Annotated in this window: 200 protein-coding genes, 1 other RNA gene and 6 pseudogenes (1 of these 207 running past the window's edge); 100 read left to right on the top strand and 107 right to left on the bottom strand. The window is 67.8% G+C overall.

Features of this window, described 5'->3' with window-relative positions:
- Positions 1-75: 75 nt before the first annotated feature.
- From ACW175_RS21900 to phnC, 11 genes and pseudogenes are all read right to left on the bottom strand, one after another.
- Positions 76-774, bottom strand: a complete 699-nt coding sequence (locus ACW175_RS21900) for a hypothetical protein (RefSeq protein WP_492102034.1) — start codon at positions 772-774, stop codon at positions 76-78.
- 110 nt (positions 775-884) lie between these two features.
- On the bottom strand, positions 885-2,321 hold the full coding sequence (locus ACW175_RS21905) for an IS1182 family transposase (RefSeq protein ID WP_492102035.1): 1,437 nt from the start codon (positions 2,319-2,321) through the stop codon (positions 885-887).
- 100 nt (positions 2,322-2,421) lie between these two features.
- Positions 2,422-2,507: pseudogene (locus tag ACW175_RS21910) on the bottom strand (hypothetical protein); the annotation flags it as partial.
- A 98-nt stretch (positions 2,508-2,605) separates the two neighbouring features.
- Positions 2,606-3,229: a DsbA family protein gene (locus ACW175_RS21915; protein ID WP_492102036.1), complete on the bottom strand. Its 624-nt coding sequence runs from the start codon at positions 3,227-3,229 to the stop codon at positions 2,606-2,608.
- A gap of 34 nt (positions 3,230-3,263) precedes the next feature.
- Complete coding sequence (locus ACW175_RS21920; protein WP_492102037.1) at positions 3,264-4,574, bottom strand: hemolysin family protein; 1,311 nt, start codon at positions 4,572-4,574, stop codon at positions 3,264-3,266.
- A 144-nt stretch (positions 4,575-4,718) separates the two neighbouring features.
- Positions 4,719-5,762, bottom strand: coding sequence for a substrate-binding domain-containing protein (locus tag ACW175_RS21925; RefSeq protein WP_492102038.1), 1,044 nt, complete (start codon positions 5,760-5,762; stop codon positions 4,719-4,721).
- Between the two features lie 72 nt (positions 5,763-5,834).
- On the bottom strand, positions 5,835-7,094 hold the full coding sequence (locus tag ACW175_RS21930; protein WP_492102039.1) for an OprO/OprP family phosphate-selective porin: 1,260 nt from the start codon (positions 7,092-7,094) through the stop codon (positions 5,835-5,837).
- Between the two features lie 285 nt (positions 7,095-7,379).
- On the bottom strand, positions 7,380-9,791 hold the full coding sequence (locus tag ACW175_RS21935) for a TonB-dependent receptor (RefSeq protein ID WP_492102040.1): 2,412 nt from the start codon (positions 9,789-9,791) through the stop codon (positions 7,380-7,382).
- Positions 9,792-10,263: 472 nt separating this feature from the next.
- A complete protein-coding gene (phnE, locus tag ACW175_RS21940) occupies positions 10,264-11,112 on the bottom strand; it encodes a phosphonate ABC transporter, permease protein PhnE (RefSeq protein ID WP_492102041.1) in 849 nt (282 codons plus the stop codon).
- Positions 11,113-11,120: 8 nt separating this feature from the next.
- The gene (gene phnD, locus ACW175_RS21945) at positions 11,121-12,161 is read right to left on the bottom strand and encodes a phosphate/phosphite/phosphonate ABC transporter substrate-binding protein (protein WP_492102042.1); all 1,041 of its coding nucleotides are present in this window, start codon (positions 12,159-12,161) and stop codon (positions 11,121-11,123) included.
- Entirely contained in the window at positions 12,158-12,967 is an 810-nt protein-coding gene (phnC, locus tag ACW175_RS21950; RefSeq protein WP_492102043.1) for a phosphonate ABC transporter ATP-binding protein, read from the bottom strand. The genes phnD and phnC overlap by 4 nt, the downstream gene beginning before the upstream one ends.
- Positions 12,968-13,203: 236 nt before the next feature.
- Between phnC and ACW175_RS21955 the strand changes: the two genes are divergently transcribed.
- The 7 genes from ACW175_RS21955 to ACW175_RS21985 all read left to right on the top strand — a co-directional run bounded on the left by ACW175_RS21955 (position 13,204) and on the right by ACW175_RS21985 (position 20,954).
- Positions 13,204-14,463 carry a type III PLP-dependent enzyme gene (locus ACW175_RS21955; protein WP_492102044.1) on the top strand — a complete coding sequence of 420 codons (1,260 nt, stop codon included), beginning with the start codon at positions 13,204-13,206 and terminating at the stop codon, positions 14,461-14,463.
- 141 nt (positions 14,464-14,604) lie between these two features.
- On the top strand, positions 14,605-16,359 hold the full coding sequence (locus ACW175_RS21960) for a 6-pyruvoyl-tetrahydropterin synthase-related protein (RefSeq protein ID WP_492102045.1): 1,755 nt from the start codon (positions 14,605-14,607) through the stop codon (positions 16,357-16,359).
- A gap of 113 nt (positions 16,360-16,472) precedes the next feature.
- Positions 16,473-17,525: a 1,9-bis(guanidino)-5-aza-nonane synthase gene (locus tag ACW175_RS21965; protein ID WP_492102046.1), complete on the top strand. Its 1,053-nt coding sequence runs from the start codon at positions 16,473-16,475 to the stop codon at positions 17,523-17,525.
- 61 nt (positions 17,526-17,586) lie between these two features.
- On the top strand, positions 17,587-18,360 hold the full coding sequence (locus ACW175_RS21970; protein ID WP_492102047.1) for an acid phosphatase: 774 nt from the start codon (positions 17,587-17,589) through the stop codon (positions 18,358-18,360).
- Positions 18,361-18,490: 130 nt separating this feature from the next.
- Entirely contained in the window at positions 18,491-19,288 is a 798-nt protein-coding gene (locus ACW175_RS21975) for an acid phosphatase (protein WP_492102048.1), read from the top strand.
- 42 nt (positions 19,289-19,330) lie between these two features.
- Positions 19,331-19,816 (top strand): transcriptional repressor, encoded by a 486-nt coding sequence (locus tag ACW175_RS21980; protein ID WP_492102049.1) that lies wholly within the window; start codon positions 19,331-19,333, stop codon positions 19,814-19,816.
- A 190-nt stretch (positions 19,817-20,006) separates the two neighbouring features.
- A complete protein-coding gene (locus ACW175_RS21985) occupies positions 20,007-20,954 on the top strand; it encodes a thioesterase family protein (protein WP_492102050.1) in 948 nt (315 codons plus the stop codon).
- A 102-nt stretch (positions 20,955-21,056) separates the two neighbouring features.
- Here ACW175_RS21985 and ACW175_RS21990 read toward each other — a convergent pair whose 3' ends face one another.
- Positions 21,057-21,947, bottom strand: a complete 891-nt coding sequence (locus ACW175_RS21990) for an alpha/beta fold hydrolase (RefSeq protein WP_492102051.1) — start codon at positions 21,945-21,947, stop codon at positions 21,057-21,059.
- Positions 21,948-22,032: 85 nt separating this feature from the next.
- On the opposite strand from ACW175_RS21990, the gene ACW175_RS21995 reads away from it, so the two are divergent.
- Positions 22,033-22,467 carry a DUF488 domain-containing protein gene (locus ACW175_RS21995; RefSeq protein ID WP_492102052.1) on the top strand — a complete coding sequence of 145 codons (435 nt, stop codon included), beginning with the start codon at positions 22,033-22,035 and terminating at the stop codon, positions 22,465-22,467.
- A 126-nt stretch (positions 22,468-22,593) separates the two neighbouring features.
- Here ACW175_RS21995 and ACW175_RS22000 read toward each other — a convergent pair whose 3' ends face one another.
- Positions 22,594-23,385, bottom strand: coding sequence for an SH3 domain-containing protein (locus ACW175_RS22000; protein ID WP_492102053.1), 792 nt, complete (start codon positions 23,383-23,385; stop codon positions 22,594-22,596).
- 96 nt (positions 23,386-23,481) lie between these two features.
- Between ACW175_RS22000 and ACW175_RS22005 the strand changes: the two genes are divergently transcribed.
- Positions 23,482-24,342 carry a crotonase/enoyl-CoA hydratase family protein gene (locus ACW175_RS22005; RefSeq protein ID WP_492102054.1) on the top strand — a complete coding sequence of 287 codons (861 nt, stop codon included), beginning with the start codon at positions 23,482-23,484 and terminating at the stop codon, positions 24,340-24,342.
- A gap of 3 nt (positions 24,343-24,345) precedes the next feature.
- Here the strand turns inward: ACW175_RS22005 and ACW175_RS22010 are convergent, their stop codons facing one another.
- The 7 genes from ACW175_RS22010 to ACW175_RS22040 form a co-directional block, all read right to left on the bottom strand.
- Positions 24,346-25,773 (bottom strand): alpha/beta hydrolase, encoded by a 1,428-nt coding sequence (locus ACW175_RS22010; RefSeq protein ID WP_492102055.1) that lies wholly within the window; start codon positions 25,771-25,773, stop codon positions 24,346-24,348.
- 73 nt (positions 25,774-25,846) lie between these two features.
- The gene (locus ACW175_RS22015) at positions 25,847-26,593 is read right to left on the bottom strand and encodes a MipA/OmpV family protein (RefSeq protein ID WP_492102056.1); all 747 of its coding nucleotides are present in this window, start codon (positions 26,591-26,593) and stop codon (positions 25,847-25,849) included.
- Positions 26,594-26,810: 217 nt separating this feature from the next.
- A complete protein-coding gene (locus ACW175_RS22020) occupies positions 26,811-28,040 on the bottom strand; it encodes a pentapeptide repeat-containing protein (RefSeq protein WP_492102057.1) in 1,230 nt (409 codons plus the stop codon).
- Positions 28,041-28,188: 148 nt separating this feature from the next.
- Positions 28,189-28,389 carry a hypothetical protein gene (locus tag ACW175_RS22025; protein WP_492102058.1) on the bottom strand — a complete coding sequence of 67 codons (201 nt, stop codon included), beginning with the start codon at positions 28,387-28,389 and terminating at the stop codon, positions 28,189-28,191.
- A gap of 20 nt (positions 28,390-28,409) precedes the next feature.
- Positions 28,410-29,369 (bottom strand): magnesium transporter CorA family protein, encoded by a 960-nt coding sequence (locus ACW175_RS22030; RefSeq protein WP_492102059.1) that lies wholly within the window; start codon positions 29,367-29,369, stop codon positions 28,410-28,412.
- A 65-nt stretch (positions 29,370-29,434) separates the two neighbouring features.
- A complete protein-coding gene (locus ACW175_RS22035; protein WP_492102060.1) occupies positions 29,435-30,136 on the bottom strand; it encodes a CHAP domain-containing protein in 702 nt (233 codons plus the stop codon).
- Between the two features lie 67 nt (positions 30,137-30,203).
- Positions 30,204-31,301, bottom strand: a complete 1,098-nt coding sequence (locus ACW175_RS22040) for an acyltransferase family protein (RefSeq protein ID WP_492102061.1) — start codon at positions 31,299-31,301, stop codon at positions 30,204-30,206.
- Positions 31,302-31,432: 131 nt separating this feature from the next.
- Here ACW175_RS22040 and ACW175_RS22045 point away from each other — a divergent pair, with 131 nt between their 5' ends.
- Both ACW175_RS22045 and ACW175_RS22050 read left to right on the top strand, forming a co-directional pair.
- Positions 31,433-32,221: a TerC family protein gene (locus ACW175_RS22045; protein WP_492102062.1), complete on the top strand. Its 789-nt coding sequence runs from the start codon at positions 31,433-31,435 to the stop codon at positions 32,219-32,221.
- A 67-nt stretch (positions 32,222-32,288) separates the two neighbouring features.
- A complete protein-coding gene (locus ACW175_RS22050; RefSeq protein WP_492102063.1) occupies positions 32,289-33,872 on the top strand; it encodes an MDR family MFS transporter in 1,584 nt (527 codons plus the stop codon).
- Here ACW175_RS22050 and pstS read toward each other — a convergent pair whose 3' ends face one another.
- Positions 33,873-34,886: a phosphate ABC transporter substrate-binding protein PstS gene (gene pstS / locus ACW175_RS22055; protein WP_492102064.1), complete on the bottom strand. Its 1,014-nt coding sequence runs from the start codon at positions 34,884-34,886 to the stop codon at positions 33,873-33,875. It lies immediately after the preceding gene.
- Between the two features lie 129 nt (positions 34,887-35,015).
- Complete coding sequence (locus ACW175_RS22060; protein ID WP_492102065.1) at positions 35,016-37,175, bottom strand: primosomal protein N'; 2,160 nt, start codon at positions 37,173-37,175, stop codon at positions 35,016-35,018.
- A 125-nt stretch (positions 37,176-37,300) separates the two neighbouring features.
- Between ACW175_RS22060 and ACW175_RS22065 the strand changes: the two genes are divergently transcribed.
- From ACW175_RS22065 to ACW175_RS22075, 3 genes are all read left to right on the top strand, one after another.
- Positions 37,301-37,978 (top strand): DUF484 family protein, encoded by a 678-nt coding sequence (locus ACW175_RS22065; RefSeq protein ID WP_492102066.1) that lies wholly within the window; start codon positions 37,301-37,303, stop codon positions 37,976-37,978.
- Positions 37,975-38,904: a tyrosine recombinase XerC gene (locus ACW175_RS22070; protein WP_492102067.1), complete on the top strand. Its 930-nt coding sequence runs from the start codon at positions 37,975-37,977 to the stop codon at positions 38,902-38,904. Before ACW175_RS22065 ends, ACW175_RS22070 begins: the two co-directional genes overlap by 4 nt.
- Before the next feature lie 146 nt (positions 38,905-39,050).
- The gene (locus tag ACW175_RS22075; RefSeq protein WP_492102068.1) at positions 39,051-41,042 is read left to right on the top strand and encodes a methyl-accepting chemotaxis protein; all 1,992 of its coding nucleotides are present in this window, start codon (positions 39,051-39,053) and stop codon (positions 41,040-41,042) included.
- A gap of 114 nt (positions 41,043-41,156) precedes the next feature.
- Here ACW175_RS22075 and ACW175_RS22080 read toward each other — a convergent pair whose 3' ends face one another.
- Both ACW175_RS22080 and lpdA read right to left on the bottom strand, forming a co-directional pair.
- On the bottom strand, positions 41,157-41,606 hold the full coding sequence (locus tag ACW175_RS22080; RefSeq protein ID WP_492102069.1) for a hypothetical protein: 450 nt from the start codon (positions 41,604-41,606) through the stop codon (positions 41,157-41,159).
- 91 nt (positions 41,607-41,697) lie between these two features.
- Positions 41,698-43,098 carry a dihydrolipoyl dehydrogenase gene (gene lpdA / locus ACW175_RS22085; protein ID WP_492102070.1) on the bottom strand — a complete coding sequence of 467 codons (1,401 nt, stop codon included), beginning with the start codon at positions 43,096-43,098 and terminating at the stop codon, positions 41,698-41,700.
- Positions 43,099-43,361: 263 nt separating this feature from the next.
- Between lpdA and ACW175_RS22090 the strand changes: the two genes are divergently transcribed.
- Complete coding sequence (locus ACW175_RS22090; RefSeq protein WP_492102071.1) at positions 43,362-44,069, top strand: AcvB/VirJ family lysyl-phosphatidylglycerol hydrolase; 708 nt, start codon at positions 43,362-43,364, stop codon at positions 44,067-44,069.
- Between the two features lies 1 nt (position 44,070).
- On the opposite strand, the gene ACW175_RS22095 is transcribed toward ACW175_RS22090, so the two are convergent.
- From ACW175_RS22095 to ACW175_RS22165, 15 genes are all read right to left on the bottom strand, one after another.
- Positions 44,071-44,529 carry a putative signal transducing protein gene (locus ACW175_RS22095; protein WP_492102072.1) on the bottom strand — a complete coding sequence of 153 codons (459 nt, stop codon included), beginning with the start codon at positions 44,527-44,529 and terminating at the stop codon, positions 44,071-44,073.
- Positions 44,530-44,794: 265 nt separating this feature from the next.
- Positions 44,795-45,139 carry a DUF3088 family protein gene (locus ACW175_RS22100; RefSeq protein WP_492102073.1) on the bottom strand — a complete coding sequence of 115 codons (345 nt, stop codon included), beginning with the start codon at positions 45,137-45,139 and terminating at the stop codon, positions 44,795-44,797.
- Positions 45,140-45,208: 69 nt separating this feature from the next.
- Positions 45,209-46,435 carry a 2-oxoglutarate dehydrogenase complex dihydrolipoyllysine-residue succinyltransferase gene (gene odhB, locus ACW175_RS22105; protein WP_492102074.1) on the bottom strand — a complete coding sequence of 409 codons (1,227 nt, stop codon included), beginning with the start codon at positions 46,433-46,435 and terminating at the stop codon, positions 45,209-45,211.
- A gap of 59 nt (positions 46,436-46,494) precedes the next feature.
- On the bottom strand, positions 46,495-49,458 hold the full coding sequence (locus ACW175_RS22110) for a 2-oxoglutarate dehydrogenase E1 component (protein ID WP_492102075.1): 2,964 nt from the start codon (positions 49,456-49,458) through the stop codon (positions 46,495-46,497).
- 178 nt (positions 49,459-49,636) lie between these two features.
- The gene (gene sucD, locus ACW175_RS22115; protein WP_492102076.1) at positions 49,637-50,521 is read right to left on the bottom strand and encodes a succinate--CoA ligase subunit alpha; all 885 of its coding nucleotides are present in this window, start codon (positions 50,519-50,521) and stop codon (positions 49,637-49,639) included.
- The gene (gene sucC / locus ACW175_RS22120; RefSeq protein ID WP_492102077.1) at positions 50,522-51,721 is read right to left on the bottom strand and encodes an ADP-forming succinate--CoA ligase subunit beta; all 1,200 of its coding nucleotides are present in this window, start codon (positions 51,719-51,721) and stop codon (positions 50,522-50,524) included.
- Between the two features lie 267 nt (positions 51,722-51,988).
- Positions 51,989-52,675 carry a hypothetical protein gene (locus ACW175_RS22125; protein WP_492102078.1) on the bottom strand — a complete coding sequence of 229 codons (687 nt, stop codon included), beginning with the start codon at positions 52,673-52,675 and terminating at the stop codon, positions 51,989-51,991.
- A 62-nt stretch (positions 52,676-52,737) separates the two neighbouring features.
- Entirely contained in the window at positions 52,738-54,363 is a 1,626-nt protein-coding gene (locus ACW175_RS22130; RefSeq protein ID WP_492102079.1) for an alpha/beta hydrolase, read from the bottom strand.
- Between the two features lie 73 nt (positions 54,364-54,436).
- Positions 54,437-57,814, bottom strand: a complete 3,378-nt coding sequence (locus tag ACW175_RS22135) for a glycosyltransferase (protein WP_492102080.1) — start codon at positions 57,812-57,814, stop codon at positions 54,437-54,439.
- A 115-nt stretch (positions 57,815-57,929) separates the two neighbouring features.
- Positions 57,930-59,225 carry a spinster family MFS transporter gene (locus tag ACW175_RS22140; RefSeq protein ID WP_492102081.1) on the bottom strand — a complete coding sequence of 432 codons (1,296 nt, stop codon included), beginning with the start codon at positions 59,223-59,225 and terminating at the stop codon, positions 57,930-57,932.
- A gap of 82 nt (positions 59,226-59,307) precedes the next feature.
- Positions 59,308-61,548, bottom strand: coding sequence for a TonB-dependent receptor (locus ACW175_RS22145; protein ID WP_492102082.1), 2,241 nt, complete (start codon positions 61,546-61,548; stop codon positions 59,308-59,310).
- A 289-nt stretch (positions 61,549-61,837) separates the two neighbouring features.
- A complete protein-coding gene (locus tag ACW175_RS22150; protein WP_492102083.1) occupies positions 61,838-62,530 on the bottom strand; it encodes a TetR/AcrR family transcriptional regulator in 693 nt (230 codons plus the stop codon).
- A gap of 92 nt (positions 62,531-62,622) precedes the next feature.
- Complete coding sequence (locus tag ACW175_RS22155; protein ID WP_492102084.1) at positions 62,623-64,086, bottom strand: carotenoid oxygenase family protein; 1,464 nt, start codon at positions 64,084-64,086, stop codon at positions 62,623-62,625.
- A 12-nt stretch (positions 64,087-64,098) separates the two neighbouring features.
- Entirely contained in the window at positions 64,099-64,545 is a 447-nt protein-coding gene (locus tag ACW175_RS22160) for a DUF2141 domain-containing protein (protein ID WP_492102085.1), read from the bottom strand.
- A gap of 32 nt (positions 64,546-64,577) precedes the next feature.
- On the bottom strand, positions 64,578-65,138 hold the full coding sequence (locus ACW175_RS22165) for a DUF2306 domain-containing protein (RefSeq protein WP_492102086.1): 561 nt from the start codon (positions 65,136-65,138) through the stop codon (positions 64,578-64,580).
- Between the two features lie 149 nt (positions 65,139-65,287).
- On the opposite strand from ACW175_RS22165, the gene ACW175_RS22170 reads away from it, so the two are divergent.
- A complete protein-coding gene (locus ACW175_RS22170) occupies positions 65,288-66,028 on the top strand; it encodes a LytTR family DNA-binding domain-containing protein (RefSeq protein WP_492102087.1) in 741 nt (246 codons plus the stop codon).
- A 5-nt stretch (positions 66,029-66,033) separates the two neighbouring features.
- Here ACW175_RS22170 and ACW175_RS22175 read toward each other — a convergent pair.
- From ACW175_RS22175 to ACW175_RS22195, 5 genes and pseudogenes are all read right to left on the bottom strand, one after another.
- Positions 66,034-66,684: pseudogene (locus ACW175_RS22175) on the bottom strand (methyl-accepting chemotaxis protein); the annotation flags it as partial.
- 150 nt (positions 66,685-66,834) lie between these two features.
- A pseudogene (locus tag ACW175_RS22180) lies at positions 66,835-67,830 on the bottom strand (Tar ligand binding domain-containing protein); the annotation flags it as partial.
- A 413-nt stretch (positions 67,831-68,243) separates the two neighbouring features.
- Positions 68,244-69,653 carry an efflux transporter outer membrane subunit gene (locus ACW175_RS22185; RefSeq protein ID WP_492102088.1) on the bottom strand — a complete coding sequence of 470 codons (1,410 nt, stop codon included), beginning with the start codon at positions 69,651-69,653 and terminating at the stop codon, positions 68,244-68,246.
- Positions 69,653-72,841, bottom strand: coding sequence for an efflux RND transporter permease subunit (locus tag ACW175_RS22190; protein WP_492102089.1), 3,189 nt, complete (start codon positions 72,839-72,841; stop codon positions 69,653-69,655). The genes ACW175_RS22185 and ACW175_RS22190 overlap by 1 nt, the downstream gene beginning before the upstream one ends.
- 149 nt (positions 72,842-72,990) lie before the next feature.
- Complete coding sequence (locus ACW175_RS22195) at positions 72,991-74,169, bottom strand: efflux RND transporter periplasmic adaptor subunit (RefSeq protein ID WP_492102090.1); 1,179 nt, start codon at positions 74,167-74,169, stop codon at positions 72,991-72,993.
- Positions 74,170-74,578: 409 nt separating this feature from the next.
- Here ACW175_RS22195 and ACW175_RS22200 point away from each other — a divergent pair, with 409 nt between their 5' ends.
- Entirely contained in the window at positions 74,579-75,232 is a 654-nt protein-coding gene (locus ACW175_RS22200) for a TetR/AcrR family transcriptional regulator (protein WP_492102091.1), read from the top strand.
- Here the strand turns inward: ACW175_RS22200 and modB are convergent.
- Together modB and modA are read right to left on the bottom strand one after the other, a co-directional pair.
- The gene (gene modB, locus ACW175_RS22205) at positions 75,229-75,909 is read right to left on the bottom strand and encodes a molybdate ABC transporter permease subunit (protein ID WP_492102092.1); all 681 of its coding nucleotides are present in this window, start codon (positions 75,907-75,909) and stop codon (positions 75,229-75,231) included. The two genes, ACW175_RS22200 and modB, sit on opposite strands and share 4 nt — an antisense overlap.
- Before the next feature lie 2 nt (positions 75,910-75,911).
- Entirely contained in the window at positions 75,912-76,670 is a 759-nt protein-coding gene (gene modA / locus ACW175_RS22210) for a molybdate ABC transporter substrate-binding protein (RefSeq protein WP_492102093.1), read from the bottom strand.
- A 69-nt stretch (positions 76,671-76,739) separates the two neighbouring features.
- Here modA and ACW175_RS22215 point away from each other — a divergent pair, with 69 nt between their 5' ends.
- On the top strand, positions 76,740-77,510 hold the full coding sequence (locus tag ACW175_RS22215) for a TOBE domain-containing protein (RefSeq protein ID WP_492102094.1): 771 nt from the start codon (positions 76,740-76,742) through the stop codon (positions 77,508-77,510).
- Here ACW175_RS22215 and ACW175_RS22220 read toward each other — a convergent pair.
- Both ACW175_RS22220 and mtgA read right to left on the bottom strand, forming a co-directional pair.
- Positions 77,507-78,055, bottom strand: coding sequence for a GNAT family N-acetyltransferase (locus tag ACW175_RS22220; RefSeq protein ID WP_492102095.1), 549 nt, complete (start codon positions 78,053-78,055; stop codon positions 77,507-77,509). The two genes, ACW175_RS22215 and ACW175_RS22220, sit on opposite strands and share 4 nt — an antisense overlap.
- 25 nt (positions 78,056-78,080) lie before the next feature.
- The gene (gene mtgA / locus ACW175_RS22225; RefSeq protein WP_492102096.1) at positions 78,081-78,773 is read right to left on the bottom strand and encodes a monofunctional biosynthetic peptidoglycan transglycosylase; all 693 of its coding nucleotides are present in this window, start codon (positions 78,771-78,773) and stop codon (positions 78,081-78,083) included.
- A 106-nt stretch (positions 78,774-78,879) separates the two neighbouring features.
- On the opposite strand from mtgA, the gene ACW175_RS22230 reads away from it, so the two are divergent.
- Both ACW175_RS22230 and ACW175_RS22235 read left to right on the top strand, forming a co-directional pair.
- Entirely contained in the window at positions 78,880-79,542 is a 663-nt protein-coding gene (locus ACW175_RS22230; RefSeq protein WP_492102097.1) for a nitroreductase, read from the top strand.
- Positions 79,543-79,689: 147 nt separating this feature from the next.
- Positions 79,690-80,016, top strand: a complete 327-nt coding sequence (locus ACW175_RS22235) for a GIY-YIG nuclease family protein (RefSeq protein WP_492102098.1) — start codon at positions 79,690-79,692, stop codon at positions 80,014-80,016.
- A gap of 100 nt (positions 80,017-80,116) precedes the next feature.
- On the opposite strand, the gene ACW175_RS22240 is transcribed toward ACW175_RS22235, so the two are convergent.
- Positions 80,117-81,163, bottom strand: a complete 1,047-nt coding sequence (locus ACW175_RS22240; RefSeq protein ID WP_492105030.1) for a WD40 repeat domain-containing protein — start codon at positions 81,161-81,163, stop codon at positions 80,117-80,119.
- Positions 81,164-81,426: 263 nt separating this feature from the next.
- Between ACW175_RS22240 and ACW175_RS22245 the strand changes: the two genes are divergently transcribed.
- Both ACW175_RS22245 and ACW175_RS22250 read left to right on the top strand, forming a co-directional pair.
- On the top strand, positions 81,427-81,876 hold the full coding sequence (locus ACW175_RS22245) for a biopolymer transporter ExbD (protein WP_125156952.1): 450 nt from the start codon (positions 81,427-81,429) through the stop codon (positions 81,874-81,876).
- A gap of 136 nt (positions 81,877-82,012) precedes the next feature.
- Complete coding sequence (locus ACW175_RS22250; protein WP_492102099.1) at positions 82,013-82,450, top strand: ExbD/TolR family protein; 438 nt, start codon at positions 82,013-82,015, stop codon at positions 82,448-82,450.
- 180 nt (positions 82,451-82,630) lie between these two features.
- On the opposite strand, the gene ACW175_RS22255 is transcribed toward ACW175_RS22250, so the two are convergent.
- Positions 82,631-83,749: a CobW family GTP-binding protein gene (locus ACW175_RS22255; protein ID WP_492102100.1), complete on the bottom strand. Its 1,119-nt coding sequence runs from the start codon at positions 83,747-83,749 to the stop codon at positions 82,631-82,633.
- Between the two features lie 58 nt (positions 83,750-83,807).
- Positions 83,808-84,437 carry a hypothetical protein gene (locus ACW175_RS22260; RefSeq protein ID WP_492102101.1) on the bottom strand — a complete coding sequence of 210 codons (630 nt, stop codon included), beginning with the start codon at positions 84,435-84,437 and terminating at the stop codon, positions 83,808-83,810.
- A 201-nt stretch (positions 84,438-84,638) separates the two neighbouring features.
- Between ACW175_RS22260 and rplU the strand changes: the two genes are divergently transcribed.
- The 3 genes from rplU to ACW175_RS22275 all read left to right on the top strand — a co-directional run bounded on the left by rplU (position 84,639) and on the right by ACW175_RS22275 (position 86,240).
- Entirely contained in the window at positions 84,639-85,211 is a 573-nt protein-coding gene (gene rplU / locus ACW175_RS22265) for a 50S ribosomal protein L21 (protein WP_492102102.1), read from the top strand.
- 31 nt (positions 85,212-85,242) lie between these two features.
- Positions 85,243-85,512 carry a 50S ribosomal protein L27 gene (gene rpmA / locus ACW175_RS22270; protein ID WP_099581738.1) on the top strand — a complete coding sequence of 90 codons (270 nt, stop codon included), beginning with the start codon at positions 85,243-85,245 and terminating at the stop codon, positions 85,510-85,512.
- A gap of 194 nt (positions 85,513-85,706) precedes the next feature.
- Positions 85,707-86,240: a GNAT family N-acetyltransferase gene (locus ACW175_RS22275; protein WP_492102103.1), complete on the top strand. Its 534-nt coding sequence runs from the start codon at positions 85,707-85,709 to the stop codon at positions 86,238-86,240.
- A gap of 32 nt (positions 86,241-86,272) precedes the next feature.
- On the opposite strand, the gene ACW175_RS22280 is transcribed toward ACW175_RS22275, so the two are convergent.
- Positions 86,273-87,199 (bottom strand): hypothetical protein, encoded by a 927-nt coding sequence (locus ACW175_RS22280; RefSeq protein ID WP_492105031.1) that lies wholly within the window; start codon positions 87,197-87,199, stop codon positions 86,273-86,275.
- A gap of 250 nt (positions 87,200-87,449) precedes the next feature.
- Between ACW175_RS22280 and obgE the strand changes: the two genes are divergently transcribed.
- From obgE to ACW175_RS22330, 10 genes are all read left to right on the top strand, one after another.
- Positions 87,450-88,514 carry a GTPase ObgE gene (obgE, locus tag ACW175_RS22285; protein ID WP_492102104.1) on the top strand — a complete coding sequence of 355 codons (1,065 nt, stop codon included), beginning with the start codon at positions 87,450-87,452 and terminating at the stop codon, positions 88,512-88,514.
- The gene (gene proB / locus ACW175_RS22290; protein ID WP_492102105.1) at positions 88,511-89,641 is read left to right on the top strand and encodes a glutamate 5-kinase; all 1,131 of its coding nucleotides are present in this window, start codon (positions 88,511-88,513) and stop codon (positions 89,639-89,641) included. The genes obgE and proB overlap by 4 nt, the downstream gene beginning before the upstream one ends.
- A 21-nt stretch (positions 89,642-89,662) precedes the next feature.
- Positions 89,663-91,195, top strand: a complete 1,533-nt coding sequence (locus ACW175_RS22295) for a UbiD family decarboxylase (RefSeq protein WP_492102106.1) — start codon at positions 89,663-89,665, stop codon at positions 91,193-91,195.
- A 38-nt stretch (positions 91,196-91,233) separates the two neighbouring features.
- Complete coding sequence (locus tag ACW175_RS22300) at positions 91,234-91,500, top strand: AbrB/MazE/SpoVT family DNA-binding domain-containing protein (protein ID WP_492102107.1); 267 nt, start codon at positions 91,234-91,236, stop codon at positions 91,498-91,500.
- Positions 91,494-91,814, top strand: a complete 321-nt coding sequence (locus ACW175_RS22305; protein ID WP_492102108.1) for a type II toxin-antitoxin system PemK/MazF family toxin — start codon at positions 91,494-91,496, stop codon at positions 91,812-91,814. Before ACW175_RS22300 ends, ACW175_RS22305 begins: the two co-directional genes overlap by 7 nt.
- 44 nt (positions 91,815-91,858) lie before the next feature.
- The gene (locus ACW175_RS22310; RefSeq protein WP_492102109.1) at positions 91,859-93,694 is read left to right on the top strand and encodes a M14 family metallopeptidase; all 1,836 of its coding nucleotides are present in this window, start codon (positions 91,859-91,861) and stop codon (positions 93,692-93,694) included.
- Between the two features lie 86 nt (positions 93,695-93,780).
- A complete protein-coding gene (locus tag ACW175_RS22315; RefSeq protein WP_492102110.1) occupies positions 93,781-94,182 on the top strand; it encodes an MAPEG family protein in 402 nt (133 codons plus the stop codon).
- Positions 94,183-94,227: 45 nt separating this feature from the next.
- Entirely contained in the window at positions 94,228-95,559 is a 1,332-nt protein-coding gene (locus ACW175_RS22320) for a TldD/PmbA family protein (protein ID WP_492102111.1), read from the top strand.
- Positions 95,556-96,335, top strand: coding sequence for a 3'(2'),5'-bisphosphate nucleotidase CysQ (locus ACW175_RS22325; RefSeq protein WP_492102112.1), 780 nt, complete (start codon positions 95,556-95,558; stop codon positions 96,333-96,335). Before ACW175_RS22320 ends, ACW175_RS22325 begins: the two co-directional genes overlap by 4 nt.
- 20 nt (positions 96,336-96,355) lie before the next feature.
- Positions 96,356-96,589, top strand: coding sequence for a DUF4170 domain-containing protein (locus ACW175_RS22330; protein WP_492102113.1), 234 nt, complete (start codon positions 96,356-96,358; stop codon positions 96,587-96,589).
- A 132-nt stretch (positions 96,590-96,721) separates the two neighbouring features.
- Here ACW175_RS22330 and ACW175_RS22335 read toward each other — a convergent pair whose 3' ends face one another.
- On the bottom strand, positions 96,722-97,387 hold the full coding sequence (locus tag ACW175_RS22335) for a fused DSP-PTPase phosphatase/NAD kinase-like protein (protein ID WP_492102114.1): 666 nt from the start codon (positions 97,385-97,387) through the stop codon (positions 96,722-96,724).
- A 144-nt stretch (positions 97,388-97,531) separates the two neighbouring features.
- Here ACW175_RS22335 and ACW175_RS22340 point away from each other — a divergent pair, with 144 nt between their 5' ends.
- The 5 genes from ACW175_RS22340 to lpxK are packed head-to-tail and all read left to right on the top strand — an operon-like array spanning position 97,532 to position 103,331.
- Complete coding sequence (locus ACW175_RS22340; RefSeq protein ID WP_492102115.1) at positions 97,532-99,352, top strand: ABC transporter ATP-binding protein; 1,821 nt, start codon at positions 97,532-97,534, stop codon at positions 99,350-99,352.
- Positions 99,349-100,050 carry a lysophospholipid acyltransferase family protein gene (locus tag ACW175_RS22345; RefSeq protein WP_492102116.1) on the top strand — a complete coding sequence of 234 codons (702 nt, stop codon included), beginning with the start codon at positions 99,349-99,351 and terminating at the stop codon, positions 100,048-100,050. Before ACW175_RS22340 ends, ACW175_RS22345 begins: the two co-directional genes overlap by 4 nt.
- A gap of 31 nt (positions 100,051-100,081) precedes the next feature.
- Positions 100,082-101,077 carry a cation diffusion facilitator family transporter gene (locus ACW175_RS22350; RefSeq protein WP_492102117.1) on the top strand — a complete coding sequence of 332 codons (996 nt, stop codon included), beginning with the start codon at positions 100,082-100,084 and terminating at the stop codon, positions 101,075-101,077.
- A complete protein-coding gene (locus ACW175_RS22355; RefSeq protein ID WP_492102118.1) occupies positions 101,074-102,327 on the top strand; it encodes a 3-deoxy-D-manno-octulosonic acid transferase in 1,254 nt (417 codons plus the stop codon). Before ACW175_RS22350 ends, ACW175_RS22355 begins: the two co-directional genes overlap by 4 nt.
- Entirely contained in the window at positions 102,324-103,331 is a 1,008-nt protein-coding gene (lpxK, locus tag ACW175_RS22360; RefSeq protein ID WP_492102119.1) for a tetraacyldisaccharide 4'-kinase, read from the top strand. The genes ACW175_RS22355 and lpxK overlap by 4 nt, the downstream gene beginning before the upstream one ends.
- 1 nt (position 103,332) lies before the next feature.
- Here lpxK and ACW175_RS22365 read toward each other — a convergent pair whose 3' ends face one another.
- The 3 genes from ACW175_RS22365 to purD all read right to left on the bottom strand — a co-directional run bounded on the left by ACW175_RS22365 (position 103,333) and on the right by purD (position 107,069).
- A complete protein-coding gene (locus ACW175_RS22365; RefSeq protein WP_492102120.1) occupies positions 103,333-104,619 on the bottom strand; it encodes a metal-dependent hydrolase family protein in 1,287 nt (428 codons plus the stop codon).
- A 6-nt stretch (positions 104,620-104,625) separates the two neighbouring features.
- Entirely contained in the window at positions 104,626-105,708 is a 1,083-nt protein-coding gene (locus tag ACW175_RS22370) for a phosphotransferase family protein (RefSeq protein ID WP_492102121.1), read from the bottom strand.
- A 77-nt stretch (positions 105,709-105,785) separates the two neighbouring features.
- Entirely contained in the window at positions 105,786-107,069 is a 1,284-nt protein-coding gene (gene purD / locus ACW175_RS22375) for a phosphoribosylamine--glycine ligase (protein ID WP_492102122.1), read from the bottom strand.
- A gap of 102 nt (positions 107,070-107,171) precedes the next feature.
- On the opposite strand from purD, the gene ACW175_RS22380 reads away from it, so the two are divergent.
- Positions 107,172-107,864, top strand: coding sequence for a DUF2306 domain-containing protein (locus tag ACW175_RS22380; protein WP_492102123.1), 693 nt, complete (start codon positions 107,172-107,174; stop codon positions 107,862-107,864).
- Positions 107,865-107,887: 23 nt separating this feature from the next.
- A complete protein-coding gene (locus tag ACW175_RS22385) occupies positions 107,888-108,700 on the top strand; it encodes a LytTR family DNA-binding domain-containing protein (protein ID WP_492102124.1) in 813 nt (270 codons plus the stop codon).
- Between the two features lie 56 nt (positions 108,701-108,756).
- Here the strand turns inward: ACW175_RS22385 and ACW175_RS22390 are convergent, their stop codons facing one another.
- Entirely contained in the window at positions 108,757-110,670 is a 1,914-nt protein-coding gene (locus tag ACW175_RS22390; RefSeq protein WP_492102125.1) for a methyl-accepting chemotaxis protein, read from the bottom strand.
- Positions 110,671-111,266: 596 nt separating this feature from the next.
- Here ACW175_RS22390 and ACW175_RS22395 point away from each other — a divergent pair.
- A pseudogene (locus tag ACW175_RS22395) lies at positions 111,267-112,021 on the top strand (IS5 family transposase).
- 13 nt (positions 112,022-112,034) lie between these two features.
- Here ACW175_RS22395 and phoB read toward each other — a convergent pair.
- The 6 genes from phoB to ACW175_RS22425 form a co-directional block, all read right to left on the bottom strand.
- Positions 112,035-112,727: a phosphate regulon transcriptional regulator PhoB gene (gene phoB / locus ACW175_RS22400; RefSeq protein ID WP_492102126.1), complete on the bottom strand. Its 693-nt coding sequence runs from the start codon at positions 112,725-112,727 to the stop codon at positions 112,035-112,037.
- 18 nt (positions 112,728-112,745) lie between these two features.
- A complete protein-coding gene (gene phoU, locus ACW175_RS22405) occupies positions 112,746-113,438 on the bottom strand; it encodes a phosphate signaling complex protein PhoU (protein ID WP_492102127.1) in 693 nt (230 codons plus the stop codon).
- A 16-nt stretch (positions 113,439-113,454) separates the two neighbouring features.
- Complete coding sequence (pstB, locus tag ACW175_RS22410; RefSeq protein WP_492102128.1) at positions 113,455-114,297, bottom strand: phosphate ABC transporter ATP-binding protein PstB; 843 nt, start codon at positions 114,295-114,297, stop codon at positions 113,455-113,457.
- A 58-nt stretch (positions 114,298-114,355) separates the two neighbouring features.
- A complete protein-coding gene (gene pstA, locus ACW175_RS22415; RefSeq protein WP_492102129.1) occupies positions 114,356-115,654 on the bottom strand; it encodes a phosphate ABC transporter permease PstA in 1,299 nt (432 codons plus the stop codon).
- The gene (pstC, locus tag ACW175_RS22420; RefSeq protein ID WP_492102130.1) at positions 115,647-117,080 is read right to left on the bottom strand and encodes a phosphate ABC transporter permease subunit PstC; all 1,434 of its coding nucleotides are present in this window, start codon (positions 117,078-117,080) and stop codon (positions 115,647-115,649) included. The genes pstA and pstC overlap by 8 nt, the downstream gene beginning before the upstream one ends.
- A gap of 337 nt (positions 117,081-117,417) precedes the next feature.
- Positions 117,418-118,830 (bottom strand): sensor histidine kinase, encoded by a 1,413-nt coding sequence (locus tag ACW175_RS22425; protein WP_492102131.1) that lies wholly within the window; start codon positions 118,828-118,830, stop codon positions 117,418-117,420.
- Positions 118,831-118,993: 163 nt separating this feature from the next.
- Here ACW175_RS22425 and ACW175_RS22430 point away from each other — a divergent pair, with 163 nt between their 5' ends.
- A complete protein-coding gene (locus ACW175_RS22430; RefSeq protein ID WP_492102132.1) occupies positions 118,994-122,254 on the top strand; it encodes an autotransporter outer membrane beta-barrel domain-containing protein in 3,261 nt (1,086 codons plus the stop codon).
- A 13-nt stretch (positions 122,255-122,267) separates the two neighbouring features.
- Here ACW175_RS22430 and ACW175_RS22435 read toward each other — a convergent pair.
- A protein-coding gene (locus ACW175_RS22435; protein WP_492101412.1) for an IS5 family transposase occupies positions 122,268-123,031 on the bottom strand; the annotation gives its coding sequence in 2 pieces (ribosomal slippage) (positions 122,268-122,693 and positions 122,696-123,031; 762 coding nt in all).
- 434 nt (positions 123,032-123,465) lie between these two features.
- On the opposite strand from ACW175_RS22435, the gene ACW175_RS22440 reads away from it, so the two are divergent.
- The 9 genes and pseudogenes from ACW175_RS22440 to ACW175_RS22480 all read left to right on the top strand — a co-directional run bounded on the left by ACW175_RS22440 (position 123,466) and on the right by ACW175_RS22480 (position 130,742).
- Positions 123,466-124,926: an OprO/OprP family phosphate-selective porin gene (locus tag ACW175_RS22440; protein WP_492102133.1), complete on the top strand. Its 1,461-nt coding sequence runs from the start codon at positions 123,466-123,468 to the stop codon at positions 124,924-124,926.
- Between the two features lie 75 nt (positions 124,927-125,001).
- Entirely contained in the window at positions 125,002-126,039 is a 1,038-nt protein-coding gene (locus tag ACW175_RS22445) for a sulfate ABC transporter substrate-binding protein (RefSeq protein ID WP_492102134.1), read from the top strand.
- 284 nt (positions 126,040-126,323) lie between these two features.
- Positions 126,324-126,965, top strand: a pseudogene (lovK, locus tag ACW175_RS22450) (photosensory histidine protein kinase LovK); the annotation flags it as partial.
- 15 nt (positions 126,966-126,980) lie between these two features.
- Positions 126,981-127,445: a response regulator gene (locus ACW175_RS22455; RefSeq protein WP_492102135.1), complete on the top strand. Its 465-nt coding sequence runs from the start codon at positions 126,981-126,983 to the stop codon at positions 127,443-127,445.
- Entirely contained in the window at positions 127,445-127,717 is a 273-nt protein-coding gene (locus ACW175_RS22460) for a SemiSWEET family sugar transporter (protein WP_492102136.1), read from the top strand. Before ACW175_RS22455 ends, ACW175_RS22460 begins: the two co-directional genes overlap by 1 nt.
- A gap of 87 nt (positions 127,718-127,804) precedes the next feature.
- Positions 127,805-128,719, top strand: a complete 915-nt coding sequence (gene argB / locus ACW175_RS22465; protein ID WP_099581768.1) for an acetylglutamate kinase — start codon at positions 127,805-127,807, stop codon at positions 128,717-128,719.
- Positions 128,719-129,384 (top strand): pyrimidine 5'-nucleotidase, encoded by a 666-nt coding sequence (locus tag ACW175_RS22470; protein ID WP_492102137.1) that lies wholly within the window; start codon positions 128,719-128,721, stop codon positions 129,382-129,384. The genes argB and ACW175_RS22470 overlap by 1 nt, the downstream gene beginning before the upstream one ends.
- Positions 129,381-130,235, top strand: coding sequence for a 2,3,4,5-tetrahydropyridine-2,6-dicarboxylate N-succinyltransferase (gene dapD / locus ACW175_RS22475; RefSeq protein WP_492102138.1), 855 nt, complete (start codon positions 129,381-129,383; stop codon positions 130,233-130,235). The genes ACW175_RS22470 and dapD overlap by 4 nt, the downstream gene beginning before the upstream one ends.
- A 51-nt stretch (positions 130,236-130,286) precedes the next feature.
- Positions 130,287-130,742 (top strand): DUF805 domain-containing protein, encoded by a 456-nt coding sequence (locus tag ACW175_RS22480; RefSeq protein ID WP_492102139.1) that lies wholly within the window; start codon positions 130,287-130,289, stop codon positions 130,740-130,742.
- 4 nt (positions 130,743-130,746) lie between these two features.
- Here ACW175_RS22480 and ACW175_RS22485 read toward each other — a convergent pair whose 3' ends face one another.
- Positions 130,747-131,103 (bottom strand): cell surface protein, encoded by a 357-nt coding sequence (locus ACW175_RS22485; protein WP_492102140.1) that lies wholly within the window; start codon positions 131,101-131,103, stop codon positions 130,747-130,749.
- Between the two features lie 115 nt (positions 131,104-131,218).
- Between ACW175_RS22485 and fmt the strand changes: the two genes are divergently transcribed.
- The gene (fmt, locus tag ACW175_RS22490) at positions 131,219-132,145 is read left to right on the top strand and encodes a methionyl-tRNA formyltransferase (protein WP_492102141.1); all 927 of its coding nucleotides are present in this window, start codon (positions 131,219-131,221) and stop codon (positions 132,143-132,145) included.
- Here the strand turns inward: fmt and ACW175_RS22495 are convergent.
- Entirely contained in the window at positions 132,142-132,378 is a 237-nt protein-coding gene (locus tag ACW175_RS22495; RefSeq protein WP_492102142.1) for a hypothetical protein, read from the bottom strand. The genes fmt and ACW175_RS22495 overlap by 4 nt on opposite strands.
- A 31-nt stretch (positions 132,379-132,409) precedes the next feature.
- Between ACW175_RS22495 and truA the strand changes: the two genes are divergently transcribed.
- Positions 132,410-133,153, top strand: coding sequence for a tRNA pseudouridine(38-40) synthase TruA (gene truA, locus ACW175_RS22500; protein ID WP_492102143.1), 744 nt, complete (start codon positions 132,410-132,412; stop codon positions 133,151-133,153).
- On the opposite strand, the gene ACW175_RS22505 is transcribed toward truA, so the two are convergent.
- From ACW175_RS22505 to dapE, 3 genes are read right to left on the bottom strand one after another with little or no spacing between them, the layout of a single operon-like run.
- Positions 133,150-134,070: a glutaminase gene (locus ACW175_RS22505; RefSeq protein WP_492102144.1), complete on the bottom strand. Its 921-nt coding sequence runs from the start codon at positions 134,068-134,070 to the stop codon at positions 133,150-133,152. The two genes, truA and ACW175_RS22505, sit on opposite strands and share 4 nt — an antisense overlap.
- Positions 134,071-134,093: 23 nt before the next feature.
- The gene (locus ACW175_RS22510) at positions 134,094-134,534 is read right to left on the bottom strand and encodes an EamA family transporter (protein ID WP_492102145.1); all 441 of its coding nucleotides are present in this window, start codon (positions 134,532-134,534) and stop codon (positions 134,094-134,096) included.
- Positions 134,534-135,694, bottom strand: coding sequence for a succinyl-diaminopimelate desuccinylase (gene dapE / locus ACW175_RS22515; RefSeq protein WP_492102146.1), 1,161 nt, complete (start codon positions 135,692-135,694; stop codon positions 134,534-134,536). Before dapE ends, ACW175_RS22510 begins: the two co-directional genes overlap by 1 nt.
- A gap of 64 nt (positions 135,695-135,758) precedes the next feature.
- On the opposite strand from dapE, the gene ACW175_RS22520 reads away from it, so the two are divergent.
- A complete protein-coding gene (locus tag ACW175_RS22520; protein ID WP_492102147.1) occupies positions 135,759-136,238 on the top strand; it encodes a cupin domain-containing protein in 480 nt (159 codons plus the stop codon).
- A 381-nt stretch (positions 136,239-136,619) separates the two neighbouring features.
- Here the strand turns inward: ACW175_RS22520 and def are convergent, their stop codons facing one another.
- The 7 genes from def to ffs all read right to left on the bottom strand — a co-directional run bounded on the left by def (position 136,620) and on the right by ffs (position 141,890).
- Entirely contained in the window at positions 136,620-137,141 is a 522-nt protein-coding gene (def, locus tag ACW175_RS22525; RefSeq protein WP_492102148.1) for a peptide deformylase, read from the bottom strand.
- 8 nt (positions 137,142-137,149) lie between these two features.
- Positions 137,150-138,424, bottom strand: a complete 1,275-nt coding sequence (locus ACW175_RS22530; RefSeq protein ID WP_492102149.1) for a DNA recombination protein RmuC — start codon at positions 138,422-138,424, stop codon at positions 137,150-137,152.
- Positions 138,425-138,494: 70 nt separating this feature from the next.
- Positions 138,495-138,647: a hypothetical protein gene (locus ACW175_RS22535; RefSeq protein WP_099537020.1), complete on the bottom strand. Its 153-nt coding sequence runs from the start codon at positions 138,645-138,647 to the stop codon at positions 138,495-138,497.
- Between the two features lie 108 nt (positions 138,648-138,755).
- On the bottom strand, positions 138,756-139,358 hold the full coding sequence (gene recR, locus ACW175_RS22540; RefSeq protein ID WP_492102150.1) for a recombination mediator RecR: 603 nt from the start codon (positions 139,356-139,358) through the stop codon (positions 138,756-138,758).
- A 3-nt stretch (positions 139,359-139,361) separates the two neighbouring features.
- Complete coding sequence (locus tag ACW175_RS22545) at positions 139,362-139,691, bottom strand: YbaB/EbfC family nucleoid-associated protein (protein WP_492102151.1); 330 nt, start codon at positions 139,689-139,691, stop codon at positions 139,362-139,364.
- A gap of 152 nt (positions 139,692-139,843) precedes the next feature.
- Positions 139,844-141,703: a DNA polymerase III subunit gamma/tau gene (locus ACW175_RS22550; RefSeq protein WP_492105032.1), complete on the bottom strand. Its 1,860-nt coding sequence runs from the start codon at positions 141,701-141,703 to the stop codon at positions 139,844-139,846.
- Between the two features lie 86 nt (positions 141,704-141,789).
- Positions 141,790-141,890: signal recognition particle sRNA small type (gene ffs / locus ACW175_RS22555), an RNA gene on the bottom strand.
- Between the two features lie 91 nt (positions 141,891-141,981).
- On the opposite strand from ffs, the gene nudC reads away from it, so the two are divergent.
- Both nudC and ACW175_RS22565 read left to right on the top strand, forming a co-directional pair.
- Entirely contained in the window at positions 141,982-142,923 is a 942-nt protein-coding gene (nudC, locus tag ACW175_RS22560) for an NAD(+) diphosphatase (protein ID WP_492102152.1), read from the top strand.
- A 79-nt stretch (positions 142,924-143,002) separates the two neighbouring features.
- Complete coding sequence (locus ACW175_RS22565; RefSeq protein ID WP_492102153.1) at positions 143,003-144,241, top strand: acetyl-CoA C-acetyltransferase; 1,239 nt, start codon at positions 143,003-143,005, stop codon at positions 144,239-144,241.
- A 130-nt stretch (positions 144,242-144,371) separates the two neighbouring features.
- On the opposite strand, the gene ACW175_RS22570 is transcribed toward ACW175_RS22565, so the two are convergent.
- Complete coding sequence (locus tag ACW175_RS22570) at positions 144,372-145,826, bottom strand: AMP nucleosidase (RefSeq protein ID WP_492102154.1); 1,455 nt, start codon at positions 145,824-145,826, stop codon at positions 144,372-144,374.
- 320 nt (positions 145,827-146,146) lie between these two features.
- Between ACW175_RS22570 and ACW175_RS22575 the strand changes: the two genes are divergently transcribed.
- Entirely contained in the window at positions 146,147-147,403 is a 1,257-nt protein-coding gene (locus ACW175_RS22575) for a dicarboxylate/amino acid:cation symporter (protein ID WP_492102155.1), read from the top strand.
- Between the two features lie 162 nt (positions 147,404-147,565).
- Positions 147,566-147,994: a DUF6491 family protein gene (locus tag ACW175_RS22580; RefSeq protein WP_492102156.1), complete on the top strand. Its 429-nt coding sequence runs from the start codon at positions 147,566-147,568 to the stop codon at positions 147,992-147,994.
- Here ACW175_RS22580 and ACW175_RS22585 read toward each other — a convergent pair.
- Both ACW175_RS22585 and ACW175_RS22590 read right to left on the bottom strand, forming a co-directional pair.
- Complete coding sequence (locus tag ACW175_RS22585; protein WP_492102157.1) at positions 147,991-148,863, bottom strand: 2-dehydropantoate 2-reductase; 873 nt, start codon at positions 148,861-148,863, stop codon at positions 147,991-147,993. The two genes, ACW175_RS22580 and ACW175_RS22585, sit on opposite strands and share 4 nt — an antisense overlap.
- A gap of 135 nt (positions 148,864-148,998) precedes the next feature.
- A complete protein-coding gene (locus tag ACW175_RS22590; RefSeq protein WP_492102158.1) occupies positions 148,999-150,039 on the bottom strand; it encodes a ribonucleotide-diphosphate reductase subunit beta in 1,041 nt (346 codons plus the stop codon).
- Positions 150,040-150,175: 136 nt separating this feature from the next.
- Here ACW175_RS22590 and ACW175_RS22595 point away from each other — a divergent pair, with 136 nt between their 5' ends.
- Positions 150,176-150,850, top strand: a complete 675-nt coding sequence (locus ACW175_RS22595) for a glutathione S-transferase family protein (RefSeq protein ID WP_492102159.1) — start codon at positions 150,176-150,178, stop codon at positions 150,848-150,850.
- A gap of 27 nt (positions 150,851-150,877) precedes the next feature.
- On the opposite strand, the gene ACW175_RS22600 is transcribed toward ACW175_RS22595, so the two are convergent.
- Complete coding sequence (locus ACW175_RS22600; protein ID WP_492102160.1) at positions 150,878-151,483, bottom strand: hypothetical protein; 606 nt, start codon at positions 151,481-151,483, stop codon at positions 150,878-150,880.
- A gap of 266 nt (positions 151,484-151,749) precedes the next feature.
- Between ACW175_RS22600 and ACW175_RS22605 the strand changes: the two are divergent.
- From ACW175_RS22605 to ACW175_RS22625, 5 genes and pseudogenes are all read left to right on the top strand, one after another.
- Positions 151,750-151,832: pseudogene (locus tag ACW175_RS22605) on the top strand (hypothetical protein); the annotation flags it as partial.
- Between the two features lie 71 nt (positions 151,833-151,903).
- Positions 151,904-152,968, top strand: coding sequence for an AraC family transcriptional regulator (locus tag ACW175_RS22610; RefSeq protein WP_492102161.1), 1,065 nt, complete (start codon positions 151,904-151,906; stop codon positions 152,966-152,968).
- Between the two features lie 43 nt (positions 152,969-153,011).
- A complete protein-coding gene (locus ACW175_RS22615; protein WP_492102162.1) occupies positions 153,012-153,722 on the top strand; it encodes a CPBP family intramembrane glutamic endopeptidase, BDIM_20840 family in 711 nt (236 codons plus the stop codon).
- A gap of 43 nt (positions 153,723-153,765) precedes the next feature.
- Positions 153,766-153,843: a hypothetical protein gene (locus ACW175_RS22620; RefSeq protein WP_143324468.1), complete on the top strand. Its 78-nt coding sequence runs from the start codon at positions 153,766-153,768 to the stop codon at positions 153,841-153,843.
- Between the two features lie 98 nt (positions 153,844-153,941).
- Positions 153,942-154,988: an aspartate-semialdehyde dehydrogenase gene (locus tag ACW175_RS22625; protein WP_492102163.1), complete on the top strand. Its 1,047-nt coding sequence runs from the start codon at positions 153,942-153,944 to the stop codon at positions 154,986-154,988.
- 123 nt (positions 154,989-155,111) lie between these two features.
- On the opposite strand, the gene ACW175_RS22630 is transcribed toward ACW175_RS22625, so the two are convergent.
- From ACW175_RS22630 to ACW175_RS22640, 3 genes are all read right to left on the bottom strand, one after another.
- A complete protein-coding gene (locus ACW175_RS22630; RefSeq protein ID WP_492101776.1) occupies positions 155,112-155,435 on the bottom strand; it encodes a hypothetical protein in 324 nt (107 codons plus the stop codon).
- Entirely contained in the window at positions 155,432-156,538 is a 1,107-nt protein-coding gene (locus ACW175_RS22635; RefSeq protein WP_492101777.1) for an IS5 family transposase, read from the bottom strand. The genes ACW175_RS22630 and ACW175_RS22635 overlap by 4 nt, the downstream gene beginning before the upstream one ends.
- A 76-nt stretch (positions 156,539-156,614) precedes the next feature.
- Positions 156,615-157,541 (bottom strand): LysR family transcriptional regulator, encoded by a 927-nt coding sequence (locus ACW175_RS22640; protein WP_492102164.1) that lies wholly within the window; start codon positions 157,539-157,541, stop codon positions 156,615-156,617.
- A 96-nt stretch (positions 157,542-157,637) separates the two neighbouring features.
- Here ACW175_RS22640 and ACW175_RS22645 point away from each other — a divergent pair, with 96 nt between their 5' ends.
- From ACW175_RS22645 to ACW175_RS22665, 5 genes are all read left to right on the top strand, one after another.
- Positions 157,638-158,804 (top strand): MFS transporter, encoded by a 1,167-nt coding sequence (locus tag ACW175_RS22645; protein ID WP_492102165.1) that lies wholly within the window; start codon positions 157,638-157,640, stop codon positions 158,802-158,804.
- 37 nt (positions 158,805-158,841) lie between these two features.
- Positions 158,842-159,612, top strand: coding sequence for a sulfite exporter TauE/SafE family protein (locus ACW175_RS22650; RefSeq protein ID WP_492102166.1), 771 nt, complete (start codon positions 158,842-158,844; stop codon positions 159,610-159,612).
- A 136-nt stretch (positions 159,613-159,748) separates the two neighbouring features.
- Positions 159,749-160,432 (top strand): PAQR family membrane homeostasis protein TrhA, encoded by a 684-nt coding sequence (gene trhA / locus ACW175_RS22655; RefSeq protein WP_492102167.1) that lies wholly within the window; start codon positions 159,749-159,751, stop codon positions 160,430-160,432.
- 9 nt (positions 160,433-160,441) lie between these two features.
- Positions 160,442-161,704 carry a patatin-like phospholipase family protein gene (locus ACW175_RS22660; RefSeq protein ID WP_492102168.1) on the top strand — a complete coding sequence of 421 codons (1,263 nt, stop codon included), beginning with the start codon at positions 160,442-160,444 and terminating at the stop codon, positions 161,702-161,704.
- Between the two features lie 87 nt (positions 161,705-161,791).
- Complete coding sequence (locus tag ACW175_RS22665; protein ID WP_492102169.1) at positions 161,792-162,448, top strand: DUF2799 domain-containing protein; 657 nt, start codon at positions 161,792-161,794, stop codon at positions 162,446-162,448.
- Between the two features lie 2 nt (positions 162,449-162,450).
- Here ACW175_RS22665 and ACW175_RS22670 read toward each other — a convergent pair whose 3' ends face one another.
- From ACW175_RS22670 to ACW175_RS22710, 9 genes are all read right to left on the bottom strand, one after another.
- Entirely contained in the window at positions 162,451-162,792 is a 342-nt protein-coding gene (locus tag ACW175_RS22670; RefSeq protein WP_492102170.1) for a hypothetical protein, read from the bottom strand.
- 106 nt (positions 162,793-162,898) lie between these two features.
- Entirely contained in the window at positions 162,899-163,885 is a 987-nt protein-coding gene (locus tag ACW175_RS22675) for a lipid A-modifier LpxR family protein (RefSeq protein ID WP_492102171.1), read from the bottom strand.
- A gap of 192 nt (positions 163,886-164,077) precedes the next feature.
- Entirely contained in the window at positions 164,078-165,967 is a 1,890-nt protein-coding gene (locus tag ACW175_RS22680; RefSeq protein ID WP_492105033.1) for a ribonucleoside-diphosphate reductase subunit alpha, read from the bottom strand.
- Positions 165,968-166,477: 510 nt separating this feature from the next.
- Positions 166,478-167,695 (bottom strand): OmpA family protein, encoded by a 1,218-nt coding sequence (locus ACW175_RS22685; protein ID WP_492102172.1) that lies wholly within the window; start codon positions 167,693-167,695, stop codon positions 166,478-166,480.
- Positions 167,696-168,032: 337 nt separating this feature from the next.
- Positions 168,033-169,205, bottom strand: a complete 1,173-nt coding sequence (locus ACW175_RS22690; RefSeq protein ID WP_492102173.1) for an ABC transporter permease — start codon at positions 169,203-169,205, stop codon at positions 168,033-168,035.
- A complete protein-coding gene (locus ACW175_RS22695; protein ID WP_492102174.1) occupies positions 169,202-170,137 on the bottom strand; it encodes an ABC transporter ATP-binding protein in 936 nt (311 codons plus the stop codon). The genes ACW175_RS22690 and ACW175_RS22695 overlap by 4 nt, the downstream gene beginning before the upstream one ends.
- Positions 170,134-171,117 carry an HlyD family secretion protein gene (locus ACW175_RS22700; RefSeq protein ID WP_492102175.1) on the bottom strand — a complete coding sequence of 328 codons (984 nt, stop codon included), beginning with the start codon at positions 171,115-171,117 and terminating at the stop codon, positions 170,134-170,136. The genes ACW175_RS22695 and ACW175_RS22700 overlap by 4 nt, the downstream gene beginning before the upstream one ends.
- Entirely contained in the window at positions 171,114-171,755 is a 642-nt protein-coding gene (locus ACW175_RS22705; protein ID WP_492102176.1) for a TetR/AcrR family transcriptional regulator, read from the bottom strand. Before ACW175_RS22705 ends, ACW175_RS22700 begins: the two co-directional genes overlap by 4 nt.
- A 53-nt stretch (positions 171,756-171,808) precedes the next feature.
- Positions 171,809-172,633 (bottom strand): class I SAM-dependent methyltransferase, encoded by an 825-nt coding sequence (locus tag ACW175_RS22710; RefSeq protein ID WP_492102177.1) that lies wholly within the window; start codon positions 172,631-172,633, stop codon positions 171,809-171,811.
- Positions 172,634-172,729: 96 nt separating this feature from the next.
- Here ACW175_RS22710 and ACW175_RS22715 point away from each other — a divergent pair, with 96 nt between their 5' ends.
- The gene (locus ACW175_RS22715) at positions 172,730-173,131 is read left to right on the top strand and encodes a MerR family DNA-binding protein (protein ID WP_492102178.1); all 402 of its coding nucleotides are present in this window, start codon (positions 172,730-172,732) and stop codon (positions 173,129-173,131) included.
- 7 nt (positions 173,132-173,138) lie between these two features.
- Here the strand turns inward: ACW175_RS22715 and ACW175_RS22720 are convergent, their stop codons facing one another.
- Positions 173,139-174,935 carry a cation:proton antiporter domain-containing protein gene (locus tag ACW175_RS22720; protein WP_492102179.1) on the bottom strand — a complete coding sequence of 599 codons (1,797 nt, stop codon included), beginning with the start codon at positions 174,933-174,935 and terminating at the stop codon, positions 173,139-173,141.
- 17 nt (positions 174,936-174,952) lie between these two features.
- Entirely contained in the window at positions 174,953-175,216 is a 264-nt protein-coding gene (locus tag ACW175_RS22725; protein ID WP_492105034.1) for a helix-turn-helix domain-containing protein, read from the bottom strand.
- A gap of 71 nt (positions 175,217-175,287) precedes the next feature.
- Between ACW175_RS22725 and ybaL the strand changes: the two genes are divergently transcribed.
- The 16 genes from ybaL (at position 175,288) to ACW175_RS22805 (ending at position 193,288) form a co-directional block, all read left to right on the top strand.
- Complete coding sequence (gene ybaL, locus ACW175_RS22730; protein WP_492102180.1) at positions 175,288-176,970, top strand: YbaL family putative K(+) efflux transporter; 1,683 nt, start codon at positions 175,288-175,290, stop codon at positions 176,968-176,970.
- An 84-nt stretch (positions 176,971-177,054) separates the two neighbouring features.
- Positions 177,055-177,459, top strand: coding sequence for a DUF2946 family protein (locus tag ACW175_RS22735; RefSeq protein ID WP_492102181.1), 405 nt, complete (start codon positions 177,055-177,057; stop codon positions 177,457-177,459).
- 68 nt (positions 177,460-177,527) lie between these two features.
- On the top strand, positions 177,528-179,573 hold the full coding sequence (locus ACW175_RS22740; RefSeq protein WP_492102182.1) for a TonB-dependent receptor family protein: 2,046 nt from the start codon (positions 177,528-177,530) through the stop codon (positions 179,571-179,573).
- An 11-nt stretch (positions 179,574-179,584) separates the two neighbouring features.
- Complete coding sequence (locus ACW175_RS22745) at positions 179,585-180,106, top strand: YcnI family copper-binding membrane protein (protein ID WP_492102183.1); 522 nt, start codon at positions 179,585-179,587, stop codon at positions 180,104-180,106.
- 13 nt (positions 180,107-180,119) lie between these two features.
- A complete protein-coding gene (locus ACW175_RS22750) occupies positions 180,120-180,614 on the top strand; it encodes a copper chaperone PCu(A)C (protein ID WP_492102184.1) in 495 nt (164 codons plus the stop codon).
- Positions 180,615-180,822: 208 nt separating this feature from the next.
- Positions 180,823-182,943: a M13 family metallopeptidase gene (locus ACW175_RS22755; RefSeq protein ID WP_492102185.1), complete on the top strand. Its 2,121-nt coding sequence runs from the start codon at positions 180,823-180,825 to the stop codon at positions 182,941-182,943.
- A 240-nt stretch (positions 182,944-183,183) separates the two neighbouring features.
- Positions 183,184-184,257 carry a DegT/DnrJ/EryC1/StrS family aminotransferase gene (locus ACW175_RS22760; RefSeq protein WP_492102186.1) on the top strand — a complete coding sequence of 358 codons (1,074 nt, stop codon included), beginning with the start codon at positions 183,184-183,186 and terminating at the stop codon, positions 184,255-184,257.
- Positions 184,258-184,372: 115 nt separating this feature from the next.
- A complete protein-coding gene (locus ACW175_RS22765) occupies positions 184,373-185,383 on the top strand; it encodes a 3-oxoacyl-ACP synthase III family protein (RefSeq protein WP_492102187.1) in 1,011 nt (336 codons plus the stop codon).
- 10 nt (positions 185,384-185,393) lie between these two features.
- A complete protein-coding gene (locus ACW175_RS22770; RefSeq protein ID WP_492102188.1) occupies positions 185,394-185,618 on the top strand; it encodes a phosphopantetheine-binding protein in 225 nt (74 codons plus the stop codon).
- Between the two features lie 2 nt (positions 185,619-185,620).
- On the top strand, positions 185,621-186,709 hold the full coding sequence (locus ACW175_RS22775) for a 3-oxoacyl-ACP synthase III family protein (protein WP_492102189.1): 1,089 nt from the start codon (positions 185,621-185,623) through the stop codon (positions 186,707-186,709).
- The gene (locus tag ACW175_RS22780; RefSeq protein WP_492102190.1) at positions 186,706-187,467 is read left to right on the top strand and encodes an SDR family NAD(P)-dependent oxidoreductase; all 762 of its coding nucleotides are present in this window, start codon (positions 186,706-186,708) and stop codon (positions 187,465-187,467) included. Before ACW175_RS22775 ends, ACW175_RS22780 begins: the two co-directional genes overlap by 4 nt.
- 14 nt (positions 187,468-187,481) lie before the next feature.
- Positions 187,482-188,102 (top strand): LbetaH domain-containing protein, encoded by a 621-nt coding sequence (locus tag ACW175_RS22785; protein WP_492102191.1) that lies wholly within the window; start codon positions 187,482-187,484, stop codon positions 188,100-188,102.
- The gene (locus ACW175_RS22790) at positions 188,099-189,124 is read left to right on the top strand and encodes a Rieske 2Fe-2S domain-containing protein (protein ID WP_492102192.1); all 1,026 of its coding nucleotides are present in this window, start codon (positions 188,099-188,101) and stop codon (positions 189,122-189,124) included. Before ACW175_RS22785 ends, ACW175_RS22790 begins: the two co-directional genes overlap by 4 nt.
- Positions 189,124-190,572: a glycosyltransferase family protein gene (locus tag ACW175_RS22795; protein WP_492102193.1), complete on the top strand. Its 1,449-nt coding sequence runs from the start codon at positions 189,124-189,126 to the stop codon at positions 190,570-190,572. The genes ACW175_RS22790 and ACW175_RS22795 overlap by 1 nt, the downstream gene beginning before the upstream one ends.
- A gap of 48 nt (positions 190,573-190,620) precedes the next feature.
- On the top strand, positions 190,621-191,781 hold the full coding sequence (locus tag ACW175_RS22800) for a helix-turn-helix domain-containing protein (RefSeq protein WP_492102194.1): 1,161 nt from the start codon (positions 190,621-190,623) through the stop codon (positions 191,779-191,781).
- 40 nt (positions 191,782-191,821) lie between these two features.
- The gene (locus ACW175_RS22805; protein ID WP_492102195.1) at positions 191,822-193,288 is read left to right on the top strand and encodes a S41 family peptidase; all 1,467 of its coding nucleotides are present in this window, start codon (positions 191,822-191,824) and stop codon (positions 193,286-193,288) included.
- A gap of 22 nt (positions 193,289-193,310) precedes the next feature.
- Here the strand turns inward: ACW175_RS22805 and ACW175_RS22810 are convergent, their stop codons facing one another.
- Entirely contained in the window at positions 193,311-193,988 is a 678-nt protein-coding gene (locus ACW175_RS22810; RefSeq protein WP_492102196.1) for a ferritin-like domain-containing protein, read from the bottom strand.
- 178 nt (positions 193,989-194,166) lie between these two features.
- Here ACW175_RS22810 and ACW175_RS22815 point away from each other — a divergent pair, with 178 nt between their 5' ends.
- From ACW175_RS22815 to ACW175_RS22835, 5 genes are all read left to right on the top strand, one after another.
- Positions 194,167-194,562 carry a MerC domain-containing protein gene (locus tag ACW175_RS22815; protein ID WP_492102197.1) on the top strand — a complete coding sequence of 132 codons (396 nt, stop codon included), beginning with the start codon at positions 194,167-194,169 and terminating at the stop codon, positions 194,560-194,562.
- Between the two features lie 111 nt (positions 194,563-194,673).
- Complete coding sequence (locus ACW175_RS22820; protein WP_492102198.1) at positions 194,674-195,984, top strand: DUF418 domain-containing protein; 1,311 nt, start codon at positions 194,674-194,676, stop codon at positions 195,982-195,984.
- A gap of 282 nt (positions 195,985-196,266) precedes the next feature.
- Positions 196,267-197,238: a helix-turn-helix transcriptional regulator gene (locus ACW175_RS22825; protein WP_492102199.1), complete on the top strand. Its 972-nt coding sequence runs from the start codon at positions 196,267-196,269 to the stop codon at positions 197,236-197,238.
- A gap of 217 nt (positions 197,239-197,455) precedes the next feature.
- A complete protein-coding gene (locus ACW175_RS22830) occupies positions 197,456-199,861 on the top strand; it encodes a hypothetical protein (RefSeq protein WP_492102200.1) in 2,406 nt (801 codons plus the stop codon).
- A gap of 4 nt (positions 199,862-199,865) precedes the next feature.
- Complete coding sequence (locus ACW175_RS22835) at positions 199,866-200,387, top strand: glutathione S-transferase family protein (protein WP_492102201.1); 522 nt, start codon at positions 199,866-199,868, stop codon at positions 200,385-200,387.
- A gap of 427 nt (positions 200,388-200,814) precedes the next feature.
- Here ACW175_RS22835 and hisG read toward each other — a convergent pair whose 3' ends face one another.
- The 4 genes from hisG to ACW175_RS22855 form a co-directional block, all read right to left on the bottom strand.
- On the bottom strand, positions 200,815-201,789 hold the full coding sequence (hisG, locus tag ACW175_RS22840; RefSeq protein WP_492102202.1) for an ATP phosphoribosyltransferase: 975 nt from the start codon (positions 201,787-201,789) through the stop codon (positions 200,815-200,817).
- Positions 201,786-202,916: an ATP phosphoribosyltransferase regulatory subunit gene (locus ACW175_RS22845; protein ID WP_492102203.1), complete on the bottom strand. Its 1,131-nt coding sequence runs from the start codon at positions 202,914-202,916 to the stop codon at positions 201,786-201,788. Before ACW175_RS22845 ends, hisG begins: the two co-directional genes overlap by 4 nt.
- 3 nt (positions 202,917-202,919) lie before the next feature.
- Positions 202,920-204,437, bottom strand: coding sequence for a histidine--tRNA ligase (gene hisS / locus ACW175_RS22850; RefSeq protein WP_492102204.1), 1,518 nt, complete (start codon positions 204,435-204,437; stop codon positions 202,920-202,922).
- A 270-nt stretch (positions 204,438-204,707) separates the two neighbouring features.
- Positions 204,708-206,174 (bottom strand): ATP-dependent nuclease, encoded by a 1,467-nt coding sequence (locus ACW175_RS22855; RefSeq protein WP_492102205.1) that lies wholly within the window; start codon positions 206,172-206,174, stop codon positions 204,708-204,710.
- Between the two features lie 1,099 nt (positions 206,175-207,273).
- Here ACW175_RS22855 and ACW175_RS22860 point away from each other — a divergent pair.
- Together ACW175_RS22860 and ACW175_RS22865 are read left to right on the top strand one after the other, a co-directional pair.
- Positions 207,274-207,504, top strand: a complete 231-nt coding sequence (locus ACW175_RS22860; RefSeq protein ID WP_492102206.1) for a hypothetical protein — start codon at positions 207,274-207,276, stop codon at positions 207,502-207,504.
- A gap of 214 nt (positions 207,505-207,718) precedes the next feature.
- Positions 207,719-209,842, top strand: a complete 2,124-nt coding sequence (locus ACW175_RS22865) for a TonB-dependent receptor plug domain-containing protein (protein WP_492102207.1) — start codon at positions 207,719-207,721, stop codon at positions 209,840-209,842.
- A gap of 15 nt (positions 209,843-209,857) precedes the next feature.
- On the opposite strand, the gene pgi is transcribed toward ACW175_RS22865, so the two are convergent.
- On the bottom strand, positions 209,858-211,477 hold the full coding sequence (gene pgi / locus ACW175_RS22870) for a glucose-6-phosphate isomerase (RefSeq protein WP_492102208.1): 1,620 nt from the start codon (positions 211,475-211,477) through the stop codon (positions 209,858-209,860).
- 109 nt (positions 211,478-211,586) lie between these two features.
- Between pgi and ACW175_RS22875 the strand changes: the two genes are divergently transcribed.
- Together ACW175_RS22875 and ACW175_RS22880 are read left to right on the top strand one after the other, a co-directional pair.
- Positions 211,587-212,081 (top strand): hypothetical protein, encoded by a 495-nt coding sequence (locus tag ACW175_RS22875; RefSeq protein ID WP_492102209.1) that lies wholly within the window; start codon positions 211,587-211,589, stop codon positions 212,079-212,081.
- A 150-nt stretch (positions 212,082-212,231) separates the two neighbouring features.
- Positions 212,232-212,963 (top strand): DUF1353 domain-containing protein, encoded by a 732-nt coding sequence (locus ACW175_RS22880; protein WP_492102210.1) that lies wholly within the window; start codon positions 212,232-212,234, stop codon positions 212,961-212,963.
- On the opposite strand, the gene ACW175_RS22885 is transcribed toward ACW175_RS22880, so the two are convergent.
- The gene (locus ACW175_RS22885; RefSeq protein WP_492102211.1) at positions 212,964-215,117 is read right to left on the bottom strand and encodes a protein-disulfide reductase DsbD family protein; all 2,154 of its coding nucleotides are present in this window, start codon (positions 215,115-215,117) and stop codon (positions 212,964-212,966) included.
- A 167-nt stretch (positions 215,118-215,284) separates the two neighbouring features.
- Between ACW175_RS22885 and ACW175_RS22890 the strand changes: the two genes are divergently transcribed.
- Positions 215,285-215,677, top strand: coding sequence for a hotdog family protein (locus ACW175_RS22890; protein ID WP_099581833.1), 393 nt, complete (start codon positions 215,285-215,287; stop codon positions 215,675-215,677).
- Between the two features lie 70 nt (positions 215,678-215,747).
- On the opposite strand, the gene ACW175_RS22895 is transcribed toward ACW175_RS22890, so the two are convergent.
- On the bottom strand, positions 215,748-216,554 hold the full coding sequence (locus tag ACW175_RS22895; RefSeq protein ID WP_492102212.1) for a SapC family protein: 807 nt from the start codon (positions 216,552-216,554) through the stop codon (positions 215,748-215,750).
- A gap of 315 nt (positions 216,555-216,869) precedes the next feature.
- A complete protein-coding gene (locus ACW175_RS22900; RefSeq protein WP_492102213.1) occupies positions 216,870-218,924 on the bottom strand; it encodes a TonB-dependent receptor in 2,055 nt (684 codons plus the stop codon).
- Positions 218,925-219,070: 146 nt separating this feature from the next.
- On the opposite strand from ACW175_RS22900, the gene ACW175_RS22905 reads away from it, so the two are divergent.
- Positions 219,071-219,898, top strand: a complete 828-nt coding sequence (locus ACW175_RS22905) for an acid phosphatase (protein WP_492102214.1) — start codon at positions 219,071-219,073, stop codon at positions 219,896-219,898.
- 77 nt (positions 219,899-219,975) lie between these two features.
- Here the strand turns inward: ACW175_RS22905 and ACW175_RS22910 are convergent, their stop codons facing one another.
- The 4 genes from ACW175_RS22910 to ACW175_RS22925 all read right to left on the bottom strand — a co-directional run bounded on the left by ACW175_RS22910 (position 219,976) and on the right by ACW175_RS22925 (position 224,993).
- Entirely contained in the window at positions 219,976-220,503 is a 528-nt protein-coding gene (locus tag ACW175_RS22910) for a GNAT family N-acetyltransferase (RefSeq protein WP_492102215.1), read from the bottom strand.
- A complete protein-coding gene (gene aguB, locus ACW175_RS22915) occupies positions 220,500-221,378 on the bottom strand; it encodes an N-carbamoylputrescine amidase (protein WP_492102216.1) in 879 nt (292 codons plus the stop codon). The genes ACW175_RS22910 and aguB overlap by 4 nt, the downstream gene beginning before the upstream one ends.
- Complete coding sequence (locus tag ACW175_RS22920) at positions 221,378-222,379, bottom strand: agmatine deiminase family protein (RefSeq protein ID WP_492102217.1); 1,002 nt, start codon at positions 222,377-222,379, stop codon at positions 221,378-221,380. Before ACW175_RS22920 ends, aguB begins: the two co-directional genes overlap by 1 nt.
- A 163-nt stretch (positions 222,380-222,542) precedes the next feature.
- The gene (locus ACW175_RS22925; protein WP_492102218.1) at positions 222,543-224,993 is read right to left on the bottom strand and encodes a TonB-dependent receptor; all 2,451 of its coding nucleotides are present in this window, start codon (positions 224,991-224,993) and stop codon (positions 222,543-222,545) included.
- A 187-nt stretch (positions 224,994-225,180) separates the two neighbouring features.
- Here ACW175_RS22925 and ACW175_RS22930 point away from each other — a divergent pair, with 187 nt between their 5' ends.
- On the top strand, positions 225,181-226,324 hold the 5' portion of the coding sequence (locus tag ACW175_RS22930; protein WP_492102219.1) for an ArnT family glycosyltransferase. 434 nt of this gene lie beyond the right edge of the window; only the first 1,144 of its 1,578 coding nucleotides appear in the window; it begins with the start codon at positions 225,181-225,183; its stop codon lies beyond the right edge, outside the window.

Here is a 226,324-nt window from a genome sequence, read left to right on the forward strand (position 1 = left end):
ATCTATAGACAGTCATTTCTACAACTGTAATTCTCCATTCTCGGCGAGTTGGAGAAGGTGATGCGGTTTGTCGTTCTACCTTTCGCGGCGCTCGCCGCGGTAGCGATCGCGTCGGATAACCGAGTCGATGCCGCAGCGCGGACAGAGGGCTGTTCTGGGTTCGTCGTCGACCCAGTCCTCGATCTCAGCAGGGGCGAACACGGCCAAGCAATAGAAGCAGCCACAGGCAGCGCTTCTGGCAATCTCATCTTCATGGTGTGCACAGTGCTTATGCGCTGCAAGCAGAGTGCTTTCTGTCGGACGGATCGATCGTATCCGAATAAGCGCGGCGTTCAGTTCTTCTTTGGTTGGCGCGCGGCTGTCGTCCGCAAGAAAGAAAATCGCCTCGCTAACCACCTCATCCTCAAAATCGAAGTCATCGCTCATGATGAGCGCGTCGGCGACGTAGTTGGCTAGAGCATTTTCCGATCCAACTGAATCGGCAAAATGCTCTAGCCTCTTGTTTGAACGCATTTTCTGACGACGAACCGGTATCCACTTCGTCGGAAAATGCTCTAGCTCGAAATCGAGAGTCCCGCCCGCAACCGCACCTAGGAGCCTTGAAGCATGCTCTCGCGTGACCCGAGTTTCCGGTCCATCCGTCACGATGATCGAGCCAACTCCGCCCGAAGCAAGAGCGTCATTACACGCCCGCACCTCCCCGCGAATTTCTGCGCTGAGCTCGTTTGCGAGAAGTGACCCAGCGAGAAAGGCAGTCAAAGAGCGATGGTCCATGTCGCCATCGTACACAGAGACTAGGCAGTCCGCTCAGGGTCGAGGCTGTGTAAAAACCCGCTGACGGCCGCAGCATGGCCAGACGGGGCGAGCGCGCGGCGAGGCCGGCGTCAGGCCTGGATCGCCTCCATGAGCGGCGCCACGCCCAGGATGGCGATCACCCGCTTGAGGTTATAGGCCAGAACGTGGAGGCCGATCTCGGTCTTCACATTGGGAAGGCGCTTCATCAGGAAGTGTGTGGATCCCATCCAGGCCTTGATCGTGCCGAAGGGGTGCTCGACGGTCCGCCTTCGCTGGCGCATGGCGCCGGGCGTCAGGTCCATCCGCCTTTGCATGGCGTCGATGACCGCCTCGTGCTCCCAGCGGGTCACCCGTCGGGTGATGCTCGGCGTGCACTGGGGCTTGAGCGCGCAGCTCTGGCAACTGAAGTGATCCCAGTACCGGTGCAGCGTCATGCCGTTCTCGACATTGGTCATGTGGCGCGGCAGCAGCGCGCCCGAGGGGCAACGGTAGACGTCCTGGTCAGGCAGATAGACGAAGTCTTGCTTGCCGAACCGGCCATTGGCCTTGGCCCCGGAGGTCAGGGGCCTGGGCACATAGGGCGTGACGCCCAAAGCCTCGCAGGCCAGGATCTCCTCGCCCGAGAAGTAGCCGCGGTCGGCCAGCACCTCCAGTTCGTCGACACCCAGGGCGTCCTTGGCCTGGGCGGCCATGGCCGAGAGTTGCTGGCGATCACTACCGGTCATGACCACGTCGTGGGCGACGATCAGGTGATGCTCAGCGTCTACGACGGACTGGACGTTGTAGCCGACCATTCCGCTGCCGCGTCCCGTGGTGGCCATCGAACGGGCATCGGGATCGGTCAGCGAGACCTGGCCATCCGGCGAGGCCGAGACCTTGGCTTCCATCGACTGGAGCCAGCGCATCTGCTCGCGCAGCCGCTCGACCTTCTCCTTCAGGCGTTCCGATCGCGTCTCGGCGGCCTCGCCCTCCTGACGATCAGCGGTGTCCAGGTCGCGCAGATAGCCGGCGATGTGCTCGGCCACTTGCTCCAGGCGCTTCTTGAGCTTGTTGGTCGTGAAGTTCTTATCGCGGGTGTTGACCGCCTTGAACTTGCTGCCGTCGATGGCCACCAGGGCCGCGCCGAACAGACCAATCTGGCGGCACAGCACCACGAACTGGGCGCAGGCCGCCTGGATCGCTGGGCCGTTGTCCTTCCTGAAGTCGGCGATGGTCTTGTGGTCGGGCGCCAGCCGGCCCGTCAGCCACATCAGCTCGACATTGCGCCGCGCCTCGCGTTCCAGCCGGCGGCTGGACTGCACCTTGTTCAGGTAGCCGTAGACGTAGAGCTTCAGCAGCATGGCCGGGTGATAGGCCGGACGTCCCGTCGCCGCCGGCATCACTTCGAAGCCCAGCGACGCCAGATCCAGCTCGTCGACGAAGACATCGACCACACGCACCGGGTTCTCCTCGGCCACGTAGTCGTCCAGACATTCGGGAAGCAGCGTTGGCTGCAGGCGGTCGCAACCCTCAACGAAGCGGCTCAACTCCACCTCCTGACAGCTCGTCTGATGTCAGGATTCTAGCTGATTTGCGGGGTTTTCACACAGCCTCGGTCGAAAGCGGAACTCCGCCCTCATCCAAAAACCCGTCATCCCGCGCTTCATGCGCGGGACCCATCTGTCCGCCGCAGGTGCGGAGCAGAGTAAGCTCTCACGTGGAAGTTGAACCATGGGTCCCGCGCATGAAGCGCGGGATGACGACAAGGGTGGGCCACCGCTATAGGCCGATCGCAGATCGCCTGGTTCAGCCCCCCCTCCCCGCCCCTCGCCTAGGCGGCCGGGCGCGGCTTCACCGTCCGGATCTTCTCGACCACGTCCCTCAACTGCTCATCCGACAGGGCGCCGCGGATCAGGTAGCCGTTGATCACCAGGCCGGGCGTGCCTTGCAGCGCCAGGAGGCCGGCTTCGCGGGCGTTGCGCGCCAGGACGGCGTCGATATCGCGGCCGCGGATCTTCAGGTCGCTCGTGAGCCTGGTCCAGTCGACGCCGGCCTGCTTGGCGACGGTGTCGACCATGTCCGTGTCGCTCAGCCGCGTGGGCGAGAGCATGAAGGCCCGATGCACCGCGTCGTACCGGCCTTGGTAGGTGGCGGCCAGCGCCACGCGCGCCGCGTGCTCCGACACGTCGCCGAAGATGGGCCATTCCTTGTGGACCACGGCCAGGCGGCGGTCCGCCTTCAGGGCGCTCACCAGCACCGGCTCCATGCGCTTGCAGTAGCCGCAGTTGTAGTCGGCATACATCACGATGATGACGTCCGGGTCCGTCGCCCCGGCGCGCGGCGTACCCGGCTCGCGCAGGAGGTCCTTGAACCCATACTCGGCGGCGCTGGCCGGCGCGGATATGGCGAAAGCGACGAGAGCGGCCGTCAGGGCCGCGACGTGACGGAAAAGCATGGGGTGCTCCGGGGAAGACGGTCGGTCGGCCGACCTAGCCCTCCAGCCCGTCCTTCTTGCGCTTGGTGTGCTTGAGGATGACCTTGTCGATCCGCGAGCCGTCCATGTCGACGATCTCCAGGTCGAAGGCGCCCAGTTCGACGTGTTCGCCCTCGACCGGCAGACGGCCCAGGCGGTCCAGGATCAGGCCGGCCACGGTGTGATAGCCGCCTTCGGCCTCGAAGTTCTCGCCCAGGTGATCGTTCAGTTCCTGGATGTCGAGGCGGGCGTCGATCAGCCAGCTGCCGTCCTCGCGCCGGACGAAGCGCTTCTCGTCGTCCTCGTGGTCTTCCGGGAAGTCGCCGGCGATCATCTCCAAGAGGTCCAGCGGCGTGATGGCGCCCTGCAGCGAGCCGAACTCGTCGACGACCAGGGCCATGTGCAGGCTGGTCTGCTTGAAGACCCCCAGGGCCTTGAGCAGCGACATGGTCTCGGGGATGGCGATCGGCTGCTGGACGTGGGCCTTGAGGTCCAGGGGTTCGTTCGACAGGCAGGCGTCCAGCAGGTCCTTCTTCAGCACCACGCCGACCCCGCCGTCGAGATCGTCGTCGGTGGCGACCAGGATGCGCGAGTGGGCGCTGGCGCGGATCTCGGTCAGCACCTGCTCGGGGCTGTCGGCCAGCGACACCCAGAAGAGATCGCGGCGCGGGGTCATGGCCACGCGCACGGGGCGGTCGCCCAGGCGCAGCACCTCGTTGATCATCGCCCGCTCCTCGGGCTCGATCAGGCCCGCGTCGGCGCCTTCGGCCAGGACCGCTTCCATCTCCTCGGTGGTGACGCCGTTGTTGCGCTCGTCGCGCACGCCCATCAGCTTCAGCACGGCGGCGGTGGAGACGGTCAGCAGGGTCACGAACGGACGCAGCACCATGGCCACGATGGCCAGGAACGGCGACATGCGGCGGGCGATCACGTCGGGGAACATCAGGGCCAGGCGCTTGGGCACCAGCTCGCCCAGGATCACCGAGACATAGGTCAGGCCGATGACCACGATCGTGGTGGCGATGCCTTCGGAATATTTGGCGACCGGCGGGAAACCTTCCAGCCAGTGGTCCAGCGCGCTGGCGATGGTGGCCTGGCCATAGGCGCCGGCGAAGATGCCGATCAAGGTGATGCCGACCTGGACGGCCGACAGGAACCGCGTGGGGTGCTCGGCCATCTCCAGGGCCAGCTTGGCCCCTCTGTCCCCGCGCTCGGCGAAGCCTTGCAGGCGCGCCTTGCGGGCCGAGACGACGGCCAGTTCGGACATGGAGAAGACCCCGTTCAACAGAACGAGGAGGAAGACGACGGCGAGCGCGACGAGGATCATGGCCCTGCAGGGTCAAGGACGCGGGCCCGGACGGCGACCGCGGCGCGGGCATGGGGAGGCCCGGCGCGGTCCACTATACAAAGAAAAACGCCGCGGCCCATAGAGCCGCGGCGTCTAGCTCGGTCATAGTGACCAAGTGCCCGCTTACGAAGCCGGACGGTTCATCACGGTCTTGTTGGCCACGACGCCCTTTTGGGCTTCGTGCTGGCCCGGGGGCAGCGGAATCAGGCCACGGCCTTGCAGGTAGCCGCCACGGCCCGTCGCGGCGTCCGAGGTGAATTCCTTCAGGAAGTCTTCCAGGCCCGGGGTGACGCCGATGTTGGCCTTCTTCACATAGATGAAGAGGGTGCGCGACAGGGGGTACGAGCCGTCGGAGATGGTCTGGGCCGAGGGACGAATGCCGTTGACGGTCGCGCCCTTGATCTTGTCCATGTTCTCTTCGAGGTACGACCAGCCGAAGACGCCCAGCGAGCCGGGGGTCTTGGTCAGGGTGCCGACGATGGCGTTGTCGTTTTCGCCGGCGTCGATCCAGCCGTCGTTACGCAGCGGGTCGACCTGGGCCTTGAACTTCTTTTCGTTGTCCGAGCGGATCGCGTCCAGGGTCGGATACTTGCGGGCGCCGGCCTCGATGGCCAGCTCGACGAAGGCGTCGCGGGTGCCCGAGGTCGGCGGCGGGCCGTACACCTGGATGCGGTTGCCCGGCAGGCCGCCAGCAACGTCGTCCCAGTTCTTGTTCGGGTTGGCGATGAACTGGCCGTTCTTATAGACCAGCTTCGAGAGACCCATGTAGAGGTTCTCGGTCTTGAAGTTGTAGTCGGCGCCGTCCTTGTCGGTGGCGATGACGATGCCGTCGAAGCCGATCTTGATCTGGATGATGTCCTTGACGCCCTTGGCGGCGCAGGCGTCGAACTCGGCCTTCTTCATCGGACGCGAGGCGTTGGCGATGTCCGGGAAGCCTTCGCCGGCGCCCGAGCAGAACAGCTTGATGCCGCCGCCGGTGCCGAGGCTTTCAATCTTCGGAGCCTTCTTGCCCGACTTCTTGGCGAAGTTCTCGGCGGTGCGGGTGGCGAACGGGAACACGGTCGACGAACCGGCGGCCCACACGTAGTCGCGGGCGGCGTGGGCGGGGGCGGCGGCCATGCCCGACAGGGCGATGGCGGCGGCCGCGCAGGACAGGAGCTTCTTCATGGTCGGTTCCTAAAGGAATGAAGCAAGGAAATCGGGCGGACCCACGGGGATCCGCCCGCGAACAGGTCGGTCTTAGAAGTCCAGCTGCGCGCGCAGCTGGAACTGCTTCACGTCGTAGTCCTGGTTCAGGCCGATATTGTCCGACTTGCCGTCGGTATAGTTGGCCTGAAAGCGGACGTACGAGGTCGGGTAATAGTTCACGCCCAGGGTCCAGCCCGTGTACTTGCCGGCTTGCGACACGGCCGGCTTGACGTTCAGGGTGTCGTAGGCGTCGCTCAGGTCGGCGTAGTCGTAGCGCACGGCCAGTTCCAGACCGCCCATGCCGCCGGCCGTGACCGGGTTGAGGATCTTCGGACGCTTCACTTCACCGGCGGCCGGATCGTAGTTGCGCATCTCGCCGGTCGGCCAGAAGCTGACGAAGGCGTAGCCCACCTTCACCTTCGGGTTCTTGCCGATGGCGGCGCCGCCAATGCGGGTGACGTCGATGTTCGAGTACTCGCCTTGGACCGAGAACGGGCCGTGGATGTACATGCCCTCGACGGCCAGGGTCTTGTCACGGTTGCCGATGCCGCCCGTGGTGTAGAACGTGGCGCCGTTGGTGTAGGCGGTCGTCGTGCGGCCGGTATAGGCGAAGGCGTTCTCGTCGCCGCGGTTGCGGTAGCGATACGAGGCGGCCAGGTGGAGCTTGTCGGTGTCGGTGTTGATCAGCGCGTAGTGACCGCGCGCCGTCAGGCCGAAGCGCTCCTTGCTGTCGGCGCCGGCGTTGGCGACGTCGCCGGAGTTGATGCTGTTGCCTTGGACGGCGAACGTGGCCGAGTAGTTGAAGCCCTGGTACTTGGCGACCGCGCTGAGCAGGTAGCTGTCGACGCCGAAGTCACCATAGGGACCGCGGTCCATGAAGGTGACGAAGCGAGTCGAGGTCAGGTTTTCCAGGCCGGCGGCCTTGATGTTGCCGAACAGCAGCGAGGTCTGCTCGTTCGGCTTGTACTCGATGACGACGTCATCCCACGAGGCCGCGCCGCCGTTCACCCAGCCGCCTTCGGCCTTGTAGGCGAAGTAGTTGTTCAGCTTGCCTTCAACGCCCAGGAACACCTGGCGACCGCGCCAGTTGCTGGTCTTGTAGTCCCCGCCGGGGCCATCGCGGCTGACGTCCTGATTGACGTAGTCGAGCAGGATGCGGCCGCGGAATTTGAACGCCGTGTCGTCGTTCGAGAACTGCGGAGCGCCACTCCACTTGTAAGCCATATCCTGGGCCTGGGCCGCGACGCCCATGCTCAGAGCAAGCGCGACGCCCAGCGCCGAACCGGCGACCAGCGAGGTCTTGATGCTCATGTGAGATTTCCCCTTAAAGACCCTGACTCTCACGCCCGTACGCGGACGGGATCAGGACGCTTGGGGCTTAACACGCGGAATATGATTGTTCGGCGAACGTTGAATTACGAACGGATGACAAGTGTTTTCAACTGGTTATTCCGTGGCGCGGCCGCAACAAAGTTTAACGTTCGTGGAAACCTGAAAATCCGGGCGCCAATGGCTTCCGGCAAGCCTCGCGACCAAGGAAAAAGGGCGGCTCATCGCTGAGCCGCCCTTCGTCATGTCAGGACCAGAAGCTGGACCCTAGTACTTCACGCGCAGTTCGATGCCGTAGGTGCGCGGCGGGTTGAAGTTGGCGTAGTCGCCGATCGTGCCGCGGTTGGCGGCCGAGATCCGGTAGATGTGCGACTCGTTCAGCAGGTTGCGCGACCACAGCGACAGGCTGGCCGAACCGGCGTCGCCCATGGCGATGTCGGCGAGGGTCAGGTTGCCGTTGACGATGAAGCTGCTGTCACCCTTGACCGCGACGTTCTGGACCAGCTTGCCGGTCGGCGAGACGTCGGCGAACTCGCTCTGGAACGAGTATTGGGCGTCGGCGTAGTTGGCGTCCAGGTGAGCCTTGAACGTCATCGAGCCGACCGGCTGCTTGAAGTCGATATAGGCCGAGGCGGCGTTCGGCGGCGTGTAGACCACGTTGACCGGGAAGGGCGAGCCCTGCGGCACGTCGGCGTTGCCGGTGAACGGGAACGGCGCGGCCGGAACCTTCACGTCGGTATAGGCGTAGGAGACGCCGACCACGATCTGGTCCGTGACCTGGGCGGTCAGTTCGGCTTCGAAGCCCTTGATCTTCGACGTGCCCGGCGCGTTGCGGGTTTCCTCGGTGTGCGAGCCCTGCGTCGGGCTGCCCGGGGTGGTGTCGACGGCGTCGAAGTCGATCTGGGTGCCGGTGCGGTCCATGGCGTAGGCGGCCAGGTTCAGGCGCAGACGGTTCTCGAGGAGATCCATCTTCGCGCCGACTTCGTAGGCCTTGACCTTTTCGGCGTCGAAGGACTGGAAGGTCGCGGAACGGTCGTTGGCGCCGCCGGCGCGGTAGCCGGTCGAGAACTTGGCGTACAGGTTGACGCCCTCGGCCGCGTCGTAGGCCAGGTTGACCATCGGGTCGAAGCGACCCTTGTCGTAGTTGAACGTGAAGTTCGTGGCCTTGCCGTTGACGATGTAGAGCGTGCCGTCGCGCTTGTCCTTGGTATAGCGGCCGCCGACCGTGAGGTGCAGTTGGCGCATCGAGGCCGGGGTGTAGGTGCCCTGGCCGTAGGCGGCGTAGCTCTCGGCGTCGGCTTCGGAGGCGCGGGTGATGAAGCGCGTGCCGCGCTCCCAGCCGGCGGTGCTGGCCGAAGCCTTGGACGTGCCCGCCGAGGTGCGGATGGTGTAGGCGGTGCCGTCGGCGTTCCACTGGTTGGTGAACGGCGTGGCGGCCGATTCCTTGGCGTGTTCCTTGAAGTAGTACAGGCCGGCGACGTACTCGAAGGTGTCGCCGAAATCGCCGACCGCCTGGAATTCCTGGCTGTACTGGTTCTGATACAGGTCCGACAGGCTGTAGCGGCCGAAGTTGACGTTCGGGGCGAAGACGTTACGCGCCTCGATGCCCGAATTGTCCCACTGGTTCGTCGCGACGGCGCGGGCCGCCGTGATCGAGCGCAGCTGCAGGTTCGGCGAGACATTGTACTTCAGCGTCATCATGGCGCCGCCGGTCTCGTCGACGCTGGGCTGCTGCACGGTGCCGATGTCCGAGACCTTCTGGCGGTCGGTGTGGACCTTCACCAGCGAGGCCAGCGGGTTGATCGTGCCGGCCGGGGCGCTGGACGGGCCAGCCTGGAGTTCGGCCAGGGTGCGGACGCGCTTGCCGTAGGGGTTGTAGTTGATCAGCTGGCTGAAGAACGGGGTATTCTCGTCCTTGGCGTAGTCGACGGCGATCAGGGCGCTGAACTTGTCGTTCGGCTTGTACAGGCCCTGGATGCGGCCGCCCTTGCGGTCATACTGGTTCCAGCCGGCTTGGCCCGGCATCGGGTTCTTGATGGTCGGATCCTGGTGTTGCAGCAGGCCGTCGACCTTGATCGACAGGCCGTTGAACTCGGCGAAGTCCTGGTGCAGCTCGGCGGTATAGGCGCCGTAGTTGCCGACGCCAGCGACGATGCGGCCGCCGGCCACGCCCGACGGGGCCTTCGAGACGATGCTGACAGCGCCGCCTTCGGTGTTACGGCCGAACAGCGTGCCTTGCGGGCCGCGCAGCACTTCGACGCGCTCCAGGTCCAGCAGGGCGACGTTCAGGCCTTGCTGACGGCCAAGATAGACGCCGTCGATATAGACGCCGACGCCTTGGTCGCGGGCGGTCTGGTTGGCGTCGAAGGGGACGATGCCGCGGATGCCGACGGTCAGGGCCGACTGGCGGGCTTCGAAGGTGGCGACGCGCAGCGACGGGATCGCGCCGTCCATCAGGCTGATCAGGCTCTCGGCGTGGCGGTCGGCCATGGCCGTGGCGCTCAGCACCGACACCGCGATCGGCGTCGATTGCAGGTTGGTTTCACGCTTGGTGGCCGTGATGACGACTTGTTCCAGCGCCGTGCCGTCCGCCTCGGGCGCCGGGTCGGCGGCGTAAGCGGTCGAGGCCGTGGCGGCCATCAGAGCGACGAGAGCCGCCCCACCGAAATAGTTGCGCATTGGAGATACCCCTGTTTGGTTGGCCGGGGGATAGTCCGTAGGCGGTGATGGTTCAGTGACGCCTATGTGTATGTTTTAAGACGTGATAAATTTGCGCCATGGTCGCCGAGCTCAGAATATCCGCTCCAGTTCGTCCAGGCAGCGAAGCGAAACGGCCCGCATTGTGATTCGAACACAAGGCGCTTGAAGACGAGCAGGCTTCGACAATGCCAGAGCGCCGCCATTCTGCTCATCCGGATACATGAGGCGCCGACGGGACCCGTGACGGATATTGCGCCCTCCTAGAGCCTGTCCGGTTTAGATGGAACCATCTAAACCGAGTAAACAGGCTCTAAATCATACACTTAGAGCGCGTTCGAGCGGTTTAACCGCTCACACTTAAACCTGACGCGCTTGAGCGGCGTCCTGAAACGCGACGGGCGCGCCAGCGTTCGGCTGGCGCGCCCGGGCTTTTGCTTGGCGCGGAGCGGCTTCAGAGCAGCCGGGTGCGGATCACCTGCGACAGAAGATCGATGATCGACACCGCCACGACGATGACCAGAACGATGCAGCCGGTCTGGTCGAACTGGAAGGCGTTGATCGAGTCGAACAGGATCTGGCCGATGCCGCCGGCGCCGATGATGCCCAGCACGGTGGCGGCGCGGGCGCTCGATTCGAAACGGTAGAGGGCGTAGCTGGTCCACAGCGGAGCCACCTGCGGGATCACGCCCCAGACGATCTCCTGCAGCTTCACCGCGCCCGTGGCGCGGACGCCCTCGACCGGGGCCTTGTCGATCGACTCGACGGCCTCGGCGAACAGCTTCGCCAGCACGCCGCCGGTGTTGAACATGATCGACATCACGCCGGCGAAGGGCCCCAGGCCCACGGCGGTGATGAAGATCAGGGCCACGACCAGGTCGGGGATCGAGCGGATCAGATCCAGAAGGCGACGAACCGGCTGCTGGATCCACACCGGGGCGATATTGCGCGCGCCCAGCAGGCCCAGCGGGATGGCCGCGATGATCGCCAGGGCCGTGCCCCACAACGCCATCTGAACGGTCTGCCACATCTTGCCGATGAACAGGCCCCACTCCATCGACATGAAGAGCTTGGGGTCGGTGAACGGCTTGAAGAACAGCTTGGCGAAGGCGCTGGTCCGCTCGGTGTCGGTGAACAGCTGCGGGAATTTGTCGATCTCGGCCGGCTTGAAGCTGACGATCAGCAGCAGGATCACCCCGCCCCACAGCAGGGTGTCGAAGGCCAGGGCCGAGGCCGAGCGCTTGGGCGGCGCGGGAACGCCGCCGCCACTCGCATTGGGCGCGCTGATAGCGGCGTCGCTCATCGAGGACCTCAGTTGGCCGGCGTCGCGGCGACGCCCGCCTTGCCATCGGCCGCCACGCGTTCGGCCTTGACGCCCTCGAGCGTCTTCTGAGCCGCGGCGATCTTGGCCTGGTCGCCCGACTCGCGGGCCAGGCCCAACTGCTCGGTGGCTTCCATTTCGCGCACCACCAGCAGGTGGGTGTCGTCAGCCGGCTTGAAGCCGCCGATCGACAGCTTCTTCAGATAGCCGCGCTGCTGCTCGGCGGCCGGCGTGTCGCCCTGGGCGTAGGTCAGGAAGAACTGGCGCAGCTTCTCCTTCACGACCGGGTCGAGATCCTTGCGCCAGACGATCGGATCTTCCGGCAGGGTCGGCGATTCCCAGATCACGCGGATCCGGTCGGTCACGCCCTCGCCGCGCGCCTTCGACAGGTTGATGGCGGTCGAGTTGTTGGTCGCCGCGTCCAGCTTGCCGTTGGCCACCGCGAACAGGTTGGCCTGGTGGTTGGCGCTGATCACGGTCTTGAAGCATTCCTCGGGCTTCTTGTTGGCCGGGATGAACACATAGGTCATCGGCGCCAGGGTGCCCGAGGTCGACTTCTTGTCGCCGATGCCGAAGTTCAGCGTCTTGTCGCACTTCAGCAGGTCCTGGATCGTCTGGATCTTGCTGGCGGCCGGGACGATGATCACCGACTTGTAGCCGTCGACGCCCGACGGATCGAACGTGCGGGCGAAGACCTCGCCATTCGAGCGGCGCACGGCTTCCAGGCCCGACTGGTTCGAGAACCAGCCCACATCCGTCTGCTTGGCGCCCATGGCCACGATCAGCGACGAGTAGTTGGACGAGAAGAACGGCTTCACCTTGAGGCCGGTCTGCTTCTCCATGTCGGCCAGGATCGGCTTCCAGTAGCCTTCCATGTTCTGGGCGGACTCGGTCGACAGGATCGAGAAGCTGATCGTGTCCTTGGCGGCCGGAGCGGCCGGCTTCTGACCGCACGAGGCGAGGGCCAGGGCAGAAAGGCCCAAAGCCGACAAACGGGCGGCGAACACGAGGGCCGTACGGCGGCTGATCATTGGGGAGCTCCTTCCCAGAACACGTCTTCGAATTCCGGCCCGTAGATATCGATGAGTTTTTCACGCTTCAGGCCGGAGGCCGGGCCGTCATAGACCTTCTGGCCGGCCTTCAGGGCCACGACCCGGTCGCAATAGCGCAGGGCGTAGTCCACTTGGTGCAGGGTGACGACAACGGTCAGGCCGTCGCTTTGATTGAGATCACGCAGGATCTCCATGACCTTGCGCGCCGAGACGGGGTCGAGCGAGGCGACCGGCTCGTCGGCGAGGATGATCTTGGCCTTCTGGACCAGGGCGCGGGCGATGGCGCCGCGCTGCTGCTGGCCGCCCGACAGGGTGTTGGCGCGCTGGCCGGCATAGTCGGCCACGCCCACGCGGGCCAGGGCCGCCATGGCCGCCTCCCGCGTCTCCTTCGGCCAGCGGCCGAACAGGCCCTGGAGGAACGGGATGCGGCCGAGCGAGCCGAGCGCCACGTTGCTGAACAGCGACAGCCGGCCGACCAGGTTGAACTGCTGGGCGATGAAGCCGATGCGGATGCGCGCCTTGCGCACCTCCCCCGACACGCGGCCCTTGGCCTGCACCGGACCGCCGAAGGCGTCGATCTGACCGCCCTCTTCGCCTTCTCTAGGGGCATCGATGGTCTGCAGGCCGTCGATCGAGCGAAGAAGCGTGGATTTCCCCGAGCCCGAAGGCCCGATGAGCGCGATCATCTCGCCTCGATTGACATCGAGAGAGACGGTGTCCAGCGCACGGCGAGACCCGAAAGTCTTGGAGGCGGCGCGGATCGAGAGAACAGGGTCCGACGTCATGGTCGGGGCGAATCCTTAACGTGGTTTCGGAGCTTGGGAAATGCGTTCTCCGGTTTGGGGCAGGTAAGCAATGAATTTGTGACAACCAGTGGATCGTTTGGTCTCAAAACGGGGCCGCAAAAGGGACTTTACATCCCGGACCATTGCCCCTATCTCGCTCGCTCCGGCGGACCCGAAGTCCTCATAAGCGCTGCTAACGCCGGCCTGGGTTTAACTTCTGCAGGGGTCTACGTGAATTGCACACGTACCATACTCCCCTGGACCTGGTCCGCGAGCGGTCACCGGAACGTCCTGTCGCCCTCGTGCGACCGGACGCGGTGTCGGTAGCGGCGCGCTGGTTCCAGTCCGAATTTAAAGGCGACGTCTTTTACGCGGTGAAGGCCAATCCTTCGCCCTGGGTGATCCGTGAGCTGGCGCAGGCCGGCGTACGGTCGTTCGACGTCGCGTCGCTGAACGAGATCGAGCTCGTGGCCAACGAGGCTCCGGGCTCGCGCATGGCCTTCATGCATCCGGTCAAGAGCCGGGTGGCGATCTCGGCCGCCTATTTCGACCACGGCGTGAAGACGTTCTCGTTCGACACCCACGAAGAGCTGGCCAAGATCCTGGACGCCACCGGCCAGGCCAAGGACCTCAACCTGATCGTCCGCATGGGCGTGCAGGCCGAGGGCGCGGCCTACAGCCTGTCGGGCAAGTTCGGCGTCGAGCCGCACAACGCCCCCGGGCTGCTGCTGGCCGCGCGCCGCGCCACCCAAGACCTGATGGGCCTCAGCTTCCACGTCGGCAGCCAGTGCATGCGCCCGACGGCGTACCAAGCCGCGATGGCCCAGGCCTCGCGCGCTCTGGTCCGCGCCGGCGTGCTGGCCGATGTCGTCGACGTCGGCGGCGGCTTCCCGTCGATCTATCCGGGCATGGCCCCGCCGGAACTCTCCGAGTACCTGGCGGCCATCGACCGCGGCTTCTCCGAGATGATGGTCCACGAGACCACCGAGCTCTGGTGCGAGCCGGGCCGCGCCCTGGTGGCCGAGGCCTCGTCGCTGCTGGTCAAGGTCGAGCTGAAGAAGGGCGACGCGCTGTATCTGAACGACGGGTCGTACGGCTCGCTGTTCGACGCCGCGCACATGAAGTGGCCGTTCCCGGTCAAGCTGTTCCGCAAGAATGGCGAAGTGGTCGAAGAGGGCCTCAAGCCCTTCCGCTTCTACGGCCCGACCTGCGACAGCGTCGACCACATGCCCGGCCCGTTCTATCTGCCGGAAAGCGTCGACGAGGGCGATTACATCGAGATCGGCATGCTGGGCGCCTATGGCGTGGCCATGTCGACCCGCTTCAACGGCTTCGGCGAAAACGAGACCGCCGAGGTGCGGGACGCGCCGATGGCCTCGATGTACGGCCTGGCCAAGCGTTCGATTCCGGCGGTCCGCCAGGAGAACGAAGAGCGCAAGATCGTCCGCTTCTCGCGCCCGAAAGGCGCGGCGGGCAAGCGCAAGCGCCGTCGCTAGACGCAACAGCCGAAACGATCCGGAGGCCAGGGCTCGTCCCTGGCCTTTTTCGTTTCCGGCGGCGCTTTTCAGCCTGGGATTGCGGCTGGACTTTTCCACGCGCGTCCGACACACGGACCGCTCGAGTCCGGCGGAGCAGGCATGACCACGATTTCGGAATCCGAGCAGGCGAACGGCTCCATGGCTGACCGTCCGCTCCGCCCGGTCATCATCCTGGCCGCCCTGCTGCTGACGGCGCTGTTGCTGGTCGGCTCGACCCTGGTCCGGGGCGCGGGCCCCAGCGACAGCGTGGTCTACAACACCGTCTGGGTGCACGAGTTCATCGCCGCCCTGCGTCGCGGGGACCTGCCGCCGCGCTGGCTGCCCGGCGCCTTCCAGGGCCTGGGCGCGCCGTCGTTCTACTACTACCCGCCAATGGCCTTCTACGTGTCGGCCGTGGTCGACTTCATCACCCTGCACAAGCTGAACGCCCTGCAGGTGACGGCCTGGGCGAACTTCACCGTACTGCTGACGTCGGGCGGCGGCATGTTCGCCTGGCTGCGCGCGCGGACCGGCGACCGCTGGGCCCTGATCGGGGCGATCGCCTACATGCTGGCGCCCTACCACACGATCGACTTCTACTTCCGCGGCGCCTTCGCCGAGGTCACCGCCTACGCCGTCCTGCCCTGGCTGCTGCTGGGGCTGGAGCGCGCCGCCGCGCACGGCCGAGGGATCGCGATCCTGGCCCTGGCCTATGCGGCCCTGATCCTGTCGCACCTGCCCAGCGCCCTGCTGGTCACGCTGATCATCATTCCGGCGGTCGTCGGCTGGCGGCTGTGGACCGCCGCGCCGGCCGAGCGTATCGCGACCGCCGCGCGCTGCCTGGCCGGCGGCGTCCTGGGCCTGGCCCTGGCGGCGCTGTACCTGGGTCCGGCGCTGCTGATGCAGAAGGACGCCCAGCTGGTCTGGCTGTGGGGCGGCGACACCGAGGGCTGGAGTCTGCTGGCCTTCAGCCGCTGGCCGGCCGGCGACTTTATGACCAAGATCGCGCTGGCCAGCTGGTGCGCGGGCGCGGCGGGCCTGGCCGCCCTGCTGGCGGCGATCGACGCCCCGCGCCGCCGCACGGCCGTCCCGGCGATCCTGTTCGGCGCCGTGGCGGTGCTGGCCACCACGCTGCACGCCCTGCCCTGGGTGTGGAAATTCCAGCCGCTGTCGCAGGTTCAGTTCGCCTATCGCATCATCGTGGTCAGCGAGGCGGCCGCGGTGGCCGCCGTCTGCCTGGCCGCCGTCTCGGGCCGCCCCCGCCGGCTGGCGGCGCTGATGGTCGTCCCCGCCGTGCTGGCCGGCTGGCTGCTGGTCCTGGCCTGGCCCGGCCTGCGCGCCGTCACCACCATTCCCGTCGACCCCGGGGGCGAGGCCCTGATCGCCGCCGGCCGCGCGCCCAACGAGCACCTGCCGGCCGGCTACGCCGCCTATCCCGCCTTCGACGACCACGACCTGCTGAACGCCTTCCCCGCCCAGCCGCTGGTGGCGTTGGGCCAGGCCGGCGGCAAGGTGCTGGCCGCCAGCGGCTTCCCGGACGGCAGCGTGGCCATGGACCTGGATCTGCCCGCCCCGACCACGGTGACGGTCAAGCGCTTCTACTTCCCCAGCTGGCGGGCCGAGCGCGTGGACGGTCGCCGGAAGACGCCGCTCCAGGCCCAGCCGATCGGCTCGACGCGCTTCGTGTCGTTCCAGGCCCAGGCCGGCCGCCACGTCTATCGCATCCGCCAGGTCGCGACGCCGATCGAGCGCGCCAGCAACGCCGTGACCCTGGTCGCGCTGCTGATCGTCGCCGCCCTTCTGGCCGCGCCGGCCGTGATGCGTCGGCGACGCGCGCGGCGGGAAAAGACGGAAACCGCGATTGGGACTCGATAATCGTCGCAAACCTTCTATATAGCGCGCCCTTGCAACCAATCCCCTCGCCGGTCGCTCCGTCCCGGCGTGCTCGCGGGACACGACGGGCGCTCACCTTCAGAGGATCCTCTGTCATGAACGCTCCCGTTCCGAACAATACCAAGGCCGAACTGCTGCAGAACGTCGTCGAGCACATCGACATCACGTCGTTCGACGCCCGTCCGATCATCGACTCCATGCGCAAGATGTCGTTCTCGAGCCGCGACACCGCGCGCGCCGCCGACATCTTCAACATGGCCCTGGAAGACAAGGGCTGCTCGCCCTGGCTGATCCTGGCCGGGTCGACCTCGGCCGGCGGCTGCATGCACGTCTATCGCGACATGGTGCAGAACGGCATGATCGACGCCGTGGTCGCCACCGGCGCCTCGATCGTCGACATGGATTTCTTCGAGGCCCTGGGCTTCAAGCACTATCAGGCCGCCGGCCCGGTCGACGACAACGTGCTGCGCGACAACTACATCGACCGCATCTACGACACCTATATCGACGAAGAAGAGCTGCAGAACTGCGATCACACGATCCTGGAGATCTGCAACCGCCTGGAGCCGCGCGCCTATTCCTCGCGCGAGTTCATCTGGGAAATGGGCAAGTGGCTGTCGGAAGGCAACGCCAAGAAGCCCGGCTCGCTGATCCAGACCGCCTACGAAGAAGGCGTGCCGATCTTCTGCCCGGCCTTCGTCGACAGCTCGGCCGGCTTTGGCCTGGTCAAGCACCAGAAGGAGCGCATCGCCGCCAAGCAGCCCTATCTGATGATCGACGCGGTCGCCGACTTCCGTGAACTGACCGACATCAAGATCGCGGCCGGCACCACGGGCCTGTTCATGGTCGGCGGCGGCGTTCCCAAGAACTTCGCTCAGGACACCGTCGTCTGCGCCGAGATCCTCGGCGTCGAGGCCGACATGCACAAGTACGCCATCCAGATCACGGTCGCCGACGTCCGCGACGGCGCCTGCTCGTCGTCGACGCTGAAGGAAGCCGCCTCGTGGGGCAAGGTGAACACCACCTACGAACAGATGGTCTTCGCCGAAGCCACCACGGTCGTGCCGCTGATCGCCTCGGACGCCTATCACCGCGAAGCCTGGAAGGGCCGCGAGAAGCCGCGCTGGAACAAGCTGTTCGGCAAGTAAGCTTGATCCGACTCCAGTGAAAATGCAGGGTCCCCGGATTGCTCCGGGGACCCTTTTTCATATGCGTGTTTTGGCCTTCGCCGCCGTCCTGGCCCTGACCGGCTGCGCCACGCTCGGCGGCGACACCGCTCCGGCGGGCCGCTACCTGACCAAGGCCCAGTTCGATGCGCGCGATCACCTGCCCCCGCCGCCCGCCAAGGGCTCGCCAGAGGCGGAGAAAGACCGCCAGATCTTCCTGGCCACCCGCAAGCTGGAAGGCACGCCGCGCTGGGCGATCGCCCGGGCCGACGACGACGAGGAGAACGTCCTCGCGGCCTATACCTGCGCGCTGGGCTACGCGCCGACCCGCGAGAAGAACCCCAAGCTGGCGGCCATGCTGCTGCGCATCAGCCGCGACGTGCGTCCGGCGGTGTCGGGGCCGAAGATGAAGTATCGGCGCGCCCGCCCCTTCCGGTCACAGAGCGGGCCCCTGTGCATCAAGCCCAGCCTGGGCTTCTCGCTGTCGCCGGACTATCCGTCGGGCCACGCCACCTGGGGCTGGACCGTGGGCCTGCTGCTGGCCGAGGCCGCGCCGGACCGCTCCGAGGCGATCCTGGCCCGCGCCCGGGCCTTCGGCGAGAGCCGGGTGATCTGCGGTGTCCATAACGCCAGCTCGGTCGAGGCCGGCCGCAAGAACGCCGAGACCCTGTTCGCGGCCCTGTGGAGTTCGGAAGCGTTCAAGAACGACCTGGCCGGCGTGCGGGCCGAGCTGGACGCGACCCGCGCCCAGGCCTCACCGCCGGATCCGGCCCGCTGCACGGCGGAGGCCAACCTGCTGAGCGCGCCGCTGTTCTAGCCTTTTGTGCTAACGCATTTTCTGACGACCAACCGGCATCCACTTCGCCGGAAAATGCTCTAGCGGCCGCCTTGCTAGCGTCACCTTGGAGGGGCAGGGTTCCGAAACCATCGTTCGGGGATTCCTCTTCATGCGCTTCAAGATCGCTCTCGCCGCCGGCGCCGCCGTGGTCATCGCCGCCTCGGGCCTCGCCATGTCGGACCTGGCCGTCGCCCGCCAGGCGGCGCCCGCGCAGAAGGGCTATCTGCCGCCGGGCGCTCTGGACACGTCGAAGGTCCTTCCGCCCGCGCCCAAGGAAGGCGAGGCGCGCTACGAGGAAGATCGCAAGATCTTCCTGGCCAGCCGGAGCCTGAAGGACACCCCGCGCTGGGCCCTGGCCCAGAACGACGTCGACGAGCGCAAGATCGTCGGCGACTTCGCCTGCGCCCTGGGCTTCACGCCCGACCCGGGGAAGCTGCCCAAGACCACCGCCCTGCTGATGAAGCTGCGCTTCGACGTGATCGACGCGGTCAACAAGCCCAAGGACCTCTACCAGCGCAAGCGCCCCTACCTGATCGACGAGGGCCCGATCTGCGTCGACAAGACCGACGGCCTGGCCAAGAGCCCCGACTATCCGTCGGGCCACACCACCTGGGGCTGGACCGTCGGCCTGATCCTGGCCGAGGCCGACCCGGCCCACGCCACGCCGATCCTGGCCCGGGCCCGCGCCTTCGGGGAAAGCCGCCTGGTCTGCGGCGTGCACAACAACAGCGCCGTCGAGGCCGGCCGCACCAACGGCGCGGCCCTGGTCGCCGCCCTGCACGGCTCCAAGGCCTTCCGCGACGACGTCGACGGTGTTCGCCAGGAGATCGCCGAAGCCCGCAAGGCCGCGACCGCTCCAGCCCAGTGCGACGCCGAGAGCGCGCTGGTGGCCAAGTCGCCCTACTAAGCGAAGGTTGCGCCGGAGGGCCGTGGCCTCTACCTGTTGGCCATGGCCCACGGCTCTCCTTGCGGACACGATCACCACAATCACGGCGTTGGCGGCTCCGCCCTCGCGGCCGAACTCGAGGCCGCCGAAGCCCGCTGCGCGGCCGCCGAGCAGCGCCTGACCGCCCCGCGCCGCCGGGTGCTGGAACTGCTGCTCCAAGCCGGCCAGCCGGTGAAGGCCTATGACCTGATCTCGACCTTCGGCGGCGACGGGCCGCCGGCCAAGCCGCCGACCGTCTACCGCGCGCTCGACTTCCTGGAAAAGCAGGGCTTCGCCCACCGGATCGAGAGCCTCAACGCCTATGTCGCCTGCCGCAAGGAAGCCGACGGTCATGCGGCGGCCTTCCTGATCTGCGACTGCTGCGGCGCGACCCGCGAGATCGAGCCCCAGGCCAGCGCGGACATCATCGCCGCCGGCGCCTCGGCCGGCTACGCCCTGACCGCCGTGACCATCGAGGCCCACGGCCTCTGCGCCGATTGCCGAAGCTGAGAGAACGCGGCTAGGTTCGAACAGCTGTTCAACACCGTTCGAGAGACGCCATGACGACCGCTGAGACACTCCCCGGCGTCGAGATCTGGCGCGCCATTCCTGCTTTTGGGGAGCCGCGCCATGACGACCGCTGAGACACTCCCCGGCGTCGAGATCTGGCGCGCCATTCTTGCTTTTGGGGAGCCGCGCCATGACGACCGCTGAGACACTCCCCGGCGTCGAGATCTGGCGCGGCGGCGTCAACACCTGGGACTGCGACGAGATGGGGCACATGAATGTGCGCCACTACGTGGTCCGCGCCCAGGAGGGCCTGATCGGTCTGGCCGCCGAGCTGGGTATGCCGCAGGCGTTCTCGCCCCACGCCAACGCCACGCTTCTGGTCAAGGAGCACCACATCCGCTTCCTGCGCGAGGCCCACGCCGGCGCGCCCCTGACCATGCTGGGCGGGGTGATCGAGATGGGCGAGACCGAGGCCAAGCTCCTTCAACTCCTGATCCATCCGGCCTCGGGCGAGCTGGCCGCGACCTTCCAGACCACCGTGGTCCACGCCACCCCGCGGGAAGGCCAGCCCTTCCCCTGGCCCCGGATCGCCCGTGCGCGCGCCGAGGCCCTGAAGGTCGAGATTCCCGAGAAGGCCCGCGCCCGGAGCATCGACCTGTCGCCGTTCGCCCCAACCGCCAGCCTGGAGCGCGCCGAAGCCTTAAGCCTCCCGCGGATCGGCCTCGGCGGCCTGCTGCCATCCGATTGTGACGTATACGGACGAATGCGCGCCGAGCAGTTCATCGGCCGGGTCTCGGACGGCATCGGCGCCTTCATCCACCCTTTCCGGGACGTCGTGGTCGACCACGCCGAGCCCAAGCCCACGCGGTATGGGGGCGCGGTCCTGGAGTACCGCATCGCCTACCTGGCCTGGCCCAGGCCCGGCGACCGCGTCGAGATCCGCTCGGGCCTGATCGGCACGGACGCGCGCACCATGCGCATGGCCCACTGGATGCTGGACCCGGTGACGGGGCAGCCCTGGGGCACGTCCGAGGCGGTGGCGATCACCTTCGACCTGGACGCGCGCAAGGTGGTGCCGGTGACGGACGCGGCGCGGGCGGCTCTGGCGGCGCATGAGGTGGAGGGGTTGGCGCTGTAGGGCGGTCCGCCCTCGTCCTTCGACAAAGCTCAGGATGAGGGCTACTTCAGCGTCGCACTAGAAACCTCATCCTGAGCCTGTCGAAGGACGAGGTTTCGGCCCCTAGCCCGTCGCCATGTCGAACAACGCGTCCCGCACCACGTCCGGACGCTCCATCGGCAGGAAGTGGCTGGTCCCCGGCACGACCTCGATCTTCACGTCCCGGCCTCGCCGCGCGAAGCCGTCGCCGGCCATGCAGGTCGAGTGCTTCTCGGCCTTGAGGATCCGCACCGGGGCCTTGACCCGCTTGACCGCCCGCCAAGGATCATGGCCCTGGGCCGCGTAGTTCGAGGCCTCCCACGCCGGGGCGCAGGCCAGCTCGACCTTGCCGTCCTGGCGCGGGACGAAGCCGCCGGCGACATAGTCGGCCAGCATGGTCTCGGGCCAGGTCTTGAAGGCCCCGCGGCCCTTGTAGCCGGCGAACACCTGCTCGCGATCGTCGAACACGGCCCGGCGGCGCAGGGCCGACTGGACCAGCGGCATGTGTTTCCAGAGACGGCCCGAGGTCCAGGGCGCCTTGGCGTAGAGGGTGGCCAGCCAGGGCATGATCACCGGGTCCAGCAAGACCAGGCCCTTGACCCGGTCCGGGCGCTCGGCGGCGGCCAGCAGGCTGACCGTGCCGCCCATCGAGTGGCCGGCCAGCACCACAGGCGGACCGTCCAGGACATCCAGCAGGCCGGTCAGGTCGCCTTGCAGGTCGCGCCAGGAGCGGCGGCCCTCGGGATGGGCCGGCAGCGTGGTGTCGCCGTGGCCGCGCTGGTCGATGGCCAGGATCCGCAGGCCCGCGCCCAGCGGCGACAGCAGCACGCGATAGGTCTGGGCGTTGAAGCCGTTGGCGTGGACAAAGACCACGTCGATCGGCTTGTCCTGTGGACCGAACTCCAGGGCCGCGATCTCGCCGCCGGGTACGGCCACGGAGCGCTTGCGAGGTTCGCGAAAGACGGCCGCGTCCATCGGCGTGGCTCCTTGGGGCTGTTGGGCGTTAAGTTAGGCGCGCGGGGCCTCCGCGTCCATGGAGCCCCGACAGGAAAGCGATGAGATGAACAAGCTCGCCACCATCGGCTACGAAACCGACACCCAAGGCGGCATGATCAATCGCCTGAAGGCCGCGGGGGTCGAACTGGTCGTCGACGTCCGGGCCGTGGCCAGCTCGCGCAAGGCCGGCTTTTCCAAGACCCTGCTTGGAAACAGCCTGAAGGACCAGGGCGTCGACTATCTGCACCTGCGGCCTCTGGGCACGCCCAAGCCGGGCCGGCAGGCCGCGCGGGCGGGCCGGATAGACGAGATGCGCCAGATCTTCAACGCCCACCTGGAGGAGCCGGACGCCGTACTGGCCCTGGCCCAGGCGACCGAACTAGCGAAGACAAAAAGGGTCGCCCTGCTCTGCTACGAGGACGACCCCAATTGCTGTCACCGACAGATCGTCGCGGAGCGGATCCGTCAAACGCTGAAGTGCGAGATCATCGACCTCTGAACTTCACCGCCTGCTAGAGCCTGTTCGGTTTAGATGGAACCATCTAAACCGAGTAAACAGGCTCTAAATCATACATTTAGAGCGCGTTCGAGCGGTTTAACCGCTCACACTTAAACCTAACGCGCTCTAGGCCTGGGTCACCTGCCACTCGCCGCGCGCGTCCTTGCAGGCGCTGTAGCGCTGGCTGGAGGCGCGCTGGGCGCCGCCCGACACCGAGGCGTCGATCACGCGGCAGCTGGCGACCTGTTGGCCGTAGGGGCGCACCAGCGAGGCGGCGGCGTAGCCCGTCGCGTAGCCGTTGCGGCCCACAAGCACCCACCCGCCGTTCGGGGCCAGGCCCAAGGCGTCGAAGCTCTCGCCCGCCGCGACCTTGCCGACCACCTTGGTTCTGGTCGACGGACCGGCGCGCAGGTTGGCGTTGGAGCTGGCGACATAGGCGCCGCCGGCGGCCTCATAGCTGGGCAGGCTCTGGACGCCGGCCGCGTAGCGGAGGTCGCGGCCGTCGATCGGCGGGCCGTAGCTGGATGAGACCACCGCGATACGGCCGGAATTGCCGGTGCGGCTGTTGGACCAGGTCTGGGCGACGCCGGTCTCCAGCGCCTTCTTGGTGGCCTGCTCGGCCAGGGCCGCGTCGGTCGACTGCATGCGGCAGCCGATATAGCCGCCCGCCGCCGCGCCGGCCGCCGCCCCGACCAAAGTGCCGAGGGTCTTGTTCTTGCCGCCGATCTTGTTGCCCAGCAGGGCGCCGGCCGCCGCGCCGATCAGGGCGCCGCCTTCCTGCTTGCCGCCCGAGCCTTCGCAGGCGAACAGGCCGCTGAGGCCGCGCGACTGGGCCATGACCGGCGCGGGCGCCGCGGCGAGGCTGGATGCCGTCAGGGCGGCCAGGGCCAGGGCGGTCGCTGTCTTGCGAGTGGTCATCGCGAAGTTCCTCTTCCGTTAGGTCAGTGTTGTCGCCGTCTCCCGCCGGGCCGATAGTGTGATCAAGACACGAAACGTTTCTTGGGGAGACTAGGCATGAGCGGCCACGATCAGGACGAGTATAGCTGTTTCAAGGTCGAGATCGAGGCCGGCGTCGCGCACATCCAGTTGAAGCGCCCCGAAGCCATGAACACCATGACACGGCCCTTCTGGAACGAGCTTCCCGCGATTGTAAAAGATATTGATGACAACGCGCGCGCACGTTGCATCGTCATCTCCTCGACCGGCAAGCACTTCAGCGCCGGCATGGATCTTTCGGTGTTCACGGATGACGAGGGCGTCACCGCCCGCCAGGACGCCGACCGCTGGGTGGCCGCCGAGAGCTTCCGCCGCTTCGTGCACGTGCTGCAAGACAGCTTCTCGTGCCTGGACAAGGCCCGGATGCCGGTGATCATCGCCATCCAGGGCGGCTGCATCGGCGGGGCGGTCGACTTCGTCAGCGCCTGCGACATCCGCTACGCCAGCGCCGACGCCTTCTTCCAGATCCAGGAGATCAACATCGGCATGACCGCCGATGTCGGCACCTTCCCGCGCCTGTGCAAGCTGATCCCCGAGGGCTGGGTGCGCGAGCTGGCCTATACGGGTCGTCGCCTGCCGGCCCAGCGCGCCAAGGAGATCGGCCTGGTCAACGAGGTGTTCGACACCCACGAGGCGCTCGTCGACCATGCCCTGGCCACGGCCCGCGAGATCGCCGGCAAGTCGCCGCTGGCCGTGGCGGGCAGCAAGGTGATGATCAACTACGCCCGCGACCACTCGATCGCCGACGCTCTCGACTACATCGCCACCTGGCAGACGGGCATGTTCTCCGGCCCCCACATGGCCGAGGCCTTCACGGCCAAGGCCCAGAAGCGCGCCGCGGTCTATCCGGACCTGCTGCCGCTGAAGAAGAAGATGTAGGGGCTACCCCGCGTAGGTGAACGTCATCGGCGTGTCGGCCGCTGGCAAGCAGCTCCGGTCCACCGGCTTGGTCGGGTCCTGGAAGAAGCTCCGGATCATCTTGCGCGTGCACGGGCTGGCGCGGCTGACGCCGTGGGTGGCGTTGGTGACGATGACCACCTGCGAGCCCTCGTAGCCCTTGGCGGCGGCCTTGGTCAGTTCCGGCGGGCAGCCGGGGTCGATCTCGGCGGCCAGGAACAGGGTCGGGATGGCGGTCTTGACCGGTTCCTGCTCGGCCTTGGAGATCGGACCGACATCGATCGCCTTGCAGACGTCGTGGATGCGCTGCATCGACACGACCATCAGGCGGGCGATCGGATCGTTCTCCGTGCCCTTGGCGACGTCAGCGCGGGCCTCGAACGGAATCTCTTCCTTGCACAGGTGGGTCATGAACTGGCCCTCGCTGTAGTAGTCGCGGCTCTCGACGAAGTCGGCGACCGGCGCGACGTCGCCCTCGATCACCTTCCACAGGTCGCGCGGCAGCACGCCGGCGGTGAAGTAGCTGGCGTCCATCAGCCAGCCGCCCAGGTCGTCGGCCGTGTAGGTCTTGCCGTTGATCGTCTGCGGCCCCGCAAGCCAGTGCTCGGCGACCACGGCCAGCTTGGCCTTCAGGTCGGGATAGCGCTTGGCGCACTCGGCCACGACCGCGCACTTGGCCATGACGATGTCGATCGAGTTGGAGACCATGGCCGGACCGCCGACGGTCCAGTCGGCCTCGGGCGGCCAGGGCGAGTCCTGGACCACCGCGCGCACGCCCTGCGGCTCATGGGCCTGGATGGCCGCCTCGATGCGGGTGCCGTACGAGCCGCCGAACAGGTCGATCCGCTTGAAGCCCAGCAGCTCGCGGAGGTCCTGGACGTCCTTGGCGACCTCGACGGCGTTGTAGCGCGAGATATCCACGCCCTTGGCCTGGAAGTCCTTCAGGCAGGCGACGATGCCTTGCGCGTCCTGGTCGGTTGGCGGGCCGGCGTCGGTGAGGTGCGTGCCGGGGCAGTCGAGATTGGGGACGGACTGGCCGCCGCCGCGCTGGTCGATGAACACCCAGTCCTGGTCGAGCGCGACGAACTCGCGCGAGGCCTTGCTGCTCAGCAGGCGCGGCAGGCCTTTCAGGGCCGAGCCGCCCGGTCCGCCGTGCAGATACATCACCGGCGGCAGGCCGGCCTTGGGCTCGCTGGCGTGGACGACGGCGAAGGCGACCTTGATGCGGCGGCTCTTGGCATCGCCGCGCGTCTCGTCGACGACCAAGTTCCCGCAATCGACCTTCAGGCCGCTGGCCTTGTAGTCGCCGGCGCAGGCGGTCTTCTCGAGCGCGGGCGCGGCGGCGTGGGCGGATCCGGCCGTGGCCGCCAGGGCGAGGGCGCCAGCGGCGGCGATCCAGGACAAACGCGACATCGAAGACTCCCACGGTTTCGCGCATCAACACCAAGGTTAATGCCGACCGCAAGGCTTCTCGCCAAAAGCAAGGCTAGAAGCGGTAGGTCATCGAGACGACAGCCGAGGTCTGCGTCCGCTCCCTGACGATCGGGCTGTTCCGTGCGTCGCCGACGATGTTGGACATCGCGCCGGTCGCGATCAGGCTGATCCGGTCGTTGACGTGGTAGACGGCCCCCAGACTGGCCGTCACGTCCTTGACCCCGCCGCTCGGATGGAAGACCGGCAGGCCCGAGGCGGCGGACTGGACCCCGGTCACGCCGAAATAGCGGTCGTTGTAGCCGCGGTCGGCCCAGGTCGCCGAGACGGCGGGCATCAGGACCAGACGCTTGGAGAGCGGGATGGGGACCGCGATGGCCCCGTCGACCAGGGCGCCGCCGAGGCCCCCGGACAGGACCTTGGTCGCGCCCAGGGTTAGGCGGACACCGTGCCGCTTGTAGTCGACCGCCACCCGCGCGCCCATGCCGCTGGCCAGGCGCCCGATCCCGGCGGGGGCGTCCGCCTCGCGATAACCGCGCACATAGGTCGCCGCCGCCGACACGGTCAGCCTTTGGGTCTTGACCAGCTGATAGCCGATCCCCTTGCGCGGATTGGCGAAGAAGCGGCCGTAGCGAAGTTCGACCACCGGCACGGCGACGAGGCGATAGCGGCTCGATCCCTGGTAGCGGGGGGCGCTGACGACCGCCACGCCCAACACTGTCCGGTCCTGAGTCAGCGCTGGGCCGATGAACGCCGGCGCGGCGGCCTCGGGCGCGCCGCCCGACGTGGGGAAAAGGATCATGATGTCGCCTCCTCGCCCATAGACGCCGCGACGGCCGCCATGCCGCATCGAGCGGCGTGCGATATCCGTTGTGGGGAGCGCGTCAAAACGCCGCCGAAGGGCGTGACGAGAGGCTAGAGCATTTTTCCCGATCCAACTGGATCGGTGAAATGCTCTAGCGTCTTGTTTTGACGCGTTTTCTGACGACGGACCGGTATCCACTTCGTCGGAAAACGCTCTAGAAGCCCGACGGCAGCTCGGCGTCGGTCAGGTCGGCGCCGTCGAGGCGCGCGCGGGTCAGGTCGGCCTCGATGAAGCGGGCTCGCCGGGCGCTGACGCCCTTCAGATTGGCCCCGCGCAGCACGGCGCGAGTCAGGTCGGTGCGGATGACCCGGTCCTCGGCGATCTTCAGGGGGCCGAGCTTGGCGCCGCTGAGATCGGCGCGGGTCAGCTGGGCGTCGACCAGGCGCGCGCCGCGCAGGTCGGCCCCCCGCAGCTTGGCCCCGCGCAGGTCAGCGCCAGCCAGGTTCGCGCCCTGCAGCTGGGCGCCGTCCAGGTCCATGCCGAAGAACACCGCCTTGGGCGCGGACAGGCCGCTCAGCCGGCGGTCCTTGAGGCGGCGCAGGGGGCGGAAGTCGACATCGGCCAGGTTGGCCACCTTGCCGTCGCGACCGTCGGATTTGCAGAACAGCTCGTGGGCTTCCAGCACCTCGTTGAGGGGCAGGTCGTCGACATAGAAGATCGGCGGCGGCGCCCGCAGCACCTCGGTCATGTCGGCGTCGGTCAGGTCCGCGCCGCTGACGTCGACGCCCACCATGATCGCCCGGCGCAGCGAGACCTTGGACATCTCGGCATTGTGCAGGTTGGCGCCCGACAGATCCGCCCCGTCCATGACCGCATTGGTCAGCCTGGCGCCCTGCAGGGTTACGCCCGTGAGGTCGGCGTCGGTGAAGTCGGCCTGGCGCGCGAAGGCGCCCGCCATCTGCGCCCCATTCAGATTGGCGCCTTGCAGCACGGCGTAGTCCAGCTCGCCCGGTCGCTTGGAATGCTCCAGGATCCGCAGGCCCTTTTCACCATCCTGCACGGCGGTGACGCCTTCGCGCAGGTCGCATCCGGAGAGATTGGCCCCGCCCAGATTGGCGCCGCGCAGGCAGGCCCCGCGCATGTCGCAACGGGAAAGGTCGGCGTCGCGCAGGTCGGAATCGCGCAGGTCGGTCCCGTAAAGGGTGGCGCGGGTCAGCTTGGCCCGGCGCAGCGAGGCCCCGCCCAGCAGCGCCCCGGTCAGGTCGGCCTCCGAGAGGTCGACCCCGTCCAGCTCGTAATTGTTCAGGTTGACGTACTGCAGCACCGCGCGGCGCCCCTTGGGCAGACCCTTCATGTAGCGCGCGTGAGCCTCCAGCGCCTCACGCACCACGGAGGCGTGAAGATTGCGGATCAGGCTCGGTCGTGATGACGCGGCGGCGGGCATGAGGGTTCGCGGAGCGCTCCGGCGGGTACGCTGAGAACGGGGAAACAGCGCCCAACCTGCCACATCAGCTTTAAGCCATCGTTTAGACCGCGACGAAAAGTCGCGCCCTGCCCATGCTTTCCGTAAAGCGCCGTCCTTGGACGAGCGCTTATGCGCAGACCCTGAATCCGTCTTTTTCAAGATCACGGACGATCTTCTCGTCGTAGTCGAAGGATACCTTCACGCGCCAAGTCTGGCCGTGCGGCTTCACACCGTAATCGATGCTGGAATGGGCGCGCTTGTAGGCGGCTCCAGCTGTTTTTGCCTCGCCTTCACTATGAAAGGCTTTGCAATAGGAAAAAACGATCATGATTTTTCGCGCCGCTATTTCTACAGCCAGCCCTTACGGCGGAACCACAGCAAGGGCGCGGCGGCCGCCAGAATCATCATGCCGATGGCCATGGGATAGCCTTCCAGCCAGTTGAGCTCGGGCATGTGGACGAAGTTCATGCCGTAGATCCCGGCCACCAGGGTCGGGGGCAGGAACATCACCGAGAAGACCGAGAACACCTTGAAGATCGAGTTTTGCTCGATGTTGATCAGACCCAGGGCGGCGTCGAGCAGGAAGGTGATGTTGCTGGCCACGTAGCTGGAGTGGTCGGTGATCGACTGGACGTCGCGCTGCAGCGATTTCAGGTGGTCGCGCAGTTCCTTGGACCCGTCGAACTGGTCGGCCAGGGCGGCGAAGCTGAGCAGGCGGGCCAGGCTGACCAGGCTGTCGCGGGCCTTGGAATTGACGTTCTGGGCCCGCCCCAGGCGATTGAGGATGCTCTCGAAGGCCGCGCCGCGCGGGCGGCTGAAGATGGCGCGCGACTGGACCTCGACCTCGGCGGCGGTGCGTTCGAGGATGTCGGCGGTGCGATCGACGATGGCGTCCAGCAGGCCCAGGAAGGTCTGCAGGCCGTTGGGACACAGGCTGGGCTGGCGCTCGGCCTGGGCGGCGAACACCGAGAAGGCCTTCGGCTCGACATAGCGGATGGTGATCAGGCGCGCGCCGGCCAGCACGAAGGTGACGGGGGCGGCGGTCGGCAGGTCGCCGTCGGCGTTGACCAGCACCGTGGCGGTCATGAACGTGCCGCCGTCCTCCTGGTAGAGGCGCGAGGAGGCCTCGATCTCGGCCATCTCCTCGCGGGTGGGCAGCAGCAGGCCGATCGACTGCTCGACGGCGACTTCCTCGGCGCGGGTGGGATCGACCAGCTCGATCCAGACGGCGTCGGCCGGCACCCGCCAGTCGGGCGACAGACCGCCGGACTCGAAGCCCGGAGCGCCGTGACGGAGGATTCTAAGCATCGCTGGGCGTCCTAGCTGCGGGTCGGGTGTGCCCCTGCCCGCGCTCTAGGTCAACGCGCTCCCGTTTACCGAGGGGCGTTCTGCTTGTTGCTCGTGTCGCTCGACGAACCACCACCAGCGGCGGCCTCGATCAGAGCGGCGATACGATCGGTCGAGTCGGCGGCCTGGCCGATGATGTCCAGCGGCGAAGAGCGAACCGAATTGGCGACCTGGTTGGCGGCTTGCTTGGCGGCCGAGACCACGGCGTTCTGGGCCATGGCGATCTTGCTGGTCGCCATGGCGATCTTCGTCGCCTGGGCGTCCTGGTAGATGAAGCCGTTGGTCGGATAGACGCTGGTGCCCAGATCGCGGATCGGGTCGTACCAGACCTTGACCTGCGTCCAGTCGCCGTTGGGCGAGACGTCGACGACGGTGACGTCCTTTTCGATCTGGCCGCGATCGCCTTCGATGATCGACCAGTTGGCGTGGGTGACCTGGATGACCCGGTCGGTCAGCACCTGGCTGACAAACGCCACGTGACCGAGGTTCATGCGGGCGGTAGGCTTGAAGGAGAGAACCGAGCCGATCTTCGGGACCGAGCCCGTGTCGTACTTGCCGGCGGCTTGCGACCACCACGTGCGGGCGTCGCCAAAGATTTGAATACCCGACATCAGACGGGCGAACGGTACGCACTGCCAATAGCCGTCAGCACTGGCCGTCACCGGCGCAAAGCTGATCATGGCGGCAGCGAGCAGGGAACCCAAAAGGGCCCTGGTCCGTTTCGTCATGCTGTGGGTACTCCCCCGCGTCACTGGGCTAAGGGATAACCCTGCCAGAGACTGGTGAAAAGAGTGTTTATGCCGCACCCGCGAGCGCCAAGCGCCGCTGTTTCCTGTGAACGGCCATAGACTTCATCCATTCCCGGCACGGATGCTCAATGAAATGATAGGAAATCGCCGACAGCGGGATCAATGCGGCGACAATCAACACCCAGACCACGAGCGGCAACTTGTCGCTCTGAATATTGAACAGTTTGGTTGCGACATTGACCGCCAGGATCTTCCACGGAATGCAGATCATATAGGTCGAGTAGCTGATCTCGCCTAGATAGACGAAAACTGGCTGTCCAGCAAACTCGTAACCGGCCTTGGCGAGGGTCGCGAGCATGAAAATAAGCCCGCCCAGAAGCATCACGATCACCAGATCGGGTGCGGAAAACTGGATCGCGGCAAGCGTGGCCATGCCCAATAAAGCGGCGCCGTAGCCGCTGAGGCGCGTCGGGAATCGATCCGAACGCCAGAGCGCGTGCAGGGCGCAGCCGAAAGCGAAGCACGGCACGATGCGCAGGGCGCCCCATTGGATGGTCGCCTCGGTCAGCGAAAAGCCCGCCAGGACCTGGAAGGCCGGGTACAGCCCGGCGATCACCGCCAGGGCGCCCAGCACCGCCACGACCGGCCGCTCGCGCAGCCTCCAGGCCACGAAGGCGAAGGCCGGGAAGCTGAGATAGGCGAACCACTCGGCCGAGATCGACCACGAAGCGTGGTTCCAGCCCGCCACCGGCGCGAAGCCCCAGGCATGGACCAGAAGCAGGTTCGCCGGCAGCGACTTCCACGACAGAATGTTCGGATCGACGTTCAGCCCCGCCATTCCACCGGCGATCGCCATGGCGCCGACCCCGACGAGGGTGGCCAGGTGCAGCGGATAGACCCGCGCCAGCCGATTCCACAGGAAGTCGCCGTAACGGAACCGCCCTTCCCCGAAGCCGTGCAGATAGACGTGGCACAGGATGAAGCCCGACAGGACGAAGAACGCCTCGACCCCCAGATAGCCCTTCTGCGCGATCGCCGGGGTGAAGCCGACGTCCAGCTTGGGCCAATAGTGGTACATCACCACCCAGAAGGCGGCGAAGAACCGCAACGCGGTCAGGGGCTTTATGTTGGCGGCGTCCGGCATCGACGGCGTCCCTTAAGGGCCTGCCTTTCCGCCCCCACGGTGGAAAGATCAGCGTTACCCGCCTATCTCGCATGCGATACATGTATGCATACGCGAAAAAGCGGCTTGACCGACAACCTTAGAGAGGACCGATGAACGAACTCCTTAGCTTGGTCGCCGATCCGGCCGCCTGGGCCGCTCTGGTGACGCTGATCGTCATGGAAGTGGTTCTGGGGATCGACAATCTGGTCTTCATTTCGATCCTGTCGAACAAGCTGCCGCCCGAGCATCGCACGCGAGTCCGCCGCATCGGCATCTCGCTGGCGCTGATCATGCGGCTGGTGCTGCTGTCGACCATCGCCTTCATCGTCGGCCTGACCGCGCCGGTCTTCGACCTGGGCATCAACGGGCCGGTCGGCGCGCATGGCGAGCCCGGCTTCGAGACCGCCTTCTCGTGGCGCGACCTGATCCTGATCGCCGGCGGCGTCTTCCTGATCTGGAAGGCGACCAAGGAGATCCACCACAGCGTAGACCCCGGCAAGAGCGACGACGTGCTGGAGAAGGACAAGGTCACCGTCGTGATCTCCAACGTCGGCGCGGCGATCTTCCAGATCATCCTGCTGGACCTGGTGTTCTCGATCGACTCGATCCTGACCGCCGTCGGCATGACCGATCACCTGCCGATCATGGTCGCCGCCGTGATCATCGCCGTGGCCGTCATGATGCTGGCCGCCGATCCGCTGGCCAACTTCATCAACGACAACCCGACCGTGGTCATGCTGGCCCTGGGCTTCCTGCTGATGATCGGCACCGTGCTGATCGCCGAGGGCTTCGGCGCCCACGTGCCCAAGGGCTACATCTACACGGCCATGGCCTTCTCGGCCGGGGTCGAGGGCCTGAACATGCTGTCGCGCAAGCGCGGGGCGAAGAAGGACCACTAAGCGCTACGCCCCCACCTTGGAGCGTGATAGGTCGGCGACCCCGGCTTATCACGCTCCCAGGGCCCCGATGACCTCGCAGACCTTCACCGACGCCGAGCGCCGCCTGACCTTGACGGCGCTGATGATCGTGTTCCTGCTCAGCGCGCTGGACCAGACGATCGTGTCCACGGCCATGCCGCGGATCATTTCCGAGCTGAACGGCCTCAATCTCTATTCGTGGGTCACGACGTCCTACCTGCTGACCTCGACGGTGATGGTGCCGATCTGGGGTAAGCTGGGCGACATCTTCGGCCGCAAGCCCGTGCTGATCACCGGCATCTCGATCTTCCTGGCCGGCTCGTGGCTGTCGGGCCTGGCGGGCGAGTTCGGAACCCTCCTGGGCATGCCGGGCATGGTGCAGCTGATCGTGTTCCGCGCCCTGCAGGGCATCGGCGGCGGCGCGCTGTTCACCACCGCCTTCGCCATCATCGCCGACCTCTATCCGCCGCGCGAGCGGGGCAAGTTCGCGGGCATCTTCGGCTCGGTGTTCGGCCTGGCCAGCGTGCTGGGACCGATCATCGGCGGCTATTTCACCGACCACGGCACGGTGCAGATCGGCAGCCAGACGATCGCCGGCTGGCGCTGGGTGTTCTACGTCAACCTGCCGCTGTCCCTGCTGTCGCTGTTCATGGTCATCGTGAAAATGCCGCCGCTGGAGCACCGGCGTTCGGGCAAGATCGACTTCCTGGGCGCGGCCCTGCTGATCGCCGCCTTCGTGCCGCTGCTGCTGGCGCTCAGCCTGGGCGGCCACAGCTTCGCCTGGCGCTCACCGCCGAGCCTGGGCCTCTTCGCCCTGGCCGCCGTGTCGCTGGCCGCCTTCGTCGTGGCCGAGACCAAGGTCTCCAACCCGATCCTGCCGATGCACCTGTTCCAGAACAGGGTGTTCACCACGGCCAACCTGGCCGGCTTCCTGATCTCCATGGCCTTCATGGGCGTGGTGATGTTCCTGCCGCTGTTCCTGCAGCTGGGCCGGGGCGTGCCCGCCACGGTCAGCGGCATGACCATGCTGCCGCTGATGGCCGGCCTGATCATCAGCAGCACCGTCGCCGGCCAGCTGGTCAGCAAGACCGGCCAGTACAAGCCCTACATGCTGGGCGGCGCGGTCATCCTGCTGGTCGCGGTGTTCCTGCTGCACGACCTGTCGAGGATCCACAGCCTGCCGCTGCTCTGCGTCCTGCTGGCCTTCGTCGGGCTGGGCCTGGGTCCGGGCCAGAGCCTGTTCAACATCGCCACCCAGAACGCCGTCGACCCCCGCGACATCGGCGTAGCCACCAGTTCCAACCAGTTCTTCCGCCAGATCGGCTCGACCGTCGGCGCGGCGCTGGCCGGGACAATGCTGACCGCGCGCCTGGCCGACCTGCCCGGCGGCGGCCTCGACCTCGGCAAGCTGGAAGGCATGGCGGTCAAGGCGGCCGCCAGCGGCCAGGCGGCCCACGCCGATCCGGTGCTGCAAGGCGCGCTGATCAACGCCGTCAGCGGGGTGATGATCGCGGCCCTGTTCGTGATCGCCGCCGGTCTGGCGACGATCCTGTTCATCCCCGCCCTGCCCCTGCGCTCGCACCAGCCAGCGTCGGGAGCTCCGACGCTGGACAAGAGCGAGCCAACGAACTGACTACTTCCAGTGGGCCCGCACCGCGGCCTTCACGGAGGCCGGCACGGGCGCATAGCCCAAGGTCGTGATGTCGGCGTCGCCGTGCTCGTAGCCCCAGGCGAAGAAGTCGCGGACGCGCTTGGTCCGGTCCGGCGCGGCGTCGTCGCGCAGCAGGCCGTAGCTGACCAGCACCAGCGGCCAAGTCGCCTTGCCCGGCTGGTCAAGGGTCTGGACGCCGAAGCCCTTGCTGGCCGTCCACGGCGCCGAAGCGGCGAACGACGAGAAGGCGGCCGGCGACGGCGCCACGAACGTCCCGTCACGGTTCTTCAGCGCCACCAGGTCCAACTTCTTGTCCAGGGCGTAGGCGTATTCGACATAGCTGATCGTGCCCATGGTGCCGGACATGATCTCGCTGATCCCGGCATTGCCCTTGCCGCCCAGGCCCGCCGGCCAGTTGACCGTCTCGCCGGCGCCGGGACCCGCCTTCCACTCCGGACTGACCGACGACAGATAGCTGGTCAGCAGCAGGCTCATGCTGGCGGGATCGGTGCGGTGGGCCACGGTGATCGGCCAATCGGGCAGATCGAGGCCCGGATTGAGGGCCTTCAGCGCCGGGTCGTTCCACTTGCTTATCTTGCCCAGGAAGATCGCCGCCAAGGCCTGGCCGTCCAGCTTCAGCTTGCCGCTCTCAAGGCCCGGGACATTGGTGACCAGCACCGTGCCGCTGATCACGAACGGAAATTGCGACAGACCCTTGGCCTTCAGGTCGGCGTCCGACATCGGCATGGCCGTGACCCCAAAGTCGGCCGCCTTGCTCTCGATCTGGCTGATGCCGAAGGCGGAGTTCTGCCCCGCATAGGCGATCGGCTCGCCGCCGGCCTTCTGGTAGTCGGCGATCCAGGCCTTGAACAATGGCGACTGGATCGAGCCGCCAGAGCCGGACAGTGGGGCGGAGGTGGGCGCGGTCTGGGCCATCGCCGCGCCGGCCGCGGCCAGGCTGAACGCGAACGCCAACGATGTGAGCAGTGATTTCATGGGTCTCCTCCGGCGCGCCAGAGCACGCCTTGCCTTTCGCGACGGGTTCATCCCTTCGTCGGGCGCTGGACATTGGGCGCAAGGTCAAGCTCGCGGAAATGCGACGCGAGGCCGCTGCGACACTTGGGCTCAGAGGAAGCTGTAGGGGTCGATATCGATCACCACGCGGACCGAGTTCGGAACCTTGGCCCGCGCGCGCCAGGCCGCCATGAAGCCCTGCAGATCGACATTGCGCTCGGCCCTGACCAGGAACCGCTTGCGGCGACGGCCCCGCACCAGGGCCAGCGGCGCGTCGGCGGGACCGAACACCTCGACGCCCTCGGCGTTGGGGATCACCGCGGCCAGGGCGTCGACATAGGCTTCCAGCGCCGCGGCGTCCGGCCCCGAGGCGATCACCGCCGCCAAGCGTCCATAGGGCGGCAGGCCGGCGTCCTGGCGCATGGCCATCTCGGCCTCGATGAAGGCGTCGCGGTCCTGGGCTTTCAAGGCCTGCATCACCGCGTGGTCGGGCGAATAGGTCTGCAGCAGCGCCCGCCCCGGCTTCTCGTGACGTCCCGCCCGGCCGGCGGCCTGGGCCAGCAGCTGGAAGGTCCGCTCCCCGGCCCGCAGGTCGCCGCCCCGCAAGGACAGATCCGCGTCGACCACGCCCACCAGGGTCAGGTTCGGGAAGTTGTGACCCTTGGCCGCGGCCTGGGTGGCCACGAGAATGTCGATCTCGCCCGCCGCCATGGTCGCCACCAGGGTCTTGGCGGCCTCGGCGTCCATCACCGTGTCGGACGAGAACACCGCGATCCGCGCATCCGGGAAGATATGCCGCGCCTCCTCCTCGACCCGCTCGACGCCGGGACCGATCGAGACGAGGCTGTCCTTGGCCCCGCAGTGCGGGCAAGCCTCGGGCTTCTTCATCGAGAAGCCGGTCAGGTGGCAGACCAGGCGCCCGGTATAGCGGTGCTCGACCAGCCAGCTGTCGGTGTCGGGCGACTTCATCTTCTCGCCGCAGGCCTTGCACAGCACCAGCGGCGCATAGCCTCGCCGATTGAGGAACAGCATGGCCTGCTCGCCCCTTTGGAGCGTGACGGCCATGGCCTTGATCAGCGGTGGCGACAACCAGCGCCCCGGCTCCGGCGGCGTCTGGCGCATGTCGATCAGGTCGATGTCCGGCAGCTGGGCCGCGCCGTGGCGCGCCGACAGCCGCAGCCAGCGGTAGCGGCGGGCCTGGGCGTTGAACAGGCTCTCCAGCGACGGCGTGGCCGAGGCCAGCAGCACGCTCGCCCCTTCGATCTTGGCGCGGGCCACGGCTAGGTCGCGCGCCTGGTAGATAAAGCCCTCTTCCTGCTTGAACGAGCTGTCGTGCTCCTCGTCGACCACGATCAGGCGCAGCTTGCGAAACGGCAGGAACAGGGCCGAGCGGGCCCCCACCACGATGCGGGCGTTGCCGCTGGCCACCGCTTCCCAGACCTGCCGGCGACGCGGCGGCGAGACGCCGGAGTGCCACTCGGCCGGCAGGGCGCCGAACCGCTGCTCGAAGCGAGCCAGCACGGCTTGTGTCAGGGCGATCTCGGGCAGCAGCACCAGGATCTGGGCTTCGGGATCCTCCAGCGCCGCGGCGACCGCCTCCAGATAGACCTCGGTCTTGCCCGAGCCGGTCACCCCGTCCAGCAGCGCCGCCTGGAAGCCGCCGGCGTCCAGCATCTCCGTCATCACCGCGACGCAGGCGGCCTGGCCGGGGTTGAGGTCGCGCGGCGGCAGGGAAAGGTCGGGCTGCGGCAGGCCGCGCTCGGGCTCCACATAGTCGACCGCCAGCACGCCCTCGTCGACAAGACCCTTCACGACGCCCGCCGACACGCCAGCGGCCGAGGCCAGGGCTACGCCGGAGAGCTTCACGCCCTCGGCGGCGGCCAGCACCTTCAGGCGCGCAGGGGTCATGCGGGCGGGCTGGGTTCCGGACAACACCAGCACCTTGTCGGGCTTGGGCGGCGGATGGCGCAGGCCGCGCAAGGCCATGGCCAAGGGCCAGCCGGGCAGGTCGACCGAATAGCGCGCCGCCCACTCGACGAAGGCCAGCACGCCCGGCGGCAGCGGCGGATCGTCGACCCGGCCCTGGATCAGCTTCAGCGGCCGGTTGCCGCCCGTCCCGTCGCGCAGGGCGACGACGACGCCGCGAATCACGCGCGGGCCCAGGGGCACGGCCACATGGTCGCCGATGCTCAGATCGAGTCCGTCCGGCTCGGCGTAGTCGAAGGCCTCCGGCAACGGCATCGGCAGCAGAACGGAAGCGATACGGGACATGACGGCATGCTTTTGCCGCCAAACCGTCCCCAGGTCGAGAGCCGCGGTCGAGTCGTCATCAAGCGGACATTAACCGTCTTGCCCGCTTCATCCGGACGGAGTGCTTTTTACCGGTGGGGACGACGATGAGCGACGCGACGAACGCCAGCAGAAAACCGGTCGACGCCGAGAGCGTCCGCGACTTCCTGCGCGTCCAGCCGGAATTCCTGCGCCATGACGAAGACCTGCTGGGCGAGCTGGGCCTGCGGGTCGACGCCGCCAATGTCGTCGACTTCGGTCCGCGCGCCCTGGCCCGGGCCGCCGCCGCCCACAAGCGCGAGGCCAGCGTCCGCCAGGCGATCGAGGCCAACGCCCGCGCCAACTATTCGGCCCAGGCCCAAACCCACGCCGCGGTCATCGACCTGCTGGACGCTCGCAACCATTCCGACCTCGCCCGTCGCGTCGACGAAATGACCCAGCTGCGCTTCGGTCTGGCCGCGGGGACCCTAGCCCTGGAGGGGCCGCACCGGGTTCCCGCCGGCTGGCATGTCCTGGCCGAGGGTCAGGTCGACATGATTCTGGGCGAGGCCCCGATCGCCCGCATGGGCTTCTTCGCCCCCGCCCTGCCGCTGTTCGGCGACAAGGCCGAGACCATCCGCAGCATGGCCCTGGTCCGCATGGCGATCTGGGAGCCGCGCCGCGAAGCCCTGGTCGCCTTCGGCTCGACCGATCCTGAAGGCTTCACGCCCGACATGGGCACGGAGCTGGTGAACTTCCTGGCCCGCGTGGTCGAGCGCACCGCCGAACGCTGGCCCGTGTTGTGACCTCAAGCGTCGGGAGCGCTCGCCAGGCCTACGCCGCCTGGCTGGACTACCTGACGCTGGAGCGCCGAGCCTCGCCGCTCACGGTGCGGGCCTATGGCGACAACGTCCTGGCCTATCTGAACTTCCTGGAGCGGCATCGCGGGGAGAGCGTCAGCCTCTCGGCCATGGGCGAGATCTCGGCCGCCGACCTGCGCGGTTATCTGGCCTTCCGCCGCCAGGGCGACGACGCCCTGGCCCCGCGCTCGATCAGCCAGGCGCTGTCGTCGATCCGCGCCTTCCATCGCTATCTCGATCAGCGTCACGGCGTGGCCAACGCCGCCGTCGAGCTGGTGCGCGGCCCGCGCCTGAAGATCGGCCTGCCGCGTCCCGTCTCCGAGGACCAGGCGCGCGACCTGATCACCGAGGCCGCCGGCGACACCGAGCGCGAGCCCTGGGAGACCGCCCGCGACGAGGCGGTGCTGACCCTGCTCTGGGGCTGCGGCCTACGGATCAGCGAGGCGCTCTCGCTGACCTATGCCGACGCGCCGCTCGGCGTCGCCATCCGCATCACCGGCAAGGGCGGCAAGACCCGGATCGTGCCGGTGCTGGACGCCGTCCGCGAGACGGTCGACGTCTATCTGAACGAGTTGCCCTTCGTGCTGACCGCCGACGAGCCGCTGTTCCGGGCCAAGCGCGGCGGACCGCTGTCGCCCCGCCACGTCCAGGGGCTGGTCCAGACCCTGCGCGGACGCCTCGGTCTCTCCGACCGCGTGACGCCCCACGCCTTCCGCCACGCCTTCGCGACCCACCTGCTGGGCGCGGGGGCGGACCTGCGGGCCATCCAGGACTTGCTGGGCCACGCCTCGCTGTCGACGACCCAGCGCTATACCCAGGTCGACGCCGCCGGACTTCTGGCCGCCTATCAGGCCGCTCATCCCAAGGCTTAGGCGGCGTCGAATGCGTGTGGCGGCTTGTCGCTAAAAGGGACGGGCGTCTCAGCATTAACCGCGATTTTACGGCGATAGGTTTTTCTGGACCGGAAGCACACGCTTTCCGCCGAGCGCGAGTGACGCGATCGCCGAATGAGGCTCCCATGAAGTTCGACGACCTGAAGATTTCCACCAAGGTGGCGCTGCCGGCCATCATACTGGCCGTGATCGCCCTGGCGATCGTGGGCATGGGCGCCTGGCAGACCAGCAAGGTCGAGGCGCGCACGAAAATCCTCGTCGAACGGCGCGCCCCGGCCGAGCTTGAAGCCTCGCGCTTCAACCGCAGCGTCGCCTCCATGGGTTATGCCGCCTATCGCACCATCGCCTATGAAGGCGCCTCGGCCGAGGCCAAGTCGGCGAGCGAGGAGCTGGACAAGACCTACAAGGAAGCCAAGACGAACTTGGCCGCCATACGGACCGCCGATCCGGACACCGCCAAGTCCGTCGCCGCCTTCGCGTCGCGGCTCGAAGTGATCTACGCCAGCGCTCGCAGCAGCGCCGACTTCGGCCTGCAGGACATCGACGACGCCGCGAAGTCGATCATGGTCGAGATCGACCCGGAAATGGCCCAGCTGAACAGGGACGTGATCGCCTTCACCGACCGCCACAACAGCGAGACCAAGGCCATGGTCGCCACGGCCTCCAAGGAGACCGCGAACGGCACCGTCTCTTCGATCCTGTTCGGCCTGATCACCGCCGGCGCCGCCTTGGTCCTGGCCCTGTGGATCGGCTCCCGGAAGATCGCCGCCCCGCTGGCCGTCACCGCCAAGACCATGGAGACCCTGGCCCAGGGCTCGGTGGACGTCGAGGTCAAGGGCGCGGAACGTAAGGACGAGGTCGGCGCCATGGCCCGTTCGGTCCAGGTGTTCAAAGACAACGCCCTGGCCCTGCGCACCGCCGAGGCCGCCCAGCAGCGCGCCAACGCCGAGACGGAATCCGAGCGCCGCCGCAACCAGGAAATCGCCGACGCGTCGGCCAAGGAGCAGGCGTTCGTGATGGAGGCCATCGCCACCGGCCTGGCTCGCCTGTCGGACGGCGACCTGACCTACCGCCTCGAACAGGAATTCCCGGACGCCTACAAGCGCCTGCGCATGGACTTCAACGGCGCCATCGGCCAACTGGAAGACGCCATGGGGACCATCGTCCACGCCGCCAACAGCATCGGCGCGGGTTCGGACGAGATCGCCTCGGCCGCCGACGACTTGTCGCGCCGCAGCGAGCAGCAGGCCGCCAGCCTGGAAGAGACCGCCGCCGCTCTCGACGAGATCACCGCCACGGTGAAACGCTCGTCGGCCGGCGCCCAGGAAGCCTCCAAGGTGGTCGGCTCGACCCGCGGCGACGCCGAGCGCTCCAGCATCGTGGTCCGCAACGCCGTCGAGGCCATGAACCAGATCGAGAAGTCGTCGCAGTCGATCAGCCAGATCATCGGCGTCATCGACGAGATCGCCTTCCAGACCAACCTGCTGGCGCTGAACGCCGGCGTCGAGGCCGCCCGCGCGGGTGAAGCCGGCCGAGGCTTCGCCGTCGTCGCCCAGGAAGTTCGGGCGCTCGCCCAGCGCTCCGCCGACGCGGCCAAGGAGATCAAGACCCTGATCTCCACCTCGTCGCAGCAGGTCAACCAGGGCGTCTCGATGGTCGGCCAGACCGGCGAGGCCCTGCAGGCCATCGTCGGCAAGGTCAGCGAGATCGACGCCCTGGTCAGCGAAATCGCGGCCTCGGGCCAGGAACAGGCCACCGGCCTCAACCAGGTCAACGCCGCCGTCAACCAGATGGACCAGACCGTCCAGCAGAACGCCGCCATGGTCGAACAGTCGACCGCCGCCTCCCACGCCCTGAAGGGCGAGGCCGGCAACCTGATGCAGATGATCGGCCGCTTCCGCGTCAACGGCGCGACCGCGACCATGACCCAGAGCGCCAGCCGCTCGCCCCACCGTACCGCCGCCCCTGCCCCCGCGCCCCGCGCCGCCGCTCCGGCTCCGAGCCGTGGTCCGGCCCTCGCCAGCACGGTCAGCCGCCCGGGCGTGAACCCGGTCGCCGCCGCCCAGGCCAAGCTGGCCAAGGCCGTCGGCGCCAGCGAGGACTGGGAAGAGTTCTGATCCGTTTAGTAAGCGTAGCGTAAGCGCCCGCCCCTCGGGCGTTCCTCCCCTCTGAAGACGCGTACAGCCCCGCCGGCGGACCGGCGGGGCTTTTTCGTGGGCGAGGCGGAGCGCCTAACGGGCTGGCGTGCGCTGCGCGATCAGGACGGGGACGGGGCAGCCATCGACCAGGCGAACCACCGCGCGCTCGGCATGGGCGTCGGGCATCCTGGAAAGCGGCTGGACCCGCGCGGCGCCAGGATAGCCGGCTTTCTCCAGCCCGTTGCGACCGCAGTTGGCCATCTGTGGGTTGCGCACGAAGTCCGCCGGCGGCCGTGGCGACGGCTTCATCTTGGGCGACGGCGATGCGAAGGGTCGGGCGCGCGCCTCGTCGAAGGCCTTTGGGCGAGCGGCCTTGGGGAGCCGCATCTTCAGCTGATCCACGCGCTGAGCCGGATCGAACGGCTTTCGCCCAAGCAGAGAGGCCGCATGGCCGACCACGGGCGCGGCCTCCGGGATGACCACGGCGGCGGCCGCTGGCGCGGCTTGCAGGACGGTGGCGAGGATCAACGCGGACAAAAGCATGGCGGGGCTCCATTGCCGAAACCCCGCCACTCTACGTCCGATTGTCGAACGTGGTCATCACTTATCGTAAAGACCCGTTACGCGAGCGTCCTCAGGCCTGGGTCACCCAGCCCTCGACGCCCATGGCCGCCTGGCGCAGGGCTTCCGAACGCGTGGGGTGCGGGTGGCAGGTGCGGGCCACGTCTTCCGAGGCGCCGCCGAACTCCATGGCCACGCAATATTCGGCGATCATGTCGCCGACGTTCGGACCCACCATGTGGGCGCCCAGGATGCGGTCGGTCTTGGCGTCGGCCAGCACCTTCACGAAGCCGTCGGTCTCGTGGTTGATCTTGGCGCGGCTGTTGGCCAGGAACGGGAACTTGCCGACCTTGTAGGCGACGCCCGCGGCCTTCAGCTCGTCCTCGGTCTTGCCGACCGTGGCCACTTCGGGGCTGGTGTAAACGACGCCGGGGATGATGTCGTAGTTCACGTGGCCGGCCTTGCCCGCGATCAGTTCGATACAGGCGATGGCCTCGTCCTCGGCCTTGTGGGCCAGCATCGGACCCGAGGTCACGTCGCCGACCACCCAGACGCCGGCCACGCCGGTCTTGTAGTGGTCGTTGGCGATCATGCCGCGCTTGTCGGGGGTGATGCCGACCGTTTCCAGGCCCAGGCCTTGGGTGAACGGGCGGCGGCCGATGGCGACCAGCACGTAATCGGCCTCGATCGTCTGGGCCTCGCCGCCGGCGACCGGCTCATGGGTCAGCTTCACGCCCTTGGCCGAGGCCACGGCGCCGGTGACCTTGGCGCCCAGCTGGAACTTGAAGCCCTGCTTGGTCAGGATCTTCTGGAAGGCGGTGGCGACCTCCGTGTCCGTACCCGGCAGGATGCGGTCCAGATATTCGACGACGGTCACTTCGGCGCCCAGGCGCTTCCAGACCGAGCCCAGCTCCAGGCCGATGACGCCCGCGCCGACGACGATCAGCGACTTCGGCACTTCCGGCAGCGACAGGGCGCCCGTCGAGTCGACGATGCGCTTGTTGTCGATCGTCACGCCCGGGAGAGGGGTGGGCTCGGAGCCGGTGGCGATGACGATGTTCTTGGTCTCGAGCACGGTTTCGGTACCGTCCTCGGCCTTCACGACGACCTTGCCGGGTCCGTCGATGCGGCCCCAGCCCTTCACGTAGTCGGCCTTGTTCTTCTTCATCAGGAACTCGACGCCCTTGGTCAGGGCTTCGACGCTCTCGGCCTTCTGGGCCATCATCTGCGGCAGGTTCAGCTTCGGCTTGACCTCGATGCCCAGCTTGGCGAACTCGGGACCGACGGCGGCCTGATACAGTTCCGAAGCGTGCAGGAGGGCCTTGGATGGCATGCAGCCCACGTTCAGGCAGGTGCCGCCCAGCTTGCCGCGGCCTTCGACGATCGCGGTCTTCAGACCCAGCTGACCGGCGCGGATCGCCGCGTTGTAGCCACCGGGACCACCACCGATGATGACGACGTCGTACTGAGCCATGGATCTTCGCCTTCAGGACGCGCCGAAAGCGGCGCCGGACAAAATATGGGGCCTCGCCGGCCATATTGTCAGACCTCTGGAGGCGCGTGTTCCTTAGAGGCAACAGCGCCGGAACGGAACCCGCTTTCGACGGGCGCGCCCTTGAAAATCAAGGGAAATGGGCGGTTCGCTCAAAGGGGCCGCGACGTCGCGTCGCAGGGACGGCCACAAGCTGGACAAGAGTCCGCCTGGGGAGCGCCCCACCAGCGTGACGTCATAGTCACATGATCTCGCGCGTCCGCCTGTTGTCCGTCCTCGCCGCCCCGCTGGCGGTCGCCCTGGCGCTGGGCGTCGGCGCGCCGCGCGCCCCGGCGGCGACGCACATCCCGATCGCCAGCGCGAAGGCCGGCGACACCCTCGCGGTGTTCTATTCGGGCGACGGCGGCTGGCGGGCGATCGACCAGAAGGTGGCCCAGCATCTGGCCGACAACGGCGTGCCGACGGTCGGCGTCGACTCCCTGGTCTATTTCCGCACCAAGCGCTCAGCCGACGGCGCCGCCAACGACCTGGCCGCCGCCCTGCGCGACTATGAGGCCCAGTGGGGCCGGAAGAACGTGGTCCTGATCGGCTATTCGTTCGGCGCCGACGCCCTGCCGGCCATCATCCCGCGCCTGCCCGCCGACGTCCGCGACCATATCAGCCGCCTGGTCCTGATCGGGACGGGACGGAACGGTGACCTGCAGTTCCATCCGGTCAGTTGGCTGAACCTGGCCGCGTCGGATTCCTTCCCGGTGCGACCGGCGATCGACGCGCTCCCGGGGCTGAAGATGGCGGGCCTGAAGATCACCTGCGTCTATGGCGACAAGGAGCGGGACGACATCTGCCCCACCCTGCCCGACACGGCGGTGGCCAAGATCCGCCTGCCCGGCGATCACCACTTCAACCGCGACTACGCGGCCCTGGGCGCGGCGGTGCTGAAGGCCAGCCGCTAGGCTAGAGCGCCCAGAACCCAATCGCGGCCCACAGGCCGAATGCAAGACCGGCGAGGGCAATCGTAACAGCCGTCGCCCGCAGCACCGGGCGGCGCGCCAGCCGGCGGGCCGGGATGAGAAGAAGCGCCCAAGCCCAGCCCATGAACACGCCGAGCAAGAGAGCCAAGGCCGCTCGCAAACCAGCCCTGACCGGATGGGGCTCGACCTCCCGTACTGCCTCGTCGCTCAGCTCGAACTTGGGGGGCGCCGTGCGTAGGGCCTCGATCAAAGCCTTGGCGTCGTCGGCCTCGCTCTCCGGCACCCAGACGCGAAAGCCGCCCATGGCGATGGCCATGGTGAAGTCCGCTCCGCCCCAATGCTCGTTCCGCACCAGCACCGGATAGCCGCCGGCGCGCAATCGCCCGGCCGCGATCTGTGCTTCTTGCAGACCCGCGAAACGGGCGACTTCCACGAGGCTCATGACGGATCCTCACCCGAAGCCCTTTCGGCGATGGGCCTGAGGATCACTCGGTGGCCGTCACGCGAGATCTCGACTTCATTGATGTCTTCGGGAAGAAAACCCTCGGGCAAGATGACGACCTGACCGCCGTCTCGATCAAGCAGCTGAACGAGAACAGGACCCTTGTCGCAAGACGTCATGGGTAACCTCCGTAGTCTCGACAGAGACTAGGTGGCGTTTCGGATCAGCCAAAGGGAAACTGAGATTTTCGCTCGAAGCCAAATGCCTACAGCGGCGCGGGCAGCCCGTACCGGCCCGCCAGCCACCGCGTGATCGGGCGGGCGTCGCTGAGGAAACTGAGGCCGTTGGCGGACTGGATTTCGCCGTGCGGGCCGGCGTCGGGAGAGGCCTGCGCCAGGATCAGGGTCGGAGCGTTCTGGTGCTCTTCGCCCAGGCGCTCGACCAGGGCCGGGCGCGGGCGGGCGTAGTCGACGCGGACGATGTCGAGGACCTCGCGCAGCTGCGGATAGGCGGCCAGGTAGCCTTCCATCATCGCGCAGTCGGGGCAGAAGCGCTGCTGGCCCTCTTTGTCGAAGCCCATCGCCAGCAGGTAGAGGGTGTCCTTGGCCATGACGGCTCCAAAAGCGAAGAAGCCCGCCGGTGAGGGCGGGCTTCTCGTTGGTTCTTAGAATAGGTGTCCTTAGAGGTCCAGCAGCAGGCGCTGCGGGTCTTCCAGGGCTTCCTTGACCTTGACCAGGAAGGTCACGGCGCCAGCGCCGTCGACGACACGGTGGTCGTAGGACAGGGCCAGGTACATCATCGGACGGATCTCGATCTTGCCGTTCACGACCATGGCGCGTTCCTTGATCGCGTGCATGCCCAGGATGCCCGACTGCGGCGCGTTCAGGATCGGCGTCGACATCAGCGAGCCGTAGATGCCGCCGTTGGTGATCGTGAAGGTGCCGCCCTGCATGTCCTCGATGGACAGCTGGCCGTCGCGGGCCTTCTTGCCCAGGACGCCGATGGCCTTTTCGATCTCGGCCAGGTTCAGCGCGTCGGCGTCACGGACGACCGGGACCACCAGGCCCTTGTCGGTGCCGACAGCGACGCCGATGTCGTAGTGGTTCTTGTAGACGATGTCCGTGCCGTCGATCTCGGCGTTGACGTCCGGGATCGCCTTCAGCGCGGCCACCACGGCCTTGGTGAAGAAGGACATGAAGCCCAGCTTCACGCCGTGACGCTTTTCGAAGATGTCCTTGTACTGGGCGCGCAGAGCCATCACGGCGCTCATGTCGACCTCGTTGAAGGTCGTCAGCATGGCGGCCGTGTTCTGGGCTTCCTTCAGGCGACGGGCGATCGTCTGACGCAGGCGCGTCATCTTCACGCGCTCTTCGCGCTCATGGATCGGACGCGGCGCGGCCGGAGCGGCGGCCGGGGCCGGAGCCGAGGCGCGAGCTTCCAGGGCGGCCAGGGCGTCGCCCTTGGTCACGCGACCGTCCTTGCCGGTGCCCGCGACCTTCGACAGGTCGAGGTTGTTCTCGGCGGCGACGCGGGCCGGCGCCGGGCTGACCGGCGCGGCGGCGGGAGCCGAAGCGACAGGGGCCGGAGCGGCAGCGGCCGGAGCCGGGGTCGGCGCGGGAGCGGCAGCCTTCGGAGCCGGGGCAGCGGCGGCCGGAGCGGCCGACGCGGTCGCGCCTTCGGTCACCACGCCCAGGATCGTGCCCGGAACGACGGTCGCGCCTTCTTCGGCGCCGATCGCCGACAGCACACCGTCAGAGGGCGAGGCCACTTCGAGGCTGACCTTGTCGGTTTCCAGCTCGACGAGGATCTCGTCCTTCTTCACGGCCTCCCCGACCTTCTTGGTCCAACGGGCGACCGTCGCTTCGGTGACGGATTCGCCGAGGGCGGGGGTGTTGATGTCGGCCATGGGGCTTTCCAGGTCTCTCTTGTTTGGTCCGGCGGATGTCTAGAACGAGGCGGCGACGCTTACGCGAAGGCCTCGTTGAGGAACGTCTCGAGTTCTTTCAGGTGGCGGCTCATCAGGCCCGCGGCGGTGGACGCCGAGGCCGGACGCCCCACATAGCGGGCGCGCTTGGCCTTGATGTCCAGCTTGTCGAGCGTCAGCTCCAGCCACGGATCGACGAAGGTCCAGCCGCCCATGTTCTTGGGTTCTTCCTGGCACCAGACCAGGTCGGCGTTCTTGAAGCGGCTCAGCACGTTCATCAGCGACCGCATCGGCCACGGATAGAACTGCTCCAGACGCAGCAGATAGACGTCGTCGCGGCCGGTCTTGGCGCGCTGGTCCACGAGGTCGAAATAGACCTTGCCCGAGCAGATGACGACACGCTTGATCTGGTCGTCGCTCTTCAGCGTGATCCCGCCGACATCGCAGCCGGCTTCGGCGCCGTCCACCATCACGCGGTGGAAGGCCGAGCCTTCGGCGAAGTCGTCCAGGTTCGAGACGGCGCGCTTGTGGCGCAGCAGGCTCTTGGGGGCCATGACGATCAGCGGCTTGCGGAACTCGCGGTTCATCTGGCGACGCAGGGCGTGGAAGTAGTTCGCCGGCGTCGTGCAGTTGATGACCTGCATGTTGTCTTCCGCGCACGACTGCAGGAAGCGCTCGAGGCGGGCCGAGCTGTGCTCGGGGCCTTGGCCTTCGTAGCCGTGCGGCAGCAGCATCACGAGACCGCTCATCCGCAGCCACTTGCGCTCGCCCGAGCTGATGAACTGGTCGATGACCACCTGGGCGCCGTTCACGAAGTCGCCGAACTGGCCTTCCCACAGGGTCAGGGTGTTCGGATCAGCCAGCGAGAAGCCGTATTCGAAGCCCAGCACCGCCTCTTCCGACAGGGCCGAGTCGATCACTTCATAGTGGGCCTGGCCGGCGCGGATGTTGTTCAGCGGCGTGTAGTGCTCTTCGGTCGTCTGGTCGATGACGTCCGAGTGGCGCTGGGTGAAGGTGCCGCGCACAGAGTCCTGGCCCGACAGGCGCACCGGGAAGCCCTCGTCGAGCAGGGTGGCGAAGGCCAGGTGCTCGGCGGTGCCCCAATCGATGCCCTCGCCCTTCTCGATCGCTTCACGGCGATTGTCGATGGCGCGCTTGACGGTCTTGTGGGCGTTGATGCGGTCCGGGATCGTGGTGATCTGGCGGCCGATTTCCAGCAGGCGGGTCTTGGGGAAGGCGGTCTTGCCGCGACGCTCTTCGTCGCCCGGCAGGGCCAGGCCCTTCCACTTGCCGTCCAGCCAGTCGGCCTTGTTGGCCTTGTAGCTCTTGCCGGCGTCGAACTCGGCGTCGAGGAACTTCTCGAACTCGCTGACCCAGGCGTCCGACTCGGCTTGCGAGATCACGCCTTCGCCGATCAGGCGGTTGGCGTAGAGCTCGCGGGTCGGCGGGTGGCCCTTGATCTTGGCGTACATGATCGGCGACGTCATGGTCGGATCGTCGCCTTCGTTGTGACCGAAGCGACGGTAGCAGACCATGTCGATGACCACGTCCTTGCCGAACTTCTGGCGGTACTCGGTCGAGACCTTGGCGGCGAAGACGACGGCTTCCGGATCATCGCCGTTCACATGGAAGATCGGGGCTTCGACCATCAGCGCCATGTCGCTGGGATACGGCGAGCTGCGCGAGTAGCGCGGGCTGGTCGTGAAGCCGATCTGGTTGTTGACGATGAAGTGGATGGTGCCGCCCGTGCGGTAGCCTTTCAGGCCCGACAGGGTGAAGCACTCGGCCACCACGCCCTGGCCGGCGAAGGCCGCGTCGCCGTGCAGCAGCAGCGGCAGCACGTGGCCGCGGCCGGCGTCCGGCTGTTCGCGCAGGGTGAAGGCCTGCTTGGCGCGGGCCTTGCCGATCACGACCGGGTTGACGATTTCCAGGTGCGACGGGTTCGCGGTGAGCGACAGGTGGACCTTGTTGTCGTCGAACTCACGGTCCGACGAGGCGCCCATGTGATACTTCACGTCGCCCGAACCCTCGACGTCCGAGGGGACCGACGAGCCGCCTTGGAACTCGTGGAAGATGACGTGGTAGGGCTTGCCCATCACGGCGGCCAGCACGTTCAGGCGACCGCGGTGCGGCATGCCCAGGACGATGTCCTTCACGCCCAAGGCGCCGCCGCGCTTGATGATCTGCTCCATGGCCGGGACCATGGATTCGCCGCCGTCCAGGCCGAAGCGCTTGGTGCCGGGGAAACGCTTGTGCAGGAACTTCTCGAAACCCTCGGTCTCGATCAGCTTCTTCAGGATGGCGACCTTGCCCTCCTTGGAGAACACGATCTCCTTGTCACGGCCCTCGATGCGCTCCTGCAGCCAGGCCTTCTCGTTCGGATCCGAGATGTGCATGTACTGCACGCCGACATTGCCGCAGTAGGTGCGGCGCAGGATCTCGAGCATCTCGCGGATGGTCGAGGTTTCCATGCCCATGACGAAGTCTAGGAAGATCGGCCGGTCGTAGTCGGCGTCCGAGAAGCCGTAGGTGGCCGGATCCAGCTCCGGGGCGGCCTTCGGCGGCTCCAGGCCCAGCGGGTCGAGGTTGGCGGCCAGGTGACCGCGCATCCGGTAGGCCCGGATCATCATGATGGCGCGCAGGCTGTCCAGCGTGGCGGCGCGGACGGCTTCGGCGGAGGAGCCGAGGGCCTTGCCCTCGACGGCCTTGGCGATCTTGGCTTCGACGGCGGGGGCGACGCTGGCCCACTGGCCGTCCAGGGCCGACAGCCAGTCGGGTCGAACGCTGGCCACCTTCTTCGGCGTCCAGGCCGGGTCCCGCGCGGCGCGCTTAACCTGGTCGGCCTGCTCGGCGAGGCTGGCGAAGAAGGCGTTCCACGAGGGTTCGACCGATCCAGGATTCTCCGCCCACTGGGCGTAGAGGTCTTCCACGAACGCCGCGTTGGCGCCGTAGAGGAAGCTGGTCTCGGTCAAGACCTGGTTGATGATGCCTGCGTCGTCCGCCATCGTTCTGTGCCTTCGGATCCGGGTGCTCTACGAGGAGCGCTACCGCACTGCCCGTAAATATAGTCTCTCAATCACCCGAGCGCCCGTCGCTTGGCGGGGCCCAGGTGATTTTTTCGGATCGTCGACTGGCGGTCGCAAAAAACCTGGGCCCCGCGCGCGGCGGGGTTTCGGTGTCTAGTTAGCCCTTCAGGACTTCCAGCAGGGTCTCGCCCAGCTTGGCCGGCGAAGGCGAGACGCGGATGCCCGCCTCTTCCATCGCCGCGATCTTGTCCTCGGCGCCGCCCTTGCCGCCCGAAACGATGGCGCCAGCGTGACCCATGTGACGGCCGGGAGGGGCCGTGCGACCGGCGATGAAGCCGACCATGGGCTTGCTGCGACCGCGCTTGGCTTCGTCCTTGATGAATTGAGCCGCTTCTTCTTCGGCCGCGCCGCCGATTTCACCGATCATGACGATCGACTTGGTGGCTTCGTCGGCCAGGAACAGTTCCAGCACGTCGATGAATTCGGTGCCCTTGACCGGGTCGCCGCCGATGCCGACAGCCGTCGTCTGGCCTAGGCCAGCGTTGGTCGTCTGGAACACGGCTTCATAGGTCAGGGTGCCCGAACGCGACACGACGCCGACCGAGCCTTCCGAGAAGATGCCGCCCGGCATGATGCCGATCTTGCACTGGTTGGGCGTGAGAACGCCCGGGCAGTTCGGGCCGATCAGGCGCGACTTGGAGCCTTGCAGAGCCTTCTTGACCTTGACCATGTCCAGCACCGGGATGCCTTCGGTGATGCAGATGATCAGCGGGATCTCGGCGTCGATGGCTTCCAGGATCGAGTCGGCCGCGAAGGGCGGCGGGACGTAGATCACCGAGGCGTCGGCGCCGGTGCGGTCCTTGGCTTCGGCGACGGTGTCGAACACCGGCAGGCCGATGTGGGTTTGGCCGCCCTTGCCGGGCGTGACGCCGCCGACCATCTTGGTGCCGTAGGCGATGGCCTGCTCGCTGTGGAACGTGCCTTGAGCGCCGGTGATGCCCTGGCAGATGACCTTGGTGTGCGAACCGATCAGAACCGACATTTAGCGGGCGCCCTTCACAGCGGCGACGATCTTCTCGGCGCCGTCAGACAGATCGTTGGCGGCGATGACGTTCAGGCCGCTTTCCGAGATGATTTTCTTGCCGAGTTCGACGTTGGTGCCTTCCAGGCGGACGACCAGCGGAACCTGGAGACCGACTTCCTTCACGGCGGCGATGACGCCTTCCGCGATGATGTCGCAGCGCATGATGCCGCCGAAGATGTTGACCAGAATGCCCTTCACGGCCGGATCGGCGGTGATGATCTTGAAGGCCGCGGTGACCTTCTCCTTGCTGGCGCCGCCGCCGACATCCAGGAAGTTGGCCGGCTCGGCGCCGTACAGCTTGATGATGTCCATGGTGGCCATGGCCAGGCCCGCGCCGTTGACCATGCAGCCGATTTCGCCGTCCAGGGCGATATAGGCCAGGTCGTACTTGCTGGCTTCGATTTCCTTGGGGTCTTCTTCGCTCTCGTCGCGCAGCGCCTTGATGTCCGGGTGACGGAACAGGCTGTTGCCGTCGAACGACAGCTTGGCGTCCAGAACCTTCAGGTGATCATCCGCCGTCACGATCAGCGGGTTGATCTCCAGCATGGCCATGTCCTTGGCCATGAACGCCGTATAGAGCTGGGTCAGCAGCGCGGCGGCTTCCTTGGCCAGGCCGCCGGTCAGGCCGAGAGCCTTGGCCAGGGCGCGCGCGTGGGTCGGCCACACGCCGGTCGCCGGGTCGATGGTGAAGGTGTGGATCTTCTCGGGCGTCGAGTGGGCGACGTCCTCGATGTCCATGCCGCCTTCGGTCGAAGCGACCACCGAGACCTTGCTCGAGGCGCGGTCCACGAGAAGCGACAGGTAGAATTCCTTGGCGATCGCCGCGCCTTCTTCGATGTAGAGGCGGTTGACCTGCTTGCCCTTGGGGCCCGTCTGGTGGGTCACCAGCACGCGGCCGAGCATTTCCTCGGCGTTGGCGCGGACCTCTTCGACCGACTTGACGACGCGGACGCCGCCCTTGGCGTCGGGGCCGAGGCCCTCGAACTTGCCCTTGCCGCGGCCGCCGGCGTGGATCTGGCTCTTCACGACGAAGACCGAGGTGCCGAGCTTTTCGGCGGCTTCGGCGGCTTCGGCTGGCGTGAAGGCGGCGAAGCCGCGCGGCACGGGGGCGCCGAACTCGGCGAGTACGGCTTTGGCTTGATGTTCGTGGATGTTCATGAGGGCCCGGTCTCGACGACGGCTTTCTGAAATGTGGCCGGGTTATAGGAGCGCTATTTCGCAGGCGCAACCGCACGAAGGCGATAAGGTGAGGGCTTGCGCCGTTATCTTGTCCAACGAGACACCCGAACCGGGCATCCGCACGCTGCGGGCACGGGAAGCCCTTGACCGCACGGAACTGTTACCGGTCACAATTTCCCATGCCTCAACAGCTGTCCACCGGTGTCAGAAATCGAGCCTGCCGTTGACGGCCATGGCGCCGCCAGATCAACGCTGGCGGCCGGGGTCCTTGAAAAAGATCAGGATCAGCGACAGCACCGCGACCGCGTCCCGATCCTTCGAGCCCTTGGGCGGCAGATAGGCGGTCGGCTGCATGGCGGCCAGGTCCACCCCGCCGATGTCGACCCCGTCGCGGCTGAAGACATAGCCGATCGTCGCACCGCCGCCGATCGGCATGCCGCCGACCTGTTCGGTACGCGCCCGCACGTTCAGCCCGCCGAAGCGCAGCTCGGCCGCGCGTTGCGGCTGCTGGAGATTCTTGAGAAGCCCGCCGCCCTTGGCGCTGGCCAGGGCGAAGGTCGCGTCCGGCCCCGCGCCGGGACCCGAGAGCGTGCAGAAGAACTGCAGCTTGTCGCGATCGAAGGTGATCCAGCCCAGGCCAAGGCGGCTCTGGCCGCCGCCGCAAACGACCTCGACCGGGCCCAGACCCGGGCCATTGACCGTCATCTCGACGCTGGCCTTGCCGCCCTCGAAGATCCCGGTGACCGAGCTCTTGCTGCTCTTGACCGTGGCGTCGCCCTCGTACTCGGCCATCTGGAAGCCGGGCCGGAACAGGCTGGGACCCTTCTTGCCCGACAGCTTGACCTTCTCGGTCCCGGCCGGTGGCGCGGCCTGGGCTGGAGCGGTCGCCGCGAGCGCGGTGGCGAATGAAAGGGCGATGACGACGGACTTCATGGCAAGCTCCCCCGAACGCCGACTAGGCGACGTGGCGCAGCTTGCCACAGATCAGCGTTATCTCAACCTCTGGGCGCGGCGGGGATCGGCGCGGGCGGCTTCGAACCCGGCCGGGCGACGGCGTACATCTCCCAGGCGATCTGCTTCATCAGGGCCTGACGGTCGTCGCCGACCTGATAGAGGTCGCCGTGGGTCTTGTCCTTCAGGTAGCGGAAGTCGGTCCTGGCCCCGAGGCCCTTCATGACCGCCTCCAGCTTCCGGGCGGCGCCGTCCAGATAGAAGGTGTCGGCCGTGCCGACGATCAGGTGGACCTTGCCGTCCAGGTCGGGCCTCAGCGCCGGCCAGTTCGCCTTCAGCCGCGCGGCGATGTCGTAGTGCTGGCTCCAGTAGGCGACGACGGCGGGATCGACCGCGCCGGTCGCCCGGTCGAACATCGGCACGGGCCGGCCGGCGGGACCGCGCGGCGAGAACACCCAGTCGAACGAGCCGAACTGGCCGCCATATTCGCCCAGCACCTCCTCCAGCGCGACCATGTCCTTCAGCGAGGCCAGCACCTTGTCGTGGTCGCGGGCGATCGGCCGCAAGGACCCGTCCGGCTTGAAATAGACGTTGGCGTTGGGCGCGTAGAGATCCACGCCCGTGAAGTCGTGGAAGTCGCTGGGGTCGGGCGAGGTGGACCAGGTTCCGCCGAACACCTTCGGGTAACGGGTCTGCAGCCACAGGGTCGCCCAGCCGCCGGACGAGTGGCCGTTGAGGAAGCGACCGCCGACCTTGGCGTCCATGCGCCAGTGCTTTTCCAGGTCCGGGATCAGTTCCTCGGTCAGGGCCTTGCCCCACGGACCGTTGTTGAGGCTGTCGGCGAACTCGTGGGTGCCGGTGGCGCTGCTTTCGTCCAGATAGACCCAGATCATCGGCGGGGCGTCGCCCTTGGCCATCAGGTCGTACATCCGGGTCGCCTGGTTCACCAGGTACTCGTTCGAGCCGCCGAAACCGTGCGTGTAATAGGCCGTCGGATAGCGGGTCTTGCCGGTCTCGTAGCCGGGCGGAGTCAGGACCCAGCCCTTCATGGCGATCGACCGGCCGAAGAAGGCGCTGAGCGCGGGGCTGACGAAGTTCACCGGCGCGATGTGCGGCTTGGCGGCCGCCAAGCGGGCCACGGCCTCCTTGGGCGCGCTGGCCGGCAGGTTGAACGGGTCATAGGCCGGCTCGACCTTGTCGAGGACCAGCTTGGTCCCGGCGGCCAGCGGCAGGGTCACGGTGGTGACCGGGCTGACCAGGTCGCCGCCGCCCCGGCCGTTGTAGTTGTAGCTGTGGTTCTGATCGAGCACGGCCTGGACCGCGTACTGACCCGGCGGCAGAGCTGAGAAGAGCTTGGGCGCGGCGATGCCGTCCAGGTCGATGTCCACGCTCGCGCCGGCCTTGGTTGTCCCGACTTCGCGAGCGGCGACCTGGCCCTCGCCCGAGAACGGATCGGCCTCGACGCTCTGAATCTCACCGCCCTTGGCGGCTTCCTTGGCCGCGGCCAGGGGTTGGGCGAAGACCAGCAGGCGGCCCGAGACCGGCCCCTGGATCTGGGCGCCGACCTCGACCTGCAGGATCGGATGGCCGTCGGCCGCCCAGGCCTGAGCGCCGCTCACCGCCAGCAGCATCGCCGCCGTTACGATCCCACCCCTGATCATCGCCCGCATGGTCGCTCCCCCAAAAAACTCGGCGAGAGATTGGCCATGTCGGCGCGAGGCTGGCAAGCGGTTCAGGCGGTGATCAGCCGCCCTTGCCGACCAAGGCCGACCCACGCCGCTCCAGCTTGCCCCAGCCGACCCGGCCGCCGCGGATGGCCATGATCACCGACTTGACCACGACATAGTACATCAGCTGGCGGTAGCCGAACCGCTGCACCGGCAGGAACGGCAGGTCAGCCCAGGGCGCGCGCTTCTCCAGGGCCATGCCCAGGGCGCCGGCCGAGAGGTCGACGGCGATGAAGATCGCCCAGTAGACCAGCCCCAGCAGCATGTCGTCCGGGCGCCATTCCACGGGGTGGGCGATCGCGGCGTAGAGACCGCTGATCAGACTCCAGATGACGGCGAAGTCGACCAGCGGCGCGGCCACGGCCAGGATGATCTGGAACAGCCAGATCTGCGGCAGAGCCACGAATCCCAGCACCGGGGTCTTCGTGTTGAACATCGCCTTGCGGTGCTTCCACACGCATTGCAGCGTGCCGAACGACCAGCGGAAGCGCTGCTTCAGCAGGCCGCCGACGGTGTCGGGCGCCTCGGTATAGGCGCGGGCCTCGGGATCGAAGGCGACCTTCCAGCCGGCGCGCTGGCAGGCGATGGTCAGGTCCTGGTCCTCGGCCAGGGTGTCGGCCGGATAGCCGCCGAGCGCATCCAGCACGCTCTTGCGCCACGCGCCGACGGCGCCTGGCACCACGGTGACCGCGCCCAAGGCCGACAGCGCCCGGCGCTCCAGGTTCTGGGCGGTGACATATTCCAGCGCCTGCCAGCGGGTGACGATATTGACCCGGTTGCCGACGATGGCGTTGCCGGCGACCGCGCCGATATCCGGATCCTGGAACCAGCGGGCCAGGCGGCCGATGGTCTCGGGCGGGAACAGGGTGTCGGCGTCCAGGGCCACGACATAGTCGCCCTTGGCGACGGCCAGGCCGCGATTGACCGCCCGCGCCTTGCCGCCGTTCTCGAACGACAGCAGCGTCACGCGCGGATCGTTGGCGAAATGGTCGCGGACCTCCTGGGCGGTGCGGTCCTTGGAGCCGTCGTCGAGGACCAGAACCTCGAGGTTCTTCCAGTCGCTCTCCAGGATCCGCGCCACCGAGGCCGCGATCACCTTCTCCTCGTTGAAGCAGGGGATCAGCACCGAGACCAGCGGACCGTTCTCGCTATCGAGATCGGCGGGCTCCTCGTGCGTCCAGAAGCGGTGGACCAGGGCCAGGCTGGCCAGGAACACCAGCCGCGCGACGCCCAGGAAGATCGCCGCCAGGAACAGCGCCACCATGGCCGTCTGCGCCCAGCGGAAGAAGTCGAAACCCAGGCGGTCCAGGGCCAGATCCACGGCCGTGCGCGAGGTCGGCGGCATCACCTGCTGTGGAGTCATGCCCGCCAGTTCGCCGATGGTCACCAGGCGATAGCCGCGAGCCCGGATCTGGTCGATCAGGCCGGGCAAGGCCGCCACGGTGCGGCTGCGGTCGCCGCCGGCGTCGTGCAGCAGCACCACCTGGCCCGGGCGGGCGCCCGGATTGTCCAGGCGGTCCAGGACGCGGTCGATGATCTCCCGCGACGAGGGCTTCTGCCAGTCGTCCGGGTCGATGCGCAGGCCGACGGTCATGTAGCCCAGGGTCTGGGCGATGACGAGCGGAGCCACCTCGTGCGGGGTCGAGGGTTCGGCGTCGCCGAAGAACGGCGGGCGGAACAGGCGCATCGAGCGGCCGGTCAGCACCTCGAACAGGCGCTGGGTGGCGTTCAGCTCGACCTGCACCTGCGGCAGCGGCGTCTCGGCGATGTTCGGGTGGGTCCAGCTGTGGCCGCCGACATCGTGACCCTCGGCCACCTCGCGCTCCACCAGGTCGGGGCGGCGCTGCATGTTCTGGCCGATCACGAAGAAGGTCGCGGGCGCGTTCTTCTGCTTGAGCACATCCAGGATCTTCGGCGTCCAGCGACCATCGGGGCCGTCGTCGAAGGTCAGCGCGACCAGGCCCTTCTTCTGCCCATAGCGCTCGATCACGTAATTGCTGGGAATGACGTCGTAGCTCTCGCCCGAAATCAGGCCCGTGCCCGGATCGAACTCAAGGCTGCGCTTGCCGGGCGTGGGCAACTGGGCCACGCGCAGCACCTCGCCGCCGCCGTCGAAGTCGACGCCCTGGCCGTTGGCCAGGGTGGTGAGGCCGCCGGCCGAGACCTTGCCATAAGGCTTGCCCAGCAACGACCAGACGCCCGGATCCTCCATGCCCATCCGCCACAGGCCATAGCCGCGCGGCTTCCAGGCGTCGGAGACCTTGATCTGGTTGAACAGGGTGACGGCGTCCAGGAACCAGACGACGTGGTTGTCGCCATTGTCATCCGTGTACTGATAGGTCGGGTTCAGGGCGTTGTCGTCCATGCGGATCGTCGCCCCGGCGTCCTGGGCGTTGCGCATGGCCTCGTGGAAGGTGGTCGGCGCGCCAGATGAGCGCGAGCCGTCCTTGTTCAGGGTCCAGTCATAGCCATAGGCCCCCAGGGCCAGCACCGTGCGGTTGGGGTCAAGCTGCTTGGCGAAGCGCTTGGCCAGCTCGGACTGGTACCAGTCCTGGCCGGCGTTGGGACCGGGGTCGCCCAGCGCGTAGTGCTCGTCATAGGCCATCAGCACCAGGGTGTCGGACGCCTGCTCCAGGCGCTTGAGCGGCCAGCCTTCCTCGTCGAACGGAGCCGTGACCCAGACCTCGCGGCCGGTCCCGGCCAGGGCGGCCCGGGCCTCGCTCAGGAACAGCGGATAGGCGTTCAGGCCCTTGGCGGAGAGCGCCTCGAAGTCGAAGACGTAGCCGCCGTAGCCATGCTGGTCGGCCAGGACCTTCAGATTGTTGATCAGCTTGGCGCGCGCGGCCGGGTCGGTCAGCAGGGCGTCGGCCAGCGGACCGTTGAAAGCGGCGTTGGCCGAGTTGTGGACCAGCGGCAGGACGGCCGGCTTGTTCGGCGCATTGGCGATGCGCGCCACGCCCTCGGCGTCGTCGACCAGGCTGACGTCGCCCTTGGCGCCGTTGATCGCCACCCACTGCGGCGAGACCACGTCCAGCTTGTCGATGTTGCGGCGCAGGGACTCGCGGCTGTCCTCGTCCCAGGCGACATAGAAGCCGACCGAAAGCGGGTGCGCGGCGTCGCTGGGCGCGGCCTCGCCTTTCGCGGTGCGGGGCCGGGGCACGCGGCGCCACGACTTCACGACCTTGGTCTTGCGCGGCGTCTCCTGGTGCAGCGACGTCAGGATGTGCGGGTCCTTCAGCGGCGCGTCGGGCAGGCGCGGGGCGAAGGCCAGGGTCGCGACGAAGCCGGCCACGATCGCGGCGACCAGCGAAATGACGATGCCGAGCACCAGCTTGGCCCGGCGTTCGCGCTTGCCGGAGGGATCGTGAAAGATGTGTCGGTCTTCGGGTGTCATTCTGGCGCTCTGGTTTAGCGCCCTTTGATACCCGAAATTGACCGAACCGTGGCGCTATACATGTGGGTGATTTGGGGCGACGTCTCGACGCGCCCTACTCTACCCAATCCCTCCCCTATTCCACCCAGTCCTTGTCCAGACGGCGCGAGGCCAGGAACAGCAGTAGTGCGGCGGCGACGTAGAAACCCAGGCCGTAATAGAGGGCGTGGCGCATCGACTCCGCCCCGTAGCGTGGGGTCAGCAGGTCGGAAACATAGCCGAAGAACCACAGGCCCACGGCCAGTCCCAGCAGGTTGTTGATCAGCAGGAAAAGGGCAGAAGTCGTGGTCCGCATCGAGGCCGGGGCCAACTGCTGCACGGCGGCGATCACCGGACCCAACCAAGCCAGGTTTAGGCCGGTCGGGATCAGGAACAGCAGGAAAGCCAGCACCATCGAGTGGGTGTTCATGGCCAGCAGGAAGCACGGCAGAGCGATCAGGAAGCAGATGGCCGGCGCCAAGGCGTAGGCGGCCTTGTTCTTGGAGCCGAACCGGTCGGCCAGTACGCCGCCCAGCCAGATGCCGGCCACGCCGCCGAACAGCGACAGGGCGCTGTAGAACATCGCGCGCTCGGGCAGGCTCAGGCCAAAGCTACGCTGGAAGAAGGTTGGCAGCCAGAAGGCCACGCCATAGCCGCAGATCGACGAACAGGCCGCGCCGAAGGACAGCAGCCAGAAGCTGGGCTTGGGCATCACGGTAGCCAGCACGGCGCCGAACGCCGGGGCCTTCGGCGGGGCCATAGGCGGCGCGCCCGGCTCGACATCCATGCCGCCGCGCACGGGGTCCTTGACCACCCAGCGGAAGATTGGGGCCAGCAGCACGCCCGCCGCGCCGACAGCGATGAAGGCGAAGCGCCAGTTGACGTAGGCCGCGATCAATCCACCGAACAGCACGCCAAGGGCCGTGCCCAGCGGGATGCCGAACGAATAGACCGCCAGCGCGCGCGCCCGCTGCGACTTGGGGAAATAGTCCGAGATCAGCGAATAGGCCGGTGCGATGCCGCCAGCCTCGCCCACCCCAACGCCGACCCGCGACAGAAACAGGCTCCAGAACCCGCCAGCGAAACCACAGGCCATGGTGAAACCGCTCCAGACGGTCAGGGCGACGGTCATGATCCAGGTGCGGCTGACTCGGTCGGCCAGCCAGGCCAAGGGCACACCCAGGGTGGCGTAGAGCGCCGCGAACGCCACCCCGCCCATCAGCCCGATCTGGGTGTCAGAGAGCTTCAACTCAACCTTGATCGACCCGGCCAGGATGCCGAGGATCTGCCGGTCCAGGAAGTTGAAGGTGTAGGCGAGGATCAGCATCGCCAGGACCACGTAGCGATAGCCCGACCGTTGGGTCTTCGTCGCCGTCTGCTGCTGCTCGCTCATGCCCGCCCCCGCTACGCTACCGCCTACATAAAGAAAGGGCGGGACTTGTTGCAGCAAGTCCCGCCCAGCTGGTCGCCTAGATTTAGAACGCCACCTCGACCGAGCCGGCGAAGGTGCGCGGCGGGCCGTAGAAGCCGATCACCGAGTTGTTGTAGGTCGGCGCCCCGAAGTTGTAGCCGCCCGTGCGGTACTTCTCCTTGGTCAGGTTCTTGCCGGTGAAGGCCAGCTTGTACTTGCCGCCCGGAGCGGTCCAGATCGCCGTCAGGTCGACCAGGGTGAAGGCCTTCTGGTCGAGGGCCGGCAGCGGCTGTTCGAACTGCTGGTACTTGTCGCGGTAGCTGACCATCGGGGTGATGGCGATATCGCCGCCGGCCAGCTCGGTGCGCCAGGTCAGGCTGACATTGCCCGTCCACTTCGGGGTGTTCTGGAAGCCGTAGAGGTCGGCGACGTTGACCACCTGGCCGGTGGCGAGGACCGTCGACGGGTTCAGCGGGTTGGGCGCGCCGGCCGGAACGAAGCGGCTGAAGGTGTCGTACTTGGCGTGGATGTAGCCCAGCGCGACATTGCCCGACAGGTGCTGGCTGAACTTGGTCGTGGCCTCGAACTCGGCGCCGTACAGGGTGGAGGCGCCCGCGTTGTCGACCGAGCTGGCGATGCCCGAGGGCACCACGACCTGGGTCGTGACCTGCTGGTTGGTATATTTCGACAGGAAGATCGCCGAAGAGAACGAGACGCGGCGGTCGATCGCATAGCCCTTCAGGCCGGCCTCGTAGGTCTTCACGACTTCCGGCAGGTAGCCCTGGGTCGTCTGGGGGGTGATGAACGCGTCGCCGCGCATGTCCCAGCCGCCCGACTTGTAGCCCTTCGAGAACGAGGCATAGGTGTTCAGGTCGTCGGACAGTTCGTACGAGACCGAGATGCGCGGCGTGAACTGTTCGAAGGTGCGAACGGCGTCATAGTTGGTGCGCACCTGCAGGATCGGACGGTTGGTTCCGCCCTGGTACGGCGACGGCGTGGCGCCGAGATAGAAGAAGCGGAACACGTTGGCGCGCTTGTGGTCGCGGGTGGCGCGGGCGCCCAGCGAGACCTTCAGGCGGTCGGTCAGGTTGGCGCTGAAGTCGAAGAACGCCGCGAAGCTCTGGGTGTTGACCTTGCCGCCGTCGGCGATCGAGACGCCCAGATTGCCGGCGATGGTGTCGAACTCGCCCGAGGCCTGGCTGTTCATGTAGTACAGGCCGAAGACGCCCTGGACGTTCTCGTCCGAATAGACCGCCTGCAGTTCCTGCGAGAACGAGCGGTCGTCGTAGGTGGCCGGCACGTCCAGCGTCGGCAGCGGGGTGCCGTCGAAGTCGATCAGGGTCTGGGTGTGGCCCTTGCGGTTGGCGGTGATCGACTTGAACGACAGGTTCTTGGTCGCGTCCCACTGGCCGGTCAGCGACACGCCCTCGGTCTGGACGTGGTTCTTGTCGCCCAGGCCGGCTTGGGTGTCGTAGATGCCCAGGATCGGATAATTGCCGACGGTCGGCAGGGTCTCGCGGTGGCCGTGACGCGGGTTCGAGTTGTCGACGACCTTGTCGTAGGCCAGGCGGAAGAACAGGTCTTCGGTCGGCTTGTACTCGGCGCTCAGGCGATAGGCCTCGACGTCCTTGTCGTACTGCTCGGCGCCGGTGGTCAGGTTCTTGCCGTAGCCGTCGCGCTTGTAGCGGGCATAGGCGCCGCCGACCGACAGGCCGCCGGCGACCGGCGTCTGGCCAGAGACCATCAGGTCGGTCTGGTTGTAGCTGCCGTAGGTCGCGCGGATCTTGGCGCCGGCTTCGTCGCCCAGGCGCTTGGTGACGTACTTGATCGCGCCGCCGATGGTGTTGCGGCCGTACAGCGTGCCCTGCGGGCCGCGCAGCACTTCGATGCGCTCGATGTCGAAGATGTCGAGCACCGCGCCCTGCGGACGATAGATGTAGACGTCGTCGACATAGAGGCCGACGCCGGGCTCGTAGCCCCACAGCGGATCCTGCTGGCCGACGCCGCGGATGTAGCTGATCAGGGTCGAGTTCGAACCGCGGGCGGTCTGCACCGTGATGTTCGGGGTGGTTTGCGAGAGCACGGTGATGTCCGTGCCGCCCGAGCGTTCCAGCTTCTCGGCCGAGAAGGCCGAGACGGCCACCGGGACGTCCTTCAGGTTTTCCTCGCGGCGACGGGCGGTGACGACCACCTCGTCGACCGAGACCTTGTCGCTCGCCGCCGGCGCCTCTTGCGCCGACGCGACGCCCGCGATCGTGCTCCACGCCGCGCCAGCCAACAGCGCGGCCTTCCACATCGAAGTCATGGGGTTCCCTCCCTTGCGTTCCGCCCGTCCGAGCCGGATCCGTCTTGTGCGGACGCGTGCTCGGGATTCGCCATTTCATCGAACAGCGAATTGCAGGCACCATCACCCGAACCCGCGCCAAGCGCCAGAACTTTTTCATCACTTGATGAAAAAGAGTGTGGGCGGATGATGCTCCCCCGCGATGCGGGGGAGCTGTCGGCGAGGCCGACTGAGGGGGCTAACTGGACATTGGCCGAGATTGCCCCCTCCGGCCCTCTGGGCCACCTCCCCCGCGATGCGGAGGAGGATCTTACTTGCTGTGCTTGGCGATCACCGCTTCGAAGCCAGCGGCGCAGTAGGCGAACAGCCGCCGCCGGACCGCTTCCAGGTCGCTGGAGCGGCACTCGCCTTCCGACAGCGAGTCGATCCGTCCGGTCTCGGACAGCGACAGCATCATCGAGCCGGTCAGGAACTGATAGCACCAGTAGAGGTCGCGATATTCGGCCTGAGGGCGGGCGATCTTCAGGGTCTCGACCAGCTGGTGGACCACGGGATCGAAGAAGCGGGTCATGGTCTCGCCGCCCCAGGCGGGCGTGTTGTTCACCTGGGCGACCAGGGCGAAATAGCTCTTCCAGCCGGGACCGCCGTCCTGGGAGATGCGCAGCAGGGGATCGATGAAGGCCTCGATCACCCCCTCGACGGTCATGGTCGCCGCGTCATGCGTCGCGACATAGGCGTTCATCGACGCCTCGCGGGCCTGGTTGAGGATTTCGGCCCGACGCACGAACACCGCGTCGAACAGTTCGCGCTTGGCCCCGAAATAATAGTGGATCAGCGCCGTATCGACGCCGGCCTCGGCCGCCACCTGGCGCGTCGTCACCCCGTGGAAGCCGTGACGAGCGAACAGCCCCTCGGCGGCGTCGAGGATGGTCTCCTTGAGATCCAGCCCCTTGGCCTTGGACGGACGGCCCCGCCCGCTCACGCGGGTCTTGGTTGCGGTCATGGAAATGGAGGTCCGCCGTGGTTGCGCTCCGTCCTCGGATAGGCGCATCCCGGCGGACCTGGCAAGGGACCCTTGTTATCCAAGCGTCTTATCTAGGCCGGGGCGAACACCCCGTGGAAGGTCACCGGCAGGGCCACGGGCGCCCGCCAGGAGACCACGGGGCCTTGCTGGACGAGGCGCGCGTCGAAGACGTGCAGCTCGGTCGCCTTGGCGTCGAGATTGACCGTCGTGCCGACCAGCCAGCCATCCAGTTCCTCGGACGAGCCCGGGCGCGGGACGAAGATCGCCTCCTCCACGAGGTGACGGGAGCCGAAATCGAATACCTGGTCGCGATCCTTCTTCCAGTCGCGGACGGCCAAGCTCTGGAACAGGGGGCGGTCGGGCCGCTCATTGGTGACGTGTACGGAATAGCGGCGGCTCAGGCCGGCGAAGCGGGCGTCGCCACGCGGGAACTCGGCGCTCACCGTCTCCTTGGCGAACTCGCCCTTGCCGTCGGCGCGCAGGGTGATCAGCGCACGGCGCGGCGGGGCGGCGCGGACATGCTGGCCCCGCAGCAGCAGGCCGGCGTTGATCGCCGTGCCCGACGCGTCATCGTCGACGCAGGCGTCAAACCGGATCGTCCCGTCGGCTTCCTCCCAGGCGTCGCCCAGGTGGAAGAAGAAGAATGGCGGCAGCTCGAACACTCGGCGCTTGGAAAGGTCGTCCTTGTCCAGCACCAGCACCTGGGTCCCCAGCTCGGGTTTCCAGGCCATCGAGGTCGAGAACGGCATGACCATTCGCTCCTGCATCCAGGGCTGCAGCACCAGGATCAGGTGGCGGGCGGTGGCGGTGAAGTCGTGCATGTAGCTGGCGCGCGGCAGCTTGATCATCTCGGCCTTCCGCAGGGCGCCGTCCGGGGCCAGCGTCCAAACCACCGCCTGATGGCCGCCCAGGCCGATGTTCCAGACCGTCCCGTCGGGCTGCACGCGCGGATGGGCCGAGAACGGCATGCCCTTCAGGTCCGGCCGCAGGATCTTGAAGCCCTTGGTGTCCAGGCTGGCGGGATCCAGGGCGGTCGGCGAGCCGCCCTCCCACAGCGCCCACAGCTCCCCGCCCGCCATCAGCACCGAGGTGTTGGCGGCGTTGGCGTCGTCCGGGCCGGTGATCACCGCGCCGGGGCCGGCGGAGGTGCCAAAGCCGGGGGTGATCACCGCGTTGGCGGCGGTGTCGTTGCGGCGCTTCACCGTGTCCACGAAGCGGGCGCTCATCCGAGCCTGGCCGCCGGCGATCTGGAACTTGCGGACCATGCCGTCGCCGTCGAACCAGTGGCCCACCGAGCGTCCCGGCCGGCGGAACTTGGCCGGGCCGTTGCGGAACAGGGTCCCGGTCAGATCGACCGGCGCCTTGCCGTGCAACCGGGTCAGGCCCGTCGGCGCCATGTCGGCCTCGACATCGGCCAGGCCCAGGGTCCAGTCCCCCGCCTTGGCGTTGGCCGCCGCGGCCCAGACCGCTTCGGGGGTCAGCAGGGATGCGCCGCCCATCAGGGCCGCGCCACGCAGAATGTCGCGCCGGTTCATCGCTTTCGGCTCCTAGCGCAGGTGGACGACTTGGGCGTTGGCGCCGGCCTTCACCGTGAAGGTCGCGGCGTCGAAGCTGGGCGGGCCCATGTTCGGTATCGCGTCGTTCGAGAAGCCATAGGGCTCCACGGGCATGCCGAAGGGATTCATGCCCATCTTGCCGTCGCCGTCGACGTCCTGGAACGCGCGGACGGCGTAGGTCCCCGGCGGCAGGGCGACGATCTTGGCGGCGGGCTCAGCGTCCGACGCCGAGGCCTGGGCGACGCGGGCCGGCTTGCCCGAACTCCAGCCCTGGGCGCTGTCGTAGACGGCGATCAAAACCTTGCCCGACTTCGAGGCCAGGGCGGGAAAGGTCAGGGTGAGGTCGCCGAAGCCGGCCTGGGCGGCGGCGTCCTGGGCGTGGGCGGCCGGAGCCAGCAGCGCGGCGGCCACGGCGGCGAGGGTCAGGGTCTTCAGCATGATGAGGTCCTTTTCGATGGAAGGTGAGAGGGTCAGCCCAGGAACACGGTCCAGAGCAGGCGACCCGGGATGAAGGCGAACAGGCCGGCCAGCAGCAGGCCGCCGGTGAACATGCCGGTCATGGCCCGGCGGTGGGCGGCGACCCTGCCGCGCCTGACGGCGTAGACCGCGCCCGGCAGGCCGACGATGGTCCAGCCCGAAAGCAGGTGGATGAAGCTGAAGGCGCCGTGGTTGATCTCGCGGATGAACAGCGAGCTGACCGCCGTCGATCCCATGGCCAGCACCCAGGTCCAGCCCAGCAGCTTGTGCAGGCCCGTGCCCTTCACCCGCATCATCAGCGCGATGCCGATGGCCAGGGCGGTCAGCGCCGAGACCAGGTGCAGCCTGATGACGGCGGGCGCTTCGGCGATCCGCGACAGGTCCGGCGCGTGGGGATGGAACGGGATGCGCGCGGCATAGCCCGCGAAGTCGGTGAACAGCTTGGGCGAGGCGACCGCGACGATCAGGACGGCGGCGCCGACGCCGAACGCGGCGTTGCGCAGGCTGGTCCAGCGTTCGGCGCCCTGCGAGATTGACTTGCCCTCCGAGGCCATCTTCGTTCACTCCGGTTCCGAGCGGGGCGGCGGATCGCCTCGCTGTCGAGAATCTGAGTGGAGGGGTCGGACCCGTGTCTCAATCGTCGTTGCGTCAGTCACCGGCTGGGTTTCGTGAACGGCTGGCGGACGCCGTTCGCGCTTCGCGAATGGCGCTGACCACGAGGGAAGCCCTGCGCGGTTTCGCGGTGTCGGCGGTGGGCGGCGTCTTCCTGGCCCTGATCGGCGCGTTCGGGACGACCGAGATCCCGCTGCCCATACGCCTGGCCTATTGGGTGGGTCTGTGTCTCGCTGGGGCGATCGTCGGCACCGGCGTCAGCCAGCTCATCGGCCGCGAAGGCCGGGCGGATGCGCGGCCCTGGCTCTATGGCGCGCTGACCGTGGTCGGCGTCACCCTGCCCTTCACCTTCGTGGTCTGCCTGGTCAGTGAGCTGACCTTCTCCGGCCACCTGCGGCCGGGCGCCCTGTCGGTCTACCTGGTCCCGGTGTTCATCGTCACCACGGCGATGACGGCGCTGAACTTCCTGGTCCAGCGCCAGCCGGTCGAGACCCACGCCGCGCCCGCCGGCGCGTCGGGTCCGCGCTTTCTGGACCGGCTGCCGGCCAAGCTGCGCGGCGCCGAGCTGTTCGCCGTCGCGGCCGAGGACCACTATCTGCGCCTGCACACTTCGCGTGGCCAGGACCTGATCCTGATGCGCCTGTCCGACGCCGTGGCCGAGCTCGATGGCATCGAGGGCGCCCAGACCCACCGCTCATGGTGGGTTGCCAAGACGGCGGTCGAGGGCGCCCGACGCGGCGACGGCCGGGCGACCCTGCAATTGAAGGGCGGCGTCGAGGCGCCCGTCAGCCGCGCCTACGCCAAGGCCCTGCGCGAGGCGGGCTGGTTCTAGGCGGCCCGCGACCGGGTCGCACCGGCTTGGCGCTGCCCCACACTGAACTGGCCCATCAGCAGGGTCAGGTTGTCGGCTTCGCGCGAGAGGGCGTGGCTGGCGGCCGTGCTCTCCTCGACCATGGCGGCGTTCTGCTGGGTGGCCTGGTCCATCTGGGTGACGGCGACATTGACCTGCTCCAGGCCGGAGGCCTGCTCCTGGGCCGAGGCGGCGATCTCGGCGACGACGCCGTTGATCTGGCCGACCTGGGCGACGATCCGCGCCAGGGCCTCGCCGGTCTTGCCGACGAGGTCCACGCCCGCGTCCACCTGGTCGGTCGAGGCGGTGATCAGGGCCTTGATCTCCTTGGCCGCGTCGGCCGAGCGCTGGGCGAGCGCGCGGACTTCCTGCGCCACGACCGCGAAGCCGCGACCGGCTTCACCCGCGCGGGCGGCCTCGACGCCGGCGTTCAAAGCCAGAAGGTTGGTCTGGAAGGCGATCTCGTCGATCACCCCGATGATGTTGCCGATCTGGGCCGAGGACTTCTCGATCTCGCCCATGGCCGCGACGGCGTCGGCGACGACCTGGCCGCCAGTCTCGGCGTCGGTCTTGGCCGCGCCGACCACGCGGCGCGCTTCCTTGGCGCCCTCGGCGGTGCGCTTGACGGTGGCGGTGATCTCTTCCAGCGCCGCCGCCGTCTCCTCCAGGCCGGCCGCCTGCTGCTCGGTGCGCCGAGCCATGTCGTCGGAGGCTTTAGTGATCTCGCGGCTGCCGGCGCGGATACCGTCGGCGTTGCCGATGATCACCGTCATGGTGTCCTGTAGGCGCGTCAGGGCGACGTTGAAGTTCTCGCGCAGCTTCTCGTACTCGACCGGCAGGTCGTCATTGACACGATAGGTCAGGTCGCCGCCGGCCAGGCGGTCCAGGCCGACGCCGAAGGATTGGACGACCAGTTCCTGCTGCTCGGCGATGGCCTTGGCGGCGATGGCCTGGCGCTCGGCTTCCGAGCGGGCCTTGGCGGCGGCCATATCGGCGTCGGCGGCTAGCTTGGCGATGGCGTTGTCCTTGAACACCTGGACGGCCCCGGCCATCTGGCCCAGCTCGTCCTGGCGACCCACGGCCGGGATGGTGACGGCGTTGTCGCCGCCGGCCAGGCGCAGCATGGCGGCGGTCATGGCCTGAAGCGGACCCGAGACCTTGCCAATGACGATATGGGTGGCGAAGGCCATCAGGCCGGCGGCGACCAGGGCGATGACGCCCATCACCGCCGTGGCGATGTTCCCAGCCGTCTTGGCGGCGACGCCGTCGCTGTGCGCCACGCGGGTCTGCAGGTCGACCAGCGCCCCGACATTGGCGGTGACCGGATCGATGTTGGGATAGAGCTTGCCGTCGACGAAGCCTTGCAGGCCGGCGGCGTCGCGCGCCTTCAGCAGGCCTTCCAGCGTCTCGACCGAGGCGTCGGCGGCGGGAAGCGCGGCGGTGACCTTGTCGGCCAGGCCCTTCTCCTCGTCGGTCATCTCTGTAGCGGCGTAGGCTTGCCAGTTCTGGCTGATCGTCGTCTTTGCCGCCTGGACGTTTTCCAGCGCCTTGTCCATCGACAGCTCGCCCGACCGCGCCTTGTGAGCGGAGTCGACGATGTTGACGGCGTACATGTCGCTGACGGCCTTCAACTGCTGCATCGGCTCGACGCGGTCGGTGATCACCGACTGCATGCGCTGGTTGGCGACGTTGTTGGCGATGAAGCCGGCCAGGCCGATCGCCGCCATGCCCACGCCCAAGGCGGCCAGGCAGCTCAGTAGTCTCGTCTTGATGGTCCAGGTCATCGGATCCCTCGCGGCCTTCCCCGACGCGGCCGCCTCTTGCCGGGCGGCCGTCCGCCGTTTCAGGGGGAATGGCTCGCGGATCGTTAACCAAAAGCTTCAGTGCAACTCGGCGTAGGAAGCTTGCGGCGCAGGGGTTCGCACAGGGTCCGCGCCGAGGCGGGACTTGGAGAAAATCCGTTCCCCAACCAAACCCGAGACACGACCGTTTCGGCTCTCCAGCCCCTGAAAGGCGGGAAAACTCGCCGAAACGATCCGCGAGCGCTCCCGCATGCGACAGAGTGGCGCACTCGCGCTCCGCTTGTTGTCCCCACCTTCGGAGCGCTCGCGTCGGCGGTATCGGGTTTGCTGTGCGAAACCGAGCCGCGAAGACTAGTTCGCCCCGGCCGCGAAATGGCCGGGGCGAACCTTTGGTGTCAGGCCTTCCAGCCGCCGCCCAGGGCCTTGTAGATGGCCACGACGTCGGTGTTGACGCCGGTCTCGGCGACGCTGAGGCTGTCCTCGGCGGCCAGCAGGGTGCGTTCGGCGTCCAGCAGCACCAGGAAGTCGATGCCGCCCTCCTTGTACTGAATCCGGGCCAGCTCGGCCGCGCGCCGCGAGGCGGCGGCCTGATTGGTCAGGCTGACCAACTGGGACTGCTGCTGACGATACGAGACCAGGGCGTTCTCCAGGTCCTCCAGCGCCCGCAGCACGGTCTGGTCGTAGTTGGCCAGGGCCGCGTCGTCGCGGGCCCGCGCGGCGCGCAGGCGAGCATGGGCGCTGCCCAGGTCCAGGGCCGGCCAACTGACGCTTGGGGCTACCGACCAGGCCTTGCTGGCCCCGTTGCCGAAGCCGGCCGAGGTTCCCGACAGGAAGCCGACGAAGCCGGTCACCGAGACGCGCGGGAACAGGTCGGCCGTCGCCACCCCGACCTGAGCGGTCTGCGAGGCCAGGCGACGCTCGGCCGCCTGCACGTCCGGACGACGGCGCAGCAGGTCCCCCGCCTGGCCGATCGGCAGGGCGGTGATCAACGGACGGACGTCCGCCTCCCGCGAAACGAGGAGCGCGTCCAGCGCGCCGGGGCGCTGCCCCGTCAGGACGGCCAGGCGGTAGTTGGCCCGCTTCTCGGCCGTGATCAGGACCGGGATCGCCGCCTCGGTGGCGTTCAGGCGGGCCTGGGCGCTGGCGACGTCGATTGGACTGCCGGCCCCGGCGTCGAACCGCACCTTGGTCAGGCGCACGGTCTCGCGCTGGGTCTCGAGGTTGCGGTTGGCGACCTTGAGGCGGGCCTGGGCGCCGCGCAGTTCGAGGTAGTTGCGGGCGACCTCGGCCGCGACCGTGACCTGGGCGTCGCGCAGTTCGGCCTGGGCCGCGCCGGCTTCGGCGCCCGCCGCCTCGACGCCGCGACGGACGCGGCCGAACAGGTCGATCTCCCAGCCGGCGTCAAAGCCGGCCTGGTAGGTCTGGCCTTCGACGCGCTGGCCGTTCGAGCCGGGCTGCTGCTGGTCGCTCTTCACATAGGTCCCGTCGGCGGTGACGTGCGGCAGCAGGTCCAGCTTCTGCTCGGTGAACAGGGCCCGGGCCTCGGCGACGCGCGCTACGGCGATCTTCAGGTCCAGATTGGCCGAGAAGGCCTGGCCGACCAGTTGGTCCAGCACCGGGTCGCCAAAGGCCTTCCACCATTCGGCTTCGGGATTGGCGGCGGTGAAGACGGCCGGGTCGGCGTTCTGGAAGGCCGCCGGCGGGGTCGCCGGCGCCTTGTAGTTCGGGCCTACCGCGCAGGCGGCGGCCGTCAGGGAGACGCCGGCGATCAGCGCGGCGCGCAGAGTGTTAGCGAAGACGGACATCAGTGAGCCTCCACGGCCGGAGCCGTCGAATTGGCCAGCGCCGCCTTCTTGGCCGCGGCCCGGCGGGCGGCGGAGCGACGGATGACGAAGTAGAAGATCGGGGTGAGGATCAGGCCGAAGACCGTGACGCCGAGCATGCCGGAGAACACCGCCACGCCCATCGCCTTGCGCATCTCCGAACCGGCGCCGTGGCTGACGACCAGCGGCCACACGCCCATGATGAAGGCGATCGAGGTCATCAGGATCGGCCGCAGGCGCAGGCGACAGGCTTCCAGCACCGCTTGCAGCGGCGTGTCGCCATGTTCCTCGCGCTCCTTGGCGAATTCGACGATCAGGATGGCGTTCTTGCAGGCCAGCCCCACCAGCACGATCAGCCCGATCTGGGTGAAGATGTTGTTGTCGCCATGGGTCAGCAGGACGCCAGCCAGGGCGGACAGCAGGGTCATCGGCACGATCAGGATGACGACCAGCGGCAGGCTCCAGCTTTCGTACTGGGCGACCAGCACCAGGAAGGCCAGCAGCACGCACAGCGGGAAGATGTAGACCGCCGAATTGCCGGCCAGGATCTGCTGGTAGGTCAGCTCGGTCCACTCGTAGCCCATGCCGTTGGGCAGCTCCTTCTTGGCCAGGTCCTCCAGCGCCTTCTGGGCCTGGCCCGAAGAGTAGCCGGGGGCCGGGCCGCCGTTGATCTCGGCCGTGAGCACGCCGTTGTAGTGGCTCTCGCGGTCGGGACCCGTGGCTTCCTTGAAGCTGACGAAGCTGCCCAGCGGGATCATCTGGCCAGAGCCATTCCGCGTCTGCAGACGCAGCATCTGCTCGGGCTGCAGGCGGAAGCTCTGGTCGGCCTGGACGTTGACCTCGTAGGTGCGGCCAAAGCGGTTGAAGTCGTTGACGTACAGCGAGCCCAGATAGACCTGCATGGTCTCGAACAGGTCGGTCAGCGACACGCCCGAGGCGCGGGCCTTTTCGCGGTCGATATTGGCCTCGATCTTCGGCACGCTGACCTGGTAGGTCGAGAACACCCCGACCAGGGCCGGATCCTTGCGCGCCTTGTCGATCAGGTTCTGGGTCTGCCTGTTCAGCTCGTCAGGACCCAGGCCCGCCTTGTCGACGATCTGCATGCGGAAGCCGCCGATCGTGCCCAGGCCCTGAACCGAAGGCGGCGGGAAGACCGCGATCTGGGCGTCGGGAATGGCGCCGAACTTGGCGTTCAGCTCGCCGACGATGGCGTTGGCCGACATCGACTTGTCCTTGCGGTCCTTGAAGTCGGCCAGCGGGAAGAACACCGCGCCGGAGTTGGGGCTGTTGATGAAGCCGTTGGCCGACAGGCCGGGGAAGGCCACCGAGTGCTTGATGCCCGGCACCTTCATGGCGATGTCGCCCATCTGGCGGATCACGGCTTCGGTGCGATCCAGCGACGCGGCGTCGGGCAGCTGCACCACGGCGACGACATAGGCCTTGTCCTGCTGCGGCACGAAGCCGCCCGGGGTCTTGGCGAAGGCGCCGAAGGTCAGCAGCAGCAGCACGCCATAGATGATCAGGCCGGCGGTCGACTTGCCTAGGCTCCTGGCGACGCCGTTGACGTAGCCGTTCGAAGCCTTGGCGAAGAAGCGGTTGAACGGGTTGAACAACCAGCCCAGCGCCGCGTCGATCATCTTCTGGAAGCGGTCCTTCGGCGCGTCGTGGCTGCGCAGAAGCACGGCGGCCAAGGCCGGCGACAGGGTCAGGGAGTTGAAGGCCGAGATCACCGTCGAGATGGCGATGGTCAGGGCGAACTGACGGTAGAACTGGCCCGACAGGCCGGTGATGAAGGCGGTCGGGATGAACACCGCGCACAGCACCAGGGCCGTGGAGATGATCGGTCCGGTGACCTCGCTCATGGCCTTGCGGGTCGCCGCGGCGGGCTCGAGGCCGTTGGAGATGTTCCGCTCGACGTTCTCGACCACGACGATGGCGTCATCGACAACGATGCCGATGGCCAGGACCAGGCCGAACAGGGTCAGGGCGTTGAGGCCGAAGCCCAGCATCAGCAGCACCGCGAAGGTGCCGACCAGCGAAACGGGCACGGCGATCAGCGGAATGACCGAGGCGCGCCAGCCCTGCAGGAACAGCACCACCACCAGGACCACCAGGATGATGGCCTCGATCAGGGTGTGGACCACCGAGTCGATGCTCTCCTGCACGAAGGCGGTCGTGTCGTAGATGATCTCGTAGTCGACGCCTTCGGGGAAATCCTTCTTCAGCTCCTTCATCGTCTTCTTGATGTCGGCGGCCATCTGCAGGGCGTTCGAACCGGGACGCTGGAAGATCGGCATGGCGACGGCCGACTTGTTGTCGAGCAACGAGCGCAGGGCGTAGTTGTTGGCGCCCAGCTCCACGCGGGCCACCTCGCCAAGGCGGGTGATCTCGCCGTTCTCACCCGAGCGGATGATCACGTCGCGGAACTGCTCCTCGTCGGTCAGGCGGCCAGGGGCGTTGATAGACAGCTGGAAGTCGGCGCCCGTATTGGTGGGCGGCGCGCCCAGCTGGCCGGCGGCGACCTGGACGTTCTGCTCGCGCAGCGCCTTGACCACATCGCCGGCCGTCATGTTCAGCGAGGCCAGCTTTTCCGGGTCCAGCCACACGCGCATCGAGTAAGCGCCCGCGCCGAAGATCTGCACGTCGCCCACGCCGTCGACGCGCTTCAGGCGGTCGCGGACGTTCAGCTGCGCGTAGTTGCTCAGATACAGCATGTCGTAGCGGTTGTTGGGCGAGATCATGTGCACGACCAGGGTCAGGTCGGGCGAGGCCTTGTCGGTGGTCACGCCGATGCGCTGCACCTCCTGGGGCAGTTTCGGCAGGGCCTGGGCGACGCGGTTCTGCACCTGCACCTGGGCCTTATCGAGATCTGTCCCGAGGGCGAAGGTGACGGTCAGGATCATCGCCCCGTCGGATGCCGACTGCGACGACTGGTAGATCATGCCCTCGACGCCGTTGATCGCCTGCTCCAACGGAGCGGCGACGGTCTGGCCGATGACGGAGGGGTTGGCGCCCGGATAGGCGGCGCGCACGACCACGGTCGGCGGCACCACTTCGGGATATTCGCTGATCGGCAGCTTGGGCAGGGCCACCAGGCCGGCGATGAAGATGATGATGGAGAGCACGGCCGCGAAACGCGGTCGGCTCACGAAGAATTTCGAGAAGTTCATGGCGGTCGATCCGGGGAGGAGCCGATGGGGTAAGCGTCGGGCGCAAGCGGTCCCTCCCCGCCATCCGGCGAGCGACAGGAACCGCGAAAACCCTGGAAAAAGACGCCCGACTCGTCATGCGAGCCGGGCGTTACGCTTCAGGTTCGAACCTAGTTCTGGCCGGCGGAGCGACCGACGGCGATCTGGCGGCCGCCGACTTCCAGCTGCGAGAGGTCGGCCAGGTCGGTCTTGACCTTGACCGGAGCGACCGTGTCGCCCGGCTTGACCTTCTGCAGGCCGCCGACGACCACCCGATCGCCAGGCTTCAGGCCCGAGCGGATGATGCGCAGGTTGCCGGCCAGCGGACCGACCTCGACCGGGCGGTACTCGGCCTTGTTGGCGCCGTTCACGACCACGACGAAGCGCTTGCCCAGGTCGGTGGCGATGGCGCGATCGGGGGCGAGGGCGACGACCTGGCTCTCGGCGCTGACCAGGCGGATCCGCGCGAACAGGCCCGGCGTGAAGCGGCCGTCGGCATTGGCGAAGATCGCCCGGCCGTTGATGGTGCCGCTCTTGGCGTCCAGGGCGTTGTCGATGAACGACAGCTTGCCCTCGTGCGGATAACCGTCCTCGGTGATCAGGCCCATATAGACCGGGCTGCCCTTGCCGCGTTCGGCCGAGGCGTACTTCAGGAAGGTCTGCTCGTCGGCGTTGAACTCGGCGTAGATCGGGGTGTCGGACACCACGGTCGTGAGCAGGGACGCCTGGGTGACCAGGTTGCCGCGGGTGATGATGGTCTTGGAGATCCGGCCGTCGATCGGCGAGGTCACCTTGGTCCATTCCAGGTTCAGGCGGGCGGTCTGGTAGGCCGCCTGCGCCGCCGAGACGTTGGCCTGGGCCGCGCGCTCTTCCGAGGCGAGGCGGTCGAATTCGCTCTGGGCCAGGGCGTTCTGGTCGATCAGGCGACGGCCGCGTTCGCGGTTGATGCTGGCCAGGTCCAGCTGGGCCTTGGCGCGCGACACCTCGGCGGCGGCGCGGTCGGCCTCGGCCTTGTAGGGGCGCGGGTCGATCTGGAAGAGCACCTGCCCCTTACGGACGCGGGCGCCCTCGGCGAACTGGGCGCCGTCGACATAGCCGCTGACGCGCGGACGGATCTCGACGGTGTCGATCGGCTCAAGGCGGCCGGTGAAGTCGTCCCACTGGCGGAGCGACTTGAAGGCGACGTCGGCGACGGTGACCTGCACGGGCGGCGGGGCGGCGGCTTCCTGCTTGGCCTGGGCCGAGCAAGCGGCCAGCACGGCCACGGCGGCCAGGCCGGCGAAGGACGTGATGACGGGTTGGATACGCATGGGGGAGGACCCTGTCGGGAGATGAAGCGGGGAGGCTGAGGGGGAGGTTCTTGTTGTCATTCCCAGACAGGCCGCCGGGCGGCGCGTCGGGTGCTTGAGGACCAGGTGTCGCCCAAGGCGCGGACGGTGGATTGTCCAATCCACCGCCGGCTGGGACCGGCCTGAGATTTAAAAAAGCCCAGCAAACCCTTGGCCTGCTTGGCTTGGGGCGCGGCGTCGTAAACGTTTGTTTGCGGTGGCATTGGCGCGCGCTCCTTTTTGGGGTTTAAGAAACTGAAATGTCGCAGGGGCTGTTACTTGACCCGGGCGACCGGAAGGCCGATTTAGAATGCGACGAGACCGTTCGGTATCATCGACAGGCCGAGAGATACTGACCGGTAACTCGCACGTCAAGGAGAGCACTGCCAAAATGGCGACGAGAAATTCTGGGGACGTTGTCGGGGGCGACACGGAAACCGCTGTGGGGGCATCCCACGGGGTGTCCTTGAGCGGGGCCGTATCCAAGCGCCCCGCGCGGGACCGGATCTTCGAGACCGCCCGCGAGCTGTTCTATCAGCACGGCATCCGCGCGGTCGGCGTCGAGACCATCGCGTCCGAGGCCGATGCGACCAAGATGACGCTGTATCGCAACTTCCCGTCCAAGGACGAGTTGGTCGCCGAGGTGCTGCGCGAGCAGGAGCGCGACTACTGGGCCTGGTGGGAACAGGTGACGTCGTGCTGCTGCACCGACCCGCGCGCCCAGCTCGAGGCGATCTTCGACGCCTTCGAGACCAAGGCCTGCAACGCCGACATCCACGGCTGCCCGCTGTCGAACGCCGCGATCGAGCTGCACGAGGAGAACCATCCGGCCCAAGTGGTCTCGGTCAACTACAAGAAAGAGCTGCACCGCCGCCTGAGCGACCTCACCCGCCGCGCCGGCGCCAAGGATGACGACCTGGCCGACTCGCTGATGCTGCTGATGGAGGGCGCCTACATCTCGCGCGTCACCCTGGGCGTATCGGGTCCGGTGCGGGCAGTGGCGCGGTCAGCGCGGACGCTGATCAAGGTGCATCTGGACGTCTAAAGGGTCCGCCCCTTGGGATCGAGGACCTTCGACCGGGCCTCGATCCCCGGCAGGGTCAGCAGGACGATGAAGGCGAAGGCCAGCAGCATCAGCGACAGCTGGTGCGCCCTCCCCCACTCCATGCCCTCGACCAGGCGATAGATCTCGGTCGACAGCACGCTGGTCTCGCCCGGGATATTGCCGCCCAGCATCATCACCACCCCGAACTCGCCGACCGTGTGGGCGAACACGAGAATCGCCGCAGCGACATAGCCCGGAATCGACAGCGGCAGGGCCACCCGCCAAAAGCGCTGCCACGGCGAAGCGCCCAGGGTGGCGGCGGCTTCCATCGGCTCCTCGCCAATCGCCAAGAAGGCGTTGCGCAGCGGCTGCACGGCGAACGGCAGCGAATAGATCAGCGAGCCGATCACCAGCCCCTCGAAGGTGAAGGCCAGGGTGCGGATCCCGAACGGCTGCAACAGCGCCATCAGCGGACTTTTCGGCCCCAACGCGATCAAGAGATAGAAGCCCAGCACGGTCGGCGGCAGCACGATCGGCAGGGCCACCAGGGCCGTCACCGGCGTGCGCAGCGCCGAGCGCCCGCGCGCCAGCCACCACGACAGCGGCGTGGCCAGGATCAGCAGCAGGACGGTGGTCAGCCCCGCCAGCTTGCCGGTCAGCCACAGCACCTCCGCCATGCTCAGCGGACCTCGTAGCCGTAGCGCTTGATGATCGCCTTGGCCTCGCCGCCCTTCAGGAACTTGAGGAAAGCCTTGGCCGCCTCGCTGTTCGCGCCGGTCTTCAGCAGCACGGCCTGCTGGTCGATCGGCGTGTGATTCGACGCCGGCACGACCCAGCGCGAGCCGCCCGGCTCGTCGATCACCTCCGACAGGGCCACGAAGCCGAGCTCGGCGGCGCCCGTCTGGACGTATTGGAAGGCCTGGGTGATCGACGCGCCCTGCACGATCTTCGGCTTCAGCGCGTCGTGGAGCTTTAGCCGGGTCAGGGTCTCGACCGCCGCCTGGCCGTAGGGCGCGACCTTGGGATCGGCGATCGACAGCTTCTCGAACTTGCCCTTGGCGAGCACCGCGCCCTTGCTGTCCACCAGCCCCGGGGTCTTGCTGAACAGCACCAGGCGACCGGTGGCGTAGGTGAAGCGCGAGCCCGGAACGGCCAGCCCCTCGGCCTCGGCCTTTTGCGGCCGCTCGGCGTCGGCCGACAGGAACACCTCATACGGCGCGCCATTGGCGATCTGGGTATAGAACTGGCCCGACGACCCGAAGCTCAAGGTCGCATCATGGCCTGTCCTGGCCTTGAACCTGGCGGCGATCTCCTTGGCGGCTTCGGTGAAGTTGGCGGCCACGGCGACCTTGGTCTCACCCGCCAGGGCGGCGCCGCCCAGGACCAGCGACAGCGCCCCGGAAAGGGCGGCGATCAGCATCGGACGACGGGCGATCATCTGGTAGTCCTCGTTGGATGCTACGGTTATGTAGGCCTTATACATAACGGTGAATTTGGAGCGCGACCAGTGAGCGAAGACGGCGACTTCACCGCATCCCTGATCCTCAAGCGCGGCGGCCTGGCGCGCGTGGGGCTGGAGCGCATCGCCCTTCTCGAAGCCGTCGCGCGGCTGGGCTCGATCAGCGCCGCGGCCAAGCAGGTCGGGCTTTCGTACAAGGGCGCCTGGGACGGGGTGCAGGCGCTGAACAATCTGTTCGACTCGCCTCTAGTCAGCGCCGCGCCCGGCGGCCGCAGCGGCGGCGCGGCCGAGGTCACGGCGCGTGGGCAGGCGGTGATCCGCGCCTTCCGCGCGGCCGAGCGCGAGGTCGGCGCGGCCTTCGCACGGCTCGAGGCCGACCTCTCGGGCGACGCCGAAATGCTCTGGAGCCTTGGCCTTCGCACCAGCGCCCGCAACGCCCTGCGCGGAGTGGTCTCCGACATCCAGGGCGACGGCGTCACGGCGACGGTGATCCTGACGCTGGCCGACGGCCTCTCCCTTCGCGCCTCGATCACCCGACGCAGCGTCGAGGACCTGGGTCTCGCGCCGGGTCGCCCCGCCATCGCCTTGGTCAAGTCCAGCTTCGTGCGGATCGCGGAAGGCGATGGCGAAAATCGCCTCGCAGGCCGGGTCATCGACCGCGACGAGACCGAAACCTCGGCGGAGATCACGATCGATCTTTCGGCCGGAAAGTCCCTTACCGCCACCTTGCGGCCGAGCGATGCGGCCTGGCCAACGCCCGTCGGCGCGAAGGTCGAGGCGCGGATCGCGGCGTCCGATGTGATCCTGGCCGTCGACTAGAGGGCCCGCCGCGCGCGCCACGCCGCCGCCGTCTGCCCCCAGGCCTCCACCTTCGAAGCCTCGTAAGGCGCGGGCAGCTTGCTCGGACCACGGTTGATCGAACCCAGGCGCTCGGCCACCTTCTGGGACGGCGTGTTCGCCGGGTCGATCAAGTGAATGATGTCGGTCCAGCCCAGGAAATCGAAGGCCCAGTCCATCGACGCCTCGGCGGCCTCGATCGCGTAGCCCTTGCCCCAGGCCGACGGATGCAGTCCCCAGCCGACCTCGGTTCCTGGCCAGCCTTCGGGAACCCGCGGGCCAATGCGGCCGACCCAGGCGCCGGTGGCCTTCTCGACCACGGAGAACATGCCAAAGCCGTTCAGCGCCCAGGAGCCCGCCACGGACGCCAGGCCCCTCCAGGCCTCGGAGCGCGCCTGCACGCCGCCGATGAAACGCGCGGCGACCGGGTCGGCCATCATCTCGGCCCAGCCATCGAGATCCGTATCGGCGGTGGGCCGCAGGATCAGACGCCGCGTCTCCAAGGTCGGCCCCGGTGCGATTCCCATGGCGTTCTCCCCGTCTTCTTCCGTTCTAGTCGGCCACGCACGCGGCCAGGCCGCCTCGGCGCACCGCCCCCGAGGACTTGCCGATCTTCTGGGTCCGCTTGGCCACGTACTTGCCCGGCTTGATCACCCGCCATTTCAGCGGGCTGGGCAGGATGGCCGCCAGGCGCGAGGCCTGGGCCTGGGTCAGCTTGTCCGCGTCGACGCCGAAATAGCGCTGCGAGGCGGCCTGGGCGCCGTAGATGCCCGAGCCGAACTCGATGGAGTTCAGATAGACCTCCATGATCCGCTCCTTGCCCCACAGCAGCTCGATCAGCACCGTGAACCAGGCCTCCAGGCCCTTGCGGACGTAGGAGCGCCCCGGCCACAGGAAGACGTTCTTGGCCGTCTGCTGGCTGATGGTCGAGCCGCCGCGGATCTTCTTGCCAGCCTCGTTGTTGGCATAGGCTTTCTGCAGGGCGTTGAAGTCGAAGCCGTGGTGCTCGCAGAACCGGGCGTCCTCGGCGGCGATCAGAGCGCGCGGCAACGCCGGCGCGACCTTGTCGATCGACCGCCAGCGGTGATCCAGCCCCCGCCCCTCGACCGCGCGGATGACCATCAGCGGCGTCACCGGCGGCGGGATGAAGCGATAGAGAATCACCGTCACCACCGGCCCAGCCACCAGCACGATGAACAGAGCCAGCGCGATATTCCGCAACAGCCGCCGCACGAAATCCCCCAAGAAGCGTAACCGAGAAGTCTACTTGTCTTGACCTTGCGGACGGATGCTAACCAGACCCATCGCCGCTGTCGCGCGGCATAGATACACGGGTTCAAGGGAGCCTTCGATGGACGTGATCGACGCCGTCAACCGCCGCATGTCGGTGCGCGCCTTCAAGCCCGATCCGGTCAAGGGCGCCGTGGTCCGCGAGCTACTGGAAGCGGCCGCCCGCGCGCCGTCCGGCGGCAACCTCCAGCCCTGGCGCGTCCAGGCGGTGGCCGGTGAGCCGCTGGAAAGGCTGAAGGCGACCATGCTGGCCCGCGTCGCCGCTCCCGATCCCACCGAATACGACGTCTATCCGGCCAATCTGTGGGAGCCGCTGCGGACGCGCCGCTTCCAGGTCGGCGAGGACATGTATGGCGCGCTGGGCATCCCGCGCGAGGACAAGATCCAGCGGCTGCAGTGGTTTTCGACCAACGGCCAGGGCTTCGGCGCGCCGGTGCAGCTGTTCTTCTCGATCGACCGCCGCTGCGGCCCGCCGCAGTGGAGCGACGTCGGGATGCTGATGCAGACCTTCATGCTGCTGGCGGTCGAGCGGGGCCTGGACACCTGCCCGCAGGAGTTCTGGTCGCACTACAACAAGATCGTCGACGACCATGTCGGTCTGCCCGAGGGCCATATGCTGTTCTCCGGCATGGCCCTGGGCTATCGCGACGAAGCCGCGCCGGTGAACAATTTCCGCTCACGGCGCGCGCCGTTCGAGGAGTGGGCGGAGCTGAATGGGTTTTGAGGGCTTACAGGGACAATCTCGGCTGAACGCTCGGCGCAAACAACACCTCATCCTGAGCTTGTCGAAGGACGAGGTGTTCGGCGCGAGGCTGGAACAACTCAATTCATGGGCGCATATTGACGATCGCTCACCCTTAGGGTTTTCGCGATGTATGATGTCCAATCCGCCTGGGTTTATATCGTCCGGTGCGCGGATGGCGCCTACTACGTTGGCTCACATCGTGGTCCCGACCCAGCGGTGCGCGTCAGCGGCCACAACGCGGGCCTTGATCCAAAGGCGTTCACCTACAAGCGTCGCCCTGTGGAGCTCGTCTGGGCGGGCGATTTTCAGTTCATTACCGACGCCATAGCCTTCGAGCGGCAACTCAAGGGATGGAGCCGCGCCAAGAAGGAGGCGGTGATCCGAGGGGACTGGGAGGCGCTTCCCGGTCTGGCGCGATGCCGAACACCCCGCCCTTCGACAAGCTCAGGGTGAGGTGTTGTTTACCTCGGCGTCAGCTGTTGTTCACGCCGCACATCACGTCCTCATCCTGAGCTTGTCGAAGGACGAGGACGTCGTCATGCCTTGCCGGTCATCACCCCGCGAACTGGCGCGGCCCGGAAAGGTCCGGGATCTCCAGCACACCCGCCTCGCCGCTCTCGTCGCCCCAGGCGAAGAACCGGCCGTCGGCGCTGGTCGAGAGGGCGCTGATCGGGGCGCCCTTCTCGGCCTTCAGGGTCTCGATGCGGCCGTTGCGCATGTGGGCGGCCCAGATCTTGCCGTTGTCCTGGGCGGCCAGGCAGACCGGCTGGACGTCGACGCCCGCCACGCGGACGACCATCGAATCACGGGAGAAACCGATCTCGGCCGCTTCCTTGCCCATCGGGCCGCTGGCGCCGGCGAACGGCCAGATGACCGCGCCCGAGGCGCCGGCCGTGGCCAGCAGGTTGCCCTTGTCGAAGAAGGCCACGCTCTTGATCTTGGACGGATAGCCGCCCATCCGCATGTCCTTGCCGTCCGACAGACGCCAGCCGTGCAGCTGGTTTTCCTGCATCGACGAGATCAGGAACTTGCCGTCCGGGCTGAATTCCACGGCGATATGGCTGCCGGCCCACTTGAGGACGGTCGGCTTCTGGTCGGCGATGCGGGCGTACCACAGCTGGGCCCCGCCATAGGTGGCGCTGGCCAGACGGCGGCCCTTGGGCTCGAAGGCCAGGCCCGACACCGTCTTCTCATGCGTGAAGGTCCGGGCGAAGGCCGGGTCGGCGACGTCGCGGACGTGGACCTCCTTGCCGGCCGTGAAGGCGATCAGGCCCGAGGCGGCGCTGGTCGCCACGTGCTCGATCCAACGGTTCTTCACCTCGGCGATCAGGGTGGCGATGACTTCCCCCGTTCCATTTGGACCGCCCTCGATTCGGCTCCAGACCACCTTGCCGTCGTCGCCGCCGGTGACGACGCCGACGCCGCTGGGGTGGACGGCGGCGGCCAGGACGGCGCCGCCCATCGCGCCGCCATGGGCCTCGACCGTGACGAATCCCTCCTCGGTCTGGAGGCGGACGGTGCCGTCGCCCAGAGCGAACATGGCGCGGCCCGAGCGGTCGAACAGGGCTTCGGTGACGAAGGCGTCAAAAGAAAAGATCATGCGCGCGAGATAGGACACCGAAGCCTCTACGACCAGACTCTTTCAGAAAGCCCGCCCGCGAGGCGCAATTCGCGCCCCAGGCGAAGCCGAGCGCCGCAAGCTGCACGTTCGAACGGCGTTCGGTCAAAAAGAGTCGAAAAGGGGGTTGCCATTGCGCTGCGTCGTCGGGCTTTACTTCCGCGCCCGTCTACGCCAGACGTGGCGAGGTAACGACATTTCAGGCGCGCCCGTGTTGGCGCGGCCTTCTGGGAGACAGTCAGGCTATGGCGGCTAAACTTGCTGGCGGCGGCGGTGGCCGTTATTCGCTGGGCCAGAATTCCGAAATCAACGTCACGCCCTTCGTGGACATCCTTCTGGTTCTGCTGATCATCTTCATGGTCGCCGTGCCGATGGCCGTGACCTCCATCAAGATCGACCTTCCGCCGGCGGTTCCGCCGCCCCCGAACGCCCCGAAGCCGAAGGAACCGGTCTTCATCTCGATCCAGAAGTCGGGCGCGATCTTCATCGCCGAGAAGCAAACGAGCCTCGATGGCCTGGAAGCCGATCTGAACGCCAAGTTCGCCGCGACCGGCCAAACCGGCCCGAAGGACGAGCAGCGCGTCATGATCCGCGCCGACGCCGACGTGCTGTACGCCGACTTCATGGGCGTGCTGAACCAGCTGCAGACCTCGGGCTGGTTCAAGGTTGGCCTGATCAACGAAGACCTGCACTAGCAGCTTCGACGATCTCGAAAATCAGGGGCCCGGCGGCGACGCCGGGCCCCTTTTTCTTGTCCTGAACTCGCGACTTTACAATTGTAGAAACAAGAGCAATCTACATCTGTAACTTCAACGCGAGAAGGGAAAGACCATGGCGGCGAAACTCTCCGGCGGCGGCGGCGGTCGCTATGCGGTGCGCCAGAACGCGGACATCAACGTCACGCCCTTCGTGGACATCCTGCTGGTGCTGCTGATCATCTTCATGGTCGCCGTCCCCACGGCGGTGACGTCGATCAAGCTGGACCTGCCGCAAGCCACGAACCAGGTGTCGCCCGCCAAGCCGGTGGCGATCGCCATCCAGAACTCCGGCGCGCTATTCCTGGCCGGCCAGGGCACGCGCCTGGACACCTTGGCCCGCGACCTGGACGCCCAGTTCAAGGCCAATGGCGAGGCCGGCGCGCGCGGCGAGCAACGGGTCATGATCAGCGCCCAGGCCGACGTGCCCTACGAGGCGCTGATGGGCGTGATCAACGAAGTCCACGACAACGGCTGGACCAAGGTCGGCATCGTCAACGAGGACCTGCACTAGGGACCCTTCCCTTCTCCCCCTGCGGGAGAAGGTGTCGGCGAGGCCGACGGATGAGGGGTCGCACAAACGAAAACCGCCGCGACAGCTGCAAAGCCGTCGCGGCGGTTCTTGTCTTCAACCCCTCACCCGACCTCCTTCGGAGGCCACCCTCTCCCGCAAGGGGAGAGGGGAAATGGGTGACTAGGCCGCCGTCGCCTCGAAGCCGGCGCGCAGCTCGGCTTCATCCAGGTCGCGGCCGATGAAGACCATGCGGCTGTAGCGCTTGTCCTTGTCGGTCCATTCGCGCTGGAAGTCGCCCTCCAGGATCATGTGGACGGCCTGGAACACCAGACGCTTGTTCTCGCCCTTCACGTCGATGATGCCCTTGGCGCGCAGGATGTCGGGGCCGCGCTTGGCCAGCAGGTCATTGAGCCAGGCGGTGATCTTCTGGCCGTCGACGGGCTTGTCCAGGGTCAGGGAGATCCCCTTGACGCCATCGTCGTGGATGGCGCTGGCATGGCCATGATCGTGCCCGTGATGGTCATGACCGCAGTGTTCGTCGTGAACGTGCCCGTGGTCGTGGTCATGATGGTGATCGTGGCCGCAGTGCTCGTCGTGCACATGGCCGGCCTCGCCGTGGGCCGGGTTCAGGAACGACGGCTCCAGCTCGGTGATCCGCTCCAGGTCGAAGCTGTGCTTGCCCAGGATCGCCTCCAACGGAACGTTGGAGCGCTGGGCGCGGTGGATCGGGGCCAGCGGGTTGATCCGGCGGATGCGGGCCTCGACGTGCCGCAGGTCGTCTTCCGACACCAGGTCGGTCTTGTTCAGCACGATCTGGTCGGCGAAGGCGATCTGCTCGACGGCCTCCTTGCTGTCACCCAGACGCAGCATGATGTGCTTGGCGTCGACCACGGCGGTGACCGAATCGAGCGCCGTGCGGGCCTTGACGTCGTCGTCGACGAAGAAGGTCTGGGCCACCGGGCCCGGATCGGCCAGGCCGGTCGTCTCGACGATGATGGCGTCGAAGCCCCCCTTGCGCTTCATCAGGCCCTGGAGGACGCGGATCAGGTCGCCGCGCACCGTGCAGCAGACGCAGCCGTTGTTCATCTCGAACACTTCCTCGTCGGCCCCGACCACCAGGTCGTTGTCGATGCCGACCTCGCCGAACTCGTTGACGATCACGGCGTAGCGCTTGCCGTGCTCCTCGGTGAGGATGCGGTTGAGCAGCGTGGTCTTGCCGGCGCCGAGATAGCCGGTCAGCACGGTGACGGGGATCTTGCCACTTCCAGCAAGCGGAGGGGGGGCGGGAGCTTGGGTCATGGCCGCTATTTAGGAGCGTCGAGGCCCCAGCGGAAGCGCCTTGAGGCTTGAAGCGCGTTTAGGTCTTCAGGAACGCCACCGCGAGGCCGACCAGGACCAGGGCCACGCCCAGGATGGTTTCCTCGTAGCGCTCGACCCATTGCAGGCCCAGACGCTTGAAACCGGCCAGGGACAGACTGGTGAAGATCAGCATGCCGGCCGAGGTGGCGATCATCAGCACCGCGCTCAGCACCAGGAAGGCCTGCCAGCCGTGCTGCATTCCGGCCAGGTAGTAGGGCAGGAACGCCTCGCAGGGCGACAGGGTCAGCAGGGTGACCAGGGCGATGATCGCGGCGCGATCGGACGTGTAGCTGCGCCGTCCGGCCTCGGGCAGAGCGTGGTTGTGACGCCCGCGCGCTATATAGAAGAGGCCCACGGCGACCATCAGGCCGCCAACCACCCAGTGGAACAGCCCGCCCAGCTTGGGCTCCAGCGCCAGGCCGGCGACCACCAGGCCCAGGCCCAGGGCGATGGTCAGGCCCACATGGCCGAGACCCGCCAGCAGGGTCACGCCCAGGGTTCGGCTCGTGGACCACTTCTGGGCGCGGCCGACCAGCACGAACGGCAGCCAGTGCGTCGGCAGGGCCGCATGCAGGAAGGCCACGGCGAAACCGGTCACGGCGATGGAAGTGAAAAAGGTCGAGCTCACCTCACGGCATATAGCGCGTTATAAAGTAACGTCCCAGGGGGCGTGTCCGCCTAATCGCACTAAAGCGCCGTGTCGTCGGATTCCGGCCCAACGGCGTTGACTCCCGCCCTTCTGGCTGTATAAGTCGCGCCCTCTTCGCCCGCCGGGTTTCCGAGCGGGCGTTCCCTATTTTGCGAACGCACGTTTTTAAGGCGCTAACCTATGTACGCGGTGATCAAAACCGGCGGCAAGCAGTACCGGGTTCAAGCCGGCGACCTGCTGGTTGTCGAAAAGCTCGAAGGTGAACCCGGCGCTGCCGTGGCCTTCGGTGAAGTCCTGATGCTTGGCGAAGGCGAGGCCGTGACGGTCGGCGCCCCTACCGTGGACGGCGCTGTCGTCTCCGGGACCCTGCTCGAAACCCGCAAGGGCGAGAAGGTGAAGATCTTCAAGAAGATCCGTCGCCAGGGCTATCGCCGCACCCGCGGTCACCGCCAGTTCGAATCCGTCGTGCGCGTCACGTCGGTCGTCGGCGCTGGCCTGGAAGCCAAGTGGGAAGGCGCGATCGACCTGACCCCGAAGGTCATCCTGAACGCCCGCGCTCGCGGCCTCGGCGACGCCGCCGTTCCGGCCACGATCCCGACCGGCTCGACCGAAGCGGCTCCGGCTGCTCCGAAGAAGGCCGCCAAGGCTCCGAAGGCTGTTGACGTCGCCGCCGAGCCGGCCGCCGAAGCCGCCCCGAAAAAGAAGGCCGCCCCTAAGAAGGCAGCCGCCACCACGGAGGAAGGCGAAGCCTAAGGGCGACGCCTTCTAAAGGTAGGAGAGCAAGATGGCTCACAAGAAATCAGGCGGCTCGTCCAGCAACGGTCGCGACTCAGAGTCGAAGCGCCTTGGCGTGAAGAAGTTCGGCGGCGAGAAGGTTCTCGCCGGCAACATCCTCGTGCGTCAGCGCGGCACGAAGTTCTACCCGGGCGCCAATGTCGGCATCGGCAAGGACCACACCCTCTTTGCCCTCGTGCAAGGCGCCGTGGGCTTCGTGACCAAGAAGCATGACCGCACGTACGTGACGGTGACCCCGGCCGCGCAACCGGCCGAGTAAGCACGAACCAGAGTTTCTTCGGATCGTGCTTCTCACTCAGAAGACGATCCGGACAGACGATCTCTAGCGGGGAGTCCGGAACGCCGGACTCCCCGCTTTTGTTTTGTCTCGCCGCCCAGGAAAAGCAAAAGCTTCGCCATGGCGGCGTCACGGTCTCCAATCAGAAGGGGCCGGAAGAACTCTGGGAGGCGCCGATGTGCGTCATCGAAGAAAGACCTGTCATCGAGACCCAGCGGCTGACGCTGCGCGCGCCGGCCAAGGCCGACGTCGAGCGCGTGGCGGCCTTCTGCGTCGATCATGATGTGGCGCGCATGACCACCCGCATGCCCGCGCCCTACACCCGCGGCCACGCCGAGGATTTCGTGGCCCGCTGCGGCACCCAGGACCGCTCGCGCGACAACACCTTCGCCATCGAACTGGCCGACGAGGGCCTGATCGGGGTCATCGGCATGTTCACCACGCCGGAGGCTCGGGTCGAACTGGGCTACTGGATCGGCCGGCCCTACTGGGGGCGCGGCTACGCCACCGAGGCCGCTCGCGGCGCGCTGGACTGGGCTCGCTCGGCCTGGAAGAAGCGCTATGTCGTGGCCGGCCATTTCGCCGACAACGACGCGTCAGGGCGGGTGCTGGTCAAGGCCGGCTTCCTGTACACCGGCGTCGTCGAGCACAAGCCCTCGATCGCGCGCGGCGAACTGGCGGCGACGCGGATGATGGTGTGGCTGGCTTAGGATGCTCCCCCGTGTACGGGGGAGGATCTAGTTTAAGCCGCCCGGTGGGTGTGGATCACCTTCTGCGGGCCTTCGCGGAAGCGCTTCTCGGCCGTGATGATCCGCTCGCACAGAGCGTCCAGGTCCGACAGTAGCGAATAGGTCGCGTAGATGGGGATTTCCATCAGCGCCACCTGCGCGCGCGGCATGAACTCGGTGTATTTCTTCCATGAGATATGGGCGTCGCGCGCGCTTGTCGCGCGCTGGCCCAGCGGGTTCCACAGGTCCAGGTCCATCAGCTCGTCGCGGCACTGCTTCATGACCGGCAGGGCGATGTAGAGGAACAGGAAAGTCGGGGTGGCGGCGCGGCCGAACTGCGGCTGAACCTGCAGGTGCCAGATGCGGTAGGCCTCGAAGAAGCCCGCCTTGCGGGCCGGATCCGGCGGCAGCCAGGTGGCTTGATCGTTGATGAGGTCGTTGGCGGTGCTGGACCGCTTGACCAGTTCGTCGGCGGAGGTGCCGGCCGGCATGGTCTTGGACAGGGCCGAAACCGGAATGGCCAGCTTGCGGGCGACGTCGGTGAAGGCCACGGCCCGGCCGGCCATCGGCGTGAACTGGCCGAACGACGGCGCGCCGGGCGTGCTGGCGCGTTTGGCGGCGGCGGTCTTGTGCAGCAGCAGCTGTTCTTCACGCTGCTGTTCCGCGCGCAAGCGGTCGAATTCGATCTCGTGGGCGGCCTGTTCCTCGGCCGTCATCCATTTGGCGCGTCCGGGCCCATAGGTGCGCTCGTAGCGATTCAGCAGGACCAAGGTGTGGTCGCTGGACGGGCGCAGGCCGACTTCGGCGACGAACGTCTTGAACTCGCGCCACTGCGGCGCGATGCCGGTGCCTCGCCCGATCAAGATGTTGCGGTGGACCGAGGCCTCGACGCTATACTTGCGATGAAGCTCCTGCGTCGACAAATCGCGCAGATCCTTCATCAGTAAGGCGTTGCTGTCTTCTACCGTAGCCAAGGTCAGCCTCCTACTCCGCCGAAGAGAAACGGCGGTTACGCTGCCAAGACACTTTGTCGCACTATGTGTTTTAACATTTCGTCACGATGACGAACAGCGGTGACGCTTTTAACGCGACCAAGCGTCACGGTTTGAAAAGCCGGTGTGGTGGGCCTGCGTGAAGGCCGTGAGGCCATTTTGGCTCGACGCATGGGACGCCTTGGGACTAAAGAGCGCCATGAAATTCTTGGACCAATGCAAGATCTACATCCGCTCGGGTAACGGCGGCGGCGGGTCGGTGTCGTTCCGCCGCGAGAAGTACATCGAGTACGGCGGCCCGGACGGCGGCGACGGTGGTCGCGGCGGCGACGTGTGGATCGAGGCCGTCGAAGGCCTCAACACCCTGATCGACTACCGCTACCAGCAGCACTTCAAGGCCGGCACGGGCATCCACGGCATGGGTCGCGCGCGCCACGGCGCCGCCGGCGACGACGTGCTGCTGAAGGTTCCGGTGGGCACCGAGATCCTCGAGGAGGACAAGGAAACCCTGATCGCCGACCTCGACCACGCGGGCGCGCGCCTGCTGCTGGCCAAGGGCGGCAACGGCGGCTGGGGCAACCTGCACTTCAAGGGCCCGGTGAACCAGGCGCCGAAATACGCCAATCCCGGCCAGGAAGGCGAGGAGCGCTGGATCTGGCTGCGGCTGAAGCTGATCGCCGACGTCGGCCTGGTCGGCCTGCCCAACGCCGGCAAGTCGACCTTCCTGGCCGCCGCCAGCGCCGCCAAGCCGAAGATCGCAGACTATCCGTTCACCACCCTGACCCCGAACCTCGGCGTCGTGGACCTGTCGAGCGACGAGCGCTTCGTCATCGCCGACATCCCCGGGCTGATCGAAGGCGCCTCGGAAGGCGCGGGCCTGGGCACCCGCTTCCTGGGCCACGTCGAGCGTTCGGCCACCCTGATTCACCTGATCGACGGCACGCAGGACGATATCGCCGGTGCCTGGACCACGATCCGGGGTGAGCTGGAAGCCTATGGCGAGGATCTCGCCGACAAGTCCGAGATCCTGGCTCTGAATAAGATCGACGCCCTCGACGAGGAAACCCTCGCCGAGAAGGTGGCCCAACTGACCGAGGTCTCCGGCATCAAGCCTTTCCTGGTGTCGGGCGTCTCGGGCCAGGGCGTCACCGAACTGCTGCGCGCCGCCTATCGCCAGGTCCGCATCCGTCGCGGCGACCTCGAGGAAGAGATCGACGAGGACGAAGACCATATCGAGGAGACCCCCGGGGGCTGGACGCCGTGAGCCAGGCCGCCGAGGCGTTTTCCAGCGCCCGCCGCATCGTCTTCAAGGTCGGCTCGGCCCTGCTGGTCGACGCCGAAACCGGCCGCGCAAACCACGCCTGGCTCGAGGCGTTCTGCGCCGACGCGGCCGCCCTGCGCGACGCGGGCAAGCAGGTGCTGGTGGTCTCGTCGGGCGCCGTGGCCCTGGGGCGCCGTCGCCTGGGCCTGACCGGCCGCAAGGCGACCCTGCCGGAGAAGCAGGCCGCCGCGGCCGCCGGCCAGTCCCTGCTGATGCGCGCCTGGGAGGAGGCCTTCGAACCGCACGGCGTCGGCGTCGCTCAGATCCTGCTGACCCGCGACGACACCGAGATGCGTCGCCGCTGGCTGAACGCCCGCGCCACCACCGAGACCCTGATGGGCCTGGGCGTGGTGCCGGTGGTCAACGAGAACGATACGGTCGTCACCGAAGAGATCCGCTACGGCGACAACGACCGCCTGGCCGCCCGCGTGGCCCAGATGGCCGGCGCCGACCTTCTGGTGCTGCTGTCCGACATCGACGGCCTCTACACCGCCGATCCGCGCAAGAACCCGGACGCCGCGCACATCCCGCTGGTCAGCGAGATCACGCTTGAGATCGCCGGCATGGCCGAGGGCGCCAACGCCGCGGCGGGGGTCGGGACTGGCGGCATGGCGACCAAGATCGCCGCCGCCCGCATCGCCCGCGCCGCCGGCTGCGCCACGCTCATTACGCTGGGCTCGCGCCCCCGTCCGCTGGCCGCCATCGCCGACGGCGAGAAGGCCACGCTGATCGAGGCCAACGCCTCGCCGGCCGCCGCCTACAAGGCCTGGATCGCCGGCTCGCTGGCCCCGCAGGGCTGGGTGACGGTCGACGCCGGCGCCGCCAAGGCCCTGGCCTCGGGCAAGAGCCTGCTGTCGGCCGGGGTCCGCGCCATCGAGGGTCCGTTCGAGAAGGGCGACGCCGTCCGCGTGCGCGACGAGACCGGCCGCGAGGTCGCCCGCGGCCTCGTCCGCTACGACAGCGCCGACGCCCACCGCATCGCCGGCCTGCGCTCCGACGCCATCGAGGCCGAACTCGGATTTACCGAAGGTCCGATGATCCACGCCGACGATCTAGCCGTAGCTAACTAGACCGCACGCACGAGTATCCCCATGGCCTACCGATCCCTCCGCGAATTCATCAACGTCCTGGAGGCCAAGGGCGAGCTGGTCCGCGTCAAGGAGCCGGTTTCGACCGTACTGGAGATGACCGAGATCCAGACGCGCCTGCTGGCCACGGGCGGCCCCGCCGTACTGTTCGAGCACGTGCTGCTGCCCGACGGCAGCCGCTCGGCTATGCCGGCCCTGGCCAACCTGTTCGGCACCGTCAAGCGCGTGGCCATGGGCGTGACCCTGGGCGGCGAGCCGCGCGAGACAGCCGGCGAGCTGCGCGAAGTGGGCGAACTTCTGGCCTTCCTGCGCCAGCCCGCCCCGCCGAAGGGGCTGAAGGACGCCCTGGACATGCTGCCCCTGGCCAAGACCGTGATGGCCATGCGGCCGGGCACGGTGAAGAAGGCCCCGGTGCAGGAAATCGTCCTGACCGGCGACCAGATCGACCTGACCAAGCTGCCGGTCCAGACCTGCTGGCCGGGCGAGCCGGCGCCGCTGATCACCTGGCCGCTGGTCGTCACCAAGGGTCCGGGCAAGGACCGCGAGGACGACTTCAACCTCGGCATCTACCGCATGCAGGTGCTGGGCAAGGACCGCTGCATCATGCGCTGGCTGGCCCATCGCGGCGGCGCCCAGCACTACGCCCGCCACAAGAAGGCCGGAAACAAGGATCCCCTGCCCGCCTGCGCCGTGCTGGGCGCGGATCCCGGCACGATCCTGGCGGCCGTGACGCCGGTGCCCGACACGCTGTCCGAGTACCAGTTCGCCGGCCTGCTGCGCGGCGCCAAGGTCGACCTCGTGCCGGCCAAGACCGTGCCGCTGATGGTCCCAGCCCACGCCGAGATCGTCATCGAGGGCCACGTCCTGCTGGACGAATACGAGGATGAAGGTCCCTACGGCGACCACACCGGCTACTACAACAGCGTCGAGAAGTTCCCGGTCTTCCAGGTGACCGCGATCACCATGCGCAAGGACCCGATCTATCTGACCACCTTCACCGGCCGGCCGCCGGACGAGCCCTCGGTGCTGGGCGAGGCGCTGAACGAGGTGTTCATCCCGCTGATCCGCCAGCAGTTTCCCGAGATCGTCGACTTCTGGCTGCCGCCCGAGGGCTGCAGCTACCGCATCGCCGTGGTCTCGATGAAGAAGGCCTATCCCGGCCACGCCAAGCGCGTGATGCTGGGCGTCTGGAGCTATCTGCGCCAGTTCATGTACACCAAGTGGGTAATCGTCGTGGACCACGACATCAACGCCCGCGACTGGAAGGACGTGATGTGGGCGATCAGCACCAAGATGGATCCCGCCCGGGACATCACGGTGATCGAGCACACCCCAATCGACTATCTGGACTTCGCTTCCCCCGAGAGCGGCCTCGGCTCCAAGATCGGCCTCGACGCCACCGACAAGTGGCCGCCCGAGACCAAGCGCGAATGGGGCGAAGAGATCCGCATGGACCAGAGCGTGGTCGACGCCGTCAGCGAGAAGTGGGCGCGGCTGGGCCTGCCGGGGGACGGGACGCCCATCTGGAAAAAATAAGCCCGGCGTGTTATTACTCCGTTCTAACGGAGAAGGTCATGTCCTCGGCTATCCGCAAGATCGGTAACTCAGCAGGCGTCATCCTGCCCAAGCCGGTGCTGGAGACGCTCGGCGCCAAGCTGGGCGACCGCATCGAGTTCGTGGCGGAGGACGGTCGCGTCTTCCTTTCGCCCGTGACCGCGGATCCTCGCGCCGGCTGGGAAGAAGACTCCAAGCGCCTGGGCGCCCTCGGCTTGACCGAAGAAGATCGTGAATGGCTGGAGGCGCCGCTCACCAGCGAAGCCGACAAGGACTGGGAATGGTGAAGCGCGGCGAGGTCTGGCTGACCCGCCTCGATCCAACCGAGGGCAGTGAGATCCGCAAGACTCGTCCGTGCGTGATCGTCTCGCCAGACCGCTTGAGCCACCACGACATCTTCATCGTCGCGCCGATGAGTTCGGGCGACGCCAAGGCGCGCTTTCGCGTTGAGGTCGTCTTCCAGGAAAAGGCCGGGAGAATTTTGCCCGATCAGATCAGATCGGTGGCGCGAAGCCGCTTGATCAGGCGGCTGGGCCGGCTGGACGACTCCGCGCTGGACCAGGTCCTTGGCGTCTTGCGCTTGATGTTCGAACCGGACTGATTAAGCCCTTGCCCTCGACTGGCTGTCGGACAAGGACGATAGCCATGCGGAACATCCTGCGCCTCGCGGCGATCGCCGTCCTGTCATCGAGCCCCGTCATGTCCCAGATCTCCTCGCCCTCCAGCAAAGCCCCCTGGGATCAACCCTTCCTGCCGCCGGCCCCGCACTGGCAGGGCGCCAGCCAGGCGCTGATCCGCGACACGTCCGATCCGTGGGTGACGGCGTTCGAGGCCGACGCCGAGCATGACTTCTCGCCCAACTATGTCGACACCCGCGCGTGGTTCGATCGCCTGGACAAGGCCAGCAAGCTGATCCGGGTCGAGGACTTCGGCGTGTCGCCGCAGGGCCGCGCGATCTTCGCGGTGATCGCCAGCAAGGATGGCGAGACGCTGGACCCGAAGAAGCCGCTGCTGCTGGTCCAGTGCGGCATCCACCCCGGCGAGATCGACGGCAAGGACGCCGGCATGATGCTGCTGCGGGACATGGCGTTTCACGGCAAGGACGGGCTGCTCGACAAGGTCAATCTGCTCCTGATCCCGATCCTGTCGGTCGACGGCCATGAACGGGCTTCGGCCTATTCGCGCCCCAACCAGCGCGGGCCGCGCATCCAGGGCTGGCGCAACACCGCCACCAACCAGAACCTCAACCGCGACTTCATGAAGCTGGACCAGCCGGAGATGCAGGCCCTCAAGCGTCTGCAGGCCAGGTACAGGGCCGATCTCTATGTCGACGTCCACGTGACCGACGGCCTGGACTACCAGTACGACGTCACCTACGGCTTCAACGGTGAGAACGGGGTCTGGAGCCGCTCGCCGGCGATCGCCCAGTGGCTGGACGACGTGCTCAAGCCGACCATGAACGCCAGCCTGGAGGCCGAGGGCCACATCCCGGGCGAACTAGTGTTCGGCGTCGATGACCAGGACCCCAAGGCTGGCTTCAACGACGGCGGCCTGGGCGAGCGTTTTTCGAACGGCTGGGGCGCGGCGGCCCACATCCCGACCATCCTGATCGAGAACCACAGCCTCAAGCCTCATGCCCAGCGCGTGCTCGGGACCTATGTCTTCATCGAGACAGCGCTGAAGCTGCTGGCTGACAAGGGCGGCGACCTACGCGCCGCCATCGCCGCCGACAGCGCCCTGCGTCCCGCCGAGATCCCGGCCAACTTCGTCTCCGACGACAAGCCCAGCTACACGCGCCACTTCAAGGGCATCAAGTACGAGACCTATGACAGCCCCGCCTCGGGCCGGAAGGAGATCCGCTGGCTGGGCGAGGCCGATCCGGAGCTCTGGCGGACGCCGTTCTACGGCTCGCACCCCACCCTGACCCTAGCGCGGCCCACGGCCTACTATGTGCCGGGCTACCGCGCCGACCTGATCGAGCGGCTGAAGCTGCACGGCGTGACGCTGGAGACCCTGACCGAGGACAAGACCCTCACGGTCGAGATGATCCGCCTGGTCGAGCCCAAGCTTGCCGACCGCGCCAACGAGGGCCACGTCCAGATCAGCGTCGACAAGGTCGTCCCGGAGACCCGCGCCTGGACCTTCCCGAAGGGCTCGATCCGCGTCCCGACCGACCAGCCGCTTGGCGACCTGATCGTGCTGCTGCTGGAGCCTCGGTCCGGCGAGAGCTTCTTCGCCTGGGGTATGGTCCCCGAGGTGCTGAGCCGCGTGGAATATATCGAGTCCTACGCCATTGCTCCGCTGGCCGAGAAGATGATGGCCGCCGACCCGAAGCTCAAAGCCGCGTTCGAGGCCAAGCTGGCCGCCGAGCCCGCGTTCGCCGCCGACCCGGAAGCGCGCCTGGCCTGGTTCTACGAACGCACGCCCTTCTACGACGACCACTATTTGCTTTATCCGATCGCCCGCGAAATCGCGCGATAGGCGGGTCGGGTTGCCGACCGGGGATCGAAGGGCTCATATGGCCCCTTCGCCGGGGGGCGGGTTGGTTTACTAGGGCTTGAGCTACCATGGACACGATTGCTTCGGGCCACGCCGCCGCGCTTTGGGCCGGCCTGCACCTTTTCCTGCTGCTGATCCTCTCGCTGCTGGTCGTGCGCCTGCGCCAGAAGCACAAGGTGGCACTGGGCGACGAAGGCATCCCGGAACTGGCCCGCGCCATCCGCGCCTTTGGCAACGCCACCGAGTACGTGCCGACCGGCATCGCGGCCCTGGCCGTGCTAGCCGTGGCCGGCGCCTCGCCGCTGGCCATCCACGTGGTCGGGTTCATCCTGTTCGCCGGCCGGGTGATCCACGCCTTCGGCCTTTCCACCAACGGCGGCGCCTCGATCGGGCGATCGGTTGGCATGGTGGCGACCTGGCTGGCCTACATCTTCGCCGGCGTGGCCCTGCTGCTGTCGGCGATAGGCTGAATTGACGCGCTTGCTCCTTCGGGGGCCGGTCGTCCATAAGACCGCATGGACGATAATCTGCTGCATGACGTGGTCGCCGCCGCGCGCAAGGCCGGGGCGGACGCCGCCGAAGCCGTCTTCGCCGAGCGCCAGTCGCTCTCCGTCTCGGTCCGCCTTGGCGAGCTGGAGGAAGTCGAGCGCGAGGAAGCCCGAGACCTGGGCCTGCGCGTCTTCATCGGCCAGCGCAGCGCCACCGTTTCCGGCTCCGACATCTCGCCCGAGGCGCGCGCCAAGCTGATCGAGCGCGCCGTGGCCATGGCCCGTCTGGCCCCGGAAGACCCCTATGCCAGCCTGGCGCCGCACGACCGCCTGGCCAAGGGACCGTTCCCCGAGCTGGACCTGATCGACGCCTACGAGCCCACCGCCGAGACCCTGGAAACCCAGGCGCGCCTGGCCGAAGAGCATGCCCGCGCGGTCAAGGGCGTGACCAATTCCGACGGCGGATCGGCCACCTGGTCGTCGTCGAAGTGGGGCCTGGTCACCACCGCCGGCTTCCACGGAACTCACGCGGCCACCGGCCACTCGATCTCGGCCTCGGCCATCGCCGGCGAGGGCGCGGGCATGGAACGCGGCGGCGAAGGCCGCTCCGCCCGCCACTTCGGCGACCTGCCGGCCGCCGGCGACATCGGCATGGAGGCCGGCCGCCAGGCGGTCGCGCGTCTTAACCCGCGCAAGATCGCCACGACCACCGCCCCGGTGATCTTCGAGAATCGCCTGGCCATGAGCCTGATCGGTCCCCTGCTGGGCGCGATCTCCGGACCGGCTATCACCCGCGGCGCCTCGTTCCTGAAAGACAAGCTGGGCCATCAGATCTTCGCCAAGGGCGTCAACCTTCTGGAAGACCCGCACCGCGTGCGCGGCTTGGGCTCGGCGCCGTTCGACGACGAAGGCGTGGAGACGGAAGCCCGCGCCCTGATCGACGACGGCGTCTTGACCACCTGGCTCCTGAACAGCTCCTCGGCCAAGCAATTGGGCCTGGTCACCACCGGCCACGCCTCGCGCGGCCTGGCGGGCCCTTCGGGCGTCTCCACGCACAACCTGACGCTCCAGCCGGGCGCGCGGGACCTAGCGGGGCTGATGCAGGACGCCGGGACGGGTCTTCTGGTGACCTCGATGTTCGGCCCCTCGCTGAACGGCAACACCGGCGACTGGTCCGTGGGCTGCTCGGGCGTCTGGTTCGAGAACGGCGAGAGCACCGGTCCCGTCACCGAGATCACCGTGGCCGGCAACCTGATCGACATCTACGCCCGCCTGATCCCGGGCTCGGACCTTCAGTTCCGAGGCGCCAGCAACAGTCCGTCGATCCTGGTTGACGCCCTGGCGATCGCGGGCAAATGAACGACCTGGACCTGATCCTCCGGGCGGCCAAGGAAGCGGGCGAGCTGGCGCTCTCGGCTCGCGAGGGCGGCCTGAAGATCTGGTCCAAGGAGGGCGGCTCGCCGGTGACCGACGCGGACCTCGCCGTCGACACCCTGCTGAAGACCGGACTCGGCGCCGAGCGCCCCGGCTACGGCTGGCTTTCGGAGGAGACGGCGGACGATCCTGCCCGCCTGACCACCCCGCGCCAGTTCGTCGTCGACCCGATCGACGGCACGGCGGCCTTCATGAAGGGCAAGCCGTGGTTCGCTGTCTCGATCGCCGTGGTCGAGAACGGCCAGCCCATCGCCGGCGTGGTCCATGCGCCCGCCCTCAACGAGACCTATGTGGCCACGGTCGACGGTCCGGCGACCCTGAACGGCGTCGTCATCGCACCCAGCGCCACCGCTCGCCTCGAAGGCTCGGCCATGCTGGGCGACGCCAAGATGTTCGCCCACCCGGCCTGGCGCGAGCCCTGGCCGGACATGCGGATCGAGAGCCGAAACTCGATCGCCTATCGCATGTGCCTGGTGGCCGCCGGGACCTTCGACGCCGCCATCGCCTTGTCGCCCAAGAGCGAGTGGGACGTCGCCGCCGCCGACCTGATCTGCCGCCGCGCCGGCGCCTGGCTCAGCGACCACAAGGGCCGCGATTTCGCCTATAATCGCCCCGTTCCGCTGGTTCCGAGCCTGGTTTGCGCCAATCGCGCGCTTGCGCCATTGATCCTGTCACGCGTCGGGCATATCGAGCTGCCATAAAACCAATTCCTCGCAGGAACTTGCTCCAAATGGTCGATAAGCAGCTTCTTCATATCGTGGTCGGTGGCGAACTGAAGGATGTCGCCGGCATCGAATTCCGCGACCTGTCCAAGGTCGAGTTCGTCGGCGCCTATCCCAGCTACGAAGACGCCCACAAGGCCTGGAAGGCCAAGGCCCAGGCGACCGTGGACAACGCCCACGCCCGCTACTTCATCATCCACGCGCACAAGCTGCTGGATCCGAGCGAGGGCTAAGGCCGCGCCAGCCCCCACCTGACCTGCTGCGCAGGTCTGTCCGCCCCCAAAGGGGTGGCGGAGAAAATCTCTCCTCCCCCTTCTGGGGGAGGGGGACCGCCGAAAGGCGGTGGAGGGGGTCGGCTCCGCCCCCTACTCCCGCCGCAGGATCCTGTCCGTCAGCACCTTTCCCAGCATCCCGGCGCGGAAGGTCTTCTTCATCGCCACGGGATCGTAGTCGTCGCTCTCGACCCATTCGCTGAACGTCAGCCCCTTGGGTTCGCCGACCTCCAGATATTGCTCGAACACATAGTCCAGCACGCCGGTGTTGCCGTGCTTGATGTGCAGGTAGCGCGGCGACAGCTGCTCCATCGCCTCGCGGATCGGCAGGCCCAGGCGATAGTGGGCGTAGAACACGCTCATGATCCCCGCCCGGTCCGCGCCCGACTTGCAGTGCATCAGGGCCGGATATTCGATCGTCTCGAACAATTCCTTCGCGCCGCGCACCCGCTCGCGGATCGGGACCTCGCGCGAGGTGATGGTGAAGTCGACGAAGTTCAGGCCCAGGCGCTCGCAGGCGTCCTTTTCCAGCGCGTAGAAGCTGCCGTCGAAGCCGCCGCGCAGGTTCACGATGGTCTTGATCCCGCGCCGCTTCCACCAGGCCAGCTGGAACGGCCAGGGCTGGTTGGCGCGGACCAGCTCGGGGCTGATCCAGTGGGCGTTGGAAAAGCCCAGCCGCAGATAGGCATGATCGTTCCACAGATAGTGGAGATAGGTCTTGAACCGGCCCCAGGGCGTGGCGAGGTCGAACTTGGCCAAGGCGATGGGATCCTTCGGAAACTCGCGGCCTAAGTAGGGGTATCGGCCCCGAAAGGCAAAAGCCGCCCTCATGGTGTCGCTTTTCGTGGGCAGTGCGTCCCGCAAGTCATTGACAGCCTTCGCACGAAATCCGACCCCTCCGCCATGACCACGCCGGACACTCAGCCCTCGAACCGCGCCCTGATGGGCCGGATGTGGCGTGAGTTCCTGAAAGCGCGCTGGAAGGGCCTGGCGGTTTCGGTCGTCAGCGCCGCCATCGTCGCCGCCCTCTCGGTCAAGCTGGCCAAGATCATCGAGCCGGCCATCGACCAGCTGATCACCCATCCGCGCGCCGGCGCGATCTGGGCCATTCCGCTGACCATCGCCGGCCTGGCCCTGGCGCGCGGCGTGTTCCAGGTCATCCAGGCCAATGTCATCAACCGTATCGGCAACGGCGTCGTGGGCGACATGCAGGTGCGGCTGTTCGGCCGCCTGGTCCGTTCCGATCTTCAGCGCCTGCGCGGCGCCCATTCGGGGTCCTACGTCGCCTCGGTGCTCTATGACGCCGGCCTGATCCGCGAGGCGGCGACGACGGGCGTGGTCAACTATGTCCGCGAAGCCCTGACCGTGATCGGCGCGTTGCTGGCGATGTTCAGCCTGGAGCCGATCCTGGCGGCCGGCGTGCTGGTCGTCGCGCCGCTGGCCAGCCTGATCATCCGCGGCTTCTCGAAGAAGACGACCAAGGCGGCCAAGGGCGCCATGGGCGAGACCTCCAATCTCTCGACCGCGATCATGGAGAGCCTGGACGGGGTCAAGATCGTCAAGATGGAGAACCGCGAGGCCTATGAGGAGGCGCGGGTCGCCGCCGTGGTCGCGCGACGCCAGCGCCACCTGATGAAGGGCAGCAACGCCCGCGCCATGGCCGCTCCGGCGACCGAAACCTTCACGACCTTCATCGTGGCCGTGGTGTTCGCCTATGCCGGCTGGCGGGCGACGACCGGCGCGCTGACGCTCGGCCCCTTCGCCCTGGCCCCGCTGACGGCCGGGGTGTTCTTCGCCTTCATGACCAGCCTGCTGATGGCCGCCCAGTCGCTGCGCCAGGTGGCCAACCTGCAAACCGTGTTCGCCGAGGGCCTGACCGCCGGCCGTCGCCTGTTCGCGGCCCTGGACGTCGCGCCGGCCATTGTCGACCCCGCCGACGCCAAGGCCCTGCCGGCCGGCGACAGCGCCATCGCGCTGGATCATGTGACCTTCTCGTACGGGTCCGAGATCCCGGCCCTGTCGGACGTCTCGATCGCGGCGCGCAAGGGCGAGACCGTCGCCCTGGTCGGCCCCTCGGGCGGTGGCAAGAGCTCGATCCTGAACCTGATCCCGCGCTTCTATGACGTCACGGCCGGCGCGGTGACCATCGACGGCCATGACGTGCGCTCCGTGACCTTGGCCAGCTTGCGCGACCGCATCGCCCTGGTCACCCAGGAGCCGTTCCTGTTCGACGACAGCATCCGCGCCAACATCGCCTATGCCCGTCCCGGCGCGAGCCAGCTGGAGATCGAGGCCGCCGCGCGCCAGGCCGCCGCGCACGACTTCATCCTGGAGCTGCCCGAGGGCTACGACACCGCCGTCGGCGAGGCCGGGGCGCGGCTGTCGGGCGGTCAGCGGCAACGCATCGCCATCGCCCGCGCCTTCCTGAAGGACGCCCCGATCCTGCTGCTGGACGAGGCCACCAGCGCGCTGGACACCGAGAGCGAGGCCCAGGTCCAGGCGGCGCTGGAGCGACTGATGGCTGGCCGCGCGACGATCCTGATCGCCCACCGCCTGTCGACCGTGAAGAACGCCGACCGCCTCTACGTGATCGAGAAGGGCCGCGTCGTCGAGACCGGGACCCACGCCGCACTGGTCCGCGCCGGCGGCCTCTACGCCCGCCTGGCCAAGGCCCAGGACCTCGACCACGTTCCGGAGACCCCCGCCCTGGAGAAGGACGCTTGAGACCTCTGCGTTCGCCGTTCGTGATCTGGCTGCTGTCCTCGCTGTTCGCCGGCTATTCCAAGGCGGTCTACGCCACCCTGCGGATGACCGAGGAGGGCCGCGAGCAGGCCGAGGCCGTCTGGGCGCGAGGCCGCGAGACCGGCGCCGGGGCGATCCTGTGCTTCTGGCACTCGCGCATCCCGATGTCGCCGCTCAGCTGGCCGCAGGACCTGGCCGTGCGCCAGGACATGCGCGCCCTGATCTCGCGATCCAACGACGGCGAGTTCATCGCCCGCACGGTCGAGAAGCTGGGCTTCCCCGCCATTCGCGGCTCGTCGGCGAAAAAGACGGACTTGGCCAAGAACAAGCACGGCGAGCAAGCCTTTCGCGACATGGTCCAGTGGGTCAGGGGCGGCGGCGGCATCGCCATCACCCCCGACGGCCCGCGCGGTCCCGCGGAGCACATGGAGAAGGGCACGCCGTCCCTGGCCCGCGTCACCGGCGCGCCGGTGATCTTCGTGGGTCTCGCCGCCAAACCCTGTCTCCGCCTGGGCTCGTGGGACCAGACCGTGATCCCCCTGCCCTTCGCCAAGGCCGCCATGGTCTGGGACGGTCCGACCGGGGCCGGACGGAGCGACGACGTCGACCAGCTGGTCGAAAGCTGGGCCGATCGCCTGTCGGCCGTCACCCGCCGCGCCGAACAGCTGGTGCAAGATTGATCCGAACCGCCCTTGGTGGGATGTAGGACCCATGCCGCACGATCACTCCGGACACGCGCATGATCACCATGATCATGACCACGATCATGATCACCACGACCATGCGCACGGTCATGGGCACGGCCACGGGCATGGCCACAGCCACGCGCCCAAGGACTTCGGTCGCGCCTTCGCCATCGGCACGGCGCTGAACCTGGGCTTCGTGCTGGTCGAGGCCGGCGCGGGCCTGATCACCCACTCGCTGGCCCTGCTGGCCGACGCCGGCCACAACCTGTCGGACGTCCTGGGCCTGCTGCTGGCCTGGGGCGCGGCCGTGCTGGCCAAGCGCGCCCCCAGCGCCCGCCGCACCTATGGCCTGCGCAAGGGCACCATCCTGGCCTCGCTGGGCAACGCCGCCTTGCTGCTGGTCGCCGTCGGGGCCATCGCCTGGGAGGCCATCCGCCGCTTCGCCACGCCCGAGCCGATCCAGACCGGCCCGGTGATGATCGTCGCCGCCATCGGCATCGTCATCAACACCGCCACGGCCCTGATGTTCATGAAAGGCAGCAAGGACGACCTGAACGTCCGCGGGGCCTTCCTGCACATGGCCGCCGACGCCGGCGTCTCGGCCGGGGTCGTGGTCGCCGCCTTCGCCATGGGCGTCACCGGCTGGATGTGGCTGGACCCCGTGGTCAGCCTGGCCATCGTCGTGGTCATCGTGCTGGGCACCTGGGGCCTGCTGCGCGACTCGCTGGACATGGCCCTGGACGCCACCCCGCGCGGGATCGACACCGGCAAGGTCCGCGCCTGGCTGGCCGCGCGCCCCGGCGTCAGCGAGGTCCACGACCTGCACATCTGGGCGATGAGCACGACCGAGACCGCTCTCACGGCTCATATTGTCCGACCGCTCGGCGACGACCACGACCAGTTCCTGCACGACGCCTGCTCGGAGCTCGCCAGCAAATTCAAGATCGGCCACGTGACCATCCAGGTCGAGACCAGCCACGGCGCTCACAGCTGCGCCCTGGCCCCTGAAGGCGTGGTGTGATCCGGCCGTCCGCCCTGGCGCTCTACCGGGCCGCCACGGGCCTTCTCGAACCGCTCGCGCCCTCGCTGCTGGCGGGTCGAGCGCGCAAGGGCAAGGAAGATCCGGCCCGGATCGCCGAGCGCCTGGCCAAGGCCCCGACCCCGCGTCCCGACGGCCCCCTGGTCTGGCTGCACGGCGCCAGCGTCGGCGAGAGCCTGTCGATCCTGCCGCTGGTCGAGCGCCTGCGCGCCGAGCGTCCCGAGGTCACGGTGCTGGTCACCTCGGGCACCACCACCTCGGCCGCCCTGCTGGCCAAGCGCCTGCCGCCCGGCGCGATCCATCAGTACGTCCCGGTCGACGCCCCCGGCGCGGCGCGGCGGTTCATCGCCCGCTGGAAGCCGAGCCTCGCCGTCTTCGTCGAGAGCGAGCTGTGGCCGAACCTGCTGCTGGAGGCCAAGGCCGCTGGAACCCGCCTGGCCCTGGTCTCGGCCAAGCTCTCGGACCGCAGCTTCGCGAGCTGGCAAAGGCGTCCCGACGCGGCCCGCCTGCTGCTGTCGAACTTCGACCTGATCCTGGCCCAGGACACACGCGCCCACGAACGCTTCGAGGCCCTGGGCGGCCAGGTCGCCGGCGAGGCCGACCTGAAGTTCGGCGCCGCGCCTCTGCCGGTGGACGAGGCGGAACTGGCCAAGCAACGCGCCACCTTCGCCGGCAAGCCGGTCGTGGTCGCGGCGAGCACGCATCCAGGCGAGGACGAACTCGTGCTCGCGGCCTATGCGGATATGGCCGACGATCGTCCTCATCTGATCATCGTGCCGCGCCACATCGAGCGGGGTCCGGCCGTTGTTACGATGGCGCGCGGGCGCGGCCTGTCGGCCAAGCTGCGCAGCAGCGGCGCCCCCTCGGGATCCGTCCTAATCGCGGACACGCTTGGCGAGCTTGGCCTCTGGTACCGGCTCGCCGACCTCGCCCTGATCTGCGGCAGCCTGGTGCCCGGCATCGGCGGCCACAATCCCCTAGAGGCGGCCCGCGTCTCTTGCCCCTTCGTGCGCGGTCCGCACGTGGAAAATTGGCGGAGCGTGTACGACGCGCTCGCCGAAGCCGGCATTCGTGGCTACGCCGACGACACGGACCTGTGCGATGACTTAAGCGGAGCTCTCGCTAACCAGGATCAGCTTCGCGACCAAGCCGCCCGCGCCCGCAGCTTCGTTGACATCCGCGACGCCGAGGCCCGCGCCGGCCTGTCCCGCATCCTTGAGCTCGTCCCATGAAACTCGGCACGCCCCGCTGGTGGTACGTCAAGACCGGCGGCCCCGCCCCGCTGGCCCGCGCCCTGCTGACCCCGCTGTCGTGGATCTGGTCGGACGCCACCCGCCGCCGCATCGCCCGCACCACGCCCGCCATCGTCGGCGCGCCGGTGATCTGCGTCGGCAATGTCACCATGGGCGGCGCGGGCAAGACGCCGATCGTCCGCGAGCTGCTGCTGATCCTGACCCGCCGGGGCGTCGAGGCCCACGGCCTGTCGCGCGGCTATGGCGGCAAGTCCAAGGGTCCGACCCGCGTCGACACGGCCCGCCACACCGCCAAGGACGTCGGCGACGAGCCGCTGATGCTGGCCCAGGATTTCCCGATGTGGGTGGCGGTCGACCGCGTGGCCGGCGCCAAGGCGGCCGCCTCGCGCGGAGCCCAGGCTATCGTCATGGACGACGGCCACCAGAACCCGACGGTCAAGAAGGCCCTCTCCCTGGTCGTGGTCGACGGCGAGACGCGCGGCGGCGAGTGGCCGTTCGGCGACGGTCGCGTCTTCCCCGCCGGCCCGATGCGCGAGCCGCTGAAGATAGGCCTCTCGCGCGCCGACGCGGTGATCGTCCTGCTCCCGGTCGACATGGCGCAGCCCGACTTCGACCTGCTGGTCGAGTTCGGCGACATGCCGGTGCTCGTCGCGAGGCTGGAGGCGGCGGCGCCGGTTCCCAAGGGTCCGCAGGTCGGCTTCGCCGGCATCGGCAAGCCCTGGAAGGTCGAGAAGGCCTTGACCGCCGCCGGCTGCCAGCTGGTCGACTTCGCACCGTTCCCCGACCACGGCGAGTATGACGAGGCGACGCTGAAGATGCTGGAGAGCCGCGCTCAGGCCTACGGCGCGGGGCTGGTCACCACCGAGAAGGACTGGGTCCGCCTGCCGGCCAAGTGGCGCGAGAAGGTCACGCCCTGGCCGGTCCGCGCCCGCTTCGACGACGAGGCCGCCGTCGAGGACCTGCTGGCGAAGGCGGGGCTGTAGCCTACTTGTAGACCACCCCGCCCTTGATCACCGACGTCACCCGCTGCAGCACCGTCACGTCGCTCAAGGGATCGCCCTTCACCGCGATCAGGTCCGCCGCCTTGCCGGGGGCCAGGCTGCCGATTTCGCTGCTTAGCGAGAAGTGGTCGGCCGCATTGACCGTCGCCGTCTGGATGGCTTCCAGCGGGGTCAGGCCCGCCTTGACCAGCAGCGCGAACTCGCCGGCGTTGTCGCCATGGGCGCTGACGCCGGTGTCGGTGCCGAACGCGATCTTGACCCCGCCGTCGTGGGCGCGGCGGGCCATGGCCAGCATCTTCGGACCGGCCTCCAGCGCCTTGGCCGTCTGGTTGGGCGTGAGGAAGTTGTTCGGCCCCGAGGCGATCCGGTAGACGAAGTCGCCAGCCATCAGGGTCGGGATCAGGTAGGCGCCGTTTTTCTTGAACAGCGCGATACTGTCGTTGTCGAGATAGGTGCCGTGCTCGATCGAGTCGCCGCCGGCCCGCAGGAAGCTGTTGATGCCATCCACGCCGTGGGCGTGGGCGGTGACCTTGCGTCCCATGCGGTGGGCGGCGTCGACGATGGCCTTCAGCTCGTCGTCGGAGAACTGCTGGGAGAGGCCCGCGGCGGTGTTGGAGAGAACGCCGCCGGTGGCGGTGATCTTGATGATGTCGGCGCCCAGCCAGACCTGTTCGCGCGTCGCCCGGCGACAGTCGTCGGCGCCCGAGCACACCGAGGTCGGGCGCAGCACGTGCATGACCTCCTCGCTATAGCCGTTGACGTCGGCGTGACCGCCGTGGATCGACACGGCCGAGCCGGCGGCGATGATCCGGGGACCGGGCACGTCGCCCCGCTTGATCCCGTCGCGCAGGGCGAAGATCGCCTTGTTGTCGGCCCCGAGGTCCGCGACCGTCGTGAAGCCGGCCATCAGCGTCTTGCGGGCGAAGCCGGCGCCGACCATGGCCTCGTCGGCGGGGCCGCGCGTCACCGCGTTCAGGCGCGAATTGGGGCTCTGTTCGTGGGTCAGGTGCACGTGGCTGTCGATCAGCCCCGGCAGGACGAAGCTGTCCTTCAGGTCGACGACCTTGCCGCCGGGCTCGGAGACGTAGCCGTCGACGATCTTCGTGACCTTGCCGTTCTCCAGCACCAGGGTCTTGGCCGTCTCGACCTTGCCCGTGGCCGGATCGGCCAGCAGCTTGCCGGCCTGCACGAATACGGTTTCGGCGCGGGCGACGCTGGACAGCGCCCCAGCCAGAGCCAGGGCGCAGACGCCCGCGAGCAGCTTCTTCATCGGTCGCTAGGCCCCCGCCTTTTGCGCGAACGACCAAGCCCCCTTGGCCAGGATCGGCACGCGCGCCTCCATCAGCTGCGCATGGGCGCTGGCGGCGGTGCCGTCACGGACGCGGCCGACGATGCCCTGGCAGATGCCGGCCAGTCTGAAGAGGTTGTAGGCGAAATACCAGTCCAGCTCGGGCAGGCCGTCGCGGCCGGTGGCCTTGCAGTAGCGCGCGACCGCCTCGGGGATGGTCGGGATCCCGTAGGCGCTCAGGTCCTCGACGCCCGAGAGGCCACCGCGCTGGTCGGACGGCATCACCCAGTTCATCAGGAAATAGCTGAAGTCGGCCAGCGGATTGCCCAGGGTCGACAGCTCCCAGTCCAGCACGGCGATGACGCGCGGCTCGCTGGGATGCAGGATCATGTTGTCGAGGCGATAGTCGCCGTGGACGATCGAGGTCTTGTCGTCGACCGGGCAGCTCTTGGGCAGCCAGTCCATCAGCTGGTCCATCTCGTCGATCTTGGTCGTCTCGGACGCCCGGTACTGCTTGGTCCAGCGGTCGATCTGACGGGCGAAATAGTTGCCCGGCTTGCCATAGTCGGCCAGGCCCACGGCGGCGTAGTCGACATTGTGCAGGGCCGCCAGGGTGTCGATCTGGGCCTCATAGATCGCCCGGCGCTCGGCGGGCTGGTAGTCCGGCAGGGTTCCGTCCCACAGGATCCGGCCCTCGACGTTTTCCATCACGTAGAAGATCGTGCCGATGATCTCCTCGTCCATGCACAGGGCGTAGGCCTTGGCGACGGGGAAGTCGGCCTTGTTCAGGCCCGAGATCACCTTGTACTCGCGGTCGACGGCGTGGGCGCTGGGCAGCAGCTTGCCCGGCGGCTTGCGGCGCAGGACGTACTTCTTGCCCGGCGTGACCAGCTGGTAGGTCGGGTTCGACTGGCCGCCCTTGAACTGGCGCACCTCCAGCGGACCGGCGTAGCCCTCGACATTGGCTTCGAGCCAGGTCGCCAGCTTGGCCTCGTCGATCGCATGGCGCGGGTCGACCGGCTTGGTGCCCGAGTTCATGTCCTGAGCGGACTGTTCGGCGGCTTCGGCCATGGCGCTTCTCCCCAACGCTTGTTTGCCAAACGGGTGTTTGAAAGGGGAGTTTAGAGGTCCGAGCGCGGGTGGCAACCCTAGTGCTGCTTAAGCGCCCGCCAGCCGATATCGCGGCGATAGAAGCCGCCTTCCAGCGAGACGGTCCCCAGCGCGGCGTAGGCCACGTCGCGAGCCTCGTGCAGGGTGGCGCCCAGGGCGCAGACGTTCAGCACCCGGCCGCCCGACGCTCGCAGGTTCCCCTCCCCGTCCCGAGTGGTGCCGGCGTGGAAGACCACGGCCTCGTCGCCAAAGTCGGCGTCGGCGCCCTGGATCAGGCCGCCGGTCTTGGGCGCGTCGGGATAGCCCTCGGCGGCCAGCACCACGCAGATCGCCGCCTCCTCGCGCCACTTCGGCGGCTCGGCCGAGGCCAGTTCGCCCTTGGCGCACGCCAGCAGGATCGGGACGATGTCGCTGGCGAGGCGCAGCATCAGGGTCTGGCACTCGGGGTCGCCGAAGCGGGCGTTGTACTCGACGAGCTTCGGGCCCGTGGGCGTCAGCATCAGGCCGGCATAGAGCACGCCGACGTAGGGATTGCCCTCGGCGGCCATGCCCTCCACCGTCGGCACGATCAGCTCGCGCCAGGCCTGGTCGATCAGGGCGTCGGTCAGGACGGGCGGCGGGGAATAGGTGCCCATGCCGCCAGTGTTGGGACCCCGGTCGCCGTCATAGGCGCGCTTGTGGTCCTGGGCCGCGCCGAACAGGACGGCGGTCTTGCCGTCGGACAGGGCGAACAGCGAGGCCTCCTCGCCGTGCATGAACTCCTCGATCACCACGCGAGCGCCAGCCGAGCCGAAGCGACCGCCCAGCATGTCGACCACGGCGGCGTCGGCCTCGGCCCGGCTCGCGGCGATGACCACGCCCTTGCCGGCCGCCAAGCCGTCGGCCTTGATCACGAACGGCGCCTCCAGGGTGTCGAGGAAGGTCCCGGCCGAGGCCGCGTCCGTAAACACGCCATAGGCCGCCGTCGGCAGGCCGTGGCGCTGGCAGAAGTCCTTGGTGAAGGCCTTGGAGGTTTCCAGCTGGGCCGCGCGCCGGCTGCCGCCGAAGCAGGGGATGCCGACCTCCGCGAGCTTGTCGGCCAGGCCGACCTCCAGCGCCGATTCCGGGCCGACCACCACGAGGTCCGCGCCGATCTCCCGAGCCAGGGTCACCAGGCCGTCGGCGTCCGTCACCTTCACCGCGCGCGGCTCGGCGACGGCTTCGATGCCCGGGTTGCCCGGCGCGGCGACAAGCCGGCCGCACAGCGGCGACTGGGCGATCTTCCAGGCCAGGGCGTGCTCGCGCCCGCCGGCCCCGACGAGGAGGATGGTCAGCTTTTCCATGAGCGCGGGGTGTGGCGCGGGCGGGGCCTGGGGTCAAGCGGTTCGCCCCTCCGCGCCGTCGTTCGCCCCTCGCCGATGGCGCCGTGGCGGCTCTCGTCGCCCATGGTCGACATGGACAAGCTGTTGGCCCCCGCCCTGGCCCTGCACATCGGCTGCGGCTTCGCCCTGGTCGCCGTCGGCCTGGTTCCGATCCTGACCCGCAAGGGCTCACGCCCGCATCGCTGGTCGGGGCGGGCCTTCGTGATCGTGATGAGCCTGCTGCTGGCCGCCGCCTGGGTGATGACGGCGCTGCGCTTCAACGCCTATTTCGCGGCCCTGTCGGCGACGGCGACGATGACGCTGTTCTCCGGGATCCGGGTGCTGGGGCGCAAGCGGCCGGACCGGGATCGGCGCCAGCGGGCCAGGCCGCTGGACTGGGCCGTCACCCTGGCCCTGGTCGGGATCGGCGCCTGGGTGCTGCTCCTGGTCCTCACCGGCAAGACCGGGAACAAGGCGGCGGTCAGCGCGGCCCTGGTCTATGCGGCCTTCACCTATGGCGGCTGGGACCTCTGGCGGTTCCTGCGTCCGACAGCCTGGCCTTTTTCCGCCCACCTCTGGACCTATGAGCATCTGGTGAAGATGCTGAGCGCCTATGGCGCGGTGATCAGCGCCTTTTCGGGTAACTTCCTGACCTTCCTGCCAACGCCCTGGAGTCAGCTCTGGCCGACCTTGCTGTTTCAACCGATGGCCGCGATCTGGATCACGGTCCTGGTCCTGCGCCGCCGCCGCCTTCAAGGCGTGTCCGAGCCGGGCTGAGCGGGATCTCGACGGCTGCCTGGATGTGGGCGTTCACCGCCTATGCCTGGGCGATGACCACGGTCTGCGCGGCCTGGTTCGCCCGGCGGTTCGCCTCGAACCGGGGCCACGACCTCAGCGCGATCGACTCGCTGGTCTGGCAGGGCGGGATCTACGCCGCCTGGCTGCCGGCGGCGGGGATCGTCTGGCTGCTCATGCGGCGCTATGGCGTCGGCGCGATCAGCCTTCTGGTGCTGTACCAGGCCGGCGTGCTGGTCGTGCCGCTGGAGGCCCTGGTCTCCAGCCTGATCGATGGGGCCTTCTCGCCCACGGATAACCTGCCGGCCCGGATCCTGGGACGGATGCCGATCTGCCTGCTGCTGTACACCGCCATCGTCGCCACTGGGCTGGCCGCCGCCAACCACCAGCGCGCCCGCGACGAACGCGCCCGCGCCCGCGCGCTGGAGATCGCGCTGTCGGAAGCCCGCGAAGCCCTGGCCCAGGCCGCCCTGGTCGAACCCGAGCGCCCGGGCCGGCGGCTGATGGTCATGACGGGGTCGCGCCGGGTGCCCGTGGCGCTGGACGAGATCGAGTGGTTCGGCGCGGCCGACAACTATGTCGTGGTCCACTGGGCCGGCCGCGAGGGCCTGCTGCGCGCGACCCTGCAGAGCCTGGAGGGCTGGCTGGACCCGCGCGTCTTCGCCCGTTGTCACCGCTCGACCCTGGTCAACCTGGCCCGCGTGCGCGAGACCCAGCCGCTGTCGGACGGCTCCTGGCGACTGACCCTGGACAGCGGCGCCGAGGTGGTGACCAGTCGCACCTACCGCGACGATCTCCTGGCGCGGCTTGGACGCTGATAAAACGCTCGTGTCCGCGACGTTCGCGGACGTGGCGCCTTGTGCGTCCTTTCCCGCTAGGCGGCGTAGTCCTTGAACTGGGCGTCCTCGGCGTCGGGACCGCCGTGGGCCAAGTCCAGGGCGAAACCCTTGACCCGGGCCTGGCGGGCGGCGACCGTCTGCCGGGCCGCCGGCTTGGCTTGGGCCTTGCGGACAGGCGCGGAGGGGCGTTTGGCGGCCTGGCGAGCCTCGCCGCGAGACAGGTCTCCTTCGATGCGGAAATAGGCGATCGAGGCCTGCAGTTCATCGGCCTGGGCGGCGAGTTCCTCAGACGTCGCGGACATCTCTTCCGAGGCGCTGGCGTTCTGCTGGGTGACCTTGTCCAGCTGCTGGATGGCCTCGTTGATCTGGCTGGAGCCGATGTCCTGCTCGCGGCAGGCGGCGCTGATCTCGGCGACCAGTTCGGCGGTCTTGCGGATGTTCGGGACAAGGCTGGTCAGCATCTCGCCGGCGGACTGGGCGGCCTTGACGGTGTCGGACGACACGGCGCTGATCTCGGACGCGGCCGTCTGGCTGCGCTCGGCCAGCTTGCGCACTTCCGAGGCGACGACCGCGAAGCCGCGACCATGTTCGCCGGCGCGGGCGGCCTCGACGGCCGCGTTCAGGGCCAGCAGGTCGGTCTGGCGGGCGATCTCCTGGACGATGGTGATCTTCTCGGCGATCGTCTGCATCGCATCGACCGCCTTGCTGACGGCCGCGCCCGAGGTTTCGGCGTCGATCGCCGACTGGCGAGCGATCTTCTCGGTCTGGGTGGCGTTGTCGGCGTTCTGCTTGATGTTGGCGGCCATCTCTTCCATCGAGGCCGAGGCCTGTTCGGCGGCCGAGGCCTGCTCGGTGGCGCCCTGGCTCATCTGCTCCGAGGTCGCCGAAAGCTCCTGGCTGCCGGCCGAGACGTTCTCCGAGGCCGTGATCGCGTCGCCAACCACGCCGCGCAGGCGCTCGATCATCCGTTCAAGCGCCAGGCCCAGCGTATCCTTGTCCGATTGGGGGGCGGCCTCGACGGTCAGGTCGCCATCGGCCAGCTTGTCGGCCAGTTCGGCCGTGCTCCGCAGGTTGGCGACCATCCCTTTCAACGAAAAGCCCAGGACGTCCTTGTCCGAAATCGGCGTGATCTGAACCGACAGGTCGCCGGCCGCCACCTGGTCCGCCAGGTTCGCCGTGGCCCGCAGGTTCGCGGTCATGCGGTTGACTGTGTCGACGAGGTCCTTGATCTCGTCATTGGTCTTCACATCCACCTTCTGATCGAGGTCGCCCAAGGCCACCGCGTTCGCCAGTCCGCAGATCTTGGCGAAGCCCTGGGCAATGGTGCGGGCGATCCAGATCGCGGCGCCGGCGGCCAGAAGCACGGAAACCGAGATCACCCCCAGCAGCACGTTGCGTGACAGGGCGGCGACCCGGGCGCTCTCGGCATCGGCGGCGGCCAGGCGCTTGTCCTGCACGTCCACCAAGTCGTCCACGAGGGCGGTGATGTTGTTGGTGATCTGGCGATGACTGGTGTGCATCCGCGCGATCGCGTCATCGCGACGTCCAGCCATCAGCTCGCGCCGAACCGCGGCGTCACTCTCTGAGAACACATCCCAATCGCGCGCGAGCGCCTCCCACTTTAGCCTTCCCTCCACGGTGGCGTGCGAGAGGCCGGCTTCCAGCAGCGTCGCGACCCTGCCCTTGCTGATGTCCGCCTTGGCGTTCTGCATGTTCAGTTCCTCGGCGTCGTCGGTCAGGGCCATGTTCTTTTCGGCGCGGATCAACTGGAGGAGCGCGATGCCGATAGCCTGACTGCGCTGCAGCTGAGCCACCGGCCCATCGATCATGGCCTTTTCCGAGCGCTTCATGGCGCTCAACTCGCTGATGGCGAACATCGTGGCGAGCGTCATCATCAGAATGAGCGCCCCGAAGGTGAGGCCCAGTTTGAGCTTGATCGTCATGCGCATGGAAGGCTCCCGCCCAATTCAGGCCTGGGGTTAGGAAATAAACAAGCCGCTGGTAGAACTGTCTTTTCTTCTTCGTAGCGGCGCGGTGACACTTAAAGATCGATACATTTAGCCGCCCTAGCGAGCGCAGAAATGACACCCTCGCTCACTAGAGACGGAAATCGCGCCTTAGTGATGCACTATGCCTAAGGTTACTCACCTGACATCCATTGACCGCGACCCTTTGGATCACGATGGATACACCCAAGTCCTTCTCTGATTACTCTTGGAGGGTCCGCCGCGCGCGGTTAACGGGCCGTGAATCCGACAACCCACAGGCTAGCGACATTCTGCCTCACCACCTGCAAGTGAAGTCGCGGCTTCGTTGCGAAAACACGCCAGGCTACCGGCGGCGGCGCGCCGCGTCGGGCGCGGCCCGCGCCAAAACGAAAACCGCGCGCCGTGGGGACGGCGCGCGGTTTCTTGGTGTCTTGATTTCAGGCGACGGTGGCCGAGGAACCGTCAGGCCGCGTCCCCTAGGTGGTGTGGACTCTTAGGATTCCCATTGAACTAGGCTTGTGATTCAAAGCTGTCTTTTGGAGGCAGCCTTGGGTGTGATGGATCGCCTTGTCTTGGACGACGCGGCATGGGCGCGGATTGAGCCGCTGATCATTGGCCGTCCGGATCAGAAGGGCTCGACAGGCCGCGACAACCGGATGTTTGTCGAGGCCGTGCTCTGGCTGGTCCGGACGGGCTCGCCCTGGCGCGACCTGCCCGAAGTGTTCGGCGACTGGAACAGCGTCTTCCGGCGTTTCAGTCGATGGAGCGCCAAGGGGGTGTGGTGGCGGATCTTCGCGGCGATGTCGGACGATCCAGACTTTGAATACCTGATTGTGGATTCCACCATCGTTCGCGCCCACCAGCATGCGGCGGGGGCAAAAAAAGGGGGTCTGAAGATCAGGCCATTGGTCGTTCGCGCGGTGGCCTGAGCACCAAGATCCACATGGCCGTCCGAGGCCTGGGCTGCCCGGTCAACTTCACCCTCACCGCCGGACAGAAGGGCGACGCGCCCCAGGCCGGCCCGTTGATCCAGGATCTCCCCGCCAAGGTCGTCATGGCTGACACCGCCTACGACGCCGACCACCTGCGCCAGGCCATCGCCGACAAGGGCGCTATCGCCGTCATTCCCAACAATCCGTCCCGCGCCCGCAAGTATGCGCTGGACAAGGCCCTCTACGCCCAGCGCCACCTCGTTGAGTGCTGTTTCTCCAAGCTCAAGCAGTTCCGCAGGGTCGCCACTCGCTTCGAGAAGACCGCCAGGAACTACCTCGCCGTCGTCACCCTCGCCGCCATCGTCCTATGGCTGCGGTAAGTGTCCACAGAACCTAGGCCGCGTCCAGGTCCAGGGAGTAACCCGCCGAACGGACCGTGCGGATCGGATCGCCGTCCGACGTGCCGTTCAGCGCCTTGCGCAGGCGGCCGATATGGACGTCGACCGTGCGGGCCTCGACATAGACGTCCGAGCCCCAGACGGCGTCCAGCAGCTGCTCTCGGCTGAACACCCGGCCCGGGTGCTGCATCAGATAGTCGAGCAGGCGGAACTCGGTCGGGCCGAGGTGGATCTCCTTGCCGTTCCGCTTCACGCGATGGGCGACCCGGTCGATGATGATGTCGCCGACCGTGATGCGGTCGTCGGCCAGGCCCGGACGGATACGGCGCAGCACCGCGCGGACGCGGGCGGTCAGCTCGACCATCGAGAACGGCTTGACCACATAGTCGTCGGCGCCGGTGTCGAGGCCGCGGATGCGATCGCTTTCCTCGCCACGCGCCGTCAGCATGATGATCGGCACATTGCGGGTTTCCGACCGGCCGCGCAGCCGACGGCAAACCTCGATGCCCGAGACCTTGGGCAGCATCCAGTCGAGGATGACCAGGTCCGGGGCCCGCTCATTCGCCATGATCAGGGCTTCCTCGCCATCTCCGGCCACGCCGACGCGATAGCCTTCCTTGTCGAGGTTGTAGTGCAGTAGTGTGGCCAGGGCGTCTTCGTCCTCGACCACCAGAACGTATGGAGTCACTTCGGGCCGCCTCTGGGGTTATTGCGACAGCACGTCCAGCTTCGGGCGCTGCGAGATCAGCTCGTCGCCCGTCAGCTCGAAGTGGATGATTTCCGCGATGTTGGTGGCGTGGTCACCGATGCGCTCGAGGTTCTTGGCCACGAACAGCAGGTGGGCGCAGGCGTTGATCGTCCGCGGGTCGCCCATCATGTAGGTGAGCAGTTCACGGAAGATCGAGTTGTAATGCTCGTCGACTTCCTCGTCGCGGCTCCACACGCCGATGGCGCGCTGCAGGTCCGAGGTCGTGTAGGCGTCCAGGACGTCCTTCAGGCGGCTTTGCACCAGCTTGCCCATGCGCTCGATCGAGCGGGTCAGGGCGGTCATCGGGTCGGCCTCGGTCAGGATCATCGCGCGCTTGCCGATGTTCTTGGCCATGTCGCCGCAGCGCTCGAGGCTCATCGAGATCTTCAGGGCGGCGACGGCGTGGCGCAGGTCCACGGCCATCGGCTGGCGCAGGGCGATCAGCTTGAAGGCCTTGCGCTCGATCTCGGCCTGGAGAACGTCCAGGCGCTCGTCGCCGGCGACCACGGCCTGGGCCAGCGGCCCGTCGCGGCGGGCGATGGCGACGATGCAGTCGGCCACCTGGGATTCGACCAGGCCGCCCATGCGGGTCACCTCCGCCGTGAGGTGGGCCAGTTCTTCGCCGTACGACTTGACGGTATGTTCGGTCATCTCTTGATCCCCCCGCTTAGCCGAAGCGGCCGGTGATGTAGTCCTGCGTGCGGCTGTCGCGAGGATTGGTGAACATCTCCTCGGTCGGACCGCTCTCGACCAGCTTGCCGAGGTGGAAGAAGGCCGTGCGTTGCGAGACGCGGGCGGCCTGGGCCATCGAGTGGGTGACGATGACGATGCAGAACTGGCTGCGCAGCTCGTCGATCAGTTCCTCGATCTTGGCGGTGGCGATCGGGTCGAGGGCCGAGCAGGGCTCGTCCATCAGGATCACTTCCGGCGACACGGCGATCGCCCGGGCGATCACCAGGCGCTGCTGCTGGCCGCCCGACAGGCCGGTGCCCGGCTGGTGGAGACGATCGGCGACCTCGTTCCAGAGACCGGCCTTCTTCAGGCTGCTCTCGACGATCACTTCCAGCTCGGCCTTGCCGGTGGCCAGGCCGTGGATGCGCGGGCCGTAGGCGACGTTCTCGAAGATGGTCTTCGGGAAGGGGTTCGGCTTCTGGAACACCATGCCGACGCGCGAGCGCAGAACCACCGGATCGACGCTCTTGGCGTTGACGTCCGAACCGTCGATCTCGATCACGCCTTCGACGCGGGCCGAGGGGATGGTGTCGTTCATGCGGTTGATGCAGCGCAGGAAGGTCGACTTGCCACAGCCCGACGGGCCGATGAAGGCGGTGACCGACTTGGCCGGGATGTCGATGTTCACATCGAACAGCGCCTGCTTGTCGCCGTAGAAGACCTTGACGTCGCGCGCCTTGATCTTGGCCTCGCCGACGGGGGCGGCGGCCTGGGCGTGCGGGACGGTGGTGTGGATCACCGGCGAGTGAGCGGAGTCGTCGGGGCTTTGGACGGTCATGGCGTGTCCACGGAGAAGGGGCGAAGCGTTGGGGTTCAGGATCTGGGTCATGTGAAACCTACCAGCGGCGTTCGAAGCGGCGGCGCAGGATGACGGCCGCGGCGTTCATGACGATCATGAAGACGAGCAGGACGATGATGGCGGCGGCCGTGCGTTCGTGGAAGGCCCGCTCGGAAGCATTCTCCCAGATGAACACCTGGACCGGCAGCACGGTGGCCGCGCCGGTGAAGCCGTCCGGCACGCCGGGCACGAACGAGACCATGCCGATCATCAACAGCGGAGCCGTCTCGCCCAGGGCGTGGGCCAGCGACAGAATGGCGCCGGTCATCACGCCGGGCATGGCCAGCGGCAGCACGTGGTGGAAGACCGTCTGGGTCTTTGACGCGCCGACGCCGAGCGCGGCTTCACGGATCGAGGGCGGCACGGCCTTCAGGGCCGAGCGCGTGGCGATGATCACGGTCGGCAGGGCCATCAGGGCCAGCACCAGACCGCCGACCAGCGGCGAGGAGCGCGGCACGTGCAGCCAGTTGATGAACAGGGCCAGGCCCAGCAGGCCGTAGACGATCGACGGCACGGCCGCGAGGTTGTTGATGTTGACCTCGATGATATCCGTCCAGCGGTTCTTCGGGGCGAACTCTTCCAGGTAGGTCGCGGCCATCACGCCGACCGGCACGGCGATCAGGGCGGTGATGATCAGCATCATGGCCGAGCCGACCACCGCGCCCAAGACGCCGGCCTGTTCGGGCTCGGTCGAGTCGGAATGGGTGAAGAAGGCGAAGTTGAAGCCCGACTTCACCGAGCCGTCCTTCTCGAGCCTGTCCAGCCAGTCCAGCTGCTGGTTGTCCAGCTTGCGGTCGCCCTCCGCGGTCGCGCGCTTGATCTCGCCCTTGAAGTAGAGATCGGCGTCGGCCTTCAGCGGACCGGTGACGGTGATGGTCTTGCCGATCAGCGACTGGTCGGCCTTCAGCTTGTTCAGCAGCTGGAAGCCGAAGTCGCGCGACAGCAGGTCCTGGACCTTGCTCGAGGTGGTGCCCAGGTCGTCGTCCTGCACGCCCAGCTTCTTCATCATCGCCTCGGCGACGATGTAGTCGTAGTTGACGCCCGTGAGGTCCGAGCGGTCGATGCGATCCGGGTTCAGATAGACCGGCACGCTGAGCGTGTGGGTTTCGAACGTCGTGTAGCCCTGGGCCACGATACGGCCGACCAGCACGACCAGGAACACCAGCGCGACGATGATCGCGGCCAGGCCCTGGGCCTTGAAGGTGCGTTCGGCGGCATGGCGCTTCTTCAGCCGGGCTTCCATGGCTGTCGAGGCGTCGGAGCGCGGGGCGGCCGCGCCGAGGGTCGCGTCAGTCATATTGTTCCCGGTACTTCTGGACGATGCGCAGGGCGATGATGTTCAGGCAGAGCGTCACCACGAACAGGGTGAGGCCCAGGCCGAAGGCCGACAGCGTTTTCGGGCTGTCGAATTCCTGGTCGCCCGTCAGCAAGGTGACGATCTGGACGGTGACCGTGGTCACGGTGTCGAGCGGGTTGACGGTCATCTTGGCCTGCAGGCCGGCGGCCATGGTCACGATCATGGTCTCGCCGACGGCGCGCGACATCGCCAGCAGCATGGCGGCCATGATGCCCGGCAGGGCGGCCGGCAGGACAACCTTCTTGACCGTTTCCGACTTGGTGGCGCCCATCGCGTAGCTGCCATCACGCAGGGATTGCGGCACGGCGTTGATGATGTCGTCCGACAGCGAGGAAACGAACGGGATCAGCATGATCCCCATCACCACCCCGGCCACCAGGGCCATCTGGTTCTGGACTTCCATCAGGTAAGTGGCCAGCGGGCCGGGCGGCAGGGCCGCGCCGATGGCGTTGAAGCCGGCGCGGAACAGCGGGCCCACCGTCAGGGCGGCGAAGAAGCCGTAGACCACGGTCGGGACGCCGGCCAGGATCTCCAGAAGCGGCTTGACCACGCCGCGGACGGTGCGGCTGGCGTATTCCGAGAGATAGATCGCCGAGTAAAGGCCGACCGGGGCCGCCACCAGCATGGCGATGAACATGATCAGGAAGGTGCCGGCGAACAGCGGCACGGCCCCGAAGGCGCCCGCCGAGGCGACCTGGTCGGCCCGCATGGCGATCTGCGGGCTCCACTCGGTGCCGAACAGGAACGACAGCGGATTGACGCTCTGGAAGAAGCGCCAGCTTTCCCAGACCAGCGAGAGCACGATGCCCAGGGTGGTCAGCACGGCGGCGACCGAACAGCCGATCAGCAGGATGCCGGTCCAGCCCTCCACCCGGTTGCGGGCGCGGAAGTCGGCGTTGATGCGCGGGAAGGCCAGCAGGAAGCCGGCCAGGGCCAGCACGCCGGCGCCGGCCAGCATGCCGACGTTCAGAATGGTCTCGATGCGCTTGGCTTCGACGACCTTGGCGTCCAGCGCGACCTTCAGGTCCCCCTCATAGGCGACTTCCGACGGCGCCTGCCTGGCGGCGATGGCGTGGGCGTCGCTGAAGAAGACGTTCTGACGGTCCGGGTCCAGGGCCGAGACGGCCGCCGGGCGGGTGGTCTTCAGCATCGCGTCCTCGACGCGCCCCCCGAAGGCCGTACCCAGCAGCAGCAGAAGCGCGGCGGGAATGCCGGCCCACAGGGCCGCGTAGGTTCCGTAATAGTCCGGCAGGGAGTGGAGGACGCGAGCGCGGCCTCCGGCGGCGGCCACGGCGCGACGACGCCCGGCGGCGAAAGCCAATCCGGAGAATAGCGCCAGGACGATAAGCGAGAGCCAGGTCAGCATGCGTGAGGCTAATCTTGCGCGAAGTGTGTCGAAGGCCCCGCAGGATCGCGCGCCTTCCCCCGACCCGGTCTATGCCGGACAGGCGCTGAGCTTATGCGACAGATGTATGACAGTTTGACGACAGTCCCCGACCCGCCAAGCGTGACTCTTCGGCTTGAAGGCCGCCCAACGGCGCTTCGCGGCGGGTCGCGTCCCTCACCAGCCCGGCGACGGCCGCCATTTCCCCGAGAAATTCAACTCCTTGGCCGCGCGACATGCCCCCCCCCCGCGGGCGGGAACACGAACCCGCCCGCGTCGCTTTATTCAGCGGCGTGGCGGGAATGACTTGAAACTAGAATCAGGCCTCGGCGGTCACTGTGGGAGATGGCGCGGGCGCGGCTCCCGCCTTGGCCATCGGCAGGTAGACCCCGAAGGTGGCCCCCTCGCCCTGGACGCTCTCGACGGTCAGCCCGCCCCGATGGCGATTCATGATGTGCTTGACGATCGCGAGGCCCAGGCCCGTGCCCGAGCGGTCGCCGCTCTTCTGGCCCTCGACCCTGTAGAAGCGCTCCGTCAGGCGCGGCAGGTGCTCGCGCGCCAGACCCGGCCCCCGGTCCGTGACCCGCAGCACGGCGTAGCGCTCGACCATGTCGTGGTCGGGGGTCAGCAATGACATGCGCGCGGCGGCCGGATCGCGCGCGGCCGCGGCGGCCTCGGCGGACAGGCCGGGGAAGATCTCGACCCGCACCGTCCCGCCCCTGGGCGTATATTTGATGGCGTTGTCGACCAGGTTCTGGATCACCTGGATGATCTGGTCGCGATCACCGTCGACCACCGCGCCGCCGCGCGGCGGCAGGATGGGATCGAAGGCGACCTCCTTGTCGCGGGCCTGCGGGGCCAAGGCGTCGATCACGTCGACGGCGGCCATGGCCAGGTCCACGCGGCCCAGCGGCGCGATGTGCTCGTTCAGCTCGATCCGCGACAGGCTCATCAGGTCGTCGATCAGGCGCGACATCCGCTCGGCCTGGGCCAGCATGATTCCTAAGAACTTGTCGCGAGCGCCCGGATCGTCCTTGGCGTGACCGCGCAGGGTCTCGATGAAGCCCGAGAGCGAGGCCAGCGGCGTGCGCAGCTCGTGACTGGCGTTGGCCAGGAAGTCGGCGCGCGTGCGTTCGCTGCGGCGGGCGTCCGTCTCGTCGCGCAGGGCCAGAACGGCCAGGCGCGAGGGGCCGCCGGTCTCGCGCAACGGCCGGGTATGGGCCAGCCAGGACCGCCCCTGGGTTCCGCCGGTCTCGAACTCGACCACGCCCTCGACGCCGCCGAACAGCGCCTCGTCCACGGCCTCCAGCACGCGCGGATTGCGCACGGCGGTGACTAGCAGCCCGCCCTGGGGCTGGATCTTGAACAGCTCGCGGGCGGCGGCGTTGGCGAACAGGAAGCGGCGGCCGGTCAGGTCGTCGGCCTCTTCGGCGGCGATGACCATCAAGGGATCGGGCAGGCGGTCGAGGATGGCGGCGAACGGCGGCGCGTCCTCGGCGGCGGCAAGCGACTGCGCCGCGCCGGAGGCGGGCGATTCCAGAGCCCGGCCCAGCCTTCGCAACATCATGAAGCCGGCCATGGCCGTGACCGCCGACGCCAGCACCGCCGGCCCGGGCTGGGCGACGCCCGTGAAGGCCAGGCTCAATATGGCCAGCGGACCGACAATTACGGGCCAGAAGACGCGTAACGAGCCGCTAGGGTGTCCGTCCGGGGGCGTCCGCGCCAGCGGCATGAGGAAGACTCTTCGATTCAGGCGAGAGGCGATTCGTCGATCCAGATATGGCGCCCCGCCATGCCATGCGATAGACGGTTGGCGCCTTAGTACGTGTCGCGAGCGGAACTCACCGCAATTTCGCCGCATCATGACATGAATTAGTGGCGCCGGTTTCTATGGGGTGTCGTTCGTAATGCAGCGCAAGGTCCTGGTCGCGACGGTCGCGGCCGCTCCTCTTCTGGCCATGGGTTTCGCCGCGTTGGCCGAAACCACGGTCACCACCGCGCGGACGACGCCGATCGCCACGAGCACGGCCGCCGGCGCGACGACCGCCGATGACGTCCGGATCACGGCGGACGGCTCGATCAAGCCGACAACCGCGGGCGCGATCGTCACGCTGGACAGCAATAACAAGGTCGTCAACGCCGGCACCTTGCAGACCACGGGCGTCAACGACAGCGTCGGGGTGCTGGTGATCGGCGGCAAGACGGGCGCGCTGACCAACTCGCTCGCGATCACGTTGGACGAGGACTACACGGCGACCGACACCGATTCGGACGGCGACATCGACGGCGCCTTCGCTCTGGGCAACAACCGTTTCGGCATCCGCCTGACCAACGCCGGGACCTTCACCGGCGACATCATCAACGACGCCACCAGCACGATCACCATCGAAGGCAACAACTCGGCCGGCATCCTGCTGGAGGGCCCGGTGCTGGGGAATGTCACCCACCTGGGCTCCCTGGGCGTGGTCGGCGACAACAGCTACGGCGTGCGGATCGCCGCGCCGGTCACCGGCAAGGTGACCATCGGCGGCACGTCCAACGTCCAGGGCGCCAACTCCGTCGGCGTGGCGCTCGACTCGAACATCACTGGCGCGGTGAGCCTGCAAGGCAGCGTCTCGGCCACGGGCTATCGCTACACTTCGCGCCCGACCTCGACCGACGCGCTGGGCAAGCTGGACGCCGACGACCTGCTGCAGGGCGGCTCGGCCGTCCGTATCGCCGGCGACGTGACCGGCGGCGTGCTGCTGCAAGGCTCCAACTACTCGTCCAAGGTCGGTACGGACGGCAACACCGTCACGACGACGATCACGTCCAGCGGCACCGGCACGTCCAGCATCAGCGCCTTCGGCGCGGCGCCGGCGCTGCAGATCGGTTCGGCGACCCAGGACGTCACCCTCGGCGCGGTCGGCGCCGGCGACCTGGCCTATGGCCTGGTGGCCAAGGGCGCGATCGCCGCGGCCGGCGTCTATGACGGCGTCACCGCCACGGGCGTCTCGATCGGCGCGGGCGGCGGCAAGACCACCACCCTGACCAACGGCCTGCGTAACGACGGCACCGTCACGGCCACGACCTACGAAGCCAACTCGACTGGCCTGATCCTGAACTCCGGCGCCAGCGTTGGTGAAATCCTGAACCGCGGTTCGATCACGGCCACCGCGGGCTCGTACGCCAGCTCGGGCGTCACGGCCACGGCGCGGGCCGTGGTGCTGAGCGCCGGCTCGAACACCACCGCCATCAACAACAGCGGCGCCCTGGTCGCCACGCGGACGGGCGAGACCGGCGACGCGGTCGTCATCCTCGACCAGGCCGGCACGCTGAAGACCGTCACCAACACCGGCTCGCTGCGCGCGACCGTGACGGCCCCGGCCTACAAGGCCGATGGCACCGCCGCGACGGTCACCGCCGGCGGCCAGACGATCGCGCTGGACCTGCGGGCCAACAATTCGGGCGTGACCTTCACCCAGAAGGGTCCGAACGACTACACCTCGACCTCGACCTTCCCCAGCACCGACACCCTCACCAGCGCCGACTCCACCAGCACCACCCTGTCGCCGGTCACCATCGGCGACGTGCTGTTCGGCGGTGGCAATGACACCCTGAACCTTTGGAGCGGCACCCTGGTGGGCGCCATGTCGTTCGGCGCTGGCCAGGATCGCCTGTCAATCGACGGCGGCGGTGTGGCCCTGGGCAAGCTGACCGACAGCGACGGCAAGCTCGACATCGCCGTGGCCAACGGCAGCCTGGGCATCGTCAACACCGACACCATCAACGTCAGCAGCCTGACGGTCGGCGACAAGGGCAAGATCCTGTTCTCCGCCGATCCGGCGGCGGGCCTCAACACCAAGCTCGTGGTGTCTGGCGCGACCAACATCGCCACCGGCGCCGAGCTGGGCATCCGCCTGGCCAACCTGGTCAAGCAGCCCACCACTTTCACGGTGATCCAGGGCAGCAACGTCAATGTCGGCGCGATCGGCAACGGCCTGCTGGCCCAGGCGCCGTTCATGTACGTGGCCACCAGCCGGGCCGACACCAACAACGTCTATATCGACGTCCGCCAGAAGACGGCCGCCGAGATCGGCCTGAACCGGTCCGAGACCTCGGCCTATGACGCCGTCTACAAGGCGCTGGGCAAGGATTCGGCCCTGGCCGGGACGTTCCTGAACCAGACGACGCGAGACGCCTACCGCGACCTCTACGACCAGATGCTGCCCGACCAGGGCGAGGGCCTGTTCTCGGCCCTGCAGTCGGTCAACCAGCAGATCTCGCAGGCCACCATGTTCCGCCCTGATCCGGGCGACCGCTATGGTCCCGACAGCATCTGGGTGCAGGAAATCACCTCGCTGACGCGTCGCGACACCGGCCAGACCCTGGGTTCGGACACCCAGGCGTTCGGCTTCGTCGCCGGCTATGAGGCCATGGGCGACGCCGGCGGCGCGCTGGGCCTGACCCTGGCCTATACCAGCCTCGAGGAACACGACACGGTCGCCAAGGTCGGCGAGCAGACCACCGCCTCGTTCATCCAGACCGGCGCCTACTGGCGTCGTTCGGTGGGCGGCTGGCGGTTCAACACCGGCGGCGGCGTGGGCTACGGCTTCTTCAAGGGCGACCGTCGCTTCATCTCGCCGGACGACAACGCCGACGGGGTCGCCGACCTGATCCTGAAGAACAATGCCGACTGGAAGGGCCTGACGGCCAACGCCTTCGCCGGGGTCGCCTACGAGCAGAAGTTCGGCCGCTTCTTCGCCCGCCCGGAAGGCCGGGTTGACTATGTGTGGCTGCGTGAAGGCAAGCGCGCCGAAAGCGGCGGCGGCGATGGCTTCGACCTGACGGTCGCCAAGCGCACCTCGAGCAACCTCTCGGGCGAGCTGGGCGTGGTGGTCGGCGCCGACTTCGGCAAGAACGTCTGGTGGCGTCCGGAAGTGCGGGTAGGCTATCGCCAGACCCTGGCCGGTTCGGTTGGCGACACGGTCGCGGCTTTCAACGGCGGCAACCCCTTCACCCTGGCCGCGCTCAACGACAAGGACGGCGCGTTGACCGCCGGCTTCGCCCTGCGGGCCGGCACGCCGATGTCCTACCTGGGCATCGAAGGCGGCGTCGAAGCCACCAAGAAGCAGAAGCGCTACAACCTGCGCCTCGCTGGCCGGGCGATGTTCTAGGTTCTGTGGACACTTACCGCAGCCATAGGACGATGGCGGCGAGGGTGACGACGGCGAGGTAGTTCCTGGCGGTCTTCTCGAAGCGAGTGGCGACCCTGCGGAACTGCTTGAGCTTGGAGAAACAGCACTCAACGAGGTGGCGCTGGGCGTAGAGGGCCTTGTCCAGCGCATACTTGCGGGCGCGGGACGGATTGTTGGGAATGACGGCGATAGCGCCCTTGTCGGCGATGGCCTGGCGCAGGTGGTCGGCGTCGTAGGCGGTGTCAGCCATGACGACCTTGGCGGGGAGATCCTGGATCAACGGGCCGGCCTGGGGCGCGTCGCCCTTCTGTCCGGCGGTGAGGGTGAAGTTGACCGGGCAGCCCAGGCCTCGGACGGCCATGTGGATCTTGGTGCTCAGGCCACCGCGCGAACGACCAATGGCCTGATCTTCAGACCCCCTTTTTTTGCCCCCGCCGCATGCTGGTGGGCGCGAACGATGGTGGAATCCACAATCAGGTATTCAAAGTCTGGATCGTCCGACATCGCCGCGAAGATCCGCCACCACACCCCCTTGGCGCTCCATCGACTGAAACGCCGGAAGACGCTGTTCCAGTCGCCGAACACTTCGGGCAGGTCGCGCCAGGGCGAGCCCGTCCGGACCAGCCAGAGCACGGCCTCGACAAACATCCGGTTGTCGCGGCCTGTCGAGCCCTTCTGATCCGGACGGCCAATGATCAGCGGCTCAATCCGCGCCCATGCCGCGTCGTCCAAGACAAGGCGATCCATCACACCCAAGGCTGCCTCCAAAAGACAGCTTTGAATCACAAGCCTAGTTCAATGGGAATCCTAAGAGTCCACACCACCTAGAGCGCGTTGGGCGAAAGTGTGGGCGGTTTCGCCCGCCAAAACGCGCTCCAAATGTTTGAATCTAGAGCCAGTCGTGTCTGAACACGACAGGCTCTAGGGTCCAGCGGACCCTCACCCTTCTCTGTCAAAGTGTCGCAGGCCGTCGCGGGAAACCCCGGCGGCCTGTTCCGTGAACGGAACGTTCACAGGTTTAAACGCCTGATAAGGCTGAAGAATCGCGGCGTATTCCGCGACAATTCGCCGCGCCTGCAGAAAAACTCACGGCCGGTTTTCCTAAATCTCGATTCCGCAGCTAGGAATAATCGTCTTCCCTAGCTCGGCAGGTCGGCCCGCTCAGCGGCGCCGAAAAGGGGACATACACGATGACCAAGACCTGTACCGCATTTCGCGTGGCGCTGATCGCCGGCGCGTCTCTGCTGGCCACCGCCGGCGCCGCCTCGGCCCAGGACGCCGCACCGCGCTCGCCCGCGGAGGCAGAGGCCCGCATCGCCGCCCTGGAAGCCCAACTGGCCACGCTGGCCCAACAGGTCGCCGACCTCAAGGCCGCCACCGCCGCCAGCCTCAAGGACGTCCGCGCCGCCCAGAGCGCCACCACCGTCAGCATCGCCGCCGGCAGGCCGACCATCGCCTCCGGCGACGGCGCCTTCAGCGCCACGATCCACGCGGTGATGCAGCTCGACGCCGCCCAATACCATCAGGACAAGGGCCTGCCAGCCGTACTGGGCAACGCCCGCGACCTGAACAGCGGCACTAACTTCCGCCGCGCCCGCATCGGCGTCGACGGCAAGTTCTACAAGAACTTCGAATATAACGCCCTGCTCGACTTCGGCGGCGCCGGCACGGATGGCCAGGGCACGCTGCAGGAGCTTTGGCTCCAGTACAACTACGCCCCGTTCAAGGTCCGCGTCGGCGCCTTCGCGCCGAACCTTGGCCTTGAGGACGCGGCCTCGACCAACGGCTCGCTGTTCGCCGAACGCCCGTCGGGCTCGGAGCTGGCGCGCGGCCTGGCCGGCGCCGACAAGCGGATCGCCTTGCAGGGTCAGGTCGTGCGCGAACGCTGGCTGCTGTCGGGCGCGATCACCGGCGCCAAGGCCGGCGACGGCCAGACCTTCGACGAGCAGCTCGGCTATCTGGGCCGCTTCGCCTTCGTGCCGCTCAAGGGGCCTGACTGGCTGGTCCATGTGGGCGCCAACGCCAGCAAGGTGGTGACCCCGGCCCAGACCGCCATCGGCGGCGCCTACCCCGTCACCGTCAGCGACCGCGCGGAACTGCGCGTCGACGGGACGCAGCTGATCTCCACGGGCGCGATCGACTCGACCGGCGCCCGCCACTACGGCTTCGAGGCCGCCGCCCAGAAGAAGAACTTCCTGATCCAGGGCGAATATTTCGACATCGCCATCGACCGCCGCAACCCGGCGGCCGGGGTCACCGATCCGAAGGTCAAGGCCTGGTACGTCGAAGGCTCGTGGGTGCTGACCGGCGAGGGCCGCCGCTACAACGTGAACAACTTCGCGTTCGACGCCCCGGCCATCGCGCACCCGTTCGACCTGAAGAAGCGCCAGTGGGGCGCGTGGGAACTGGCGGCGCGCTACTCCGTCGCCGACCTGAACTATCACGAGCAGGCCACCCTGGCCGCCGACCGGGTTCGCGGCGGCGAGCAGAAGATCACCACCGTCGGCGTCAACTGGTTCCCCAACCCGGTGACCAAGTTCTCCTTGAGCTACTACGACGTCTCGATCGATCGCCTGGACCCGGCCGGCGGCCTCGTCCCGCTGAGCCAGGACTACCAGGTCGTCAACCTGCGAAGCCAATACGCGTTCTAAACCGGGCGGCGCGGCGTTCCAAGCGCCGCGCCAGGCGCCCATATCCTTGGAAGACCTCCAGAAAGGACCGTCTCGATGAGCGACTTCACCCAGGCTCCGACTCGCCGAGGTCTTCTCACCGGCGCCGGCGCGGGCGCCGCGGCCCTCGCCGTGGGCGGTTCGGCTTTCGCCCAGGCCAAGCCCGTCACCCTGCTGAACGTCAGCTACGATCCGACGCGCGAGCTCTACAAGGACATCAACGCCGCCTACGCCAAGTACTGGAAGGAAAAGGTCGGCCAGACCCTGGTGATCAACCAGAGCCACGGCGGCTCGGGCAAGCAGGCTCGCTCGGTGATCGACGGCCTGCAGGCCGACGTGGTCACCCTGGCCCTGGCCTATGACATCGACGAGATCGCGGCGAAGGCCAAATTGCTGCCGGCCAACTGGCAATCGCGCCTGCCGCGGAACTCCACGCCCTACACCTCGACCATCGTGTTCCTGGTCCGCAAGGGCAATCCCTGGAAGATCAAGGACTGGGGCGACCTGGTGAAGCCGGGCATTGACGTGATCACCCCGAACCCGAAGACCTCGGGCGGCGCGCGCTGGAACTACCTGGCCGCCTGGGCCTGGGCCTTGAAGCAGCCGGGCGGCAACCCCGCCAAGGCCGAGGCCTTCATCAAGACCCTGTTCGAGCATGTGCCCGTGCTGGACACCGGGGCCCGCGGCGCCACCACCAGCTTCACCCAGCGGGGTCTGGGCGACGTGCTGCTGGCCTGGGAGAACGAGGCCTACCTCGCCCAGGACGAGCTGCCCGGCAAGTTCGACATCGTCTATCCGTCGATCTCGATCCTGGCCGAGCCGCCGGTCGCCTTGGTCGACAAGAACGTCGACCGCCACAAGACCCGCACGATCGCCGAGGGCTATCTGAACTTCCTGTACAGCCCGCTGGCCCAGGAGCTGATCGCCAAGAACGACTACCGCCCGCGCAACGCCGACGTGGCCGCCAAGTACGCGGCGCGCTTCAAGAAGATCCCGCTGGTGACGATCGACGACACCTTCGGCGGCTGGAAGAAGGCCCAGGCCACGCACTTCAACGACGGCGGCGTGTTCGACAGAATCTACCAGCCCAAGTAGCGCCCCTTCAGACGGCCCGCCCGCTCCGGGAAGCGCGGGCGGGCCGTCGGATCGCGCGGCGGCTGTCCTCCCCTTGCTCGCCGCGCCTTGGACGGCGGAGATCCAGCCATCGGATCTCCGCCGTTTCGCTTTTTCGGCGCGGCCTATGTTGGGAACGCGACACGATCGGGTACGTTGAGCGTCCACGGGGTGGTGGGAGCTTGGCCTTACAGATGGACGACATTCCGGAACCGGTGCGCGACACGGATCAAGCCGCTGCCCGCAGTCCCGAGGACCTCGAAGCGATCATCGAGGAGCGCACCCGCGCGCTGACCGAAGCGCTGGAGCAGAAGACCGCCCTGCTCCACGAGGTGGATCACAGGGTCAAGAACAACCTCCAGCTCATCTCCAGCCTGCTGCTGCTGCAGAACCGCCGGGTGACCGACCCAGCCGTCAAGGCCTCGCTGCGCGGCATGCTGGGCCGGGTCAACGCCATCGCCACGGTCCATCGTCGGCTGTTCCAGAGCGAGGACGTCGAGCGCTTCGACGTCTCGGCTTTCGTCCGCGACATGGTCGCCGACCTGATGGGCTCGGCCCAGCGCGACGACGTCCGCATCGAGCTCGACCTGGAGCGGGTCGAGATCCCCGCCGCCAAGGCCGCGCCCTTCGCCCTGGTTGTCAACGAACTGCTGACTAACGCCCTGGGGCACGGCTTCCCGGAAGGTCGCGGCGGTCGGATCTTCGTCGGCGTCCGGCGCGAGAATGGCGACTTCCGGATCGAAATCGCCGACGACGGCGTTGGACTGGACAAGGACACCACGCCAACCGGCTTCGGCCTCACGATTGTTCAGCTGCTTTGCCAGCAGCTCAAGGCCAAGAGTGAGACCACCGACGCGGATCCTGGCACGCGAATAGTCATTTTGCTGCCCGTGAACGGGACGCATTAAAGGACAGGTTTCAGTATGACCGGGCGTACGCTCGATGTGTTGATCGTTGAGGACGAGATGCTCCTCGCGATCGAACTCGAATATCTCGTCGAGGAGGTGGGGTGCCACTCGCTCGGCTGCGCCATGAGCTCTGATGAAGCCGTGGACCTCGCCGAAAAGCTGCACCCCGACCTCGCCCTCGTCGACGTCCACCTCAGCGACGGTCCGACCGGCGTGGAGGTTGCGCGCAAGATCTCGCGGGACTGCGGCGGCGTGGCCCTGTTCATGACCGCCAATGTCAAGCGCCTGCCCGACGACTACGCCGGGGCCTGCGGCGTGATCGGCAAGCCCTATTCCGAGCATGGCGTCAGGACCGCCCTGTCGTACCTGACCTACTGCCTGCAGGAGGGCCATGCCCCCGGCCCTGTTCCGCTGGGCCTCACCCTGGCGCCGGACTATGCCCAGCTCTGGGGCCTGGGCGACCTGCCCCGAACCGCCTGATGGCTGTTCCGCCTCTCGCCGCCTTCGTCGGCACGGCCGCCGCCCTGCTGTCGATCACCAGCTTCGCCCCGCAGATCGTCAAGATCTGGAAGGAAAAGGACGCCTCGTCCGTCTCCCTGCGCACCTATATCGTCACGGTGACGGGCTTCGCCTTCTGGATCACCTATGGGATCCTCATCAAGGCTTGGCCGGTCATCGCCTCCAACACCGCCTGCCTGCTGATGTCCGCCGCGGTGCTGGTCATGAAATGGCGGTTCGACGCGAAGACCTGACGCGCCGTTTTTGATGACATGGGGGACGGTGTCCGCTATCGAGGCCCGCCTAATTCCGCATCCCAATCCGCTTGAGGGACTGTTGCCTTGACCGAAGCCGCCGAGGAAGCCGGCTGGGCCACCGCCAAGACCCTGGCCGAGGCCCTGCCCTATATCCAGATCTACGACCGCGAGACGGTCGTGATCAAATACGGCGGCCACGCCATGGGCCAGGAAGAGGTCGCCAAGGTCTTCGCCGCCGACGCGGTGCTGTTGAAGCTGCTCGGCGTCCATCCGGTGGTGGTGCACGGCGGCGGTCCGCAGATCAGCCGCATGCTGGACAAGGCCGGCGTCAAGTCGACCTTCGTGGACGGCCTGCGCGTCACCGACGAGGCCACCATGGAGGTGGCCGAGATGGTCCTGTCGGGCGCGATCAACAAGGAGATCGCCAACTGGATCACCCTGGCCGGCGCCGAGGCCGACGTGCGCGGCGTGGGCCTGTCGGGCAAGGACGCCCGCATGATCACCGCCGAGAAGGTGACCCGCACCAAGCGCGATCCCGACAGCAATATCGAGCAGGTCGTCGACCTGGGCTTCGTGGGCGAGCCGACCAAGGTCGACCCGCACATCATCCAGGCCCTGCTGACCTCGGAAACCGACTACATCCCGGTGATCGCGCCGATCGGCGTCTCGACCGAGGGCCAGACCTACAACATCAACGCCGACACTGTCGCTGGCGCGCTCGCGGGCGCCTTGAAGGCCAAGCGGATGCTGATGCTGACCGACATCGCCGGCGTGCTGGACGGTGAGGGCAACCTCATCCGCCAGATGACCATCGAGGAAGCCCGCGGCCTGATCGAGAGCGGCGTGGCCAGCGGCGGCATGATCCCCAAGCTGGAAAACGCCATCCACGCGGTGGAATCCGGCGTCGAGGCCGTGGTCATCCTGGACGGCCGCCGCCCGCACGCCATGCTGGTCGAGCTGTTCAGCGAGCACGGCGCGGGCACGCTGATCTCCCGCTGATGTCGGCTGACCTCTCACACGTCGACACCTGGCTGTTCGACCTCGACAACACCCTTTACCCGCTGGAAAGCGAGTTCATGGGGTTGATCGAGGTCAAGATGACCGACTTCGTCGAACGCATGACGGGCCTTCCCCACGAGGAGGCCCGGTTGCTGCAGAAGAAGTACTACACCGAGCACGGCACCACCCTGGCCGGGCTGATGATGAACCACGGCATGGAGCCCAAGGCTTTCCTGGACGAGGTGCACGACGTCTCGCTGGATCGCCTGGTCCCCGATCCCGCCTTGCGCGAGGCCGTCGCCCGCCTGCCGGGACGGCGGATCATCTTCACCAACGGTTCGGTCGGCCACGCCGAGCGGGTGCTGGCCCACCTGAACCTGCGCGACCTGTTCTCCGAAGTGTTCGCCATCGAGACGGCCGACTACGTGCCCAAACCCTCGCTGAGCACCTTCGACAGGATCAGCAAGCTGCACGCCATCGATCCGCCGATGACCGCCTTCTTCGAGGACAGCGAGAAGAACCTCGTACCGGCCGCCCGGATGGGCATGACTACCATTCTGGTCGGGCCGCACGCCAAGGACTCGACCTCGGAACACGTCCATTTCCGCACTAACGACCTGCCCGGGTTCCTGACCTCGGCCCGCCTGCAAGGAAGCTCTTCATGACCGCGAACGCCGCCATCTCCCTGGCCGACCTCCAGACCGAGATCGAAGCCGCCTGGGAAGCCCGCGCCGAGGTCTCGGCCGCCACCACCGGCCCGGTCCGCACCGCCGTCGACGAAGCCCTGCTGCTGCTCGATAGCGGCAAGGTCCGGGTCTCGGAGAAGGTCGACGGCGAGTGGGTCACCCACCAGTGGCTGAAGAAGGCCGTGCTGCTGTCGTTCCGCCTCAACCCCAACACCGTCATGCGCGCGGGAACCCTGGGCGGCGCCGTCGGTCCGTGGTGGGACAAGGTCGCCAACAAGTTCGACGGCTGGGACGCCCCGCAGTTCGAGGCCGGCGGCTTCCGCGCGGTGCCGGGCGCCATCGTCCGTCGTGGCGCTCACATCGGCAAGAACGTCATCCTGATGCCGTCGTTCGTGAACATCGGCGGCTATGTCGATGAAGGCACGATGGTCGACACCTGGGTAACGGTCGGCTCGTGCGCCCAGATCGGCAAGAACGTCCACCTCTCGGGCGGCGTCGGCATCGGCGGCGTGCTGGAGCCCCTGCAGGCCAACCCGACCATCATCGAGGACAACTGCTTCATCGGCGCCCGCTCGGAAGTCGTCGAGGGCGTGGTGGTCGGCGAAGGCAGCGTGCTCTCGATGGGTGTGTTCATCAGCGCCTCGACCAAGATCGTCGACCGCAAGACCGGCCAGATCCACATCGGCAAGGTGCCGCCCTACAGCGTCGTGGTGCCCGGCAACCTGCCCGACCCGAACGGCGGCCCGGGCCTCTACTGCGCCGTGATCGTCAAGACGGTGGATGCGCAAACGCGCTCGAAGACCAGCATCAACGACCTGCTGCGGGACTAGCCGTCGCGCAAGCGCCGCCTTAGGGTTGTCCCCGTCGAACGGGGACGACCCATGGGTTGGCTGAAGAAATATTTCACGCTGAGCGGTCGCCTGAGCGCGCTGGGGTATTGGCGGTTTCAGGTGCGGCTAGGCGTGGCGGCCGCGGTCGTCATCAGCGCCACCACGATCGCGACCATGGCTGGAGGATGGCTGGGCGCCATTCCGTTCGTCTTCGTCTTTCCGCTGCTGGCGGCCGGCTTCAGCGTCGTGGTTCGACGGCTGCATGACCGCGGCAAGAGCGCTTGGTGGATGCTGCTGTTCCTAGCGACGCCAGGTGCGTTACTGGGCTTGGCCGAACGGTGGGCGCGCTCGGACAAAACCCTGATCCTCGCCAGCGTTCCGAGCCTCGCGGCGCTGGTCCTTATGGCCTGGTTCTGGCTTGAGATCGGCTTGTTGCGCGGCCAGAAGGGTCCGAACCGCTATGGTCCCGATCCCCACGGCCGCGCCGCGCCCGCTTCGGCGGAGTAGCGCCCTACTTCGTCGCCTCGTGGACCTGACGCTTGCTGTCGGCCGCGCCTTCCTTGACGTCCTTCTTCAGGTCGGCGCCGGCTTCCTTAGCCTTGTCGCCGGCCTTTTCGCCCAGTTCCTGGGCCTTGTCGGTGGCGTCGCCGGCGGCTTCCTTCAGTTGGGCCCCGGTTTCCTTGGCGCTTTCCTTGATCGCCGCGCCCGCTTCCTTGACGTCTGGATCGTTGGCGATGGTGTGGGCGGCGTCCTTGATGTCGGAGGCCGCGGCTTTCGCGCCTTCCTTCACCTCGGTCGCGTGTTCCCGCGAACAGGCGCCCAACGTAAGAGCGACGGCGCAGCTGGCGACAAACAGGATCGAACGCATGGTCGTGCTCCTTCAAATAGGTCGGCAGGATAACGGGAGCCCAAGGCCAAGGTTCCGTCTTCTCCCGATTGCTCCGGGCTTTGCGCGAAGCCCCCAAGGCGTCTAAACCCCCGCCATGCGCATCGCTTTCCTCGGCACCCCCGACTTCGCCGTGACCTGCCTGGCCGAACTGGTCGCCTCGGGCCACGAGATCGTCGCCGTCTATTCCCAGCCGCCGGCCCCGCGCGGGCGCGGCCAGGACCTGAAGCCCTCGCCGGTCCACGCCTTCGCCGAGGGCCTGGGCCTACCGGTCCGCACGCCGATCTCGATGAAGACGGCCGAGGAGATCGAGGCCTTCCAGGCGCTGGATCTGGACGCCGCCGTCGTGGTCGCCTTCGGCCAGATCCTGGTCAAGGCCGTGCTCGACGCCCCCACCCACGGCTGCTTCAACCTGCACGCCAGCCTGCTGCCCCGCTGGCGCGGCGCGGCTCCGATCCAGCGGGCGATCATGGCCGGCGACACGGTCACTGGCGTCCAGGTCATGCGAATGAGCGAGGGCCTCGACGAGGGGCCGATCCTGATGTCCGAGCAGGTGCGGATCGACAGGCTCGAGACCGCCGGCACGCTGCACGACAAGCTGGCCGCCGTCGGCGCCCGCCTGTTGCCGGTGGCCCTGGCGGCCGTCGAGCGCGGCGGCGCCCGCGAGACGCCGCAGGTGGAAGAGGGCCTCACCTACGCCAGGAAGATCAAATCGGCCGAGGCCCGCATCGACTGGACCCGCCCCGCCGCCGAAGTTGACGCCCATATCCGCGGCCTCTCGCCCTTCCCGGGCGCCTGGTTCGAGGCGCCGTCGGACAAGGGGCCGGTGCGGGTGAAAGCCTTGCTGTCACGCCAGGAAGACCAGGACGGCGCCCCGGGCATGGTTCTGGACGACAGCCTTCTCATCGCCTGCGGTGAAGGCTCCGTGCGCCTGCTCAGGGCCCAGCGCGAAGGCAAGGGTGTCCAGGACGCCGAGACCTTCACGCGCGGCTTCTCGATTCCGGCCGGAACCGTGCTGGATTAGAAACCGAACTCGCGGCCGAGGATGGTCCAAAGCGCCTTCGCACTCTCTTCTGAGAGCTGGATGGTCTGGCTGACTTTTCCGGGTATTTCTCGGTTCTCGGAACCTAACGTATCGATCTGAAGAACCTTGCTTTGGCCGTCGTGGCTGAAGACCTTGTAGTGTCCCACGACATGGGTTCGTTGCAGTTGTCCAGCGGCTTGGCTCTTGCGCTGGAAGGCGGTGATGAGGGCCATTTCAATCTCTGCTTTAGGTGACAGTCCTTAGATGCCCCGCTACCGCCTCCTCGTCGAGTATGACGGCCGGCCCTATAACGGCTTCCAGGCCCAGGCCGTGCTGCCGTCGGTGCAGGGCGCGATCGAGGCGGCGGTGAAGGCGTTCAGCGGCCAGGACGTGCGCATCGCCGCCGCCGGCCGCACCGATACCGGTGTCCACGCCACTGGCCAGGTGGTGCATGTCGACCTCGACAAGGACTGGCCGGCCCAGACCGTGCTCAACGCCCTCAACGCCCACCTGACCCGTGAGGCCGTCTCGATCCTGTCGGCCGAGGTCGCCGAGGGCGATTGGCACGCCCGCTTCTCGGCCAATGAGCGCCGCTACCTCTACCGGATCCTCAACCGCCGGGCCCCACCGGCCCTGGAGAAGGGCAAGGTCTGGCACGTGAAGAAGGATCTCGACGCCGAGGCCATGCACGCGGCCGCGCAAGCGCTGATCGGCCTGCACGACTTCACCACCTTCCGCGACATGCACTGCCAGGCCAAGAGCCCGGTGAAGACGCTCGACGTCGCCCGCGTGCGCCAGGTCGGCGAGGAGATCCATCTCGACTTCGAGGCCCGCAGCTTCCTGCACCGCCAGGTGCGGTCGATGACCGGGACCCTGGTCGAGGTCGGCGCGGGGCGCTGGACGCCGGCCGACGTGAAGGCCGCGCTGGAAGCCAAGGACCGGCGTGAGTGTGGGCCGGTGGCGCCGGCCGACGGGCTGTATCTGGTGGGCGTGGGTTACGGCGCTTAAAGCACCGAGCAGTTGGTGATCTGGCTGAAGGCCTCCAGGGCCGCCGTGCCGACCACCGAGGTGCCGAAGCGGTCCAGCTCCGGCGACCACACCGCCACCGTCGCCTTGCCGGGGATCACCGCGACGATGCCGCCGCCCACCCCGCTCTTGGCCGGCAAGCCCACGCGATAGGCGAAGTTGCCGACGCTGTCATAGATCCCGCAGGTCAGCAGCAGCGAATTGAGCCGCCGGGTCAGGCGCTCGGGGAACACCGTCTCCTGGGCCACCGGCGAGAAACCGCCCGCCGCCAGGGGCAGGAAGGCCCGGGCCAGCTGGCGACAGCTCATGGTCAGGGCGCACTGGCGGCAATAGGCGGCAACCACGCCCTCGGGCTCGTGGGTCAGGGTGCCCTTGCCGCGCATCAGGCTGGCGATGGCGCGGTTCTGCCAGGCGCTGGCCAGCTCCGACGCGGCCACGGTAGGGTCGATCTCCAGCCTCTCGTCGCACAGGAAGCCGGCGAAGTCGCGGACCAGGGCGGCCGGGTCGCGGGTGACGTCCATCAGCACGTCGGTGATCGCCAGGGCGCCGGCATTGATGAACGGGTTGCGCGGCACCCCGCCCTCGGCCTCCAGCAACGACAGGTGGTTGAACGGCGTGCCCGACGGCTCCTTGCCGACCCGGGTCCAGGTCTCGTCGCCCAGGCGGTTGAGCGCCAGGCCGAGCGCGAAGACCTTGGTGATGCTCTGGACCGAGAAACCCTCGTCGGCGTCGCCGATCACGTGCTCGCCGCCGTCGACCGTGCGGACGGCCATGCCGAACTTGCCGCCCGGCACAGTGGCCAGTTCCGGGATGTAGTCGGCCGTCCGCCCCTTGCCGAAATGCGGCTTCACCAGCACCGCCACCTCGGCCAGGACGTCAGGGATCGAAAGCGCCTTCATGTCAGCCTTCAGACCTGCTTCTCTCAAACTTTCAGCGCCACCAGCACCGCGCCGGCGGCGATCAGTGTCACCCCCAACCAGTTGGTCGGCGACAGCTTCTCGCCCAGGAAGGTGGCGGCGATGATGGCCACGAACACCACGCTGAGCTTGTCGATCGGCGCCACCTTGGCCGAATCGCCGATCTTCAGGGCTCGGAAATAGCAGAGCCACGAAGCGCCGGTGGCCAGGCCCGACAGCACCAGGAACAGCCACGAGCGGCGACCGATCTCGCCGGCTCCGCGCCATTCGCCGGAGACGGTGACGATCAGGGCCGCGAAGGCCAGGATCACCACCGTCCGCACCAGGGTGGCGAGGTTGGAGCCGACGCCCTCGACGCCGATCTTGGCCAGGATCGCGGTCAGGGCCGCGAACACCGCCGAGGCCAGCGCCCAGAAGGGCCAGCTCGCCAGGGCGGCGCGGACCATCAGGCGAAGGCCGCGAAGTAGCGGTTGATCAGCGCCTCGTAGGCGCCCGCCAGCTGGCGGATCTCCTCGACCGGGACCCGCTCGTCGACCTGGTGCATGGTCGAGCCGACCAGGCCGAACTCGACCACGGGGCACAGGGCCCGGATGAAGCGGGCGTCGCTGGTGCCGCCGGAGGTCGAAAGTTCCGGAACCCGGCCCGTGGCGTCGCCGACGGCGGCCACGATCACGTCGGTGAAGGCGCCCGGCTCTGTCAGGAAGGCTTCGCCGCTGATCTTGCACAGCGCCTCGACGCGACCCGAGAAGCCTTCCGCCGCCTCGCGGCAGGTCGCTTCGATCCAGGCGGCCAGGTCCTTGCCCTGATGGGCGGGGTTGAAGCGGATGTTGATCCGCGCCTTGGCCGAGGCCGGGATGACATTGGTGGCGGTGTTGCCGACATCGACCGTGGTCACCTCCAGGTTCGACGGCTGGAAGCCGGTATAGCCCTCGTCCAGCACCCGGCTCTGCAGGCGCGATAGGATGTCGACCAGCACCGGGATCGGATTGGCCGCGCGATGCGGATAGGCCACGTGGCCCTGCTTGCCGTCGACCGCGATCCAGGCGTTGATGCTGCCGCGGCGGCCGATCTTGACCATGTCGCCCAGCAGATTGGCGCTGGTCGGCTCGCCGACGATGCAGTGGTCGATGATCTCGCCCTCGGCGGCCAGGGCCTCGACCACCTTGACCGTGCCGTCCTCGGCCACGCCCTCCTCGTCGCCGGTGATCAGGAAGCTGATCGAGCCGGCATGCTCGGGGATCTTGGCGACGGCGGCGACGAAGGCGGCGATGGCCGACTTCATGTCGACCGCGCCGCGGCCGTAGAGGACGCCGTCCTTGATCTCGGCTTCGAACGGAGCAGCGGTCCAGGCCGCGTCGTCGCCCACGGGCACCACGTCGGTATGACCCGCGAAGCAGAGGTTCGGCCGCGCCGTCCCGCGCCGGGCGTAGAGGTTCTCGATCTCGCCAAACGTCATGCGCCGGCAGGCAAAGCCCAGGGCTTCCAGCTGGCGCTGCAGCGTGTCCATCGCGCCCGCGTCGGCCGGTGTCACCGAGGGGCGGCGGATCAGGGCTTGAGCCAGTTCGACGGGGTCGATGCTGACGGAAACGGGCGCGGGGCTGGTCATGGTGCGGGGTTTAGGCTTCCCTCCGGCGGGACGCAAACCCGGCAAGCTTCTTCCAAGGTCTCCGATGCCCAAGATCGATATCGCCTCGGCCCCGACCCGCGTCGGCACGGCCTATCCCGCGCCGTTCAACGCGCCCTGCCTGCAACGTCATCGCACCAAGCTGGGCGACGCGGTGGGGCTCGATCAGTTCGGGGTGAACCTGCTGCGCTTGGCGCCCGGCGTCTGGTCCAGCCAGCGCCACTGGCACACGGCCGAGGACGAGTTCACCTGGGTGGTCGAGGGCGAGGTCGTTCTCGTGGAGAACGACGGCGAGACCGTGCTGCGGACCGGCGACTGCGCCGGCTTCAAGGCCGGGGTGGCGGATGGTCACCATTTCCAGAACCGATCGGACAAGGACGCGCTGCTGCTGGAGATCGGCTCGCGGCGGCCGGATACGGATGGCTGTGACTATCCGGATATCGACTTGGTGCTGCGGGACGGGGAGGATGTCTACCGTCACCGCGACGGGACGCCCTATGAGACGGAGACCGGGCGGACGCGGTGATGAGATCGTACGGTCTGCTATAGGATCGTATACTGGCGCTTCGGTCGAAATGGGCGGAGTGGAAGCGCACCGGATCCGAAAATATAGAGTCCGATGGTCGAAACCCGACCGCCGGTCGGGTGCGATCCTTAAATCTCTTGGAGGCTGCAGCGTGCAGGGCTGATCGTCTCGCCGTGAGATGTAAGGAGGACTCCGTCTCGGGGAGAAGGACGCTCGAAACCCAGACATAATCCCTCGTCATCCCGCGCTTCATGCGCGGGACCCATGGTTCAGCTTCCACGTGAGAGTTTCATCCTGTCCCGCACCTGCGGCGGACAGATGGGTCCCGCGAACACGTCGCGGGATGACGGGGATCTTTGATCGTTAGGGAGCAGCCGTCCCCTAAGCCGCCCGCCGCGCCTTCTTCACCTTGGTGATGGCCCGGTCGCGGCGCAGGCGCGAGAGGTGGTCGATGAACAGGACGCCTTCCAGGTGGTCCATCTCGTGCTGGATGCAGACGGCGAACAGGCCCTCGGCTTCCTCGACGACGGTCTCGCCCTGATAATTCATGTAGCGGATGGTGACCTTCGACGGGCGCTCGACCTCGTCGAAATATTCCGGCACCGACAGGCAGCCTTCCTCGTAGACGAAGGCCTCTTCCGAGCTCGACAGGATCTCGGGATTGACGAAGTAGCGCGGGGCCGGCGCCTCGCCCTCGCGGGCCAGGTCCATGGTGATCACGCGGACCGGCTCGCCCACCTGCACGGCGGCCAGGCCGATGCCCGGGGCGTCGTACATGGTCTCCAGCATGTCATCCATCAGGACGCGCAGTTCGTCGGTGACGGTCTCCACCGGGGCGGAAATCTTCTTGAGCGTCGCCAGGTCGGCGGCGTTATCGACGGTGAGGATGCGACGGATAGCCATGGTCCCCCTCAGGTAGTGGGGTCATTTCCGAGCGTCAAGGTGGGAGATTGCCCCACTTCGAGCTTGGTGATGGGACGGACGGCCGTCTCGATGGCCTCCAGTTCGTCCATCGGCTTGCCGCCGTGGTCGACCTTTAGCTTCTCGAACTCGCGGGCCTTGGGCAGGACGCGGCTCTCCAGCGACCCGACGAAGGCGTTGTACTTGTCGACCGCCGCCGACAGCGAACGGCCCACGCCCGCGACGTGTCCGCCCATGTCGGCGATGCGCTTGTAGAGCTCTCGCCCCAGGGCGGCGACCTCGACGGCGTTCTTGGCCTGCTCCTCGACCCGCCAGCCATAGGCCACGGCCTTGCACAGCGCGAACAGGGTCGAGGGCGTGACGATGATGACGCGTTTCTCCATCGCCTCGGTCATCAGCTCGGGCGCGCGCTCCAGGGCGGCGGTCAGGATGCCGTCGCCGGGCACGAACATGGTCACGAAGTCGGGCGAGATCTCCAGCGCGTCCCAATAGGCCTTGGCCGACAGTTGCTGGACATGGGTGCGCAGGCTGGCGGCGTGGCGGACATAGGCCGCTTCCCGCGCGATCTCGTCGCTGGCGTCCTGGGCTTCCAGATAGGCGGTCAGCGAACACTTGGCGTCGATGACGAAGGCGGCGTTCTTGGGCATCCGCACAACGACGTCCGGGCGCAGCCGGCCGGAATCGAGTTGGACCTGCTCGGTGAAGTCGACCCCGTGCTTGAGGCCGGCCATCTCCAGCACGTTGCGCAGCATCTGCTCGCCCCAGCGCCCCTGCACCCCGGCCCCGCGGCGCAGGGCGGCCGACAGCTTGCGGGCCTCGGTCTGGGTGGCGGTCGAGGCTTCCAGAAGCTGGGCGATCTGGGCCTTGAGGCCGCCAGTCTCTTCGGCGCGGGCCTTCTCGACGGCGGTGACCTGGGCCTCGAACTTGGCCAGGGTCTCGGCGACCGGCTTCAGTTGAGCCTCCAGGCGGGCCTGGGTGAGGTTGTCGCGGCTCTTGGCGTTCTCGTCGGCGCGCTTGATCAGCTGTTCGGCGATGGCGTTGGCGCTCTGGGCGGCCTGGGCCTTGATCAGCTCGATCTGGGTGGCGGTCTGGCCTTCCAGGAGGCGGGTGCGCTCCTCGGCCTGGGCGACCTTCTCGTTCAGCATCCAGGCCTGGGCCTCGGCCCTGGCGGCGCGACGCTGGGCCGCCAAGGCCCACAGGGCGCACGCCACGGCGGCAAGGGCGAAGACGACGGCGAGGATCAGAAACGGATCGGAAAAGTTCATGCTCCGTTCTTAGCGAGGTTCAGCGCCGAACGGAAGGCGGCCGGGCGCTTCGCCCGGCCGTTTCGCGAGATCAGTCGTCGCCGTCGGCGAGATCGGCGATCATGCCGCTGATCGGTTCGCCGCCGAAGCCGGTGACGTTGTGGCCGCGATCGACCACACCGACCTTGGCCGGGTGCGGCGCTTCGGTTTCGGCTTCGGGGGCCTTGTCTTCGGGAGTGCTCATCGGACGTCTCTCTGCCCGCGGGCGACAATCGCCAGCGTGGCGAGTCGAGCTTGCCACCGTCTTAGCGGTCTTGTCAGGGCGCCTTTGCTTCGACGCGGAGATTTTGCGTCAAGCCGGCCGCCGGGCGCGCAAAGCCTGGGCGATGGTGCCGTCGTCCAGCCAGTCCAGGTCGCCGCCGACGGGCACGCCGCGGGCCAGCATCGTCACCGGCACATTGGTCCGGGCCAGGCGATCGGCGATGTAGTGGGCGGTCGTCTGGCCGTCGACCGTGGCCGGCAGGGCCAGGATCACCTCGGCCACCTCTCCGTCCGCGACCCGGGCCGCCAGCTCGCCGATGCGCAGCGCCTCCGGCCCGACCCCGTCCAGGGCCGACAGCAGGCCGCCCAGCACGTGGTAGCGCCCCTTGAACGAACCGCCGCGCTCCATGGCCCAGACCGAACCGACCTCCTCGACCACGCACAGCAGGCGTCCGTCGCGCGTGGCGTCGGCGCAGATCGAGCACGGGTCGACGACGTCCAGCGAACCGCAGGTCGAGCAGGTGCGGACCTTGGCCTGGGCCTCTGCCATGGCCAGGGCCAGCGCCGCCAGCAGCGTATCGCGCTTCTTCAGCAGGGCCAGCGCCGCCCGCCGGCCCGAACGCGGTCCCAGGCCCGGCAGTTTGGACAGCAGGGCGATCAGGCGCTCGATCTCGGGTCCGGCGGAGGCTGCCAAGTTTTAGAACTTCATGCCCGGCATGCCGCCCATCAGGCCCGCCATCGGGCCGGCGGCGTCCTGCATCATCTGAGCCTGCTTGGCGTCGAGCTTCTTCTTGGCGTCGGCGTGGGCGGCGACGATCAGGTCCTCGATCACCTCGCCTTCGCCCGGCGCGATCAGGCTTTCGTCGATCCGCACCTTGGCCAGGTCGCCGGTGCCCTTCAGCACGACGGTGACCATGCCGCCGCCCGAGGCGCCTTCGACGGTGCTCTCGGCCAGACGCGCCTGGGCGTCCGCCAGTTTCTGCTGCATGGCCTGGGCCTGCTTCATCAGGCCGCCGAGGTCTTTCATGGTCTCAATCTCCAGTCTGTTCACGTTCCCCTCCCCTTGGTGGGGAGGGGGCAGGGGGTGGGGTAATACGGCGGTAGATGCAGCGCATGGCCGCCACCTCAGCAGTCACCCCCATCCCTACCCTTCCCCCATCAAGGGGGAAGGGAAATGGTTCAGCCCTCTTCCTCGTCCGGCTCCAACGGCGGGGCCTCGGGGGTGAGGAGCTTGCGGATCTCGACGATCTCGGCGCCGGGGAAGGCCGACAGCACCGAGGAGACAAAGGGATCCTTCTTGATCTCCTCCAGCGCCTCGCGATCCTCGCGCTTCTGGCGCTCCATCAGGCTTTCGGCCCCGCCGCCGCCTTCGGCGGCGACCAGCCAGGGCTGGCCGGTGTGCTCCTTCAGGAAGCGGACCAGGCGGCCCGCGAGATTGCCGGGCGCGCCGGGGGCGGCCTCGAAGGTCAGGGCCCCGGGGCGGAAGCTGATCGGGCGGACATATTGCTCGACGTCCAGCCGCAGGCCGATGTCGCGCTTGGCGGCGATCAGGGCCATGACGTCCTCGAACGAGGCAAGCACGGGCATGGCCTGAGCGCCCGGCGCGGCCATGGTCATCGGCGCGTGGGCGGCCGAAACCGCGCCGCCGGCCGAGCCGCCGCCAATCGAGCCGCCGCCCGGACCACCGCCGCCAACGGTCGTTCCGTCGCGCAGGGCCTTCAGGGCCTCCTCCGGACCGGGCAGGTCGGCGGCGTAGCACAGGCGGATCAGGGCCATCTCGGCCGCCGCCATGGCGTCGGGCGCGCGGCGCACCTCCTCGTGGGCCTTCAGCAGCATCTGCCACAGGCGCGACAGCGTGCCGGCCGAGGTGTGGGCCCCGATGGCGGCCAGGCGCGCGGCCTGCTCCTTGGGCATCGACAGGGCGTCCGGCCCCAGCGCCTTGGACACCGCCGAGCCGTGGCAGTGGTCCAGCACGTCGAGCATGACCACCGCCGGATCGGCCCCGAAGCCCCACAGGGCGCGGAAACCCTCCAGCGCGTCCTTGGTCTTGCCGGCCATGACGTTTTCAAAGAGGGCGATGGTCTGGCCGCGATCGGCCAGGCCCAGCATGTCGCGGACCACCGTGGCGGTGACCGTGGCCCCGCGATCGGTCTGGACGATGGCCTGGTCCAGCAGCGACAGGCCGTCACGCACCGAGCCTTCCGCCGCCCGGGCGATCAGAGCCAGGGCGTCCATCTCGATCCGCGCGCCTTCCTTGGCCGAGATCTTGTCGAAATGCTTGACCAGCACGTCCGGCTCGACCCGGCGCAGATCGAAGCGCTGGGTGCGCGACAGGATCGTCACCGGCACCTTGCGGATCTCGGTGGTGGCGAAGATGAACTTGGCGTGGGGCGGCGGCTCTTCCAGCGTCTTCAGCAGGGCGTTGAACGCCGCCGTCGACAGCATGTGCACTTCGTCGATGATGTAGACCTTGTAGCGCGCCTCGACCGGGGCGTAGCGCACCCCGTCCAAGAGCTCGCGCATCTCGTCGACCTTGGTGCGGCTGGCGGCGTCCAGCTCCAGCACGTCCATGTGCCGGCCCTCGATGATCGAGCGGCAGTGATAGCCCTCGACGGTCAGGTCGACCGAGGGACCCTTGACGGTGTCGGTCTCGTAGTTGAGCGCCCGGGCCAGCAGGCGCGCGGTCGTGGTCTTGCCGACCCCGCGGACGCCGGTGAGCATGAAGGCGTGGGCGATGCGCCCCGTCGAGAAGGCGTTGGCCAGGGTGCGGACCATGGCCTCCTGGCCGATCAGGTCCTCGAAGGTGCGCGGACGGTACTTCCGCGCCAGCACCGTATAGGCGTCGCCCTTCTCGCTTTCAGGCGGGGACTCGACGACGGGGCGCGTCTCCGAGAACGGCGCGGCGGCCGATTTCGCCACAACAGGCGCATCGCCGAAGATGTCGGCGGTGTTCTCGTCGCGCTCGGCCAAGTCTTCCTTGGGGGGAGCCTCGTCCCACGGCGGCGCGGAATCGGGCGAGAGATCGTCGAGGTCGGCCATGAACTGAGTGTAGTGGCGCGAAGGGCGCAGCAAAAGCCTCGCGCTCAACGGCGCGACCATCTGCTGACAGATTTCACGAAATGGGGAAGGGTGGAGACCGACAGCGACCCAAAGCTGATCTCGTTGTGGCTGCTGCCTCTCGGCCCTGACCAGGTTGGCGAGGACTCCGTCCGCGCCGATCTCCGAGGCCTATATCGCGACTCATCGCGGCGGATGCAAGGCGCATGACGCGAATGCGACGTCGTGACGAACAATCACGCTCGCGCTAGAGAGTCGAAATGGCTCTGTCGATCATCACCAACACCTTCGCCGGCAACCCCCTGAACCGCGACAGCGAGCGTCGCGGCGACGAGGCCTTCCTCGCCGAAAAGCTGGCCGACCCCGAATCCCTGGCCGTGGCGCTTTGGAACGGCAAGCCGCTGGTCGAGGACGTGCTCGGCGAGGACGGCAAGCCCACGGGGGTCCAGATCGCCTATCTGCGCGCCGACATGGCTCAGGACCTGGCCGGCGGGAACGAGAAGCTGTTGTATATGGGCCTGTGGAAGGACATCGCGGTGTTCGCCGTCGATATCGACACCGCGGCCGACCCGGCCGAGGGACCGCTGCAGGGCCTGGGCCGATTCGAGGAGCTGCGCGGCGCGGCCGCGACCCTGCCACCCGCTGACGCCGGCATCCTGGCCACCGCCAAGTCGATGTTCGAATGGCGCCGCCGCCATCGCTGGTGCAGCAACTGCGGCCAGAAAAGCGAGGTCGCCGACGGCGGCTGGAAGCGCGTCTGCCCGGCGTGCGAGGCCGAGCACTTCCCCCGCACCGACCCGGTGGCGATCATGTTGGCGGTCTATGAGGGCAAATGCCTGTTGGGCCGTCAGGCGGCTTGGCCCAAGGGCATGTTCTCGGCCCTGGCCGGCTTCATCGAGCCCGGCGAGACCATGGAAGAAGCCTGCGCCCGCGAACTGAAGGAAGAGGCCGGACTGACGGCCACGGCGGTCCGCTATCACTCCAGCCAGCCCTGGCCATGGCCGGGCTCGCTGATGCTGGGCCTGATCGCCGAGGTCGACAGCGCCGACGCCGCGCCTGACCAGACCGAGCTTGAGGAGGTGCGCTGGTTCTCGAAGGAAGAGACGGCGCAACTGCTGAAGGGCGAACTGGAGGGCGTCTTCTGCCCGCCGTCCCTGGCCATCGCCCATCAGCTGATCAAGGCCTGGGCCGAAGAGGCCTGAGCGGTTCCGCCTAAAAAGACACTGGACTGCCCCAGCGGCGCCCCCGGTTCACTCCTGCCGACAACAGGAGGAAACACCGATGGGCGAAGCCTGGATCATCGACGCCTGCCGCACGCCGCGCGGCATCGGCAAGGTCGGCAAGGGAGCGCTGGCGGACATCCATCCCCAGCAGCTGGCCGCCAGCGTGCTGAGCGCCCTGGCCAGCCGCAACAACCTCAACACCGCGGAGGTCGACGACATCCTCTGGGGCACCTCCACCCAGCGCGGCAAGCAGGGGGGAGACCTGGGCCGGATGGCGGCGCTGGACGCGGGCTACGACGTCAAGGCTAGCGGCATGACCCTGGACCGCTTCTGCGGCTCGGGCATCACGGTCGCCAACCTGGCCGCCGCCTCGATCATGTCGGGCATGGAGGACCTGGTCATCGCCGGCGGAACCGAGATGATGTCCTACACCGCCGCCTCGGCCACGCCGGGCGCGCCGCCGATGATGGACAATGGCAACCTGCGCCTGCGGGCCCGCCATCCGCAGTCGCACCAAGGCGTCTGCGCGGACGCCATCGCCACGCTGGAAGGCATCAGCCGACAGGCCGTCGACGATCTGGCCCTGGTCAGCCAGCAGCGCGCCGACGCCGCCATCCGCGAAGGCCGGTTCAGCAAGAGCCTGGTGCCCGTGTTCAAGGAAGATGGAAGCCTGGCCCTGGACCACGAGGAGTTTCCCCGTCCCCAGACCACCCCCGAGGGCCTGGCCGGCCTGAAGCCCGCCTTCGCGGCCATGGCCGAGTTCGCCCTGGACGAGGCGGGCGCCACCTATGGCGGCCTGATCCGCCAGGTCTATCCGGACCTGAAGATCGAGCACATCCACCATGCCGGCAACTCGTCGGGCGTCGTGGACGGCGCGGCGGCGATCCTGATGGCCTCGCCGGAGTATGCCCGCAAGCACGGCCTCAAGCCCCGCGCCCGCGTCCTGGCCATGGCCAATGTCGGCGACAGCCCGACCCTGATGCTGAACGCCCCGGTCCCGGCCGCGCGCAAGGCCCTGGCCAAGGCCGGGTTGACGGTCGACGACATCGATCTGTGGGAAATCAACGAGGCCTTCGCCGTCGTGGCCGAAAAGTTCATCCGCGACCTGAAGCTGGACCGCGACAAGGTCAATGTGAACGGCGGCGCCATGGCCCTGGGCCACCCGATCGGCGCGACGGGCTCGATCCTGATCGGCACGATCCTGGACGAACTGGAGCGGCGCGACCTGAAGCGCGGCCTGGTGACGATGTGCGCGGCGGGCGGCATGGCCCCGGCGATCATCGTGGAGCGGATGTAAGGCGGCGGCACCCCCCTCCACCGCCATTCGGCGGTCCCCCTCCCCCAAGAGGGGGAGGAGAGATTCTCCGCCCCGCTTGGGGGCGGACAGACCACGCGCAAGCGTGGTCAGGTGGGGGCCAGTGCTGAGCTTACCTAAACGGCGGCTCGTCGAACGCCCGCAGCTTGCGCGAGTGCAGGTTCGGGCCTTCGGCGTGCAGCAGCTTGCAGGTCAGAATGCCGATCTGCAGGTGTTGGCTGATCGCCCGCTCGTAGAAGGCGTTGGCCTGGCCGGGCAGCTTGATCTCGCCGTGCAGCGGCTTGTCCGACACGCACAGCAACGTCCCGTACGGCACCCGGAAGCGATAGCCCTGGGCCGAGATGGTCGCGCTCTCCATGTCGATGGCCACCGCGCGGCTCTGGTTGAAGCGCAGGGCCGAGAGGCTGTGGCGCAGTTCCCAGTTGCGGTCGTCGGTGGTGACGACCGTGCCCGTGCGCAGGCGCTTCTTCAGCTGGTCGCCGCTGTCGCCGCTGATCGCCTTGGCCGCGTCGTAGAGGGCGCGCTGGACCTCGGCGATCGAGGGCACCGGGATTTCCGGCGGTAGCACGGCGTCCAGCACGTGGTCGTCGCGCAGATAGGCGTGGGCCAGGACGTAGTCGCCGATGGTCTGGGTGTCGCGCAGCCCGCCGCAGTGGCCGATCATCAGCCAGGCCTGGGGACGCAGCACCGCCAGGTGGTCGCAGATGGTCTTGGCGTTGGAGGGGCCGACGCCGATGTTCAGCAGGGTCACGCCCGCGCCGCCCGGCGCCATCAGGTGGTAGGCCGGCATCTGGTGCTTGCGCCAGCTCGACTCCGCGATCGCCAGTTCCGGATTGACCGTGTTGGCGGTGATGGTCAGGCCGCCCGAGCACGACAGGGCCGTGTAGGAGCTGTCAGGCTGCTGCAGCTGCTCGATGCCCCAGCGGACGAACTCGTCGACATAACGGTGGTAGTTGGTGAACAGGATGAACTGCTGCACGTCCTCGGCCGGAGCGCCGGTATAGTGCTTCAGGCGGGCCAGCGAGAAGTCGGTGCGCAGGCCGTCGAACAGCGACAGCGGACGCGTCTCCTCCAGCGCCGGGTTCCAGACGCCGTCGGCGATCTCGTCGCCGATGAAAGCCAGGTCCGTGGTCGGGAAGAAGCGGGCGATGTCCTCGCTGCGCACGTCGGCCTGGTTCAGGTCGATGGTGGCGTCCAGAACGTAGGGATAGGGGATTTCCTGGCGGGAGCGGTCGACCTCGATCTCGACGTCGAAATCGTCCATCAGCAGGCTCAGCTGCTCGACCAGATAGTCCTTGAACTGAGCCGGCTTGGTCACCGTCGTCGCATAGACGCCGGGACGGCTGACGCGGGCATAGGACCGGGCCAGCTTTGGCGGCAGGGCCTCGGGGTCGTAGGTCAGGCGTAGCTCGGGATAGGCGAACGTGCCGTCGAACCGCGTTCGCGGGTCGGGACGGGTTCCGTTTTCGAGATAGGCGCGCAGGGCGGTCCGCAGGGCGTGGACGGCGCGTTCGTATTCGTCATTGAGCCGTTCGACGACGGCCATTGCTTTTTCTTGGTTTGACATGGGTCCTTATAGCGACGTTTCGCGACGTTGGCGAGACGTCGGCCCGACCGAATGGGAATGAATTATTACTTAGCAAGGGCGTGGGCGAAGGTGAGGAATCGGCGCGTGCTTCCGTCTATGGGATGAGCCTGTTTATTCGGCGTGGCTCGCGCGAAGCCAAGCCGGACCCCTTCAAGGGCATGGACGAAGCCGCGCCGGTCGGCCACAAGGGCTGAAATGCTCAAGGAGGGGGCAGATGGCGGTGCGAGCGTTCTCGCACGTCGTTCCTTCCGAACACCAGAACAAGGCCGTCGACGTCGAGACTGACGCCAGGGGGATTCATGAACAAGCGCTTCGCCTATCTGATTATCGCGTCCATGATCTTGGGGGTCACAGTCGGCTGGGCCTGTAATCAGTTCCTCGATCCGGCCCAGACCGAAGAAGCGGTCAAGTGGTTCAAGATGGGAACCGACCTCTTCCTGCGGCTGATCAAGATGATCATCGCCCCGCTTGTGCTGACGACGCTCGTCGCGGGTATCGCCCACATGGAGGACGCCGCCGCCGTGGGCCGGATCGGCGCCAAGACCATGGCCTGGTTCATCAGCGCCTCGGCCGTATCGCTGCTGCTGGGCCTGCTGATGGTGCACCTGTTGCACCCGGGCGCGGGCCTGAACCTGACCGAGGTCGCCAGCACCGCCAACGCCCCGGCGGCCTCGACCGAAACCTTCACCCTGCAGGGCTTCCTGACCCATCTGGTGCCCGCCTCGATCTTCGAAGCCATGGCCAAGAACGAGATCCTGCAGATCGTGGTCTTCAGCCTGTTCGTCGGCACCGCCGTCGCCTCGCTGGACAACAAGGCCCCGCACATCCTGGAGTTGGCCGAGCAAGGCGCCCAGGTGATGCTGAAGGTCACCGGCTTCGTCATGAAGCTGGCCCCGCTGGCCATCTTCTGCGCCCTGGCCTCGACCATCGCCACTCAGGGCCTGTCGATGCTGGCCGTCTACGGCAAGTTCGTGCTGGGCTTCTACGCCACCATGGGCACGCTGTGGCTGCTGCTGTTCTTCGCCGGCTTCCTGGTGCTGGGCAGGCGGGTGATCCCGCTGTTCGGCGTGATCCGCGAGCCGGCCCTGCTGGCCTTCTCTACCGCCTCGTCGGAAGCCGCCTATCCGCGCATCCTCGACAGCCTGCCCAAGATCGGCGTGCGTCGCCGCATCGTCTCGTTCGTCCTGCCGCTCGGCTATTCGTTCAATCTCGACGGCTCGATGCTGTACTGCACCTTCGCCACCGTGTTCATCCTGCAGGCGCACGGCGTGCACCTGACGGCCCAGCAACAGATCTTCATGCTGCTGCTGCTGATGGTGACCTCCAAGGGCATCGCCGGCGTGCCGCGCGCCTCGCTGGTCGTCATCATGGCCACCCTGACCTATTTCGGCCTGCCGGAAGCCTGGATCGCCCTGGTGCTCGGCGTCGACCACCTGCTCGACATGGGCCGCTCGGCCACCAACGTCGTCGGCAACAGCGTCGCCGCCGCCGTGGTCGCCAAGTGGGAAGGCGAGCTGGACGAGATCCAGCCCGACGCCGAGCCCGCCAAAGTCTAGGGCCCGAGCAAGGCTTCGATCGCGGCCCGCCTCCCCAGCGCACCCCTGAGCGCGCTGGGGAGGCGGGCTTTTTCGTGTACAGTTTCAAATGTACAGTAAAAACTTGACAAGCCCCGGGCGAGGGCCAATCTCTTGAGCCGAGGGGCTTTTGAGGACGACGTCATGAGCAAGATCACCCACATCACGCGCGCGGCGCTGATCGGGCTGGCTCTGGCCGGCATGGGCGCCTCGGCCGCTTCGGCGGCGCAAGGCGACGCCCAAACCGTGGCCAAGGCCGTCAAGCCCGCCCGCCAGTGCTTCTACCTGTCCGACTGGCGCGGCTGGACCGCCCCGGACAAGAACACCCTGTACATGAAGGTGCGCGGTCGCGACGTCTACCGCGTCGACCTGGCCTGGGGCTCCAACCAGCTGACCTGGCCGGGCGCGCACCTGGTGTCGGTCGTGCGCGGTCCCGACAGCGTCTGCGGCCCGCTGGATCTCGACCTGCGCGTCGGCGACGGCCTGGGCATGGCGATCCCGATCCGGGCCAAGACCATCACCAAGCTGACCCCGGACGAGATCAAGGCGATCCCGAAGAAGTATCAGCCTTAAGAAGCGGCGGCGTTCAGCAAGGCCACGATCATGCTGTTGGCCGGCGTCGGGATGCCGTGGGCCGCGCCCCGGCGGACAATGACGCCGTTGCGGGCGTCCAGCTCCATCGGCCGGCCCGCCTGGCGATCGGCCAGCAGCGAGTTGACCATGTCCGGCGGGCCCTGGCGGTAGCCGTCGACGACCTGGTCGCCCAGGTCGTCCGGCAGGGTCGCGCCCTGCGCGCGGCCCACGGCGACGCACTCGCCCACCAGCGCCTTCATCACCGCCGCCGCGCCATCATCGTGCGCCACGCCGGACGGCTTCAGGGTGATGGCGTTGACCGCCCCGGCCGCGTTCAGCGCCAGCTTGCGCCACGCCACCGAGATGAAGTCGTCGGTCGTCGCCACGTCGATCGGCGTGTGGGCGAACAATGCCGCGAAGGCATCGCCCGCCGCGCCTTCTTCCACGCGGATCCAGCCATAGCGCCGCTGGCGGAACACGCCCGGCGCCGGCCGCTCGGCCGGGAAGTCCACGATGACGGGCACGAGGTTCTCGTCAGCCACCCGCCCAGCGAAGGCCTCGCGGTGCTCGACGCCGTTGCGGATCACCGCCACGCGGGTCTTTGGCCCCACCAGCGCCTTCAGCCACGGCGCGGCGGCGATGTCGTCATAGGCCTTGGTCGCCACCAGCACCCAGTCGACCGGCGCCAGTCCCTCGGGAGACGTGGCGAAGCGCGGCGTGGCGGTCACCTCGCCGTCCGGCGTCTCCAGCACCAGCCGCTCGACGGGCGTCCGCACGCAGACGGTCAGATCAAGATCGTCGCGCTGCCCCAGCCACGTCGCCAGGGTTCCGCCGATAGCGCCGGGGCCGATCAGGGCGATGGTGGTCATGCTGGAAGCTCCGACTGAAATCGCGCCCGTCCTAGACCGCGAGGGCGGCGGGGTCACGACCTCTTCTCCACCTCCGAAACAACAAAGGGCGGGACCTCGCGGCCCCGCCCCGTGCTCACGCCCCTCGTGAAACGATCACTGCGCCGGCGTCAGGTCCGTGCGCTTCTTCATCATCTCGTCGAAGCTGGTCCAGACGCCGTCCGAGCCGTGCCATTGGCCCTTGGTGGCGGCCTTGGAGTACTCGGTCGCCCGGGCCTCGAAGAAGTTGGCGTGCTCGACGCCCGACAGCAGCGACTGCAGCCAGGGCAGCGGGTTTTCCTTGACGCCGTACACTTCCGGCAGCTGCAGCTGGCGCAGACGCCAGTCGGCGATGAAGCGGATGTACTGCTTGATGTCCTCGGGCGTCATGCCCTGGATGTCGCCGGCCTCGAAGGCCAGGTCGATGAAGTTGTCTTCCATGCCGACCACGGTCTTGCAGCAGTCGACGATGTCGTCGGCCACCGACTTGGTGACCGCGTTCGTTTCCTTGTTGAACGCATGGTACAGCTTGATGATGCCGTCGCAGTGCAGGCTTTCGTCGCGGATCGACCACGAGACGATCTGGCCCATGCCCTTCATCTTGTTGAAGCGCGGGAAGTTCATCAGCATGGCGAACGAGGCGAACAGCTGCAGGCCTTCGGTGAAGCCGCCGAACATCGCCAGGGTGCGGCAGATATCGGCGTTGGTCTCGACGCCGAACGTCTGCATGTAGTCGTGCTTGGCCTTCATGGCCTCGTATTCCATGAACGCCGAGAACTCGGTCTCGGGCATGCCGATGGTCTCGAGCAGCAGGGCGTAGGCCGCGATATGGATCGTCTCCATGTTCGCGAACGAGGCCAGCATCATCTTCACTTCGGTCGGTTTGAACACCCGGCCGTAGCGCTCCATGTAGTTGTCCTGCACCTCGACGTCGGACTGGGTGAAGAAGCGGAAGATCTGCGTCAGCAGGTTCCGTTCCTTGTCATTCAGTTTGACGGCCCAGTCCTTGAGGTCCTCGCCCAGCGGCACCTCTTCCGGCATCCAGTGGACCTGCTGCTGCTTCTTCCAGAAGTCATAGGCCCACGGATAGCGGAACGGCTTGTAGCCGCCCGAAGGGGTCATCAGGCCGGGCAGGATGAGCGACGACGGAGCGGACATGGCGGGCCTCGGGAGCGAGAATCGAGCGGACGGGGTAGGCTTAAGGCTACGGCAGGCGCACGCCCGACGCACGTTCAGAGTGCCCCACTACATCTAGTGTGACAATGGGTCACGCCCACAACATAGGGGATGATTTGTGGAGAAACCGTTCACGATTTTCAGCGCTCTCGGCTCAGGCGGCGTGCCCGTCGAGGCGGCCATGACCTTGATCGGCTTGCCTTTTGAGGTGATCGAGGCCCCGACCTGGGAGGGCGAGGCGCAAGCGGCCAAGGTCGCCGCCATCAATCCCCTTAAGCAGATTCCCGCCCTGGTCACTCCGGACGGCGAGACGATCACCGAGAGCGCCGCCATGCTGATCTGGCTGGCCGACCGCTACCCGGCCGCGCGCCTTGGCCCCGGGGTCGATGACCCGGCGCGGGCTCAATTCCTGCGCTGGATGACCTTCATCCCGGCCTCGATCTATTCGCTGTTCTGGGTGCGGGACGACCCGTCACGCCTCGGCGGACCGGACCCGGAAGTCCAGGCGCGGATCAAGGCCGCGACCGCCGAGCGGATCTTGGACTGCTGGCGGATGATGGAGAGCCAGCTGACGCCGGGGCGGTATCTGCTGGGCGATGAGATGAGCGTGCTGGACCTCTACGTCACGGTGGTCAGCCGTTGGGGGCCACGCCGGGTGCGGTTCTACGAGGCGGCGCCGAGGATGAGCGAGGTGGTGAAGCGGGTGGACGCGGACCCGAGGCTGGCGGGGTTTTGGGAGCGGCGGTTTCCGTTTTTTGACGGGTGGGAGCGGTTGGGGGCGCAGGTCGGTTGAGACGCAGGTCTTGCTTAGCCAGCTACGTCACTTCCCGTCTTCCTTTGACTTCATTGAAAGAAGCTTGCGCACAAAGCTGCGCGATACCGATGCAAATGCCGTGTTGCCGGCTTCATCGGTGGCATCAGCCAATATCTGCTTAAAGGCTTCGTCCCAGCCCTCGGGATATTGGAGCGCAAAGCTAATCTCGCCAATACGGTCAGCTAGCTTGTGTAGCGCGGCCGTATCGTATCGTTTCTCAAATTCGTACCCAGGACGAAAGCTCGAAGCACGTAGTCGTTCAGGATCAGCTTGATCCCAGTCCCAGACACCATGCGTCATCTTATGACGATCCTGTTCGGCGTTTGCGATACGGCCAACTAGTCGTTCAAACCGTCTCTTCTCCTCATCATCCGCTATCTTCCGGCTTATCTGGGTCAATGCGCCCAAGCGTCTAGTAAAGGACGAACGCTTAGCGTCTTCTGGCGCGGGCACCTTCAACCGATCTGCTAGCTCCAGCGTCGCGAAATAAACGGCATGTTCCAGGTAGGCCCAATGCGCGGTGACTCGGCCTATTGCAGCGCACTCGGCTTCATCGAGCTCAAACTCGACGCGGGAGGCACCGCCTTTTAGATCTTTCAAGATATTAGGCACGTGATCTCCATGCGGATCGTCCTCCCCGAGGTCGGGTGCTATCCTTAAATCTCTTGGAGGCTGCAGCGTGCAGGGCTGAGCAGGTCAGTCAAGGACCGCCTCCGGCGGCCGCGCGCGGCGACGCGGAGCGTCGTCCTTGAGTGACCTGCTCAGCCCTGCGATCGTCTCGCCGTGAGATGTAAGGAGGGCTCCTTCTCCGGGGGGAGAAGGAAGGCCCACAGCGCTCAACCCAAACCCCGTCATCCCGCGCTTTATGCGCGGGACCCATGGTTCAGCTTCCACGTGAGAGCTCGCCCGGCGCCGCACGTGCCGTGGACGAATGGGTCCCGCGCATAAAGCGCGGGATGACGGCGAAGGTAAATCCGCCTACCCGCCGGCGGGGGGAAGGCGGGCGCCCTGGACCATGCTAGACGCGACGCCATGGACATCCACCAGCTCGACGTCGTTGTCCGCGTCGCCGGCGCGACCCTGTTGCTGTTCCTGGCGGCGCTGCTGGCGCGGGAGCCGCGCACGCGGCGGCTGGCGGTCTATTTCGCGCCGATGGCCCTGTGCCTGGCGGGCTTCCTGGCCGGCAATACGCCGGATCCCGCGCTGCGGCTATCCGGACCGCTGGGCCATGTCGGGGCGCTGATCGCCGGCTATGCGGCCGCCTTCCTGTGGTGGTTCTGCCTGGCCAGTTTCGATCCGACCTTCCGGCCGCGCGGCGCTGTGCTGGCGGCGGGCCTGGCGTGGATCGCGATCGCCAGCGCCGATCGCGGCCTGCTGGGCCCGGCGGTCGAGGGCAAGGGCCTGTCCTGGCTGCTGATCGCGCTGGGCCTGTCGATGATCGGCTACCTGGCCTGGCGGCTGGTGCGCGACCGCGAGGGCGACCTGGTCGAGGAGAGCCGCCGCGCCCGGGTGCTGGTCGTCGTGCTGCTGGCCGGACAGCTGCTGGCCGACTTTCTGGTGGATCTGGTCATGGGTCTGGACTGGGGGCCGCCGGCCTTCACCATTGTCCAGAACGCGGTCTTCCTGGCCTTCAGCGCCTGGCTGGCCGTGCGCCTGCTGCCGGTCTCGCCGCCCCTCGCCGCGCCCGCGCCCGTCCGTCTACCCGCCGTCAGCGAAGAGGCGCGGCTGGCGGAACGGCTGCGGGTTCTGGTCGAGGTCGAGAGGGTCCATCTGGAGCCCGACCTGACCTTCGCCGACTTCGCCCGCCGCCTGGGCGCGCCGGAGAAGACGGCGCGGGCCTTCATCAATCACCGCCTGGGCCACGACCACTTCCGCGCCTTCCTGAACGTCCATCGCGTCGCCGAGGCCCGGCGGCGCCTGGCCGATCCCGCCCAGGCCGGCGACAAGCTGATCACCATCGCCCTCGACAGCGGCTTTGCTTCCCTGGCCTCGTTCAACCGCGCCTTCCAGGCCGTCGAGGGCCGGCCGCCCAGCGCTTTCCGCGCGTCTGGCCGTCTTCCGAGGAACGATCCGCCGCCTTCCGAGGAGCCGGCCTGAGCCGCCGACGCTAGAGCCCCCTCATCATCTTCGGAGGGCTTTCATGGACGGACTATTGGGGATCGGCCTGGTGCTGGCGCTGTTGCTGGGCGCGGGCGGCGTGATCGGATTGCTGGGACGGCGCGAGCAGTTCTCGCCGCCCTGGCTGCTGGCGGCGGCGGGCCTTGTTTTGCTCAACGACGCGCTGCTGACCCGGTTCTACGGCCGCCTGCCCGACCTGATCCCCGGCCATTGGAACTGGGAGGGCAAGCTGCTGGCCCTGGCCGCCACCCTGGCCGTGGCGTCCCTGCCCGCCCTCGGCTGGACGCGAAGCGGCCTGACCCCGCGCCAGGCCGACCTGAAGGCCCCGCTGATCGTCGCCGGGCTCTATGCCCTGCTGTTCGTCGGCCTGGCCCTGGCCTTTCCCAACGAGCCCGCCACGCCCGAGACCCTGGCCTTCCAGCTGACCATGCCGGGCCTGGAGGAAGAGGCCTTCTATCGCGGCGTCCTGATGCTGGTCCTGGGACGGGCGTTTACCGGCCGGGTGCGCTTTCTGGGTGTCGACTGGGGCTGGGGCGCGCTGCTGTCCTGCGCCCTGTTCGGCCTGGCCCACGCGCTGGGCGTCTCGCACGGCGAGGTCTCGTTCGAGCCGCTGATCTTCGCCCTGACCGCCGGCCCGTCGCTGATCGGGGTCTGGGTTCGCCTGCGCACGGGAAGCATTTTATTGCCCGTCCTGATGCACAATGTCGGTAACGCGGCATCATTGTTCCTCTAGCGTGGCTTTACCCGGCGGCGCTGACCCGCTAGAAGCGCCGCCGATGACCTTCGCCGCGACTAAAATTATTACCCGCAAAACGACCCGCTTCGGTGGGGCGGCGGGTATGCGCGCGATCTAAGCGGCATCCTCGAACCAGCCCCGCCGATGCGCGGGGCCGGCTCTCATTCACGAGACCTGACAGCTCCCCGCGCTCCCCACACCAGGAGACGTAGACCCGTGAGCTTCAAGTTTTCCCGAGCCAACCCGCCCCACGTCGGCGTCGTCGGCGCCACCGGCCTGGTTGGCGGCATGATGCGCGAGCTGCTGGCCGAGCGGGACTTCCCGCTGGCGTCCTTGCGCCTGTTCGCCTCGGCCCGCTCGGCCGGGAGCAAGATCGACTTCAAGGGTCAGGAGATCGTGGTCGAGGACGCCGCGACGGCCGACTTCGCCGGCCTGGACATCGTGTTTTTCTCGGCCGGCGGCGAAACCTCGCGCGTGCTGGCCCCGAAGGCCGCCGCGGCTGGGGCCGTGGTGATCGACAACAGCTCGGCCTGGCGCAGCGACCCCGACGTCCCGCTGGTGGTGGCCGAGGTCAATCCGCACGCCCTCGACACCATCCCCAAGGGCATCGTCGCCAACCCCAACTGCACGACCATGGCCGCCATGCCGGCCCTGAAGCCGCTGCATGACAAGGCGGGTCTCAAGCGCCTGACCGTCAGCACCTACCAGGCCGCCTCGGGCGGCGGGGTCGAGGGCATCCAGGTGCTGTCCGAGCAGCTGCGCGCCGGCGCGGCGGGGGATCTGGACGGCCTGGCCCAGTCGCCGGACGCCGCGCCCCTGCCGGAAGCGCGCAAGTGGGCCGTGCCGCTGGCCTATAACGTCGTGCCGCTGAACTATGTGCTGGGCGAGGACGGCTATACCGAGGAAGAGCTGAAGCTGCGCGACGAGAGCCGCAAGATTCTCGAGCTCCCCGGCCTGCCGGTTTCGGGCACCTGCGTGCGGGTGCCGGTGTTCACCGGGCACTCTCTGTCGATCAACGCCGAGTTCGAGCGCCCGCTGTCGGTGGCCGAGGCCACGGCTCTGCTGGCCGCGGCGCCGGGCGTGGTGCTGGACGACGTGCCCAACCCCTTGGCGGCGACCGGCCAGGATCCGGTGTTCGTCGGCCGCATCCGGCCGGACCCGACCGTCGCGCACGGCCTGGCCCTGTTCGTGGTCGGCGACAACCTCCGCAAGGGCGCGGCCCTGAACGCGGTGCAGATCGCCGAGGTGATGCTGGGGGCGTAAGGCTCCCTGAGGGGCGGGCGCCTAGAGCATTTTCCGATCCAACTGGATCGCCAAAATGCTCTAGCCTCTTGTTTTAACGCATTTTCTGACGACGAACCGGTATCCACTTCGTCGGAAAATGCTCTAGCAGGCTGTTGAAGAAGCCTCCCGTCTGGCGATGAAGTTGGCTTCGTCGCCGCCGTGGAAGCAGATCTGGCCCTTGAGGGAGCCGTCGGGCTGGAGTTGAGCCCATCCGTCGCCCTGGGCCTCATCCATTTCGTCGTTTCCGCGCCAGTCGAACTGCACGGCGTCGTGGTCGCCGGCGGCGGCGAAGGCGCCAGTGACGCAGCCGAAGGCGAACTGGCCATGGGTAGCTTCGAAGAGGATGTAGGCGGGCTCCATCATGTCCCGATAGTCGTCAGTGTAGTCGGGCGTCTGGACGATGCGCCACTGGCCCAGGACGCTCATGCCGGGGCCGCCAGGAGCTTGGGCAGACGGATCAGGTTGTAGGCCGCCAGCGCCAGGGTGAAGGCGGCGTCGACCTTGGCGCGGCCGCGCACCTTGACCTTGGCTAGGCCGGCCGAGCCCTTGATCCAGCCGAACACCTCTTCGATGCGCTTGCGACATCGCTGGCTGATCGCATAGCCGGGGTGGCGCTTGGTGCGGCCGTCAATGGCGGTCGAGCGCGGCTTGCCCAGCTTGGACAGGTGGCCATCGACGGCGATGTGCGGTGTCACCCGGCGCGCCCGAAGTTGGCCAATGAAGTCGCGCACGTCATAGGCCTTGTCGGCGCCCAGGGTGATCCGACGCCGGCCGCTTCTTCGGTCCAGCATCGCCACAGCCGCCTCGCGCTCGGCTGTGCCCGTGGCCAGGGTCACCCCACCATCCGTCACCAGGCCATGGCGGTTCTCCATCAGGGCGTGGCCCATATAGCAGAGCCTCGCCGGCTGGCCGTCGCCCTTCTTATAGAGCCGAGCCTCAGGATCGGTGGTGCTGCGGTGCGTCTGGTTGGAACGCTTCTCCTTGTGGAAGCCGCGCTCGGCGTTGCGACCCGGCCCCTCGGGATCGCTGTCGTCGCCATCGACCCTGCGGAAGCTCTTGGTCGACGCCCAGGCTTCGATCAGCGTGCCGTCCACCGAGAAGTGGTCTGACGACATCAGCCGCTTCACCCGAGGCTGGGCCAGCACCGCGCGCAGGAACTTGCCGGCGATCTCGCCCGCCAACAGCCGGTCGCGGTTCTTGGTGAAACTGGAATGATCCCAGGCCGCATCGTCCACGCCAAGACCTACAAACCAGCGGAACAGCAGGTCAAACTCCATCCGCTCCATCAACTGGCGCTCCGATCGGATGCCGTAGAACGCCTGCAGCAGCATGGCGCGCAACAACCGTTCCGGCGGGATCGACGGACGTCCCAGCCTCGGCGGATAGAGCGCCGCGAAGTCCGCGCTCAAATCCCCAAGCGCCCCGTTCGCGATCTCCAGGATCGGCCGCAAGGGATGATCGCGCCGAACCCGAGCATCCAGATCTACATATGAGAACAGCGACCCCGTCCGCTCGTCCGACCCGCGCATCCACCCCTCCAGAGCTCCCGCCCTAAGAGTGAATCATGTCGAACTCCGCCCCGCTACGGACTTCTTCAACAGCCTGCTAGACCGCTCGCCCCATCGGCCAGTCGACATCGACCTCCGCCGCCAGGAAGTCGATGAACGCCCGCACCCGGGCCGGCAGCGGACCGGCATGGCCGACATAGACGGCGCTGACCGTCTCCAGCTCGCCGGAATTGAAGTCGTCCAGCACCGGGATCAGCCGACCCGCCCGGATGTGGTCGACGATGTGGAAGATGCCCAGCTTGGTGATCCCCTGCCCGGCCAGGGCCAGGTGCGTGGCGCTTTCGCCGTCGCCGACCATGGCGCGGCCATGGGCGGGATAGCAGACCCGCTCGCCCGCGATCCTGAAAGGCCATTCGTCGCACTGGCGCGAGAAGTTGAAGGTGATCAGGTCGTGATCGGCCAGGTCGTCGGGATGTCGCGGCGCCCCGCGGCGCGCCAGATAGCCGGGCGAGGCGACCAGGACGGTGCGGCTGTCGCCCAGCTTTTTGGCCACCAGTTGCGAGGGCCGCATCGGCCCGACCCGGATCGCCAGCTCGGTCCGTTCGTCCAGGAGGTCGATGATCTGGTCGGTCAGGGTCACGTCGACCTGCACCTCGGGGTTCAGGGCCGTGAACTTCGGGACCAGGGGCAGCAGGTGATGCAGGCCGAACGGCACATTGGCGTTGATCCGCAGCCGGCCGCGCGGCATGGCGCACGCGGCGACCGAGCGCTCGGCCTCGTCCAGGTCGGCCAGCACCCGCAGGGTCCGCTCGTGGAAGGTCAGGCCCTCGGCGGTCAGCTGCAGCTTGCGGGTCGAACGGTTGATCAGCCGCGAGCCCAGCCGCGCTTCCAGACGCGCCACCAGCTTGCTGACCGCCGACGGGGTCATCGACATCGCCTTGGCGGCGGCCGTGAAGCCGCCTTCCTCGACGACGCGGGCGAAGACCTCCATCTCCCCCGAGCGATTGATCTCCGAGCGCGCCATTGTGCCCTCATTTCACAAGTAAAGTTCCTTCATCCAATCTAATTCATCGAACATGCCGGCGCTATGTGGGGGTCCGAACCCAATACGAGAGCCGTCATGCCCCTCGCCCTCTATGCCCTGACCGTCGGCGCCTTCGGCATCGGCGTCACCGAATTCATCATCATGGGCCTGCTGATGCAGGTCTCCGCCGACCTCGGCGTCTCGATCCCGACCGCCGGCCTCCTGATGACCGGCTATGCGCTGGGCGTCTTCGTCGGCGCGCCGATCCTGACCATCGCCACCCGCCACCTGCCGAAGAAGACCACCCTGCTGGTGCTGATGGCGATCTTCACCCTGGGCAACATCCTGGCCGCTCTCGCCCCGACCTACGGCATCCTGATGGGCGCGCGGCTCGTGACCGCCCTGGCGCACGGCACGTTCTTCGGCGTCGGGTCCCTCGTGGCCGTCTCTCTGGTGGCGCCCGAGCGCAAGGCCTCGGCGATCTCGATCATGTTCACCGGCCTGACCCTGGCCACCCTGCTGGGCGTGCCGTTCGGCGCGTGGCTGGGCCTGGCCTTCGGCTGGCGGATGGCCTTCTGGGCCGTGGCCGGCGTCGGCGCCCTGGCCTTCGTGGTCCTGGCCGTGCTGGTTCCGAGCGCCAGGGAGACGGCCGAACCCGCCCCGCTGCGCGAGGAGTTCGCCGTGCTGGCCCGCCCCCAGGTGCAGCTGGGCCTGGCCATGACCGTGCTGGGCTTTGGCGGGGTGTTCGCGGTCTTCACCTATATCCAGCCGATCCTTACCCAGCTGGCCGGCTTCCCGCAGGCCGCGGTCTCGCCGATCCTGCTGGTGTTCGGCGCGGGCCTGGTGGCCGGCAACCTCGCCGGCGGCCGCTGGGCCGACAAGAGCCTGAACGCCGCCCTGGCCGGGACCCTGATCCTGCTGACGGTCGTGATGGGCGCCTCGGCCTTCGCCTTCCAAAGCCAGGTCGGCGCGGTGATCGCCGCCTTCCTGCTGGGCGCGGCCGCCTTCGCCACCGTCGCGCCGCTGCAGATGCGGGTGCTGAGCCAGGCCGGCGGCGCGGGCCAGGGTCTGGCCTCAAGCCTGAACATCGCCGCCTTCAACCTCGGCAACGCCTTCGGCGCCTGGCTGGGCGGGGCGGTGATCGACCACGGCCCAGGCCTCTCGGCCGTGCCCCTGGTCGCCGCCGTCGTGCCGCTGTCGGCCCTGGCCCTGGCCGCCTTCAGCCTGCGCCTGGAACGTCGGACGGGACTGGCCGCGGCTTGAATAGGCACGGGCCGGGCTTGCTGCTAAGCACCGGCCCATGCTGACCGATCCGTTCTTCTACGCGGTGGCGATTCCCGCCGTGATCCTGCTGGGCTTGGCCAAGGGCGGGTTCGCCGGAATCGGCGTGGTGGCCGTGCCGCTGATGGCCCTGGCCGTCTCGCCCGTCATGGCCGCCTCGATCACCCTGCCCATCCTGCTGGTCCAGGACGTGGTCAGCGTATGGGCCTTCCGGAAGAGCTGGGACAAGGGTCTGCTGATCCTGATGCTGCCGGCCGCGGCGGTCGGGATCTTCCTGGGCTGGGCCCTGGCCGCCTTCGTCAAGGAGGCGGCCGTCGAGCTGGCCGTGGGCATGATCTCGGTCGCCTTCGCCCTGCACCGCCTGTGGGCCGAGCGCGCGGTAAGGGCCGCCGCCCAGGTCGAGGCCACCCCGGGCCGCCCATGGCTCGGCGCGATCTGCGGCGCGGCGGCCGGCTTCACCAGCCAGATCGCCCACGCCGGCGGCCCGCCTTTCCAGATCTACGTCCTGCCGCGCCGCCTGCCGCGCGACGCCTTCATCGGCACCAGCGCCATCTTCTTCGCGGTCGTGAACTGGATGAAGGTGCCGGCCTATATCGCCCTGGGCCAGTTCACGCCCAAGGTGCTGGCCACCGCCGGGGTGCTGCTGCCCCTGGCCATCGCCTCGACCTGGGGTGGGGTCTGGGTTGTGCGCAAGGTTCCGGCCGAGGGCTTCTACAAGGTCATCTACGTCCTGCTGATCGCGGTGGGCGGCAAGCTGGTGTTCGACGGCGCCAGAGGCCTTCTCTTCTAGAGGGGGCTGCTCTTCTAGAGTCGCTTTTCCGCCCATCGTGTCGCCCACGCCCTTTCGCGGCCACGAAGATCGACGCTTATATGTCACGGAACGATCCTACCGTTTGGACGTACTGAATTTCGCATTGAGCGGGGCCATGACGACCACCACGACCGACATCACCGCCGCCGAGGTCGCGACCCATTATCCGACCCCGGCCGCCAAGTGCGCCGACCTGGTCGTGCACCTGGCGGGCCTGGCCTGCGCCCTGCTGGGCGGCGGCATCCTGCTGGGCCTGGCCTTCGGCGCGGGCAATCTGAAGCAGGTGGCCGCGGTCAGCGTCTACACCGTGGGCCTGATCCTGATGCTGTCGCTGTCGACCGCCTACAACTTCGCCAAGGCCCGCTGGCGGCCGCTGCTGCGCCGCTTCGACCACGCCGGCATCTTCGTGATGATCGCCGCTTCGTACACCCCCTTCACCACCCAGAACCTGCACGGCTGGTGGGCCATCGGCATGACCTCGGCGGTGTGGACAGTCGCCGGCGCGGGCGTGCTGGCCAAGCTGTTCCTGCCAGGCCTGGACAAGCGCTTCTGGGTCGGGCTGTACCTCGCGCTGGGCTGGCTGGTGCTGGTCGCCATCAAGCCGATGATCGAAGGCCTTTCCTGGGTGGCCCTGCTGCTGCTGGCCATCGGCGGCCTGGTCTATTCCACCGGCACCATCTTCTACCTGATGCGCCGCCTGAAGTTCCGCCGCGCCATCTGGCACGGCCACGTCATCGGCGGCGCGGGCCTGCACTACGCGGCCGTCCTGGTGGGCGTGGTGCTGGCCGGCGCGCGCTAGAGGCCCTCCTTGGACAAGGACCCGAACGGCAAGATCAGCCTGCAAGGCTTCTTCAAGGACAGGAAGGCCGCCGATCCGCTGCGCGGCAAGCGCCTGCCCGCGCCGACGTCGGAGCGCCACGTCGAGGCCCTGGGCTTCCCGGGCGTGCGGCTCTCGGTCGATCAGGCCGATGACGCCCTGAAGAGCGCCGCCGACCGCCTGGCCCCGCTGCGCTCGCTGATCGGCCGCGACGAGTTCAACATCCTGGCCCTGTCCGGCGGCGCGTCCGGCGGCGCCTATGGCGCGGGCGTGCTGACGGGCCTGACCAAGGCCGGCCGCCGCCCGGACTTCGCCATCGTCACCGGCGTCAGCACCGGCGCCCTGATCGCGCCCCTGGCCTTCCTGGGCTCGGCCTGGGACGAGCGCCTGACCGACGCCTATGTCGGCGGCCACGCGGCCGAGCTGCTCAGCTTCCGCCGCCTGGGGCCGGCCTTGGGTCCCAGCATCTTCAAGGGCGAGAGCCTGGACGCCCTGGTCGAGGCCTTCGTCGACCAGGAGATGGTCGACGCCGTCGCGCTCGAGCACCTGAAGGGCCGGCGCCTGCTGATCGCCACCACCAACCTGGACAGCCAGCGGGCCGTCGTCTGGGACATGGGCGAGATCGCCAACCATGGCGGCGACGAAGCGCTGAAGCTGTTCCGCACCCTGCTGGTCGCCTCGTCCTCGGTGCCTGGGATCTTTCCCCCAAAGCTGATCGACGTGGAGGCCGACGGCCGCCATCACCAGGAAATGCACGTCGACGGCGGGGTGGCCGCGCCGCTCTTTTTGATGCCCGACGCCTTGCTGCACTGGCGCAACCTCGGCCCCCGCTTCCGGCGCGGCCGGGTGCATGTGATCGTCAACACCGTGCTGGATCCCTCGACCCAGTCGACCCCGCCGGGCGTGGCCTCGATCATGGCCCGCAGCTTCGACACCATGCTGCGGTTCTCGTACCGCCAGGCCCTGAGTCTCGCCGCCGGCTTCTGCTCGCGCCACAACCTGCCGCTCTCGGTGGCCTCGATCCCCAACAGCTTCGAGGGCACCAACCTCCTGAAGTTCGAGACCGACCTGATGCGCCGCATCTACGACGCGGGCCACCAGCAGGCGCTGGACGGCACGGTCTGGACCAGCGCGGTCGAGGAGCAGAGCCTGTGGCGCGGTCTCTTCAAGAAGCAGTCCCACGCGGCGGGCGCCGGGGTGATCATCCGCGACGAACCCGGCCCGGTCGGCATCGAGGCGCCGCTGGAGCCTTAGCCGCCCCGAACGCCAAACATCGTTCAGCCACGGTTCATACGGCCAAGCTCTAAGCTGCCCAAAGGCACAACCTTGGGGAGCGTTCTGATGCGTGGTCTGTCGATACGAAATCTGGCGGCGGCGGCGGCCATCACCGTCGGCGCGATCCTTGTGTCCAGCTGCGCGACCATGAGCCAGAAAGACTGCCTCGGCAGCGACTGGCGGGCCGTCGGCGACCGCGATGGCGGACGGGGCGCCTCGTCGCTCAAGATCGACGCCTATACGAAGGCCTGCGCCAAGGCGGGCGTGACGCCCGACGCCGCTCTCTACGCCAAGGGTCGCGAGCAAGGCCTGGTGCGCTACTGCACCGAGGACAACGGCTTCTACGAAGGCCGGTCGGGGCGGTCCTATGGCAATGTCTGTCCGCCACCGGCCGAGAGCGCTTTCCTGGGCGGCTATGCCGACGGTGAGAGGGTTTACCGGGCGACGCAGCGGCTGGATTCGGCCCGGTCCGACCTCAGCTCGGCGGACTCCCGGGCCGACAAGCGCGCACGCCAGGCCGACGGGGTCGAGGACGAGCTGCGCAATCCCAAGCTCACCGAAGCCCAGACCCGCGAGCTGCGCGACCGCCTGAACCGGCTGCGTCGCGAGCGTCGCGAAGCCATCGAGGACGGGCGCCGGGCGGCGGAGGCGATCCGGGAGGCGGAACGCGAAGTCGACGACCTGAAGGCCATGCTCTCGCCGCGCTACGGTCGCTGGCTTTAGGGCTAGGCTTTCTTCAGGTGCCGGGCGCGAAGCTTTTCGACGTTCGGCGGATCGGCGCGGAAGTCGGCGGCCAAGCCCAAGCGGGCGTTGCACGACGGGCAGCGCACCGAGTCCTCGTCGGCCAGCTCGGCCGGGGGATCGAAGCGCGTGCCGCAAGGCTTGCACTTCCAGTCGCCAACGGCGGGCGGGGTCGGCGGCGGAGGCGGAGCGGCGGCCTGGGGCGTGAACACGGTGGCGCGGGCCGACGGCTTGACCATGCGCTCGAGCGGCGGCGGCCCGCCGGGCGCGGCGACCGCGCTCTTCAGGCTCAGGGTCTTGCGGCGCGGGGGCTCGCTATCGCTCATGATCTCGCTTGGCGGCTGGTGGAAGGGACGGCGCTAGCTGCATGAAAGCGGCCCGGAACACAAGCCTATTAGGCCTTTGGTCCGCTCGCCAACGGCTTGGGCGCGCCTACCACTGGGGCTTGAGGCTGAAGGACAGGGCCACCACGTCGTCCTTCTGGGTGGCGAGACCCATGATGCCCTCCCTAGCCTTGATCGCGCGGTGGATATAGCCCAGCGAGGCCTGCATCGGGCCGCGGCGCCAGGCGACGCCGGCCTGGCTGTCGCCGATCAGCTTGCTGGTGGCGTCCTGGGTCAGGCCCGCGCGGCTCCAGTCGCCGTTCTGGCCGCGCAGCATGTTCAGGCCCACGGCCCGGCCGCTGGCGGCGGCGAAGATGTACCAGCGCCCGCGATCGCCGAAGGTCGCGCCGTCCTGGACACCGAGCGCATTGGTCACGCGGTCGCCCATGCCGCTCTTCTTGCCCAGGCGCACGGTGGCGCCCGCCTCTGCCGAGCCGCCGGCCGCGCCATAGCCGAGCCCGGCGTGCGGGGTGATGTCGAGGGCGAACTTGCGGCCGTTCAGCGCCACGGCCGAGGGCCAGCCGCGGGTCACGGTCACGTCGACGTCGCGCAGGGCATAGGCGTCGTCGGTGTCGGGGCGGGCCAGGGTCAATGGAGCGTAGGCGGCGGTCGGGGCGGTCCCGGCCATCGAGACGCGCACCGAGTCGATCGGGCCGCCGGCCTGGGACTGGTGGCTGAAGGCGTTCGAGCGCCAGGTCACGGGACCCGCGCCGGCGTAGAAACGATCGGCGTCCAGGATGCGGGCGTCGCCGGCCAGGGCGGCGGCGGGCGACAGCGCGAAGCCGCCCCCGACCTCGCCTTCGGGCGCGTCGAGATCGCGGGCCGCGAAACCCGTGGCGCTCGCGGGATCCAGCGGACGCAGGCTTTCGGGTTTGACCTGGAAGGAGATCGGCGCCGCGGGCACGGGCGTGGCCCCGTCGGCCTTAGGGGCCTTGCCGGCCTTCACGGCCGCGCAGGCGACGCCGGCGTGGCCAGCGGCCATGGCCGCGATCACGGCCATCAGGCAGAAAACGGTACGCTCCCCAGCGACCCGCATCACGGATTCCCCAATCCAATCGGACACCCAGCCTACGCCCGTTTCGCCGCGTGTCCATCGCGGCGAAAACGCACAGGGTCTGAACCCTTCGTGACAGATCAAGGTTCCCGGAACGTGAAACGGCGGCGCGATTTCCCGCGCCGCCGTCATTTTCACAGGTCTTGATCGCCGGGCTTACCGGCGGGCCGCCGCCTACTGGCAGGCGAGGCACTCGTCGTAATCGGTCTTTTCCGGAGCGTCGAAGCCGCCCGCGCCCGGGACCGCCGCGACCTTGTCCTCGGCGCCGGCATAGGCCGCGCGCTGCACCGACTTGGAGCGCAGATAGTACAGCGACTTCACGCCGCGCTCCCAGGCCTGCCAGTGCAGCATGTGCAGGTCCCACTTGTCGACATCGCCCGGCAGGAAGATGTTGACCGACTGGCTCTGGCAGATTTCCGGCGTGCGGTCGGCGGCCAGCTCGACCACCCAGCGCTGATCCAGTTCGAAGGCGGTCTTGTAGACGTCCTTCTCGTCCTGGCTCAGGAAGTCCAGGTGCTGGACCGAGCCTTCCTGTTCCAGGATCGAGCCCCACACCGCGTCGGTGTTGTGGCCCTTCTCCTCGAGCAGTTTCTCCAGATAGGGGTTCTTCACCGCGAACGACCCCGACAGGGTCTTGTGGGTGTAGATATTGGCCGGGATCGGCTCGATGCCGGCCGAGGTGCCGCCGCAGATGATCGAGATCGAGGCGGTCGGGGCGATGGCCAGCTTGTGCGAGAAGCGCTCCTTGGAGCCGCGATCGGCGGCGTCCGGGCACGGACCCTTTTCCTCGCCCAGCGCCAAGCTGGCCTTGTCGGCCTCGCGACGCAGGTGCTTGAACATCCGCATGTTCCAGCTCTTGGCCAGGGCGCTCTCGAACGGAACGTTCTGGCTCTGCAGGAAGCTGTGGAAGCCCATCAGGCCCAGGCCCACCGAACGCTCGCGCATGGCGGCGTAGGCGGCGGTCGAGGCCGCGTCCGGGGCGCGGTCGATGAAGTCCTGCAGCACGTTGTCGAGGAAGCGCATGACGTCCTCGATGAATGTCGGGTGGTCGCGCCACTCCAGATAGGTCTCGGCGTTGACCGACGACAGGCAGCACACCGCGGTGCGCTCCTGGCCCAGGTGGTCGGTGCCGGTGTGCAGCATGATCTCGCTGCACAGGTTCGACTGGCGCACCTTCAGGCCCAGCTCGCGCTGGAACGAGGGCATGGCCTTGTTCACGGTGTCGGAGAAGATCAGGTAGGGCTCGCCGGTCTGCAGGCGCAGCTCCAGGACCTTCTGCCAAAGGGCGCGGGCGTCGACCTCGCGCAGCACTTCGTTGGTCTTGGGCGAGCGCAGGCCGAACTTGGTCCCGTCGCGCACGGCGTGCATGAAATCGTCGGTGATGGAGAGGCCGTGGTGCAGGTTCAGGGACTTGCGGTTGAAGTCGCCCGACGGCTTGCGGATTTCGAGGAACTCCTCGATCTCCGGGTGGTGGATGTCCAGATAGACGGCGGCCGAGCCGCGACGCAGGCTACCCTGCGAAATCGCCAGGGTCAGCGAGTCCATCACGCGGATGAAGGGGATGATGCCCGAGGTCTGGCCCTGGCCCTTGACCTTCTCACCGATGGAGCGGACGCCGCCCCAGTAGGTGCCGATGCCGCCGCCGTTAGCCGCCAGCCAGACGTTCTCGTTCCAGACGCTGAGGATGCCGTCCAGGCTGTCGTTGACGGCGTTGAGGAAGCAGCTGATCGGCAGGCCGCGATCCGCGCCGCCGTTCGACAGCACCGGCGTGGCCGGCATGAACCACAGGCGGCTCATATAGTCGTAGACGCGCTGGGCGTGCTCGGCGTCGTCGGCGAAGGCCGTCGAGACGCGGGCGAACATGTCCTGGTAGGACTCGCCCGGCAGCAGGTAGCGGTCTTCCAGGGTGGTCTTGCCGAAATCGGTCAGCAGGGCGTCGCGCGAGCGATCGACCTGCACCTTCTGCACCAGCGCCAGCCGCGGGCGCTTGGCGGGCTTGATGGCCGCCAGTCGGGCCTCGTTTCGGACGCTCGTCTTCGCCGCTTCACTGCCGTTCATGACCAAATCCATTGCTCAATCAGCGTGGTCCGGAGAAGGGAATGCCCCGGTTCAGCCGCTATATCTTGTGGCTGAGGAGCCCCCTCAACCCACATATGGGGCCACAGTGGTGAATGACTCGTCAACGGCCCGAACTCGAGTTTTTCGTTAACAACCTGTGAACGGGCGCAAGTTGCGTAGGCGGGACAAGGGGTTGCCTAGCCGAACTTTTTTCACCCGCGACACGGCGCCGCAAGGGGCTCCAGGCCATCCGCCCCCGGACAACGGCGTTCACTAACAGGCGGGCCACAAGGGATGGTGGTCGGCGGTGGACGGCGCCAGCGAGCTCGCCTCTCGCGCGACCGCCGCGAAAGCCCCGGAAACCGGGCCTTCGGGTCGGATATGGGGTCGACGCCTCCGCCGCCAAGCGGCGCCAGGCGGCGCCAGGCGGCTCAGATGGCGCGGGCCCTGCGCCAGACATAGAGAAAGGGCCCGGCGTCGCCGCCGGGCCCTCCCAAGTCTTCAGTCGATTCGATCTTAGAAGTTGATCGAGATCGTGGAACGGCGGTTCAGCGGTTCCTTCACACCGTCGCCGGTGGCGACGGCCGGAGCGCTTTCGCCCTTCCAGTCGACGCCGAGCACGGCGGCCGGGACGCCTTGCGAGACCAGGGCGTCAGCGACGGCCTTGGCGCGGCGTTCCGAGAGCTTCACGTTGTACTTCGGCGAACCCGACGTGTCGGTGTGGCCGACGACGATGATCTTGGTCGCGTGACCATCGTTCGAGTACTTCGCGGCTTCCGTGACCACCGATTGCGCTTCCGGCGTCAGGACCGATTGGTCGAACGGGAAGTACACGATGAACTCGCGGGCCTCATACTGCGGCGGCGGCGGAGGCGGCGGCGGCGGGGGAGGCGGGGGAGGCGGCGGCGGGGGAGGCGGCGGCGGGGGCGGGGGCGGCGGCGGGGGCGGCGGCGACGCGAACGAGTAGCGCAGACCCACGGTCAGCGACTGGTCCTTGTACTGGCCCTTGAAGGCGCCCGGCTGGATGAAGTTCGAACCCGTCGACGACCAGGTGTGCTGAGCGCCGGTGATGTAGCGGTAGGTGAAGTCGATCTTCAGCTTGTCGGTCGCCTTGATCGAGGCGCCGGCCAGACCTTGGTAGGCGAACGCGACATCGTCGTCGTCAACCGTCAGGTTCTGGATCGCCGGGTTGGTCAGACCACCGCCGAGACCCGAAACGGCCGGGACGTTGCTGAACTGGCCCAGGGCCTTGACGTCCAGACGGTTGATGCCGACGCCGACGCCGACGAAGGGGTTCAGCCAGGCGTCCGGAGCGAAGTCATAAATGACGTTCGCCATCAGGGTCCAGGCGTCGATCGAGCCGCTCGGCGAGCCGCAGGTCGGAGCCGCCGGGGTGCGCGACACGCCGGGGGTGCACAGACCGATCGGCGAACGCACGGCCGGGCCGCGGACGCTCATCAGGTCGCCGGGGCGATAGCCGCCTTCGACTTCAGCGCGGACGTGCGGGTTGAATTGGTAGCCAAGGCGGACGAAGCCGGTCCAGTCCTTCTCGGACTTCCACGACCAGTGAGCGTACTCGCCATCCGGCAGCGTCTGGTTCGACTGCGAGCCGAGCGCTTGCGGCCAGTGGTAGCCGAGGTCGACCGCGCCGTACCAGCCGGTCTCTTGGGCCGAAACGCCCGACGCGGCGAACACCGCGACCAGAGCAGCTCCTGCCAGGAGGTTGAGTTTCATCGTTGAAGAGCCCTCTATTGCCCTGCCCAGGCCGGATACCGACCGAGCACTGTTATACCAAGGCGAACGCCACGGGAAAGTGTCAGCAAAGACACACTCGTCAGGTTTCGCTCCCCTGCCCTTTGCTCAGGAAAGCCAAACAAGACCGCCCCTCAGAAATCTACTTCCGAGCGTGCCCACCGACATCCACTGCAGATAAGCGTCAGCTTCGTTGGGTTCGCACGTGAACAGGTCGCGCGCAAGGGCTTCAAGGCGGGAAACAGTCAAGCATTCGCGAAGCGTCGCCCAAAAACCGCACATTTTAACCTCTTGCGTCAGGTCATCGACGAACTTGACCCTAGTCCAGTGTGGTTCGGTACCGCGCCATGGCCAGACCGGCGATCACCACGACAAACAATCCGAGCGCGGAGAGACTTGGCCATAGCTGCCCGGCGCCCAGTCCCTTGAGCAAGGCGCCGCGCACCACCCTGAGGAAATGCGTCACCGGTATCACGCCGCCCAGGGCCTGGGCCCAGGCCGGCATTCCCCGAAAGGGGAACATGAAGCCCGACAGCAGGATCGAGGGCATGATGTAGAAGAACGACATCTGCATCGCCTGCAGCTGGGTCCGGGCCACGGTCGAGATCAGGAAGCCGAGGGCCAGCGACCCGACGATGAACAGCAGCACCCCCAGAGCGAGCGCGAGCCAACCTCCAGCCATCGGCACGGCGAACAACGCCTTGGCCAGAACCAGGATCACCACCGTCTGGATCACGCCCACGGCGACATAGGGCGTCAGCTTGCCGATCATCACCTCGATCGGCCGAGCCGGCGTGGCCAGCAGGCTCTCCATGGTGCCGCGCTCATATTCCCGCGTGACCCCCAGGGCGGTCATCATGACCAGGGTCATCGACAGGATCACGCCCAGCAGGCCCGGCACGATGTTGTAGGCGGTAATGGCCTCGGGGTTGTAGCGGCGGTGGATGACCACCTCGAACGGATCGCCGCCCAGGCCTCCCTGGCCTTTCGAGGCGACGGCGCCGACGAGATCCCGCGCCAGGGCCGTGCGCGGCAGGCTGGCCAGGGCCGCGATCGCGCCGCCGGTGGCCGCCGGATCGGAGGCGTCGGCCTCGACCAGGATCTGGGCGTCGTCGCCGCGCACAACGCGGCGGGTGAAGTCGGCGGGAATCGTCAGGGCGAACTGCACCTCGCCCCGCGCCACGGCCGCGTCCAGCTCCTGGGGAGACGTCGCGGCGCGGACGATCTGGAAATAGCCGCTGTTGACCAGGGCCGACAGGGTAGAGCGCGCCATCGGCCCCTGGTCTTGCACCAGCACCGCCGTCGGCAGGTTTCGCGGGTCGTTGTTGATGGCGTAGCCGAACAGCAGCAGCTGCACGATCGGCATGACCAGGATCATGGCGTAGGTCAGCCGGTCGCGGGTGAGCTGGATGAACTCCTTGATCAGCACCGCCAGGATGCGGGCGCCGGACAGGCCCGTGGAGCGCCTTCCCCGTTCAGCGGCGCCGCTCATTGGAAATTGTCCGACGACTGATCCATCAGCCGGATGAACACGTCCTCCAGGGTCGGCCGGACCTCGGTCCATTCCAGGGGCGGCTCGCGATAGGGCGCGATGGCTGCTTCCAGCGCCGCGCGGTCGGTCCCGCTGACGTGCAGGGCCGCCCCGAACGGCGCGGCCATCAGCACGCCGGGCGCCTTGGCGAGATCCCGCGCCAGACGATCAGCCCCCAGGCCCTCGTCGGTCCGCCCTTCCGCCCGGAAGGTGACGAGGCCGCTCTCGGCGATCACCTCGGCGGCGGTTCCCCGGGCCATCAGCCTGCCATAGGCGATATAGGCGATGTCATGGCACCGCTCGGCCTCGTCCATGTAGTGGGTCGAGACCATGACGGTCAGGCCCTCGGCCGACAGGGCGTGGATCTCGTCCCAGAATTCGCGCCGCGCCTTGGGGTCGACCCCGGCGGTCGGCTCGTCCAGCAGCAGCAGCCTGGGTCCGTGCAGGATGGCGGCGGCCAGGGCCAGGCGCTGCTTCCAGCCGCCCGACAGGCTGCCGGCCAGCTGCCTCTTGCGCGCGGTCAGGCCCAGACGGTCCAGGCTCTCCCTCACCCGCTCGCGGCGACGGTCCAGCTCATGGACCCGGGCCACGAAGTCGAGGTTCTCCTCGATCGACAGGTCCTCGTAGAGCGAGAACTTCTGGGTCATGTAGCCGGTCTGGCGCTTGACCGCCTCGGCGTCCCGCCGGAAGTCCAGGCCCAGCACCTCGCCCTCGCCGCTGTCGGGGGTCAGCAGGCCGCAAAGCATTCGCAGGGTGGTGGTCTTGCCCGAACCGTTGGGCCCGAGGAAGCCGGTGATCTTGCCGCGCCCCACCTGGATCGCCAGGTCCTGAACCACGTGTCGCGGACCGAACGACTTGTTCAGCCCCTGGACATCGACGGCCAAGTCGCTCATCGGCCGGCGCCCAGCGGGACGATGTCCACCGGCTGCCCCGGCGCCAAGGCCGGACCGCTCTCCGGCCGCGCCTCGACCAGGAACACCAGCCGCTGGCGGGCCTCGCGGCTATAGATTACCGGCGGGGTGAACTCCGACCGGGGGCTGACATAGTTGATCCGCGCCGCGCGCTCGGCTCCGCAGCCGTCGCAGGAGAAGCGGATGGTCGCCCCAACCCCATACCGCGCCACCTGGGCCTCGGGGACGAAGAACCGCAGCCGCACGCGGTCGTCGGACAGCAAGGCCACCACCGGCTGGTTGGCGGCGGCCCATTCGCCGGGCTGATAGAAGACGTCCTGCACCCGGGCCGCGGCCGGAGCCTTGGGGCTGATCTGGTCCAGCCGCGACTGGGCCGCCGCCAACGCCTCCTGGGTCGAGGCGACGGAGGCTCGCGCGGCGCTGACCGCATCCGGCCGCGCGCCCAGCGCCCCGACGGTCTTGCGTCGCGCCACGGCGGCGGCGTTGGCGCGGGCGGCGTCCAGCGCGGCCTTGACCTGGTCCAGCCTGGCCGGGGCGTAGATGCCCTTGGCCACCAGCGGCGCGATGCGGCCGTAGTCGGCCTCCGCCTGGCGGACCTGGGCCTCGGCCGCCGCGCGCTCGGCGTCGTAGACGGCCAGTTCCTGCGGGCGCTGCCCCTTCTCGGCGTCGCGCAGCTGGGCCCGCGCGACCGCCACCTGGGCGGCGGCCTGGTCGCGGGCGGCGGTCAGCTGGGCGGCGTCCAGGGCGAAGAGCGGCTGGCCGGCCTTGACCCGGTCGCCGCGCTGGACGGCCACGGCGCTGACCAGGCCCGCGTTCGCGGCCCCGACATACAGCGTCTCGCCCTCGACATAGCCCGACAGCCGGTGCGGCCGATGGGCGTCCGGACCCAGCAGCCGCCAACCGAGGAACCCGGCCAGGCCGACGCCCGCCACGACGGCGACGATGCGGACAGCGGGCTTCAAGACCTAACCTCCAGGCGCGGCGTCAGGCCCAGCAGCACCGTGTCGGCATGCTGCGCGATCAGCGCCTCCAGATCGACGGCGGGCGCGCCGACGGGGGTGAAGGTCTCGCGCCAGATCACGCCCGTCAGGATGGGGCCCATGATACTGAAGGCGTACAGGCGGGGGTCGCCCGGCCGGACCTCGCCGCGCTCCTGGCCGCAGCGGATCGCATTTCCGATCGCCGTCAGGGCGCGGTTGACCACCTCATCATGCCAGACGCGGGCCAGCTCCGGGAAGTTTCGCGACTCGCCGATCACCAGCTTGGCCACCGCCCCCAGCCTTGTGGTGGCGATCACCGAGGCGACGCGGGCGAACATCAGGCGCAGCATATCGGGAAAAGGGATCGTGGCCTGGGCCAGCATGGCCTCGACCGTATCCAGGTTTGGCGCGACCGCCTCGCGGACCACCGCGCGGAAGATATCCTCCTTGGTCTCGAAATAGAGATATATCGCGCCCTTCGAGACGCCGGCCCGCGCGGCGATCTCGTCCAGCTTGGCCGCGGCGAAGCCCTTTTCCGCGAACACCTCGAACGCCGCCTGGACGATCTCGCCCGGCCGCGCCTCGGCGCGTCGACGCCACTTTGGATTTCCGGCCTGCATGCCTGCCCGCCTCTAATGACCGAGAAGTCATTAGAGGCGAAACGACTGGAAACTCAAGCCTTGGCGGTCACCAGCCAACAGGCGGAGTTCATCGCGGCGACGCCGTCCTTCACATACGGCGCCAGCGCCCGCGTCACCGCCGCCCCGACCGCCTCGCGCACGGCCTCGTTCTGCCCGGCCAGGAGCGGGTTCAGCGGACCAACGCGCAGGCTCATGGTCAGCAGCTCGTCGGCGCTGACCAGGGTCGGATCGTCCAGCGCATCAACGACCACATCGCGCCAGCCGCTCGCCGCCAGGATGCTCCGCACCCGGTCGGGATCGGCGAAGCCGAAGCGCCCCGGCGCATCCTTCTGGAACCTGGGGATTTCCGGCAGGAACGGCGCGGCGGCCTCCAGCGGAACCGTGGCGATGGCGTTGTCCTCCGGCCCGCGCCAGCAGGCGAAGGCCAGGCGGCCGCCAGGCTTGAGCGCCGAGCGCAGATTGGCGAAGGCCGCGACAGGATCGGGAAAGAACATCACCCCGAACCGCGATACGATGGCGTCGAACTCGGCCTTGAAGGCGTGGGTCTGGGCATCGGCCAGCAGGAACTCCACGCCCTCCAGCCCGTCCTCGCCCGCACGACGGCGGGCCAGCTCGGCCAGGGCCGGCGAGATGTCGACCCCGACCGCCCGTCCCGTCGGCCCCACGCGCCACGCCGCCTCGAAGGTGGTCGCCCCCGCGCCGCAGCCCACGTCCAACACCGCCTCGCCGTCGCGAAGGTCGGCGGCCTCGACCACCGCCCGGGCGATCGGCTGGTAGATCCGGTCCAGCAAACCCTGCTGCTCGACCCAGACCTTCCCGGCGCGGTCCCAATAGGCCGCCATGTCCTGGTCGCTCATACGCGTCTCCTTTGTTGCGATCGTCGTCTTCCCCGCGCATCCTGCAAGTTGAAGCGCACTTGAGGTCAAGCGGTGTTCGAGATTGATATTTCAGACTTGGCGAAACGGACCGGCGTGCGCGCCTCGGCCCTGCGGTTCTATGAGGAAAAGGGCCTGATCGCCTCGACCGGCCGGCGGGGCCTCAAGCGACTGTTCGCCCCGGCCGTGATCGAGCGGCTGTCGCTGATCGCCCTGGGCCGCGCCTGCGGCTTCTCGCTGGACGAAATCGGCGAGATGCTGGACGACCCCAAGCGAACCGGCCGGGACATCGACCGCGCGGCCCTTCGCGCCAAGGCCGTCGACCTGGACCGCCGCATCGAACAGCTGACCCGCCTGCGCGAGGGCCTGGCCCACGCCGCCGACTGCGAGGTTCCGCTCCTGATGGACTGCCCGCACTTCCTGCGCCTGGTGAAGGCGGCGGGCCATCACCGCCGACGGTACCGGGCGGAAGCGGTCTAGCGCCCCCTCACAGCGAGGCGTCGCGCAACCGGCGGCGGCGTCCGCCCAGGGCGTCGGGCCGGTTCAGCTTCTTGCGGTACTCGTCGCGGCGCTCGTGGATCGAGGCGATGACCAGGCCCATCGGCACGCCGATATCGACCAGCACGGCTTCTGACAGTTGCAGCGAGGCCTCGATGGTCTCGGGCACGGCGTCGGTGGCGCCCAGCTCGTAGAGCCGCGCGGCGTGGTGGGCGTCGCGGGCGCGGACCACGATCGGCACGTCCGGCCGCGCCCCGCGCGCGGCGGCGACCACGGCTTCGGCCACCTCGAAGGCGTCCATGGTCACCACCACCGCCTTGGCCGTGGCCAGGCCGCAGCGCTCGAGCAGCTCGATCCGCGAGGCGTCGCCATAATAGATCCGGTCGCCGTTGCGCCGTCCCTGCTCGACCAGACGCGCATCGCGGTCGACGGCGATCCAGGGCAGCTCATGACGGCCCAGCATGTCGCCGACCAGCTTGCCGACCCGGCCATAGCCGATCACCAGCACCTGACCGGCCGGCTCGGGGCCGACGCGGTCCGGCTCGCGGGGCGTCGAGGGCGGGGCCTCGCTGATCGGCAGCGGCGCGCTCTTGCGGCCCAGATGGCCGCCCAGCGCCGCCAGGCCCGGGATCAGGAACATGCTCAGGGTGGCCGAGACCAGCACCGCCTGACCCAACGGCCGCGACACCACCTCGGCGTCGATGGCCTTGTCCAGCAGCACGAAGGCGAACTCGCCGCCGGCCGCCAGGATCAGGCCGGCCTCGATCGCGGCGCGCCGGTTCAGGCCCATGACCAGCCCCCCGACGAACACCACGGCCGTCTTGAGCAGCATCAGGCCGACCGCCGTGGCCAGGATCGCCACCGGCTGGGCGGCCAGCAGGGAGAGATCCAGGCGGATGCCCAGCGAGACGAAGAACAGGCTCAGCAGAAGGCCCTTGAACGGTTCGATCTTGACCTCGACCTCGTGGCGATACTCGGTCTCGGCCAGCAGGATGCCGGCGACGAAGGCGCCCAGCGCCATCGACAGGCCCGAAAGCGCGCTGACCAGACCCGCGCCGATGATCACCAGCAGGCAGGCGGCCATGAACATCTCTTCGCTCTTGGCCTTGGCGACGGACTTCAGCATGGGCCGCAGGGCCAGACGTCCGACCAGCACGATCGCGCCCAGGCCCAGCGCCGCCGGGGCAAGGGCCAGCAGATCCTTGACCTGGAACGATCCATGGCCGCGGCCAAGGATGGCCAGGGTGATCAGGATCGGCGCCACGGCCAGGTCCTGGAACAGCAGCACCGAGAAGGTGGCGCGACCGGCTTCGGAATGCAGGCGGCGGCGCTCGGCCAGCACCGGCACGGCGATGGCGGTCGAGGACAGGGTCAGGGCCGCGCCGATGGTCAGGGCCGCCACCGGGCTCTGGCCCAGCAACATGGCCCCCGCCCCCAGGCCCAGCGAGCAGGCGATCACCTGGATCGCGCCCAGGCCAAACACCCATTTGCGCATCAGCCGCAGGCGCTCCCAAGAGAGCTCCAGCCCGATCATGAACAGCAGGAACACGACCCCGAACTCGGCCAGCTGGGCGATTTCGGCGGGGTTGTCGACGGTGACGTAGTCCAGCCACGGCGCGTAGGGGATGAACCGGCCCAGGCCGAACGGCCCCAGGATGACCCCGGCCAGCAGATAACCCAGGATCGGATTGATCTTCAGGCGCTTGAAGATCGGCGCGACGATGCCGGCGGTCGCCAGGAACAGGACCAGGTCCTTGTAGCTCTCTGGGGAAACCTCGTGCGCCACGCGCCCTCCTGGATTGTTTAAGTCGGTCTCTTGAGGCGCACGCCCGGCCCCGACCAGAGGCCGTCGGTCGTATCCGCCACGATCAGCGACACGCCGCCCGCCTCGATCGCGTCGATCAGGAGACGCTCGGTGCTGTGGTGCAAGGCATGGCGCTCGGTCTCGAAGTCCTTGACCGTGCTGCGCGAAACGCCTGCCCGATCGGCGAGTTCACCTTGGGACCAATTGATCAGTCCGCGAGCGGCCCGGCATTGCGCCGGAAGGAGAATTTTTGCGTGCGGCATCTGGCGTACCCGGGCTTTGTCACCCATATTGGTTGAGTACGCTCGAAAAGGACGACCGTCAAGGAGAACTCGTGCACCACACGTCGCTGATCGCCACCATCGTCGCGGGCCTGGGCCTGGCCTTTGTCTTCGGCGCCATCGCCAATCGCCTGAAGCTGCCCGTGCTGGTCGGCTATCTGCTGGCCGGCGTGCTGGTGGGGCCGTTCACGCCCGGCTACGTCGCCGACCAGGAGCTGGCGCCGCAGTTGGCCGAGATCGGCGTGATCCTGCTGATGTTCGGGGTCGGTCTGCACTTCTCGCTCAAGGACCTGATGGCGGTGAAGAACATCGCCATCCCCGGCGCGGTCGTGCAGATCGCGGCGGCGACGGCGATGGGCCTGGGCCTGGCGGTCATTCTGGGCTGGAGCGTCGGGGCGGGGATCGTGTTCGGCCTGGCCTTGTCGGTCGCCTCGACCGTCGTGCTGCTGCGCGCGCTTCAGGAACGACGGCTGATCGAGACGGGGCGGGGCAAGATCGCGGTCGGCTGGCTGATCGTCGAGGACCTGGCCATGGTGCTGGCGCTGGTCCTGCTGCCCGCCCTGTCCGGCGTGCTGGGCGGCGAGGCCCCGGCTAACCAAGCGGGCGGCGGCGTCCTGGGCGCCTTCGCCATCACCATCGGCAAGGTCGTGGCCTTCGTGGCCCTGATGCTGATCGTCGGTCGCCGCGTGATCCCGTGGATCCTGCACCGCGTCGCCCACACAGGCTCGCGCGAGCTGTTCCGTCTGGGCGTGCTGGCCATCGCCCTGGGCGTCGCCTTCGGCTCGGCCGCGCTGTTCGGCGTGTCGTTCGCCCTGGGGGCCTTTTTCGCCGGCATGATCATGGCCGAGAGCGAGCTCTCCCAGCAGGCCGCCAACGAGACCCTGCCGCTGCGCGACGCCTTCGCCGTGCTGTTCTTCGTCTCGATCGGCATGCTGTTCAACTATCAGGTCCTGCTGGAGCAGCCCCTGGCGGTGCTGGCCACCGTGGCGATCATCGTCATCGGCAAGTCGATCTTCGCCCTGGGCATCGTCCTGGCGTTCCGCCGCCCCATGAGCACCGCCCTGACCATCTCGGCCAGCCTGGCCCAGATCGGCGAGTTCTCGTTCATCCTGGCGGGCCTGGGCGTCTCGCTGAAGCTGCTGCCGCCCGAGGGGCGCGACCTGATCCTGGCCGGCGCCATCCTGTCGATCCTGCTCAACCCGCTGCTGTTCGCCCTGCTGGACCGCGTGCTGCCCAAGATGATCGCCAAGGAGCCGCCAAGAAATGAAAATGGGGCGGCCGGCGAACCGCCGATCCTGGCCGCCGCCAAGCCGCACGCCCTGCTGGTCGGCTACGGACGCGTCGGCAAGCTGGTGGCCGAGGGCCTGAAGGCCAGGACCCCTCTGGTCGTCATCGAGGACGACCCCGAGCGCGCCGAGGAGCTGCGCAAGGCCGGCTACGAGACGATCGGCGGCAACGCGGTCAAGCCCGAGATCCTGCTGAAGGCGGGCCTGGACAAGGCCACCCACCTGTTCGTCGCCGTGCCCAGCCCGTTCGAGGCCGGCCGCATCATCGAGCAGGCCCGCGCCGCCAACCCCGACTGCGAGATCGTCGCCCGGGCCTATACCGACGCCGACGTCGCGCTTCTCAAGCAGATGGGCGCCACCCACGCCCTGATCGGCGAGGAAGAGATCGCGCGCGGCATGCTGCTGCGCGCGCCGAGGAAGAAGGCGGCGGCGCAGACAGGGCATCATTAGTCCCCCTTAAGTAGCGGCGGACGGTCATGGCGCTGCGCGGTCGCGTTGACCGCGTCGCGGCCAGCTTCTAGGTCTGCGCGCATCATGACCACCCGCCTGGGACAGTTCCGAGTCTTGCTCGCCGCGCTCGCGGCGATGCTGGCCGTGTTCGTCCAGGCGCTGACGCCCGCCGCGGCCATGGCGCACGACCTGCGCGAAAGCGGCTCGGCCATCGTCATCTGCTCGGCCGAGGGCTCCAAGGTCGTCATCCTCGAGAAGGACGGCTCGGTCCGCACGGCCCCGGCCAAGGACTTCATGGGGCTGAAGTGCTCCAACTGCGTCGCCCCGACCCTGGCGGTGACGATCGACGCGCCGGCTCCGGCCATCGCCCCCGTCCAATATGCCGAGTTCGTGGAGACCCCCGTCCAGCGCGTGCTGGGCGTGCGCGGTCACGCCCGCGCCCCGCCGCGTCCGCCCAGCCAGGGCCCGCCCGCCAATCTGAACGCCTGACCTTTTTGCCGCCGCGCCGCGTTTGAACACGCCGCGCGCCTCGTCACGCCTTCAGGATACCTCTTGTCATGTCGACCTTCCGCCGCGCCCTGCTGGGCGCCGCCGCGCTGACCGCGCTCGCCGCTCCTGCCTACGCCAATGACGACCAGACCAGCGTCTCCTCGGTCATCGTCACCGCCCGCCCCAATCCCGAGGATCCCCAAGTCGTCGCCGACGCTCGCAAGCGCCTGTCGGAGACGCCCGGCGCGGTGTCGGTGATCTCCCAGGAAAGCTACATCAATCGCCAGACCCTGGCGCTGGACGACATGCTGCGCGACGCGCCCGGCGTCTACGCCCAGCGCAAGTGGGGCGGCGACATCCGCATCTCGATCCGCGGCTCGGGCATCGGCAACGCCAACCACAACCGCGGCCTGCTGCTGGCCCAGGACGGCGTGCCGCTGAACGAGGCCGACGGCTATGGCGACAGCCAGGTCGCCGATCCGCTGAACACCCGCTACGCCGAGGTCTATCGCGGCGGCAACGCCCTGCGCTTCGGCGGGGCCCTGCTGGGCGGGGCGATCAACATGGTCACGCCGACCGGCAAGGACGCCGGCTTCGCCAACCAGGTCCGCATCGACGGCGGGTCCTACGGCCTGCTGCGCGAGCACGTCGCCATCGCCCGCCAGGCCGGAGACTGGGACGTCTACGCCGCCGCCACCAACCAGACCGGCCAGGGCTGGCGCTCGCAGAGCCAGCAGAACATCCAGTTCGGTTCGCTGAATATCGGCCGCGCGTTCGGCCAGGACCGCGAGGTCCGCTTCATCGTCAACGGGTCGAACATCAACCAGGAGATCCCGGGGTCGCTGACGCTGGCCCAGTTCCAGGCCGATTCCCACCAGTCGGCGGCGGGCAACCTGTCCGGCGACCAGGGCCGCAACCAGCGCGGCGTGCGCGGTTCGCTGCGGACGACTTGGCGCCTTAACGACCAGCTCGTCTTCCAGGGCGCGCTGTATGGCGTCTGGAAGGAGCTGGACCACCCGATCTTCCAGGTCATCGACCAGGAAAGCCGCAACTACGGCGCCTTCGGCCGCTTCGACTGGGACGGCGAGATCGGCGGCAAGCGGGCCGACGCCTTCTTCGGCGCCTGGTACCGCCAGGGTGACCTGGACTCGCACTTCTATACGAACGTCCGGGGCGCGCGAGGTGCGCTGCAGTCGATCTCCTACCAGAACGCCAAGGCCATGGACGTGTTCGGCGAGGGGCGCCTGTTCGTCACCGACCAGCTGGCCGTCGTGGCTGGCGCCACCTGGGGCCAGGCCGAAAGGGACTACACCAGCGTCGCGGTCCCGGGCGTGAAGAGCACCTTCAACCTGGACGCCTCCAAGACCTACAACTGGATCTCCCCGCGCGTCGGCCTGCTGTGGCAGGACGAGGCCGGCGACCAGGTCTTCGCCAACCTGACCCGCTCGGTCGAGCCGCCGAACTTCAGCTCGATGTCACCGACCAACACCGGCTTCGCGCCGGTGAAGGCCCAGAAGGCCTGGACCGGCGAGATCGGCGCGCGCGGTCATCGTGGTCCCTTCACCTACGACCTGACGCTCTATCGCGCCGAACTGAAGGACGAGATGCTGCAATACGCGGTCAGCTCGTCGATCCCGGCCGCCACCTTCAACGCCGAGAACACCCTGCACCAGGGGATCGAGGCCGCGCTGGACTGGGCCGTCGCGCCGCATTGGCGTCTCCGTCAGACCTGGACCCTGTCGGACTTCCGCTTCAAGGACGACGTCGACTACCACGACAACCGCCTGCCGATCGTGCCCAAGACCTTCTATCGCTCGGAAATCCGCTACGACGATCCGCGCGGCTGGTTCGTGGCCCCGTCGCTGGAGTGGTCGGCGACCGACCAGTGGATCGACTACAAGAACACCCAGAAGGCTCCGGGCTATGCGATCCTGAACCTCAACGCCGGCTGGAAGGTCACGCCCGCCGTGTCGCTGTTCGTCGATGCGCGGAACCTGACCGACAAGGCCTATGTCTCCAACACCCAGGCCGCCGTCGCCTGGACCGCCGCCACCGCCACCCTGTGGCCCGGCGACGGCCGGTCGGTGTTCGGCGGCGTCACCGTGAGCTTCTGAGGAGAATGCCGATGAAGACCCCCCTGATTGCTCTTCTCGCGCTCGTGGCGACCTCTTCGCTGGCGACGGGGGCGGCGGCCCACGTGGTCGCCGCCCCCGACACGGCCAAGTCCGGCTCCTACGCCGCCATCGCCTTTCGCGTCGGCCACGCCTGCGCGGCCGGCGACACCACCCTGAAGGTCCGCATCGAGATCCCCGAGGGCGTGGCCTCGGCCCGGCCGCAGGTGAAGCCGGGCTGGACCTATACGCTCGAGCGCGGCCCCGACCCGAAGGCCGCGCCGACGGCGATCACCTTCGAGGGCCGGCTGCCCGACGAGGCCTTCGACGACTTCGCCGTGCTGATGAAGCTGCCGGCCTCTGGAGACCGCCTGGTCTTCCCGGTCATCCAGACCTGCGAGAAGGGCGAGAGCCAATGGACGGAAGTGGCCGACCCCGCCCGGCCCGACGAGAAGCTGAGCCGGCCCGCCCCGGTCGTCACCCTGATCCCTACCCCCAATCCGACTGGCGCGGCGCCCGCCGCCCACCAACACTAGGAAGGAGCGCTCCATGTCGCGTCCGTTCGCCATCGCCCTGACCGCCATCCTGGCCGCCGCCGTCGCCGCCCCGCTGGCTCAAGCCGGCGACTACAAGCTCGGCGCCCTGACCATCCGCCAGCCCTGGAGCCGCCCGGCCCAGGCCGGCATGAACGGGGTGGGCTTCATGACCATCGCCAACGCCGGCAAGACCCCGGTGACCCTGCAGCGCGTCGAGACCGCGGCCGCCGGCTCGGTCGAGATCCACCAGTCGGCCATGGTCAATGGCGTCATGACCATGCGCGAGCAGGACAAGGGCGTGGTGATCCCGGCCGGTGGCCAGGTCGCCTTCGCCCCCGGCGGCTACCACCTGATGATCTTGTCGCTGAAGGCGGCCCAGTCCGTGGGGCAAAAAGTTCCGGTGACCCTGGTCTTCGACAACGGCCGCAAGGCGCAGGTCGACCTGGCCGTGCAACTGACTCCGCCGTCCGGCGGACAAGCTCCGGCCACGGCCGAGCACAAGCACTGAAGACTCTAAAAATGGGCTACATGAACTTTTTTTAAGGGAGCAAATTTTCCGCGTCCGTGCAGATTGCCGCCAGAGCCTGGCCGGTTCCGATGAAAATCGGAAACGGATAAACAGGCTCTGCCTCAAACACTTGGAGCGTGGCGGCCGCCGAAACCGCTCACACTTTCGGCTGCCACGCTCCAGCTCACACCAACGGATGCGACTTTCCATGAAACGAGTTTGGTTCGGCGCCGCGGCGATCGCGGCGTTGTCTCTGTCGGCCTTCGGGGCGCAAGCTCACGAAGAGCACCCCTGCATCAACGACGCCTGCACGGTGCAATCGCTGCTGCCGGCTCTGGCGGAGGGCGTCGCCTCGGGCGACGTCACCTCGCTGGAGTCGCCGCGCTACGGGACCTGGGGTTTCGACCTCTCGGGCATGGACACCTCGGTGAAGCCGGGCGACGACTTCTACAAGTTCGCCAACGGCGCCTGGGACGCCAAGACGGTGATCCCGTCGGACCGCACCCGCTACGGTAACTTCGACAAGCTGGCGGAACTGTCGGAAGCCCGCACCAAGGCCCTGATCGAGGCCGCGGCCGCCGACAAGGCCGCCACCGGCGACAAGGCCAAGATCGGCGCCGCCTACCGCGCCTTCATGGACGAGGCGGCCATCGAGAAGCTCGACGCCGCCCCGATCAAGCCGTGGCTGGCCGGCGTCCAGAAGGTCAAGACCAAGGACGAGTTCACGGCTCTGATGGGCAAGAGCTCGACCACGCCCTATTCGGCCCTGATCGGCCTGGGCATCTCGACCGACGCCAAGAGCCCCAACGCCTACGCCGTCTACGCCTCGACCGGCGGCCTCAGCCTGCCCGACCGCGACTACTATCTGGACGCCAAGTTCGCCGACAAGAAGACGGCCTACCTGGCCTATGTCGAGAAGATGCTGACCCTGGGCGGCTGGGAAAAGCCGGCCGAGAACGCCAAGGCCGTGGTCGACTTCGAGACCAAGCTGGCCGAAGCCTCGTGGAGCCGGGTCGAGCGTCGCAACCGCGACAAGACCTACAATCCGGCCAGCCTGGCCGAACTGCAGGCCCAGACGCCGGGCTATGACTGGAACCGCTATCTGGTCGGCACCGAGCTGCCGAAGATCGACCGCGTCATCGTGACGACCAACACCTCGTTCCCGAAATACGCCAAGATCTATGCCGACACCCCGATCGAGACCCTGAAGGCCTGGCAGGCGTTCAAGGTGATCGACGGCGCGGCCCCGATGCTGTCCAAGCGCTTCGTCGACGCCAGCTTCGAGTTCCGCAACAAGACCCTGTCGGGCCAGCCCGAGCAGCGCCCGCGCTGGAAGCGCGGCGTCGCCCAGGTCAACGGTCTGCTGGGCGAAGCGGTCGGCAAGGAATATGTCGCCGCCTACTTCCCGCCGGCCTCGAAGGCCAAGATGGTCGCCCTGGTCGGCGACATCCGCACCGTCCTGAAGACCCGCATCGAGGCGTCGGACTGGATGGGCGCGGAGACCAAGGCCAAGGCTCAGGACAAGCTGGCCAAGTTCACCGTCAAGATCGGCTATCCCGACAAGTGGCGTGACTATTCCAAGCTGGAGATCAAGGAAGGCGACGCCTACGGCAACGCCATGCGCGAAGCCGCCTGGGACTACCGCCACGACGTCGAGCGCCTGAACCAGCCGGTCGACAAGTCCGAGTGGGGCATGACCCCGCAGACGGTCAACGCCTACTACAACTCGGTCAACAACGAGATCGTGTTCCCGGCCGCCATACTGCAGGCGCCGTTCTTCCATCCGGACGCGGATCCGGCCGTCAACTACGGCGGCATCGGCGGCGTGATCGGCCACGAGATCGGCCACGGCTTCGACGACCAGGGCCGCAAGTCCGACGGCGACGGCGTGCTGCGCGACTGGTGGACGGCGGAAGACGCCGCCAAGTTCGAGGTCCAGAAGAACAAGCTGGGCGCCCAGTACTCGGCGTTCGAGCCCTTCCCGGGCATGCACGTCAACGGCGACCTGACCATGGGCGAGAACATCGGCGACCTGTCGGGCCTGGGCTTCGGTCTGGACGCCTACCACGTGTCGCTGCAGGGCAAGCCTTCGCCCGTGCTGGACGGCTTCACCGGCGACCAGCGCGTCTATCTGGGCTGGGCCCAGGTGTGGCGCCAGAAGTCGCGCGACGACGCGCTGAAGCAGCAGATCGCCAGCGACCCGCACTCGCCGGCCGTCTACCGCGTCAACGGCACGGTCCGGAACCAGCCGGGCTGGTACTCGGCCTTCGACGTCAAACCGGGCGACAAGCTGTATGTCGCCCCGGCCGATCGCGTGAAGATCTGGTAGGTCTCGCGACCAAACGGAAACGGAAGGGGCCGGCGGAAACGTCGGCCCTTTTTCGTGGCGTCGGCGTCAGTCGGTCGCACCCCGGAGACCCCGCCCGCAACCCTCGATTAACCATCGTGGCGCTTACTCGAACCTTCCGGCAACCTTGAGCGATCCGCTTTCGTGCACTCGTCCGCTCTCCTCTCGGCAGTTGATGCTTCGGGCCTCGGCGTCCCCTCACCTCAGGACGCCCCCGTCCCGGTGGCGCGGCCGTTCATGCCGTCGGCCGAGGCGATCCTGCCGTATCTGCAGCGGATCGACGCCAAGCGCTGGTACTCCAATTTCGGCCCCATGCTGATCGAGCTGGAAGCGCGTCTGGCGGCGCGGTTCGCGCGGCCGACCCTGGCCTGCACCGCCGCCAACGGCACCCAGGCCCTGACCCTGGCCCTGCTGGCGCTGGACGCCAAGCCGGGCGGCCTGTGCGTCATGCCATCCTGGACCTTCGTCGCCACCGCACACGCCGCGATCCAGGCGGGCCTGGTTCCCTGGTTCGTCGACGTCGATCCCGTCACCGGGGTGCTGGACGCCGACCATGTCCGCGCGCGCCTGGCCCACGCGCCCGGCCCCGTCTCGGCGGTGATCCCGGTGGCCGCCTTCGGCCAACCGCTCGATCCGACGCCCTGGGCTAGGCTAGCGGAGGACACCGGCCTGCCGGTGGTCATCGACGCGGCCGCCTCGTTCGACAGCGTCAGCGCCGCCCCGGTCCCGACCATGGTCAGCCTGCACGCCACCAAGTCGCTGGGCGTCGGCGAGGGCGGCTTCATCGCCTCGGAGGATCCGGCCTTCATCGACCGCTTCCGGGCCCTGACCAGCTTCGGCTTCATGGGCGACCGCGAGGCGCGTTTCGCGGCCAACAACGCCAAGCTCAGCGAATATACCTGCGCCGTAGGCCTGACCGCCCTGGACCAGTGGCCCTCGACCCGCACGGCCTACATCATCACGGCCCAGCGCCTGCGCGTGTCGCTGCTGCACAGCCCGGCCGTCCGCTTCCAGCCCGGCTGGGGCCTGGACTGGACGTCCAGCACCTGCGTCGTCGCCCTGCCCGAGGGGGCGACCGGCGCCGTCGAGGCCAGCCTGAAGAGCCAGGGCGTCGACAGCCGCCGCTGGTGGGGCCAGGGCTGCCACCGCGCCCCGGCCTTCGCCCACTGCCCGGCCGACGCCCTGCCGGTCACCGAGCGCCTCGCCGCCTCGACCCTGGGCCTGCCCTATTTCGCCGACATGGACGTCGACCAGGTCAACCGCGTCGCCCTGGCTCTGGCGCAAGCCCTCGACTGAGCCTCTAGACCCCCTCGCCGCGACGACGCGCCGCATCAGCGGGAGCTTATGGTTAACCGGTCTTTAGAACTTGAAACCCTAGTCTCAGCCGTCGGTTGAGGAGCGTCCGAGTCAGGTGGGCACGAGCGGAAAAATCGTCGCGATCGCCAGCCACCTGCCCGAGCAGGTGCTGAGCAACGATGACCTGGCCGCCCTGTATCCCAGCTGGCCGGCCGACAAGATCCTCGACAAGACCGGCGTCCAGACCCGCCGCATCGCCGCCCCCGGCGAAACCGCCGTCGACCTGGCGCAGGCCGCCGGCAAGGCGCTGTTCGCCCAGGGCCGCGTCGCGCCAAGCGACATCGACTACCTGCTGTTCTGCACCCAGGCGCCGGATCACATCCTGCCGACCTCGGCCTGCATCCTGCAGCACCGGCTGGGGCTGCGCACCGACATCGGCGCGCTGGACTTCAACCTCGGCTGCTCGGGCTTCGTCTACGGCCTGTCCATGGCCCAGGCCCTGATCGCCAGCGGCCAGGCGCGGCGCGTGCTGCTGCTGACCGCCGACACCTATTCCAAGCTGATCCACCCGATGGACCGCGGCGTGCGCAGCCTGTTCGGCGACGGCGCGGCCGCCACCCTGATCGAGGCCGTCGAGACCGATACGCCGGCCCTGGGCCCCTTCGTATTCGGCACGGACGGCGCAGGGGCCGAGAACCTGATCGTCCCGGCCGGGGGCTTTCGCCAGCCGCGCACGGCGGAGACGGCCGTCGTCACCGAGGACGCCTCGGGCAATCTGAGGTCGGCCGACCATCTCTACATGAACGGCGCGGCGATCATGACCTTCACCCTCGGCGCGGTCCCGGCGGCGATCGACAAGCTGCTGGCCCGCGCCGACGCCACGCTGGACGACTACGACGCCGTGGTGCTGCACCAGGCCAGCGCCTTCATCCTCGACCGCCTGCGCCGCAAGTTGGCCGTGCCCGAGGACCGCTTCGTGGTGGCCCTGCGCGACTGGGGCAACACCGTCTCATCCACCATTCCCATGGCGCTGGAACCGCTGGTCAGGGACGGGCGTCCGCGCCGCGTCCTGCTGGTCGGCTTCGGCGTCGGCTATTCCTGGGCCGCCGCCCAGGCCCTTCTCTAGGAGCACAGCAATGCAGACCCTGTACGCCGGCCTGGCCGAGATCTTCGAGATCGACACCGCCGAAGTGAACGCCGACACCGTCCTGGCCAACCACAACTGGGACTCGCTGGCCATCGTCTCGACCATCGCCCTGGTCGACGAGATCCACGGCGAGCTGCTGGACGGCGCGGCCCTGGCCGAGTGCGTCACGGTCAGCGACATCGCCGCCCTGATCCCGCGGGCCAAGGCGGCCTGATCATGACGACCACGGCGCCTGCCTCGCCCGCCAGCGACTCTGAAAAGGGGGGCCGCCGTCGGGGCGGCTACGCCCTGTCCGGCGTCGCCCTGCGCGGCGTGGTCTGCGCCGTGCCCGGACCGCCGGTGCCCAATTCGGTGATCGCGCAGACCCTGGGCGACCAGGCGGTCGCCGACGTCGTCAAGATGGTCGGGGTCGAGACCCGCCACTGGGCCGCGCCGGACCAGACCAGCGCCGACCTCTGCGCCGCCGCCGCCGAGCGGCTGCTGGAGCGGCTGGGCTGGGAGCCCGAGAGCATCGACGCGCTGATCTTCGTCACCCAGACGCCCGATCATCCGCTGCCCGCCAGCGCCTGCCTGCTGCACGGCCGCCTGAAGCTGGCCAGCGACTGCCAGGCCTTCGACGTCAATCTGGGCTGCTCGGGCTATGTCTACGGCCTGTGGCTGGCGTCCAGCCTGATCCAGAGCGGCTGCCGGCGCGTGCTGCTGCTGGCCGGTGAGACCAGCAGCCGCCTGGTCGATCCCAGCGATCGCGGCACGGCCGTGCTGTTCGGCGACGCCGGCTCGGCCTCGGCGCTGGAGCACGACCCGGCCGCGCCCGCCATGAACTTCCGCATGGGCACGGACGGCGCCGGCGCCGGCGCGCTGATGGTGCCACAGGGCGGCTTCCGCCCCGTCGATCCCGACCGCGCCTTCACCCTGGACCCGACCCGCCTGCACATGGACGGCGGCGAGGTGTTCACCTTCACCCTGCGCGAAGTGCCCAAGCTGGTGGCCGCCATCCTGGCCGACGCGGACATCACCGGCGACAAGGTCGACGCCTACCTGCTGCACCAGGCCAACCGCTTCATGCTGCGCCACATCGGCAAGAAGATCGGCGCCACGGACACCGACCGCCTGCCGATCAATATCGACCGCTATGGCAATACCAGTTCGGCGACCATCCCGCTGCTGCTGGCCGACGACATGGCCCAGCGCCTGACCACAGGCTCGGCCCGGCTGATGCTGGTCGGCTTCGGCGTCGGCCTGTCGTGGGGCGCGGTGCTGGCCGAGTTCGGGCCGCTGGCCTGCGCCGAAGTGATCGCCGCATGACCTTTTCACCAAACGCCCTGAAGGACCGGACCATCCTGGTGACCGGCGCCTCTTCGGGCCTGGGCCGCGCCGCCGCCGCCCTGATCGCCCGGTGCGGCGGCCGGGTGATCGCCACCGGCCGCGACGAGGCCCGCCTGGCCGCCACCCTCGAGGCCCTTCCCGGCGCGGGACACACCGCCTTCGCCGCCGAACTCAACGACGCCGACGCCGTCGCCGATCGCATCTCGGCCATCGCCACCGAGGCCGGCGGGCTGGACGGCGCTTTCCATTCGGCGGGCAGCGAGCTGATCCTGCCGGCCCGCCTGACCAAGGCCAAGCAGATCGACGGCGTGTTCGGGGCGGCGGTGCATGGCGCCCTGGGCCTGGGCCGCGCGGCCGGCAAGGCCAATGTGATGAAGGCCGGCGCGTCGATCGTGCTGATGTCCTCGGCCTCGGCCCAGCGCGGCCGCGCCGGCATGATGGCCTATTCCGCCGCCAAGGCCGCGATCGAGGGCCTGACCCGGTCCCTGGCCTGCGAGCTGGCCCCCAAGGAAATCCGGGTCAACGCCATCGCCGCCGGCGGGGTCGAGACCGAGATGCACGCCCGCCTGGCGCGCGGCCTCTCCGACGCCGGCATGAGCGCCTATGAGGCCCAGCACCCGCTGGGCTTCGGCCAACCGGACGATGTGGCCTCGGCCGCCGTGTTCCTGCTGTCGCCCGCCGCCCGCTGGGTGACCGGCGCGGTATGGGCCGTCGACGGCGGCTACCTGGCCAGCTGAGGGATTTTGGCGCGATGACGGACTATGTGCTGGTCGGCGGCGGGGCCTTCGCCCGCGAGATCCACGACTGGTTCGCCCCGGGCCTGACCGGCGGCGACCGCTTCGTCGGCTATCTGGACGACGGCGACCAGCCGATGGCCGCCTTCGGCCGCGACCTGCCGCGGCTGGGCGACACCAAGGCCTATGCCCTCGCGCCCAACCAGCGCCTGGTGATGGCCGTCGGCGATCCGGCCGGCAAGGTCGCCCTGGCCGGACGGCTGGGCGGCCCGCAAGCCTTCGCCACGCTCATCCACCCCCGCGCCTGGGTCTCGGCCTCGGCCAGGCTGGGCCACGGCGCCGTGGTCGGCCCGTTCACGGACGTCTCGGCCGACAGCAAGGCCGGCGACCTCCTGACCCTCAACGCTTATTCCAGCCTGGGCCACGACGTCGCCGTCGGCGACTTCGTCACCCTCAGCGGCTATGTCGACCTGACCGGCGGCGTCACGGTCGGCGACCGCAGCTTCTTCGGCTCGGGCGCGCGGGTGCTCCCACGGCTGACCATCGGGGCCGGCTGCATGGTCGGGGCCGGCGCGGTCGTGGTGCGCGGCTGCGAGGACGGGGTGACGCTGTACGCGGCGCCGGCGAGGCGGCTTTGAATCCCCTCGACCACACCCTGCTGACCACCTGTTGGCACCTGGTCGCCCACCGGAGCGAGCTGGCCGAGCCGGGCGCCTTCCTGCGCCTGGACTGGGCCCTGGGCGATCTCGTTCTGCACAATGACGAAGGCCAGATCATCGCCTTCGACAATGTCTGCCCGCATCGCGGCGCGCGGTTCTTCATCGAGGACCATGGCGTCGGCCGGGCCGTCTGTCCCTATCACGGCTGGAGCTATCGCGGCGGCCAGGTCCGCGTGCCGCTGGCCAAGACCTTCCCGCCCGGCGCCCTGGACAAGGTGGCCTTAAGCCGCTTCCAGACCGCCTGGTGCGGCGACTTTCTCTTCGTCGGGATCGCGCCCGCGCAGGACCTGCCGACCCAGTTGGCCGGCGCCTTCGCGCCGCTGGCCGAGGTCTCGACGCGGATCGCGGGCCGCCGCGACTTCAACGCCTTCGAATTCCAGTCCGACTGGCGCGTGGCGGTCGAGAACGCGCTGGAGAGCGACCACGTCAATCCAATCCACCCGCGCACCCTGGCGCCCCTGGGCCTGCGGGACGACGCGATCGTCTTCGACGGCCCCAACACCACCTATGCCGCCCACATCACCGACAGCCGCACCCTGCGCGGGCTGAAGACGATGGGCCGGTTCTTCGAGTCCGAGGGCGCCTATCCGGGCTACTGGACGATCTATGTCTTCCCGTTCGCCATGGTCTCCTCGACCTTCGGCTATTCCTATTCGCTGCAGACCTTCCTGCCCTCGGCCACGCCGCACCGGGCCCACTTCTGCAGCCGCCAGCTGGCCGGCCAGGTGAAGCCCGGCTACGAGGCCGCCGTCGAGGCGTTCCTCGACTCCAGCGCCCGGGTCAACCGCCAGATCTTCGACGAGGATCACGCGATCTGCGCCCGCGTCAGCCCGCACTACGACCTGACCGCCGCCGACCGGGTGTTCTCGCCCGGCGAAGCCCGTGTCGCGCGCCTGCACGCGATCCTGACGGCGATGACCAACCAAGAGGACCTGCCCTGATGGCCCTGTTCGATTTTCTTCAGGAAGGCGCCCAAGACCGGTATCTGCCGTCGATCAAGATCATCGCCGAGCGCTGGGACATCATGCTGGGCGAGGACGCCCTGGACGGCGTCGACGACTACACTTTCGTCGAGGAGGTGATCAGCCTGCTGGAAAGCGGCCGCTACACGCCCGACATCGTCCTGCAGGTGATCTCCGACCTGGGCTCGATCGCCTGGTGGCGCGGGCCGCACCTGGGCGACGCCCACGCCGGCCGCGTCGCGGCCCTGGCCCGCCGCCTGCACCTGAGCAGCGCCGACGCCCTGACCCTGCCGCCGCGCGACATTCCCCTGAGCGCCGTTCGCCAGGCGCATGTCGTCTTCGCCGGCGACCTGATGGGTCCCTTCCACTCGCCCTCGCGCGGCGCGATCGACTATGTCGCCGCCCTGGCCATGGACCCGACCATCACCCGGATCGACCTGCACCACGGCGGCGAGACCCTTTCGGCCAACATGCAGGCCTATATCGACGAGCGCCTGGGCCACATCCCGCCCGAGCGCGGCGTGCGGCTGGTCTCGACCGTGGAAAACCCCGACTACCTGGTCGACGCGATCCGCAAGGGGCCGGCCACCTATCACTTCTGGTGCGAACCGATCATGGCCCCGCAGATCACCATCGCCAGCCGACTGGGCCCGACGGTGATGTTCACCTGCGGCGACGAGCCCCCGCCGCAGTACGCCGACGTCTTCTGGTACTTCCACGAGCCCCAGCACATGGCGCCGATCTGGAAGCGCCGGGGCGCGCCGGCCAGCTATATCCGCAACTACGTCCAGAGCCTGTCGGGTCCGTTCTATGACGAGGGTCCGCCCGCCCCGCGCGCCCGTTCCGAGATCGGCCTGCCGCAGGACGCCTTCGTCATCGCCACGGTCGGCAACCGCCTGGCGGTCGACCTGGACGAGACCTTCGTCACCGGGATCGAGAAGATCCTCCGCGACCGGCCCAACGTCATCTGGCTGGTGGTGGGCGGCCTGCCCGACAACCTGCTGAACGCCTGCGAGACGATCCTCGGCGACCAGTTCCGCTACATCTACCAGGACCAGGAACTGGCCCGGCTGATGACCACGGTCGACGTGTTCGCCAACCCGTTCCGCCAAGGCGGCGGCAACAGCGCCATGATCGCCCTGACGGCGGGCGCGGTGCTGCTGACCACCAATGACGGCGACGTCGCCTCCATGGCCCCGCACGACCAACGCGCCAAGGATCCCGAGGACTATTTCGCCCGCCTGGCGACGCTGATCGACACGCCCGGGGCCCTGGATGCCTGGCGCGGCCCGCAGCAGGAACGCCGCCGGCTGATGAACGACCAGACCCACTTCCTCAGCGCGCTGAAGGCCATGGTCGACCTGGCCCACCAGCGCTTCGAAGCCCGCCAGGGCCGCACCCTGACCTCGGTGGTCGAGGAGGGGTGAGGGGCGATCGCCTTCCGCTGAGCCTTCGGACCGCCTAGCCTCCAGGCCATGGCGGATTGGGGACTCCTTTTCGGATGGCGGACGGCGCTGCTCGGCGCCGCGATCCTGCAATGCCTGCTGCTGGCCGGCGCCCTGGCGCGGAGCGGGCCCAACCGGGCGGCCAACCGCTTCCTCGCGCTCGCCCTGGTGGTCGTCGCCGGGATGCTGACGCCCTATGCGATCGGCTTCGCCGGCGCCTATGACCGTTTCCGCTGGCTGACCTTCGCCCCGTTCGCCATTCCCCTGGCGTTCGGGCCGCTGCTGTACGGCTACGCCCACGCGCTGGCCGACGGGACGGCGCCGCGCCGGGTGCGGCCGCACCTGCTGCCGGCCTTCATCCAGTTCGCTTATCTGACCCTCTGCTTCCTGATCCCCGGGGACGCCAAGTGGGCGTGGTACACGGGCGGCCACCGCGCCGTCGTCTCGCCGGTGCTGGACGTGCTGGGCCTCTTGAGCCTGGCGGCCTATGCCTACGCCATCGGCGGACTCTTGAAACGCCAGCGCGCCAGGCTGGCCGACCACCGCAGCGACGACGAGCGGTTCTCGGCCCACTGGCTGGGCCGGGTCCTGGCGGTGATCCTGGCGGGCCTGGGCCTGAAGGCGGGCTTCTGGCTGTGGTCGCTGATCGCGGGCGGCATCGACTTCTTCCAGGAGACCGGCCTGTACCTGGCCCTGGCCGGGGTCGGCGTCTATCTAGGCGTGGCCGGGTGGCGACAGGCCGCGCTTCCCGTCCCGCTGGCCGCCGCGGATCCGACGAGCGCGGAGCCGGACCCAGTCCGCGCCCCGGACTGGCCGTCCATCGCCGCCGAGATCGCCGAGCGCACCCGGGAAGCCGGCTGGTGGCGCGAGCCGGACCTGTCGCTGGCCCGCCTGTCGCGGCTTCTGGGCACCAACAACGGCCGCCTGTCCCGGGCGATCAATCTGGGCCTGGGCATGAACTTCTCCAACTTCGTCAACGGGCTGCGGGCCGAGGGCGTGGCGCGGGCGCTGGAGGCCGGCTCCGACCAAGACCTCCTGAGCCTGGCGCTCGACATGGGGTTCGCCTCCAAGGCCAGCTTCAACCGCGCCTTCAAGGCCCGGTTCGGCGTCTCGCCCTCGCGGTACCGGCGGCAGGTCTCAGATCCTGCCTTTTTACCGGCCGACACGGAAATGAGGCGCGCCGCGCCGTGAGCCGGCGCATGGGCTGGGTCCCATTCGTGAGGACTCATCCATGGCCTTGAATCGTCGTCGCCTGCTGCGGCTTTCGGGCGGTCTGGCCCTTGGCGCCGCCCTGCCCGCCTGGGCGAACACCGTTACGGAGGACTGGAGCGGCGACGTCGCGATCCTGCGCCAAGCCTGGGAGACGATGCACCCCGGCGTCTATCGCTACAGCACGCCGCGAGAGATCTCGACGCGGCTGGACGGCCTGGCCCGCGCCTGGGCCGCGCCGGGGACGTTTCGCGAGCGCTTCCTGGCCCTGACCCGCGTCACCGCCTCGCTGAAGTGCGGCCACACCTATCCCAGCCCCTACAACAGCAGCGACGCCACCGTGGCGCGGATCTATCCGGACCGGTCGCTGGTCCCGTTCCTGTTCCGCTGGATCGACGGCCGGATGGTGGTGATCCGCGACGACAGCGGCGCGGCCCTGTTCCCACGCGGCGCGGCGATCACGGCGATCGACGGCGTCGCGACCCAGGACCTGCTGGCCCGCCTGACCCCGCTGGCCCGCGCCGACGGCTCCAACCGGGCCAAGCGCGTCAGCCTGATGGAGGCGCGCGGCGAGGATCGCTTCGAGACCTTCGACATCCATCTGCCGCTGGTGCTGCCGCTGAAGGACGCCGCCGCCTTCACCCTGGCCGACGGCCGCATCGTTCGCGCCCCCCTGCTGACCCTGGCCGACCGTCGCGCCGGCTTCTCCCCCACGGTCGAGGTCGCCAAGAGCGCCAACCCGTGGACCCTGAGCAAGGGCGAGGACGGCGTGCATCGCCTGACCATGCCCGGCTGGGCGCTCTACGAGTCCGACTTCGACTGGCGGACCTGGCTGGGCGGGGTGATGGACGATCTGACCGGCGACGGCGCGCGCGGCCTGGTCGTCGACCTGCGCGGCAACGAGGGCGGCATCGACTGCGGCAATGTGATCATCAGCCGTCTGATCGATCGCGACCTGCCGCTGTCGCGCGACCAGCGCTGGACCCGCTATCGCACCGCGCCCGAGAGCTTGCGCCCCCACCTGAAGACCTGGGATCGAAGCTTTCTGGACTGGGGCGAGGCGGCCGTCGCCTCGCAAGAGCGGCCCGGCTACTATCGACTGACGCGCGCCGGGGATAGCGGCAAGTCCAGCTTGATCCAGCCGACCGGGCGCCGGTTCAAGGGACGGGTGGCGGTGCTGTGCGACGCCTCCAACAGCTCGGCCACCTTCGGCTTCGACCAGACCTGCAAGGACAATGGCCTGGCGACGCTGGTCGGCCAGACCACCGGCGGCAACCGGCGCGGCATCAATGGCGGGGCCTTCTTCTTCCTGCAGCTGCCGGCGTCGAAGCTGGAGGTGGACCTGCCGCTGATCGCCAGCTTCCCCGCGACGCCCCAGCCGGACGCCGCCATCGAGCCCGACATCGCCGTGGCCACGACGGCCAAGGATATCGCCATCGGCCGCGACCCGCGGATGCTGGCGGCGACGGCGCTTATCCTCGGGCGCTGATCCGCTCAGGGCCGGCGACGGCTCAGGCGGCCGCGAGCGCCAGCCCGGACAGCCGCTCGTCGTCTTGCGCGTCGGGCCAGGTGGTCCGGCGGGCGCGGCCCCGCGACAGGAACAGCAGCGGAAGCTTCAGGGCCAACAACTCGCCGTGGATGAAGCCGTCGACCGCGCGCTCGTACCCGTTCGCCTGCCGTCGGCCATGGTCGGCCAGCCAGCCGTCATAGGGCGCCCAGTGACTAGGCTCGTCCTGTTCGATCACGCGGAAGATCTTGGTCAGGGTCGCGTCCTGGCGAACCCAGGGATTGCGCAGCAGGACCTGGACCTGCCGGTGGCCCCGCTTCTCGGTCAGGGAGATAACCCGGCAGAGACGCTCGAAAAGGTCCTCGCGGCCGATCAGCGCGGGGTCGAGCGCGTCGATCGGCGAGCCGAACATGATCTCGACGAAGCGGTCGATGTGGCCGCAGGCGCGATCGACATCCAGCGGCATGACGCCCCGCCGTTCGAACCAGCGCCGAAACATCATGTAGTGTTTGCGTTCGTCGGCGCGGTGCTTCTCGATCAGGTCGATCAGCCTGTGATCGTCCGGCCAGCTCGACCGCACCGCCCACAGCATGCGGTCTATCGCCGTGTAACCCCGGTGCTCATTGTAGATGTAGATCGAGCAGAGGAGATCGAGATAGCGATCCCTGAACGCGCCAGCCATGGACTCAAACCTTGATCGACCGGTTCGGGTTGGCGACGCCGCCGCCGTGAACCTTCGCCACAACGGCCGGCCGGCGCGCTCGTTCCCCATGGCCCTCGCCATGATGTCACGCGCGACCCCTTGTGTTATATTATATCACCCCTAGATAGGAGCCGACCCAGCCCCAGGAGCCGCCTTCATGCCCCCTACCCTCGCCAAGGCCCTGGACGCCTCCGCCGTCGGCCTGTCGGCCCTGTGCCTGGTCCACTGCCTGGCCTTGCCGGCGCTGGCCCTGCTGCTGCCGGTGCTGGGCCTTTGGGCGCGGGCCGAGTGGGTGCACGTGGTCTTCGTGCTGATCGCCGCGCCGGTGGCGGTGCTGTCGTTCGTCGACACATCGACCCGCCGGCCGCGCTCCTGGCCGCTGGCGACGCTGGCTGTCCTGGGCCTGATCCTGATGATCGCCGGAGCCCTGGAGTTCCCGTCCGCCGCCGACGAGCGCGTGCTGACCGTGCTGGGCGGCCTGTTGCTGGCCGGCGCCCACCTGACCAACTGGCGCCGCCGCCATCACGACGCCCACTGCGCGGCGTGCGAGTGAGCCGCGAAGCTTGCGGCGCGCCCCACGACCCAAGGTATAGCCTGGAGACTTCCGCCGCCTAAGCATCGCCCCTAAGGTTTAGCTTCAGGCAGCGGGCGGAGCCGGGTTTCCATGCGTGACGTCTACACGGCCGCGGGAGCGGACGGACGGATCTCCAACCTCGACGTTTTGCGGGGGATCGCGGTCTGCTTGATCCTGCCGGTCAATATCATCGTCATGGGGACGGTCGGCGAGCGTGAAGGCCTCGCCTATCCCTCCCAGTGGAACCTTGATCGCATCCTTTGGTGCGTGGAGCAGGTCCTCTTCGAAGGCCCCGCGCGCGGCCTCTTCACCCTCCTGTTCGGCGCGGGCATGGCGCTGATGCTCAAGCGCGCCGAAGGCGGCCAGCCCCAGGTCAGCCCGATCGATGTCTGGGCGCGGCGATGCCTGGTGCTGTTGGCCTTGGGGATTGTCCAGTTCGCCGTCTTCATGTGGCCAGGCGAAATCCTGTGGACCTACGGCATTTCCGGGCTGTTCCTGCTGGCCTTTCGCGTGGCCCGGCCGCGCACCTTGTGCATAGCCGCCGCCCTGCTTCTCCTCGGCCTCTCGGGCCTGCGGGCCTATACGACCAACAGCGGTGTCCAGGTCTACGCCGCGGCGCCGGCCGCGGAAGCCGCGAAGGCCGAGGGACGCCCCCTTTCGCAAGCCCAGCAGGCTTCTCTTCAGGCCGTCCAGTCCGCGCATGAGGCGCTCTATCCCAGCCCTTCCACCACCGCGGCGCGGATCGAGCAGCGCACGCACCTGAAAAGCTTGCTGGCCTGGAGCGCCGACGGCTGGGTCTCGCGACACCTGTCGACCTGGAGCTGGCCCGGCGTCGTCGAGTGCCTGAGCTTCATGCTGATCGGTATCGCGCTCTATCGCACCGGCCTGCTGACCGGCGCCGCCGCGACCAAGACCTATGTGTTGATCGCCCTGATCGGCTACGGCCTTGGCCTGCCGGTCCGCCTTTTCAACCTGGCCTGGATGGCGCGAACGGGCTTCGAGCTCGATCCTCATCGGCTGGTCCCGGCCGTGTCCGCTCTGCGGTCGTTTCTCTATGAGCCGGCGCGGCTCGGCATGACGATGGGTCACCTCGCCGTCGCCACGCTGCTGTTCCGACAGGGGGTCCTGGGCGAGGCGAAGATCCTCCGCGCCTTGGGAAGGATGTCGCTGACCACCTACAGCCTGCAATCCATCCTGACGTCGCTGCTGTTCTATGGCTGCGGCCTCGTCGGATCGGTCAGCTTCACGGGACTGATGCTGACCTCCGCCGCGATCTGGGCGGTCACCGGCGCCATGGCGGTGCTCTGGCTCCGCAAGTTTCCGATCGGTCCCGCCGAATGGCTGATCCGCGCCGCCGCCTACGGTCGGTGGAGATCACGGCTCCCGGGCGCGGGGGCCTGAATGGCGAGCGGAGGTAGCCTCGCTCCGACGAGGCCAGGAAGCAGACCTTCGTAGGGGCTATTTCGGGGTGGGAAACGGACATCGACCAGAGCGCGTAAGCTAGCTTGGCTTGCCCAAAGGGTTTTGCCCCCGGGGTTTGGAGGGGAAATGGGCGAGGCGGCGTGACGCTTCTGGCGCATCGCGCCCGTCGCCCCGGCTGCCTTGGCGCGGGAGAGCAAGCGCGGCTTCCAATGCGCCAGCTCACGCCCTAGGGTGGCCGTTTGCTTTGCTTGGCTGTTTTCCTTGGCGTCAGATCCTTCGGCCTCCTCCAACATCGTGTTTCATCGGTTCTCGACGGACAACTTGCCGCCAGAGCAGCGCCACCAGACGTGGGTGGCGCGGGAGCAGGTGCGGATTGGCAGGGTGTACCGGACGGCGCCGACCGAGCCCTTCAGCATCTTGGAAGAGACGGTCTCACTGGGCCGGCTTCTGTTCGGGCGGATCGAGATCACGGGCATGACCTGGGAGCGGAGCGCGCGGGACATCCGGATGTCGAGCTTCGATCCGATCATCGTTAACATGATGGTGGAGGGGCTGGCCCGGGGTGACATGGACGGCCGGGCGTTTCTGGAAGCGGCCGGCTCCTATCACTTCCACGATCCGACCCGGCCGTCCCTGCACGCCTCCACGGCCAGCCTGACTTACGGCCTGTTGATTCCGCGCGAGATCGCGGCGGCCTGGTTCTCGCCGATGGAAGAGTTGCATGGCCTGGTGGTGAGCGGCGAGCTCGCACGTTCCGTCCTGGACCTGGCCGTCACCGCCTGGTCGCTGTTGCCGTCGCTGGACCTGGCTGGTGGCGCGCGCATCGAGCGCGCTTTCCTGGAATTGCTGGCGCTGGGGTTCGAAGCCGCCCGTTCCGTCGCGCCGCCCCGCCCGACCTCCGAGGAGCTGTTGAAGGTCCGCGTCGTCGAGATGATCGCGCAGCGGCTGGACCTGAAAACCGTGACGGTCGCCGATCTTTGCCGGATCCTGGAGGTCTCCAGCGAGCAGTTGGCCGCCGCCTTCCGGGGTGATGGTGGTCTGAAGACCTGGCTTCTGTATCGTCGGCTGGAGAGCGCCCGGGCCGCCCTGACCCGTTTCGACAGCGCCGAACCGATCGGAAACATCGCCTATCGCCTGGGCTTCAGCGACGCCGCGCATCTCAGCCGCGCCTTCCGCCAGCGATATGGCCTGTCGCCGCGGGACTATCGCCGGCTGGCCGAGATCCCTGACTAAGCGCGCGATCCAAACGGTCCCGGCGAGCGCTGGAGCGGCACATACAAATATTCGCCCCCCCGCGTTCAAGTCTCGGGCCGGGTCAAGGTGCTATCGACCTCCCCGAGACCTGAGGACCTCGTCCGCAAGGCTTTGAGCGCGGGGGCTCCGCGAAAATTTGAAGGCCGACCTCGCCGCCGCTTCGATGCGTGCGCCGGGGCGCGGTTGAGGGGGACTCTTGGCTTACACGTACGATCAACTGGTGCTGGCCTATACGGCCGCGCACGATGGCATCGGTCCCGACGCGGCGACCCAGGCCACCTTCCAGATCCAGGCGGTGCAGAGCGCCAACGGCCAGCTGAGCGACGCCCAGCTGCTGAGCAACATCGTCAACAGCGCCGACAACACCACGGGCCTGGCCGTGCTGGCCTACCAGTTCTTCACGGGCAAGAGCCCGACCAAGGCTGGCATCGACTACCTGGTCAATTCGGCAACGAACACGTCGGACCTCAACGACCCCTATTATTCCAAGTTCAGCCTCGAGAACCGCTACATCAACTTCGCCGCCAATCTGGGCGTGCAGGGCGAAGGCGCGGCCAACTTCGCGTCCAAGTACGGAAGCCTGAGCTTCGCCGACTACGTGGCTTCGATCTACCAGACGATCATCGGCGGCTCGTACGCCCAGGCCGCCGGCATCGACCCGGCCAAGGCCATCGCCGACATCATCAGCCGCAAGGACGCCATCCTGGCCACGGCCACCAGCGCCGGCATGATCGCCCCGAACGCGACCGCCGCCCAAATCGACATTGCGCTGAAGGCCGCCACCGCCGGCTATCTGCTGGGCGAGGCCATCAAGGCCGATGTCGGCCTCTATGCCGCCGCGACCAACAACTTCTTGGCCGCCGTAGCCCAGGGGACCGCGACCTACAACACCGACATCACCCTCAGCTACCAGCCGTCCGTCGGCACGCCGTCGCACGGCACCGGCCACGCCCTGGACAACGCGCCCGCCGTCCTGCCCACGCCCGCGCCGCCGACCCAGCCGACCCAGCCGACGGGTCCGACCGCTGTCGCCCAGGCGTTCACACTCACCGCCGGCGCAGACACATTCACCGGCGGCTCGTTGGCCGATACCTTCGCGGGCACGAATACGACCTTCAATGCGGGCGACGTTCTGAACGGTGGCGGCGGTAATGACACCCTGACGATCACGGCCTCGTCTTTCGGCATGTACACCGTCCCCAGCTTCTCCAACGTCAGCAACATCGAGACCGTCAATATCAGCAGCGGTTTTGCCGTTGACAGCGACGTGTCCGGCGCCACCGGCGTGCAGACGCTGAACATCACGGCCAGCGGTGCCTTCGACATCAGCTCCACGGTGAAGGCCGCAGCCACGACGGACACAAATCTTACCCTTAGCAACCAGGGGACGGCCCACCTCACGCTCGATGGCGGCAGGAACGTCACGGTGAACGCCACCGGAAATACGGATGGTGGCAATGGTGAGGGTTATTTCAACATCGGCGACGTGGTCGCGCCGACCGGCGCGGTCGCCCTCAACATTACGACGGCGGGCGCGGTCACAGGCGGGGCGATCTCTGTGATCGGCGGGACGACCGTGACCATCACCCAGGCCGCGACGAATGCAGTGAACACCACCCAGACCAATGGACGCGTCTCCGTCAACGGTACAGCGTCCACTACGTCGGTAAGCGTTCATTCCGCCGCGCCGAGCGTCGCCAGTCCGGGAACAGCGGGTGTCACTGCTGGCGCTGTTAACGTCTATGATGCCAATAGAGGCCCCGCCTCGACCTCGGTCGGCACGATTACGATGGTCGATGTCTCTGGATACAGTACTCTTGATCTTCGGGACAACGCGCTGTCGAACCTCACCCTTGCCCACGGCAGTGGCTCCATCGATATAGACAATCGCACGGGTTTGTCGGTCGGCCTTCGAACCACGACCCTCAACTTGTCAGTTAACGACATCACGGGCGGGGTGCTGCGGGATCGTGGATACTACACGACCCTATACGTCACGACCGGCGCTTCGGCTTCGACTTTGGACAATCTTGATACGAGCGCGCTGACGTCCTTGAACGTTGCTGGCGCGGGCAGCCTGACCCTGACATCGACGACGCTAGCGAGCGCGTTGCACACCGTGGCGGTGACCGGCGCGGCCAGCCTCAACGCCACGTTCGGCACGGGCGCCGACACCATCAGCCTGGGGGCCGGCGCCAGCACCATTGACACCGGCGCGGGCGCGGACTGGGTCAACATCACCGCCGCCAACGCCGCCAGCAATAGCGTCTTCTCGACGCTGACCGTTAGCTCGGGCGACCAAGTGCGCATCACGGCGCAGGGCGGTGCGGCGGCCTTCAACGGGAACATGGCGGCGGCTGTCACCGGGACCACGTTCCAGAGCTACCTCGACGCCGCCGCCGCCGGCGACGGCCACACGACGTCGGCCTGGCGCTATTTCCAGTTCGGCGGCGACACCTACGTCGTGCTCGACAGCAGCGCCAGCGCCACCTTCCAGGCCGGGACCGACATTGTGGTCAAGCTGGTCGGCGCGTTCAACGAATCCGGCGCCCAGATCAACGCTGGCACGCTGTGGCTGGATCATTTCGGCCCCCCGAGTTGATGGGTTGAACGCCCCGGCGGATCGACCAGGGTGGAACCCCGCCAACTACATCCCGGCGATCCAGGACGACGACATCGTCATGGTCGAGTCGATCGCGATCATGGAGTACCTGATGGCCCGCTACGGGCCGACGCCGCTGGCGCCCGCGCCTCGGGATCCGACCTTCCCCGCCTATCAGCAATTTCTGCACCTGGGCGAAGCCGGCCTCGCGACCCTGATGATGCCCGTCGTGGTCAGCCGCTTCATCGCGCCCGAGGCCGAGCGCGAGAACTGGGGCGCGACCTGGTGTCGGCGGTCGTTCCAGAAGCGGCTGAAGCTGGTCGGCCAAAGGCTTGCCAGCTCGCCCTACCTGGCCGGCGAGGCTTTCACGGCCGCCGACATCTCGGTGACCTACGCCCTGGACCTGGGCCAACGGACTTGCGGGATCACCCTGGGCGAGGTCGAACAGGGCTATCTCGCCCGCACCACGGGCCGCGACGCCTATAAGCGGGCCATGGCGCGTTCGCACGAGGGGGTGAACCCCTGATCCTCGCCTCCCCTGATCGAGACACGCGCGCTCCGCGTTCGGCGGTAACGTCCGGCCATCCAGGGCGTCGGAGCATTGGGCGGAGATTTTAGGCCGGGATACTTTTTGACTCTTCCGTCAAAAGCGTTAGCCAGGGCCCAGATACACCAAACCCGCCGCGGGGGATAATCGCGACGGGCTGGCTATTTTCTCGATCATTCGATCTAGGCGGGCGTTTCCTCCCCGAAACGCCGAAGAACGGGAGCTCTCTTTGGGCTCGTTTCGCTCTTGCAGTGTCTAGAAACGTCAAATTCATGACGGTGTCAACGCGGCAAATCCCTTTTTCGCAAAGGTTTGGTCGAATTTTTGACGCGAGTGGCGTTGTTTGGACCCGAAAGTCGAATTTACGTCGTGAATCGATGTTCTATTTTGACGAACTCGTCAAAACTTAACGGGCGAGCGCCGCCGTGAAGCGGTCCAGCACGGCCGAGCGCGACTCGAACACATAGTCCGGACGCGACACGGTGACGGGCTCGACCCCGGCGGCGGCCAAGGCGGCGGCGGCGTCGAACAAGTCGCCGGTCGCGAGAAGCGCGCCGTTGGCCCGGCGCGAGCCGCCCTTGGCGACGAAGGCCGCCACGGCCGCCTGCCCCGCCGCGTCCTGCTCGGCCGGCCAGACCAGGGTCGCGAGCTTACCCGCCCGCCCCTTGGCCTCGACCACCGACAGCATCCGACGAAGGGCGCTGAGTTGCTCCGGCGTCCAGCGGGTGACCAGCGAGGCGGTCAGCTGGGCCTGGCTCTTCAGGATCACGCCGTCCGACAGGATCTTCAGGCCGTTGGCGGCCAGGGTCGCGCCGGTCGTGGTGATGTCGACCACCAGTTCCGCCGCGCCGGCGGCCGGGGCGCCCTCGGTGGCGCCGCTGCTCTCGACGATCCGGTAGTCGGCGACGCCGTGGCGGGCGAAGAAGGCGCGGGTCTGGGTGACGTACTTGGTCGCAACCCGCAGGCGGCGGCCGGTCTTGGCCAGGTGCAGGTGCCCGACCTCGTCGACATCGGCCATGGTGTCGACGTCCAGCCAGTTCTTGGGCGCGGTCACCACCAGGTCGGCGCGGCCAAAGCCCAGGGCCCGCAGCAGCATGACCCGGCTGTCCATGTCGTCGCCGCGCTCGCGCAGCAGGTCCTCGCCCGTGACGCCCAGGTGCAGGTCGCCGCTGTCGAGGCCGGCGGCGATGTCGCCCGCCGACAGCAGCCGCACGGAGACGCCCGGCAGGCCGGCCAGCTCGGCCGAATAGCCGCGCGCGCCGCCGGTCATTTCCAGCTTGAAGCCGCAGTCGGCCAGCCAGGCCTCGACCTGGTCCTTCAGACGGCCCTTGGAGGGGATGGCGAAGATCATCGGCTCATTCTTCTCTTGGGAGCCGCTCATTCGCCGCCTCCCGCATAGGCGCGCGCCGGACGGACCATGCAGCCCACAGCGCCGGTGTTGGTGGAAACGCCCAGCTTGGAGGGCAGACCGTCATAGCGCCCGCCGGCGGCGACGGGCCGCTCGGGACCCAGCGCGTCCGAATGCACCTCGAACAGGTAGCCGTCGTAGTAGCCGAAGGCGCGGCCGAAGGCGGCGGCCAGGGTGGCCTTGTCCAACGGCACGCCGCGCTCGGCCATGCCCGACAGGCGCGCGCGCCAGCCGGCGATGGCGGCTTTCAGCGCTGCGTCGTTGGGGCCCGCAAGCGCGGCGATGGCGTCCAGCGCCGCGTCTGGACGATCCGAGACGGCGAGGAAGGCGCGGACCTTGTCGGCTTGCGCGGCGTCCAGACGGCCGGCCTTGGCGGCCCGCGCCTTCTCGACCAGGCGGTGGGCGATCTCGGCCGGACGGCGGCCGCCGACGGGCTCGACGCCGGCCAGGGACCACAGCTCCTGCAGCACAGCCGACGCCTCGCTCTCGGGCAGGCCGGCCAGCAGCGAGGCGATGCGCGACTGCTCGCTGGAGAGGGCCGACGAGTCGCCGTCCAGCTCGGCCTTCAGCTGGCGCGGCTTGGCGAAGGCGCGCTTGAGCCGGGCGGCCAGGGGCGGCGCCAGGTCCAGGCTGTCGACGAAGGCGGCGAACAGCGACACGTCGCCCAGGATCATCGACAGGTCCGACCGGCCGCCAGCGGCGGCGCTCGCCCAAGCCAGGGAAGCGATCTCGGCGTCGGCGGCCACGGGGTCGCCCGCTTCGAAGGCCTCGACGCCCAGCTGCAGGAACTCCTCGGCGCGATCCGAGCCGCGCGGGGCGACGCGGAAGGCCTTGCCCTCGTAGCGGCGGCGCGCGGGTTGCCCGCCGTTCTCGAAGTGCTGGCGGGCCACGGCGACCGTGAAGTCCGGACGCAGGCAGGCCTCCTCGCCGCCGTCGCCGGAGACGACGAACAGCCGCGAGCGCATGGCCTCGCCGGTCAGGTCGAGCAGCAGGCCCAGGGGCTGCAGCACCGGGGCGTCGGTCAGGGCCGCGCCGGCCAGCAGCAGCGGCGCGCGGATGGCGTCGAGCGCCTCCGCCGGAATGGAACGCTCGAGCCTCATCAGCTAGCCCTCGATGATCTTCTGAACCGCCGCGACCAGCTGGTCGCGCGGGATGGTCTGCTGGCCGGGACGCTCGGCCTTCCAGGCGGCGTTGTCGGCCAGGCCCTGGGCGGCCTGGCGGCCGGCGTCGAGGTCCTTGATGGTCACCGTGCCGGCGGCGATCTCGTCCCCGCCCAGCATGACCACGGCCGGCGCGCCCCGGCGGTCGGCATATTTCATCTGCGGCTTCATGCCCGAGGTCCCCAGATAGACCTCGGCCGGAATGCCCGCCGCGCGCAGCTGTCCGACCACGGAGAAGTACTCGGGCATGTGCGCCTGGTCGAAGGTGATCACCACCACCGGCCCGCGCGCCACGCCGCCCGGCTCGCGTCCGGCCGCCCGCAGCGCCGCCGCCAGGCGGGTGACGCCGAACGAGAAGCCCGTGGCCGGGGTAGCCGTCCCCGTGAACCGCGCCACCAGGTCGTCATAGCGCCCGCCGCCGCCGATCGAGCCGAACGAGACCTTGTTCCCCTTCTCGTCCGTGGTGCTGAGCAGCAGCTCGGCCTCGAACACCGCGCCGGTGTAGTATTCCAGCCCCCGGACGATCGACGGATCGATGAAGGCCTGGTCGTCGGCGATGCCCAGGCTGGTCAGGGCCGCGTCGATCCGCGACAGCTCCAGCAACCCCTCGTCGCCCTCGGCCGAGCCACCGATCACCTTGGCGATATTGTCCAGGGTCGCGGAACGCCCACCGGCCCCGGCGGACACGAAGTCCAGCACCGAGTCGATCGCCTTGCCCTTCAGACCCGCGCCCTTGGTGAAGTCGCCGCTCTCGTCCAGGCGCCCCTCGCCCAGCAGCAGCCGGACCCCGTCGACGCCCAGGCGGTCCAGCTTGTCGACCGCGCGCAGCACGGCCAGCTTCTGGCCGGCGCTTTCGGCCCCCGCCGAGGTCAGCAGGCCGTTCAGCAGCTTGCGATTGTTGATCTTCAGCACCGCCGCCCCGCGCGGCAGGCCGGCCGCTTCCAGCCCCTCGACCGCCATGGCGATGATCTCGGCGTCGGCCTCCGGACGGGCCGAGCCCACCGTGTCGGCGTCGCACTGGATGAACTGGCGGAAGCGCCCCGGCCCCGGCTTCTCGTTGCGCCACACCGGCCCGAAGGCGTAGCGGCGGAACGGCTTTGGCAGGGTCTCCCAGTTCTGGGCCGCGAACCGGGCCAGCGGCGCGGTCAGGTCGTAGCGCAGCGCCATCCACTGCCCCTCTTTCCCTTGATCGGCGTCATCTTGAAGCGCGAACACGCCCTCGTTGGGCCGGTCGCTGTCGGGCAGGAACTTGCCCAGGGCGTCGGCATATTCGAACGCCCCGGTGTCCAGGGCCTCGAAGCCGTAGCGCTCATAGACCGCCGACACCGCCTCCAGGATCGCCCGCTCGGCCCGCAGGTCGCGGGCGCGCTTGTCGGCGAAGCCGCGCGGGGCGCGCGCCTCGGGGCGGAAGGTTTCCGGGGTGTCGAGGGCGTCGTTCGGGAGGGGCAGATCGGTGGTCATGCGTCGGTCCTAAATCTTCTAGGCTTCGACGGATGGCGCTTGAGCCAAGCCCCATCCGCTAGGCGGGGCTCTGGCTGGGTCGCTCGGCTTAGAGCGCGCGGACCCGGCCGATCCCGCGAGGCGAGTTCGGATGGTGGTGGCAGCCGTGGTGGTGCGGCAGGCGGGTCATCGGGCGGGGGTGTAGCGGAGATGGGGCGGTGGGGGAAGGGGTGAGGCTCATGATCAACCCGGGTAGGAGTGATCATCGAAGCGCGCTCCGCCGCGTGACGACTATAGCTTCATATAGCCACGCACAGCGGCGACAAGCGGCTTCATCGTCTCGGCATTCTGCTCAACGTAGATCGAAGCCAGGCCGCGACGAATTATAATCTCGGAGATGAAGCCAAGCTTGTCTCCGAGCTTTGCAAAATATAGGTGATGGTCAGTTGTGTCTAGCGCAACGGATTCTATAACCTTAACCAATTCCGTTTGCGATATTCCGGGACACTGGCAACGCTGCTTTATTAAAGCGCTATTGTACTCCGCCGTATCTCGAATGTATCCGAATACCACAACCTCGGGCGCACCCTTGGGCAATTCAAAAACGGCTTCGTTAGGTTTGCTTAGGGGAGGATTGTCACCATCAATGATAGCGGTCGCCGGGTGAGAGGTAGTTGGATTCTTGATGTGGTGGTCCAGCACGTTCACGACGTACGGGTACCCACCCGCCTTATGGACCTGCACCCGCTCAAAAATATCAGCCGCATACTGGCGGAACATCTCCTCGACCATGTCCTTCGCAAAGTCATCTTCCACAAAAATGGCCGCATCCTTCGCCACCTTTCCGGTCAACGCGCGGAGACTCTCGATTGTGAGCTTGCCCTGATAGGCGATCCCCTCAATGCAGGCCCAAATGGCCTTGGGAGGCAGTACGGTGAGAGCGTACTCCGAGTGGGTCGTAAAAACGATTTGAGCGCTCTTACGCTGGGCGACATCAATTAGGTATTCGACCATCTTCTCGGTCGCGAGCGGATGCAGGCCGTTTTCAATCTCTTCGATTAAAATCAAAGAATCGTCGTCCGCGCCTTCGATCCGCGACACCATTTCTATGATAGAGGCTTCGCCGGCACCAAAATGGAACTGCGAATAGTCGTTGGCGCCACGCATTCCGATGAGGATGCTTTTAGACTTGTCACTCTTTAGGGTGACCCGCTCATAGCCCTTGGCATCCTTCCCTAAAATCCGACTGACGTATCCGACCACAGCATCATCAATAGGCTGCTTCACGACTTCCGAATTCGCGGCGATGCCAATAAAGTGCTTAAACTTAGTCTGCTCGTTTGCAGGAACGGTTCTCTGGATTGGAATTACAACAACATCGCGCTCAGCAACCTTGTCTCGCCTCCACTTCGCCTTGGTAAAATGCGCATTGCGAGGAAAAACTGAGGTCTTGTTTACACCTCTATCCAGGACTTCATATTCAACCCGCCAGTTAGCCATGCTATTATCGCCAATGTTCGATTTTGGAAAAAAATCGCCTGGCTTTACGTCTTTGTAGGCGAGAGCGGTGGCGCCGAGAATTGTACTTTTTCCACCCCCATTCGTACCGATTACGGCGGTAACGGGAAAATCAAACGAGATAGCTTGACTATCGAAGCTGCGCACATTCAGCAGCTTCATCGTCGGAAGATAGCGTGAGTAGGAGAGCTTCTTCACCTTCTCTTCGAGGTTGACGATATCGGAATGCCGAACGTCCATATCTTCCTCCACGACGGCCGACTCGCCGTAATCGATCTTTTCGAACTACCACTACCCCACCGTGCGCAAAAATGTGAAGCAAAGCTTGCGATACGACCTAAGCGGCTACGTCAGCCCCTCCACCGGCGTTCGCCGGTCCCCCTCCCCCAAGAGGGGGAGGAGAGCGGAAACGTCCAGCGGCTTGCCCCAGGGGTCGCCAGCCGACCTTGGTCGGGGCGAGCCTTTCATCTCTTGGAGGCTGCAGCGTGCAGGGCTGATCAGGTCAGTCAAGGACGACGCTGCGCGTCGCCGCGCGCGGTGGCGAAGCCATCCTTGAGTGACCTGATCAGCCCTGCGATCGTCTCGCCGTGAGATGTAAGGATGGCTCCGACCTCGGGGGTCGGATGGCGGCTTGGAGGGGAAGAGGTCGCGCGCGCCAGATGCTCCCCCGCGATGCGGGGGAGCTGCCGGCGAAGCCGGCTGAGGGGGCCAACTGGACATTGGCCCAGCTCGCCCCCTCCGGCCCTCTGGGCCACCTCCCCCGCGACGCGGGGGAAGATCTATGGGGATCGAGCGCGCTCCATCCCCGGCGTTCGCGATACAGACCCTCACGAAATCAATCCCTTCCCACTTTTTCGCGCCCCTGAATGATCGGCGCTCAGGGACACCCCCATACTTCTCCTCGCCCCACCGCTGGGGAGGCCGTCCAGCTGGCGACCTGACGGGCGGCGGGGGCGGTTGAGCGGGCGGCGCTCGTCGGGGCCTCTTCGGAGGCGCCTTCGCGACCGATCCAGCACGGGCTCCCTGAAACATGGGACGAAAGGCTGGCGGCGAAGGTTCGACAGGCGCCAAAGGCGTGGGCTGAAATCGCCCACGCGGTCCGGAGGGGTCGCTTTCCCCTCCGCCCGCCGGAGGCCCAAACGTCGGGAGCGGATTAAGACCCCGCGCCCCCGAAGGCTTCCGCATCGACAACCGCGCGGAGCGCCCGGGTCACGTCGAAACGGTCAACTCCACTACCCCTCCGGGCGTCGCCCGGACGCTTCGCCGCCTCCCCAGCCCGCCGGCCTTACCGGCGGAAGACCGTCGCCTCACGCCCGCCAATCCCTTGAGGAGTTTCTCCATGGCCAAGCGCCCACCTCGCTCGACGCCCCGCACGCCATCGACCGCCTCCGGCGCCCCTTCCGGCGTCACGTCCGAGAGTTCGCACGTCGAAATCCTCCGGGCCAAGATCCTGGTCCGCACAGAGATCATGCGCCGCCAGGCCTTCGCCGACCTGCAAGCATTGGAGGCCCGGCTGGCGGACATGCCGCCGCTAGCGCCCCAGGAACCGCCGCCGGCGAACGATGGTTGAAACGCGCCAAGTAATCGCTGTTCAGGCGGACGTTTTCACTCGCCCGTAAAGCTTTTCTTAAGTCGAATGCAAAATCCGTCCAGACTTGTCCACACGCTCGCCGGTATAGAAACATGAACGTCCTGTAATATAACTCAGAAGTAATGCACATTTCGGTCTTGTAACTTGAGGTAAAGACACCACGCCGTCACAGCTTCCCGCACAGAGGGGAACGTTGATGACCAAGACCATGCTGATGGCCACCGCGGCCATGCTATGCCTCGCCGGCGCGGCGCACGCCGGCGACGCCGACAAGGCTCCGTCCGCTCCCGTTCCCGCTGGCCAGGAGGCCGCCCAGACCCCCGTGCCGACCGGCCCCACGGACCCAAAACCTTTCTCGGGGGCGCCGCTGGACGACAGCAGCCAGCGCGGCGTGCTGGTGTTCCAGCCGGAGTTCTTCGCCGCTCAGCGTCCCAACACCGCCCTGGACATGATCAACCGGGTGCCGGGCTTCATCGTCAACGACGGCACCGGGGCGCGCGGCTTCGAGGGCGCGGTCGGCAACATCCTGATCAACGGCGACCGTCCGGCCTCGAAGAACGACGCCGGCTCGAGCGTCATGAACCGCACCCCGGCCACCCAGGTCGAGCGCATCGAGCTGATCCGCGGCGGGGCGCCGGGCATCGACATGCAGGGCTATTCGGTCGTCGTGAACGTGATCCTGAAGAAGGGCGCCAGCCAGCAGTCGATCCTGACCTGGAACGCCATGATCTTCGACGGCGGCCACGACATCTACGGCGGCAGCTACCAGTTCAACAACACCAACGGCGACAAGACCTGGAGCCTCACGCTCAGCGACGGCATGGGCAGCAGCGACAGCAATGGCCCGGGCGTGAACGTGCGCCGCGACGGGACCGGCCAGGTGATCCGCGACGAGAAGTACCTGAACGACGGCTATGGCGGCGGGCGCGGCGTTCGCGGCAACTTCTCGACCCCGTTCAAGGGCGGCAAGCTGGAAGGCACCGCGCGCTATGGCGTCAACGACTGGCAGCAGTGGCAGGAACTGACCTCGGCCACGGCCCTGCGCCGCAGCGACTATGCCGAGGAGAGCCACACCACCGAGCTGGGCCTGACCTACACCCGCCCCCTGGCCCCGAAGTGGAACCTGGAGACCCGGGCGATGTTCACGGGCGAGAACTTCGACAACGCCTCGACCAGCGACGAGACCCTGAACGGGACGCAAAGCGCCCAGCAGCGCTTCACGGCCGATGGCGACAGCACCGAGGCGATCCTGCGCGGCCTGTTGCGCCACGACTTCTCCAAGGCCCTGACCATCGAGGCCGGCGGCGAAGTGGCCTACAACATGCTGGACGTGAAGCAGGCCTACAGCGTCGGCGGCGTGGCCGTGCCCCTGCCCTCGGCGTCGGTCAAGGTCGAGGAGCTGCGCGGCGAGGCCTTCACCAAGGCGACCTGGCGCGTGAACCCCAAGCTGACGCTGGAGGGCGGGCTGCGGCTGGAGAAGTCGACGATCAAGCAGACGGGCGACGCCGAGAACGAGAAGAGCTTCTTCTACGCCAAGCCCCGCTTCCTGGCGACCTGGACGCCGATGGCCGACAACCAGCTGCGGGTGCGCTTCGAGCGCGAACTGGGCCAGCTGGACTTCAACGACTTCGCCGCCTCGTCGGACCTGGAGGACGAGACCGTCTATGGCGGCAATGTCGACCTCAAGCCCGAGCAGCGCTGGATCAGCGAGATCAGCTATGAGCGCCGCTTCTGGGGCCAGGGCATCGTCTCGATCGGCTATCGCCATGACGAGATCATCGGCGTGATCGACCGCCTGCCGCTGCCGGACAACCTGTCGGCCACCGGCAATATCGGCGACGGCACGCTGGACCGCCTGTCGCTGAACATCGTGGTGCCGACCGACAAGCTGGGCATCCCGGGCGGCCGCTTCACGTTCAAGAACGACTGGAACGAGACCCACGTGAAGGATCCGACGACCGGCAAGGATCGTCCGATCACCCGGGTGCGTCCGACCCAGGCCAATATCGGCTTCCAGCAGGACCTGCCCAAGCACCGCATCCAGTGGGGCGTCAACTGGCTGCCGCTGCTCGGCCAGGGCACCTATGACGTCGACCAGACCAATGTCTGGCGCGGCGCGAACTACTACGAGTTCTTCACCGAATATAAGCCGACTCCGACCCTGGCGATCCGCGCCCAGCTGAACCTCTGGGACGACTACACCATCCGCCGCACCGTGTTCTCCAACCGCGCGCCGGAACGGGCCGTGGCCTATGTCGAGGACCGGGCGATCGACCCGCGCACCTTTGTTTCGCTCCGGGTGCGCAAGACGTTCTGACGCGGGGCCGGGCGGCTATTTCCGTAGCCGCTGGATCAACGCCGTGGTCGACGGGTCGTGCTGGCCCGTCGTTCCGCTCTCGAGTTCAGGCAGGATGCGGCCCGCCATCACCTTGCCCAGCTCGACGCCCCACTGGTCGAAGGAATTGATCCCCCAGATCACGCCTTCGACGAAGGTCTTGTGCTCATAGAGCGCGATCAGGGCGCCGAACGTGCGGGGCGTCAGGCGCTCCAGCACCACCAGGGTCGAGGGCCGGTTGCCGGCGAAGGTGCGCTGCGGGGCCAGGGTGGCGATCTCGGCTTCCGAGACGCCCTTGGCCTGAAGCTCGGCGACGACATCCTCCGTGGTCCGACCGACCATGAAGGCCTCGGCCTGGGCCAGCAGGTTCGACAGCAGCTTCTCATGCATCCCGGCCGGCCCCTCGTCCGACTTGGCGACGCCGATCAGCTCCATCGGCGTGATGTCCGTGCCCTGGTGCATGCACTGGAAATAGGCGTGCTGAACGTTCGTGCCCTCGTCGCCGAACACCACCGTGGCGGTGCCGCGCTTGACCGGCTGGCCGTCCGGACCGACCGACTTGCCGTTCGACTCCATCTCCAGCTGCTGCAGGAACGACGCCAGGCGGCGCAGACGGTGCGAATACGGAACAACCGAACGGGCGCGACGGTCCAGGCCATTGCGATTGAAGATCTGGGCCAGGGCCACCAGCACCGGCGCGTTCTTGTCCAACGGCGCGGTGCGGAAGTGCTCGTCCATGGCCGCGCCGCCGTCCAGGAAGCCCTGGAACGCGTCCCAACCTGCCGCGACGGCCACCGACAGGCTGACCGACGACCACAGCGAATAGCGGCCGCCGACCCAGTCCCAGAAGCCGAACACGCGGTCATCGGGAACGCCGAAGGCGGCGGTCTTGTCCAAGGCGGTCGAGATCGCGGCCAGATGCTGTTTCGCTCCGGTCTCGCCCAAGGCCGCGGCCAGCCAGGCGCGGGCCGCGCCGGCATTGGCCAGGGTCTCCTGCGTCGTGAAGGTCTTGGAAACGACGATCACCAGGGTCTCTTCCGGGTCCATGTCCGCCGTGGTCAGGGCGAACTCGGCGCCGTCGACATTGGCGATGAAGCGCAGGTCGATCTGGGTCTTCACCGGGCGCAGGGCGTCCCATAGCAGGCGCGGGCCAAGGTCCGACCCGCCGATGCCGATATGCAGGATCGCCTTGAACGGCTTGCCGGTCGCGCCCTTGATCTCACCCGAACGGACGGCGTCGGCGAAGGCCTTCATCCGCTGGCGGACGGCGTCGACCTCGGCCATCACCGGCTGCCCCAGGGCCTTGAAGTCGGCGTCCGCCGGTGCGCGCAGGGCCGCGTGCAGCACCGCGCGACCCTCGGACGAATTGATCGCGTCGCCGCCGAACATCCGGGCGCGAGCGCCTTCGACGTCCGCCGCGTGGGCGAGGTCGAGCGCCGCCTCCAGGCCGGCCTCGTCCCAGGCCTGCTTCGAGAGATCCAGGTGCAGGCCGGCGACGTCAAGGGTCAGGAGATCCAGGCGGTCCGGCTCGGCCACGAAGAAGTCGACGATGCGCTGTTCGCCCGCGGCCTTGGCGGCGGTTTCCAGGCGGGTCCAAGCGGCGTCGAGATCGGCCATGAGCAGTCCTTCTTTCGAACGTGGTAAATCGCTGTTTACGAAACCGGGCTTATCAAACGGCTGCCGCCACGTCATGGCAGACCAATGACGTTTTTTGCGCGAGTCCCCCATGTCCTGTGACGCCGTCGCCTTTTCCGCCATGCTCTGGATGGCATCGTTCAATCCTGGGCAGGCTGCTGGGCCAAGTCCAGCGGTCATGCAACAGCCCGCCGCCCCACGGTCCGTGGCGGGCGAGCCCTTGTTCCTCGACATCATCAGGCGCGCCAAGCAGCTGAAGGCCGAGACCGAAGCCTACCGCCAGACGCTGGCCAAGGCCGGCCCGGCAGGCGCGGCGCTGAAGCTGAAGGGCTTCGACGCCTTCTCAGGCCGCATCGGCGACCTCTCCGCCTTGGACATGAAGGGCCACGTGACCCTGAAGGAACGCGGCGCGGTCGACGACCTCAAGTGCATCCTGCGCGGCATCAGCCAGGACCTGCCCGAGAAACTCGCGGCCGTGGGCGCGGCCACGACGATCAAGGCCCAGGACCTGGCCCTGCGCGACATGGCCTATCTGCTGAACGACAATGTCGAAGTGATCACCGCCCCGCCTCAACCCGCGGCCTAGAGCGCGTTAGGTTCAAGTGTGAGCGGTTAAACCGAGTAAACAGGCTCTAGGAGCCGGCGGCCCAAGGCCGAAACTTCGCCATGGTCGCTTGATACCTGACCGCCGGGCGCTCAGAAGATCGTCCTGATCCTCCCTGCTCTCCCTGGCTCGATGTCCCGCACCAAGACCCTCGCCGCCGTCGTCGGCTCCGGCCTGCTCCTCGCCGCCTGCGCCAGCGAGACGAACACCACCGTCTTCGTGCCGGTCGTCGCGCCCGTGCTGCCCAGCTCGCTGACGCCGCAGCCGATCATGCTGTTCAACCAGACCAAGGACGGCCGCAAGCTGTTCACCCTGGACGCCGAGTTCCCCTACTGCGACGTCGAGACCGGTAAGGTGATCGTGGTGCCGCGCTGGTACGTGACCGACTTCGCCAGCGTGCCCTGGTACGGCCAAGGCTTCGTCGACCCGCAGGGACCGACCGCTCGCGCGGCCATCATCCACGATTGGCTCTACACGATCGGCGAGCCAGGCAAGCGCGAGGAGGCCGACGCCATCTTCCTGCGGGCCATGCTGAAATACGGCGTCACGCCGTTCCAGGCCAACCTCGCCTATCAGGCCGTGCGGCTGGGCGGCGAGAAGGGCTATGGCCTGCCGACCGACTGGCGCTTCGTCGATCCCAAGCGGCAGGAGTTCACTCAAGCCCCGCCGTTCGCCAAGCCGCGCACCGGCATGGTTCGCTACCTGCCCAAGTGCCAGGGCTTTACCGCCCTGATCCAGACCGGCTGGCGCGCCTACCCGGTCAAGACCGCCGCGCCGGTGATCCCGCCGCCGCTGGTCGTGACCAAGACTCCGCTGGACAAGGTCAAGGACAGGCTGCCTTTCGGGAACGAGAAGAAGAAGTAACTAGGCTCCGGCCTTCTCGATCGCCTCGATGACCATCCCTTCGGTCAGCAGCTGCGGCAGGATGACCGGCGCGCCGCCATTCTTCGGATAGACCACGTAGAGCGGCACGCCGACGCGGTCGAACTCGGCGAGCGCTTGGGCGATGACCGGGTCGCGATTGGTCCAGTCGGCCTTCAGATAGACGGCGTTCCTGGCCTTGAAGGCCTCGGCGACCTTGGAACCGGACAGCGCCACCTTCTCGTTGACCTGGCAGGTCACACACCAGGCCGCGGTGAAGTCGACCAGGATCGGCCGGCCGGCGGCCTGGAGTTCTTTCACCTTCTCCGGCGACCAGACCTCGGCGGCGAGGCCAGGACCCGAAGGCGCGGCCTCGCCCGCGACGGCGGCGGTCGTTGGCTGGGCGGCCAGGGCGGCGGAGGCGGCCAGGACGATAGCGGCGACGACGGCCAGCAGGGCGATGATCATCGAGACCATTCCGCCCTTGCCCGCCGCGCGACGGTTCTGGGCGAGACCGTAGAGCCAGGCTCCGAAGGCGGCCAGCACACCGGCGGTCAGCAGCTGGCCCAGGGCGATCGGGCCGGACTGCTGGGCGAACACCCAGGTCAGCCACAGAGCCGCGCCGTACATCGGGAAGGCCAAGCCCTTCTTCAGCACGTCCATCCACGCGCCGGGACGCGGCAGCAGCTTCAGGAGACCCGGGATGAAGGCCACCGCGACGAATGGGGCGGCGAAACCCAGGGCCAGGGCCAAGAAAACCGCCAGCGCCACGAGGGGCGGCTGAGTCAGGGCGTAGCCCAGGGCCCCGGCCATGAACGGCGCGGTGCAGGGCGCGGCCACGACGACGGCCAGGGCGCCGGTGAAGAAGGCGCCGGTCGCTCCGCCCTGAGCCGAGGCGCCCGATCCGACGTTCTGCACCGAGGTCCCGATCTCGAAGACGCCCGACATGTTCAGGGCGACCAGCAGCATCAGCAGGCCCAGGCCCGCGATCACCAGCGGCGACTGCAGCTGGAAGCCCCAGCCCACCGCGGCGCCGCCGGCCCGCACGGCCAGCAACAGGCCGGCCAGGGCCAGGAAGGTCGTCACGACGCCCAGCAGGAAGACGAGGCCCTGCAGGCGGGTCTTGCCGGCGTCGTGGGCATGGCCGGCCAGGCTGGCGGCCTTCATCGACAACACCGGGAAGACGCACGGCATCAGGTTCAGGATCAGACCGCCGACGAAGGCGAACAGCAAGGCGCCGGCCAGACCGCCCGAGACCTTCCCGTCCGCCGCGGCCTTCTCGGCGGGCGGCGGCCCCATTCCGGCGGCGGTCGCGGGCGGCTCGCCCGGCGTCGCGGTGATCTCCCAGGCCCCGGCCTTGGTCGAGATCACCCCAGCCACCTCGGCCGGCGCGGTCCCGCCGCCGACGAAGTCGTATCCGGGCTTCAGCGACAGGGTCAGGCCCTCGGGGCCGCGATCGACGATCTGGTCGGCGGCGTGCTCGATGGCCTTGGGCGAATAGGGGAAGAAATAGGCGCCGGTCATGTCGGCGCCCTTCAGCGGGTCGCCGATCACGGCCAGCTTCAGAGTTTGACCGTCCAGCTTGAACACCGCCCTCAGGCCCGCCGGCTTGGGCGCCTTGGCCAGGACGTCACCGACGACCGGCCCCCACTTGGGATCGGCGGCCGGCGCGGCCACGACCGGCAGCAGCAGGGAGAGCTTGGCCTCCTCAGGCACGCAGACCTGTTCGCAGACCAGGTAGAAGACGTCGGCGGTAAGGCTGATCGTGGTCCCGACCTGAGCATCGGCCGCCGCGGTTATCGGCACGGGGATGAAGACCTCGCCCTCATAGGCATAGTCGAGCAACGGGCCCAGCTTGGCGGTCTTTGGCGTCGGCCAGACCATGTCGCCAGCCTTCCAGCCGGCCGGCAGGGTCCAGGTGATCTTGGTCGCCTCGCCCGCGTCGCCCGGATTGCGCCAATAGGTGTGCCAGCCCGGAATGATCTTCTGGCGCAGGGCCACATAGGCCGTGCCGCCCGGCGCGATGCCGGTCTCCTGCGCAACCAGTTCGGACTCGATGTGCCCGGAATTGACCACCGGCCCAGCCACGGCGGCGCCGGCCAAAAGGCTCGCGGCCAGCAAGGCTTGCAGGGCGAGGACGGCTCTCTTGAGGAACATGCGCGGGTCCGGAGGGCGAAAAGTCAGCGGACGCACACATGGCCCCGCCTAGCCGGCTCGACAATGGAGAAGACGCGGCAGACAGTCGAGAGAGCCTGTCCATTTCGGGTGATTCACCCGAAATGGATAAACAGGCTCGTTCTCAGTGGAATTAACCGGAGCCGCCCATGCCCGCCGCGTTCGACGATATCGAGATCGGCCAGGTCGTGAACCTGGGCTCGCGGGCCGTGGACGGCAAGGCGCTGGACGCCTTCATCGCCGCGTTCACACCTGGCTGGCCGGTCGAGAACGGCGCCCCGGACGGCATGGTCTTCGCCATCTGGACCCGCCTCGACGGCGAGGCCAGCGCCGCCTGGCCGCAGACCAAGCGCCTGGGCGTCGACGCCCTGCGCTGGATGCGCAACCCGCCGGTCGGCGAGCTGCTGCGCGGCCGCATGACCGTGATGGGCAAGGATCCCGTCGGCGAGGGCAAGGGCATCGTCATCGCCCAGCACGACCTGCTGGACGAGGCCGGCCGCCTGGTCTTTTCCTGCCTGACCCGCAGCATCTTCGCGCGCTGAGTTTCGCCAAGAAAAAGGGCGGCGGAGCCGAAGCTCCGCCGCCCTTTTGTCTTTCAGCTGTCGCCGAACCTTAGTTCAGGCTCGTGGCGGCGACGGCGGTCTCGGCTTCGACCTGACGCATCATGGTCTTGTTGACCAGACGGTCCCAGCCGAGCAGCGACACCAGGTGCGCGTAGATCTGGGCCAGGGCGCCGTTTTCCTGCAGCTCCTTCAGCTTTTCAGCCGACAGCTTGTTCAGCTTCTCTTCCGAGACGCCGTAGTACTCGGCGACGGTGACCGGCTCGCCCGAGGCGGCGCCGGTTTCGTCCTGCGGCTGGAAGGTGGCCTTCTTCAGCTCGAACAGGTCCAGTTCCTTCAGCAGGGCGATGAACGAGTCGGTGCGGCGACGCTCCAGCTCGAAGTCGTCGCAGAACTTGATGCACTGCTGGGTGTATTCGGTCGGTTCGCCCTTGGCGTCGAACAGCGGGGTCTGGCCTTGCTCGCTCAGCAGTTCCGAACCGCGGTCGATGCAGACGATCAGGCGGTCTTGGCCGTCGTCATTGGCCAGAACGAACGGATAGCGGCGGATATAGGCCGGGATGTAGACGTTCGGCTCGACCGAACCGTCGGCGCCGATGAAAAGGTTCTCGGCGTTGTTCAGGCCCATCACGGCCAGCGGCACGCGATCGTCACCGGCGAAGATCACCGGGAAGGTCAGGGCGGCCGGACCAAATTCCGAGACCGTCAGCGGCACGGCGGTGCCGGCGGCGGCGAAGGCGTACGGCTTTTCCTTGTGCACCAGCGCCAGCTTGGCGTGCTGTTCGCGATTCAGCGGTTCTGGCGAATTGTAGAACAGGACATTGCCGGAGATCTGGCCGGCGGACTGGGTCGTTTCCATGAAGAGCTCTACGACAAAATAAAAAACGGACGCTCGAAGGCTTCAAGACGACCGCGAAGGGTCCGGCGTTCTAGCCGATCCCAGGGGAACCGGCAATCTGGACCGCTGTCATAGCGAGACTCGACGACCGTTATTCACCGGGCGCGCGAGCGGAGAGGCTGGAGACTTCCAAGGGATGGGATGCAGTCCGGGACCCGGCGTATGGGCCAGGTCCCGGCGCGCGGCGGACCTCTCTGGGGCTGGTCGAGAGGCCCGCGCTTCGCGTGACGCTTGGAAGCGCCAAGCGAAGGTGCGAGCGGTTTCGCGCTTCGGGGATCAGAAGCGCCAGGCGAAGCCGGCGCGGACCGAGCGGCCCGGCGACGGCGCGAAGTCCTTCAGGAACGAGACGTGCTCGCGGATGGTCTCGTTGGTCAGGTTGCGGCCGTCGATGAACACGCGAAGGCCGGAGTCGGCGATCGGCTTGTAGGTCACCATGGCGTTGACCTGGGTGTAACTGTCGGTGGGCAGCTCGAAGGCCGAGACGCGGTTCTGGCTGGCCACGCGGCGAACCTCGCCCTGGACGTCCAGGCGGCCGGTGCTCCAGATGGCGCGGCCAGTCACGGCCCACGGCGGCACGCGGGCCGGCACGCCCAGGTCGGTCGAGCCGCGTACCCAGTCGTAGGACGTCTCCAGCTTCAGCGACTGGGCGCCTTGTCGCCAGGCGACGTATGAGGCCTCGACCTCGGCGCCGTGGAACTTGGCGTCGGTCTGGCTGTACTGGAACACCGGCAGACCGTCCTCGACGGCGCCCGTGCGGGCCTCCTCGATGAAGCCGTTGTACTGGGCGCCCCACAGGTGGGCTTCGGCGCGCAGGCGATCGCCGGTGTAGCGATAGGTCGCCTCGACCGAGACCACCTTCTCGGACTTCAGGTCGGCGTCGCCGACTTCGTAGCCGCCGGTGCCCGGGTGCGGGCCGTCGGCGAACAGTTCGGCCTCGGTCGGGGCGCGGCCGTTGCGCGACACGGTCAGGGCCACGAACTGGTGCTCGGCCGGCTTGTAGAACACGCCCAGCGAACCCGAGACATTGTCGAAGGTCTTGTCGGCGAAGCTGGTCTTCAGCTCGCGGCTGTCGAAGCGCAGGCCCGCGTCGATCCCCCAGTCGCCCTTGTCCAGGCGCTGCAGGGTGAAGACGCCGTATTCCTTGATGTCGGTCGAGGGCACGAAGGCCTCGTCGCCGATGGCCTCGAAGTGGCGCTTCAGGGCCTGGAAGCCCACCGCGCCCTGCCAGCCATCACGCTCCTTCTGGACCAGCTCGAGGCGGCCCTCGGTGCCGTCCGACAGGAAGCGGGTGCCGACCTCGCCGCTGTCGACGCCGATCTCGGCGTGCTCGTACTTGGCGTGGCCGACCGACAGGCGGACCTTGTCGAACGGCCCGAGGTCGACATCCTGCTCGCCGCGCACATCGTAGCGGGTCTGCTGCAGGTGGATCGAGACCGGGCCCTCGGCGTTCGGATCGATCGGGGCCAGGATCTGCTCGTAGGGCACGCCGTAGGTCGTATCGATCTTCTTGACCGAGACCCCGAAGAAGCCGCTGTCGTGGACGTAGGAGACGCCCGCGCCGTAGGCGTCGACCTCGACGTCGGCGTTGCGGACCTTCTTCTCCGGATCGACGGTCAGGCCGTCGGCCCTGGCCAGGCGGGCCGAGACCGGGGCGGTCGGGACGTCATAGTCGCCGCTCTCGCGATGATCGGCGTCGATGGCGAAGACCAGCGGCCCCTTGCCGAACTTGGCCGAGCCGTTGATCGACTTGCCGTCGTCGACGGATGAAACCGAGCCGGCCAGGCGGCCCTCGAAGCCGTTGGCCGGAGCCGACGAGGGCACCCGATCGTCGATGATGTTCACGACGCCGCCAATGCCCGAGCCGCCATAGGCCAGGGTCGAAGGGCCGCGCAGCACTTCCACCCGCGAAGCCTCGCCCGGATCGGAGGCCACCGCGTGGTCAGGCGACAGCGACGAGGCGTCGACCTGGCCGACGCCGTTCTGCAGCACCATCACCCGCGGGCCCGACAGACCGCGGATCACCGGGCGACTGGCGCCGGGGCCGTAAAAGGTCGAGCGCAGGCCCGGCTGGCCGTTCAGCATGTCGCCCAGGCCGGCGGGCGGGGCGACATCCAGCTGGTCGCGGGTGACGATGTTGACGCTGCTGGTCACTGTATCCAGGGACACCGCGTAGGGCGCGGCGGTGATGACGACCTTGTCGACCTGATTGGCCGCCTGGTCGCCTTCCGAGGCCGAGGGCGTCGCGGGCGCGGCCGGAGCGTCGGCGTGGGCGGAAACGGCGGCGGCGAGCGCGATGAGGCTCGCGGCGGAGAAGGCGACGCGACGAAGCATGGGCGGTCCTGAAACGACTGAAACTTGGCCGGGAGAGCGGCCGCGCTGAAGTGTTATGAAATAACATATCTGGTCGTCAATCCGCTTTCGCTTGACGCACGACTTTCCCGCGGCTCTGTGGGCGAATGACCATACGGATGCATTCGATGACCCGTTTCGCGCTCATCGCCGCCGTCGCCTCGGGCCTGGCCCTGACTGGCTGTTCGGCCGTCGACGGCCTGCCCAATCCTTTCGCGCATAGCGCCGCGCCGGCGACGAAGGTCGCCACGGCGCCCCCCTCGGCCGGTTGGGTGAAGCCGCCGCCCGGCTATCTCGGTGGCAATGGCGGGATCGACGCGGCGACCATCATCGGCCCGCCGCCCGCGCCGGACAGCCCGCGCGGCAAGGCCGAACGCGCCCAGTTCGACCAGACCCGCAAGCTGGCCAATACCGAGACCTGGAGCCAAGCGATCGCCGACGCGGACCTCTCGGGCAAGAACGGCATGAAGGCCTTCTCTTGCGCGGCCGGCGTCACGCTGAGCGCCGAAGCGACCCCGACCCTGGCCAACATGCTGCTGCGCCTGACCGACGACGCGGCCAAGATCTACCAGCCGGCCAAGTCGGTCTATCAGCGCCCCCGTCCGCCGGTCGGCAACACCGCGCCGATCTGCGTGCCGCGCGAGGCCTGGATCAACACCGACGGCTCCTATCCGTCCGGCCACGGCCTGATCGGCTGGGCCTGGGCCTCGGTGATCGCCGAGCTGGTCCCCGACAAGGCCAGCCCGATCCTGGCGCGCGGCAAGGCGTTCGGTGACAGCCGCATCGTCTGCGGCGTCCACTTCCAGAGCGATGTCGAGGCGGGGCGCTATCTGGGCTCGGCCCTGGTCACGCGGCTGCACGACGATCCGGGCTTCATGGCCGATCTGGCCAAGGCGCGCGAAGAGGTGAAGGCCTCGAAGGCTAGTGGCCCGCCCGTTAACTGCCCGGCTAGCTGAAGCCTTCGATCCTTGTCATCCCGACTCTCCGCGTCGCCGCGGCCGGGATAACCAGCTTTTGGGAGCTTCGTGTTCTCTCAGGCCTTCGCCACGAACACCACGTGGGCGCGCAACGGATCGTTCTCCGCCAGGCCCGGATGATCGAAGTCCTGGGCCGGGTCGTGGCTCATGCCGATCCGGCGCATGACGCTCTGCGAGGCCAGGTTCGCGCGGGCGGTGAAGGCGATGATCTCGGGCAGCCGCAGGGTCTCGAAGCCGTAGGCCAGCGCCGCCTTGGCCGCCTCGGTGGCGTAGCCCTGGCCCCAAGCCTCGGGATGGAAGCGCGAGCCGATCTCGACCGCCTTGGGCATGGCCATCTCTGGCGGAACCCACCAGAGACCCGTCATGCCGACCACGCGCGCGTCGGCCCGGCGCTCGACGACCCAGAAGCCGAAGCCATGCTCGGCCTGATGGGCCTGAACCCGGTCGACGAAGGCGTCGCTCTCGGCCCGGCCGCGCACGCCGCCCAGCCAGGCGCCGACCCGCGCGTCGCCGTTCATGGCTGCGATGACGTCGCGGTCGGCGTCGACCGCCGGGCGCAGAACCAGGCGGTCGGTGCTGATCATGCGGGGCGACCGGCGGCCAGCGCCTGATAGAACTCCGGCCGGCGATCACGGAAGAAGCCCCAGGCCGCGCGGTGCGTCGTCAGGAAGTCCAGATCGAAGGTCGCGTTGACCAGGCCCTCGTCGGCGCGGCCCAGCTCGCTGACCAGGTCGCCGCGATGATCGGCGATGAACGACGAGCCGTAGAAGGTCTGGCCGCCGTTCGGATAGCCGTCCCACGGCTCGAAGCCGATGCGGTTGGCGCCGACCACCGGGATCACGTTCGAGACGGCGTGGCCCTGCATGGCTCGACGCCACGGCAGGGCGGTGTCCAGGCTCGCGTCATGCGGCTCGCTGCCGATGGCGGTCGGATAGAACAGGGCCTCGGCGCCCATCAGGGCCATGGCGCGGGCGGCCTCCGGGTACCACTGGTCCCAGCAGATGCCGACGCCCAGGCGGCCGAAGCGCGTGTCCCAGACCTTGAAGCCGGTGTCGCCGGGCCGGAAGTAGTACTTCTCCATATAGCCCGGACCGTCGGGGATATGGCTCTTGCGATAGAGGCCCAGCAGCGAACCATCGGCGTCGGCCATCACCAGGCTGTTGAAGTAGTGCGGGCCCTCGCGCTCGAAGATCGAGATCGGGATCACCACGCCCAGCTCGCCAGCCAGGGGCGCGATGGCCTTGACCACCGGGTGCTCGCGCCATGGATGGGCTTGCGCGAACCAACGCTCTTCCTGGGCGACGCAGAAGTACGGCCCCTGGAACAGCTCCGACGGCAGGATGACCTGCGCGCCCTTGGACGCCGCTTCACGGATGAAGTGTTCGGTCTTCTTGATGTTGGCTTGCAGATCCATGCCGTACGAAGTCTGGATCGCGGCGACGCTGAGCATGCGGGCCATTAGACGGGCTCCTGCTGGCTGATGCAGTGGAACGAGCCGCCGCCGGTCAGGATGGCGTTGGACGGCAGGCCGATCACCTGCCGCTCGGGGAACAGGCCCTTGGTCACCTCGACGGCGAAGGCGCCCGACTCCTCGGCGTAGATCGGCACGATGACCGCCTCGTTGGCGATCAGGAAGTTCATGTGCGAGGCGGGGATCGGTTCGCCGTCCTCGTCCAGGATCAGCCCCGGCGAGGGGATGCGGGCGACCTGCAGGGGCGAGCCGCGGCTGTCGGTCATCCCGGCCAGCAGGCGGGCGGTCTCGGCATAGACCTCGGCGTTGGGATCATCGGCGCCAAAGCCCATCGGGCAGGCCACCACGCCCGGCGCCACGAAGCGGGCCAGGTTGTCGACGTGGCCGTCGGTGTGGTCGTTCAGCAAACCATCGCCCAGCCACAGCACCTTCTTGGCGCCCAGGGCGTCGGCCAGCGCCGAGGTCGCCAAGGCCTCGTCCCAGCCGGTGTTGCGGTTGGCGTTCAGCAGGCACTGGCGCGTGGTCAGGATCGTGCCGTTGCCGTCGTGGTCTAGGGCGCCGCCCTCGAGGATGAAGCCGTTGCGCACCAGCGGCGCGCCCGAGGCGGCGGCGATCTGCTCGGCGACGATGTCGTCGCCCTCCAGGCTGTACTTGCCGCCCCAGCCGTTGAACCGGAAGCCAGCCGCGGAAGCCGCGCCGTTGCGGTCGACGAAGATCGGGCCTGTGTCGCGCAGCCAGATGTCGCCGAACTGGCCGCGGACGATCTCGACGCTCGTGTCGGAGAGCAAGGCGCGGGCGGCGACTTGGGCCTCGTCGCCGACCACCATCAGGCGCACGCGCTCGCCGCCCGGGCCGGCCAGGGCGCGGGCCAGATCGGCGACTTCCCGCTGCGCCTGCTCCAGATCCTCCTGCCAGAGGTCGGCGTGGCTGGGGAAACCCACCCACATGGCGCGGTGCGGAGCCCACTCAGCGGGAACGGTGACGGTCATTCGAGAGCCCAATGGAGACGGGAAAAAACGAAAGGGGGCGCAAATGGCCCCCAAAGGGGTCCGGGTCAAGCGGCCCTTCACTAGCAAATCCACATGACAAAGAAAAAGGGCGGCCCGGAAACCGGGCCGCCCTCGTCCTTGGTCGATGCGTGAAGCCGGGTTCTTAGAACTCGGTGCGCAGGGTGAACTGCACGGTACGCGGAGCGCCGATGTAGTAGGTCGGAGCGCCGGTGCCGGTCACGCCGGCGATCGCCAGCGCGTTGGTGCGCGAGCTGATCGAACCGAAGTAGGTCTCGTTGAACAGGTTGTTGACGTTCAGCTGAGCGTAGGTGCGCTTCAGGAACGGCAGGTCATACTTCACCGACATGTCCCACACGGTGTAGCGCGGAGCCACTTCGTCGTTCACGTCGGTCGAGAAACGATCGCCGGTGTACTTGCCTTGCACGCCCAGGTGCAGGGCCTCGGTGATGTCCCAATCGACGCGGCCACCGAAGGTGTACTTCGGGGTTTCGACGATTTGCTTGCCCTTCAGCGGGATCACGTTGCCAGCGGCGGCGCCATTGACCAGGTCCTGCTGGATCGTGCTCTTGTTGTAAGAGAACGAGGCCGAAACCGTCAGGTACTCTTCCGGCGCCCAGGCGACCTGCGAGTCGAAGCCATGGGCCTTAACCGCGCCGACGTTACGGTCGATGCTGTAGCCCAGGTCCGGATCGTAGGATTGCACGATGCGGTTGGCGTAGTCGGTCTTCCACACGGCGGCCGTGGCCATGACTTGGGCGCTGTTGAAGCGATAGCCCAGGTCGTAGGTCTTGGTGCTTTCCGGCTGGGTGTTGGCCGGCGAGCCAACGCCATTCACCAGGGTGGCGCTGTAGAGGCTGTCCGTACGCGGCGAGGAGAAGCCCTCGGCGTAGCTGGCATAGACGCTGCTGCCGCCGCCCAGGTCGAAGCTGGCGCCCGCGTTCGGCAGGACCTTGTCGTACTTCACGGTCGCCGAGAACGGCTTGATGTACTTCGTCGCCGAGGTCCCGAAGGTCACGCTGCCATCAGCCGCGGCGGCGTTCGGAACTTGAGTGGTGCAGCTCACCCCGAAGCCCGAGACGACACCCGCGACGGTCGAAGCATTCGTCGTGTAGCAGTATTGGTTCAGCTCGCGCTTGAAGAAGGGCGCGCGGACGCCGAGGTTCACGATCAGGCGGCTGTCCATGAACTTGCCGCGATATTCGGCGGCGGCCTGGTTCAGCTGGGCGATCGAGAAGCGGTCACGGTTGCGCAGGAAGCTGCCATCCGAGGTCATGACCTTGGCGCCGTGGCCGTCCTTGCCGCCGAACACGTTGGTCGTGTTGCCGGCCGCGTCCAGAGTCGTGAACTCGCCGGTCTGGCGGTGACGACCATAGTCACCCGTGTAGGCGACGCGGATGCGGTGGTTGTCGCTCAGGTCCCAGATCAGCGAGCTGGTGACGGTGTAGCGACGGGTGTTGGTCACGCTGGGCGCGAAGAACGCCACGGTGTCACCAATGACGCCGTTGCCATTCAGATCCTTGCCCGTGGCGGCCGTGCCACGAACGCGGCCGTCATTTTCCGAGATCGTACCCAGCTGACCACCACCATCGGCCAACGTGTATTGGAACGACGGGTCGACGGTCAGGCGGAGGTTGTCGGCAAGGTGGAACAGGGCCGAACCACGCAGGCTGCCGGTGTTCGACGGGTTGACCTGACGGCCGTAGTAGTTGGTGCAGTTGCCGGGGACCACGACACCGCTAACGGCGGCCGGGTTACAAACGTCGTCGAAGTCGTAGTTCTTGCCGAAGTTGCGGAAGTCCGAGAGCGTCAGCGCACGGATGTTGTTGTTGCGGTTCTCGTTATAGTTGGCGGCCAGGCTGATGAAGTCGCCGCGATCGCCGAGATCCTGCATGATGCGGGCGTTGAACTGCTTCTTCTCAAGCGTGCCCTTGCCCTTCCACTTGTCGTACTTCTGCCAGGAGCCGGCCACGAAGGCCTTCGTGCCCCACGGGCCGATCTTGCCAGTGTCGAGCATCAGGAAGCCGCGGCGATAGTTATTCTCGCCGACCGAGGCGGTGGCCATGCCGCCGAACTCGTTAGCCGGCTTGCGGGTCACGTAGTTGATCGTGCCGCCGGTGGCCGAAGCGGTCGGGCTGTCGACGTCGGTCGTGCCCAGGTTGACGCTGGCGCGGCTGATCAGTTCGGCGTCGAGCTGCTGGTTCGGGTAGACGGCGTAGTTGCCGGTGTCGTTCAGCGGAACGCCGTCGAACGTGACCGAAACGCGGTTACCATCGAAACCGCGCAGGCGCAGGTTACCGCCCGACGAACCGTACGGGTCGTTGTTGGTGAAGCTGACGCCCGGGAGCAGGTTCAGCGATTGGAAAACGTTCTGGCCGGTCGATTGCGAGGCCAGGAACGCGGCGTCGACCGAGGCGCGTGACTTCGGCAGCGTCTCGACGATCTGGCCGGCGACGGCGCGTTGGCCGGCGGCGGTGACGACGACGTTTTCGACTTCGTTAGCTTGCGAGCCCGTCGATTGGGCCATCGCCGCGCCGCTGGCCATCAGGCAGCCGACCAGCGCGGTCGTCGCCAGGGCGAAATTTTTCATGTTCATCTTGTAGATCCCCTCATTATTCGACACGCCTGCCGTGGACGGCATGGATGAGCATCGTTGAGGGCCGTTTAGCGAAAGTTTTAGAAGGTTTGGTGACGGAAAGGCCACGCCCTCCCCCAAACTGTCATAAACGGCGGATAACGCGGAAGAATTGGTCAGATTTTTCTTACTTGGCTAATTAGGCGTCATGGCAACCGCACACGAATCTTCGACAATTTCCACCGAGTCCCGCGCCTGGCGTCTGACCCTGATGATGGTCGCCGCGCTCACGCTCGCGCGACTGATCGCCCTGTTTTCCACGCCGCTTGAGCTGTACCCGGACGAAGCCCAATACTGGCTGTGGTCGCGCGAGCTGGCGTTCGGCTACTTCTCCAAGCCGCCGATGATCGCCTGGCTGATCTGGGCCACGACCCACATCGGCGGCGACGCCGAGGCCTGGGTGCGGTTATCGGCGCCGCTGCTGCACGGCGCGACCGCCCTGGTGGTTCACCGCATCGCCCGCAAGCTCTACGGCGGCTGGAGCGGCCTGGTCGCGGCGGCGATCTACAGCCTGATGCCGGGCGTGGTGCTGTCGTCGGGCCTGATGGCCACCGACGCGCCGCTGCTGTTCTTCCTGTCGCTGACGATCTGGGCCTATGTCGCCCTGGCCGAGGAGACCGCCCCGCGCCGCTACTTCGTCGCCGCCGGCATGGGCGTGGCCCTGGGTCTGGCCTTCCTGTCCAAGTACGCGGCCGTCTACGCCCTGGGCAGCATCGTCATCCACTTCGCCATCTCGAAGCCGGCGCGTGATCGCTGGTGCATCGCCGCCGCGGTGCTGTTCGTCACGGCGTTCGTCCTGACCCTGGCCCCCAACTTCGCCTGGAACGCCAGCCACCAATTCGCGACGGTCAAGCACACGGCCTCGAACGCCAACTGGGGTTCGCACCAGCTGTTCAACATCCGTGAGCTGATCGAGTTCGTCGGCTCCCAGTTCGGCGTGTTCGGTCCCCTGCCGTTCGCCGTGCTGCTGGGCGGCTCGGCCTGGCTGGGCGTGAAGAAAAAGCTTCAGTCGCCGGACCTGCTGCTGCTGTGCTTCTGCGCCCCGCCGCTGATCATCGTGGCCGGCGAGGCCTTCGTCTCGCGCGCCAACGCCAACTGGGCCGGGGCCGCCTTCGTCGCCGGGTCCGTGCTGTCGGCCGGCTGGCTGCTCCGCTGGAACGCCCGCCGCTGGCTGATCGCGGGCCTGGGCTTGGAGGCCCTGTTCGCCGCCTTCTTCGTGGTTTGCATGGTCAACCCCAGGGCCGCCGACGCCGTGGGCCTGTCGAACGGCTTCAAGCGCGTGCGCGGCTGGG

This window comes from Caulobacter sp. FV1ye6ST, assembly GCF_058681225.1.

Excerpts from the sequence above, each read along its gene's own strand:
- ACW175_RS22075 (WP_492102068.1), top strand. The coding sequence starts at position 39,051 with ATGAAGTTCGACGACCTGAAGATTTCCACCAAGGTGGCGCTGCCGGCC.
- ACW175_RS22585 (WP_492102157.1), bottom strand. The coding sequence starts at position 148,863 with ATGACCACCATCGCCCTGATCGGCCCCGGCGCTATCGGCGGAACCCTG.
- phnD (WP_492102042.1), bottom strand. The coding sequence starts at position 12,161 with ATGATCAGCCGCCGTACGGCCCTCGTGTTCGCCGCCCGTTTGTCGGCT.
- sucD (WP_492102076.1), bottom strand. The coding sequence starts at position 50,521 with ATGTCGGTTCTGATCGGTTCGCACACCAAGGTCATCTGCCAGGGCATC.
- ACW175_RS21990 (WP_492102051.1), bottom strand. The coding sequence starts at position 21,947 with ATGGACGCGGCCGTCTTTCGCGAACCTCGCAAGCGCTCCGTGGCCGTA.
- ACW175_RS22845 (WP_492102203.1), bottom strand. The coding sequence starts at position 202,916 with ATGAGGCTCGAGCGTTCCATTCCGGCGGAGGCGCTCGACGCCATCCGC.
- ACW175_RS21995 (WP_492102052.1), top strand. The coding sequence starts at position 22,033 with ATGAACAAGCTCGCCACCATCGGCTACGAAACCGACACCCAAGGCGGC.
- ACW175_RS22320 (WP_492102111.1), top strand. The coding sequence starts at position 94,228 with ATGGACGATAATCTGCTGCATGACGTGGTCGCCGCCGCGCGCAAGGCC.
- ACW175_RS21930 (WP_492102039.1), bottom strand. The coding sequence starts at position 7,094 with ATGAGCATCAAGACCTCGCTGGTCGCCGGTTCGGCGCTGGGCGTCGCG.
- ACW175_RS22710 (WP_492102177.1), bottom strand. The coding sequence starts at position 172,633 with ATGAGCGACCAGGACATGGCGGCCTATTGGGACCGCGCCGGGAAGGTC.
- ACW175_RS22455 (WP_492102135.1), top strand. The coding sequence starts at position 126,981 with ATGACCGGGCGTACGCTCGATGTGTTGATCGTTGAGGACGAGATGCTC.
- ACW175_RS22690 (WP_492102173.1), bottom strand. The coding sequence starts at position 169,205 with ATGAGCGGCGCCGCTGAACGGGGAAGGCGCTCCACGGGCCTGTCCGGC.
- purD (WP_492102122.1), bottom strand. The coding sequence starts at position 107,069 with ATGGAAAAGCTGACCATCCTCCTCGTCGGGGCCGGCGGGCGCGAGCAC.
- ACW175_RS22745 (WP_492102183.1), top strand. The coding sequence starts at position 179,585 with ATGAAGACCCCCCTGATTGCTCTTCTCGCGCTCGTGGCGACCTCTTCG.
- ACW175_RS22095 (WP_492102072.1), bottom strand. The coding sequence starts at position 44,529 with ATGAGCCTCGTGGAAGTCGCCCGTTTCGCGGGTCTGCAAGAAGCACAG.
- ACW175_RS22675 (WP_492102171.1), bottom strand. The coding sequence starts at position 163,885 with ATGCGGGTCGCTGGGGAGCGTACCGTTTTCTGCCTGATGGCCGTGATC.
- ACW175_RS21965 (WP_492102046.1), top strand. The coding sequence starts at position 16,473 with ATGAACGCTCCCGTTCCGAACAATACCAAGGCCGAACTGCTGCAGAAC.
- phnE (WP_492102041.1), bottom strand. The coding sequence starts at position 11,112 with ATGAGCGACGCCGCTATCAGCGCGCCCAATGCGAGTGGCGGCGGCGTT.
- ACW175_RS22440 (WP_492102133.1), top strand. The coding sequence starts at position 123,466 with ATGACCAAGACCTGTACCGCATTTCGCGTGGCGCTGATCGCCGGCGCG.
- ACW175_RS22580 (WP_492102156.1), top strand. The coding sequence starts at position 147,566 with ATGAGCAAGATCACCCACATCACGCGCGCGGCGCTGATCGGGCTGGCT.
- ACW175_RS22220 (WP_492102095.1), bottom strand. The coding sequence starts at position 78,055 with ATGGGAATCGCACCGGGGCCGACCTTGGAGACGCGGCGTCTGATCCTG.
- ACW175_RS22170 (WP_492102087.1), top strand. The coding sequence starts at position 65,288 with ATGGCGCTGACCACGAGGGAAGCCCTGCGCGGTTTCGCGGTGTCGGCG.
- ACW175_RS22570 (WP_492102154.1), bottom strand. The coding sequence starts at position 145,826 with ATGTCAAACCAAGAAAAAGCAATGGCCGTCGTCGAACGGCTCAATGAC.
- ACW175_RS22045 (WP_492102062.1), top strand. The coding sequence starts at position 31,433 with ATGAACGAACTCCTTAGCTTGGTCGCCGATCCGGCCGCCTGGGCCGCT.
- rpmA (WP_099581738.1), top strand. The coding sequence starts at position 85,243 with ATGGCTCACAAGAAATCAGGCGGCTCGTCCAGCAACGGTCGCGACTCA.
- ACW175_RS22905 (WP_492102214.1), top strand. The coding sequence starts at position 219,071 with ATGACCCGTTTCGCGCTCATCGCCGCCGTCGCCTCGGGCCTGGCCCTG.
- ACW175_RS22640 (WP_492102164.1), bottom strand. The coding sequence starts at position 157,541 with ATGGCGCGCTCGGAGATCAATCGCTCGGGGGAGATGGAGGTCTTCGCC.
- ACW175_RS22805 (WP_492102195.1), top strand. The coding sequence starts at position 191,822 with ATGGCCTTGAATCGTCGTCGCCTGCTGCGGCTTTCGGGCGGTCTGGCC.
- dapE (WP_492102146.1), bottom strand. The coding sequence starts at position 135,694 with ATGACCAGCCCCGCGCCCGTTTCCGTCAGCATCGACCCCGTCGAACTG.
- ACW175_RS22200 (WP_492102091.1), top strand. The coding sequence starts at position 74,579 with ATGGCGACGAGAAATTCTGGGGACGTTGTCGGGGGCGACACGGAAACC.
- ACW175_RS22510 (WP_492102145.1), bottom strand. The coding sequence starts at position 134,534 with ATGGTCCGCGCCGCCCTGGCGAGCTGGCCCTTCTGGGCGCTGGCCTCG.
- ACW175_RS22310 (WP_492102109.1), top strand. The coding sequence starts at position 91,859 with ATGCGGAACATCCTGCGCCTCGCGGCGATCGCCGTCCTGTCATCGAGC.
- ACW175_RS22315 (WP_492102110.1), top strand. The coding sequence starts at position 93,781 with ATGGACACGATTGCTTCGGGCCACGCCGCCGCGCTTTGGGCCGGCCTG.
- ACW175_RS22250 (WP_492102099.1), top strand. The coding sequence starts at position 82,013 with ATGGCGGCGAAACTCTCCGGCGGCGGCGGCGGTCGCTATGCGGTGCGC.
- ACW175_RS22280 (WP_492105031.1), bottom strand. The coding sequence starts at position 87,199 with ATGAAGGATCTGCGCGATTTGTCGACGCAGGAGCTTCATCGCAAGTAT.
- ACW175_RS22195 (WP_492102090.1), bottom strand. The coding sequence starts at position 74,169 with ATGCGTATCCAACCCGTCATCACGTCCTTCGCCGGCCTGGCCGCCGTG.
- ACW175_RS22685 (WP_492102172.1), bottom strand. The coding sequence starts at position 167,695 with ATGAAACTCAACCTCCTGGCAGGAGCTGCTCTGGTCGCGGTGTTCGCC.
- ACW175_RS22855 (WP_492102205.1), bottom strand. The coding sequence starts at position 206,174 with ATGGACGTTCGGCATTCCGATATCGTCAACCTCGAAGAGAAGGTGAAG.
- ACW175_RS22875 (WP_492102209.1), top strand. The coding sequence starts at position 211,587 with ATGTCCTGTGACGCCGTCGCCTTTTCCGCCATGCTCTGGATGGCATCG.
- ACW175_RS22190 (WP_492102089.1), bottom strand. The coding sequence starts at position 72,841 with ATGAACTTCTCGAAATTCTTCGTGAGCCGACCGCGTTTCGCGGCCGTG.
- ACW175_RS22520 (WP_492102147.1), top strand. The coding sequence starts at position 135,759 with ATGCCCAAGATCGATATCGCCTCGGCCCCGACCCGCGTCGGCACGGCC.
- pstA (WP_492102129.1), bottom strand. The coding sequence starts at position 115,654 with ATGACTGACGCGACCCTCGGCGCGGCCGCCCCGCGCTCCGACGCCTCG.
- ACW175_RS22615 (WP_492102162.1), top strand. The coding sequence starts at position 153,012 with ATGGACGGACTATTGGGGATCGGCCTGGTGCTGGCGCTGTTGCTGGGC.
- ACW175_RS22000 (WP_492102053.1), bottom strand. The coding sequence starts at position 23,385 with ATGACCACTCGCAAGACAGCGACCGCCCTGGCCCTGGCCGCCCTGACG.
- ACW175_RS22880 (WP_492102210.1), top strand. The coding sequence starts at position 212,232 with ATGTCCCGCACCAAGACCCTCGCCGCCGTCGTCGGCTCCGGCCTGCTC.
- ACW175_RS22050 (WP_492102063.1), top strand. The coding sequence starts at position 32,289 with ATGACCTCGCAGACCTTCACCGACGCCGAGCGCCGCCTGACCTTGACG.
- ACW175_RS22770 (WP_492102188.1), top strand. The coding sequence starts at position 185,394 with ATGCAGACCCTGTACGCCGGCCTGGCCGAGATCTTCGAGATCGACACC.
- ACW175_RS22885 (WP_492102211.1), bottom strand. The coding sequence starts at position 215,117 with ATGTTCCTCAAGAGAGCCGTCCTCGCCCTGCAAGCCTTGCTGGCCGCG.
- ACW175_RS22635 (WP_492101777.1), bottom strand. The coding sequence starts at position 156,538 with ATGCGCGGGTCGGACGAGCGGACGGGGTCGCTGTTCTCATATGTAGAT.
- ACW175_RS22645 (WP_492102165.1), top strand. The coding sequence starts at position 157,638 with ATGCCCCTCGCCCTCTATGCCCTGACCGTCGGCGCCTTCGGCATCGGC.
- ACW175_RS22755 (WP_492102185.1), top strand. The coding sequence starts at position 180,823 with ATGAAACGAGTTTGGTTCGGCGCCGCGGCGATCGCGGCGTTGTCTCTG.
- ACW175_RS22735 (WP_492102181.1), top strand. The coding sequence starts at position 177,055 with ATGACCACCCGCCTGGGACAGTTCCGAGTCTTGCTCGCCGCGCTCGCG.
- ACW175_RS22150 (WP_492102083.1), bottom strand. The coding sequence starts at position 62,530 with ATGACCGCAACCAAGACCCGCGTGAGCGGGCGGGGCCGTCCGTCCAAG.
- ACW175_RS22040 (WP_492102061.1), bottom strand. The coding sequence starts at position 31,301 with ATGCCGGACGCCGCCAACATAAAGCCCCTGACCGCGTTGCGGTTCTTC.
- ACW175_RS21960 (WP_492102045.1), top strand. The coding sequence starts at position 14,605 with ATGACCACGATTTCGGAATCCGAGCAGGCGAACGGCTCCATGGCTGAC.
- ACW175_RS22020 (WP_492102057.1), bottom strand. The coding sequence starts at position 28,040 with ATGCCCGCCGCCGCGTCATCACGACCGAGCCTGATCCGCAATCTTCAC.
- ACW175_RS22160 (WP_492102085.1), bottom strand. The coding sequence starts at position 64,545 with ATGCTGAAGACCCTGACCCTCGCCGCCGTGGCCGCCGCGCTGCTGGCT.
- ACW175_RS22895 (WP_492102212.1), bottom strand. The coding sequence starts at position 216,554 with ATGGAAACGACCCAGTCCGCCGGCCAGATCTCCGGCAATGTCCTGTTC.
- ACW175_RS22295 (WP_492102106.1), top strand. The coding sequence starts at position 89,663 with ATGGCCTACCGATCCCTCCGCGAATTCATCAACGTCCTGGAGGCCAAG.
- ACW175_RS22370 (WP_492102121.1), bottom strand. The coding sequence starts at position 105,708 with ATGGCCGAAGCCGCCGAACAGTCCGCTCAGGACATGAACTCGGGCACC.
- ACW175_RS22630 (WP_492101776.1), bottom strand. The coding sequence starts at position 155,435 with ATGAGCGTCCTGGGCCAGTGGCGCATCGTCCAGACGCCCGACTACACT.
- ACW175_RS22485 (WP_492102140.1), bottom strand. The coding sequence starts at position 131,103 with ATGCGTTCGATCCTGTTTGTCGCCAGCTGCGCCGTCGCTCTTACGTTG.
- ACW175_RS21915 (WP_492102036.1), bottom strand. The coding sequence starts at position 3,229 with ATGCTTTTCCGTCACGTCGCGGCCCTGACGGCCGCTCTCGTCGCTTTC.
- ACW175_RS22550 (WP_492105032.1), bottom strand. The coding sequence starts at position 141,703 with ATGGCCGACCTCGACGATCTCTCGCCCGATTCCGCGCCGCCGTGGGAC.
- ACW175_RS22425 (WP_492102131.1), bottom strand. The coding sequence starts at position 118,830 with ATGCCGCTGGCGCGGACGCCCCCGGACGGACACCCTAGCGGCTCGTTA.
- sucC (WP_492102077.1), bottom strand. The coding sequence starts at position 51,721 with ATGAACATCCACGAACATCAAGCCAAAGCCGTACTCGCCGAGTTCGGC.
- ACW175_RS22610 (WP_492102161.1), top strand. The coding sequence starts at position 151,904 with ATGGACATCCACCAGCTCGACGTCGTTGTCCGCGTCGCCGGCGCGACC.
- ACW175_RS22110 (WP_492102075.1), bottom strand. The coding sequence starts at position 49,458 with ATGGCGGACGACGCAGGCATCATCAACCAGGTCTTGACCGAGACCAGC.
- modA (WP_492102093.1), bottom strand. The coding sequence starts at position 76,670 with ATGATCGCCCGTCGTCCGATGCTGATCGCCGCCCTTTCCGGGGCGCTG.
- ACW175_RS22780 (WP_492102190.1), top strand. The coding sequence starts at position 186,706 with ATGACCTTTTCACCAAACGCCCTGAAGGACCGGACCATCCTGGTGACC.
- lpxK (WP_492102119.1), top strand. The coding sequence starts at position 102,324 with ATGAAACTCGGCACGCCCCGCTGGTGGTACGTCAAGACCGGCGGCCCC.
- ACW175_RS22390 (WP_492102125.1), bottom strand. The coding sequence starts at position 110,670 with ATGCGCATGACGATCAAGCTCAAACTGGGCCTCACCTTCGGGGCGCTC.
- ACW175_RS22035 (WP_492102060.1), bottom strand. The coding sequence starts at position 30,136 with ATGACGAAACGGACCAGGGCCCTTTTGGGTTCCCTGCTCGCTGCCGCC.
- ACW175_RS22140 (WP_492102081.1), bottom strand. The coding sequence starts at position 59,225 with ATGAGCGAGCAGCAGCAGACGGCGACGAAGACCCAACGGTCGGGCTAT.
- ACW175_RS22185 (WP_492102088.1), bottom strand. The coding sequence starts at position 69,653 with ATGTCCGTCTTCGCTAACACTCTGCGCGCCGCGCTGATCGCCGGCGTC.
- ACW175_RS22365 (WP_492102120.1), bottom strand. The coding sequence starts at position 104,619 with ATGAAGAAGCTGCTCGCGGGCGTCTGCGCCCTGGCTCTGGCTGGGGCG.
- ACW175_RS22890 (WP_099581833.1), top strand. The coding sequence starts at position 215,285 with ATGCCCGCCGCGTTCGACGATATCGAGATCGGCCAGGTCGTGAACCTG.
- dapD (WP_492102138.1), top strand. The coding sequence starts at position 129,381 with ATGACCGCGAACGCCGCCATCTCCCTGGCCGACCTCCAGACCGAGATC.
- ACW175_RS22860 (WP_492102206.1), top strand. The coding sequence starts at position 207,274 with ATGGCCAAGCGCCCACCTCGCTCGACGCCCCGCACGCCATCGACCGCC.
- ACW175_RS22775 (WP_492102189.1), top strand. The coding sequence starts at position 185,621 with ATGACGACCACGGCGCCTGCCTCGCCCGCCAGCGACTCTGAAAAGGGG.
- ACW175_RS22235 (WP_492102098.1), top strand. The coding sequence starts at position 79,690 with ATGTATGATGTCCAATCCGCCTGGGTTTATATCGTCCGGTGCGCGGAT.
- ACW175_RS22015 (WP_492102056.1), bottom strand. The coding sequence starts at position 26,593 with ATGATCCTTTTCCCCACGTCGGGCGGCGCGCCCGAGGCCGCCGCGCCG.
- ACW175_RS22305 (WP_492102108.1), top strand. The coding sequence starts at position 91,494 with ATGGTGAAGCGCGGCGAGGTCTGGCTGACCCGCCTCGATCCAACCGAG.
- ACW175_RS22565 (WP_492102153.1), top strand. The coding sequence starts at position 143,003 with ATGGGCGAAGCCTGGATCATCGACGCCTGCCGCACGCCGCGCGGCATC.
- ACW175_RS21985 (WP_492102050.1), top strand. The coding sequence starts at position 20,007 with ATGACGACCGCTGAGACACTCCCCGGCGTCGAGATCTGGCGCGGCGGC.
- ACW175_RS22100 (WP_492102073.1), bottom strand. The coding sequence starts at position 45,139 with ATGGCCAAGGACACCCTCTACCTGCTGGCGATGGGCTTCGACAAAGAG.
- ACW175_RS22080 (WP_492102069.1), bottom strand. The coding sequence starts at position 41,606 with ATGCTTTTGTCCGCGTTGATCCTCGCCACCGTCCTGCAAGCCGCGCCA.
- fmt (WP_492102141.1), top strand. The coding sequence starts at position 131,219 with ATGCGCATCGCTTTCCTCGGCACCCCCGACTTCGCCGTGACCTGCCTG.
- ACW175_RS22385 (WP_492102124.1), top strand. The coding sequence starts at position 107,888 with ATGTGGGCGTTCACCGCCTATGCCTGGGCGATGACCACGGTCTGCGCG.
- pstS (WP_492102064.1), bottom strand. The coding sequence starts at position 34,886 with ATGAAATCACTGCTCACATCGTTGGCGTTCGCGTTCAGCCTGGCCGCG.
- ACW175_RS22245 (WP_125156952.1), top strand. The coding sequence starts at position 81,427 with ATGGCGGCTAAACTTGCTGGCGGCGGCGGTGGCCGTTATTCGCTGGGC.
- ACW175_RS22590 (WP_492102158.1), bottom strand. The coding sequence starts at position 150,039 with ATGTCCGCTCCGTCGTCGCTCATCCTGCCCGGCCTGATGACCCCTTCG.
- pstB (WP_492102128.1), bottom strand. The coding sequence starts at position 114,297 with ATGACCGTCCAAAGCCCCGACGACTCCGCTCACTCGCCGGTGATCCAC.
- ACW175_RS22255 (WP_492102100.1), bottom strand. The coding sequence starts at position 83,749 with ATGACCCAAGCTCCCGCCCCCCCTCCGCTTGCTGGAAGTGGCAAGATC.
- ACW175_RS22165 (WP_492102086.1), bottom strand. The coding sequence starts at position 65,138 with ATGGCCTCGGAGGGCAAGTCAATCTCGCAGGGCGCCGAACGCTGGACC.
- ACW175_RS22380 (WP_492102123.1), top strand. The coding sequence starts at position 107,172 with ATGGTCGACATGGACAAGCTGTTGGCCCCCGCCCTGGCCCTGCACATC.
- def (WP_492102148.1), bottom strand. The coding sequence starts at position 137,141 with ATGGCTATCCGTCGCATCCTCACCGTCGATAACGCCGCCGACCTGGCG.
- ACW175_RS22795 (WP_492102193.1), top strand. The coding sequence starts at position 189,124 with ATGGCCCTGTTCGATTTTCTTCAGGAAGGCGCCCAAGACCGGTATCTG.
- ACW175_RS22230 (WP_492102097.1), top strand. The coding sequence starts at position 78,880 with ATGGACGTGATCGACGCCGTCAACCGCCGCATGTCGGTGCGCGCCTTC.
- ACW175_RS22480 (WP_492102139.1), top strand. The coding sequence starts at position 130,287 with ATGGGTTGGCTGAAGAAATATTTCACGCTGAGCGGTCGCCTGAGCGCG.
- ACW175_RS22010 (WP_492102055.1), bottom strand. The coding sequence starts at position 25,773 with ATGTCGCGTTTGTCCTGGATCGCCGCCGCTGGCGCCCTCGCCCTGGCG.
- lpdA (WP_492102070.1), bottom strand. The coding sequence starts at position 43,098 with ATGGCTCAGTACGACGTCGTCATCATCGGTGGTGGTCCCGGTGGCTAC.
- modB (WP_492102092.1), bottom strand. The coding sequence starts at position 75,909 with ATGGCGGAGGTGCTGTGGCTGACCGGCAAGCTGGCGGGGCTGACCACC.
- ACW175_RS22925 (WP_492102218.1), bottom strand. The coding sequence starts at position 224,993 with ATGAACATGAAAAATTTCGCCCTGGCGACGACCGCGCTGGTCGGCTGC.
- ACW175_RS22815 (WP_492102197.1), top strand. The coding sequence starts at position 194,167 with ATGCCCCCTACCCTCGCCAAGGCCCTGGACGCCTCCGCCGTCGGCCTG.
- ACW175_RS21925 (WP_492102038.1), bottom strand. The coding sequence starts at position 5,762 with ATGAAGAAGCTCCTGTCCTGCGCGGCCGCCGCCATCGCCCTGTCGGGC.
- ACW175_RS22470 (WP_492102137.1), top strand. The coding sequence starts at position 128,719 with ATGTCGGCTGACCTCTCACACGTCGACACCTGGCTGTTCGACCTCGAC.
- phoU (WP_492102127.1), bottom strand. The coding sequence starts at position 113,438 with ATGACCGAACATACCGTCAAGTCGTACGGCGAAGAACTGGCCCACCTC.
- ACW175_RS22300 (WP_492102107.1), top strand. The coding sequence starts at position 91,234 with ATGTCCTCGGCTATCCGCAAGATCGGTAACTCAGCAGGCGTCATCCTG.
- ACW175_RS22545 (WP_492102151.1), bottom strand. The coding sequence starts at position 139,691 with ATGAAAGACCTCGGCGGCCTGATGAAGCAGGCCCAGGCCATGCAGCAG.
- rplU (WP_492102102.1), top strand. The coding sequence starts at position 84,639 with ATGTACGCGGTGATCAAAACCGGCGGCAAGCAGTACCGGGTTCAAGCC.
- ACW175_RS22750 (WP_492102184.1), top strand. The coding sequence starts at position 180,120 with ATGTCGCGTCCGTTCGCCATCGCCCTGACCGCCATCCTGGCCGCCGCC.
- ACW175_RS22575 (WP_492102155.1), top strand. The coding sequence starts at position 146,147 with ATGAACAAGCGCTTCGCCTATCTGATTATCGCGTCCATGATCTTGGGG.
- ACW175_RS22005 (WP_492102054.1), top strand. The coding sequence starts at position 23,482 with ATGAGCGGCCACGATCAGGACGAGTATAGCTGTTTCAAGGTCGAGATC.
- ACW175_RS22900 (WP_492102213.1), bottom strand. The coding sequence starts at position 218,924 with ATGCTTCGTCGCGTCGCCTTCTCCGCCGCGAGCCTCATCGCGCTCGCC.
- ACW175_RS22240 (WP_492105030.1), bottom strand. The coding sequence starts at position 81,163 with ATGATCTTTTCTTTTGACGCCTTCGTCACCGAAGCCCTGTTCGACCGC.
- ACW175_RS22325 (WP_492102112.1), top strand. The coding sequence starts at position 95,556 with ATGAACGACCTGGACCTGATCCTCCGGGCGGCCAAGGAAGCGGGCGAG.
- ACW175_RS22505 (WP_492102144.1), bottom strand. The coding sequence starts at position 134,070 with ATGAAGGCGCTTTCGATCCCTGACGTCCTGGCCGAGGTGGCGGTGCTG.
- hisG (WP_492102202.1), bottom strand. The coding sequence starts at position 201,789 with ATGAGCGGCTCCCAAGAGAAGAATGAGCCGATGATCTTCGCCATCCCC.
- ACW175_RS22810 (WP_492102196.1), bottom strand. The coding sequence starts at position 193,988 with ATGGCTGGCGCGTTCAGGGATCGCTATCTCGATCTCCTCTGCTCGATC.
- ACW175_RS22725 (WP_492105034.1), bottom strand. The coding sequence starts at position 175,216 with ATGCCGCACGCAAAAATTCTCCTTCCGGCGCAATGCCGGGCCGCTCGC.
- ACW175_RS22800 (WP_492102194.1), top strand. The coding sequence starts at position 190,621 with ATGGCGGATTGGGGACTCCTTTTCGGATGGCGGACGGCGCTGCTCGGC.
- aguB (WP_492102216.1), bottom strand. The coding sequence starts at position 221,378 with ATGGCCCGCATGCTCAGCGTCGCCGCGATCCAGACTTCGTACGGCATG.
- ACW175_RS21970 (WP_492102047.1), top strand. The coding sequence starts at position 17,587 with ATGCGTGTTTTGGCCTTCGCCGCCGTCCTGGCCCTGACCGGCTGCGCC.
- ACW175_RS22620 (WP_143324468.1), top strand. The coding sequence starts at position 153,766 with ATGACCTTCGCCGCGACTAAAATTATTACCCGCAAAACGACCCGCTTC.
- ACW175_RS22740 (WP_492102182.1), top strand. The coding sequence starts at position 177,528 with ATGTCGACCTTCCGCCGCGCCCTGCTGGGCGCCGCCGCGCTGACCGCG.
- ACW175_RS21935 (WP_492102040.1), bottom strand. The coding sequence starts at position 9,791 with ATGCGCAACTATTTCGGTGGGGCGGCTCTCGTCGCTCTGATGGCCGCC.
- ACW175_RS22530 (WP_492102149.1), bottom strand. The coding sequence starts at position 138,424 with ATGAACTTTTCCGATCCGTTTCTGATCCTCGCCGTCGTCTTCGCCCTT.
- ACW175_RS22025 (WP_492102058.1), bottom strand. The coding sequence starts at position 28,389 with ATGATCGTTTTTTCCTATTGCAAAGCCTTTCATAGTGAAGGCGAGGCA.
- ACW175_RS22130 (WP_492102079.1), bottom strand. The coding sequence starts at position 54,363 with ATGCGGGCGATGATCAGGGGTGGGATCGTAACGGCGGCGATGCTGCTG.
- ACW175_RS22920 (WP_492102217.1), bottom strand. The coding sequence starts at position 222,379 with ATGACCGTCACCGTTCCCGCTGAGTGGGCTCCGCACCGCGCCATGTGG.
- ACW175_RS22135 (WP_492102080.1), bottom strand. The coding sequence starts at position 57,814 with ATGACACCCGAAGACCGACACATCTTTCACGATCCCTCCGGCAAGCGC.
- ACW175_RS22275 (WP_492102103.1), top strand. The coding sequence starts at position 85,707 with ATGTGCGTCATCGAAGAAAGACCTGTCATCGAGACCCAGCGGCTGACG.
- ACW175_RS22910 (WP_492102215.1), bottom strand. The coding sequence starts at position 220,503 with ATGATCAGCACCGACCGCCTGGTTCTGCGCCCGGCGGTCGACGCCGAC.
- hisS (WP_492102204.1), bottom strand. The coding sequence starts at position 204,437 with ATGACCACCGATCTGCCCCTCCCGAACGACGCCCTCGACACCCCGGAA.
- ACW175_RS22650 (WP_492102166.1), top strand. The coding sequence starts at position 158,842 with ATGCTGACCGATCCGTTCTTCTACGCGGTGGCGATTCCCGCCGTGATC.
- phnC (WP_492102043.1), bottom strand. The coding sequence starts at position 12,967 with ATGACGTCGGACCCTGTTCTCTCGATCCGCGCCGCCTCCAAGACTTTC.
- ACW175_RS22670 (WP_492102170.1), bottom strand. The coding sequence starts at position 162,792 with ATGAGCGATAGCGAGCCCCCGCGCCGCAAGACCCTGAGCCTGAAGAGC.
- ACW175_RS22535 (WP_099537020.1), bottom strand. The coding sequence starts at position 138,647 with ATGAGCACTCCCGAAGACAAGGCCCCCGAAGCCGAAACCGAAGCGCCG.
- ACW175_RS21900 (WP_492102034.1), bottom strand. The coding sequence starts at position 774 with ATGGACCATCGCTCTTTGACTGCCTTTCTCGCTGGGTCACTTCTCGCA.
- ACW175_RS22460 (WP_492102136.1), top strand. The coding sequence starts at position 127,445 with ATGGCTGTTCCGCCTCTCGCCGCCTTCGTCGGCACGGCCGCCGCCCTG.
- ACW175_RS22705 (WP_492102176.1), bottom strand. The coding sequence starts at position 171,755 with ATGCAGGCCGGAAATCCAAAGTGGCGTCGACGCGCCGAGGCGCGGCCG.
- ACW175_RS22030 (WP_492102059.1), bottom strand. The coding sequence starts at position 29,369 with ATGCTTAGAATCCTCCGTCACGGCGCTCCGGGCTTCGAGTCCGGCGGT.
- ACW175_RS22145 (WP_492102082.1), bottom strand. The coding sequence starts at position 61,548 with ATGACTTCGATGTGGAAGGCCGCGCTGTTGGCTGGCGCGGCGTGGAGC.
- ACW175_RS22785 (WP_492102191.1), top strand. The coding sequence starts at position 187,482 with ATGACGGACTATGTGCTGGTCGGCGGCGGGGCCTTCGCCCGCGAGATC.
- ACW175_RS22495 (WP_492102142.1), bottom strand. The coding sequence starts at position 132,378 with ATGGCCCTCATCACCGCCTTCCAGCGCAAGAGCCAAGCCGCTGGACAA.
- ACW175_RS22155 (WP_492102084.1), bottom strand. The coding sequence starts at position 64,086 with ATGAACCGGCGCGACATTCTGCGTGGCGCGGCCCTGATGGGCGGCGCA.
- ACW175_RS22090 (WP_492102071.1), top strand. The coding sequence starts at position 43,362 with ATGATCTCGCGCGTCCGCCTGTTGTCCGTCCTCGCCGCCCCGCTGGCG.
- odhB (WP_492102074.1), bottom strand. The coding sequence starts at position 46,435 with ATGGCCGACATCAACACCCCCGCCCTCGGCGAATCCGTCACCGAAGCG.
- ACW175_RS22340 (WP_492102115.1), top strand. The coding sequence starts at position 97,532 with ATGACCACGCCGGACACTCAGCCCTCGAACCGCGCCCTGATGGGCCGG.
- ACW175_RS21920 (WP_492102037.1), bottom strand. The coding sequence starts at position 4,574 with ATGATCCTCGTCGCGCTCGCCGTCGTCTTCCTCCTCGTTCTGTTGAAC.
- ACW175_RS22350 (WP_492102117.1), top strand. The coding sequence starts at position 100,082 with ATGCCGCACGATCACTCCGGACACGCGCATGATCACCATGATCATGAC.
- ACW175_RS21980 (WP_492102049.1), top strand. The coding sequence starts at position 19,331 with ATGGCCCACGGCTCTCCTTGCGGACACGATCACCACAATCACGGCGTT.
- ACW175_RS22445 (WP_492102134.1), top strand. The coding sequence starts at position 125,002 with ATGAGCGACTTCACCCAGGCTCCGACTCGCCGAGGTCTTCTCACCGGC.
- trhA (WP_492102167.1), top strand. The coding sequence starts at position 159,749 with ATGACGACCACCACGACCGACATCACCGCCGCCGAGGTCGCGACCCAT.
- pgi (WP_492102208.1), bottom strand. The coding sequence starts at position 211,477 with ATGGCCGATCTCGACGCCGCTTGGACCCGCCTGGAAACCGCCGCCAAG.
- truA (WP_492102143.1), top strand. The coding sequence starts at position 132,410 with ATGCCCCGCTACCGCCTCCTCGTCGAGTATGACGGCCGGCCCTATAAC.
- ACW175_RS22125 (WP_492102078.1), bottom strand. The coding sequence starts at position 52,675 with ATGAAGTCCGTCGTCATCGCCCTTTCATTCGCCACCGCGCTCGCGGCG.
- ACW175_RS22665 (WP_492102169.1), top strand. The coding sequence starts at position 161,792 with ATGCGTGGTCTGTCGATACGAAATCTGGCGGCGGCGGCGGCCATCACC.
- obgE (WP_492102104.1), top strand. The coding sequence starts at position 87,450 with ATGAAATTCTTGGACCAATGCAAGATCTACATCCGCTCGGGTAACGGC.
- ACW175_RS22060 (WP_492102065.1), bottom strand. The coding sequence starts at position 37,175 with ATGTCCCGTATCGCTTCCGTTCTGCTGCCGATGCCGTTGCCGGAGGCC.
- ACW175_RS21975 (WP_492102048.1), top strand. The coding sequence starts at position 18,491 with ATGCGCTTCAAGATCGCTCTCGCCGCCGGCGCCGCCGTGGTCATCGCC.
- pstC (WP_492102130.1), bottom strand. The coding sequence starts at position 117,080 with ATGCTGACCTGGCTCTCGCTTATCGTCCTGGCGCTATTCTCCGGATTG.
- ACW175_RS22695 (WP_492102174.1), bottom strand. The coding sequence starts at position 170,137 with ATGAGCGACTTGGCCGTCGATGTCCAGGGGCTGAACAAGTCGTTCGGT.
- nudC (WP_492102152.1), top strand. The coding sequence starts at position 141,982 with ATGGCTCTGTCGATCATCACCAACACCTTCGCCGGCAACCCCCTGAAC.
- ACW175_RS22065 (WP_492102066.1), top strand. The coding sequence starts at position 37,301 with ATGAGCGACGCGACGAACGCCAGCAGAAAACCGGTCGACGCCGAGAGC.
- ACW175_RS22820 (WP_492102198.1), top strand. The coding sequence starts at position 194,674 with ATGCGTGACGTCTACACGGCCGCGGGAGCGGACGGACGGATCTCCAAC.